General features: G+C 70.2%; 125 protein-coding genes. 61 read left to right on the top strand and 64 right to left on the bottom strand.

Translation table 11 applies throughout. From position 1 onward, the window contains the following. On the bottom strand, positions 1-1092 hold a 1092-nt coding region (locus D7X99_RS03165; RefSeq protein ID WP_147476012.1), incomplete at its 3' end, for a serine/threonine-protein kinase. Between the two features lie 148 nt (positions 1093-1240). Continuing rightward, the gene (locus tag D7X99_RS03160; protein WP_121776414.1) at positions 1241-1873 is read right to left on the bottom strand and encodes a DUF4142 domain-containing protein; all 633 of its coding nucleotides are present in this window, start codon (positions 1871-1873) and stop codon (positions 1241-1243) included. Positions 1874-2065: 192 nt separating this feature from the next. Here D7X99_RS03160 and D7X99_RS03155 point away from each other — a divergent pair, with 192 nt between their 5' ends. Then, positions 2066-4627 carry an RNA helicase gene (locus D7X99_RS03155; RefSeq protein ID WP_121776413.1) on the top strand — a complete coding sequence of 854 codons (2562 nt, stop codon included), beginning with the start codon at positions 2066-2068 and terminating at the stop codon, positions 4625-4627. Positions 4628-4630: 3 nt separating this feature from the next. On the opposite strand, the gene D7X99_RS03150 is transcribed toward D7X99_RS03155, so the two are convergent. Next, positions 4631-4924, bottom strand: coding sequence for a LysR family transcriptional regulator (locus D7X99_RS03150; protein WP_121776412.1), 294 nt, complete (start codon positions 4922-4924; stop codon positions 4631-4633). Between the two features lie 101 nt (positions 4925-5025). Here D7X99_RS03150 and map point away from each other — a divergent pair, with 101 nt between their 5' ends. Beyond that, positions 5026-5817 (top strand): type I methionyl aminopeptidase, encoded by a 792-nt coding sequence (map, locus tag D7X99_RS03145; protein ID WP_121754097.1) that lies wholly within the window; start codon positions 5026-5028, stop codon positions 5815-5817. A gap of 102 nt (positions 5818-5919) precedes the next feature. After that, the gene (locus D7X99_RS03140; protein WP_169827531.1) at positions 5920-6855 is read left to right on the top strand and encodes a YeiH family protein; all 936 of its coding nucleotides are present in this window, start codon (positions 5920-5922) and stop codon (positions 6853-6855) included. 9 nt (positions 6856-6864) lie between these two features. On the opposite strand, the gene D7X99_RS03135 is transcribed toward D7X99_RS03140, so the two are convergent. After that, entirely contained in the window at positions 6865-7779 is a 915-nt protein-coding gene (locus D7X99_RS03135; protein WP_121776411.1) for a LysR family transcriptional regulator, read from the bottom strand. A 133-nt stretch (positions 7780-7912) separates the two neighbouring features. Between D7X99_RS03135 and mltG the strand changes: the two genes are divergently transcribed. Both mltG and D7X99_RS03125 read left to right on the top strand, forming a co-directional pair. Next, a complete protein-coding gene (gene mltG / locus D7X99_RS03130; RefSeq protein WP_121776410.1) occupies positions 7913-8929 on the top strand; it encodes an endolytic transglycosylase MltG in 1017 nt (338 codons plus the stop codon). Between the two features lie 9 nt (positions 8930-8938). After that, on the top strand, positions 8939-10642 hold the full coding sequence (locus D7X99_RS03125) for an ATP-binding protein (RefSeq protein ID WP_121776409.1): 1704 nt from the start codon (positions 8939-8941) through the stop codon (positions 10640-10642). Between the two features lie 4 nt (positions 10643-10646). Here D7X99_RS03125 and D7X99_RS03120 read toward each other — a convergent pair whose 3' ends face one another. Together D7X99_RS03120 and D7X99_RS03115 are read right to left on the bottom strand one after the other, a co-directional pair. Further along, on the bottom strand, positions 10647-11597 hold the full coding sequence (locus tag D7X99_RS03120) for a hypothetical protein (RefSeq protein ID WP_233613063.1): 951 nt from the start codon (positions 11595-11597) through the stop codon (positions 10647-10649). 164 nt (positions 11598-11761) lie between these two features. Continuing rightward, positions 11762-14113: an immune inhibitor A domain-containing protein gene (locus D7X99_RS03115; RefSeq protein ID WP_121776408.1), complete on the bottom strand. Its 2352-nt coding sequence runs from the start codon at positions 14111-14113 to the stop codon at positions 11762-11764. 201 nt (positions 14114-14314) lie between these two features. Between D7X99_RS03115 and D7X99_RS03110 the strand changes: the two genes are divergently transcribed. From D7X99_RS03110 to D7X99_RS03100, 3 genes are all read left to right on the top strand, one after another. Further along, positions 14315-16984 carry a phosphoenolpyruvate carboxylase gene (locus D7X99_RS03110; RefSeq protein WP_121776407.1) on the top strand — a complete coding sequence of 890 codons (2670 nt, stop codon included), beginning with the start codon at positions 14315-14317 and terminating at the stop codon, positions 16982-16984. 10 nt (positions 16985-16994) lie between these two features. Further along, on the top strand, positions 16995-17717 hold the full coding sequence (locus D7X99_RS03105; RefSeq protein ID WP_121776406.1) for a hypothetical protein: 723 nt from the start codon (positions 16995-16997) through the stop codon (positions 17715-17717). Between the two features lie 77 nt (positions 17718-17794). Next, on the top strand, positions 17795-19705 hold the full coding sequence (locus D7X99_RS03100) for a CotH kinase family protein (RefSeq protein ID WP_121776405.1): 1911 nt from the start codon (positions 17795-17797) through the stop codon (positions 19703-19705). Here the strand turns inward: D7X99_RS03100 and D7X99_RS03095 are convergent. From D7X99_RS03095 to D7X99_RS03080, 4 genes are all read right to left on the bottom strand, one after another. Then, a complete protein-coding gene (locus tag D7X99_RS03095; RefSeq protein WP_120580243.1) occupies positions 19699-20052 on the bottom strand; it encodes a DUF2845 domain-containing protein in 354 nt (117 codons plus the stop codon). The two genes, D7X99_RS03100 and D7X99_RS03095, sit on opposite strands and share 7 nt — an antisense overlap. A 91-nt stretch (positions 20053-20143) precedes the next feature. Then, a complete protein-coding gene (locus D7X99_RS03090) occupies positions 20144-20497 on the bottom strand; it encodes a DUF2845 domain-containing protein (protein WP_121776404.1) in 354 nt (117 codons plus the stop codon). 89 nt (positions 20498-20586) lie between these two features. Further along, a complete protein-coding gene (locus tag D7X99_RS03085) occupies positions 20587-21864 on the bottom strand; it encodes an SGNH/GDSL hydrolase family protein (protein WP_121776420.1) in 1278 nt (425 codons plus the stop codon). A 216-nt stretch (positions 21865-22080) separates the two neighbouring features. Then, positions 22081-22971 carry a hypothetical protein gene (locus tag D7X99_RS03080; RefSeq protein ID WP_233613062.1) on the bottom strand — a complete coding sequence of 297 codons (891 nt, stop codon included), beginning with the start codon at positions 22969-22971 and terminating at the stop codon, positions 22081-22083. A gap of 127 nt (positions 22972-23098) precedes the next feature. On the opposite strand from D7X99_RS03080, the gene D7X99_RS03075 reads away from it, so the two are divergent. After that, on the top strand, positions 23099-23455 hold the full coding sequence (locus D7X99_RS03075; protein WP_120580246.1) for a TIGR02266 family protein: 357 nt from the start codon (positions 23099-23101) through the stop codon (positions 23453-23455). Between the two features lie 58 nt (positions 23456-23513). On the opposite strand, the gene D7X99_RS03070 is transcribed toward D7X99_RS03075, so the two are convergent. The 3 genes from D7X99_RS03070 to D7X99_RS03060 all read right to left on the bottom strand — a co-directional run bounded on the left by D7X99_RS03070 (position 23514) and on the right by D7X99_RS03060 (position 26170). Further along, positions 23514-24008, bottom strand: a complete 495-nt coding sequence (locus D7X99_RS03070; RefSeq protein WP_120596974.1) for a GNAT family N-acetyltransferase — start codon at positions 24006-24008, stop codon at positions 23514-23516. A 96-nt stretch (positions 24009-24104) separates the two neighbouring features. Then, complete coding sequence (locus tag D7X99_RS03065; protein ID WP_121776402.1) at positions 24105-25160, bottom strand: alpha-ketoacid dehydrogenase subunit beta; 1056 nt, start codon at positions 25158-25160, stop codon at positions 24105-24107. A 2-nt stretch (positions 25161-25162) separates the two neighbouring features. Then, positions 25163-26170: a thiamine pyrophosphate-dependent dehydrogenase E1 component subunit alpha gene (locus tag D7X99_RS03060; protein WP_121776401.1), complete on the bottom strand. Its 1008-nt coding sequence runs from the start codon at positions 26168-26170 to the stop codon at positions 25163-25165. A 344-nt stretch (positions 26171-26514) separates the two neighbouring features. Between D7X99_RS03060 and D7X99_RS03055 the strand changes: the two genes are divergently transcribed. The 6 genes from D7X99_RS03055 (at position 26515) to D7X99_RS03030 (ending at position 38817) form a co-directional block, all read left to right on the top strand. Then, positions 26515-28314 (top strand): PP2C family protein-serine/threonine phosphatase, encoded by a 1800-nt coding sequence (locus tag D7X99_RS03055; RefSeq protein WP_120580781.1) that lies wholly within the window; start codon positions 26515-26517, stop codon positions 28312-28314. A gap of 8 nt (positions 28315-28322) precedes the next feature. After that, a complete protein-coding gene (locus D7X99_RS03050; RefSeq protein ID WP_121776400.1) occupies positions 28323-30836 on the top strand; it encodes a tetratricopeptide repeat protein in 2514 nt (837 codons plus the stop codon). Next, a complete protein-coding gene (locus tag D7X99_RS03045) occupies positions 30833-31759 on the top strand; it encodes a PhnD/SsuA/transferrin family substrate-binding protein (RefSeq protein WP_233613061.1) in 927 nt (308 codons plus the stop codon). Before D7X99_RS03050 ends, D7X99_RS03045 begins: the two co-directional genes overlap by 4 nt. A 236-nt stretch (positions 31760-31995) precedes the next feature. Next, positions 31996-34617 carry a TonB-dependent siderophore receptor gene (locus D7X99_RS03040; RefSeq protein WP_121776399.1) on the top strand — a complete coding sequence of 874 codons (2622 nt, stop codon included), beginning with the start codon at positions 31996-31998 and terminating at the stop codon, positions 34615-34617. A 26-nt stretch (positions 34618-34643) separates the two neighbouring features. Next, positions 34644-35468, top strand: a complete 825-nt coding sequence (locus tag D7X99_RS03035) for a hypothetical protein (RefSeq protein WP_233613060.1) — start codon at positions 34644-34646, stop codon at positions 35466-35468. A 4-nt stretch (positions 35469-35472) separates the two neighbouring features. Continuing rightward, positions 35473-38817, top strand: a complete 3345-nt coding sequence (locus D7X99_RS03030; protein WP_121776397.1) for a serine/threonine-protein kinase — start codon at positions 35473-35475, stop codon at positions 38815-38817. A 73-nt stretch (positions 38818-38890) separates the two neighbouring features. Here D7X99_RS03030 and D7X99_RS03025 read toward each other — a convergent pair whose 3' ends face one another. Then, positions 38891-39283, bottom strand: a complete 393-nt coding sequence (locus tag D7X99_RS03025) for a hypothetical protein (protein WP_121776396.1) — start codon at positions 39281-39283, stop codon at positions 38891-38893. Between the two features lie 87 nt (positions 39284-39370). Next, positions 39371-39676, bottom strand: a complete 306-nt coding sequence (locus D7X99_RS03020; protein ID WP_121776395.1) for a hypothetical protein — start codon at positions 39674-39676, stop codon at positions 39371-39373. 242 nt (positions 39677-39918) lie between these two features. Here D7X99_RS03020 and D7X99_RS03015 point away from each other — a divergent pair, with 242 nt between their 5' ends. From D7X99_RS03015 to D7X99_RS03000, 4 genes are all read left to right on the top strand, one after another. Then, a complete protein-coding gene (locus D7X99_RS03015) occupies positions 39919-40449 on the top strand; it encodes a molybdenum cofactor carrier protein (protein WP_121776394.1) in 531 nt (176 codons plus the stop codon). Positions 40450-40583: 134 nt separating this feature from the next. Next, positions 40584-40985, top strand: coding sequence for a hypothetical protein (locus tag D7X99_RS03010; RefSeq protein ID WP_120580637.1), 402 nt, complete (start codon positions 40584-40586; stop codon positions 40983-40985). A gap of 18 nt (positions 40986-41003) precedes the next feature. Continuing rightward, positions 41004-45305: an AAA family ATPase gene (locus D7X99_RS44390; protein WP_121776393.1), complete on the top strand. Its 4302-nt coding sequence runs from the start codon at positions 41004-41006 to the stop codon at positions 45303-45305. Between the two features lie 78 nt (positions 45306-45383). After that, positions 45384-46214, top strand: a complete 831-nt coding sequence (locus D7X99_RS03000) for an acyl-CoA desaturase (RefSeq protein WP_121776392.1) — start codon at positions 45384-45386, stop codon at positions 46212-46214. Here the strand turns inward: D7X99_RS03000 and D7X99_RS02995 are convergent. Then, positions 46192-47652 carry a radical SAM protein gene (locus tag D7X99_RS02995; RefSeq protein WP_304997199.1) on the bottom strand — a complete coding sequence of 487 codons (1461 nt, stop codon included), beginning with the start codon at positions 47650-47652 and terminating at the stop codon, positions 46192-46194. The two genes, D7X99_RS03000 and D7X99_RS02995, sit on opposite strands and share 23 nt — an antisense overlap. A 242-nt stretch (positions 47653-47894) precedes the next feature. On the opposite strand from D7X99_RS02995, the gene D7X99_RS02990 reads away from it, so the two are divergent. Continuing rightward, a complete protein-coding gene (locus tag D7X99_RS02990) occupies positions 47895-49616 on the top strand; it encodes a hypothetical protein (RefSeq protein WP_121776390.1) in 1722 nt (573 codons plus the stop codon). Between the two features lie 54 nt (positions 49617-49670). Here the strand turns inward: D7X99_RS02990 and D7X99_RS02985 are convergent, their stop codons facing one another. The 3 genes from D7X99_RS02985 to D7X99_RS02975 form a co-directional block, all read right to left on the bottom strand. After that, positions 49671-50696: an inorganic phosphate transporter gene (locus D7X99_RS02985; protein WP_121776389.1), complete on the bottom strand. Its 1026-nt coding sequence runs from the start codon at positions 50694-50696 to the stop codon at positions 49671-49673. Position 50697: 1 nt separating this feature from the next. Next, complete coding sequence (locus D7X99_RS02980) at positions 50698-51324, bottom strand: DUF47 domain-containing protein (protein ID WP_120580635.1); 627 nt, start codon at positions 51322-51324, stop codon at positions 50698-50700. 178 nt (positions 51325-51502) lie between these two features. Continuing rightward, positions 51503-52165, bottom strand: a complete 663-nt coding sequence (locus D7X99_RS02975; RefSeq protein WP_120580636.1) for a TenA family transcriptional regulator — start codon at positions 52163-52165, stop codon at positions 51503-51505. A 219-nt stretch (positions 52166-52384) separates the two neighbouring features. On the opposite strand from D7X99_RS02975, the gene D7X99_RS02970 reads away from it, so the two are divergent. Beyond that, on the top strand, positions 52385-53269 hold the full coding sequence (locus D7X99_RS02970; protein ID WP_121776388.1) for a fatty acid desaturase: 885 nt from the start codon (positions 52385-52387) through the stop codon (positions 53267-53269). A gap of 69 nt (positions 53270-53338) precedes the next feature. Here the strand turns inward: D7X99_RS02970 and D7X99_RS02965 are convergent, their stop codons facing one another. Next, the gene (locus D7X99_RS02965; protein WP_121776387.1) at positions 53339-54769 is read right to left on the bottom strand and encodes a M28 family metallopeptidase; all 1431 of its coding nucleotides are present in this window, start codon (positions 54767-54769) and stop codon (positions 53339-53341) included. A gap of 318 nt (positions 54770-55087) precedes the next feature. Between D7X99_RS02965 and D7X99_RS02960 the strand changes: the two genes are divergently transcribed. After that, positions 55088-55903 (top strand): hypothetical protein, encoded by an 816-nt coding sequence (locus D7X99_RS02960; RefSeq protein ID WP_121776386.1) that lies wholly within the window; start codon positions 55088-55090, stop codon positions 55901-55903. A 55-nt stretch (positions 55904-55958) separates the two neighbouring features. Here the strand turns inward: D7X99_RS02960 and D7X99_RS02955 are convergent, their stop codons facing one another. Beyond that, the gene (locus D7X99_RS02955; protein ID WP_121776385.1) at positions 55959-58409 is read right to left on the bottom strand and encodes a transglycosylase SLT domain-containing protein; all 2451 of its coding nucleotides are present in this window, start codon (positions 58407-58409) and stop codon (positions 55959-55961) included. 209 nt (positions 58410-58618) lie between these two features. Further along, the gene (locus tag D7X99_RS02950) at positions 58619-59308 is read right to left on the bottom strand and encodes a DNA-binding protein (RefSeq protein WP_121776384.1); all 690 of its coding nucleotides are present in this window, start codon (positions 59306-59308) and stop codon (positions 58619-58621) included. Between the two features lie 218 nt (positions 59309-59526). Here D7X99_RS02950 and menA point away from each other — a divergent pair, with 218 nt between their 5' ends. The 6 genes from menA (at position 59527) to D7X99_RS02920 (ending at position 66745) form a co-directional block, all read left to right on the top strand. Next, positions 59527-60453, top strand: coding sequence for a 1,4-dihydroxy-2-naphthoate octaprenyltransferase (gene menA, locus D7X99_RS02945; RefSeq protein ID WP_121776383.1), 927 nt, complete (start codon positions 59527-59529; stop codon positions 60451-60453). A 70-nt stretch (positions 60454-60523) separates the two neighbouring features. Then, positions 60524-60979, top strand: coding sequence for a hypothetical protein (locus D7X99_RS02940; RefSeq protein ID WP_121776382.1), 456 nt, complete (start codon positions 60524-60526; stop codon positions 60977-60979). A 235-nt stretch (positions 60980-61214) separates the two neighbouring features. Continuing rightward, positions 61215-63125: a hypothetical protein gene (locus D7X99_RS02935; protein ID WP_121776381.1), complete on the top strand. Its 1911-nt coding sequence runs from the start codon at positions 61215-61217 to the stop codon at positions 63123-63125. A gap of 15 nt (positions 63126-63140) precedes the next feature. Then, on the top strand, positions 63141-64271 hold the full coding sequence (locus D7X99_RS02930) for a hypothetical protein (RefSeq protein ID WP_121776380.1): 1131 nt from the start codon (positions 63141-63143) through the stop codon (positions 64269-64271). A gap of 100 nt (positions 64272-64371) precedes the next feature. Continuing rightward, positions 64372-65625, top strand: coding sequence for a cytochrome c (locus D7X99_RS02925; RefSeq protein ID WP_121776379.1), 1254 nt, complete (start codon positions 64372-64374; stop codon positions 65623-65625). A gap of 268 nt (positions 65626-65893) precedes the next feature. Then, a complete protein-coding gene (locus tag D7X99_RS02920; protein WP_169849224.1) occupies positions 65894-66745 on the top strand; it encodes a DUF5995 family protein in 852 nt (283 codons plus the stop codon). A gap of 9 nt (positions 66746-66754) precedes the next feature. On the opposite strand, the gene D7X99_RS02915 is transcribed toward D7X99_RS02920, so the two are convergent. Beyond that, complete coding sequence (locus tag D7X99_RS02915) at positions 66755-68152, bottom strand: BamA/TamA family outer membrane protein (protein WP_233613059.1); 1398 nt, start codon at positions 68150-68152, stop codon at positions 66755-66757. A gap of 211 nt (positions 68153-68363) precedes the next feature. Between D7X99_RS02915 and D7X99_RS02910 the strand changes: the two genes are divergently transcribed. Both D7X99_RS02910 and D7X99_RS02905 read left to right on the top strand, forming a co-directional pair. Next, positions 68364-68840, top strand: coding sequence for a MaoC family dehydratase (locus D7X99_RS02910; RefSeq protein WP_120574267.1), 477 nt, complete (start codon positions 68364-68366; stop codon positions 68838-68840). A gap of 94 nt (positions 68841-68934) precedes the next feature. Further along, complete coding sequence (locus D7X99_RS02905; RefSeq protein WP_121776376.1) at positions 68935-70086, top strand: fatty acid desaturase; 1152 nt, start codon at positions 68935-68937, stop codon at positions 70084-70086. 2 nt (positions 70087-70088) lie between these two features. Here the strand turns inward: D7X99_RS02905 and D7X99_RS02900 are convergent, their stop codons facing one another. Continuing rightward, complete coding sequence (locus D7X99_RS02900) at positions 70089-70586, bottom strand: hypothetical protein (RefSeq protein ID WP_121776375.1); 498 nt, start codon at positions 70584-70586, stop codon at positions 70089-70091. Between the two features lie 138 nt (positions 70587-70724). On the opposite strand from D7X99_RS02900, the gene def reads away from it, so the two are divergent. The 5 genes from def to D7X99_RS42210 all read left to right on the top strand — a co-directional run bounded on the left by def (position 70725) and on the right by D7X99_RS42210 (position 75053). After that, positions 70725-71351, top strand: a complete 627-nt coding sequence (gene def, locus D7X99_RS02895) for a peptide deformylase (protein WP_121776374.1) — start codon at positions 70725-70727, stop codon at positions 71349-71351. Then, positions 71348-72415: an NADH:flavin oxidoreductase/NADH oxidase gene (locus D7X99_RS02890; RefSeq protein ID WP_121776373.1), complete on the top strand. Its 1068-nt coding sequence runs from the start codon at positions 71348-71350 to the stop codon at positions 72413-72415. Before def ends, D7X99_RS02890 begins: the two co-directional genes overlap by 4 nt. Before the next feature lie 19 nt (positions 72416-72434). After that, positions 72435-73283 (top strand): MBL fold metallo-hydrolase, encoded by an 849-nt coding sequence (locus D7X99_RS02885; RefSeq protein WP_121776372.1) that lies wholly within the window; start codon positions 72435-72437, stop codon positions 73281-73283. A 30-nt stretch (positions 73284-73313) separates the two neighbouring features. Continuing rightward, on the top strand, positions 73314-74474 hold the full coding sequence (locus D7X99_RS02880) for an FAD-dependent monooxygenase (protein ID WP_121776371.1): 1161 nt from the start codon (positions 73314-73316) through the stop codon (positions 74472-74474). Positions 74475-74543: 69 nt separating this feature from the next. Further along, positions 74544-75053, top strand: a complete 510-nt coding sequence (locus tag D7X99_RS42210) for a hypothetical protein (RefSeq protein ID WP_147476011.1) — start codon at positions 74544-74546, stop codon at positions 75051-75053. On the opposite strand, the gene D7X99_RS02870 is transcribed toward D7X99_RS42210, so the two are convergent. The 4 genes from D7X99_RS02870 to D7X99_RS02855 form a co-directional block, all read right to left on the bottom strand. After that, the gene (locus tag D7X99_RS02870; RefSeq protein ID WP_121776369.1) at positions 75054-75818 is read right to left on the bottom strand and encodes an alpha/beta fold hydrolase; all 765 of its coding nucleotides are present in this window, start codon (positions 75816-75818) and stop codon (positions 75054-75056) included. It lies immediately after the preceding gene. Positions 75819-75832: 14 nt separating this feature from the next. Continuing rightward, positions 75833-77392, bottom strand: a complete 1560-nt coding sequence (locus D7X99_RS02865; RefSeq protein ID WP_121776368.1) for a mucoidy inhibitor MuiA family protein — start codon at positions 77390-77392, stop codon at positions 75833-75835. Further along, positions 77392-79617: a DUF4139 domain-containing protein gene (locus tag D7X99_RS02860; RefSeq protein WP_121776367.1), complete on the bottom strand. Its 2226-nt coding sequence runs from the start codon at positions 79615-79617 to the stop codon at positions 77392-77394. Before D7X99_RS02860 ends, D7X99_RS02865 begins: the two co-directional genes overlap by 1 nt. 128 nt (positions 79618-79745) lie before the next feature. Beyond that, positions 79746-80669, bottom strand: coding sequence for a hypothetical protein (locus tag D7X99_RS02855; RefSeq protein WP_233601405.1), 924 nt, complete (start codon positions 80667-80669; stop codon positions 79746-79748). 117 nt (positions 80670-80786) lie between these two features. Here D7X99_RS02855 and D7X99_RS02850 point away from each other — a divergent pair, with 117 nt between their 5' ends. Then, on the top strand, positions 80787-81779 hold the full coding sequence (locus D7X99_RS02850; RefSeq protein WP_121776366.1) for an alpha/beta fold hydrolase: 993 nt from the start codon (positions 80787-80789) through the stop codon (positions 81777-81779). Positions 81780-81806: 27 nt separating this feature from the next. Here D7X99_RS02850 and D7X99_RS02845 read toward each other — a convergent pair whose 3' ends face one another. Genes D7X99_RS02845 through D7X99_RS02835 form a run of 3 tightly spaced genes read right to left on the bottom strand, consistent with a single transcriptional unit; the run spans position 81807 to position 88208 of the window. Beyond that, entirely contained in the window at positions 81807-85121 is a 3315-nt protein-coding gene (locus D7X99_RS02845; protein ID WP_158626908.1) for a helicase-related protein, read from the bottom strand. Then, on the bottom strand, positions 85118-86998 hold the full coding sequence (locus D7X99_RS02840; protein WP_121776364.1) for a phospholipase D family protein: 1881 nt from the start codon (positions 86996-86998) through the stop codon (positions 85118-85120). The genes D7X99_RS02845 and D7X99_RS02840 overlap by 4 nt, the downstream gene beginning before the upstream one ends. Beyond that, positions 86985-88208 carry a DUF6361 family protein gene (locus D7X99_RS02835; RefSeq protein ID WP_147476010.1) on the bottom strand — a complete coding sequence of 408 codons (1224 nt, stop codon included), beginning with the start codon at positions 88206-88208 and terminating at the stop codon, positions 86985-86987. The genes D7X99_RS02840 and D7X99_RS02835 overlap by 14 nt, the downstream gene beginning before the upstream one ends. Before the next feature lie 421 nt (positions 88209-88629). Between D7X99_RS02835 and D7X99_RS02830 the strand changes: the two genes are divergently transcribed. Together D7X99_RS02830 and D7X99_RS02825 are read left to right on the top strand one after the other, a co-directional pair. Continuing rightward, on the top strand, positions 88630-89838 hold the full coding sequence (locus D7X99_RS02830; RefSeq protein ID WP_121776362.1) for a hypothetical protein: 1209 nt from the start codon (positions 88630-88632) through the stop codon (positions 89836-89838). Between the two features lie 82 nt (positions 89839-89920). Continuing rightward, positions 89921-92329, top strand: a complete 2409-nt coding sequence (locus D7X99_RS02825) for a PAS domain S-box protein (RefSeq protein ID WP_121776361.1) — start codon at positions 89921-89923, stop codon at positions 92327-92329. Here the strand turns inward: D7X99_RS02825 and D7X99_RS02820 are convergent. From D7X99_RS02820 to dgcN, 8 genes are all read right to left on the bottom strand, one after another. Continuing rightward, positions 92326-92871: a D-alanyl-D-alanine carboxypeptidase family protein gene (locus D7X99_RS02820; protein WP_120593538.1), complete on the bottom strand. Its 546-nt coding sequence runs from the start codon at positions 92869-92871 to the stop codon at positions 92326-92328. The genes D7X99_RS02825 and D7X99_RS02820 overlap by 4 nt on opposite strands. 121 nt (positions 92872-92992) lie before the next feature. After that, positions 92993-93394 carry an MGMT family protein gene (locus D7X99_RS02815; protein ID WP_121776360.1) on the bottom strand — a complete coding sequence of 134 codons (402 nt, stop codon included), beginning with the start codon at positions 93392-93394 and terminating at the stop codon, positions 92993-92995. Positions 93395-93482: 88 nt separating this feature from the next. After that, positions 93483-95090, bottom strand: coding sequence for a patatin-like phospholipase family protein (locus D7X99_RS02810; RefSeq protein ID WP_233613058.1), 1608 nt, complete (start codon positions 95088-95090; stop codon positions 93483-93485). A gap of 54 nt (positions 95091-95144) precedes the next feature. Continuing rightward, the gene (locus tag D7X99_RS02805) at positions 95145-96005 is read right to left on the bottom strand and encodes an alpha/beta fold hydrolase (protein WP_121776359.1); all 861 of its coding nucleotides are present in this window, start codon (positions 96003-96005) and stop codon (positions 95145-95147) included. Between the two features lie 117 nt (positions 96006-96122). Continuing rightward, complete coding sequence (locus D7X99_RS02800; RefSeq protein ID WP_233613057.1) at positions 96123-97691, bottom strand: cell division protein FtsK; 1569 nt, start codon at positions 97689-97691, stop codon at positions 96123-96125. Positions 97692-97800: 109 nt separating this feature from the next. After that, entirely contained in the window at positions 97801-99459 is a 1659-nt protein-coding gene (locus D7X99_RS02795) for a DUF2339 domain-containing protein (RefSeq protein WP_233613056.1), read from the bottom strand. Positions 99460-99579: 120 nt separating this feature from the next. Beyond that, positions 99580-100308: a YebC/PmpR family DNA-binding transcriptional regulator gene (locus D7X99_RS02790; protein WP_121776357.1), complete on the bottom strand. Its 729-nt coding sequence runs from the start codon at positions 100306-100308 to the stop codon at positions 99580-99582. 61 nt (positions 100309-100369) lie between these two features. After that, entirely contained in the window at positions 100370-101383 is a 1014-nt protein-coding gene (dgcN, locus tag D7X99_RS02785) for an N-acetyltransferase DgcN (RefSeq protein ID WP_121776356.1), read from the bottom strand. Positions 101384-101498: 115 nt separating this feature from the next. Here dgcN and D7X99_RS02780 point away from each other — a divergent pair, with 115 nt between their 5' ends. The 5 genes from D7X99_RS02780 (at position 101499) to D7X99_RS02760 (ending at position 107731) form a co-directional block, all read left to right on the top strand. Next, positions 101499-102119: a hypothetical protein gene (locus D7X99_RS02780; protein ID WP_121776355.1), complete on the top strand. Its 621-nt coding sequence runs from the start codon at positions 101499-101501 to the stop codon at positions 102117-102119. A gap of 104 nt (positions 102120-102223) precedes the next feature. Beyond that, positions 102224-102835, top strand: coding sequence for an RNA polymerase sigma factor (locus D7X99_RS02775; RefSeq protein WP_121776354.1), 612 nt, complete (start codon positions 102224-102226; stop codon positions 102833-102835). Next, on the top strand, positions 102832-105909 hold the full coding sequence (locus D7X99_RS02770; RefSeq protein WP_121776353.1) for a CHAT domain-containing protein: 3078 nt from the start codon (positions 102832-102834) through the stop codon (positions 105907-105909). Before D7X99_RS02775 ends, D7X99_RS02770 begins: the two co-directional genes overlap by 4 nt. Positions 105910-105959: 50 nt before the next feature. Next, entirely contained in the window at positions 105960-106475 is a 516-nt protein-coding gene (locus tag D7X99_RS02765) for a hypothetical protein (protein WP_121776352.1), read from the top strand. A gap of 311 nt (positions 106476-106786) precedes the next feature. Continuing rightward, positions 106787-107731, top strand: coding sequence for a hypothetical protein (locus D7X99_RS02760; RefSeq protein ID WP_121776351.1), 945 nt, complete (start codon positions 106787-106789; stop codon positions 107729-107731). A gap of 18 nt (positions 107732-107749) precedes the next feature. Here the strand turns inward: D7X99_RS02760 and D7X99_RS02755 are convergent, their stop codons facing one another. Beyond that, entirely contained in the window at positions 107750-108280 is a 531-nt protein-coding gene (locus tag D7X99_RS02755; RefSeq protein ID WP_120574237.1) for an FHA domain-containing protein, read from the bottom strand. Between the two features lie 183 nt (positions 108281-108463). On the opposite strand from D7X99_RS02755, the gene greA reads away from it, so the two are divergent. From greA to thrC, 5 genes are all read left to right on the top strand, one after another. After that, positions 108464-108970: a transcription elongation factor GreA gene (greA, locus tag D7X99_RS02750; protein WP_120593553.1), complete on the top strand. Its 507-nt coding sequence runs from the start codon at positions 108464-108466 to the stop codon at positions 108968-108970. Between the two features lie 116 nt (positions 108971-109086). Next, positions 109087-112062, top strand: coding sequence for an ATP-dependent DNA helicase RecG (recG, locus tag D7X99_RS02745; protein WP_121776350.1), 2976 nt, complete (start codon positions 109087-109089; stop codon positions 112060-112062). Between the two features lie 90 nt (positions 112063-112152). Then, on the top strand, positions 112153-112788 hold the full coding sequence (locus D7X99_RS02740) for a protein-L-isoaspartate(D-aspartate) O-methyltransferase (RefSeq protein ID WP_121776349.1): 636 nt from the start codon (positions 112153-112155) through the stop codon (positions 112786-112788). A gap of 92 nt (positions 112789-112880) precedes the next feature. Beyond that, a complete protein-coding gene (locus tag D7X99_RS02735; RefSeq protein ID WP_121776348.1) occupies positions 112881-113447 on the top strand; it encodes a hypothetical protein in 567 nt (188 codons plus the stop codon). Next, positions 113444-114775 (top strand): threonine synthase, encoded by a 1332-nt coding sequence (gene thrC / locus D7X99_RS02730; protein ID WP_121776347.1) that lies wholly within the window; start codon positions 113444-113446, stop codon positions 114773-114775. Before D7X99_RS02735 ends, thrC begins: the two co-directional genes overlap by 4 nt. Before the next feature lie 25 nt (positions 114776-114800). On the opposite strand, the gene ribB is transcribed toward thrC, so the two are convergent. Then, entirely contained in the window at positions 114801-115928 is a 1128-nt protein-coding gene (gene ribB / locus D7X99_RS02725) for a 3,4-dihydroxy-2-butanone-4-phosphate synthase (RefSeq protein WP_121776346.1), read from the bottom strand. A 214-nt stretch (positions 115929-116142) separates the two neighbouring features. Between ribB and D7X99_RS02720 the strand changes: the two genes are divergently transcribed. Together D7X99_RS02720 and tmk are read left to right on the top strand one after the other, a co-directional pair. Further along, positions 116143-116484 carry a hypothetical protein gene (locus D7X99_RS02720; RefSeq protein WP_233601407.1) on the top strand — a complete coding sequence of 114 codons (342 nt, stop codon included), beginning with the start codon at positions 116143-116145 and terminating at the stop codon, positions 116482-116484. Beyond that, positions 116481-117137: a dTMP kinase gene (tmk, locus tag D7X99_RS02715; protein ID WP_121776345.1), complete on the top strand. Its 657-nt coding sequence runs from the start codon at positions 116481-116483 to the stop codon at positions 117135-117137. The genes D7X99_RS02720 and tmk overlap by 4 nt, the downstream gene beginning before the upstream one ends. Here tmk and D7X99_RS02710 read toward each other — a convergent pair. Then, complete coding sequence (locus tag D7X99_RS02710; protein ID WP_147476009.1) at positions 117100-118383, bottom strand: AMP-binding protein; 1284 nt, start codon at positions 118381-118383, stop codon at positions 117100-117102. The genes tmk and D7X99_RS02710 overlap by 38 nt on opposite strands. Positions 118384-118807: 424 nt before the next feature. Between D7X99_RS02710 and D7X99_RS02705 the strand changes: the two genes are divergently transcribed. Both D7X99_RS02705 and D7X99_RS02700 read left to right on the top strand, forming a co-directional pair. Then, complete coding sequence (locus D7X99_RS02705; RefSeq protein ID WP_233613055.1) at positions 118808-120100, top strand: DUF2380 domain-containing protein; 1293 nt, start codon at positions 118808-118810, stop codon at positions 120098-120100. Further along, on the top strand, positions 120097-120564 hold the full coding sequence (locus D7X99_RS02700; protein WP_121776343.1) for an NUDIX hydrolase: 468 nt from the start codon (positions 120097-120099) through the stop codon (positions 120562-120564). The genes D7X99_RS02705 and D7X99_RS02700 overlap by 4 nt, the downstream gene beginning before the upstream one ends. A 45-nt stretch (positions 120565-120609) precedes the next feature. Here the strand turns inward: D7X99_RS02700 and D7X99_RS02695 are convergent, their stop codons facing one another. The 7 genes from D7X99_RS02695 to D7X99_RS02665 are packed head-to-tail and all read right to left on the bottom strand — an operon-like array spanning position 120610 to position 128132. Then, positions 120610-121791: an ATP-grasp domain-containing protein gene (locus D7X99_RS02695; RefSeq protein WP_121776342.1), complete on the bottom strand. Its 1182-nt coding sequence runs from the start codon at positions 121789-121791 to the stop codon at positions 120610-120612. 3 nt (positions 121792-121794) lie between these two features. Next, on the bottom strand, positions 121795-123150 hold the full coding sequence (locus D7X99_RS02690) for a hypothetical protein (protein ID WP_121776341.1): 1356 nt from the start codon (positions 123148-123150) through the stop codon (positions 121795-121797). A 9-nt stretch (positions 123151-123159) separates the two neighbouring features. Next, on the bottom strand, positions 123160-124128 hold the full coding sequence (locus D7X99_RS02685) for an isopenicillin N synthase family oxygenase (RefSeq protein WP_121776416.1): 969 nt from the start codon (positions 124126-124128) through the stop codon (positions 123160-123162). Between the two features lie 14 nt (positions 124129-124142). Then, positions 124143-125069, bottom strand: a complete 927-nt coding sequence (locus tag D7X99_RS02680; protein ID WP_121776340.1) for an ornithine cyclodeaminase family protein — start codon at positions 125067-125069, stop codon at positions 124143-124145. A 14-nt stretch (positions 125070-125083) separates the two neighbouring features. Beyond that, complete coding sequence (locus D7X99_RS02675; protein WP_199756313.1) at positions 125084-126313, bottom strand: aminotransferase class I/II-fold pyridoxal phosphate-dependent enzyme; 1230 nt, start codon at positions 126311-126313, stop codon at positions 125084-125086. Beyond that, entirely contained in the window at positions 126310-127221 is a 912-nt protein-coding gene (locus D7X99_RS02670; RefSeq protein WP_121776339.1) for an alpha/beta hydrolase, read from the bottom strand. The genes D7X99_RS02675 and D7X99_RS02670 overlap by 4 nt, the downstream gene beginning before the upstream one ends. Further along, positions 127218-128132, bottom strand: a complete 915-nt coding sequence (locus D7X99_RS02665; protein WP_121759652.1) for a hypothetical protein — start codon at positions 128130-128132, stop codon at positions 127218-127220. Before D7X99_RS02665 ends, D7X99_RS02670 begins: the two co-directional genes overlap by 4 nt. Before the next feature lie 315 nt (positions 128133-128447). On the opposite strand from D7X99_RS02665, the gene D7X99_RS02660 reads away from it, so the two are divergent. Genes D7X99_RS02660 through D7X99_RS02645 form a run of 4 tightly spaced genes read left to right on the top strand, consistent with a single transcriptional unit; the run spans position 128448 to position 133705 of the window. Next, positions 128448-131216: a polyketide synthase gene (locus D7X99_RS02660; protein ID WP_121776338.1), complete on the top strand. Its 2769-nt coding sequence runs from the start codon at positions 128448-128450 to the stop codon at positions 131214-131216. Then, positions 131213-131740 (top strand): YiiD C-terminal domain-containing protein, encoded by a 528-nt coding sequence (locus tag D7X99_RS02655; protein ID WP_121776337.1) that lies wholly within the window; start codon positions 131213-131215, stop codon positions 131738-131740. Before D7X99_RS02660 ends, D7X99_RS02655 begins: the two co-directional genes overlap by 4 nt. Then, positions 131737-132696: an aldo/keto reductase gene (locus D7X99_RS02650; protein WP_158626906.1), complete on the top strand. Its 960-nt coding sequence runs from the start codon at positions 131737-131739 to the stop codon at positions 132694-132696. The genes D7X99_RS02655 and D7X99_RS02650 overlap by 4 nt, the downstream gene beginning before the upstream one ends. Before the next feature lie 4 nt (positions 132697-132700). After that, positions 132701-133705, top strand: coding sequence for an NADPH:quinone oxidoreductase family protein (locus D7X99_RS02645; RefSeq protein ID WP_121776335.1), 1005 nt, complete (start codon positions 132701-132703; stop codon positions 133703-133705). Here D7X99_RS02645 and D7X99_RS02640 read toward each other — a convergent pair. Next, complete coding sequence (locus D7X99_RS02640) at positions 133698-134852, bottom strand: acyl-CoA dehydrogenase family protein (protein ID WP_120574217.1); 1155 nt, start codon at positions 134850-134852, stop codon at positions 133698-133700. The genes D7X99_RS02645 and D7X99_RS02640 overlap by 8 nt on opposite strands. 109 nt (positions 134853-134961) lie before the next feature. Here D7X99_RS02640 and D7X99_RS02635 point away from each other — a divergent pair, with 109 nt between their 5' ends. Then, positions 134962-135699, top strand: a complete 738-nt coding sequence (locus tag D7X99_RS02635) for a molybdopterin-binding protein (RefSeq protein WP_120574216.1) — start codon at positions 134962-134964, stop codon at positions 135697-135699. An 8-nt stretch (positions 135700-135707) separates the two neighbouring features. Here D7X99_RS02635 and D7X99_RS02630 read toward each other — a convergent pair whose 3' ends face one another. Further along, entirely contained in the window at positions 135708-140771 is a 5064-nt protein-coding gene (locus D7X99_RS02630) for a tetratricopeptide repeat protein (protein ID WP_121776334.1), read from the bottom strand. A 259-nt stretch (positions 140772-141030) separates the two neighbouring features. Here D7X99_RS02630 and D7X99_RS02625 point away from each other — a divergent pair, with 259 nt between their 5' ends. Then, positions 141031-142248 (top strand): DUF1015 domain-containing protein, encoded by a 1218-nt coding sequence (locus D7X99_RS02625; RefSeq protein ID WP_121776333.1) that lies wholly within the window; start codon positions 141031-141033, stop codon positions 142246-142248. A gap of 4 nt (positions 142249-142252) precedes the next feature. Next, positions 142253-143500: a threonine synthase gene (locus tag D7X99_RS02620; RefSeq protein ID WP_121776332.1), complete on the top strand. Its 1248-nt coding sequence runs from the start codon at positions 142253-142255 to the stop codon at positions 143498-143500. A gap of 15 nt (positions 143501-143515) precedes the next feature. Here D7X99_RS02620 and D7X99_RS02615 read toward each other — a convergent pair whose 3' ends face one another. The 10 genes from D7X99_RS02615 to D7X99_RS02570 all read right to left on the bottom strand — a co-directional run bounded on the left by D7X99_RS02615 (position 143516) and on the right by D7X99_RS02570 (position 187854). Continuing rightward, on the bottom strand, positions 143516-144367 hold the full coding sequence (locus tag D7X99_RS02615) for an aspartyl/asparaginyl beta-hydroxylase domain-containing protein (protein WP_121776331.1): 852 nt from the start codon (positions 144365-144367) through the stop codon (positions 143516-143518). Between the two features lie 55 nt (positions 144368-144422). Continuing rightward, a complete protein-coding gene (locus D7X99_RS02610) occupies positions 144423-145748 on the bottom strand; it encodes a glycosyltransferase (RefSeq protein ID WP_121776330.1) in 1326 nt (441 codons plus the stop codon). Between the two features lie 24 nt (positions 145749-145772). Next, entirely contained in the window at positions 145773-147293 is a 1521-nt protein-coding gene (locus tag D7X99_RS02605) for a hypothetical protein (protein ID WP_120574210.1), read from the bottom strand. Further along, complete coding sequence (locus D7X99_RS02600; protein WP_121776329.1) at positions 147290-162892, bottom strand: non-ribosomal peptide synthase/polyketide synthase; 15603 nt, start codon at positions 162890-162892, stop codon at positions 147290-147292. Before D7X99_RS02600 ends, D7X99_RS02605 begins: the two co-directional genes overlap by 4 nt. Before the next feature lie 44 nt (positions 162893-162936). Beyond that, a complete protein-coding gene (locus D7X99_RS02595) occupies positions 162937-167481 on the bottom strand; it encodes a type I polyketide synthase (protein WP_121776328.1) in 4545 nt (1514 codons plus the stop codon). Continuing rightward, complete coding sequence (locus D7X99_RS02590) at positions 167481-182402, bottom strand: non-ribosomal peptide synthase/polyketide synthase (protein ID WP_121776327.1); 14922 nt, start codon at positions 182400-182402, stop codon at positions 167481-167483. Before D7X99_RS02590 ends, D7X99_RS02595 begins: the two co-directional genes overlap by 1 nt. 226 nt (positions 182403-182628) lie before the next feature. Continuing rightward, positions 182629-184272, bottom strand: coding sequence for a cyclic peptide export ABC transporter (locus D7X99_RS02585; protein ID WP_147476008.1), 1644 nt, complete (start codon positions 184270-184272; stop codon positions 182629-182631). A gap of 71 nt (positions 184273-184343) precedes the next feature. Then, entirely contained in the window at positions 184344-185357 is a 1014-nt protein-coding gene (sbnB, locus tag D7X99_RS02580; RefSeq protein ID WP_121751387.1) for a 2,3-diaminopropionate biosynthesis protein SbnB, read from the bottom strand. A 43-nt stretch (positions 185358-185400) separates the two neighbouring features. After that, positions 185401-186360 (bottom strand): 2,3-diaminopropionate biosynthesis protein SbnA, encoded by a 960-nt coding sequence (gene sbnA, locus D7X99_RS02575; RefSeq protein ID WP_169819871.1) that lies wholly within the window; start codon positions 186358-186360, stop codon positions 185401-185403. A 108-nt stretch (positions 186361-186468) separates the two neighbouring features. After that, on the bottom strand, positions 186469-187854 hold the full coding sequence (locus D7X99_RS02570) for a serine hydrolase (RefSeq protein ID WP_158626905.1): 1386 nt from the start codon (positions 187852-187854) through the stop codon (positions 186469-186471). A gap of 197 nt (positions 187855-188051) precedes the next feature. Here D7X99_RS02570 and D7X99_RS02565 point away from each other — a divergent pair, with 197 nt between their 5' ends. Further along, entirely contained in the window at positions 188052-193313 is a 5262-nt protein-coding gene (locus D7X99_RS02565; protein ID WP_255429144.1) for a type I polyketide synthase, read from the top strand. Positions 193314-193339: 26 nt separating this feature from the next. On the opposite strand, the gene D7X99_RS02560 is transcribed toward D7X99_RS02565, so the two are convergent. Then, the gene (locus D7X99_RS02560; protein WP_121751383.1) at positions 193340-194557 is read right to left on the bottom strand and encodes a cytochrome P450; all 1218 of its coding nucleotides are present in this window, start codon (positions 194555-194557) and stop codon (positions 193340-193342) included. Between the two features lie 188 nt (positions 194558-194745). On the opposite strand from D7X99_RS02560, the gene fabD reads away from it, so the two are divergent. Then, positions 194746-196986 carry an ACP S-malonyltransferase gene (gene fabD, locus D7X99_RS02555; protein ID WP_121776322.1) on the top strand — a complete coding sequence of 747 codons (2241 nt, stop codon included), beginning with the start codon at positions 194746-194748 and terminating at the stop codon, positions 196984-196986. A 27-nt stretch (positions 196987-197013) separates the two neighbouring features. Here fabD and D7X99_RS02550 read toward each other — a convergent pair whose 3' ends face one another. Both D7X99_RS02550 and D7X99_RS42625 read right to left on the bottom strand, forming a co-directional pair. Further along, positions 197014-198648: an FAD-dependent monooxygenase gene (locus D7X99_RS02550; protein WP_158626904.1), complete on the bottom strand. Its 1635-nt coding sequence runs from the start codon at positions 198646-198648 to the stop codon at positions 197014-197016. Next, positions 198645-199445: a hypothetical protein gene (locus D7X99_RS42625; protein ID WP_158626903.1), complete on the bottom strand. Its 801-nt coding sequence runs from the start codon at positions 199443-199445 to the stop codon at positions 198645-198647. The genes D7X99_RS02550 and D7X99_RS42625 overlap by 4 nt, the downstream gene beginning before the upstream one ends. Positions 199446-199473: the final 28 nt, after the last annotated feature.

Genomic DNA, 199473 nt, shown 5'->3' with positions numbered 1-199473 from the left:
GGCCAGCGGCTGGGCGGCCAGGGACTCCGTCCGAGGTCCCGCGGAAGGGGCGGGGGATGACGTGTCGTGGCCGGCGTGGGGGCGCATGCCCACCGTGGGGATGTGCTCCTCGCGGTCCGGCGGACGCGGCACCGACGGCGGGGCCGTGGGATTGGCGGGCCGCGAGCGCTGCTCCGGCTTCACCTCCCCGAGCGTCTGGAGCGGGCTGCCCGTCAGGTCCAGGATGAACGAGCCCACGTCCGGGTAGCGGTCGTCTGGCTTCTTCGCCATCGCGCGGGAGATGGCCGTCACCACGTGCGGCGGCGTCTCGGGCGCCAGCGTCAGCAGCGGCGGGGGCTCCAGGTGGACGATCTGGTAGATGAGCTCCGCGACGTTGTCGCCGGAGTAGGGCGGCCGGCCGGCGATCATCTCGTAGACGATGCAGCCGAACGCGAAGAGGTCCGTGCGCGCGTCCACGTTGCTGTTGTGGCCCATGGCCTGCTCAGGGGCCATGTACTGCGGCGTCCCCATCAGCACGGAGTCCAGCGTCATCAGCGTGCGCGAGTCCACGAGCTTGGAGATGCCGAAGTCGAGCAGCTTCACGCGCTCGCCCACGACGCCGCCCGCTTCCGTGGGCACGAGGAACACGTTGCCCGGCTTCAGGTCGCGGTGCACCACGCCCGCGCGGTGCGCCGCCTGCAACGCCGCGCCCATCTGCCGCGTGATGGAGATGACCTCCTCCAGCGGCAGCTTCTTCTGCTTGCGAAGCCGGCGCGACAGGCCTTCACCGCGCAGGTACTCCATCACCATGAAGGGCGTGCCGTCCTCCAGGGTGTCGAAGTCCAGCACCTCCACGATGTTCGGGTGCCCCAGCCGGGAGGCGATCTCCGCCTCGCGCCGGAAGCGCAGCGCCACCTCTTCCGACACCTCCTCCGCGCCGTGCAGCACCTTGATGGCGACCTGCTTGCCCGGCAGGCGCAGGTGGCGCGCGAGGAACACCGCGCCCATGCCGCCCTTGCCCAGCACGGTGCCAATCTCATACGTGGAGCGCAGGACCCGTCCCGTGGTCAACGGCTCGCTCTGCGCGGAGGTCGGTTCGGTGGGCTTTTGCATCGGCGGTCCAAATTCCTACTAGACCGGTCCGACACGATTGGAAAGCACCTGGGTCGAATCCTCCCCCACGGGTCGTGTGAACGCGCTCGGGCTCTCAGAACCTGAGAGCCCGAGCTGTATTTTTATCCAGCGACGGAAAGCGCTCCGCCTACGGCGTGACGGGCGGGAGCACCAGGTTCGACTGGGTGACCACGGCGGCGTTGATGTTCTGCTGCACGCTCTGCCGCTCGGTGAGCGCCTCCTGCGTCAGGGCCGGGTTGGTGATCTGGGGCGACAGCAGGCTGTCGTTGAGGAAGCCGATTTGCGTGTGCAGGGCGAGCTGCGCGCTGGTCAGCGCCAGGTCGAGCGCGGGGCCCGCGGCCGGTGCGTTCGGACCGGCGAGGGTCTGCATGATCTGCTGGGCCTCCGTCTGCAATTGGAGGCTCAGCGCGGAGTCCTCGGGTGTGATGCCCTGGGCCGTGAGCAGCGCGTCCAGCCGTTGTCTCGCGGCGGTTTGATCCGTCACCAGCTGGTTGTTGAAGGCGATCACGGCCGGGTCGGTGGAGAGCGGCGCGGCGTACTGGGCCAGCATCACCAGGCTGTCGTTGGCCACCTGTAGGACGCGGGCGATCTGCGCGTCGGTGAGCGTCAGGAGCACGCCCGCGTCGATGCCCGCGTCCGGGACCTGTTGCTGTGGCACGTCCTGCGGCGTGGGATTCTTGTTCGCCTCGCTCCCGCAGCCGTAGCCCAGCGCCAGCGCGCCCGCCAGCAGTGTCCCCATCCAGAATTTCGCTGTCCGCATGTCCAACCCCCGTGAATGTCGCGGAGGCAGGATGGGGAGGCCCTCCGTTGATGGCCATGCGCGTCTCAGCCGTTGCCACTGTGCCCGGGTGCACAGGCCGGGCAGGCAGGGGGCCTCTCCGGGTGCGAGTGTCGGCCCGGGAACGCGCGATTTTTCACGGGGATGGGGCGGCACCTCCTAGAGTCGGGCCCGATGAGTGCCTCCGCCGACACCCGCGCCCCGCTCGCCGCCTTGCTGCCGAAGCCTGGCGAGCCCCCTCTCGATGCCGACGAGATCCTCAACCGCTTCGTGGGCTACGTGGCCACGAACGGCCTGAGCCTGTACTCCGCCCAGGAGGAGGCCATCCTGGAGCTCTTGAGCGACAAGCACCTGTTCCTCAAGACGCCCACGGGCTCCGGCAAGTCGCTGGTGGCCATGGCGCTCCACTTCAAGGCCATGGCCGAGGGCAAGGTGTCGTTCTACACGTGCCCCATCAAGGCGCTGGTGAACGAGAAGTTCTTCGCGCTCTCCAAGGCCTTCGGCCCGGAGAACGTGGGCATGCTGACGGGCGACGCGTCCATCAACCGCGAGGCGCCCATCCTCTGCTGCACGGCGGAGATTCTTTCGAACCTCGCGCTGCGTGACGCCTCCGCGCGCGTGGACGCGGTGGTGATGGACGAGTTCCACTACTACTCCGACAAGGAGCGCGGGGTGGCCTGGCAGATCCCGCTGCTGGCGCTGCCCAAGACGCAGTTCCTGCTGATGTCCGCCACGCTGGGCGACACGCACGTCATCGAGCAGAGCCTGGAGAAGCTCACCGGCCGCGAGGTGGCCACGGTGCGCAGCTCCGAGCGCCCCGTGCCGCTGGACTTCGACTACCGCGAGGTGCCGCTGCACGAGACCATCCAGGACCTCATCGCGCGCGGGAAGTACCCCGTGTACCTGGTGAACTTCACGCAGCGGGCCGCCGCCGAGCAGGCTCAGAATTTGATGTCCGTGGACTTCAACACCAAGGAAGAGAAGGAGGAGATCCGCCAGGCGCTGCTGGACGCCCCCTTCGACACGCCCTACGGCAAGGACTTCCAGCGCTTCCTGCGCCACGGCATCGGCATGCACCACGCGGGCCTGCTGCCCAAGTACCGCCTGCTGGTGGAGAAGCTGGCGCAGCAGGGCCTGCTCAAGGTCATCAGCGGCACGGACACGCTGGGCGTGGGCGTGAACATCCCCATCCGCACGGTGCTCTTCACGCAGTTGTTCAAGTTCAACGGCGAGAAGCTGACGACGCTGAGCGTGCGCGACTTCAAGCAGATCTCCGGCCGCGCGGGCCGCAAGGGCTTCGACACCGAGGGCAGCGTGGTGGCGCAGGCCCCGGAGTACATGGTCGAGAACATCCGCCAGGCGGCGAAGGAGGCCGCGGGCAAGAAGAAGTCGCCCAAGGCGAAGCCGCCGCAGAAGGGGTTCGTGCAGTTCGACAAGAGCACCTTCGAGCGGCTCCAGAACGGGATGCCGGAGCCGCTGGAGTCGCGCTTCGACGTGAGCCACGGCCTGTTGCTCAACCTGCTGCAGAGCGACAAGACGGAGGGCAGCGGCGGCTACAAGCGGCTGGTGCAGTTGGTGATGCGCTCGCACAGCTCCGACTACACGAAGAAGAAGCTGCTGAAGGACGCGGCGATGTACTTCCGCACGCTGCGCGACGCGGGCATCGTGAAGGTGGTGCAGTGGGAGAAGCACTCGGCGACGGTGGAGGTGTCGGAGGACCTGCAGCGCGACTTCAGCCTCAACCACACGCTGTCCCTGTACCTGCATGAGACGCTGGAGCTGTTGGACCCCGCGCTGGACACGTACGCGCTGGACGTCGTCACGCTGGTGGAGTCCATCCTGGAGAACCCGGACGTGGTGCTGTACGCACAGCTGCACCAGCTGAAGGGGGAGAAGATCCAGGAGATGAAGGCGCGGGGCGTGGAGTACGACGACCGCATGGAGGAGCTGGAGAAGCTGGAGTGGCCCAAGCCGAACCGCGAGTTCGTCTACGGCACCTTCAACGCCTTCGCGAAGAAGCACCCGTGGGTGGGCGAGGAGAACATCCGGCCCAAGTCCATTGTCCGGGACATGTTCGAGCGCTTCATGTCCTTCCACGACTACGTGCGCGAGTACGGCCTGCAGCGCAGCGAGGGCGTGCTGCTGCGTTACGTGGGTGACGTCTACAAGTCGCTGGTGCAGACGGTGCCGGAGAAGTTCCGCAACGAGGACCTGGACGACTTCCTCGACCACCTCCGCGCGACGCTGCGTCAGGTGGACTCCAGCCTCCTGGACGAGTGGGAGCGGATGCGCAACCCGGAGGCCCCCGTCGAAGTGAAGCCGGTGGTGGACCTCAAGCCCAAGGAGCTCACGGAGGACCCCAAGGCCTTCGCCGCGCGCGTGCGCGAAGAGCTGCACCGTTTGTTGCGCGCGCTGGGCCAGCGCCGCTACCTGGACGCGCTGGGCATGCTGGACAACGCGCTGGGCGAGTGGACCGCGCCGAAGCTGGAGCTGGCCATGGCGCCGTACTTCGAGGAGCACAAGCTGGTGGTGCTCACGCCCCAGGCGCGCAAGCCGGCGAACACGCAGCTCAAGGAAGCGGGCACGCGCCAGTGGGAGGCCCAGCAGCGCATCATGGACCCGGAGGGCCATGGGGACTGGGTCATCGACTGTGAGGTTGATCTGCGCGGCCGCCGCATGGACGACGGCCCCATCCTGATGCTGCGCCGCATTGGCGGCATGACCGCCTGGTCTTGACCGTCAGGTGTGGGGCGGCTTGGAGGCTCCAGCGCCTCCGGCCGCCTCGCGCACGGTGAGGGTGGCGACCTCCACCTCCGCGAGGATGCGGCGCGCGTGGTGGAGCAGGGCCTCTCCGGTGGGCAGCAGGCGCATGCCTTTGGGGACGCGCTCGAAGAGGGGCGTGCCCAGCTCATCCTCCAGGGCGAGGATGTGACGGCTGAGCGGCGGCTGGGTGATGTGCAGCCGGAGCGCGGCCCGGCCCACGTGGCCCTCTTCCGCCACCGCGACGAAGGACTGGAGGTGCGTGATGCTCACGCGCGGGACGTTAGCGCGAGTCGCGCGCGCCGTGCACGCAGGCCGCGTCATGCCGGAACAGCATTGGACGCTCCGGACGGGCGGGTGCCACCTTGCCCGGCATGGGAATTCCTCTCTTCAAGGGCAGTGAAGTGGAGCGGTTGCGGCTCGCGGGCCGTGCGGCGGCGGGCACGTTGGCGCACGTGGCGTCCCGGCTCCAGCCGGGCGTGACGACGGCGGACATCGACGCGTGGGTACGCGAGGACACGGCGCGGCGGGGTGGGACGCCCAGTCAGCTGGGCTACAAGGGCTTCCCGGCCACGGTGTGCACCAGCCGCAACCACGTGGTGTGCCATGGCATCCCGCGCACGGATGAAGTGCTGAAGCCCGGCGACATCGTCAACGTGGACGTGACGACGCACCTGGACGGCTTCCATGGCGACACGTCCGCCACGTTCATGATTGGCGAGGTCTCCGCGGACGCGAAGCACGTCGTGGACGTGGCTCGGCGCTGCCGGGACGCGGGCGTGTCGGTGGTGCGGCACGGCGCGCGGTTGGGGGACATTGGCGCGGCGGTGATGGCGCTGGCGAATGCGGAGGGGTGCAGCATCGTGGAGGAGTTCGGGGGCCACGGCATCGGCAGGCAGATGCATGGGGAGCCGCACGTGCCGCACGTGGGCAAGGCGGGCACGGGCATCACGCTGCGCTCGGGGATGGTCATCACCATCGAGCCCATGGTGAACCTGGGGCGGCCGGACATCCGGATGATGCCGGACGGGTGGACCGTCGTGACCGCGGACGGCAGCCTGTCCGCCCAGTTCGAGCACACCGTGCTCGTCACCCGCGACGGATGCGAAATCCTCACGCCCAACGAGCTGTCCCTGCTCATCTCCGCGAGCCATCCAGAAAACTGATGCCTTATCGTTTCTGACATCTGGTGTCCGGAGGCCGCTCGGCGCATGTCCTGGCGCATGGAAACGCCTCCACCGCTTCCCGTTGTCCATCCCCGGACCTGGATGGCCGGACATGTCCTGGTGCCGCTGTGCGCGGCGCTCTGCCTGCTGCCTTCCGTCTCCACCGGCGTGGCCCTGCTCGCGGGGCTGTGCGTGGCGCTGACCGTGGGCAATCCCTTCGCCGGGACGACGCGGGCCCTGACGCCCCGGCTGTTGTCCCTGGCGGTGGTGGGGCTGGGCGCGGGCATGGACCTGCGCACGGTGCTCGCGGCGGGGCGTGAGGGGCTGGGCTACACGGTGGTGGGCATCGCGGTGTGCCTGACGCTGGGCGTGGGGCTCGCCCGGCTGCTCGGTGTTCCTCGCGTGACGGGGCTGCTCATCAGCGTGGGTACCGCCATCTGCGGCGGGAGCGCCATCGCGGCGGTGGTGCCGGTGCTGCGGCCCCAGGAGCATGAGACGTCCGTGGCCCTGGGCACGGTGTTCCTGCTCAACGCCGTGGCGCTGTTCGTCTTCCCCGTCGTGGGCCACGCGGTGGGGCTGACGCCGCACCAGTTCGGCCTGTGGTGCGCGATGGCCATCCACGACACCAGCTCCGTGGTGGGCGCGGCGCTGCGCTACGGCCCCGAGGCCCTGGCGGTGGCCACGCCCGTGAAGCTGGCGCGCGCCCTGTGGATCCTCCCGCTGACGGTGGGCCTGGCCGCGTGGCGCCGGCGCGAAGGCCACGAGGTGACGGGCCGGGTGCGTCGGCCGTGGTTCATCGCCGGGTTCCTCGGCGCGGCGGCGGTCGTGACGGTGTTCCCCGGGCTCGCGCCGGTGGGGCAGGGCGTGGCGGCCGTGGCCCGGCAGCTGCTCGTCGTGACGCTGTTCCTGTTGGGAGCGGGGCTGACGCGCGAGACGCTGCGAGCGGTGGGCCTTCGTCCGCTCGCGCAGGCGGTGGCGCTGTGGCTGCTCATGGCGGGCCTTTGCCTGGGCGCGCTGCGGCTGGGCTGGGCTGCATGAGCTGCGGGCTCAGGGCAACAGCACTGGGGGCGTGGCGCGGGCATGGCGCAGGAAGCGGCCCGCGGCTCCGGACGGATCATCCACGGGCAGGGCCCAGGAGAACGCTCGCGGGATGCGCAGCCCTGGCACGGGCAACACCTGGAAGCGGCCCAGGGACAGCTCACCGTCGATGCTCCAGCGGGACAACAGCGCCACGCCCAGGCCCAGGGACACGGCCCGTTTGATCGCCTCGGTGCTGCCCAACTGGAGGTCTCCGCGTCGGGGCCCCTTGCGCACGCCCGCCTTGCGCAGGGCTCGGTCCAGCACGGCGCGTGTGCCGGAGCCCTGCTCGCGCCACAGCAGCGGTACCTCCCGCAGCGCCTCCATGGTGCGGATCCGCGACCACTCCGCCGGCCCCTGTGCCGAGACCACCGGCACCAGCTCGTCATCCAGGTAGCGCTCCAGCCGGATGCCGGGCGCCCGCGCGTGGCCCTCCACCAGCCCGAGCGGCACCCGGCCCTCCGACAGCCACGTCAGCACCTCGCGCGTATTGCCCACTTCCAGACGAACCTGGAGCTCACGGTGCGTGCGCAGGAAGGACGCCAGCAGACCGGGCACGATGGCATTGGCGACGGTGGTGCTCGCCGCCAGCGCCAGCTCTCCGGTGAGGGTCTCCTCGGCCGCGATGGCGAGCGCCGCCTCGTCCAGCAGGCCATGGATGCGCTGGGCGTAGTCGAAGAGCACACGCCCCGCCGCGTTCAGCCGCACCCCGCGTGCCGTGCGTACGAGGAGCGGTTGGCCGCAGTCCGCCTCCAGTTGCCGGACCTGCGCGGTGACGGCGGGCTGTGACAGGTGGATCAGGCGGGAGGCTGCGGAGATCTGCCCCGTCGAGGCGACGACGCGGAAGGTTTCGAGCCGGCGGGGGTCGACGAACAAGGGCGTCATCCTAGACGAGGCGCGGGGGGAGGGGCGTCTTCATCGCTGGGTGTTGAGAAGGGGGCGCTTGCGTCCGCCTGCCCGGCAGGGCGCACGGTGGTTCTCGTTGGAAGCGTCAGGGCCTTTGATAGGTTGCCGCCCCATGAAGAAGATCCTGGTCGCGCTCCTCGTGCTCATCGTCCTGGCGGTCGCGGGTGCAGGCGGCGTGTTCATGCACTTCCAGAACGCCACCACCGCGCCGCACGCAGCCGCGGATCCGGCTCCCAAGGAGTTCGTGGTGAAGAAGGGCGCGTCCGCGCGCTCGCTGGGCCAGCAGCTCCAGGCCCAGGGCTTCCTGGAGAACCCCACCGTGTGGCGCTTCCACCTGTGGCGCCGGGGCAGCCTCAACGTGAAGGCGGGCCGCTTCATGCTCAGCCCCACCGCCTCCGTGGCGGAGCTGGCCAACGCCCTGGAAGGACAGCCGCTGCCGGAGGACGTGCCCTTCGCGATGATCGAAGGCTGGCGCCTGCGCGACACCGACCAGGTGCTCGCCGCCCAGGGCCTCATCAAGCCGGGCGAGTACATCGCCGCGGCCAGCCGCACGAGCAGCTTCGCCGCGCCGTTCCCGCTGCCCGTGCGCAGCCTGGAGGGCTACCTCTACCCGGAGACGTACGGGATCATCGCGGACAACTTCAAGGTGGAGGCGTTCATCCAGCGGCAGATCGACACCTTCCGCGCCCGCTTCTACGACGAGCACAAGGAGGAGATTGGCAAGAGCGGCCGGTCGCTGCACGACATCGTCGTGATGGCCTCCATGCTGGAGCGCGAGGAGCCGGTGCCCTCCCAGCGCGCGCTCGTCGCGGGCATCCTCTGGAAGCGCGTGGACAAGGGCTTCCCGCTGGGCGTGGACGCCACCAGCCGCTACGAGCTGGCGGAGTGGAACGACCGCAAGGCATTCCTCAAGCGGCTGCGGGACAACTCGGATCCGTGGAACTCGCGCACCCGCGCGGGCCTGCCGCCGGGCCCCATTGGCGCGCCCACGGTGGACTCGCTGGTCGCCGCGCTGCGGCCGGTGAAGAGCGACTTCTGGTACTACCTGCATGACGCGCAGAAGGTCCTGCACCCGTCGCGCAACGCGCAGGAGCACGAAGCGCTTCGCGCCAAGTACAACGTGTACTGAGGCACCGCGATGACGTCTCCCCTGCTGGACCCGAGCAGCGTCTCCACGCCTCCCGTCGGCGCCGAGGCCGCCCTGCGCGAGGAGCTGGCCCAACTGCGCCAGGAGACCGAGCGGCTCCGCCGGCTGCTGGAGACCGCGGCGCAGGTCACCTGGTCGACGAACCCCGCCAGGGATGCGCTGGCGCCCATCTCCCCGTCGTGGACGGCCTTCACCGGCCAGACGGCGGAGCAGATGCGCAACCAGGGGTGGCTCCTCGCCCTGCACCCGGATGACCGGGCGGGGGCCCTGACGGCGTGGGAGCGGGCCAGGGCGGGAACGCAGCCCTTTGCTGCTCGCTACCGGCTGCGCCGCGTGGATGGGGCGTACGTGTGGATGCTCGCGCGGGGCACTCCCGTGCTGGGGCCGGATGGCTCCGTGCACGAATGGGTGGGCACCTGCATCGACATCCAGGCGCAGGTCCTGGGTGAGGAGCGCGCCGCGTTCCTCACGCGGGCCAGCGAGTTGTTCGCGTCGTCGCTGGATGCCTCCGCCACGCAGGAGTCGCTGGCGTCGCTGGCGAACCTGTCGGTAGCGGCGCTCGCGGACTGGTGCATCGTGGATGTGCTGCATTCGGACGGCCACTTCGAGCGCGTCCAGGTGGTGGCGGCGGATCCCTCCCTGGCGCCGCTCGCGGCCACCGTGCAGCGGCTGACGCCGGTGCCTCGGGAGCGGCCCGTCTATCCTCCCGCGGTGGCGCTGGCGACTGGCCGGTCCACCCTGGTGCCGGAGGTCACGGACGCGGTGATGCAGTCCGTGGCGCAGGACGCGGATCACCTGGAGACGATGCGGCGGGTGGGCATCCGTTCGCTGCTCACCGTGCCAATCATGGCCCGGGGCCACATCCTGGGCGCGCTGTCCTTCCTGGTCACCACCTCCAGCCGCCGGTATGGCGACGAGGACCTGCGGTTCGCCCAGGAGCTGGCGAACCTGGCCGGGCTCGCGGTGGACAACGCGCGGCTGCTCCAGGGCGCACGCGAGGCCATCCGCCTGCGCGACGAGTTCCTCTCTGTCGCGAGCCACGAGCTGAAGACGCCGCTGACGCCGCTGAGCCTGAAGCTCCAGGCGCTGTCGCGCGCGGTGAAGTCGCATCCGGACTCGCCGCTCGTGCCGGTCATCGAAGCCCACGTGGAGACGGGGCACCGCCAGGTCCGCCGGCTCACGGAGCTGATGAACGACCTGCTGGACGTGTCGCGCATCAGCGCCGGCACCTTCCGCCTGCAGCGCGAGGAGGTGGACGTCGCGGAGGTGGTGCGCGAGGTGGCCGCGACGTTCGCGCCCAGGTTCGTCCTGGAGCACTGCGAGTTCCAGGTGGAAGCCCCGGAGTCGGTGCGCGGCTGCTTCGACCGGGTGCGGCTGGCGCAGGTGTTGGATCACCTGCTGGACAACGCCCTCAAGTACGGCCCCGGTACACCGGTGTCCGTGCGGCTCGTGGCGGATGGGCCCGTGGCGCGGCTCACGGTGCGCGACGGGGGCATCGGCATCTCGCCGGAGCAGCGGCCCCGCCTCTTCGAGCGCTACTGCCGCGCGGTGTCCGAGCGCCACTATGGCGGGCTGGGATTGGGGCTCTACCTCACCCGCACCATCGTGGAGGCCGAGGGCGGGCGCGTGTCCCTGGACAGCCGCCTGGGCGAGGGCGCGACGTTCATGGTGGAGCTTCCGCTCACGCGCTCCTGAGCCGCTACGGCGCGCCCGTGCCGGGCGATTGGGGAGATGTCTGGAACATGCCCGCGAGGATGCGCTCGGCCGCGTCCGCGAGCAGATCCCTGGCCATGCGCGTCTCCTCGCCGAAGATGCCGCGTGACGTGTTCGCGTCCAGCACGTGCGTGGCGAGCAGCGCGAACGCCGCGGGCTCGTCGAACGTCGCCTCCGAGGTGAGCACGCGCTTGCCGGGCTGTTGATCCTCTTCGTGGAAGCGCCCCTCCCACGTGTCGCCCAGCGTGATGGAGAAGTACTGCGCGGCGACGTTGCCGGGCCGCGACATGTGCGAAGCGGCCACCACGGCGCGCAGCTGACCGCGCTCCTCGGCGGTCATCTGTCGTTTCCACGCCTCGACCGAGGCATGCATGGTGTCGAGCTGATCCTTCGCCGCGTCCTCGGCGTTCTTCAGGAGGTCCGGCACCCGGGCGTGGATGAACGCGGAGAGCTCCGCCTCCGTCACGCGGTTCGCGGCCAGCACGTCGTCCACGAGCGAGAGCGACGCATCGAGCAGACGGTGCTGCCGCGCCAGGGCTTCGGCCGGAAGTCCCCGGCCGTCCAGGCTCATGCGCGAGGCGGTGATGAGCCGCCGCATCGTGGTGAGCCGCGTGCGCGTCTCTTCATCGAGCGCGTCCTTGCTGGCGAGCAGGACGTGGAGCGCGAGGGGCACGTGGGTGACGGCCTTGAACTCGTGGTAGTGGCGCGTGCGCGCGGGCGCCTCGAAGCGCTGGCCGCGCATGCGCAGGATGAGCACGTCGTCGATCTGCGCGATGACGGGCCCCATGCGGGACAGCACGGCCTCACGGCGCGCGGCGTACGCGTCGCGGAACGCCTGGTTGAGCACGGAGAGCGGATCCGCGGACTCCAGCGCCACGGTTCGCGCGACCTCGGAGGGCGGCTCGGGAGGAGGGGAAGGGGAGGCGGGACCACCCACGGGGCACTCGGCCATGCGGGCACCGTAGCGCCCCCCGCGCGACCGTCATCCGTGGCCGCGCGCCGGGTGTCCGGATTCCTTCAACCCGAAAAGCGAAAGGCCGGCCCCGCATCGACGCGGGACCGGCCCTCCTTCACTGCTCAGCGGTGACGACGGTCAGAGGACTACTCGACCGGGCGCACCTGGACCTGCATCACGGTCTGGGCCGGGTTCGTCGACAGCACCTCGATGATGGTGCCCGTCTTCGGGACCTTCACGCCGCCGTACGGCTGCGTGGCGTACCAGAACTCGTTCGTGTCGTTGAACACCGGCACCGCGGGCTGCGAGGCGTACTCGCTGCGCGGGAAGCCGTTGGGCTTGAGCGACAGCGGGAAGCTGGGCTCCAGGCCGAACGTCGCGTCGTGCGTCTGCACGCGGCCGGACCAGTAGCGGCCGTCGCTGCGCTGCAGGGGCTGCGGGCGCGAGTCGATGGGCAGGATGCGGCCCGAACCCGGGTGCTGAGACACGTTGTTGTTCGACTGCGACGTGTCCCAGTAGGTGATCAGCAGGCCGGGGTTGTACGAGTAGCGCTCCGCCCAATCCACCAGGCCATCCGAGCTGAAGCCGAAGTTGTACGGACCCGTGGCCAGACCCTCGTCGTAGCCGCGGAACTGGCGCCACTCGGCCAGGTAGTAGTTGTCGTAGAGGGTGTTGGTGCCGTCCGTCACGAAGAACGTCGACTTGTCCCACCACTTGTGGCCCCACTCGCCGTCGTCGCCAAAGACGTAGGTGTTCTTCGCCCACAGCTGCACGGCGTCCACCAGGAAGCCCTTGTTGAACTCCGCCCCGTCCGTCTTGTAGCGGAGCTTCAGGGTGACGGTCTTGCCCGCGTAGGCGGACAGGTCGAACTCCAGGGGAATCCAACCACCGGACGTGCCGGTGATGCCGTTGCCCAGGTTGTTGCCCCACGGGTTCGTGGTGCGGCTCACGGGGCTGGCCAGGTTGGTGAACGGGCCACCGTCCACGGAGAGGGCGACGTAGGCGTAGTCCCAGTCCTCCTCGATGTCGAACCAGGTCTGGAAGGAGAAGGTGATGGGCTTCTTGTTCGGCAGCTTCACCGTCTTCTCGAGCACGCGGTCCAGGTTGTTGCCCTGGCCGCCCTGCCACATGCCCTGACCGTCGTACGGGGCGGTGGTGGGCTGCACCACGGGCTTGCCGGGCAGCTTCACCACGAGCGCCTGCTTCGCGTTCGCCGAGGTGAACTCCGCGGGGCCCAGCTTGTGGTACGAGTACAGGCCCGCGTCCGTGGTGGCGTAGTCCAGCCAGCCCAGCTGCAGCTTGTCCCAGGCGAAGAAGTCACCCGGACGGCTGCCAATGTCCTTGGTGCCGTCGTTCAGGTACGAGCCGGACGACATGATGGTCCAGAAGCCCGTCCCGTTGTCCGCCGCGTTCGTCGTGTCGTAGTGGTCCGGCAGGCCCAGGTCGTGGCCGTACTCGTGCGCGAACACACCCAGACCGCCGTTCTCCGGCTGGATGGTGTAGTCGCCCACCCACTTGTCGATGCCCGTCCCGAAGCGCGTGCCGCCGTTCTGGTTGTACGCGGGGCCGATGCCATCCGCGCTCGTGCCGTTGCTGTACGCGAACCAGCGGTGGCTCCACACGGCGTTGGGGCCCTGCGCGCCGCCGCCGACTTCCTCACCCATGCCGGCGTGGACGATCTGGAAGTGGTCGATGTAGCCGTCCGGCTCGTCGAAGTTGCCGTCGCCGTCGTAGTCGTACCGGTCCCACGTGTCGAACGTGTCCAGGTACGCCTTGATCTCCGCGGGCGTCTTGCCAGCGGCCAGCTGGGCGTTGGTCCACGCCTTGATGGCGTCGCTGACGAGCGGCCAGATGGAGTTGGAGCAGCTGGAGCTGCCGCACAGGTTGTTGCCGTAGCGGGCGGCGTTGTACGGCACCTTCACCCACTCGGACACCGTGCCGGACACGGTGTAGCGGCCGGACGACGCGGCCTTGTAGAAGTTCGCCACCGAGTCCGCGCCCGGAGCGGTGTCGAAGTAGAGCTTTTCGAAGTGCTCGCGGTTGTAGTCCGGCTGCCAGATGGTGGTGTTGTCCACCGCGCGGTCCGGGCCCGGAATCGCGTTGTGCAGCGGGCCGGGGATGTTGCCGCCCGGGTTGGTGGCGGGGTTGCCGAACACCGGGTGGATCTGCGTGCCGTACTCCACCAGGATGACGAAGATGCGGTCCGTGCGCTGCAGCTCCAGCTCCACGAACTTGCCGTTGGCCAGCTTCTGCACGCGGCCCGGCTGACCACGACCCTCCAGGCGCTGCTGCAGCGCCTGCGCCTTGAGCTCCTTCTGCTGCTCACCCAGACGGTGGGGCAGGTCGTCCGTGATGTCCTGGACAACCGCCTGGCGCAGCTTGGTGGACGGCGCGGCGACGTCGGGTTGCGGCTTCTCGTACCACGCGCGCTCCGCGTACGCCGACGGCGCCGCGAGCGTCAGCAGGCCCAGGGCCAGCCAAGATGGGTTTTTCCGCATTGCCACTCCTTTGGGTCAGGTCAGACATCCCGGCGGGGTCCGGGAGTGCCCACTTTCTAGTGGAAGCCACGACCCCTTGGGAAGACCGGGAGGTTGAATTTTTCCTGCAAGGACGGAGCGGGTCATCCGTCGGCTGGCGGTCGAAAATTCGAGAATGGGTAGGGGCGGTGGGGGGCCAAAGGACTACGGTTCCGGTCCGTTATGGCGCGTTCACGTCCCGTGGATCCCCCGCTGCGGCGGGATGTCCGGCTCTTGGGCCGGTTGTTGGGTGAGGTGTTGGTGGAACAGGAGGGGCAGGCCCTGTTCGACAAGGAGGAGGAGGTCCGCCACCTGGCCATCCAGCGGCGGCGGGGCCCGGTGGCCGGACGACGCGCCGCGGCGGCGGAGCTGGCGGCGGTGTTGCGGCGGCTGCCGTCGGAACAGGTGGAGCCGGTGCTGCGCGCCTTCTCCGTCTACTTCCAGCTGGTCAACCTTGCTGAGCAGCACCACCGCATCCGCCGCGCGCGGGCCCACGCGAGCCCCACCTCCACCCGGCCCCAGAAGGGGTCGCTGGAGTCGACGCTGCTGGCGCTGAAGGCCGCGGGCGTCAGCGCCGACAAGGTGCGTGAAACGCTGGGGACGTTGAAGGTGACGCTGACGTTCACCGCGCACCCGACCCAGGCGGTGCGCCGCACGCTGCTGGAGAAGCTCTACCGGCTGGCGCAGCTGTTGGAGGAGCGCGACCGGTGCACGCTCACCCCGCGCGAGTCCGCCGCGAACCTCACCGCCATGCGCGAGGAGATCACTGCGCTGTGGCAGACGGACGAGCTGCGCCGCGAGCGCCCCACCGTGGGCGACGAGGTGAAGAACGTCCACTGGTACGTGGAGGAGATGCTGGCGGAGCCGGTGGCCCGGCTGCCGGAGGCGCTGGACTGGGCCTTCGAGCGCGCCTACGGCGAGCCACTCGGTGCGCTGGACACGCCCGTGCGCGTGCACTCGTGGGTGGGCGGCGACATGGACGGCAACCCGCTGGTGACGCCGGAGGTGTTCGCGGACACGCTGCGCGCGCACCGCGCCCGAGGACTGCGGCTGCTCTTGCGCGACGTGGAGCGGCTGGGCGGGATGCTGTCGCAGTCGGAGCGGCACGCGCGCCCCACGCAGGAGCTGGAGCGCTCGCTGGAAGAGGACGCGAAGGCGCTGCCGGACGTGGCGAAGCAGCAGGGCCCTCGCACGCTGGGCGAGCCGTGGCGCCGCAAGCTGCGCTTCATGGAGGAGCGGCTGTCGCTGGCGCTGGAGCACGTGCTGGCGCGGCGGGAGGGGCGGGAGTCCACCTTGCAGGCCGGGGCCTACCGTTCGCCGGAGGCGCTGGGGGATGACCTGGCGGTGCTGGAGCGGTCGCTCTTCGCGGCGCGCGCGGAGCACGCGGGCCTGCGCGAGGTGCGCCGCATGTCCGAGCGAGTCCGCGCGCTGGGCCTGGGCCTGGGCGAACTGGAGGTGCGGGCCCCCGCGGAGGACGCGGTGAGCGCGGCGGCGTCCTTCAACGGCGGACCGGCCCCCACCGAAGGCGGCAAGCGGCTGCTGGAGGTGCTGGCGAAGCTGCGCGAGGGCCAGGACGAGGGCGGCGAGTCCGTCTGCCGCACGCTCATCCTCTCCATGGCCTCCACCGCGGACGACGTGCTGGCGGCCTTCCAGTGCCTGAAGCACGCGGGGCTCTGGGACCCGAAGCTCCAGTGCGCCACCGTGGACGTGGCGCCCCTCTTCGAGCAGCTGGGCGCGCTGGACGGCGGCCCGGACGTGCTGCGCCAGCTCTTCGCGCATCCGGAGTACCGCCAGCACCTGAAGGGCCGTGGGGTGCAGGAGGTGATGGTGGGCTACAGCGACTCCGGCAAGGAGGTGGGCCTGCTCGCCGCGAGCGCCGCGCTGTACCGCGCCCAGGTGGCGCTCACGCAGGTGGCGGACGAGAACGACGTGCCCCTGCGCCTGTTCCACGGCCGAGGGGAGACGGTGGCGCGCGGCGGCGGCCCCGCCCAGACGGCCATCCTCGCGCTGCCGCCGGGCACGGTGGCCGGCGCCTACAAGGCCACCGAACAGGGCGAGGCGATGGACCACAAGTACGCGCGCCCGGAGCTCACCCAGCGCACGCTGGAGCTGGTGGTGGGCGGCGTGCTGCTGCACACGCTGGACGCGCAGCCGCGCCCGTCCCCGGAGGACGAGTCCGCCTTCCGCGCCGCCTTCGACGCGCTGGCGGAGTCCGGCCGCAAGGCGTACCGCGGGCTCGTCTGGGATGACCCGGGCTTCGTGGAGTTCTTCATGAAGGGCACGCCGGTGGATGAGATTTCCGCGCTGCCCATCGGCTCGCGCCCCAGCAAGCGCAAGGCGGGCGGGCTGGACACGCTGCGCGCCATCCCCTGGAGCTTCGCGTGGACGCAGACGCGCGCCATCCTCCCGGCCTGGTACGGCGTGGGCAGCGCGCTGGAGGAGTACGCGGCCACGCCGGAGGGCGCGGCGCTCCTGCAGCGCATGTACAAGGAATGGCCCTTCTTCCGCACGGTCATCGACAACGTGACCATGGTGCTGGCCAAGACGGACATGGCCATCGCGGCGCGGTACGCGAAGCTGGCGCCCGCGTCCACGCGGCCCCTGTGGCTGCGCATCCAGCAGGAGCACTCACGCACGCGCCGCGCGGTGAAGTCGCTCACGGGCGAGGCGAAGCTGTTGGACAACAACCCGCAGCTGCAGCGGAGCATCGCGCTGCGCAACCCCTACGTGGACCCCATGTCCTTCCTCCAGGTGGAGCTGCTCAAGCGCAAGCGGGACGGGGACGCGGAGTGCGACCGGCCGCTCCTCCTGGCGCTCAACGGCATCGCTGCGGGCATGCGGAACACCGGTTAGAGAAGAGACCATGGCCCAGGACACGTTCATCGTGGAGGAGATCAACCCCAAGCACGGCTTCGCGCGCGTGCGCCCGGAAGAGGGCACGGGGTTGCTGCACACCGCGCTCTATCCGGATCCGGAGTTCACGCAGGCGCCGCCCTTCCAGCTGCGCAAGGGGGACCGGGTGACGGGCCTTCGCCGGGGAGAGACGGTGTCGGAGGTGTCCTGGCTCAAGCGCGTGGAGCCGCCCTGGGAAGAGGTGGAGCGCGTGGCGGAGCTGCTCGCGCTGCTGGAGCGCTGGGAGATCCGCATCCCCCACGAGGCCCGAGTCCTGGCCGAACACGCCTGGCGCGACAGCAAGGACAACCCGCTGCGCGACGAGCTCCAGGCGCAGCTGCCCACGTTCTTCGACCTGGAAGGCGCCCACCCCTTCGAGGACCCGACGCTGCTGGAGCGGCTGTCCGCCGCCATGCAGCCGTACCTGCCGGGGTTCGTCATCCAGCCGGTGCAGGGCCAGCCCGCGGTGCGCGTGGAGCCCGGAGCCGTGGAGGTCCAGGCCGGCGTGGGGAGCTGGGACGTGCCCCAGCCCACCTTCGTCCCGATGATCGCGGAGGTGAACGCGCGGCTCGCCGCCGCCGGAGCCCCCGTGCGCTGGGTGCCCACGCGCGAGGACTGGATGCTCGCGCCGCCCGCGCTGGCCGCGCTCCTCCAGAAGCACGGCCTGCTCGAAGCCACCGCGCCCCCCGCTTGAGGGAGCGGGCTCCCGCCGCGCTGTGTCACAGGGCGGTGTGAGGTCAAAGCATTGTCTGCTACAGGACGGAGACCCTCATGCGTCTCCGTCACCTCGCGTCCTTCGTCCTGGGTCTTCTCCTCCTCTCCGGGGCCGGCTGCGAGCCCGCCCCCGAGCGACGGCTGAATGAGGCCGAGCTTCCACCGCCCTCCGGGCCTCACGTCACCATTGACGGGCACGAACCGGACACGCACCGGCTGTTCGGCACGGTGGCGAGCGACGCTGGGCCGTCACGGGTCCAGGTGTACGAGGACGGGCGCTTCCTGGGCCATGCCGACATCGACAGTGGCCGCTGGAGCCTGCCCTGGTGGCCGGGCCGGCGCGCGCTGTCGCTGGAGGTGGTGGCGCGCGACAGGCAGGGCGCCGAGGCGCGGGCCCGCGTCGACTTCCAGCACCTGACGTTCGACGCGCGGCCCGGGCTCTATCAACCGGAGACGCTGCTGGCGTTGCCCACGGCCCAGGGGTTGCGGACGTACTTCACGCGGGACGGCTCCACGCCCACGCCCGAGTCGTGGCGCTACACGGCTCCCATCGCGCTGCTTGCGCGCTCCACGCCGCTGGCGCGGTGGTCCTTCGTCCCCACGACGCCGCTGGATGCCCCGGAAGTTCTGCGGTGGGTCGCGCCGCTGGAGGAGCCGCCCCAGGTCGCGGTGGTGCGCTACCGGCAGTTCGCGGGCGCGGAGCCGGTGGGCCCGGTCCGCACGCGCACGTTCGTCATTGGCCGGGCGCCGTACACGCTGCCGGTGCTGTCGCTCGTCACCGACGCGGCGAACTTCTTCGATCCGGAGATGGGCATCTACGTCCCCGGCCTCGCCGCCGAGGCCCGGCCCGACGATCCGCTCGCGGCCAACTACATGCAGAACGGCAAGGAGTGGGAGCGCCCCGTCCACGTGGAGTGGTTCGAAACCTCCGGCCAGCGCGTGTTCGCCCAGGACGCGGGCGTGCGCATCCACGGTTCTGGCAGCGCTGCGTTTCCGCAGAAGAGCCTGCGGCTGTACGCGAAGGAGGACTACGGCCCCAAGACGTTCGCGGGGCCGGTGTTCCCGGGCTCTCCGGTGACGGAGTTCACCCGGCTCATCGTGCGCACGTCCGGACAGGACCAGGGCGTCACCAAGCTGCGCGACTGCATGTTGCAGGGCCTGCTGGCCGAGACGCGGCTCGCGATCCAGGCCTGCCGCCCCACGCTCGTGTTCCTCAATGGCGAGTACTGGGGCCTGCACGAGCTGCGCGAGCGCCTGGACGAGTACTACCTGGCGTCGCACTACGGCGTGGACCGCAAGAAGGCCGTCATCCTGGAGAACGACGGGGTCCTGGACGTGGGGGAGGAGGGAGACGAGCAGCCCTATCAGGAGCTCATCGACTACGTGGCGACGCACGACCTGTCGGAGCCGGAGCACTCCGCCTGGGTGCGCGCGCGGATGGACGTGGAGGACTTCATCGAATACCAGGTCGCGCAGCTCTACCTGGGCAACTCGGACTGGCCGCGGAACAACGTGAAGTTCTGGCGGCTGCGCACGAAGAAGCTGGAGCCGGACGCGGCCCTTGGACACGACGGCCGTTGGCGCTGGCTCGTGTATGACCTGGACGCCGCCCTGTTCCACGGTCCGGACCACGACAGCCTGGGGCGCGTGCTGGACGCTCAGTCGGATGCGGGGGCCTGGTCCACGCTGCTCTTGAGGGGCCTGCTCCAGTCGCCGGAGTTCAAGGCCCGCTTCATCGAGCGCTTCCTCTGGCACATCGAGCACACCTTCGCCGAGGAGCGGGTGACGGCGGCCCTGGACGCGGCGGCGGAGGCGCTCGAGCTGGAGATGCCCGACCAGGTGGCGCGCTGGAGTCAGCCGGCTTCCATGGAGGGCTGGCGCGAGAACCTCCTGTTCTTCCGGTCAGCGCTGATCCGGCGGCCGGAGATCATGCGCCAACAGCTGGAGCAGTACCTGGGGCCTCAGTAGCCGTAGGAACCGCTGCGCACGTCCACCAGCCGGCCGTCACGGAAGATGGCCACCTGTATCAACCGGTGGGGCCCGAAGTTGTAGGTCCACTCCTCCACGGTCGTGGAGGTCGTGACCTCCGTGGAGGCCTCCCCGTAGCGCGTCTCACCCCGCGCCCCTTCCTTGACCTTGTGGGTCACGTACTCCGTCTTGCTCTGCTTCGTCGCGGGCTGCCCACACTTGGCCAGCGCGTCCAACTGCGAAGCTCCTTCCGACACGATCTTGTTGTCACAGCGCAGCGCGGACGCGTGGACGAGGGAGGGCAGGGCGAGGCCGGCGAGGACGAGGGCGGCGGGAAGGGCGCGCATGGGGGACGCTCCGAGGAGTAGGGAAGGCAGGGAACTCGGCATGGACGCACCGGCCCCGAAACTATTCAACCTCCCCGTGTGCTCCCTGGGCTCAGTAGCCGTAGCCGCCGCTGCGCACGTCCACCAGCAGGCCGTCGCGGAAGATGACCACCTGCATGAGCCGGTTGGGCCCGAAGTTGTAGGTCCACTCCTCCACGTTGCTCGAGGTCGAGAACTCCGTGGAGGAATCCCCGCGGCGCGACCCGTCCCGCCTGCCTTCCCGGGACTTGTTGGTCACGCGCTCGCGCTTGGTCTCGGTCGACACGGGCTGGCCGCACTTCGCCACCGCGTCCGTTTGCGACGCCCCCTCCGACACGAGCTTGTTGCCACACCGCAGCGACGCCGCGTGGGCGAGCGAGGGCAGGGCGAGGCAGGCGACGACGAGGGCGGTGGGAAGGGCGCGCATGGGGGAAAGCTCCGGGAGTTGTGAAAGACGGGAACACCGCCTGGACGCAACGCCCGCGAACCTATTCAAACCCTCCGTGCGCTTTCCAGCTACAGCCCGCCCTTCGCCTTGAGGGTCCGCGCCGCCTCGTCCGCCATGACCCGGTGGCCTTCCACGGACGGGTGGATGCCGTCCACCTCCAGTCCGTCGATGAAGAGGTCCACGTTGCCCGGCTGCCGCGTCACGGCCTCCAGGTCGATGATCTGCGCGCGCGTCAGGGAGCGCAGCCACGCGTTGAACTCGTGGCGCTGGGCCTTCATCAGCTCGAAGTCACCGCCGTCCGCGCCCATCTTCTCCTTGGGCAGCAGCGTGCTGACCCACAGCTTGCACATGGGCTGGAGCTGATCCAGCAGCTGCGTCATGCGCTGCTGCAGCTTCGGCACCGTCATGCCCTCCGCGGCCAGGTCATTGACGCCCAGCAGGACGACGCAGTCGGTGACGCCCTGCAGGGAGAGCACCTCTTGCGGCAGCTGGAGGCTCGCGTCCCAGAACCCCTGCCCGGACGCGCCCGAGTTCACCACCGGCACCCCGAGCTGCTTCTCCACCCGGGACGGCCACGCGTTGCGCGTGTCGTTCCACGTGCCCGTGTAGCCCTCGGTGATGCTGTCTCCAATGGCGACGAAGGCCCGGCCCGGCGCGCCTTCCACGTCCACCGTCGCAACGCCCGTGGCGTACTCCCAGGTCTGGCCGCCCAGCGCGCCTTGCGTCGTCGCGAAGGCGCCGGTCCTCATCCAGCTGTCCGGGAACGCCTGGATGCGGCTCTTGCCCAGCGCGCCCTTCACCTCGAAGGAGATGGCCACCTCGTCTCGGAAGCCCACCGGGAAGGCGATGGGATCCGACGTCACCAGCGTGCGCGTGCCCGTGGTGAAGCCCGCTTGTCCGCCGAAGGTGAGCGCCACCGGCGCGGAGCCCAGCGCGCCATTGGCGCCGGCCTTCGCCACCGTGGCCCGCTGCAGCGTCAGGCCGCCGTCGCCGGAGCGGAAGGTGACGCGCACGCGGCTGCCCGCGCGCCCCAGGGGCACCTTGATCCGGTACGTGGTGAAGCTCCCCACGGAGACGGATTCACGCAGCGACTGATGGAAGGCGGGCTGGAACTGCGTGGGCAGGGGCGCCACGGGCGGAGTGGCCTGCACCTGGTGCCCGTCGTGCAGCGTCAGCGTGGGGGCGGCCTCCACGGACTCCGTGGCGGCGGGCGCGTTCACCTCCGCGTCCGTGCGGCCCGGCCCGGAGGACTCCTCGGGCGAGCGGCCGTCATCCATGCCTCCACACCCCACCAGCACGCTCAGGGCACCGAAACACCCCCAGCGCAGCGCCATCCTCAGACCCATGCCCACGACCTCCCGGCGCAAGACAATGTGCACGATGTGCCCGCGTGGCGACCCGGGGATTCATGGCGCGCGCCAATCGCCACGGACCGTGAACTTCCAACAGCCGGGCACGCACGGCGCAGGACTTCCCCCACGAGGTGGCGGGCCGGGCCCCTGGAGGACCCGCGCGCTCGCCACCCCGGGTGGAGAAGCTTCCTTCCGTGGGCAATCCGTTGCCTACGGGACGCAGGCCCCCACGTCGCCGTTGTTGTTGATGGGCCGGCAGGTCACGCCGTTCGCGCACCCCGGTGAGCCCGCGGGCGTGCGGCACAGCGTCCGGCACGTGCCGCTGCCGTCGGCCATCACGCAGGTGCTGCCCCGTGAACACTGGTTGCTGAACTCACACGCGGCGCCTTCCGTCAGCCCTCCCTGACCCGCGCACACCGGGCCGTTGGCGGCCGGGTAGCAGCCCAGCGGGCTCTCGCAGTCCTGCGCGAACGCATCACAGCTCGCGGACGCGGGGCCACACACCAGCGGCAGCTCGCGCGTGCCGCTCAGCCGCAGCACGGTGTTGCACTCGCCGGAGCCGCAGTCGGACGGCGCGTGGCACAGCTTGCGGCAGAAGAAGCCCGTGCCGCCGTCGTCCTGCGACGCGTCCTTGCAGTACAGGCCCGCCGCGCACGTGTCGTACGTCTGGCCCGGAGGCGACTCGGCCAGCGTGCACGGCGCGCCCTCCGTGGCGGTGCCCGCGGCGACGCACTGGCGCGCGGTGCTGCCGCCGTCGGTTCCCACGTAGGTGCACCGCTGTCCGGACGGACAGTCCTGGCGGACCACGTCGCACGCGGCCGCGAAGCACTGGCTGCCCGTGCCGCCATCCGCCAGGTCCGTGTACAGACAGCTCTGGCCCGCGGCGCAGCCCTCCTGCTTCGCCACGTTGCACGCGAAGTCGGAGCTTCCGCCCCCGCCGCCATCGCCAGCATCGACAGTCCCGGAATCTCCGGCATCGGTCCCGGAATCCAGGGACGTGCCCCCATCCGTTGGCGGGCGGACAGTTTCTCCGTCATCGCAGCCCGCCACCCACAGCCCCAACATCAGGGCTCCACCCAGCAACACGAGACGTGCACTCATCCGGAAACTCCTGGCTTCGAAGTAGCCTGGGACTTACACGAGCCATTCCGTTGTCCGTGGGCCCTTGAACCGGGCCTGGAAACCAGCCGACACTTCCGGTCCGAGAACCGAGGGGGTCAGGGTGCGCATGAACACGAAGTTGGATGGGCCGGTGGAGCCAGACCCGTACATGAACCGTCGCGCAGAGGAGCGCGTGGCGGCGCGGTTCGAAGTGCGCTTCGAGCAGATGGAGGACGCGGCGCGCGCGCTGCGGGCCTACTCCCTGAATGTGTCCGCCGGCGGTCTGTGCCTGCGCACGCGCAAGTCCTACGACGTGGGCGCGCAGGTGCGGCTGGCCATGGTCATCGACGGGGAGGACTTCCACCTCACCGCCGTCGTCGCATGGGTGCGCGACGAGGCGGAGGCCATCGGCGTGCGCTTCATCGACGTGAGCGAAGAGGACCACGAGCGCCTGCGCCGCGTCATCGCGAGCTTCAAGCGCTGAAACGCTTCACCCCGCGAACGGGCCCGGCCATGACGCCGGGTCCTCGCGAGGCTTCCCACTACCGCTGGGGCAGCTCGTACTCCGCGTGGCGGAACACCCCGGAGTCACCTTCCACGTAGCCGCACGCCCGGTAGAAGGCGCGCGTCTCCTCGGTGACGTTGATGGGGGCGATGAGCTGCAGCTGCTTCACGCTCAGCACCTTGCCCCGCTGGGCCACCTGCGCGAGCAGCGCGCGGCCCACGCCCCGGCGGCGCCAACCCTCGGACACCACGAGCTCGTCCACGGTGGCCACGCGCCCGCGCAGCCGCAGCTGCGGCCGGTGGCTGAAGGACACCATGCCCACCGCGCGGTCCTGGGGGTCTCCCGCGACGAAGATTTCAATCTCCGGATGGCTGATGACCCAGTGCACCGTCTGCTGATCGGTGCCCTGGGGGTAGCCCAGCTCGCGCAGCAGCTGGGCCATGACCTCGGCGTCACCGCGACGCGCGCGGCGGATGCGGAAGGCGTTGGCGTCTGGGGCGGGGGTCATGGTGCGGACGATGGGCTGGGACACGGAAGTTGGGATTCTAACGACTGGGCCGCCGGCCTCCAAAGAGGAACGGCGGCCCGGATGTCTTTCTGCGGTGTAGGCGGAAACCCGGGCCAGCGCCTACGGCTGCTCGCGGCAGAGGTTGCGCAGGGCGGTGGTGACGTCGTTCTGCTGCGGCACGGACGCCATCTCCAGCGCGTCCGCCAGGCCGATGCCCGGGATGAACTTGCCGGCGACCAGCCGGGGCGGCGCGAGCAGCGAGTAGAACAGCTCCTCCACGGTGCGCCGGACCAGGTGCTCGCCGAAGTTGGTGACCTCCGTGTCCTCGTTGACGAAGAGCACGCGGCCCGTCTTCTGGACGGAGGCCTTGATCATCTCCCAGTCGTACGGCCAGAGCGAGCGCAGGTCGATGACCTCCACGCTCAGGCCCTCTTCTTCCAACTGGGCGGCGGCCTTGATGCACAGGGGCATGGTGCGGCCGTAGCTGATGACCGTGGCCTGGGTGCCCTCGCGCACGAGCTTGCCCTTGCCAATGGGGATGGCGAACGCCTCCACCAGGGGCCACTGGGGCTTCCACTGCGAGCGGTCACCCAGGGGCGCGTCGATCATCTTCGACAGCGCGCGGTCGTCGTCGGGCTCGCCGGGGATGCGCTCGTCGCCCTTCACGCGCAGGAGCGCCTTGGGCTCCAGGAACATGACGGGGTTGGGTTCCTGGCACGCGGAGATGAGCAGCCCGTACGCGTCCAGCGGCGTGGAGGGCATGACGACCTTCCAGCCGGGGATGTGCGTCATCGTCGCGTCGAAGGAATGCGAGTGGTACAGCGACCCGCGGATGCCGCTGCCCACGGGCGTGCGCACCACCATGGGCACGGACCAGTCACCGTTCGTGGACCAGTGCGTGTTGCCCACGAGCTTGAGCAGGTCGATGGTGTTGTAGATGTAGTCGCAGAACTGGATCTCCGCGACGGGGCGGTGGCCCGCCATCGCCAGGCCCATGGCCGCGCCAATGATGCCGCGCTCGTCCAGGGGGCTGTTCCACGCCGTCTTCAGGCCCTGCGTGCAGGTGAAGACGCCGCCCAGCGGGGCGCCCACGTCCTCGCCGAAGATGTCGGTGACGCCCAGGTTCTCTTCCGCGTAGTGCAGGGCCATGCGGATGGCCTGTGCCATGTTCGCCATGGTTATTTCTTCTCCGCGTAGATGTGGTCCCAGATGGTGTCGCCAGAGGGCTGCGGCTCGTCGCGAACGGTGCGCGCCGCGGCGGCCAGCTCCTCCGCGTACCGGGTGCGCGCCTCGTCCATCTGCTCGCGGTTGAGGACGCCTTCCTGCTCCAGACGCGTTTCGAACAAGCGCAGGCAGTCCTGCTCCTCGTTCACGAAGTTGGCGCCGGACGCGGACGAGTGCCCGTACAGGCGGGACACGCGCGCCTCGATGAAGAAGGGCTTGCGCTCCTTGCGCACGTACTCCATCGCGGCCTGGATCTCCTGGTAGGACTCCACCGGATCAATGCCGTTGATGGTCTTCGCCTGGATGTTGAAGGCGCGCGCGCGGTCGCTGATGTTCGTCTCGCCGTGCTGGCCGTCCGAAGTGGTGCTGATGCCCCAGTTGTTGTTGGTGACGATGATCAGGATGGGCAGCGGGTTGGCCGGGCGGCTGCTCCAGATGAGGCAGCTGGCGAAATCGCCCTCGGCCGTGCCCGCGTCGCCACCGGTGACGATGGTGATGCCGTCGCCTCCGTGGCGCTTCTGGGCCATGGCCGTGCCCGGCGCGACGGCGTACTGCACCTCGATGGGGGAGGTGACGGGCGCGATGTTCTTCGAGCGCCGGCTGAAGTGGCCCGCGAAGTTGCGGCCGCCGGAGTAGGGGTCCGTGGCCGTGTTCTTCATCTGCCGCAGCGCCCCGATGGGCTCCTCGCCCATGGCGAGCAGCGTCGCGGACTGACGGTAGTGCGCGTGCAGGTAGTCGTAGGCCGGGCCCTCGCCGACCTTCATCAGCATGCCCAGGGGGACGTTGAACGCCTCCTCACCGGGGCCGCCGATCCAGAAGTAGCCGTGGCCCTGCTTGTACATCTGGATCAGGCGCTCCTCCAGGACGCGCGCCTTCACCATCAGGTCATGGATGCGAATGAGCTGCTCTCGGGGCAGGGAGAGCGGCGCGGAGTTCTCTTTGATCAACCGGGGCCGGGACACGGGCGGAGGACCTCGAAGGGAAAGAAAGGGACGCCCCTATACTCCGAACGCGGCCTCCCGACTCAAGGACCCTGATGCCTTGGGTGTTCGCCATCACCTTTCGGCCCCCGGGTGGCGCGACGCGGCAATGAGCGGAACTCATCCATGCCCTCGTGACGTGCTGCTTCCAGGAGGCGGTTGGACGCTCCCGGTCCGGGCTGATCGCACGGCCGTTGGGGGGGCGGGAGAGGGGGCGCCCGCGAGGAATCGCCTGACAGGTGGACTCCTCGCGTCAATCAGGAAGTGAGATACAGTCCGCCCCGCCCCGACCGCGTTCTCCGACGCGGGCTCCCCCAGGTGTGCCTTTGTCCCGTACGAACCCGCGCCTCGATCCCGTGCCCGAATCACCTGATGCATCCGATGCGGCGCCCGGCACCCCGCCTCCTCCACCGGAGTACACCGGCACCCATTCCCGGGAGCTCACCGGGCTGCGTGGGGAGAACACGGCCACCCGGCTGACGGGCTCGGTGGGGCTGCCGGCGACGGAGCCCACGAGCACGGTCATCGCGCCCATGGAGGCCGGAGAGCTGCCCAACGTGGCGGCCATCCGCGGGCTCCGGTTGGATCAGCTGCTGCTGCTCACCACGGGCGCGCTGGTCATCGTGATCGTGGGCCTGCTGGCCGCGCTGTCCGCGAAGACGACGGAGGCGCAGCTCACCGCGACGTCGGACCGCTTCACGCAGCGGCTCCAGTCCCAGGCGCGCGAACTGGGCCAGACGGTGAGCCACACGCTGGCGCTCACCTCCGCCACCAGCCTGCGCGACAACAACTACGCGTTCCTCACGGAAGTGGCGCGCTCCATCATCGCGGACAACCGAAACATCCTGCGCGTGCAGATGTTCGACGCGGACGGGCAGCTCGTCGCGGACAGCGACCCGTCCGCCAAGCTGGGCGAGTCCTCCGGAGGCCGCACCGCGGAGCGCCGCTGGGCCAGCGCCTTCTTCCAGGGCCAGCCCGTCTTCGAGTTCCAGGAACCGCTCGACTACGGCTCGCAGGCCGGCAAGGGCGTGGTCGTCATCAGCTACTCGCTGGAGGACCTGCAGAAGCAGCTGCACGAACTGGAGGAGACCAACCGCGCCGCGGTGCGCGCCAACACGCTGCGCATCGTCGGGCTGGGCGTGGGCTTCGTCGTACTGGCCGGCGTGCTGGCCGCCTTCCAGAGCCGCCGCATCACCAAGCCGCTGGGCGTGCTCACCCACCGCGTGATGCAGCTGGCCGCCGGTGACCTGGGCGCTCGCGCGGGCACTGCGCCGGGCGCGGGCCGCGAGGTGACGACGCTGGGCGTGGTGTTCAACCACATGGCGGAGCGCATCAAGGTCCTGCTGGAGGACGTGCGCGCCAAGGCACAGCTGGAGCGCGAGGTGTCGCTCGCGCGTACGGTGCAGGAGACGCTCCTGCCGGGTCGCGAGGCCGTGACGGTGGGCCCGCTGCGGCTGGCCGGGCTGGTGGTGCCCGCGGACGCGTGCGGCGGCGACTGGTGGTTCCGCGCCGCGCTGGACGACCGGCGCGTGGTGATTGGCATCGGAGACGTGACGGGCCACGGTCTGTCCACGTCGCTGGTCGCCACCAGCGCCACCAGCGGCTTCGCCTCCGCCATGACGCTGCGCGAGCCGTCGCAGGTGCACGCGCAGATGCTGATCACCGCGCTCAACGTGACGCTGGCCAACGTGGGCCGCGGCGAGCACCAGATGTCCAGTGCGCTCGCGGTCATCGACGTGTACAGCGGCCAGATTGACTACGCGGCGGGCGCCCACCCGGCGGCGGCCGTCTACAACCGGAACACACGGCAGATTTCGTCGCTGCCGGCGCGCGGTCCGTTGCTGGGCGCGAACGTGGCGTCGCAGTTCACGTCGCGCCAGGCGCAGCTGAGCCCTGGTGACATCGTCGTCTGGTACACGGACGGCCTCACCGAGGCGCGCGACGGCGCCAACCGGCTCTACGGCACGCAGCGGCTGGCCGCCGCGCTCCAGACCCACGCCCACCTCCCCGCCGACGCCCTTCGCGACGCGCTCCTCGCGGACGTGCGCGCGTACAGTGCCGGCCAGCCCCAGCGCGACGACATCACCGTCATCGTCGCCGAATTCAGCCCCGCCCCCTCGCCTTGACGAACCGCATGCGCCCATTCCACCGTTCCCCGCGCCGCGTCTCCACCGCGCTCGCCCTGCTGGCCACCCTGGCCGGCCCGCCGGCGGCGCTCGCCCAGTTCCGCCCACCGCCCGCCACCGAGGCGCAGCGCATGACGGAGCAGGGCGAGCAGGCCCTCGTGTCCGCCAACGCCGCCGCCTCCAAGGGCGACAAGAAGGAGGCGGAGGAGAAGTTCAAGAAGGCGCTCCAGCTCTTCGAGCAGGCGCTCACGCAGGAGCCGCAGTCCGTGTTCGCCGCCGCGGGCCTGGGCAGCGCCGCCAACGCGCTCCAGGACTTCCAGCGCACGGTGACGCGCCTTGCGCCGGTGTTCGCGCAGAACCCGCAGGAGCTGTCGCTCGCGTACCCGCTGGGCACCGCGTACTTCAAGCTGCGCCGCTTCCAGGAGGCGGTGCCGGTGCTGGAGCAGGTGGCCGCCGCGGATCAGCCGGACCACCTCATCGTCCACTACTACCTGGCCAGCTACTACCTCTACGTCCAGGACGGGAACCGGGCCGTGACGCGGCTGCAGCGCTACCTGACGCTGCGTCCGGAGAAGCTCGCGGGCAACGACTTCCAGATCCACGAGCTGCTGGGCAAGGCGCACCTCATCCGCCGGGACGCTGTCGCCGCGCGCGCCTCGTTCGAGAAGGCGCAGGCTGGCCGGGCCGAGTCCGCGACCGCGCAGATCGGCCTCGCGGCCGTGCTGGAGATGGAAGGCCACGTGCAGGAGTCCCGCGCGCTCCTGGAGCGGCTGGTGACGAAGTTCCCGCAGGTAGCGGAGCCGAAGGAGCGCCTCGCGCGCCTGTACCTCGCTGCGGGTGACGTGCCGCGCGCGGACCTCCAGGCCACCGCCCTGATGAAGCTGGGCTCCACGCCCGCCGCGCACCTGCTCCTGGGTGACGTGCGGCTCGCGCAGAAGCAGCCCGCGCAGGCGGAAGCGGAGTTCCGCAAGGTGCTGGAGCTGCAGCCAGGCCTGCTCCTGGGCCAGATCGCCGTGGGCAAGGCGCTCCAGGCGCAGGCGCGCCACGAGGAGGCCATCCAGTTCCTGGAGTCCGCCGTGAAGTCGGGCGGCGGCAGCCTGGAGCTGTGGGCGACGCTGGGCTCCGTCAACCGCCGCGCCGGCCGCTACCAGCGCGCGGTGGAGGTGCACCGGCGCGTGGTGGAGATGGCCCCGCGCCAGGCGCTGGGCCACGTGCTGCTGGGCGCGGATCACTTCGCCACCGGCCAGTGGGACCAGGCCATCGAGGACTACGGCAGCGCGCTCCAGGTGGAACCCAACCACCCTGGCGCGAAGCAGTGGCTGGCCCGGGCCCTGGCCCACCGCGCGAGAGATCGCGCCGGGACCCAGCGCCTGGAAGACGCCGTGCGCGACCTGCGCCGTGCGTATGACCTGGACCGCTCCGTGCCCATGGCCCGCCGGCTGGGCGCGGCGCTCCTGGACAGCCACCAGTTCGCGGAGGCCCGCAAGGTGATGGAGGGCGCGGTGACGCTGCCGGGCGCGACCTGGCGCGAGCACCTGTTGCTCGGCTATGCCCGGCTGGGCGGAGGCGACGCGCAGGCCGCGCTCGCCGCGTTCACCCAGTCCGGTGAGGCCACCCAGGAGCCGGATCAGCGCGCGGAAGCGTCCGCGGGCGCCGCGCTCGCGGAGGTGGAGCTGGGTCAGGTGGATGCCGCCGTGCAGCGGCTGACCGACGCGGGCCCCTCCAAGACGGCCGCGAAGGTGGCGGAGGCGAACCTGCCTCGCGTGCTGGTGCGCCGGGCCCTGGCGAAGCTGGAATCGGGCGACGCCGCCGCGGCGAACCGGGACCTGGACGCGGTGGACCGCCTGGGCACCAGCAAGCGCGCGGACCTGGCGAAGCTGGCCGCCTTCGCCCGGGCGCTCACGCGCGCGGAGGAAGGGAAGTTCGCGGAGGCCACCGCGGGCCTCAAGCGCTCCCTCACGCCTGCTCCGGAATGGGCGTGGCCCAACACGCGCACGCTCGCGGACGCGTGGGTGCTCTACCGCCAGGGCAAGGTCGCGCCCTCGCGCAAGCTGCTCACCACCGCCCAGAAGAAGCCCATGCCCGGGCAGCCCAAGTGGATGGGCAACCTCACCGGCGCGCTGCTGCGTCGTGAGGCGGCGCTCGCGTACGCCTCCGGCAACATGAAGGCGTCGGAGAAGGCGCTGAAGGCCGCGCTCACCGCGACGCCCGACGACGCGCTGGTGCAGCACAACCTGGCGTGCGTGGACTGGCGCCAGGGCGACAGCGCTTCGGCGCTCGCGACGTGGAAGCGCCTGGAGACCGCCGTACCTGTCGCCTCGCTCAACCTGGGCATCGACGCGCAGGAGCGACGGCATGAACCCGCCGAGGCCGTGGACGCCTGGCGCCGCTACCTGGCTGCTGGCGCGGGCCCCCGCGCCGCCCAGGTGCGGGAATGGAAGGACCGCCTGCAGGGCCTCTATGGACTGGGTGACGCGCAGGGCGTCACGCCGGCCACCGGGGTCGCGGAGGAGACGCCGTGAAGACGCCATCCCTTGTCGCGCGGGGGAGCCTCCTGCTCGCCGCCGTGCTGTTCGCCGTTTCCGTTGCCAGCCCCGCGTCCGCCGCGCCGAAGAAGGCCACGCTGGGCGTGTTCCTCGCCACCACGCTGTCGGACGGCCAGGAGCGCTTCCAGTACGCGGAGGCGCTCGCCCAGAAGCTGGAGGCCAGCCTGGGCCGCCCCGTTGGCGCCAAGAGCTTTGGCCGCTACGAGGACTTCTCCAAGGCGGTGGGGGAGGGGCAGATCGACTTCGCCGTGGTGGACGGCTGGGCCGCGGTGCAGCTGGGCTCCAAGGCGGAGCCGGTGGCGTACGCGCCGCGCGCCGGTGAGACGCAGCAGCGCTGGGCCATCATCTCCCTCCAGAAGGGCACCGTGAAGGACCTCGCCGGCAAGCGCATGGCGCTGGTCAAGGGCGCGGGCTCCTCGGATCCCAAGTTCGTCTCCCACGTCGTGCTGGGCGGCGACCTGGACGCGCAGAAGCACTTCAAGCTGGTTCCGGTGCCCAACGTGGAGTCGGCGGTGAAGATGCTGGAGGCCAAGGGCGCGGAGGCCGCGCTCGTGCCGGTGGCGCACGTGCCCAAGGACATGCGGGTGCTCTTCAAGAGCACCCGGGTGCCGGGCGCCGTGCTGGTGGACCTGAAGGGCGGGGGAGACGCGTTGTCCCAGTCCCTGTCCTCCGTGGGTGCGGTCGCCCCGTTCGACGCCTTCGCCCGCATCCAGGGCCGCGAGTTCGAGGACTTCCGCAAGCTCGTCACCCAGGGCCCCCCGCGCCGTCAGCCCGTCCTCGCGGACTCTCCCGACCTGCGGGTGGAGACGCCCGTGCTCGTCCAATCCGAGTCGCTGGGTCCCGCGCTCCCGCCGTTCGTGGACGACCTGTCCGTCTCCGCCGAACAGCCGGATGACTGATTGCGCCGTGAGCTGATCCGCGCACGGTGTTTCCACCGCCGTGCGCGTGTTTCACCGCGATCGACAGCCATGACTTGGCCTAAGGCGAGCTATTGCGGTAATTTGAGAAGTCGAGCGGAACGCCACCGTTCAGGGGTGGAAACTCGTCCCTGAGAACGATTGCCAGTAGCACCGGCTCTGGTTCCTGGCGCTAGAACCGCGGATACCCCCTGCTTCCCCTCGTGGAATTGAGAACGATGGACTCGACTGAGTACGGTGGATCGCGCACCAACGCGGTGAAGGGGTTTGCCGGTCGGATGGGCGCGCGCGCTTGCCTGACCCTGGTGGTTTGCGCCCTGTCCCTCTTCGCATTGGAGACGGCCCAGGCCCAGGAGGCCCAGGAGCCCGCCCCCAAGACGCGGCCCAAGGCCACCCGCAAGCGCGCGGCCACCACGCCGGGCGCCAAGGCCGCAACGCCGGGTGCCAAGGCCGCAACGCCGGGTGCCAAGGCCGCAACGCCCGGCGCGAAGCCTCCGCGCACGGCGAAGACGCGCCGGGGCGCTAAGGCGCAGCCCCCGCCGACGGACGTGGAGCCCATTCCCGGGGACGAGCCCGCCGCGCAGCCGCCGGCGCTCGCGACCGAGCCGCCGCCCGCGCCGCTCGCCCCCGTGGCCGGCCCTGGCCCGTCCGTTTCGGATCCGCTGCCCGTGGCCTCGCCGTCGCCATATGACGGGCCGCTGACTTCGGACATCCCGTCCAACCCGCCGCCCGCGCCCGCGCTGGGTGCCGGCGCGGTGCTGCCGTCGTCGCAGCCGCGCACGGCGGACAACGTCCCGGACCGCGCGCCCTTCACGGAGCCCACCTCCGACCGCGCGCTGCCTCCGCCCTCCAGCCTCTCCGGCCTGGACGGCCCGGACCTGGGCGGTGGCGACGACCTGGAGCAGAACATCAACAGGGCGCTGAGCGAGGCCGTCGTCACCACGGCGTCCAAGCGCAGCCAGCGCATCTCCGACGTGCCCCTCACGGTGTCCTGGATCCCCGCGGAGGAGCTGGAAGGCACCGGCCAGTTCTCGCTCTGCGAGGCCATCCAGTACTTCCCCGGCATGGAGTGCCGCCGGGGTTCCATGCGCAAGGCGGCGGTGAGCGCGCGCGGCCTGGGCTCCAACTACCTGTCCAACCGACTCCTGCTCCTCAAGGACGGCCGTCCGCTGACGGACCCCTGGACGGGCCAGTTCTACGCGGATGAGACGACGCCGCTCACCAACCTGAAGCAGGTGGAAGTCATCCGCGGCCCGGGCTCGTCGCTCTACGGCTCCAACGCCTTCAGCGGCGTCATCAACATCATCGAGCGCCAGCCCGCGGACCTCATCGCCAAGGGCCAGAACGTGGGCGCGGACGCGCGCATCCTCGCGGGCCAGGACAAGACCTGGCGCCTGCAGACCAACGTCGCCGGCCGCGGCGGCCCGGTGGAGGCGCTGCTCGGCTACTACGGCTTCGGCTCGGACGGCCCGCAGCTCTTCAACAACCCGCAGCTGAACCAGACGGACACCAACGAGGACTCGCTGGTCCACCAGGTGAACGGCAAGGTCCGCGTGGGCCCCCTCGCGCTGGACGCGGACTTCACGGACGGCAACATCGGCCGGCCCGGCGGTCAGAACATCTCCACCGTGGGCAACTGCGGCCGCTGCCACTACACCGCGCAGGACAACGAGCACGTCCAGAACCTGAACGCCGGCCTGCAGCTGGATCAGCAGGTGACGGACCACGTGCGCGTGTTCGCCCAGGCCTACGCCTTCTTCAAGCGCCGCAACGTGACGCTGGAGAACGAGGTCACCGGCGCCCTGGAGGACACGCTGGGCAAGCGCAGCCGCCTGGGCGGTGAGGCGCGCGCGCTGTTCTCCCTGGACAAGCTCTCCGTCACCGTCGGCGGCGACGTGAAGGCCGACCAGGTGAACAACCAGAACATCCTGCCCGGCCTGACCCTGGACGACACGAAGCAGACCATCCTGGGCGGCTTCGTGGACGCGGAGTACCGCATCACGGACCGGCTGGTGGTGGGCGCGGGCGCCCGCTACGACAACTACCAGATCCCCTCCAAGGTCTGGGAGGCGAAGACGGATCAGGTGTCCCCGCGCGCCAGCGTCGTGTTCCACGCCATCCCGGAGCTGCTCACGCTGCGCACCAACTACGGCCGCGCCTTCCGCGCGCCCACGATGGCGGAGCTGGCCATCAACCAGCAGATGTACGCCGCGACGCTCCTGGGCAACCCGGCCCTGCGCGCGGAGACGCTGGACACGGTGGAGGCGGCGGTGGACTTCTGGCCGATGGACCGCAGGGTGCGCCTGACGGGCACGGGCTTCTACAACCGCGCCCGCAACTTCATCAATCAGGAGCTCCTCTTCGGCTCCACGTCCCAGTTCAAGAACCTGGGCGACGCGCGCGTGGCGGGCTTCGAGGCGGAAGCGGCGGCGCAGGTGCCGTCCCTCAACTCGTCCTTCGACGTGGCCTACCAGTTCCTGGACGCCCAGGCGCTGCCGGTGGGCGGCGGATCCAGCTACCCGCTGGACTACGCGCCCAGCCACCGCGTCTACCTGCGCGGCCGCACCAACATCGGCAAGTTCGCCTTCGTGGAGCTCTACGGCCTGTTCGTGGGCGCCCGGTATGATCCGGGCTTCGTGGTGGACGAGAACGTCGGCACCACCACCCGCGTGAAGCTGCCCAGCTACATCACCGCGACCGCGCGCGTGGGCTTCAACGTCCACGAGCGCGTGGCGGTGTCCCTGTTGGGCACAAACCTCTTCAACGCGAAGTACGAGGAGTCCCACGGCTTCCCTGCACCGCCGCTGGGCGTCTTCACAGAAGTTCGACTCCATTATTAGGGCGCTGTTTGGATACCGTCGCCGCCGTGAAGGATGCTCCCCTGAAGTTGACGCCGGACACGACGCTCACGCCGGAGGCGCTGGAGAAGGCCTCCGGAGTGCTGGCCCGGGACGGCCTGTTGCTGGGGCGCGGTGACGACGCGGCGCCGCAGCTGGTGCTGTTCGACGGGCGGTTCACTCCCGCCCACGCCGCGCTCCTGGAACGCCGCCCCCCGGCGCTGCTGTTGGCCACCCGTGAGGGCGGCCAGCCGTCCGCCTGGGAGGCGCGGCTGTTGAGCGCGCTCCTGCGCGGCGAGCCCATGATCCCCAAGGAAGCAGCCACGTCCGTGGCGTGGCTGGGCAGCGTGGCGGAGGTGACGGCCGTGGGCGAGCGCGCGGCCGAGGCCGTCCTCCAGGCTGGCGGCTCCAAGGGCGCGGCCAGCCGGGTGGCGGATGTCGTCCATGAGATTGGCGTGAACGCGCTGCTCGACGCGCCAGTGGACGGAAGCGGCGAGCCGAAGTACGCCCACCGGCGCGGCCAGGTGCAGTCGGTGGCGGATGAAGACCGCTGTCTGGTGTCGTGGGCGGTGGCGGACGGCAGGGCGTGGCTGGAGGCGACGGACCGCTTCGGCCGCCTGTCGGTGTCACCGCTGGTGCGAGTGATGAAGGCCTGGGGTGAGAAGGCGCAGGTAGATGCTTCGGGTGGTGGCGCGGGCCTGGGTCTGCGGCGCATCCTGGAGCACAGCGACGCGGTGGCGGTGCGGGTGACTCCGGGAAAGCGCACACAGTTCGCCTGTGGAGTGGACCTGGGCGACGCGCGCCGCCGGGCCGCGCAGCCCAAGTCGCTGCTGTTCAGTCTGGAACGAGGGTAGGCGGGTGGAGAGCCAAACTTCCAATGCCAGCATCACCTCCCTGCGCGTGGGCAGTCTGACCCACGTGCGCGTGGCCGGGGTGATCGACGAAACCTTCCCCCTCACGCCAGCGTCCAAGGGCATCCAGGGCCTGGTGGTGGTGGACCTGGGCCTGGTGGAGCGGATCAGCTCCTTCGGCGTGCGCCGGTGGATTGAGTTCGCCGGCCACCCGCCGCAGGGCGTGTCGGGGCTGTACGTCGTCAACGCGCCGCCGGTGGTGGTGGATCAGCTCAACATGGTGGAGGGCTTCGCGGGCGTCGCGCGCGTGCTCTCACTGTTGGCGCCATACACGTGCCGCTTCTGCAAGGAGGACCGGCTGCGGCTGGTCCGCCTGGTGGAGGAGGCGAAGGTGCTGGAGCAGGGCGGGGCCCCGCCGCACCAGTGCCCGGTGTGCTCCCAGCCGCTGGAGTTCGCGGACGAGCCCACGGAGTTCTTCGACTTCGCGCGCCGCCAGCAGTTCTCCGCGGTGGATCCAGCGGTGCTGCGCTACCTGCGCTCTGGCATCCCATCGGAGCCGTCCGAGCTCTCGTCGCACCTGAAGATCGTCCAGGACGACATCACCTTCATCACCCTGGCCAGCACGCTCAAGGGCGACCTCAACGTGCGCCGGCTGGCGTCCGGCCTGGAGGGGCGCGTCGCGTTCGACTGCTGCCACGTGAGCGTGGTGGATCAGGAAGCGCTGCCGCGCATCGAACAGGTGCTGGATGTGGCCGCGCAGGGCGCCCAGGTGGTGCTGTGCCGCGTGCCGCCGCCGCTGTTGGCCGTGCTGGCGAAGTCCACCAAGACGCTGCCCGCGAAGCTGGCCACGCTGTGGCTGCCGTGCGACTGCCGCAACTGCGGCCAGGTCACCCACCAGCGCATCCAGACCTCCGAGTACCTGGAGGTGCTGCGCGCCAAGGGCACCATGGAGCGCGTGTGCCCCGTCTGCGGCGGCAGCTCCCGGGCTCCGGCGCTCGCGCAGTTCCAGGGGCTGCTCGCGCGCACGCCGCTCACCGACAAGCCGCTGGAGGACATCGAGGCGCTGGAGCAGCGCGCGCTCAGTCAGTACCTCTTCGGCTCCACCAACACGGACCCCGGCGCCCGGGGCTCGTCAGCCACGGACACGCACACCAGCGGCGCGCGGCTGCAGATCATCCGCCGGCTGGGGCAGGGCGGCATGGCGGAAGTGTTTCTCGCCAAGCAGCAGGGCGTGAAGGGCTTCGAGAAGTTCGTGGTGATGAAGAAGATTCTCGCGCAGTTCGCTGAGAATCCTGAGTTCGTCGACATGCTCTTCGCCGAGGCCCGCGCCAACGCGCGCCTCACGCACCCCAACGTCGTGCAGACCTTCGACGTGGGCGTGACGGACGGCGTGGCGTACATCCTGATGGAGTACGTGCGCGGCCCGGACCTGAAGCGCCTGCTCACGGAGCTGCGCCGCAAGGGCATGGCGCTGCCGCTGGAGCACGCGCTGCGCATCGTGGCGGAGGTCGCCGCGGGCCTGCACTACGCGCACAGCTACGTGGACCCTTCCGGCACGGCGCACCCGGTGGTGCACCGCGACGTCAGCCCCCACAACGTGCTGGTGTCGCTGGACGGCGCCATCAAGCTGTCGGACTTCGGCATCGCCAAGGTGCAGGGCGAGGAGCACACGCAGGCGGGCGTCATCAAGGGGAAGATTTCGTACCTCTCCCCGGAGGCCGCCAGCGGCCGCCCGCTGGACTGGCGCAACGACGTGTTCGCGCTGGGCGTGGTGCTCTTCGAACTGCTCACCGGCCAGCTGCCGTTCCGCCGGGACCACGACGCGGCCACGCTCGCGGCCATCGTGCGCGAGCCCGCGCCGGTGCCCTCGCAGCTGCGGCCCCACATCCCGCAGGACGTGTCGGACCTCATCCTGCGCGCGCTGGTGAAGGACCCGGCACGGCGCACGCCCTCCGCGGCGGCGATGCGCGAGGAGATCGAAGCCGTCATCACGCACCACCGGCTGTCCTCGTCGCCCGCGTCGGTGGCGCAGTTCTTCAAGGAGACGCTGGGCGACCGGCTCTCCGAGTACGCGCCGTCGTCCATCGCCGGCCCGGGGACGGGCTCCAACCCTCGGGCGCTGATGCCGGGCACGGGCTCGCACTCGCGCAACGTGAGCACGGGCTCGGGCAGCGACATGCGGGCCCCGTCGGACCTGTCCCGTCCGCCCGTGCGCGGCGGTTCCGGCAGCATGCCCCGGATGGAGCCGCCCCCGGTGGCTTCCCCGCCGGAGCCCGCCGAGCGGGGCACAGAGGTCGTCTCCGTCAACGGGCCGCCCATGGCCTCCGCGCCTCCGGTGGCACCGCCCGTGGCCGCCGCGCCCCGTCCGTCGCGCCCGGCCGCGCCTCCGCCCACGTCGCCGATGCCGCCGCCCACCGCGGTGCGCCCCGCGGCGTCCGCCAACGTGCCCACGCGCGTGGGGCCTCCGCCGCAGGCGCCCGCCCGTCCGTCGGTGTCGGTGCCCTCCGTCGCCCCCCTGACCGCGGCTCCGCAGCCGCACCCCGTGGCAGCGCCCCCGTCGCATGGGGGCACCCACGCGCAATACGGGGCCGCCCACGCGCAGCAGGGAAGCGCCCCGCAGCCGCCGCTGGGGCACCATGCGCCGCCGCCGACCGGCTCCCACGCGGCCTATGGGGGACACCACCCCGTGGCCGCGCCGCCGCCGCACGTGGCTGCCCCGCATGCTCCGCCGGTGTCCGCTCCCGTGGCTCCGCCCGCGCGGCCTCCGGCGGCTCCCGTGGCCGCGCCGCCGGCCCCTGTCCACGCGGTCTCCCCCTCGGCTCCGGCGCCCACCGCCGAAGCGACGGGGAAGGGGCTGACGCCCGGTCAGCGCAAGGGGCTCATCGTGGGCGGCGTGGGCCTGGTGCTCGCGGGGCTCGCGCTGGTGTTCCTGCTGCCCAAGGGCGGCGTGGAGGTGCGCAACGCCCAGGAGGGCGAGCGCGTCTACGTGTCCGGCGTCCTGCTGGATGCGAGCCAGGGCCTGCCCGAAGGCACCGCCGGTTGGCTCATCTCCACGGCCGTGGACGGCAAGCTGCACCGCTTCGGCAAGGTGCCGAAGTCGGAGCACATCGACCTGCGCACGCTCGCGGACGCTCCGCCCCAGGCGGATGCCCGGGGCACGCTCAGCATCACCGGTGCCCAAGGCTGCCGCGTGGCGCTGGGCTCGCAGGTGCTGGAGGGCCAGACGCCCCTGTCCAATCAGATGCTCGCGGGGCGCGAGTTCGAGGTGCGCGTCACCTGCGGCGGCAAGCCGGACGTCGTCCGCTGGGTGATGGCCGTCCCGGGGCAGGGCGTCACGCTGGACGTGCCCTGAGCCGGACGGAATGTCCCGTGCCGGAGGACACCGCTGACAAAGCGGCCCTCCGGTCGGTGAAGCCGTGCGGGGCCTACAGCTTCTTCAGCAGGAAGGCCCGGTACGTGCCGTAGCCCGGCATGTCCTCGCCGAGGGAGCCGTCCAGCTTCGCGCGCAGGGTGAGCGTGCCGTCCGTCAGGTCCAGCGTGAAGCCCGGCGCGTCCTTGTGGACGATGTGCAACGTCCTGATGCCTTCCCGGACAGCCTGCTTTCCGATGGCGTCGCTACAGATGGACTTCATGTCGTCGATGAGCCGGTCGAAGACGCCGTTGGAGAGCATCTGGATGGCGGCCACGGTGGTGAAGCTCGCCTCGTCCAGCGTCACCTGGATGTCCGCGCCCGCCGCGGCCTCCTTCAGCTCCGCCACCTTCGAGGCGAAGGTGTCGTTCTTGAACGCGGCCAGTTCCGACCGTTCGGCGAGACCCATGGTGTTCGTGCTCCGTGCTGTGTCCGGGCGGGAATGCCTGAAAGAAGGCGGAAACCTCGTGGACAGGCCGCCCGTGTGTCAACGCCCTCAGTCGTGGGTGCCCACGTGCAGGTCGCCGTGGCGCGTGCAGACCCAGTGGAAGGCGCAGGAGCACGCCACCGCGCGGGCGTGCGTGCAGCACCGGCCTCCGAAGTCCTCCGGAAGGACTTCGCGCTCGGGAGGTGGCGGGTCGGGCAGCTCCTTGAGGGCGCCCCGCCCGGAGTCCGCGGGTGCGCTGCCACAGCAGCCGCGCACGAGGCAGCCGGGACACAGGGACAATTCGCAGTGCGCGCACCAGTCGAACACCTCTCCGGCGGTGCCACGGCGCTCACAACCTCCACAGGCGTCGAACATGGGCAGCCTCCTTGCTCACCTGCGAGGAAGGTAGAGGAGGGGTCCGACATCACGGGTCGTGCGGGAACGTCTGGCGCTCCGGGTGGAGGGAAGCGACGGCTGGCCGACGCTCGCGCCACGCACCTTCCACGGGTGGACGGGAATCAGGACGCACGCCGGTCCGTGAGCCCTTGCGGCGTTGGCCGGGGATTCGCATGGAACAGGGGCTCACGTAGTTCCAGTTTTTCGGGGAGGACGCAGTCATGCGCAGACACCGCCGCATCATCGGAGTGTTCGGCTCCGGGGCGCACTCTCACGAAGAGTGGGTCGTCCCCCTGGCGCGGTGGATTGCGGAAGCCGGGTTCGACCTGCTCACCGGCGCGGGCGGCGGCGTCATGAGCGCGGCGGCGGGCGCCTTCGTCCAGGTGGAGGGGCGGCGGGGGGCTGCCATCGGCATCATCCCCGGCACCGTGGGCGCGGACGGCCGTTACCAGCCCCGGGCCGGCTACCCGAACACGGACATCGAAATCCCCATCTACACGCACCTGCCGCTCAGCGGGGAGCAGGGCACGGACCCCATGAGCCGCAACCACATCAACGTGCTGACGCCGCATGCCCTGGTCGCGCTGCCCGGGGGCGCCGGCACCGCGGCGGAGGCCGTCCTGGCCTTGCGCTATGGCAAGCCGCTCATCCTGCACGGGCCACCGGAGGTATTCCGGCGCTTCCCGGTGGAGGCCGAGCGCACCACCTCCCTGGAGCGGGTGGCCGAGTTCCTCCTGGCCGCCACCCGCTAGGCGGCAGGCGGGCTCAAGCAGGGCCTTGGTGAAGGGGAAGCCGCCCCACGGGGTGGCAAAAGATTCTAGGATGGACGTCGTGGGGAGGGGTGTGCGCCGCGGGTGCACGTCCGTCACCCATCACGTCCGCCATCATGATCAACCCCGACTATCCGCTGGCCAGCTGGTTCCTCGCGGTCTCCACCTCGGTCTTCCTGGTCGTCTACGCATTGCCGTTGCTGTTCATCCCGCTGCGCTGGGCGCGTTGGTTCGGGTGGGAGCTGCCCACGGGCAACAACGATTTGACGGTCTACTTCGCGCGTTGCCTGGGCGGCCTGGCGCTGTCCGTCATCATCGCGGTGGTGCAGTTCATCCCGGACCCCAAGAGCCACCTGGTCATCTTCGAACTCATCGGCCTCATTGGTGGCCTGATGACGGCGGTGCACGTCTGGGGCGCGGTGCGCAAGCAGCAGCCCTGGCCGGAGACGGCGGAAATCCCCCTCTACGGCGCCATGTGCCTGGGCGCCCTGTACCTGCGCTTCGCCAACCTGTCCTGAGCGGAAAGCCCCTTGAGGATGCCCTCCACGCAGCCCATCGATCCCGCTGTCGCGATGCTGGCCCCGTACATGCCGGCGGCCATCCTCGCGCGGCTTGGGAGCCAGGATGCGGACGCGCTGCCCCGGGTGGAGGGCGTGCGGGGCGCCATCCTGCTGCTGGACATCGCGGGCTTCACGCCCATCGTGGTGGGGCTGAGCGGCGCGGGCCCTCGCGGTATCGACTCGCTCCAGCGTCTGCTGACGAACTACTACACGGAGATGATCGACGTGGTCCGGGACCACGGCGGGGACATCTACCAGTTCGCCGGTGACTCCATCCTCGCGTGCTTCGAGTCCGCGCCCGCGGAGGCGGACGCGGACGTCGTGCAGCGAGCGGCGGTGTGCGCGCTGGGCGTGCAGCGCAGGCTGGCGCGCTTCGCCCGGCTGGAGCTGTTGGGCCAGCGCTTCGGCGTGTCGTCGCGCATCGGCATCGGCTTTGGTGAAGCCACCCGCATCGTGATGGGCACCACCGGCCTGTGGATGCACCCGGCGCTCGTGGGAGAGCCGCTGGCGCAGGCGGTGGGCGCGGAGAAGCAGGCCACGGTGTCGGAGGTCGTCCTCAGCCCGCGCGCCTGGGCGGCGCTGCCGGAGTCCGCGCGCAAGGGCGAGCCGCGCGAGGGCGGCAACCACCGGCTGGCGCTCGACGCGCCGGTGGAGTCGGTGAAGCGCCCGCTGCCCGCGCCCACGGGCGGGGCGGAGCTGGTGGGCCGGTGCGCGCTGCTCCTGCACCCGGTGCTCTTCACGAAGATCACCACCGCGCACCAGGAGTTCGCGGGCGACTTCCGCGACGTCACCTGCTTCTTCGTGCGCTTCACCCACGCGCGGGCGGACACGGATCCGGACGCGTTCACCCACGACCTCAACGCCTACTACGAATACGTCCAGCGCGAGTCCGCCCACCACGGCGGCGTGCTGCTGATGACGGACTTCACGGACAAGGGCAACGTGCTCTACGTCCTGTTCGGCGCGCCCACCGCCCAGCAGAACAAGGAGGTGCTGGCGTGCCGGCTGGCCTGCAAGCTGCTCAAGGCCCGGGCGCAGTTCCCCTTCCTGGATGAGCTGCAGATCGGCATCGCCACCGGCCACGCCTACTGCGGGGACATGGGCTCGCCCACGCGCAAGGGCTACTCGGCGCTGGGCGAGGTCGTGAACATGGCCGCGCGCCTGATGACGCACGGCGGACACCAGGACGGCGTGCACCTGTGCGCCAACACCCAGGCGCGCTCGCAGCAGGGCGGCTTCGCCACCGAGTTCGTGGAGGACGCGAAGCTCAAGGGCGTGTCGCGCTCGGTGCCGGTGTACCGGCTCCTGGGGGAGACGCGCCGCAGCCTCTTCATCAAGGGCCGGGGCGACATCATCGGCCGCAGCCGCGAGCTCAACGTGCTGCACGCGTCGCTCAACGCGGCCTTCGCTGGCCAGGGCCGCGTGAGCGTGGTGTCCGGCGAGGCGGGCATCGGCAAGTCGCGGCTGGGCGCGCGCGTGCTGGAGGACGCGGAGGAGGGCGGCGCCCGGGCGCTGTACGGCGTCTGCTACTCCTACGAGGCCTTCACCCCCTTCTTCCCCTGGAAGGAGGTGCTGCTCCAGGCGTTCGGACTGCACGACTCGGACGACACCGACGCGCAGCTCACGCGCCTGCGGCAGGGGCTGGAGGGCCTGGAGGACGTGGGGCCGGAGTGGATTCCCGTGGTCGCGGGCATCCTCGGCATGTCGCTGGAGGAGACGTCCGCCACGGCGGGGATGGACGCGCGGCGCAAGCAGCAGAAGGTGTTCCAGATTGTCTTCCAGCTCCTGGAGAAGCTCAGCCGCGCGCAGCCGCTGCTGCTCTACTTCGAGGACCTGCACTGGGCGGACTACATCTCGTTGGACCTGCTCCAGTACCTGGCGGTGCGCGTGGGCTCGCACCGCATCATGGTGCTGGCGACGATGCGCCCGGGCGACCAGCTGCGCGGACTGCGCGAGCTGCCGGAGTTCGTCCCGGTGGACCTGACGAGCCTGGACGAAGAGGACACGCGGGCGCTCTTGCGCGTGCACCTGCGCCTGTCGCCGCCGGACGTCGCGCTGGAGGACCGGCTGCTCGCGAAGGTGCAGGGCAACCCGTTCTTCATCGAATCCATCGTGGAGGGCCTGGCGGAGCAGGGCTACCTGGGGCCGGTGGAGCCCGGCTCGCCGCGCATGGAGGTGAAGCGCGGCCTCCAGGACCTGCTGCTGCCGGACTCCATCCAGGACGTGGTGCTGTCGCGCATCGACCTGCTCAGCGAGACGGAGAAGCTGGTGGTGAAGGTGGCGTCCGTCATCGGGCGCATCTTCACGCTGGACGCGGTGGCGGCGCTGGTGCCCACCCTGGGCCACGGCGTGCTGCGCGAGGCCATGGACACGCTCCAGCGCCTGGGCCTCATCCTGCTGGAGACGGAGGAGCCGTACACCTGCCTCTTCAAGCACATCGTCATCCGCGACGTGGCCTACAACACGCTGCTGGTGTCGGCGCGTGAGGACCTGCACCGCCGGCTCGCGCGCTACCTGGAGGCCCGCGCCAACGACAACCTCGCGGCCTCCGCGGGTCTGCTCGCGTTCCACTTCCTCGCGGGCAACGTGGAGGACAAGGGCCTGGCGTACACGCTGATGGCGGCCCGCAGCGCGCGGGCGCAGTACGCGAACGACGACGCGCTCTACCACTACAACCGGGGCCTGGAGCTGCTCGGCACCGTCGTCCCGGTGGACCCGGAGGTGACGCTGCTCCAGACGCGCCGGGTGATGCAGGAGCTGGCGGAGACGCTGCTCCAGGCGGGCCACTACGCCAACGCCATCCTGATGTTCGAGCAGTGCCTGGTGGACGAGGAGGAGCCCCCGCGCCAGGCGGAGCTGCACCTGGGCCTGGGCCGCGCGCACCAGGAGAAGGGCGAGTCCGCGCTCGCCACGCAGCACCTGGAGAAGTCGCTGGTGCTGAGGGGCCGCAGCCTCCCCGGGAGCCTGGCCGCGCTGGGCCTGCGCACGCTGGCGAACCTGGTGCTCCGGGGGCTCGCGACGCTGCTGCCCTTCATCCTGCGTCCGCTGCCGGCGGCGAGGCTGGGCAACTACCTGCAGCAGCTGTCCACGCTCAACTCGCTCATCCGCATCTACTACTTCGCGGACATCACCAAGCTCACCTGGGCGACGCTGGTGTCCACCAACATGGCGGAGCGCTCGCGCAACGACTACGCCATGAGCATGGCGCGCGGTTACTACGGCACGCTCTTGTTCGGCGCGGGGCTGCTCAAGCGCTCGCGCTACCACTGTGAGAAGGCGCTGGAGTACGCGCGCCGCTCCAAGGACCCGGTGGCGGAGGGGCTCGCGCTCAGCCGCCTGGGCATCCAGGCCTTCTTCGCCAACGAGCTGGAGCGCGCGCGCGAATTCCAGGAGGAGGCCGTCTCCACGCTGCGCCAGGTGGGCGAGCGCTGGGAGCGCCAGACGTCGCTGATGATGCAGGCCACGGGCGAGTTCCTCCACTCGCGCTTCCGCACGGCGGTGGCGCTCTACGAGCAGATGGGGACCATTGGCGTGGAGCTCAACGCGCTGATGCACCAGGGCTGGGCGCACTCGTGGGCGCCCATGTGCCGCTACCTGTTGGGCGAAGGTGACGTGGGCGAATTGTGCGCGGAGCTGGAGCAGGGCCTGCGCATCAGCGAGGAGGTGGCGGACCTGGCCAACCAGTGCGCCAGCCTCAACCACCTGGCCAACGTCACGGTGCGCGAGCACCAGGTGGAGGAGGCGGCGCTCGTCGCGGTGCGCTGCTTCGAGAGCATCTGGAGCTATCAGGTGCTGGTGCCCTTCCTCCAGGTGGGGCTGGTGGACGCGGCGGAGGCGGCCCTCTTCGCGCTGGAGGAGGGCGCCACGGTGGTGCCGCGCAAGAAGCTGCTGAAGGTCGTGCGGCTGTCCTGCCTCAAGGCGCGCGTCATCGCGAGGCTCTATCCGTACCTGAAGGGCCCGGCGCTGCGCGTGACGGCGCGCTCGCTGGCCCTGCGCAAGGGACCCAAGGCCGCGGAGCCGGTGTTCCTGGAGGCCATCGCCGTCCTGGAGAAGAGCCCCAACCGCTGGGAGACGGGCGTGGCCTACTTCGACGCGGCGGTGGCGCTGCCGAACCGGCGCGAGGAGTTCCTCGCCCGAGCGCGCGCCATCTTCACGGAGGTGGAGGCCCGCGCGGAGCTGCGCCGCATGGACCGCTTCCAGGCCACGCTCCAGGCCCCGCCGGTCGAGGCGCTCGTTGCTCCCCAGGCCTCAAGGGCTCGTGACGCTCGCGTGATGTGACGCGCCTGACGCATTCCTTGTCCCGTCAGGCGGGGCCCCTAGACTGCGTGCTTCTTCCTCGACTTCCCGCACCGGGCCATGATCACCGCGCCGCTCCGCTTCCAGCTCAGTCCCGTCGTCGTCATCTACATGCTCGTGGTCCACGGGCTTGCCGCGCTGGCGTTCTTCCTGCCCTGGCCGCCGTACGCGCTGCCGGTGGCGCTGGCCGTGTACGTGTCCATTGGCCTGGGCACGACGGTGGGGCTGCACCGGCTCCTGTGCCACCGCGCCTTCGCGTGCCCCCGCTGGGTGGAGTACGCGCTGGTGACGGTGGCCATGCTCACCGCGCAGGGCAGTCCGCTCCTGTGGGCCGCGAACCACCGGCTGCACCACGCGAAGGCGGACGTGGACGGGGACGTGCACTCGCCGCTGCGCGGCTTCTGGTACGCGCACATGGGGTGGATCCTCAACGAGTCCTCCACGGAAGAGGACGGCTGGCGCACCTGGTGCCGCGACATGGCGGACGACGGCTACTACCACTGGCTCTTGCGCTACCGCATCGCGCCCCAGGTGCTGGGCGTGCTCTTCGTGGGGCTGACGTTCGGCTGGCGCACGGTGCCCGCGTACTTCTTCCTGCCCGTGGTGTGCTGGATGCAGAGCACCTACGCGGTGAACTCCGTGTGCCACGCGGCGTTCGGCAAGCGCGTCCACGACACGCGCGACCACAGCCGCAACGTGTGGTGGGTGAGCGTGCTCGCGCTGGGCGAGGGCTGGCACAACAACCACCACGCCTTCCCCGCGTCCGCGCGGCACGGTTGGGTGTGGTGGCAGTGGGACCCGGGTTGGCTCTTCATCCGGGCGCTCCAGGCCCTGGGGCTGGCGTGGGACGTGCGCCTGCCGTCCCGGCTCAGGTCAGGATCTGCGGCGTGAGGCCCAGCGCGGGCATCCGCTCCGCGTCCCACGCCTCGATGGCGTCCAGCCCCGCGATGTAGCGGCGCTCCTTGTTCTTCACCGGGTTGCGGATGCTGACAATCTCTGGCCCGGAGAAGAGGATGGTCTGCTTGTATCGGGGCAGGTCGCTCATCATCAGCTTGGACGCGTAGTGCCGCGCGATGTTGGGCAGGCTGCCCAGCGTGTGGCACAGCCGCTGGAAGTGCTCCACCACCTCCGACGCGTGCATCTGCTTGGGCCGGTGGCACAGCGTGTAGCCGTCGTAGTCGCGGCTGGTGGTGCCGGGCAGCAGCCGGTCTTCAGCCTTCAGCTCGCGGTAGAAGGGCGTCTCCGGATACGGGCACACGATGCCCAGGAACGTGACGGAGAAGTACTTCAGGTCCGCCAGGTAGTCCGGCAGCCGGTGCAGGTACTCGTTGGTGTCGCCGTCCGAGCCGACGATGAGCCCGAAGGACAGCAGGATGCCGGCGGAGAAGACGCGGCGGATGACGGCGTCCACCTCCGACAGCTTGTTCTGGCCCTTGTTCATCGCCTTGAGCGACTCCGGGTTGAGTGACTCCAGGCCGGTGTAGACGTAGCGGCAGCCCGCCTTCGCCATCAGCTTCACCAGCGAGTCGTCCTTCAGCACGTTGAAGGTGAGCGCGCAGCCCCACGTCTTCTTCAGGGGGATGAGCGCTTCACACAGCGCGCGCAGGTACTTGGGCGAGCCGCCCAGGTTGTTGTCCAGGAAGACGAACGCGTCCCCCATCAGCCCCAGGAAGTTCGGGTTCCAGCACATGCGCGTCTGGATCTCGTCGATGACCTCCGGGATGGGCCGGAAGCGGTAGCGCTCGTGACCGGTGAGCACGCAGAAGTTGCACGTGAAGGGGCAGCCGCGGGACGCCTCGATGCCCGGCAGGCGCACCTTGTTGTGCGTGAAGTCGATGAGCTCGTAGCGGTACGGCCGGATGGCGGCGGCGCCCTGTGACGGCAGGCTGTAGCGGGGCTTCAGCTCGCCCTTCTCGAAGTCCGCGATGAGCGCGGGCACGTTGGACTCCGGCTCCCCGGTGATGACCGCGTCGAAGTACTTCGCCGCGTCGTCGGGGAAGTGGCCCGCGTGCCGGCCTCCCGCCACCGTCGTCATGCCGCGCTGACGGAAGAGGGTGGAGAGGACCTTGGTGTGCTCGTAGTACGAGTGCAGGTACGAGAAGAAGACGAGGTCCCAGTGCCGGTCCAACGGCAGCTCCGCCTCCTTCTCGTTGAAGATCTCCACCTCCGCGTGCTCCGGGCACAGGCCCGCGATGAGCTCCGGCACGGAGGACTGCATGATGGAGGGTTCCTTGATTCGCAGCCGGGTCGGATGGGTGTACGTGGCGATGATGGCGATGCGCATGCGTGCGGGCCCGGCGGCGGCGCGGACGAAACGAGGCGCGCTCACGTTCGTGTTTTCACCTGCCGGACCGCGTCCCCCTTCGTCGGCGGAGGATCACCCGGAGTCCGGGCGGTGGCAAAGGATCTCCATCACACGCGCCGCACTCCGCGTGTTTCCGGTGGCAGCGGACGACCCAGGAGGACCTATCTCGTGTGGGGGCCGTGCTGATAGATCTTTGAAACATGGATACTTCTCCTTCGCCAGCCGCCCCGGGTTGGCCGTTTAAGCGTTACTTCTGGATTTCCATCGTGTTCGCGGTGGCGCTGGGTGCGCTCGCGTTGCGCTCGGGATTCATGCCGGATGACTTCATCTGGCTGGGCGTCTGGGACAACATTCCGCCGCCCGCGCCGCTGGGGAACACGCCCCTGGATGTGTACCGCACGGCCACGGGCATCCCGGAGCACACGCTGCACCTGGCGCAGGTGGGCGTCTTCCCGTGGTGGGTGGAGCCCACCGTGCGCGTCGCGTTCTTCCGGCCCCTGGGCAGCCTGCTCTACGGACTGGACCACGTGCTCTACAACCGCGTGGCCGTGGCCTACCAGTTCCACTCGTTGCTCTGGTACGTGGGCCTGGTGGTGCTGGCGGGCGTGCTGCTCAAGCGCGTGCTGCCCACGGCGGTGGCGGGCGTGGCGATGTTCCTCTTCGCCATCTGGGGCTCGCACGCGGCGGTGCTGGGCTGGCTGTCCTACCGCAGCGTGGTGATGTCGCTGCTCTTCGGCATCCTCGGCATCTTCCTCCACGTGAAGTGGCGGGAGGAGAAGCGCACGAGCACCCTGATGGGCGCGCTGGTGTCCTTCGCGCTGGCGCTCCTGTGCGGCGAGACGATGGTCATCCTCAGCCCGTACGTGCTGGCCTACGAGGCCTTCTCCGGCCCGGGGCAGGCGAAGGACAAGCTCAAGGGGCTCATCCCCTTCGGCGTGCTGATGGCCCTCTACTTCGCGGCGTACCGGGCCATGGGCTACGGCGCGGGCGGCTCGGACATGTACCTGGACGCCCTGGGAACGCCCGTGGCGTGGTTCCAGGCGATGCTCGGGCGCGTCCCGGCCGCCATCGCGGGCCTGACGCTGAACGCGCCTCCGGACTTCATCTTCGACCAGTCCCTGGTGCCCCTCTTCACCCTCCTGGGCGCGGTGGGTTTCACGCTGTTCGCGCTGCTCGTCTGGGGCGTGTGGCCCCGGCTGGAGTCCGCGGAGCGCCGCACGGTGGGCTGGATGCTGACGGGCGCGTTCGTGGCCACGTGGATGTCCAACTCCGCCTTCGCCGGCTCGCGCACGCTCATCGTGCCCAGCCTGGGCATGGCGGTGGGCCTGGCCGTGGTGCTGCGCCACGCGTGGAAGGGGCGGGCGAAGACGTTGCGCGCGGGCGCGGTGCTGGCCGGCGCGGCGGTGATGGCCTTCATCCACGTCGTGGGCTCGCCGTACCTCTGGTGGCAGACCATGGAGCAGTACTCCCAGGCGGACGCGCTCATGGGGCGCGTGCAGGCGCGCTACGAGGAGGCGTTTGACCAGACGAAGCTCCCCAACCAGCGCGTGGTGGTGCTCAACGCCCCCAACGGCATCATCGGCATCTACGGCTCCGTGCGCTGGTGGTCCTCGGGCCAGCCGCTGCCGAAGGCCTGGTGGGTGCTGTCCTATTCGCTCTACGAGCAGAAGGTGACGCGCACCGGCCCCAACTCGGTGGAGCTGGAGCTCACCAAGGGCGGCCACTTCCTGGACTCCGTGGAGGAGCGCATCCACCGCGCCGCGCGCCACCCGGTGCACAAGGGCGACGAGTTCGACATGAAGGGCATGATGGTGCGCATCGAGGAGGCGGACGCGGAAGGACCCACGCGCATCTCCTACACCTTCGACGTGCCGCTGGAGGACCCGTCGCTGAAGCTGGTCCAGTGGCAGAACAAGAAGGTGGTGCCCTGGGTGCCGCCGGCCGTGGGTGGACCGTCGTCGTCCCTCAACGTCCGCGTCGTCCAGTAGGGCAGGGCAGCAGCAGGTGGCGCGGGGGACGGCTCCCCCGCGCCCGGGCTTTCTTCAGCCCACCATCCGAACCACGGCCAGCGTGATTCCGTAGACGAGGACGGACACCAGCGCGGCGGCGGGAATGGTGAACACCCACGCCCAGATGATGCGGCCGGCGGTGCCCCACTTCACGGCGCGCCAGCCGCGCGTGGACCCCACGCCGACGATGGCGCCGGTGATGGTGTGCGTGGTGGAGACGGGGATGCCCAGCTCCGCCAGCGCGATGATGGTGACGCCGCCGCCCGTCTCCGCGCTGAAGCCGCCAATGGGCGCCAGCTTCGTGAGGCTGTGGCCCATGGTGCGGATGATGCGCCAGCCGCCGAAGAAGGTGCCCATCGCGATGGCGGCGTGGCAGGAGATGATCATCCACCAGTCGATGTGGAACGGGCGGTCGCGCCAGATGGTGCCGAAGAGCACCACCGCGATGATGCCCATGACCTTCTGCGCGTCGTTGGTGCCGTGGCTGAAGGAGAAGATGGCGGACGACACCAGCTGCAGCCGGCGGAACCAGGTGTCCACGCGCAGCGGCGTCTGACGGTGCACCGCCCAGGTGCTGGCCAGCATCATCCCGATGCCCAGCGTCATGCCGATGAGCGGCGACAGCACGATGAAGGCCGCGATGCGCGCGATGCCGCTGCCCACCAGGCCCTCGAAGCCCAGCACTGGCAGGGTGGCGCCAATCATCCCGCCCGCCAGCGCGTGCGAGGACGACGAGGGCAACCCCCACCACCAGGTGAGCAGGTTCCAGACGATGGCGCCCATCAGCGACGAGAAGATGACCATCAGCACCGCGGTGGGGCCGGCGGCGCGGAGCATCTCGAAGTTGATGATGCCCTTGCCCATGGTGTTGGCCACGTGCACGCCGCCCGCGAAGGCCGCGATGAAGTTGAAGAACGCGGCCCAGGCGACAGCCAGGTTCGGCGACAGCACGCGCGTGGACACCACGGTGGCGATGGAGTTCGCCGCGTCGTGGAAGCCGTTGATGAAGTCGAAGATGAGCGCGACGATGACGATGGCGACGACCGCTGCGAGCAGCATCTCAGCTGTGCTCCAGCACGACGCCCTCGATGACGTTGGCCACGCCCTGGCACTTGTCCGTGGCCGTCTCGATGAGGTCGTAGATCTCCTTCCACTTGATGATGGTCAGGGTATCCACGCCGCTCTTGAACAGCCGGCCCATGCCCGCGCGCAGCGCCTCGTCCGCCTGGGACTCCAGGTGTTTGATCTCCTTGCAGCCCGCGAGGATCTGCTCCGGCTTCTTGATGAGCCGCAGCGCCGCGACGACCTCCTGCACCTTCAGCGTGGAGAGCACCAGCAGCCGCGCCAGCTCCGTGGCATCCGCCCGGGTGGATTCGATCTCGTAGTACAGCAGGCGCGCCGCCGCCGCGTTGGTCAGGTCCAGCACGTCGTCGATGCGCGACAGCAGCGTGTGGATCTGCCCCCGGTCGAACGGGGTGATGAACTGCTGGTGGAGCCGGTTGAAGGCCGTGTGGGTGACCTCGTCGCCCTTGTGCTCCACGTCCTTGAGGGCCTGGACGCGCGTGGGCACGTCCCGGAAGTCACTCAGGAGCTCGTGTAGGAGCTTCGCTCCCTCGACAGTTCTGGCGCATTGCGCGTCGAAGTCGTCGAAGAACTCGTCCGACTTCGGCATCAGCTTTTCGAGCATGGGGATCTCCCTCGGCGCCTGGAGGGACAGGAGCTGTCAGCCGCGGGAGGGTGGTGGCGCCTCTAGGGGGTGACACTCCCGTGACGCGGGAGTGACTACCCTACCTGGAGAGATTCGCCAGTGTTCCGTGCGAAAACGCACGGATTCCAAGGGGTTGGCGCTTGACGCGAGGAGCCGCTCAGACGACGCGGTTGCGCAGCTCCTCGAAGAATCCCACCCACAGTTGCCACATCTCCTCGGCACCGCGGGTGATGGTGGCCAGCTCCTCGTCCGTGTACGCGAGCCCCATCGTGTGGCCGGCCGTCTCCACGTGGTCCGGCTCCTGCTTCACGTGGATGTCCACCCAGGGCAGGGACTTGAGGCCCGTGGTGCGGCGCACCAGCTTGCCCAGCTTGGCCACCATGGTGAGGTCCGCCACCTCCGTGCCGTAGAGGAAGCCCAGGCCGGTGAGGTGGCTGTCCGTGGAGCGCTGGTAACCGTCAATGAGCCGCCGCGTCGCGGGCGTCATGTCCGCCTCGGACACGCCCGCCTGGGTGAAGCCCGCGTCCGTCATCGTCTGGATGAAGAAGCGCTCGTGCGCGCGCGCCGGGTCTCCCTCGCCCACCTCCTGGTTGAGGATGTGCGTCACCGCCGTCTTCATCTCCATCTGCGGGCAGACGGCGATCAGCTTGCCCAGGAAGGTGGGGAAATAGTGCAGCGGGTGCCACCACTGACCCAGCACCAGCTCCGCCTGGTCGCGGCTGAAGGCCTTCTCATCCACCACTTCGAAGAACCGGTGCTTGATCAGCTGCTCACGGTGGGGATTCTTCGCCAGTGCCGCCTCGATGGTCTGGTTCCGCATTGCCGCCTCCAGGGTGGTCCAAAAGGGCTGGGTCGGCGTTTATCACAAAGCAGGACTGTGATTCTTGGAAATGTGGAAAGACAAGTTCAACGTGACTACGTGGTTTACCGCCAGTGTGGAACGTGCAGGCGGGCGAGGGTGGGCTGTTCGGGGTGGGGGCTGCCAGCCTACAGTTGGAAAATCGGCATTTTTCCCCTGGCCCCCTTGTACGGAAGGCGCATGACCCTGTTCCGGCACCCTGAAGATCGCATCCCGGTCCTGATGTTCCTTGGCGTCTTCGCGCTCGACCTGACGGTGTTCCTCACGGCGCGCAGCTGGTGGGTGCCGGTGCTGTGGTTCGGGCTCGGCATCATCCCCAAGGGGTGGATCTGCTCGTGGAACCACCACCACCAGCACCTGTCCTTCTTCAAGCACGCGCTGCCCAACCGCCTGTTGGAGATCGTCTTCGGGTTCCAGACGGGGGTGACGTCGCAGGCGTGGTTCCTCCACCACGTGCTGGGCCACCACAAGAACTACCTGGACCAGACGCAGGACGAGTCGCGCTGGAAGCGGGATGACGGCACGACGATGGGGGAGGCGGAGTACTCGCTGAGCACGGCGCTGACCGCGTACTCGCGCGCGTTCCACGTGGGGAAGAAGCATCACCCCAAGGCGCTGCGCGTGTTCGTGTGGATGGCCGCGCTCCAGGTGGTGCTGCTGGCGGGCCTGTTCTGGGTGAACCCCTACAACGCGCTCTTCGTGTTCCTGCTGCCCATGATGGCGTCGCTCTACGTGACGACCTGGGCCACGTACTTCCACCACGTGGGCCTGGAGACGGCCAACCACTCGGAGGCCTCGTACAACATCCTCCACAAGGGCTACAACCTGATGACGGGCAACCTGGGCTACCACACCGCGCATCACACGCGGCACGGCCTGCACTGGTCCAAGCTGCCGGAGCTGCACGCGCAGCTGGCGCAGGACATCCCCGCGAACCTCTACCGCCAGCCGGGCATCCCGTTCGTGTGGCGCGGCTCTGAAGAGAAGCTCGTGTTGAGCGAGCACGAGGTCGCCGCGCTCTCCGGCAGGCCCGTGGAAGGCAGCGGGGAGGAGCTGGCCGCCTAGCGGTCCAGCGGTCCCCAGGAAGCTCCCCCGCCGGAGGTGCTCCTTCCGGCGGAAGGGTGCCGCGGTCAGCTACTTCGGCGGTTGCGGCTCCGTCGTGCGGTTCGCCGCCAGGTTGATGACGTTGAGGAGCAGGTCCTTCACGCGGCGGGGCTTGTTGCCGCCGTTGTCCTCGATGATCTTGTCGATGTCGTCATCCTGCCGGTGGTACTCGGGGATGAGGTCGCCGCCGCCCTCGGGGTTGGACAGGCCCTCGAAGAGGAAGAGCACGTCCTCGCCCTTGCGCCCGAAGGACGCGCCGTCCTGCCGGTCGCGGTAGACGTTGATGTCGCGGTTGATGCGGTCGAACGGATCCGCCAGCTGCTGGTTCGCCTGGTCCACCACGTCGCGGAAGTAGTTGGGCTGGCCCTTGGTGTTGGTGTCCACCACGGACAGGCGCTGATCATCCCAGCGGCCCACCATGTCCGTGTTGATGACGCCGGCGATGTTCTTCAGCTCCAGGCCGGGGATGGGGTGGTCCACGAAGTACTGCGAGCCCACCAGGCCCTTCTCCTCCGCGCCCGTCCAGATGAAGAGCACGGAGCGGTCCAGCTTGCCGTTCTTCGCGGCCTCCGCCAGCTCCGGCACCGCCGCCATCAGCACCGCGCTGCCGGACGCGTTGTCGTCCGCGCCGTTGTACGCGTTGCCCTTGCGGTCCACGCCCACGTGGTCCAGGTGGGCCATCACCACGATGACCTCGTCCTTGTGGGGGCCGGTGCCGGGCAGCATGGCCATGGTGTTCACCGCCTGGCCCGTGGCCGTGGCCACCTGCTTGAGCTCCTCCACGCTGCGCTGCTTGCCCGCGCGCGCCGGCACCACCGACTGGCCCGCCGCCTTCATCGTCTGCTCGTACTGCTGGTTGAGCTTCTTCAGCGTGTCCTTGGGCATCTTCTCGTCCAGGTAGAAGCCCTCCTGGAACATCGTGTGGCCGAACTGCTTGTGCTCGGCATGCCCTGCGTGCGCCGCGCCCGCCGTCTCGCCCGCCTTGTCCGCGCCCAGCCACGAGTAGACGTTGAACTTCTGCTGGAAGGGGTTCTCCGGGTTGTTGATGTTGGGCCCCACGAGCCCGTACTTCTCCGCGTGGGCCTGCACGTAGACGGAAGCGGCGTCCAGGCCCGCGGAGGGGCTGTCACGTCCCTGCAGCGCGTCCGAGGCCAGGTACTCGATGTGCGTCATCGGATCCGAGTCGACCGACACGGGCGGCTCGGTGGGCGCCTCTGGAGGCACGGGCGTCGTGGGCGCCGGCGTCGGGGTGGTGGGCGCGGGCAGCCCCAGGATCGGCGGCGGCGCGGGCAGCCGCGGCAACTGGCCGGGCGCGGGGCGCGTGCTGCCGGAGGACTCGAAGCCGTCCTTGAACGCGAGGGGGCGGTTCCGGGACTTCGCCTCCGTCGTCCGGGCGTCCTGCGAGGACAGCCGCGAGACGGAGGTGAGGGGACGCGAGCTGTCGTTGATCTTCGAGGCCATGTTGGGGAGTCCGGGGGAGGAACCGCGCTCCCCAGATTATCCGCCGAACCCCCTGGGGAGTTGTGCGCCACGGCAAAGTTCCGCCCGCGTCCGGTTCATCCCCTGAATCCCCGTTTCAGGGCTTCGCCCGCGAGTGGGTGCTCCTGACGCTCCGTGTGAGACCTGGCTTGCTACAAAATCACATGTTTCATGTGACATTTGGCGCTACTCCGTTTTCTCAATCAATGAATGACACGAGTGAAACAGACGGACTTGGTGTGTTGGCGCGCGGGGTGCAGTGGTCCGGCGCGCAGTCCACCCCACTCCATGAGGTAACGGATGCATTTGAAGATCACGGGTTCCCTGCTGGCTTCCATGCTGCTCGGCATCACGGGTTGCGCGGGCGGTGCCGACGACGGCCAGGCCTCCGGTTCCCTGAACGCGCAGGAAGCCGCGGCGTCCCAGTGCGTGAAGAAGTTCGAGGGCATCACCAGCTGCGCGCTGGGCCGCGCGAAGGTGGATGCCGTCGCGGACGGGCTGGCGGTGTCCAACCTCACGACCCAGAAGGACGGCGTCTCCAGCAGCTTCACGCAGGCCGTGAAGTGGGAGCAGCGCGTGGCGACGCGTCTGGGGGCGCAGGGCGGCTACCAGCTGGCCGCGCGCGATGGCGACCAGGTCGTCAGCACGCTGAAGGTGACGCCGGGCCGCGAGGCGAACACGGTCAACATCCTGCCCACGTTCACGGGCTCGCCGGGCGGCTCCGCGTACCGGATGAACATCTACCGGGGCGGCGTGCTCCAGGGCTCCAGCCCCCAGCCGGCCGGGCTGATGATCACCTTCACCAACTGGCGGGACTTCCTCCGCTGGGCGGAGATGCACCACCACTTCCTGAACGACTTCGACATCGACGGGCTGTCCACCGGCTCCGCGGAGACGAACGTGGGCGCGTGCGTGTGGCGCCTGGAGTCGGAGAAGAACACCTTCACCGTGGACATCAACGGCAAGTCCATCACCGGTGACTCGGTGGAGTTCATCGAGACCGTCGCGGATGGCGCGTACCCGTACCGTCACTTCACGGGCATCGACACGAACGCCATCGCGGGCGAGTACACCATCCGCTCCGAGTCCATCACCCAGCCCACGGGCGTGAAGTAGCGCGACCCCGCGGTCCAAGCGCCGGACGGGAACACGGCCCCGTCCGGCGTGCCGCCTAACGTCGCCCGGAGAGGGAGGACGTGGGCGTCGCCGCGTTCCGGCCGCTGCCGCCCACACCCGACGCAGGGCTCACCGTGGGCGTGCGCGCGGCCTCCAGCGGGGCCTTGCGGGCCGGCGCGAAGGAGGCGGGGACTTCGTTGGCGTAGAGCAGCTTGTAGGCGCTGTAGCTGCTGAGCACGCGCTTCACGTAGTCGCGGGTCTCGTCGAAGGCGATGTGCTCCACCCACTCGTCCAGCTCCGCCTGGGGCAGGGCCTTGCGCCAGCGCTCCACCGCGTTGGGGCCCGCGTTGTAGGCGGCCACCGCGTAGGCGGGGTTGCCGTCGAAGTGCTTGAGCAGCGAGCCCAGGTACGCCGCCCCCAGCCGGATGTTCGGCGCGGGCTGGAGCAGCGACGACATCTCGAACGACGCCAGCTTGAGTGAGTCCGCCACCGCCTGCGCCGTCGTGGGCATGAGCTGCGCGAGCCCCAGCGCGCCGGTGGACGAGCGCGCGCGTGGGTTGAACCGGCTCTCCTCGCGGATGAGGCCCTGCAGGAGGTCGGGGTCCACGCGAGCGGCCTTCGAATAGCTCTGGATGAGCGGACGGAACGCGAGCGGCCACGTCGCCTCCCACACCGGGCGGGAAGCGGCGCTGAGCGGCCCGGCGGCCTCCTGACGCAGCGTCACGCGGGCCACCTGCCGCGTGGCCCGGCCCCGGCCGGTGCGGCGCATGGTCTGGTAGAGCAGCCGCGCGGGCGCTTCCGCCAGGCCGCGCGTGTCCACCGCGAGCAGCTCCTCCACCACGCCCGGCTGTCCCAGGCGCAAGAGCTCCACGCCCGCCGCGAAGCGCGCATCCTTCTGGAGCGGGCCCGGGGGCAGGGGCCAGACCTCGTCGTTGGCCGGCGCGGCGGTGTTCAAGGTCTTCGCCACGGCCGGTTGCGCGGCGGCTTCCGTCAACCGCGCCAGCCGCTCCGGTGCGTGCTGCGCCAGCCGCGTGCGGGACAGCAGCCCGTACCAGGCCGTGGGGCGCTCGGTGGCGATGAGCTCGTAGCGCGCGAGCGCCGGGTCCAGCGCGCCAGCGTTCTCCTGGACCCGCGCCTGCCAGTAGCGCGCGCGCCAGAGGGCGTCGTCGGTGCGCGCGGCCTCCGGCAGCTGCTCCACCGACATCAGCGACGCCAGGCCCTGCTGCGTCTCGCCCTTGCGCTGGTGCAGCCAGAAGGCGCGGAAGAGGGCCTCCGCGGCGAAGTTGCCGGCGGGGTAGCGCTTCGCCAGCGCCTCGTAGTTCTCCAGCGCCTCGTCCGCGCGGCCCAGGCGCTGCTGCGTCCAGGCCTCGAAGAACAGCGCGTCGTCCGCGTAGCCGTGCTCCGGGTAGTCCCGCGCCAGCGTGGCGTACGTGTCCACCGCCGCTTCCGGCTGCACCACGGACTGCGAATAGGCGAGCAGGTAGAGCGCCTGCGGCCGCTGCTCCGGCGACTGGCACTCGCGCGCCACCGGCTCCAGCACCTGGATGGCGCGGCGGTGCTGACGCTCCTTGCGCAGCGCGCGGCCCAGGGTGAGCTGGGCGCGGCAGGCCAGCTCGTCAGGGAGCTCCGTGCGGGGCCCCGAGCGGGCCAGCATGTTCATGGCCGGGACGTTCTGGTGCAGCTCCACCAGCGCCTCCGCGCGGCGCACACGCCACTTCATGGGCAGGGGCAGGTCGCGCAGCAGGGCTTTCGCGCGGTCCGCCTCCGGCGACAGGGGCGCGGTGGCCCAGACCTCCAGCAGCGCGCGGTGCTCGGCGTTGTACTGCCCCGCCGCGCGCGCCAGGTCGCAGTACGCGAGCAGCGCCTTCATCCGCAGCGCGTCCGGCCCGCGGGCCTGCCGGCTGTCGATGAACTCCTGGAGCGCGGCCAGCGCCTCGGGGATCTTCAGCTGGCGCTTGAGCACGCGCGCCATGGTGAAGCGGGCCTCCGGGTAGAGCGGGGAGCCCGGGCTCACCAGGCCATACTGCTCCGCCGCGCGCAGCGGCTTGCGCAGCCGTTCATGCGACTGCGCGGCCTTCATCAGGCAGTGGTCGCGCAGCGGGACGTAGTCCTCCGCGAGCGCGGTGAACTCCGCGGCGGCGGTCGCGAAGTCCCGGGCGAGGAACGCGCTCTGCGCCTGGAGGAAGCGGCCGGGGAGGGAAGGGGGAGACTCCGTCGCGAGCAGCGCCCGCGCGGACTTGTACCGGCCGCGGTCGAACTCCGCCTTCGCCTTCGCCAGCACGCCTTCCGCGAAGTAGGTCGAAAGCCGCTCCGGTCCGAAGGCCTCCGCCGTCACCTCGTCCTGCGAGGGCTGCGCCGTCGGCGTGTCGAGCAGTGCCTCCAGCTTCTCCTCCGACATCACGTCGCCGGAGTCGTCCTCGTCGGGTGCCTGTGCCCACGCGGTGCCCGGGGCCCACAGGCCCGCGCACGCAAGCAAGACCGCCGCTGTTCCTCGAAGTCCGTCCATGCCAGCCCTCGTTCGTCCGCCAGGGACTCGGATGGATTGGCACTGCCCGTGCGCTTGGAACCTGCCCGCCTGTCCCCTTGCCAGGCGCGCGTTGGCTTTCGTGCATCCGCCCTCAGGCACACATGGGGAGCCCTGCACGAAAGCCAACGGCCCGCGGAACCTGCGTCTGGCGTCTGGGGTGCTACATACCCAGGGGCGCCTGGCTGCTGTCAGGGCGCGGCGTTCTGCACCGAGAGGTCGCCCGGCATGCGGGGCGCCACCTCGTAGGTCGTCTCATACTGCGCGGCCAGCCCCACCACGGCGATGCGCTGTCCCACGGTGAGGGCCTGGAGCGAGGCCTTGTCGAAGCCGGCGGAGACGTGGACGAACATCTGCACCTCGCCGGTGCCGTCGTCGATGTAGAGCTTGTAGCCGTAGGGCGAGTCGTCCTGGAACGCCTGGGTGATGGCGCCGCTCACGCGGATGAGCTGGCCCTCCACGGACTCGTTCACGCCGCCGGTGGTGACCTCCTTGGGCGACACCTGCTCCGTGCCCGACTTCAGGTCCACGTCCTCGGGCACGCTCTTGAGGATGCGCAGCATGTTCTGCTCGTCCAGCGTGCCGGTGACGCGCACGCGGGCCCCCAGCCCGAAGGACAGCTTCTCCGCCAGCTTGACGTAGATGCCGCCGGTGTCGTCCTGGATGGCGAAGCCCTCATCGCCCAGGGCGGAGGAGAACGTGCCGGGGGCCACGGTGACCGAGCCCTCCACCGTCACCTCCGAACCGTTGGAGCGCGAGCGCGCATCCTCGATGGAGAGCACCGGATGACAGCCGGCGAGCGCGAGCACGAACGCGCCCAGCAGCGGCAGGGCGCTCCGGCGCGAAAGGGAACGGGAGGAGGGAAGGGAGGTCGAGTTCATGGCGGCCTTCTATCACCCGACGGGCAGGGATGGCTTGTATTTCTGATTGTTCTGGAATTCGCCCGAGATGGGACTGGCGTCTGCCTTTGTGTCGCGCCGGGGCCGGGCGGGCTGTAGACAGGTGATACATGAGGGAAACCGATGTGAAGTATTGGGTCCTCTTGCGGTTTGCCGGCCTGTAGCTTTACCGTGCGCCTGCTGCCCTCCCCCGGACATCCATGGCCACTCCGAGTCTCCCGTCGTCGAGTGTCGCGTTCGAAGCCAAGCCCTCGCTGGCCCGCATCTGGTGGGTCGCGCTGCGTCCCAAGACGCTCACCGCGTCCATCGCGCCCACTCTGGTGGGGTGGGCCTTCGCCAACGTGGAAGGGGGCTGGCGGCCGGTGCCGGCGCTGACCTTCCTGGTGGGCTTCATGCTGGCGCAGATCGTCAGCAACCTGGTGAACGACTACTCGGACTTCGAGCGCGGCGCGGACACCTCGGCGCGGCTGGGGGACGCGCGCGTCACGCAGAAGGGCTGGCTCACCTCGCGCGAGGTGGCGGCCGCCGCGGCCCTGGCCTTCACCGGCGCCGCGCTCGCGCTACTGCTGCTGACGCAGGCAGGGGGCTGGCCCGTGCTCGTGGGCGGCGCCGTCTGCCTGGCGGGCGCGGTCCTCTATTCGGCGGGCCCCGTGCCGCTGGGCTACATGGGCCTGGGGGACGTGCTGGTGCTGCTCATCTCCGGCCTGCTGGGCGTCACCGGCAGCTACGGGGTGCTCACCCACCATCTCTCCGGCGACGTGGTGCTCGCGGGCCTGTCCATGGGGCTCATCGCCGCGGGCATCCTCGCGGTGAACAACCTGCGCGACCGCGAGACGGACGTGCTCGCCGGCAAGCGCACACTGGTGGTGCGCTTCGGCCGCCGCTTCGGCCAGTGGGAGTACACGCTCGCGGTGGCCGGGGCGTTCGCGCTGCCGCTGATGGCCTGGGCGCTGTCGCCGGCCCATCCGCGCGCGTGGCTCTTCACGCTGGCGGGCCTGCCGCTCGCGGCGGTGCAGATCCGCGCCATCTGGCGGGAGGACGGCGGCGCGCTCAACCCGCACCTGGGGCGCACCGCGGGGCTGGGGCTGGTGTTCGCCGTGCTCCTGTCCGCCGGCCTCAGCCTCTGATTGCTCTAGACTCGCAGGCCCCCGCCCGTTCGCGTTCCATCCCCCGTTGTCGCCCGCTCCGGAGTCCCCCGTGTTCTTCGCGCCGAAGGTCTTCCCCGCCTGGGGTTCGCTCAGTCATGCCGCCCGGTCCCTCTACGGGTGGACCTTCTACACGGTGCCGCTGGCGCTCCTGACGCTCTTGAGCCCCGCCACCTTCCTCACCGTGGCGGGCATGCAGCCGGACCCCGCGGATCCGCACCACTTCGCCGTGCGCATGTTCGGCTCGCTGCTCACGTCGCTGTCCTTCATGTCCCACCAGGCCGCGGTGCGGGAGATCCGCCCCTTCTTCCACTGGGCCGTCGTGGGCCGCACCTTCATCACCGGCGTGGTGCTGATCTGCACGGCGCTGGGGCAGTGCCCTCCCATCATGGGCTTCTTCGCCTGCATCGACTTCGGCGGCGGCATGTGGACCTTCGTGGGCCTCAAGCGCGACGCCGCCGAGGCCGCCCGCGGCGCCCAGCCCGCCCTGGCCCATCCGACGCCCTGAGTCACCCGTCCGCGGGGCTCCATTCCCTCGTGCGATCTGAAGTCAACGAATTGCGCAGCCTCTCATAATGTGGTCAGTTCAAACCGATGAGGTGTTCTCCTCCCAACCCTTCCCTGGCCTCACCGTCTCCGCGAGGCGGAGCGCTGGCGGCGTCGGGGAAGGTGGGTCGCGTGGGCCCGCGCGTGAGGACACCTGCTCCCTTTCCTCCCCCTGACTGTCTCCGGCCTCGTCTTCCATGAACCGCTCAATCCTGCTGAAGAGCGCGTGGTGCGCCCTGCTGGTGCCCCTGCTGTCTTGCAACCTCCTCAAGGTCACCGATGACGAGGGGTCCACCACGGGCCGCGGCGCCAAGCGGTTCGACCCGTACCAGGGCCTCAACTCCGGCGCGATCCGGCTGAGCCTCCAGTACATCAACGGCTGCGCCTTCCTGCCCAACGGGCAGATGGTGGCGAAGAACAGCGTGACCCCGGGGTATCCGGACACGTGCATCACGCCGCTTGGGCAGAACCCGCTGACACAGTCGCCTCCCGCGGGGACGCTGCAGATCCTGTCGGACACCCAGTACTTCCTGAACCAGTTCTCCGTGTCGGAGACCGTGGTCAACCAGCACAACGACCCCAACGACCAGACCGCCGCGCTGGCGTGGATCAAGAACCAGTCCGTGTTCGCGGGCCTGGACTGGACCGACGTCAACCAGGGCCCGGACGAGTGGAGCTTCTACAGCCTCGCGGGCGCGGTGGAGGACTGCTGGACCCGCGAGGTGCAGTTCGGCAACGCGAACTGGCAGAAGGTGAAGGACGACACCATCACCGTGGAGGTGCTGGACGAAACGGGCACCCCGCGCGCGAGCCAGACGTACCTGCGCTCGGAGCTGCTGGCCTCCTCGCCCTACGCCGGCCACAGCCGATTCTCCTGGCGGTCGGAGAACCTGAAGCCGCCGCGCTTCCCCGGTGACAAGGACCCCGGCACCGTGACGGGCTTCACGGGCGGTCTGGACCAGAGCGCCATCACGCGCACCATCGCGCGCGTGGACTGGGTGGGCAGCACCAACCCCTTCAAGGTGCTGCGCGTGCCGCGCCTGACGGGTCCCGGCGCGCTCAAGGCCACCTGGAGCCAGCTGCCGGACAAGCCGTTCTTCTTCCCCGTCACGTACATCACCCCGGATGACCGCCCGTCCACCTGCACCGACGACGCCGGCAACCCGGTGCAGTGCAGCCCGGGCCTGGACTCGCGGCTGGTGTTCTCGCCCCCGAAGGAGGGCAGCTTCTACAAGCCCGGCGAGGACGTGAGCGTCTATGTGGACCTGCGCGACAGCGCGGGCGCGCACCTGCACTCGCGCGACCTGTTGCCCAGCGCGCGGGAGATCATCGGCGGCCAGTCCAACGGCATCCAGACCTTCGTCCCCAACGTCATCGCGACCGTCGGGGAGAACGACTCCATCTCCAACGTGGCCATCGCCGGTCCCATCCAGGACCTCAAGGTGCTGGGCAACCCCAGCGACAAGCCCGGGTTCTTCGCCCGGCCGTTCCCGTTCGCGATGCTGGATGACGCCACGCTCACGGGGCTGACGCCGGGCCTCATCGACTACAAGTGGCCCACCCGCCAGACGTTCACGCTGCCCGCGAACGCGAAGCCGGGCACCTACGTGGCGCTGGTGAAGTTCAACCGCGCGTCCCTGGGCGAGCGCGTCGCCAAGTTGAACCCGTTCTTCTTCCAGGTGGGCCAGGACGAGCCGACGACGTACCCGGGCAACGTGGGCAACTGCCAGCTGTGCCACCGCGGCGTGCTGTCGCTGGACAACCTGCGCCACGGCCTGTCGGTGGACCACATCGAGAGCTGCAAGGTCTGCCACCACTACGACACGGACACGGTGGGCCGCACGCAGGAGATGGTGCACCGCATCCACATGAACTCGCCCACCTACCCGGCGAACCGCGCGGACTGCACCGTGTGCCACCTGACGCGCAAGAGCACGGAGCGTCCCAGTCTGTCGCTGTGCGGCTCGTGCCACATCTCCCAGCACGGGGACGAGTTCTTCCAGATCGCCTTCAACCAGCGCGGCACGCCCAGCCGGTTCGGCAACTGCGCGCAGACCTGCCACGGCGGCGATCAGCTTCCCGCCAGCCACATCCTCCCCGCGAAGTAGGGGAAGCAACCCGCCATGCAAAGAGCTCTCTTCGTCGGAACGCTCCTCGGCGCGGCCCTGCTGAACGCCGGCTGCCAGGAATCCTCCAACAACCCCACGGCGTCGACCTTCACGCCGCGCCCCACGTATGAAAACCGCGAGCCGGGGGGCCTCACCTCCCGGCTGAACGGCTTCACCGTGGACCCGGAGGCCTACTTCTTCAACCTGGCGGCCTGCGCGCCGCCGCCCGCGCAGTGCCCGCTGCCGCCGCTGTACGCGGAGTTCAGCCCGCTCCTGCAGCGCGCGGTGGTGCAGAACGCGACCATCACCCTGCTGGACAGCGCCACGGGCCAGGTGCTCGCGGAGAGCGGCGTGGTCGCTGCTTCGGACGCCCATGGCGTCTGGACCCTGGACAAGGTGCCCACGCGCCGGGGCGCGCCGTTCTTCGTGCTGTCGTCGGCGTTGCCAGGGGTGCCGAGCGGCACGCTGGCCAATAATGCCCCTGCGGGGCCGCCGCTGCCGCCGCTGCCTCCCGTGCCGGAGGGCAACTACGTGCCCACGCTGACGGTGCGGCCGGTGGTGCCCGCGCACAGCGCCTGCGTGGGCCTGGAGGCCCTGCAGATGAGCGACAAGGGCATCCTGGAGGCGGTCGCGAAGTACCTGACCACCGAGGGCACGCCCACCACGGTGGCGGACCTGCTCAACCCGGCCCGCTTCGGCGGCGTGACGGTGTTCTGGCTGTACCGGCCGGGCTTCCCCGTCTTCCGCGTGCCAGCGGCGAACACCACCGTGGTGGCCAGCGCGGGCCGCGTGCTGAACATCGAGTGGGCACCCCCGGGCGCGCTGCCGCCGCCGCTGGCGCCGTTCCAGTCCACGCGCGGCTTCTTCATCCCGCCGGGGCCGCCGGCGCCCAACAGCTCCCTGGGCCTCGTCGCCGTCGTCCACCCGCCGCTGCCGCTGCCGCCGATGGGGCCGCCGCCGGTGGTCCACTACGAAGCGGTGGACTCCACCACGAGCGACCCGGAAGGGCGCCCGTGGGTGCTCCAGCCGCTGGATCTCCCCGTGGCCCCGGGCAGCGTGACGTTCGCCGGCCTCCAGATGTACAGCAAGACGCCCTCGACGACGCCTTCGATTCCCCCGCCCAGCACCTGCCTGCCGGGCCAGTAGCCGCCTCACCCGTTCCAACACCGGCGCTCTGTCCACTCCTCCCCCGTGGAGCAGACGGAGCGCCGTGTGCCGTCCCCGTTCATCCGGAGAAGCGTTCCCCATGATGAAGAAGATCCTGATCGCCATTGGTGCGTTGGTCGCCCTGGTCCTGATTGGCGCGGGTTCCGCCATGGGCGTGGCCACCCACAAGATCAACAAGACGTATGAGAACGTCGCGCTGCCCAACATCACGCGCGACAGCTCGCCGGAGGGCATTGCCCGCGGTGAGCAGGTGTTCCGCGCGGTGTGCGCGGAGTGTCACGCGGGCGGTGGCAACACCAAGCCCACGGGCGTGCAGATGCACGACTTCCCGCCGGAGCTGGGCACGTTCTACTCCGCGAACATCACCTCCGACCCGGAGAAGGGCGTGGGCGCCTGGACGGACCAGGAGATCGCCCGCATGGTGATCAACGCCATCGACAAGAGCCACCACGTGCGCCCCATGCCCGCGTTCCCCAACATGGGTGACAAGGACCTGGCGGCGGTCATCGGGTTCATGCGCTCGGGTCACCCGGACTTCGCGCCGGAGAAGGCCCAGCCGCCGCGCTCCACGCTGACCCCCATGGGCCGGATGGTGTTCTCCTTCGCCATGGGCATCAACGACAAGGGCCGCACGGAAGCGGTGCCCGTGCCCGCGAAGGCGGCGGACTCCGTGGAGTACGGCCAGTACGTGTCCGCCAGCGTCTACGACTGCGTCTTCTGCCACTCGCCGGGCTTCGAGGGCAGCGCGGCGAAGATGCTGAAGCCGGAGACCGTGCTGAGCGGCGGCTTCGAGTTCGACCTGACGCCGCTGGGTGGCGAGGGCAAGATGCTGTCGCCCAACATCACCATCAGTGAGACGGCCGGCATCGGCAAGTGGACGCTGGATGAGTTCAAGCACGCCATGCGCACGGGCGTGACGCCCGCAGGCCACATCCTGCGCGCGCCCATGCCCAAGTACCGCTACGCGGACGACGTGGAGCTCACCGCCATCTACACCTTCCTGCGCTCCATGAAGCCCAACGACACGGTGGTGCCGCCCCCCGCCGGTGGCCGCCCCAAGGCGGAGCCCTCCAACGACCCGGAGAAGATGTTCAGCTCCCTGGGCTGCGCGACCTGCCACGCCCCCGGCAAGGCCTACGAGGCCAAGCTCCAGGGCGCCAAGGGCAAGGCTCCTGAGGAAGTGGCGAAGTGGATCCGCAACCCGGAGTCCTTCAAGCCCGGCACGCAGATGCCCACCTACGAGTCCCTCGTCGACGAGAACAACGCCCTCGCGCTCGCCCGGTACGTCCTGGGCAGGACGGGCGGCACCGTGAGTGAAGGCACCACGCCCTGAGTTTGACATCGATGTGACAAAGGCCCCCGCGTGAGTGTCAACACGCGGGGGTCTGGTGAAACACCGTATTTCTTCCGGGTGGGTGTCGTCACAGGAAGGGCCGGTTCAGATAAGCTTTCATGTGAAGTCGTTCCCCCACCCCGCGGAGCGTCATTCCATGAATGTTTCACCGGCCTCCCCCTCGGCTCACCGGTCGCAACACCCCCAGCCGCTTCACCTCCACGAGACGAAGTCCCCGGACGCGCAGGAGCCCATCCGGTTGGATGACGTGCTCTGGAATCCAGTGAACGCCGAGGAGGCGCTGGAGGGTCTGGAGAAGATCCTCGGCCGGCTGAACGCGCGGGATGACTCACGCGCCATCTTCCTGGACATCTACGCCATCGTCACGCGGAAGGTCGTCCACCTGCTGAACCGGGATGACGCGGGCGGCTTCCTCGAGCCCGAGTGGCTGTCGCACCTGACGGGCCGCTTCGCGGAGGAAGCGCTCATCGCCGTCAGGGACTCGCTGAAGAACCTGCCGCTGCCCACCGCGGCGTGGCGCTTCGCGACGCACTACCCGGCCCAGGGTCTCACGCAGCCGTACCAGGACGCGCTGCTGGGCGTGAGCGCCCACATCAACCACGACCTGGGAATGGTCGTCTACGACAACATCGCCCACCAGTCGCCGCCGGCGGATGCACGCCGCATGGCGCGCTACCGGCATGACTACTTCCACGTGAACGAGATCCTCCGCTCGTGCATCCCGGACTGCGTGGACCTGCTCGCGGAGCGCTACCAGTGCGCGTCCACGCGGCTGCTCCTGCGCGTGCCCTTCAGCCGCCCCGTGATGGAGCGGGCGGTGATGCGGATGCTCATCGTCTGGCGGCAGCGCGTCTGGGACAACGTCGTCGCGATGCTGGAGGCGCAGACGCCCGAGGAGCACCAGGCCGTCGTGGAGCGCGTCCGCACGACGTCCGGCCGCATCGCGCAGGCGCTGTGCGCGGACAAGGCGCTCTGGTGGACGGTGCGCGGCGAGTCACCGCCGTTCAGCCTGGACCTGCCGCCGGAGGCGTGGCCCGGCGTGGTGCCGCCTCCGGAGCCTGAGCCGGACGCGGACGCGAGCGCTGCCCGCGCCGGCTAGCGCGCCGTCTCAGGAGGGCGTGACTCCGGCCACGAGGTAGAAGCGCACCTGGCCGGAGTTGACGGCGTAGGCGACGTCCACGCCCAACAGGGGCAGCACGACGTTGTTGAGGTACAGCCGCAGGCCCCCGCCCACGCCCTGGGCCACGGTGACGGCGTTCTGGCCCGTGATGGTCTCCCGCAGGTAGTTGCGGATGACGCGTCCGTTGGCGTCGCGCAGGTTTCCGTCCTCGGGCACATCCCACCACGCGATGGCGCCCGTGTCGGAGAAGGCCACGCCCCGGAAGGCCAGCGACTGCACCTTGAAGAGGGGGAAGTGGTACTCGGCCGTGAAGGTGAGCCGGCTATCTCCGCGGAACTGCCGGTACTGGAAGCCGCGCAGCGTGTTGCCGCCCATCACCAGCTCCTGTTGGAAGGGCAGGTGCCTGCCCAGCACCATCTCACCGCGCAGCACCAGGTTGTGCTCCGTGAAGAAGCGGATGCCGTGGCGATAGAGCAGGCCGAACTTGCGGTAGTCGAACTCGCTCCACACGCCCGGGGTGGACACCTCGTAGGAGGCCTCCAGGTTGAGCCCCTCCGTCACCGCGTGCAGCGTCTGGCGTGAGTCCAGGCCCACCATGAGGCGCAGCGACGTGTCTCGCATGGCAGGGCCGGTGGAGAACGGCGGCACCGTCACCGGCATCTCCGGATCCGGAGTCTTCGCGTCGATGCTGGCCAGGCGGTACTTCGCCGCCGCGCGCACGCGCTCGAAGAGGATGAAGCCCAGTTCGGAGCTGATGGACGCGGAGTTGAAGCGCGTCCGCCGGAGGATCTCCGGGTCGTCCTCACTGGCGTCCATGCTGTACTCGTCAACGCGGTCGCTCTTCAGCTGTCCCTCCAGGCTGAACTTGAGCTGCGGCAGGCCGAAGAGAATCGGATCCAGGAAGCCCACGTACAGGCCGCTCTCGCCGGTGCTCACCTGCGCCGCGACGGCGAACTTCTTCGCGCGGCCGCCCAGGTTGTTCTCCGCGTAGAGCAGCCCGCCGCCGGTGTTCGCGGAGGACAGCGCCACCGTGGGGGCCACCACCCACGACGCCTTGTCCTTCACGCGCAGCACCAGCCGCACGCGCCCGTCGGGCATCGGCTCGGTGCCGACACGGACCTCCTGGAAGAGGCCGGTGGCCAACAGGCGCCGCTCCACCTTCTCCAGTTCCTCGCTGTCCACCTCGTCGCCCACGCCCACCTGTCCGAACGAGCGCACCGTCCCGGACGTCGTCTTGTTCGCGCCCTCCACCGTCACCTCTCCGACCTGGGAGCGGTCGATGGGGGACACGGGCGTGTCCTCGTCGGCGTGGGCGACGGGAGCCGCCAGACCCGTCAGGGCCACGGCGAGGACGGACAGGTGACGGCGGAAGCAGGAGAGAGGCACGCACTGCTCATACTCCACGGGCCGCGGGCGCTGGTTGTTTCGACGAGCGTCCGCCGGTGCGGGCGCGCGATGTTCAACGTTCGGCATCCGGAGCGACCCGAGGGCGGCCCCCCGTGCGACCTGGAGAACAGTGGCACCCGGACGAGCGCCCAGGTCATGGACGGATTATGCTCATAATGTGGGCGGGCATCCGTCCCGGAGGGACGCGGGCATGGCATCGACGGCGGAGGGCGGGCGCCAGGAGTTGTTCCTGGACGACCTGTCCGTGGGGCAGAAGTTCTTCAGTGACACGCACGCGCTGGACGCGGCGCAGATCATCGCCTTCGCGCGGGAGTTCGACCCGCAGGGCTTCCATCTGGACGACGCCGCGGCGAAGGACACGCTGTTCGAAGGGCTGGCGGCGAGTGGCTGGCACACGGCGGCGCTCACCATGAAGCTCAACGTCCAGAGCGGTCTGCCCTTCAAGGGCGGCATCGTGGGGGCGGGCGGGGAGATCCGCTGGCCCCGGCCCACGCGCCCGGGGGACATCCTCCAGGTCGAGAGCGAGGTGCTGGAGATCATCCCTTCCCGCACGCGGCCGGACCGGGGCATCGCCACCGTGCGCAGCGAGACGCGCAACCAGAAGGGTGACGTGCTGCAGGTGCTCATCGCGAAGCTGGTGCTGCCCCGTCGCCCGGCGAGCGGGTGAGCGGGACGTGACGCTTTGCGTGAGCGCTGGCGGAGGCTACCGTGCGGCCCGCATCGGCCGTGGTCCCCGTCCCGCTTTCGAGGAGTCCCTTCGCATGTCCCGCGCCACCCCTGACTTCGACCTGGCCTCCGTGGACGTGGAGGGCTTCTACGCGGAGCTGAAGGCGCTGCGCGCCCAGCTGGACGCGAACCTGGGCGAAGCGGACAAGGCGCACCTGCGGAAGATGGAGTGGTGGGGGAAGGTGGCTTCGGTGCTGGGCGTGGCCACGGCGTGGATTGCTCCCAATCCACTCTCCGCGGTGGCGCTGGGCCTGGGCCGCTCCACGCGCTGGCTGCTCATGCACCACGTGGGGCACCGGGGCTATGACCGCGTGCCGGGCATGCCCGCGTCGCGCACCAGCAAGGGCTTCGCGAAGGGGAACCGCCGGTTCGTGGACTGGCTGGACTGGATGCTGCCGGAGGCGTGGGTCTTCGAGCACAACGTGCTGCACCACTCGCACACCGGCGAGGACGCGGATCCGGACCTCCTGGAGCGCAACGCGGAGGGCTCGCTGCGTGACACCGGCCGGCCGCTGGCCCTGCGCTACGTGCAACTGGCGCTGCTGGCCGTCACCTGGCGCGCGAGCTACTACGCGCCGGAGACGCTGGGCTCGCTGCGCCGCAAGGGCCGCCGCGAGGGTGGGGCGCTGACGCGCACGGAGCTGTGGGAGCTCTTCACGCGCTGCTACCTGCCGTACGCGACCGTCTTCTTCGGGCTGTATCCGGCGGCGTTCCTGGTGGTGGGGCCGTGGGCGGCGTTCAGCGTGTTCTGCAACTCCGTGCTGGCGGACGTCGTCACCAACCTGCACACGTTCTTCGTGGTGGGCCCCAACCACACCGGCGAGGACCTGTACCGCTTCGACTCCGCGCCCGCGAACAAGGCGGAGCGCATGGTGCAGCAGGTGGTGGGCAGCGCGAACTACCGCACGGGCGGCGACCTCAACGACTTCGCGCACCTGTGGCTGAACTACCAGATCGAGCACCACCTCTGGCCGGACCTGCCGATGCTGAAGTACCGAGAGGCGCAGCCGCATGTGCGCGCCCTCTGCGAGAAGTACGGCATCCCGTACGTGCAGGAGAGCGTCTGGACGCGCGCGCGGAAGATGGTGGACGTCGTCGTGGGCAAGGCGTCCATGAAGCGGCTGGTGAAGGCCGCGGCGCCCGGGATGTCGGCCGCGGACGCTCGCGCGGAGGCCTCCGCGGCCTAGCGTCAGGCGGGCGGAGCGCGACGGCGGCGGGGCAGCGGGGCGAGCGCCACGGGCGTGGCCTCCGGGGCCGTGGCTTCCTGGCGCACGGCCTCCGCGTTCACCACGCGGACACCGTCGGGTTGGACGGGCAGCCCCAGGGTGTCCACGAAGAGGCGGTAGCTCTCCTCCAGGCGGCGGTGCAGCGAGTTGAACGTCTGGTGCGCGGTGCCGGGCATGTCCTCGGTGTAGGTGAAGTACCAGCGCAGCTCGTCCAGGCGCCCGTAGAAGTGGTCCACCACCGCCTGCTCCTGTTCGGTCAGGTGGATGAGCTGGGCGAAGGCGCCGTCCGCGTAGCGCGAGGCCACCGTCTCCACCAGCGGGCCGCGGCTGCGCAGGCGGGAGAAGAGGAGGAACATGTCCTCCCTGCGTGCGGCCAGCCGGCGCATGATGCCGGCGGCGTCGAGGGCGAGCAGGTTGCGCACGCGCGCGGTGGTTTCGTCGGCCTTCTTGCGGCGAGCCATGGTGCGACACAGCCTACCGTCAGTGGTACCCCTCCACGCCAGGGGCCGCCCTCTTCGTGAGGAGCCGGGCGGCCGGGCCCATGCCGGCCCCACGGCGTTGCGGCGCGGCGGGAGAGCGGTTGTTACGGTGGGGCCACCATGGTGCTCAAGATCGTCCAGGCGGGGGAACCGGTGCTGCGCCAGCGCGCGCGGGAGCTGACCCCGGAAGAAATCGGCAGCGAAGCGACGCGGCAGCTCATCCAACTGATGCGCGACACGATGCGGGACGCGCCCGGCGTGGGGCTCGCGGCACCCCAGGTGGGCGTGGGCCTGCGGCTGGTGGTCATCGAGGACCGCGCCGAGTACCAGGCTGGCGCGGCGCCCGCGGACCTGGCGCTGCGGGAGCGCTCGCCGGTGGCCTTCCACGTGCTGATCAACCCGAAGCTCGTGGTGGAGGACGCTACGCCAGTGGAGTTCCACGAGGGCTGCCTGAGCGTGAACGGCTTCGCGGCGCTGGTGGCCCGGGCGCGTGGCGTGCGGGTGGAGGCGCTGGATGAGAACGGGCAGCCGGTGTCGGTGTCCGCGCGCGGCTGGTACGCGCGCATCATCCAACACGAGCTGGATCACCTGGACGGCACGCTCTACGTGGACCGCATGGAGACGCGCAGCCTCACGACGCAGGAGAACCAGCGCCGGCACTGGCTGGGCAAGAGCACGGCCCAGGTGCGCACGGCGCTGGGATTGCCAGAGCAGACCCCTTCGCTTCCCCGAAAGGATCCGACATGAGCAGCAAGCTGTTCTCCCCCTTGAAGCTGCGGGACATCACCCTGCGCAACCGCGTGGTCGTCTCGCCCATGTGCCAGTACTCGAGCGACGACGGCTTCGCGAACGAGTGGCACGTGGTGCACCTGGGCAGCCGCGCGGTGGGGGGCGCGGGGCTGGTGGTGACGGAGGCCACGGCGGTGGAGCCGGAGGGCCGCATCTCGCCGCAGGACCTGGGGCTGTGGAAGGACGCGCACGTGGAGCAATTGGCGCGCATCAACCGGTTCATGCACCAGAACGGCGCCGCGTCCGGCGTGCAGCTGGCGCACGCGGGCCGCAAGGCCTCCACGCCCCGTCCGTGGGACGCGGGCAAGCGCGTGGACCCGGAGCATGGCGGCTGGCAGGTGCTGGGGCCCACGACCGAGGCGTTCGATGAGGGCTATCCGGCGCCCACCGCGCTGGACGAGGCGGGCATCCAGCGCATCGTGCAGGCGTTCGCGGACGCGGCGGTGCGGGCGAAGGCCGCGGGGTTCCAGGTCATCGAGCTGCACGCGGCGCACGGCTACCTGCTGCACGAGTTCCTGTCGCCGCTGTCGAACAAGCGGACGGACAAGTACGGCGGCACGTTCGAGAACCGGACGCGCTTCGCGCTGGAGGTGACGCGCGCCGTGCGGGCGAAGTGGCCGGAGTCGCTGCCGCTCTTCATGCGCATCTCCTCCACGGACTGGGTGGAGGGCGGCTGGACGCCGGAGGACTCCGTGGCGCTGGCGCGGCTGGTTGCGAAGGAGGGCGTGGACCTGATGGATTGCTCGTCCGGCGGCGTGGTGCCGTACGCGAAGATTCCGGTGGGGCCGGGCTACCAGACGCAGCTTTCGGAGCAGGTGCGCAAGGAGACAGGCTTGCTCACGGGCGCGGTGGGGATGATCCGCTCCGCGTTCCAGGCCGAGCACATCCTGGCTACGGGCCAGGCGGACGTCGTCTTCCTGGCGCGCGAGCTGTTGAGGGATCCGTACTGGCCGCTGCGCGCCGCGAAGGAGCTGCGCGCGGACGTGCTGTGGCCGCACCAGTACGAGCGCGCGAAGAACTGATCGGCGTAGGCTTCCGCGCATGCTGACCGAGGTGCAGGCGGGACCCTATACCGTGCGCGGCGTGTCCGTGGGCGGCGTGTACACGTCGCTCCTGGTGCCGGAGCTGGGGGTGCTGCTCGACGCGGGCATCCCCATCCGCTCCTTCGCCACCACGGACCGCATCTTCCTCAGCCACGGGCATGCGGACCATGCGAGCGCGTTGGGCTCGCTGCTGGGCATCCGCGCGCTCGTGGGCAAGGGGCCTCCGTTCGTCTATCTGCCGGCGGAGATTGAAGAGCCCGTGCAGGAGGCGCTCGCGGCCCTGGGGCGCCTGCACCGGATGAAGTCGGAGGTCCGCACCGTTCCCCTGCGACCCGGCGACACCGTGAAGGTGCAGCAGGACGTGTGGGTTCGCGCCTTTCGCACGCACCATCCCGTGCCGTCGCTGGGCTACCAGTTCCTGCGCCGTGTCGCGAAGCTCAAGCCGGAGTTCCGCGAGCTGCCTCCGGCGGAGATTGGCCGCCGTCGCCAGGCCGGTGAGCCGCTGTTCGATGAAGTCGAACGCCTGGAGCTGGCCTACTGCACGGATACCCTCTCCAACGTGCTGGAGCGCCAGCCGTCCCTGTTCGACAGCCGCGTGCTCATCCTCGAATGCACGTTCATCGACGCGGAGCGCACCGTGCGCGACGCGCAAGAGCGGGCCCACATCCACCTGGAGGAGATCGCCTCCATGGCGGACCGCTTCCAGAACGAGGCCCTGGTCCTGATGCACTTCAGTCAGGCTTACAGCCCCGCGCAGGTCCACGCGACGCTCCAGGCCCGTCTGCCGGCGTCGCTGCTCGAACGCGTGCGAGTCTTTGCTCCTGACGCCGGCCGCTGGTTCGGTTGACCCGTGGCGCCGGCATGACCGGAGGCCGCCATGACGTCCGCATCCACCCGCCACGTCCTCATCGCCGGAGCAGGCATTGGAGGCCTCACGCTAGCCTGTGCCCTCCAGCGCGCGGGCCTTCGCGCCACGGTGTTCGAACGCGCAGACGCGCTGCGCCCGGTGGGCGCGGGCATCATCGTGCAGATGAACGCCGCGGTCGCGCTGCGCCGCATCGGCTTGTGTGACGCGGTGGTCGCGGAGGGCGAACGCGCCGAGCGGACCCTCATCCTCGATTCGACGGGCGCTCGTATCACCGCCATCGACGTGCGCTCGCTCCAGGAGGAGTTGGACATCCCCATGGTTGCCGTCCATCGCGCGCGCCTCCAGGCGGTCCTTCGCGCCCACGCGGGCCCGGAGGAGGCCGTGCGGCTGGGTGTCAGCGCGACGGGCTTCGAGGATGACGGCGCCCGCGTCACGGTGACGCTTTCCACGGGCGAGACCGTCACCGGCGACGTCCTGGTGGGCGCGGATGGCCTGCGCTCCGCCGTGCGGACCGGCCTGCTGGGCGCGCAGCCCACGCGCTACTCCGGCTACACCAGCTGGCGCGGTGTCTGCCCGGGGGCGGACCTCGTGGAGGCGGGCCAGTTCACCGAGACGTGGGGACCCGGGGCCCGCTTCGGCATCGTGCCCATCGGCCATGGCGAGGTGTACTGGTACACCACGCTGAACGCGCCCGCGGGGGCGGAGGATGCGCCGGGTCAGACGCTCGCCGTCCTCCAGGAGCGCTTCGCCGGATGGCACGCGCCCATCGCGAAGCTGCTCGCGGCGACGCCACCCGAGCGCGTCCTGCGCACGGACATCCACGACCGTCCGCCGGTCTCTCGCTGGAGCCGGGGCAGGGTGACGCTGTTGGGTGACGCCGCGCATCCCATGACACCGAACCTGGGGCAGGGCGGCTGTCAGGCCATCGAGGATGGCGTGGTGCTGGGGGAATGTCTCGCGGCGCCGGGCAGCGTGGAGGACGCACTGCGTGCATACGAATCCCGCCGGGTGGAACGTGCCAACGCGCTGGTCGTGCGCTCACATCAGGTGGGACGTGTGGCCCAGTGGGAGAATCGAGCCGCGCGCTTTGTCCGTGATGCACTATTCCGGCGAGTCCCGCAGTCGGCCGCGAGACGCCAGCTATGGACGCTGGTCCAAGGCGTGAGCTGAGACGTATCGGGCTCTATAGAGTTTGTCTTTGCCAGGAGAGCGAGCAGCCTGCCCTGGCGGGGGGAACTCATGCAGACGAAGCCCACGCGGCTTGCCGCCCTTGTTCTTGTGTCAGCGGCTCCCTGTCAACGCGCTGAAACACCGGCAGCCACCGCGCCGCCAGTCGCTCCCAATGTCGTCACCGGTACGCCGGATGCCGGAACCGGAGACGTCAACGCCCGCATCCAGAGCGTCCTCGGAGAACCCGCGAAGTACGAACAGGCCTTCGCGGCGTTCCAGAAAGCGGTGGCCGCGCACGACGCGAAGGCGGTCGCGGCCCTGGTGGCGTATCCCTTCACCGCGAACGTGGGCGGCAGGAAGGTGAAGCTGCCCGACGCCGCGGCGTTCGTGAGGCACTACGACGTCATCGTCACGCCGGCCATCGCCAACGTCATCACCCGGCAGCGCTACGTGGACCTCTTCGTCAACGCCGACGGCGTGATGTTCGGCCAGGGCGAAGCGTGGCTCAACGGCATCTGCAAGGACGCCGGGTGCAAGGACTTCGACGTCCGGGTGATCGCCATCCAATCCGCGAATTGATCAGGGCCGTGTGAAGGAGGCGAGGAACGGCAGGACGTGGGGCAGCACCTTGGGCGCCTTCGCCCAGGCGCCGCCGTGGTCGGCATGCTCGATGGTCGCGAACGCCGCGCCGGCCCGCTCCGCTACGGCCCTCATGGAGTCGTGGTACGGGTCCGTCACGCCGCAGTACAGCAGCCCTGGCTTGCCGGATTGCACCAGTGCCTCATCCAGGCCCGCCGAGGTCTCACAGGCCTTCATGCACAGCCGGAGCGCGTCCAGGTCTCCCACGTCGATGGCCGCCGCCAGCTCCGGCGCGCGCCGTGCTCCCAGCAGGAGCACCTGGAACCAGTCCACGCGGGTACCGGGCTTGAGCTGCTTCTCCATGGCCGCGTAGGCCACGGGCAATCCCACCACCGGGTCCCATCCGCCCACCACGTACGAGGCCAGCCGCTCCGGCGCGAAGGACGCCAGGCCACACACCGTCCATCCGCCCATCGAGTAGCCCCACGCGTGGGCCCGGTCGATGGAGAGCGTGTCGAGCACCGACAGCGCGTCCTCCACGCGATGCTTCAGCGCGTAGGCCTCCAGGTCGTGCGGCGTGTCGCTCTGGCCATGCCCCAGCGAGTCGAACGTCACCACCGTGTACGCATCCGTCAGCGCGGGCAGGTACCCCTTGAGCGACCAGTGCGAGCCCAACTGGAGCAGGCCGTGCAGGAGCAGCAGGGGAGGGCCGTGGCCCTGGACCTCGTAGTGGATGCGGCGGCCGGACTTCGTCGCGAAGGGCATGGCGTGGCGATTCCCTACAGGCCCGCGACCTTCGCGGCGCGGGCCACCGTGAAGCCGAAGTCCACCGTCTGCCGGGAGCGCGCTGGCACGTTCAGCTCGAAGCGCACGATGCCCTCGGCGCTCACCTTCGTGGGCGCGGGCTTCGAGGCGTCCTTGAGCAGCGCCACCTCCACGGCCTCCACCTCCGACACCGGCATGCGCTCCTCCACCGCGAGCGCCGTGGGCTTGGCGCCCATGTTGGAGATGAACAGCTTCACTTTCTCCGTGCGCGTGCGCCGGCCGGTGATGCGAGCGACCTCCTCGCCCACGTCCACCTGCCGCGACACGCGCAGCGAGTCCTCGCTGCCGAAGCCCAGCTTCACGCGCTCGCCCCGGCCCGCGAACTTCAGCTGCGCGCGGCCCACGTAGCCGCTGTTGCGCACCAGGTCCACCGGCCCCGCGAGCAACACCGCCGGCCCCGTGTTGTCGAACTTCGCCACGCGGTGCACCAGCGGTGACTGCTCCGGGCAGGCCACCAGCTCCGACGTGGCCGGCGACGTGAACGCGAACAGCGCCACGCGGTGCGCCTCGCCGTCCGACGGCACCGTGGCCTTGTGCGGCGCGGACAGCGTCACCGCTTCGCCGCCGTCGTCCATGCCGGGCAGCGCGTCCGCCGCCTTCGTCGCTCCCGCTTCGCCCGTCTCCTGGAGGGACTCCTCGCGCATGGAGACGTCCACCACCTGCTTCTCGCGCGACGTCTTCTCCCGCAGGAAGAGCCAGTCCTCCGTGAGCCGGGGCGGCGTGGCGCCCAGCGTGGGCCGCGCCGTGGAGAAGGCCAGCGTCACGTCCTTCCACGCTTCGCCGGTGTTCTGCCAGACCACGGCCTCGCACTCCAACTTCACCGAGGACGCCGCCTCCGCGAGACCCAACACCGCGCGGTAGGCCGGCCGCCACGCGGCGCACGGCACCAGGTAGCTGAGCGTCAACGTCGCTTCACCGCCCGCGGCGTGACTCACGTCCAGCTCGGCGCGCACGTCCAGCCTGGGCTCCGGCATCTCCGTGCGGGACAGCACGTCGCGGGACTCCTGGATGTGCTGCCGCTCCAGGCGCCCCAGCTCACGGCGGGCCTGCCGCAGGTGATCGTCGGCAGCGGTCTGCTCCTGGCGGACCGTCGCGAGCTGTTCCTTCCATCGCGCAGGATCCGCTTCACCGGCTCCGGTGCGCTCGGAGATGGAACGGAGGATGTCCCGGCGCGCGGTCTCCAGCAGGCCGTGCTTCGCCTCCAGGCGCCGCACCTCCGCCTGGGCGCGCGCCAACACCTGCTCGCGTTCGAAGGCGCGGCGGGCCAGCTCCGAGTGGTGCTCGCGCAGCGCTTCGGGCAGCACCGCGCGCATGGAACGGCGCAGGCTGGCCTGGGTCACCATGCCGCCGGTGAGCTTCGCCTGGAGCGAGCGGTCCACCGCCACCGCCGGCAGCCCGTCCACCACGAGACGGCAGGGGCCCGGCGGCAGCGTCACCGTGCCGCTGCGCTCGACGAGCGCCCGGTCCTCCAGGACCGTCACCTTGATCAGGGGCAACAGAATGGAAGTGCGCATCACGTCCTCCGGTTCCCGCCGTTCAGCATCTTGCTGGCGGGCAGCTTCACGACCCACGTCGCCTTCATCGAACGCTTCTCTCCAGCGGGGACGCTCACGCGCCACACCCGCTCGCCCTCCACCGCCTCTTCACCCGGCAGCGGCGTGGCCTTCTGCCAGGGCGGTGCCACCTCCGCCTCCTCCACCTTGATGTCCTTCTGGGATTCGGGGATCGCGCTGATCCGCTCGGAGATGGCGATGTTCGCGGCGCGGGAGAGGTGGTTGGCCACCTCCACGGAGACGTGGTGCGTGAGCACCGTGCTGTTGCCGAACATGCCGCCCGTGGCCTCGTCGAAGCGGGTGTTGCGCGCCACCTGGAGCGCCTCCTCCACGCCCAGGCCCAGCCGCTGCGTCTCGCCCGGCCCCAGCGTGGGCATGGGCGACGTCATCAGGAACTCGTCGCCGAGCGTCACGTCCACCGGCCCCGCGAGCAGCGGATGCGGCGAGGCGTTGTCCAGGCGCACCGTGCGGAAGACGCGCGGCTCCACGGAGGGCACGCACACGTATTCGGCCTGGAGCACCAGAGGCACCGTCAGCATGGGCACGGTGTGCCACGCGCCATCGGACGGCACGTCCGCGACGGCGTCCGAGTCGAAGCGCGCATCGAAGTGGCGGGCGGAGTCGTGTGGCGGCACGGCCCAGGTGGGGGGCGCCACGCTGTTCACGGACTCGGCGATGACGAAGGCCTGGGCCTCCAGGCGCACCACCTCTACCTGCACGTTCACCGACGTGATGGACAGCATCGCCTGGGAGACGAGCGCGGAGCGGGGACGCAACCGGCCGCGCTGCGCCTGGGAGGCCGCGGAGGCCAGCGTCAGCGAGTCGTAGTCGAACAGACGGTCCGCCGGCTCCAGGCCCACCGCGCTCCGGAGTTCATCGCCGCCGCCGCCCTCGCCTTCGTCCATCGACATGTCCTCCATCGGGGCGCCATCGAAGTCGTCCTCCGCGACCGCGCGCTTCTTGTTGCGCATGCGATCCATGCCGCCACCGCCGCGGGGTGCGGGCATGCTCTGTGCCGGGACGGCGCCGGTGACGCTGCGGGACGCCGAGGGACGAACCGCTCCCAGAAAAGCCCCCGAGGACTTCGGTGCCGGCGCCATGGGCGCCGGCGGAGGAGGCGCGGACATGCTGGGCGCCGCTCCGGGCGCGCCTCCGTACGAGGCCGACTCCTCCTTGTAGCTCTTCTCCTGCTCGTAGGCGCCTTCAGGCATGACCGGCATGGGCCGCGGCTGAGGCTTGGGAAGGACCGGCTCCGGGCGGGCGACGTGCAGGGTGTCGTAACCCGCGAACAGCTCCTCCAGGCCCGGCGCGGGTTCACGCCACCCCGAGCGCGCGGGGGCCGGCTGGCTGCGGCCGATGCGCAGCGACTTCAGCTCGGGCACCTCCGCGCGCCGCTCCAGGCTCGCGGTGGAGACCGCCAGACGCACGCCGCTCCAGTCCTCGCCGGTCCGCTGGACGACGGCGGCGCGCATTCGCAGCGTGCCTTCCTCCAGCGTGCGCGGCAGGCGCAGGTCATAGGTGGGCACCCAGCGCGCGCCGGCCACCGCGTACTCCAGCACCAGCCGCGCGTCCGCGTTCGCGGCGATGGGGCCGGACAGCGTCAGCAGCGCCGCGCGGAACAGCCGGGTCCGGTCCACGCTCTTCGCGGAGGACAGCTCCTGGACGCGGCGACGGCGCAGCTCCAGCTCGTTCGTGGCGTCGCGGTGCTGGCGCGCCAGGTCCAGCTCCTGGGCCTGCAGCTCCGCCAGCTCCGAGTCCACGAAGCCGGTGAGGGACAGCATCGAGGACAGCGGTGCCTCGCGCGGGAGGTGGCCCTTGCGCGGGGCCGGCCAGGTGGGCGTCAGGCCGCGCAGCGCCGAGATCTCCGCGCGAACCCGCTCCAGCCGGCCATGCACGGCCGCCAGGATGGCCTCCGCCGCTTCGAGCGCGTGCTGCTCCGCGGGCAGCGCCGACTCTGGCGGCATCCGCACATCGAACGTGGGCTTGAGGTCGCGGACGAGGAGGTCCGAAGGCCCCTCCACCACCCGGGCGCGCAGCGAACCCGTGCGCAGGGACAACGGCAGGCCGTCGATGCGGACCTGGCCGGGCAGGTGACCGTCCTCGGGCGAGAGCACGAACGCGCGCGTGCACAGCGCGCCCTCGGCGTGAACGGTGACGGATTCCAGGATGGACGACACGACTCTCATGGGCCCCCTCTTCCGTGGAGAGGCCCGCAGGCTACCCCGAGGCCGCCGCGAATGGCGACCGGGGAGAAGAGGGGGCAAGGCTTTCCACGGCGCGGATCACGCACCGCGCCGTGGGGCACCGGGCGACATCAGAACGCGCGGTTCACGGCGTACGCGCAGATCATGTGCTCGGCCTTGTACGTGTTCGCGCCGGGGAGGCCGTCAATGGGGCCGGTGTAGCCGAAGGACCGGCCCACCGTCTGCACGCGGGTCCAGTAGATGGAGCCGGGGATGCCATCGTCCTCGGAGGAGGTGCGAGGGCCGCCGCGCCGGTTCAGTTCTCGCGCGGTGATGCGCACGCGGATCTTCTCCGTGTTCGGCCCGGTCACGCCGTCGATGGGGCCCGTGTAGCCGTAGTCGCGCTTGCCCACCGTCTGGATGCGCTTGTAATAGATTTCACCCGGGATGCCGTCGAACTCGGTGGTGGTCTGCGGCAGGCTGCTCGAACCGCCGCCCGGAGACTGGCCGCCGCCGGCGATCTTCCCGCCCGCGTAGTCCATGGACCAGCCCAGGTAGCGCGCGCCCGTCTTCGACGAGTAGCCGGAGACGCTGTTGACGCCAATCGCATCCCCCCACGACTGGGAGAGGTTGTACGTGGCCATGAACACCGTGCCGCCGCCGCCGTTCAGGTCCGCGCCCACGTGGCCCGCGGAACCGATGTCCCACCAGTGGAAGGCCCCCGTCAGCGCCTTGGACGCGTCCGTGGAGACGATGCGCGAAGCGCGGTAGGCCTCGATGGCCGTGGGGCGTACGGCGGAGTCCGGAAGCTGCCCGAAGCGGACCATCAGCGAACCGCACCACTGGTTCCACGAACCACCGTCGCGCTTGGGATTGGCGGCGGCGTACGCGCGCGCCCGATCGTAGATGGGCGAGTTCGCTTCGCCCTCCACCGTGCCAATGGCAGACACGTCCATCCCAGGAGCTTCCAGTTCCGGGCCACCGCACGCGGCCAGCATCAGGCCCGCGGACACCAGCAGGGCAGGGGACCACGTCATCCAGTTCGAGCGAATCATCTGTCTCCAGGGGGGATTCAGCGAGGGTTGGAAAATTACGCTGAAGTCGAGCTGGGCCTGATTTGCAGGCTTGAGCCCGTTCCGTTGTCGCGGTGGGGCATGCAAAGGTTTCCGCCCATGCGAACGTCCTGGCTTCGTCTGTCGTGGGTGTTGTTGCTCTCCGCCTGTGCGACCACGCCGTCACCGCCGCCTGGCGGCACGGCGGACCCACTGCACCAGGTGAGCCGGGTGCGGGTGGCCCCGGAGGTCGAGCTGGAGGTGCTCGACTACGGCGGCAAGGGGCCGGCGCTGGTGTTCCTGCCGGGCATGGGCAGCACGGCCCATGTCTTCGACGTGCTGGCGCCGGAGTTCATCGCTACGCACCACGTCTATGCCTTCACCCGGCGCGGCTTCGGCGCGTCGAGCTGGCCGGCCACGGGTTACGACAGCGCGACCTTGGGGCACGACGTGCTGGCCGCGATGGAGGGCCTGGGGCTCGCGAAGGCGACGCTGGTGGGGCATTCGCTCGCGGGGGATGAGCTGAACTGGATGGGGCTGAATCATCCAGAGCGAGTGGAGGCGCTCATCTTCCTGGACGCCATCGACAACAAGGGGGAGATCGCCGAGTTCCTGAAGCCTGGCCCGTTGCCGCCGCTGCCGTTCACCGTGCTCGACGGGCAGCCGTCACGTGAAGCGGTGACGGCGCTGCTGGCGCGCGACCTGGGCGGACCGTTCCCTCCGCATGAGATTGATCAGGCGTATGAGTTCGACGCTGGCACGGGCGCGTACCTGCGCTACCACCGCTTGCCGGAGGCCACGGAGCAGTGCATCCGGGGCGCGGCCTTGCCGGACTACGCGAAGCTGCGAGGCCCGGTGCTGGCCATCTCCGACGACCAGGCCTTCGCGGGGTGGGTGGCGTTTCTGTCCCAGGCGGAGAACGTCCCCGCCGAACTGCGCGAGCGGGCCCGCGCGTTCCTTCCGGAGCTGAGCCAGCACGAGGCCGCCCAGGACGCCCTGCTGAAGAGCCTGCCGAACTGGAAGCTCGTGACGCTCCAGGGCGCGGGGCACTACCTCTGGCTTCCGCGACAGGCGGAGGTCGTCTCCGAGATGCGCGCGTTCCTCGCGCGGTGAAGCGATCCGATCAGCGGCACCGATGCCTCAGGTCGAGGCCGCCGAGGATGCGACTTCCGCCGCGAAGGGCGACAGGTCGATGCGTGTCGCGGCGAGCGCATGTTCCAGGACCTGGGGATCCACGGTCTCGACCAGATAGTTGATGAGGTCGTCTTGCCGTGGCTGACCAAAGGCCATTCGGTAGATGGCGAGTGACCTGGACAAGCGCTCCGCCCGCTCGAACTCGCGGCTCAGCGGGAGCGCCAGGACATGCCGCTCAATCCGCGCGCCATCGTCCACGGGGTATACCCAGTACGGAACGATGTCGGTCGCTCCCTCCGGACGTGCCTGGCGTGCCTTCTCGAACATCACTTCCCAGACGTCCGTCGCCGCGGCGTTGAGGGCCTCCAGCCCGTGGACCCGCGCCACGTTCTTTCGAATAGCATGTCCCTTGTACCGGTGGACCCGGCCCTCTCGCTGCTCCAGGTCCACCGGGTTGCCAGGCAGATTCCAATGCACCACCGCATGGCAGTACGCGTGGAAGTCCAGGCCCTCTTGTCCCACTGAGGTGGTTGCCACCACGAAGGGCCAGAATGGAGAGTTGAACGCCTTTCGCACGGAGTCCGCGCGGGTGGCCACCTGCCCATCGTCGGACTTCTCGTCTCCGAACCTCAAGGCGAAGTGGCAGCGCATGCGGTGGTCCTTCTGTTGGACCGTCCGTCCGCCCTCGCTCGGCTCCACGTCGTAGGTGGTCAGGCTCGCGGTGCGCAGGGACAACGCCTCCGCGATGTTCTCCGCGATCTCATGCACCCGCTCCGCGGCGCTCCCGGTGTGCAGTCCAAGATGGTCTCGGAGCACGTGCGCATACTCGTCCAGCACGGCCTGCAGGCAGCCGTCCACTGCGTAGCGGAGCACGGCCCTCCAGTAGGGCAGGTCCTTGGGCTCGGCGACCTCGCGGTGCAGCATCTCCGCGAACTCCGGCTGGTTGAACAGGGCCCGGAACGCCCAGGCCGCCATTGCCGCGGCATCCCGGATGCGCATGCCCTCCGTGTCGGTCAGCGCATCGGTGCGAAGCTCGAGGACACGAAGCATCGACCTGAGGAGCGTGACGCCTGGTGCCGCGATCGCCATCTCCGCGAGGACGTCCACGAGGTCGTCAGGCCGGCGCCCCAAGGGCTCCCCCTCGCCACGCAACATCTCCCTCGCGACCTCCACGTGGGCGTGCCACGAATGCTCCGCCTGCTCCGGGTCGTTCGTCCCCATCCACAGCTCTGGCAGGTCCGCACGGTCGAACCACTGCGCGGTGGTGACCGGCTCGATGGCTCGATCCAGGAGGAGAGGCGCAGCCCAGTACCACCGCTCGTCCACGCGTCCTTCCTTCGGACCGGATGGCAGCCGCCTCAAGGCGACCTCGAGCTGCATGCGGGCCGCCGCGAGCACCTCGTCGAGCTCGACGAGCCCCTCTTCCGGCGCACCGTCACGATACGACTCCGCCGCGAAGCGCACCGGGTCGCAGGCGCGAGCGAGGAAGACGCTGGGATAGAGCAGGGCCAGGATGGGCATGCCCGTCGGGCGCCCATCCGTCACCTGGAAGCGCAGGGCCGCACCCCTGCGGCGCCGTCGCTCGGAGGAGTAGCCGTCGCGCTCCTCGCGCCCGTACATCCGCCGCTCGGCCTCGTAGCTCAACAGGGCCGCGATGGCCCTGGGCGCGAACTTCCAGGAGGAGAAGACGAGTCGCTTGCCGACATCACTCGTGCCCGGCTCGGCCCAGGGACCGCGAAGCCGGTAGTAGGCGAGCGAGGGCTGAAGCCAGAGCAGGCGGTGCGCCCCGCGCCCGAGGGTCTGAGCCACGAGCTCTCGCATCCGAGCATTGCCCAGGTCGATCTCCGCGTAGCGCTCGATCGCGGCCCAGGGGAGCCGGAGGTTGCCAGGGGCCGTCAGCGCCCGGGCCAGATCGAGTCGCGCCTGACCGTCCTCGCTCCGCTCGAGGAGCGTGCGCTTGAGCTTGTATCCCTCGTCCATATAGCTCAACGCGTACGGGGCACTCTTCCAGTACTCGAGCGTGTCGTGGTGAGCGCACAGCCGGGCGACCTTCTGGAGTGCGAGGTATCCCAGCGCGTCGTCGCGCGTCAGCTTCGCGGTGGATGGGGTCACCGCCTTGAGCATTCCGTTGCGGTCGGGCGTGGAGGCCAGCCGTTCGGTCCGCACCATCACCTGCCGCAGCCGATCTTCCAGCTTCCCGCGGACGGCCTCGAGTTCGCTTCGCCGCTCCGCGTCTCCCAGCGCCATGAGGCCCTGCCTGTATTGCTGGAAGAGCTTGTCGATGTCGCCAGCTCCCTCCAGCTTCCGTTCGAGGAAGCGGAGCGTCCGGGCGAAGTCCTGATAATGGTCCTCACCGCCTGCCTCGCTGGCGGTCGTGTACATCTTGTACGGAGTCGCGGAGAGCAGCAGGGTCCGCACGCCCTCGAAGTCGAATAGCGCGCGCGCCAGCTCGCTGGCTTCATCCTGCCCATCGAGCAGATGGCTGAAGCGTTGGAACTCGTCGAGGACGACGAGGTCGGGCTCCAGCGTCGCCACACAGCTGGATGCGAGCGCCGAGCGCAGCTCTCCCACCAGCCGGGAGCGCAACCGGGACGTAGCGACGTCCGGCTGGCTCCTGGAGGTGGAGTACGCCTGGCGGAGCTCGTCGAAGCGCGTACGCAGGTCCGGTTCACCTCGTTGCCGGGCCTCTGCCGCGCGCTTGTCGAGTTCCTTCGCGAAATAGCGGGTGCTGTCTCCCGTCGGGTCGAAGTCCGCGAGCCGGGTGCTTCGGACGCGCTCACGGAAGCGCTCGCTGTCCACGCCTCCCTGGAGCACGTTCATCGCGGTCGCGCTGGTGCCCAGCCCCCACAACTCACTCAGCATGGCGTGGAGCAGGAGGCGTTCCTCCACATGCCCCAGTCCTCCACCCAGGTCGAACGACGTCGCTGGCGTGAAGGAGATGAAGTTGACGCGGGACGGTGAGTCCTTGAGTCGCTGGGCCGCCTTGGGGAGCAATGTCAGGCGGGAGGCGAGCGTGACGTGTTCCCCCTCGAGCTTGAGGCGGCTGACGTTCTGGCGTGCGATGTCCGCGTTGGAGCAGATGTAGACGACATCCAGTCGGTCCACCCGGCCGCGGAGATGCTGGACGGTCCGCGCGATCACCCCCTTGGCGATCATCGTCTTTCCCAGTCCCACCTCGTCAGCGACAAGGAAGCGGCCGGAACCATCCGGGAAGAAGAGGCGCTCGAAGACGTAGTCGACCGTCTCCCGTTGGAAGTCCTTCAGGCCGCGCAGCGCGCGCTCCGCGCTGGCCAGGATCTCCGTCTCCGATGAGCGACTCACGCTGCCACCTCCCCCGTCAGGAACTTCCGCGCCGCCCAGAGGGGCTCCCATGCAGCGAGGAAGCCGTCCGGCAACAGCCGCCGCCCTTCCTCGGTCGAGAGGAGGTCCTGCACTACTTGATGGATGGCATCCAGGCGCGACGGATCCCGGTCCAACGTCCGGACCATGGCTTCGAGGAGCGGCACCTCCGCGCCAGCGCCAGCGCGGGGTCCGGCTGGGTCGGCTCCCGTCATCTCCAGTCCCGCCAGGCCCTCCAGGATGTCCAACGGGTCCGAGGCCAGCAGCATCCTCAGGAACCGGAGCACCTTGGCGGGATCATCGAGCATCGACTGGAGGATTCGCGCGGCGCGGTTCGCGGGGGCGTTCTGGAGGATCGCGGTGACGACGAAGACCGCTTCGGCCCGCTGTTCCCCCACGGTGGTGGTCAGGGAGAACGCGAAGAAGGCCGTGAGCGCTTCGAAGCTGCGTGCCGCGAAGTCCACGCCCGCGTGTCCCGCATGCGACTCCAGGGGGCGCGCGAAGGTGTCCCGGGGAAGCGAGATGGGCCAGACGATCACGGCGAGGTCCGCGGGAATCACGACCGGGGCCTCGGAGCGCAGGCGCGTCGCATACCCGTCGGGTCCCTCCGTGATTTCGGCGATCCACGTCACCCGGCCCAGCTGGTTGCGGACGACGCGCAGTCGTTCCTCCAGGGCCTTGGCGGAGGGCTCCTCCTCCGTGGGCTTTTCCGGCGGAGTCCATGATGCGAGCAGGGCGCGCAGGCCGGGTTCCCCCTGGCGACCGTCGAGCAGGGCATCAATGCCTACCTGTTTCTTCTTCCCCGTCAGCTGTACGAGGAACTCGACGTTCTGGTGGAACGCCGCGCTCGTGGCATTGGCCGATCCCGTCCAGACGTGAGCGTTCCAGCCCTCGTCCTGGACGAACAGCTTGGCGTGCAGTCCAGAGGGTGGAGGTGAGTCCTCGCCTCCTTGAGCGGGCGTCTCCCCCGCGTCGCTGAACTCCAGCATCTCCGCGCCGTCGTGCAGCACGTGCACTTCGAAAGGCGCGAGGCTTTCCGGAGGAAGCTTCGCCAGCTCATCCAAGCGGGAGACGAGAATTCCGCCCGCCGCGAGCTCCTCGAGTGCGGGCGCGGTGACGAAGGGAGAGACGATGAGCGTCCGGGGCGCCGTCTCCAGGGGGGGGCGCGTGTAGCCCGGCAGGCCCAGGGGATGGAACCGCAGGTCCTCGAAGGGCTCCGGAATCTCGAAGCGCACCCGTTCCAATTCGCTGGCGATGCGCGCGACGTCGTCCAGTACCCGCTGTGGAGGAGGGCGCACGGCGAGGGAGGGGAGGGCGCGGAAGAAGTCCGCCAGCGGGCGGTTCGCGGAGAAGGCTCGTTGCCGGTCCGCCAGGTCGCCGTCCAGGACGAGCGCCGTATCCCAGGAGGGGTCGAACGTGAGGTTCCGTGAGAGGCAGAGCACGCGGTATGCGACCTCTCCTTCACTGCCCACGAGGCGCAGCGCCCACATCTTCGGGTGGAAGACGCCGCCTTCGCTCGGGGCGTTCACCTCGACGACGGAGTCCTCCAGGTAGGCGAGGAGTCGCTGGTACCTGGGCGGCGCCGAGATGCGTGTGCTCTGGCAGAAGACCGTCGTGCGTTCGGCGTGGGCGCGGACCGCTTTCAGCAAGGCGAACGGGTTCAGATGTTCGCTGGCCTCCGCGCTGCTCGACGCGTCCGCCTTGCCCCCAATCCCATCGAACAGGGAGAAGGCCAGCGGCGCGGTGAGCATGGCCATCAGGTCGAGCGTGTAGGTGGTCGCGAGGGCGCGGTCGATGTGGAAGCCCTCCGGGGGCCTGAGCGCTTCGAGCAAGACCCTGCGCGTGTCAGGCGCGAGCATGGCGGCCTCCGAGTCCGGCGTGGATGTCCATCACGATGCGGGTGGCGCTGGGCCAGCGGTAGTCCAGGCGGCCCACACCGGAGGCTCCGTTCCAGAGTTCGAGTGCTCGCGGGTTTCCAAGCCGTGCACGGGCTCCCTTCAGCTGGCGCTCGCGGTCACGCACGAGCCTTCGCACCGACACGTCGTCGGCGGCGCGGTTCAGGCTCTGCCAGGGCGCGTACTCCTGCCACTGCTCGACGAAGCGGTGGGTGGCCCCGCTCACGCGGGCGTGCTTCTGGACCAGGGACCAGAAGTCCGCGCGGTTCCAACGGGAGATGGCACCGCCGCGCGGCTGCAGCTCGGTCACCCAGGCCTCCAGCTCCTGACGGAAGGTCTCGGTGCGCTCGTCCTTGTGGGGACCGGGAGGAAGCTCCTCCGCGAGCATGAGGTTGTAGAGCAATGCCGCTCCGTGGAGGGACTCCGCGAGCAGCTGGCCATGGTGGAGGAGGTCCTGGATGTGGGAGGGGAACTCGGCGAACTGGGGATGGGCCCAGGGATAGTCGGCGTCCACTGTCTTGCCTCTCAGCACCAGGAACGCGAGGAGCGACCGCGGAGCGGAGAAGCAGATGCGCTCGGCGATGTATCGGGCCTCGTCGGGACGCAGCTCGAAATCCGCGCCCTCGGGGAAGGTGTCCGGGGCCGGGGGAAGGTGGAGATGCCAGGGGGCCATTCGTCCGCCATCGAGCGACTCTCCATCGTCGTCGCGGCCGCCCTCGTCCGCCGTGTGAAGGCGCTCGAAGTAGCGGTGGTACTCCTGTTGCGAGCCCGGATAGAGGCGGATCTTCCAGGCGCTGAGGCCCTGCCAGTACACGTTGCTGGGCAGGCGTTTGAGGGCGGCGCCCGCGACCTTCCCGATGACGCCCACGGTGTCCACGGTCTGGAGCAGCGCGTCCCGCAGGTGGATCTCCTCCTTGCGAGCGCGGGACGTGACCTTGTCCGCTGTCACCCGCTTCTCATGCAGCTGGCGATACATCCAGGGCACGAAGAGGAAGTAGCGCGCACGCGTCTGGATGGTGCTCGTTCCAGGGAAGAGCAGGTCCGCGAAGGCGTCACGGATGGCGCCGAGCCCCAGCTCGTCCCGGGTGTCCGTCTCCTTGAAGCGGTCCACGGCTTCGAGCACACGCCGTCGATCGTGCTCCGAATGATCCAGCCACGTGAATGTCGACGGCATCAAACCCCCGGGGAGATGAGGCACAAAGGCTATCGCGATCCCTGCGCACGCCAGACGTACCCGATGGCGTCTGCGTGGGTGCTGGCAGACTCCGGTCGTCTAACGTCCGAGACCACGGATCAGCGTCTTTATGAACTGTGAGGCCCGCTGTTGAAATACCCACTTTGGGTGGATTGACACACGTTCGTGCTAATCGTCCGTCGGAGGGAGAGCCGGGGGGCTTTCCGGATGCCTTGAAAGGCCCGTGACGAGCCGCCAGAAGCTCCAGCCGTGGGACGCGGCCAGCAGGACGAGCGCGCCCACGGACCCGCAGGAACGCCCCTACCGCCAGCACCCGTTTCGAATCGCGCATCACCCGGCCATCATCCCGCCCCGGACCGCTCGCGCGCCAGCGGGCATTCCTTCAGAGAGGTCACCCGCAATGATTTGGAGAGCCCTGATCTGCCCCGCCGTCCTGGTCCTGAGCGCCTGCTCGGAATCATCCGATCCCGACCCCACTCCCAGGCGTCCGCTGAAGGCGGTCCTGTTCCCATACATCCCCGACTCCGCGGGGGACAGCTTCGCCAGCCTGGAGCAGCGGCTGGAGGCCGACTTCGAAGCGACCCATCCGGACATCGACCTGGACGTCGTCTTCGACGCCAACCTGGATGTCTATGACCTGGATGAAGGCGGGACGCTGAACCAGCTGCTCGGCACGGAGGCCAGCGCCGCCCAGGTGGTGGAGGTGGACACGCTGATCCTCGGCTCGCTCGCGGCGAAGAAGTGGATCCAGCCGGTCGCGCTGGAAGCGGGCGTCGTGCATTCGGCGGCGGAGGAGGCTGTCCGCATTGGCGGTGAGAACTACGGCGTGCCCACCTACCTTTGCACCAACGTCGTCTATTCGCGGACCACGAACATCCGGTCCGCGACGGACAGCGCCTCGCTCGTGCGAATCCTTCGCGAGGCGGCGCCCGGCAAGCGCCCGCTGGCGACGAACCTCGATGGGAGCTGGACGCTGCCTTCCTCGTACATCGATGCCTGGGCGGACACGCATCCGGGGGATGCGCTCGCGAGCGCCATCTCGCTGCCGCTCGACTCACCGACCCTGAACGCGTTCGCGGACGTCGTCGACAGCTGCTCGCTCGAAGCGGGCGTCAACCCGTGCCTGGATGGCAGCTACGCGGACAACACGGTGGCGGAAGTGGCCTTCGCCCAGGAGCAGGCCAACGGCTTCATGGGCTACACCGAGCGCCTGTTCTACATCCTCCAGTCACAGCCCTCCATGCCGCTCCCGGAGGTCATCTCGGTCCCGCTGGGCGCGGGCTCGGCGCCGGCGGTCTTCGTGGATGCGCTGGTGCTCAACGCGAACTGCACGGGGACGTGCGCGGAGGATGCCCGAGCCTTCACGTCGTTCATGCAGGACCCCGGAACGCGCAGCCTCATCGCCTTCAGTGAAGACGGCCCCCAGGGCACCCGGCCTCGCTACCTGCTCCAGGCCAACCGCGCCTTCTATCAGCAGGAGCCCGCACGCTCCGACCCCATGTACCAGCAGTATGAAACCCTCCTGAGCGGAGCGCGGCCCTATCCCAACCAGCGCTTCCCCGAGAACCGGAAGGCGCTTCAGGCGGCCCTGCTGGAAGCCCTCCAGTAACGCCGGGCAGGCGACGTCTGGCACATGGGCGGGCGAGCCCCCATCGTTGAAGAGGGAAGACTCCGTCCCCTCCACGCGTCCCATGGCCCGCCTGCACGACAGCCCAGCGCATCCGCCTCCGCGTGGCCCGCCACCGGAGTACAGCAGCCTCCTCGACGCCGTGCTCGCCAGCATGGGCGAGGGGCTGCTGGTGGCGGATGAGCACCAGCACCTCGTGTTCATCAACCCGATGGGGGAACACATCCTGGGCATGGGGCCCACCGACGAGCCGGTCAGCCGCTGGCCGGCGCATTTCGGGCTCTACCTGCCGGACCAGGTCACGCTCTATCCGTCCGAGCGCCTGCCCATGAGCCAGGCGCTCCGGGGGGAGACCGTCAGCCGCGCGGAGGTCTTCCTGCGCAATGCCTCAAGGCCGGCGGGGACCTGGCTGCACGTCAGCTCCAGTCCGGTTCGCGACGGAGCCGGCCAGGTGCGCGGTGGCGCCTCCGTCATCAGCGACGTCACCGACTTCAAGCGGGCCGAGGACGCGGCGCGCGAGGGCGAAGAGAAGTACCGGTCGCTCTACAACACCACGCCCGTGATGATGCAATCCATTGATCCACGCGGGCGGCTCATCAGCGTCAGCGATTTCTGGTTGAGCACGCTGGGCTACGAGCGCGCGGAGGTGCTCGGGCGCGAATCGGTGGAGTTCCTCACGCCGGAGTCCCGGAGGTACGCCCGCGAGGTCGTCCTGCCCGAGTACTACAGGACAGGGGTGTGCAAGGACGTGCCGTACCAGCTCGTGAAGAAGAGCGGGCAGTTCATCGACATCCTGCTGTCCGCCATCGTGGAGCGGGACACCTCCGGGAAGATGGTCCGCTCGCTCGCGGTGCTGATCGACGTGACCGAGCGGAAGCGAACGGAGGAGGCGTTGCAGGAGAGCGAGCAGCGGCTGCGCGCCATCCTGGACAACGCGCCGACCGTGTTCTTCCTCCTGGATACGCAGGAGCGATTCCTGTTCGTGAACCGCGAGTGGGAGCGGCTCTTCCACCGCACCCGGCAACAGGTCGCCGGCAAGACGGTCTTCGATGTCTTTCCCCGGAACATCGCGGAGACGCTGCACGAGGCCAACCGGGACATCTTCCAGAGCCGGGTCGCCGTGCAACGCGAGGAGCGGCTCCAGCACGACGATGGGATCCACATCCACCTCACGCAGAAGTTCCCGCTCCTCGACGCCAATGGGGTTGCCTACGCGCTCTGTGGAGTCGCCACCGACATCACCGAGCGCAAGCGGATGGAGGTGTCACAGCGGTTCCTGGCCGAGGCGAGCCGCGAGTTGGTGGCCTCGCTCGATCCTGAAACCACGCTCCAGCGCGTCGCCGAGCTGGCCGTGCCCCTGCTGGCGGAGCTGTGTGTCTTCTTCGTGCGGACGGAAGGCGTGGGTCTGCGGCCGGTGGCGGTGGCGGACCGTTCGCCGGCCCGCGCCGCGAGCGTGCGGGAGTTCCTGCGACGCCATCCGCCGGAGCCGGAGTCCCTCCACGGTCCAGCCCGGGTGCTGGCCACGGGAGAGTCGGAGGTCTCCGAAGCGTCACAGGGCCTGTGGGATCCCGACGAGCTGCCGGAGGACCTGCGGCCGCTCGAGGACCGGCCTTCGCTCGGCGTGCCCCTCCAGGCGCGAGGCCGCACCCTGGGCGTGCTGTATCTCCTCTCCCCTGATCCGGGGCGCACGTATTCACCGGCGGAGCTGGCCTTGACGGAGGAGCTCGGCCGCCGGGCTGCCTTCTCCATCGACAACGCGCAGCTCTATTGCTCGGCGCAGGAGTCCATCCGCGCGAGGGATGAATTCCTGTCCATTGCCTCCCATGAGCTGAAGACCCCGCTGACCTCCATGCGGCTGCGGGTGCAGCAGATGGAGTCCGTGCTCGTGGGAGCGCGCCCCCTGTCCCCGGAAAGGGTGAAGCGGATGCTGGAGGTCTTCGAATCCCAGCTCCAGCGGCTGTCGCATCTGGCGGAGCACCTGCTCGACGTCTCCCGCGTCAACGAGAAGCGGATCGACCTGCACCTGGAGGAGATGGACCTGATGGCGGTGGCGCGGCACGTGGCAGGCCACGTCGCGGAGCAGCTGCAGAAAGCAGGCTGCGAGTTCGAACTGGTGGCCCGGGAGCCGGTGTGGGGGAGCTGGGATCGGCTGCGGCTGGAGCAGGTCATGCTCAACCTGCTGACCAACGCGATGAAGTATGGCGCGGGTCATCCCATCCGGATGGAGGTGGCGAAGCACTTGGGGCGGGCGCGGCTCACCGTCGAGGACCAAGGCATGGGCATTCCGTTCGAATCCCAGGCACGCATCTTCGAGCGCTTTGAGCGCGCCTCCTCACGCAACTACGGAGGGCTCGGCTTGGGGCTCTTCATCACGCGACGCATCGTCGAGGCGCACGGCGGAAGCATCCGCGTCGAGAGCGAGCCGGATCACGGCGCGAAGTTCATCGTGGAACTGCCGCCTCACGCGGCCTAGCTCGCGTCCTGGCGGACCACGGCGGGCGTGGGCTCCACGTCCAGGGGACGGCCCATGCAGTCCTCGCCGTCGTCGGGCGCCGAGGTGCTCTTGGGCCGGTACTCCCAGTGCCACGGCTCCGACGCCACGGTGCGGCGGAAGCCGAAGCGGCACGCGTTGCCCGCGAGCCAGTCATACGTGGGGGACGCTTCTTCGCTGCCCACCACCAGGTCCACCGCGAGCCCGCGGTTGTGATTGGAGCGGCCCGGCCGCGCGGCCTTGGGCCCCAGTCCCTTGCGGTAGCGGCGCCACAGGAAGCGCTGCTGCTGATACGAACGCCACCCGCTCGTGACGAGAAGGGGCTGCCCCGCCGTGCGCGCCTCCTCCGCCATGCGCTCGAAGGCGGACGCCGCGTCGCGGTGGAGCCGGTGGCCGGTGTGGATCCGCACCAGGCGCGGTGCCTTCGCCTTGGCCCTGCGGACCTTGGCTTCCTTCGCGAACCCGACGGGTGCCAGCAGACAAATCAGGAGCGCGAGGCCCCAGCGGAGCAGGGGAGAGGACATTCTTCGGAGGTCCAAGCAGTGGGCGAGGACCTGAGGCTGACGCCTTTATTCCGCTCTGAAAAGCAGGCGAGCCTGCGAGCGCTTTCCGCTCGTATCCGGTCGCCCGGACGCTCCGTGAGCCCTAGAAGAGCTTGAGCTGCGCGTCGGGTGCGGGCGCGTCCTTGGGCGGCAGCACACTGAAGCCGTTGGCGCGTGCCCAGGCCTCGCTCGGGCCCTTCCAGTGGTGCGCGTCCATGCGCGCGTGGCCCGCGTCATCGAAGGCGACGCCCTCGGCCTCCAGCAGCTCGCGCTGGCGGTGGCCGGAGGTGCTGATGCCTCCCGTGCGGTTGATGATGCGCTGCCACGGCACGGTCGACGCTCGCGAACCCAGCGCCGCCATCGCATGGCCCACGGTGCGCGCATCACAGGCCCCGCCGACGATGGTGGCGATGTCTCCGTAGGTGGCCACCTGTCCAGAGGGCACCTGTTCGCAGACGCGGTAGATGCGCTCGTACGGGTCCTGCGTGTCGGTGGAGGATGTCATCGGGTCTCCGGGCTGGGGCTGCCAGAATCCTACTCATGGCATCCACCGATGCACGCGAAACCCGAGGCGTCCGCCAGTCCCGGGGCCGCTAGGCCGCCACGGCTTGCTGCTCCTGCGACGGCACACCGGCCTGGTTGAGCACTGCCCATTCCTGGCGCAGGCGCTCGTACAGGGCATTCAACGGCTGGCCCTGCGCTTCGTACTGTCCGGCGTGGTGCTCCACGATGTGACGCAGGAGCACGTAGCAGAGGGTGGCCGCGCCCGCGCTCTCCACCGCGGTGAATTGGGCCGTGTCCGTGAACCAGAGTGTGGTGGGCATCTGACAGGCCTGCGTGCCCATGGCCACCAGGTGCGCACCGGGCTTGAGCCACGGGTGCTTCGCGAACAGGTTGGGCCGGTCCACCGTGAGCGCGGAGATGAGGTTGGAGATGCGCCGGTCCTTGAACCGCGAGTCCCCATACACCTGACCGAACACGAGCCCGCGCACCCGCTTCATGAACACCTTGGTCGTCAGCGCCAGCAGCGACGTCGCGCGGAGCACCAGCATCTGCGTGAACTCCGGCACGGTGAGCTTCTTGAATGACGGCCAGACGTTCAGGTCCATCTGCCGCTTCACCAGCGTGATGACGTCCGTCAGCCGCGCACGCACCCAGACCAGCGCCGTCGCCACCGACGCCGTCAGCACGCCGGGGATGAGGTAGAGGAAGTAATCCTTGGGCTCCCAGTCGCCCGCTTGAGCGGTCTCGAACCCGCGCCACGCGAGGATGGCGGCGGAGAGCAGGGTGAGGAAGAAGAGGCCGTAGGCCAACCAGGAGACGCCGTTCAGCGTCACCCAGCCGCGCTTCGTCGGGTTCTCCGGAACGTTGTACATCTCCGGGCTCTGGACGCTGACGTCGGAGATGACGAGCGTGGGCGGCGGATCCGCCCGGTTGAACGCGAGCAACAGGCTGTCGATGCCCTGGTTGTCGTAGATGCCGCCGTCCATCAGCGGCAGGCCGTTCTGGAAGCCCGGGCCCAGCGCCGCCAGCGCGGTGGCGAGCGGATAGCCCTGGGGCCAGTGGAACTGCTGCGGGAACACCAGCGGTTCGAAGCCGCCCGGGAAGCACGACGACGCGGCGGCGATGTCCGCCAACCGGACGTGGCTGGCCACCGGGCGAGGCATCCGGTAGCCGTTGTTGCCCAGGACGGTGAGCGGGTTGTTGCTGCGCCGGAAGCGGAAGTCCAGGCCGGTGTGGAACTCGGTGGTGTTGAAGATGGCCTCCTGGAGCTGGAGTCCGCTTGCGTCCAGGACCTCGCCGAAGCGCCGGTCGCCCAGGAAGTCGGGCCGGGCGTAGACCTCCGCGGCGGACCGGATGAGGCTGGCCCAGGCATGGCTGCCGTGGTCGCGGTTGGAGGTCAGCCCTGTCAGGGCCTCCGCAATCACATTCGTCTGAAGCAGATACGCCGAGAACGTCTCGTGAAACGCCTTGAACGGCTTGCCGTCCAGCTGGCTCACCACCCAGGCCAGGCCCGTGAGCGTTCCACCGGACACCGTGGACAGGCCCACGACATCGGACAGCAGTTCCACGGTGTCGAGGAACCGCAGCGTCCCCAGGTGGAACGCCGCCGCGCGATAACCCCCACCGGACAGGGACAGCGCGAGCGGTCCGAGCGGACCGTGTTTCTCTGTGACAGGGGGCGTGGCGTCTTGGCTCATGGGGGGCTGGGGTGCGGCGGGGAGGACGGCGCGAGCTTAGGCCAGCGGCGCGTTCTACCGGTACGCCATGGCCGACTGGCGGGAGCCCTCCGCGGCGTCCAGGTGCTCCTTCAGGAGCGCGTTGACGCGATCCGGGATGCGCAGGGGCACGCCGTGCGAGGCGTGGGGGAGCTCCACGAAGCGAGCGCCAGGAATTCCCGCCGCCAGGGCCTGCCCGGCGGTGGGGGGCGCGATGGGATCGTGCGTGGCGCTCACGACCAGGGTCGGCAGGCCCGCCAGCCCCTGGAGGAACGGAGTCGCGTCCGCGCTTCGCATGGCTCGGAACTGGCGCATCGCCACGGGCGGCTGGTCCGCGAGGTCATGGTCGAACAGCTCCGCGAGCTGCTCCGCCAGCGCGTCCTTGTCGGCGTGGGCCAGCTCCTCGGGTGCCAGCACCATGCGGAGGAACGCGTGGCGCCGCATGCGCCGCGTGCCGACCTGGGTCCGCAGGCCCATGAGCAGCAGGCCTGGCGTGAGGCGGGTGGGCACCGCGCCCGTCGCGAACGTGCACAGCAGCGCGAGGCTGCGCACCCGCTCACGTGCCTGGTGCGCGAGGTACAGCGCCACCAGCCCGCCCAGCGAGTGCCCCATGATGTGCGCGCTCTTCCATCCCTGCGCGTCCATCAAGGCGAGCACGTCGTCGGCCATCAGCTCCACCGTGAGCGCCTCGCCTGGCGGCTGGCTGGCGCCGAAGCCCCGGTTGTCCAGGCAGAGACACCGGAAGTGGGAGGCCAGGCCTTCCACCTGTGGCCGCCACCCTGTGGCGCCGACGCCGACCCCCTGGATCATCACCACCGGCGGACCGTCTCCCTCCACGAACCAGCTCAGCGTGCAGCCCCGGTGCAGGGTGCTCCGTCGGCGGTAGGCGAGGCTCATGAGGGCTCCTGAAGCAGGGAGGCGCGAAGGTTATCCTGTCCCCGGGGGCACGGGTCCTTCGCGTGGGGGGTGGGCCAGGCGCCCCATTCCATGAGCCTGACTCCCGAGGCCGCGCCGTCAGGGAACGGTGTAGAGCCCGACGACGTTCGGGTCCAGCGTGGCGCTGGAGATGCGGAGGCCGGTGGCGGTGCTGACGCTCGCGACGTCTGTCACGCCCAGGTCCGCCAGCGAGAACGATACGCCTCCCAGCTTGGACTGCACCGTGCCCACCGGGTTGCCGGTGAGGCTCGCCACGCCGCTGGTGTACGAGATGGTCGCGAGCGCCGTGGACGTGTTGCCCGTCGCCGAAGGGGTGAAGTCGCTCGCAAGCAGTGCAAGCGAGTAGTTGCCCACGGCCTGATTGGACGCGTTGATCAGCGTGACGGTGGCGTCGTCGCCGAGCGTCGTGTTGGTGGGCGTGCTGTCCATGATGAAGAAGCGCGTCTTCGTGGTGAACGCCGCGGCGAACTGGAAGTGGCCCGTGTTCAGGTTGTTCGTGCCGTCGTGGATGCTCAGCCCGGTGGAGGCCGCGCTGGCGTTCGCGGGCACCGTGCCCCGGGCACTCGGCGTGTTGGTGCTCGTGATGCCGTTGGCCGTCGCGCCCACGAGGTTCGTGAACATGCCCTCCGACGTCGTGATCGATGCGAGCTGCGTGTTGCCGGTAACGGTGGCCGGCGTCCCCGCCGTCACCGAACCCGTGAAGGTCGCGCCGGTGACGCGCAGTCGCGTGGGCGCGTTCACGACCGGATCCGGCAGCGAGGTGATTTCGTAGGCGACGCGGTGGAGGTTCGCCGCATCGGCCGCGCTGATGCCCAGGTCGGCCGCCGCGCTGCCCGTGCCCGTCGCCAGACCGCGGGGATCCGCCTGGGTGATCTTCGCGAACAGCACCGCCGCGGACAGATAGCTGCCGTACTTGCTGGAGTGCCGGCTGTCCTGGGCACTCCACAGGTTGAACATCCCCGGCGAGATGCCATCCGCGGGATTCGGGTCGGCCAGGTTCTGGTCCACCGCGCGCATGTAGCCATCGCCCACGCGGGCGACACCCGTGAAGCCCAGGTCTCGGTAGGCCTTGAAGTAGGCGTCGCGCAGGTCGGTCTGCATCGCCTGGAGCCCCGCGGTCCCGCTCGGGTAGCCCTGCGTGCCCACGGACGCGGGCGACGACCACGTCTCATACAGATACAAGTTCGCGGAAGGGTTCGCGGCGCGCACCAGGGTGCGCAGGTCGCGCGCGGCATCCGTGAAGCCCGTGGGTGAGCCACCGCGCGAGGTGGGCAGCGGTGTCGTGCTCTGCTCCTGGAGCACGACGGTGTTCCACGTCGCCTGACCGATGGTGGAGGCCCGGTTCGTGTGGTGCCACCGGAGCGTCTGGCCGCTGGCCGTCTCCAGGCTCACGTTGAACGTGAATCCGGCCTGCGTGGTCAGCTTCTTGAAAATGCCCGGGATGCCGCCCTGGCCGGAGCCATTCGTGTCGGTGACGGCGGACTTGTTGTACGAATAGGCCGGCTCCTCGTTGCCATGCGTGAAGCTGTTGCCCACGAAGAGGATGTTGCCGCTGTTGACCGCGGCGGTGGTGCTCTCCAGGTTGTCCTGCTCGGACTCGGGGCGGGACGCACAGCCCGCCTGGGTCGCGATGACGCCCAAGGCCATCAGGCTCAGCACTCGCGGGTGAACGGCGGCCAAAAACGCATTGAGTTGAGACCGGCGCATTTCGCCATCATGACGGAATAGCGTGTTTAGCGCGAGTGGGTGTCTGTCTTCACCCGCGCCGGTCGCGCAGCCGCGTGTATGTGTATGAGACGAGCAGCAGCATGACGCCCAGCAGGATGAAGGTGACCACGCGCTGATCCGGCGGCAGCTTCGCCACGTCCACCAGCACCAGCCGCCCCAGGGCGAGCCCCAGCACCGCCAACGCGGCCAGCCGGTACCAGCGCTCGCGCACCGCGAAGCCCACGCCGAAGAGGAGGAAGGCGGCGATGACCCAGCCCAACGTGACGAGCCCCTGGGGCATCCGCGCGCCCACCAGCGCCACCAGCGACAGCCCCGCGCCCGCCGCGCAGATGGCGGTGAAGGCCGTCCGGGCCTCGGGCTCAGGCATGCCCGCGACGCGCACCGTCCCGCCGCGCTCCACCAGCACGAATGCCACCACCAGCCCGATGAGCAACGTCAGGCGGCCCGGCGTCTCCCATTCACACGCGCCCAGCGCCACGTAGAGGATGAGCACGCCCACGCCCCGCAGCACCGGGGACTCCACCCCACGCGCGGCCAGGCCCGCCACGAGCCCCGTCACCGTCCATGCCGCCACCAGCGCGACGTCGTCGTAGCGCGCGGGCATGGCCAGCGCGAGCGTCACCGCCGTCAGCGCCAGGTACGCGTGCGTCAGCGCCGTGGGCGCACGCTGGAGCCTGGACACGACGGCCCCCGCGCCATGCGCCAGCGCGACGACGAGGAGGAAGCCGAAGAGGTGCGAGTCCTGCTCCTGGGAAACTTCGTACGCGCCCAGCGACGTCAGGCCCACCCAGTTGAGCAGCGTGAACGCGAGGCTTGCGCGCACGGGCAGGTCGCGCGGGCGCACCAACAGCGCCACGGAGAACAGCAGGAAGTAGAGCGCGAGGAAGCCCAGGCTCAACAGGAGCCGGTCATCCTCGGGCGCACCCGGCGCCATGTGGCCCGTGCGCACCGCCCAGACGACGTGCGTGCTGTACACGGCCACCAGGCTGGACAGGGGCACGATGACCCAACGGTTGCGCACCAGGAAGAACAGCGCGCCCGCCGCGAGCATCGTCGTGGACAGCAGCGTGAACGCGGTGATGTCGCTGAGCATCCCCGTGTGCAGTCCCAGGAACAGCGCGATGCCCGCCACCGTCTCCGACTGCATCCGGTGCGCGATGGTCACGATGGCCACCACGAACCCCGCGAGCAGCACCAGCGCCAGCACCTCGCTGTCGATGACCCGCACCGCCGGGATGAAGTGCAGCGCGTAGGTGACGAAGTACGCGAGCGCCAGACCGCCGCCGAAGACGATTCGCCCGAAGAGCTGGTTCCGCCGCGCCAACCACAACCCGAACGCGCCCAGCCCGGCGCTGAGCAGGTAGCCCGCGCCCACTCGCGCCAGCACCCCCAGCTCCCCGAAGTGGTACGTGATGAGGTACGCGATGCCGATGATGAGCGCCACGATGCCCAGGCGGCTCAACCAGTAGGTGCCGACATGCGCCTCCAGGTCCCGCTGCTGCTCGGGCACTGCCACCGGGGCCGCGACTGTGCCGACCGCGGGCATGGCCACGGGGCGCGGCGCCTCCCGGGACTCCAGGCTCGCGAGCCGCGTCTCCAGGGCCGCGACCGTCGCCTCCAACCGCTTCACCGTGTCCCGCAGGTCCTGCCCTTCACCCTCGTCCGACATGGACTTCCCCTCGGGCATCCACGCGCTTGTCCGGCCCGGTGAACCTTCAAGCACAGGCCTCGCGTCCCTTGGCTCTGACGCCGCGTGAGCGTGGCACCGGCCCCCGGGGAGTGCGCTCAGGGGCCGGATGCCGTTGCTTCAGGCGAGGTTGTGGAACACGTGCTGCACGTCGTCGTCCTGCTCCAGCATGTCCACCAGCTTGAGCACCTCCGTGGCCTGCTCCTCGGGCAGCTCCTTGAGGGTGCCGGGCAGGGGGATGTACTCGGACTGGGTGGACGCGGTCGCGATGCCCTTGGCTTCAACCGCCGACATCAGCTTGCCGAAGTCAGCGAACTTGCAGCGCAGGAGCAGCTGCTTTTCGCCCTTCTCGCCCGTGGTCTCGCCCATCTCCTCCAGGCCGTGGTCGATGAGCTCCAGCTCCAGCTCCTCCTGGTTCACCCCTTCGGCGTCCAGGCGGATGGCGCCCATGTGCTCGAAGAGGCGGGACACGCTGCCCGCCGTGCCCATGCTCCCGCCCAGCTTGGTGAAGGGGAAGCGGACGTTGGCCACGGTGCGCGTGACGTTGTCCGTGGCCGCCTCCACCAGGATGCCCACGCCGTGCGGCGCGAAGCCTTCGTAGAGGAGGATCTGGTAGTCGGCCTGGTCCTGACCACTGGCGCGCTTGATGGCGGCGTCCACGTTGGTCTTGGGCATGTTCGCCGCGCGGGCGTTCTGCACGGCCCGGCGCAGCGCGGGGTTCGATTCGATAGTCGGCCCGCCCGCCTTCACCGCGATCACGATGTCCTTCGTGATGCGCGTGAAGACCTTCGCCATCTTGTTCCAGCGGGCGAACATCGTCGCCTTGCGTGTCTCGAAAATGCGTCCCATGGTGCCCTCAATATACCGTGAGCCGCTCCAGTAGAGCGGGTTTCGGAAGAAGGAGCCCGTGTCACCCGCGCGGGAAGCGGCTCGACAGCGCGTCCGCCAGGGGGCCCGCGCCCGTGCGCAGGGGGTCCACGCAGGGCAGGCCATGCGCCCGGCCGGTGGCCTCCAGGAGCGATAGCGCCTCATCCTCGCCCAGGTGCTCCGTGTTGATGGCGATGCCCGTGCATTGAATGGCCGGGTTCGTCAGCTGGCCCTCCAGCACCGTGCGGTCGATGACGTCCTGGATGGATGGCAGCGGGTGCTGCACGCCTCGCATGCGCGTTCGCGTGGGCTCGTGGCAGACGATGAACGCGTCCGGCTGTGAGCCGTGCAGCAGGCCCAGCGTGACGCCAGCGAAGGAGGGGTGGAACAGCGACCCCTGGCCCTCCACCACGTCCCAGTGGTCCGCGTCGTTCGCGGGCGTGAGCCACTCCGCCGCGCCGGCGACAAAGTCAGACACCACGGCATCCAGCGCCACGCCTCGCCCGGAGATGAGGATGCCCGTCTGCCCGGTGGCCCGGAAGTCCGCCTTCCACCCTCGCTGACGCAGCTCCTTCTCCAGCGCCAGCGCCGTGTACTTCTTGCCCACCGCGCAGTCGGTCCCCACGGTCAGCACGCGCAGGCCGGGCCGCTTCGTGCCCTGTCCCGTGGCGAAGTCCCGGTCCGGGAAGCGAACGTCGTGCAGCTTGCGCCCGTGCTTCGCCGCCGCGGCGGCCACTGCGGGGAACGAGGACAGCCGCTTGTGCAGCCCGGTGGCCACGTCCAGTCCGGCCTCCAGCGCCCGCACCAGCGTGTCCACCCACGCGTCCGCGAGCACGCCGCCCGGATTCACCACGCCCACCACCAGCGTGCGCGCGCCCTTCGCCTTCGCCTGGGCGATGTCCATGTCCGGCAGGCCACAGTCCGCCACGCAGCCCGGGAGGCGCAGCTGACCCACGCACCAGTCGGGCCGCCAGTCCACGATGCCGTGGGCCGTCTTGGCCGCGAGCTGATCCTTCACGTCTCCCAGGAACAGCAGGTAGGGCTTGTCGATGTCCACGCGCGGTGCCTTAGCACGGCCGAAAAACAGCGTGGAAATGGCGCGGGGGAATAAGCGCGACACCGGACGTAACAGGGAGGAGCCCGCACGCGGGCCCCTTCTTCCGGAGTCACCCATGCGCTTCATCCCCTCCGCTGCCTTCATGTTCGCCGCCTCGCTCGCCACCGCCTGTGGGGGGCCCCTCGAGGAGGAGACCCCTGGCGCCGAGGTCGTGGATGAGTCCGTCGCCAGCCAGGAGCAGGGCATCGACGAGGCCTGCGTGGGCTCGGGCGTGGTGCTGGCGCAGCCGGACGGCGCTTCGATCAATGCCGTCTTCCCCCACTGCTCGTACGCGGACATGTCGGCGGCCTCCAACGACGGCACCTATGATCAGCCGTCCTGCGTCCACCGCTTCGTGACGGAGATCAACGGCCTGGGGGGCCAATACGCCCAGCCGTTCGTGGAGGTCATCCCGGCGTCGAGCAACGTCACGGAGAGCGCCTGCAAGGGCGTGGCGATCACCGGCGCCGCGTTCGGCTACGCGAACGGCGTCTGGTGGGGGCTGGGCTCGGTGAGCACCACCGGCACCTGGTACGCGGCGGGTCCCTTCTTCCCGGCGTTCTGCGGGCTGCGCGTCAACATCGGCACGGGCGGGTCCGGCTACAGCAAGATTCGCGTCACGGGCTTCGGAGCGGCGCTGGGGGTCTTCAAGGCCCGGGTGCGCACGGGCGTTCGCATCGGCAACGGCCCCTGCTAGCCCTCCTGCCTGCCATCCCGGGTCTCCCACCTGTCGGGTGGGAAGTGCTGGGGAGGGTGTCGACGGACTTCGCGGGCGGGGCGGCTCCTGCTAGGAACGCCCCCGTGGTCTTCCGCCCGCGATCGCCCCGCGCCGTCCCGCCCGGGGAGTCCTCCGCATCCGCGCCGGAGGTGCCTTCGGCCTCCCGTGGGGACGCCGCGGAGTTCCAGGCGCTCATCGCGCGGTGCGCTCCGGCGTTGGAGGAGCGGGCCCGCATCCTCTGCCGGGGCCGCAACCCGGCGGACGCGAAGGACTTGTTGCAGGAGACCTACGAGCGGGCCTTCCGCGCGTTTCATACGTATGACCGGTCCGCGCCTCCCATGGCGTGGCTGGCGTCCATCCTCGTTCGACGCTTCCTCGACTGGTGCCGGCACGACCGGCGCCACCCCCAGGAGGAATTCACCGACGCGATGGGGGACACCCTGGCGGAGGCCGACGCCGCCCCGGAGACATGGGCGCGCTACACGTTGGATGACGTGTGGAAGGCGGTGGAACAGCTTCCCCCGGAGCTGCGCGAGGTGGTCCGCATGAAGGACATGGAGCGACAGAGCTACGCGGAGATCGGCCGACGGCTCGGCATCCCGTCCATGACGGTGGGCACCCGTCTGTTCCGTGCGCGCAAGAAGCTCAAGGATCTGCTCCTCGCCCGGGAAGGCACCGCGGGGGGCCCGGCGTGACCGTCTCCTGTGAACAGCTCGCCGCCTTCGTGGACGGGGAGCTTCCGCCAGAAGAGGCCGAGGCCTTCCAGGCCCACCTCGCGACCTGCGCGGAGTGCCAGGCCGGCCTGGAGGACCAGGTACAGGCGAGCCTCCTCGTGCAGGCCGCCGCCGACGCGCGTGCCGCGTCCGGAGCACAGACGCGGCCCGTGGCGTCCCCCGGTTCGGAAGGTGGCCCCGATGCTTCGGCGGCGGGGCCGGGACTTCGGGCCGTCCCCGGGACGGGAAGCCGGTCCGAACCGGTGCCCGGTGCCGGGACGCGCTCCCCGTCCGCTCACCCGCGCGGCCGTGCCGTGTGGGATCGCCGCCGTGTCGCGGGTTTCGCGGCCGCTGCCGCCGCGGTGGTGCTCGCGGTGCTGCTGGTGGGACGTCCGTGGCGCTCCTCGGAGACAGTGCGCGCGCTGCCCTTCGCGCTGGCCTCCGTGCGTCCGTTGGAGGGCCGGCTCAGTCACCCGGGCCTCGCGGACTACCGGGCCACGGGCACGATGCGCGGCGGCGCGGACGGACGGCCGGAGCTGGACCTCAAGGCCCTGTCGGAGCTGGAGGCGAAGGGCGACCTGCACGGCGTCGCGACCGCCTGGCTCGCGGCCGGGGACTTCGAGCGCGCGGAGCGCATCCTGGAGCGGCTGCCCGCGTCGCCCGCCGTCATGGGAGACCTGTCGCTGGTGGCCCTGGGCCGTGCCCAGCCGGAGCGCGCGCTGACGCTCTTGGAGAGGGGCCTGGAGACCGCGCCGGACGACGCACGGCTGCACTGGAACCGGGGCCTCGCGCTCCAGGCGCTGTCGCTGGAGCTGGCCTCCGCGGCGGAGTTCTCCCGCGTGGCGCAGGCGAAGGAGCCCGGCTGGAGCACCGAAGCCACCGAGCGCGCGGACGGCCTGCGCAAGGGCGCGCTGGCGCGTCGGGACTCGTGGCAGGCCATGAACGCGGCCGGCATGGAGCTGGCGCTGGAGGGAACGCCGTATCCGGGCTCGATGGCGCGGCGCAACCCGGACCTGGCGCGGCTGTACCTCTACCACGCGTTGCGCGCGGCCCCGTCCGTGGAGCGCGTGAAGACCCTGGCCCCGCTGGCCGCGCTGCTGGACGACGTCACCCACACCCAGACCGCGAGCGCCTACGCGGCGCGCGTGGCGGCGGCGGACTTCAGCAAGCGCGGCCCGCTGGCCAACACCTACCGCGAGCTGCTGGCTGGCACGCGTTCGCTGCGGGGCGCGGAGGTGGACGCGTTCCTCGCGCGGCTGCGGCGCTCCGGCGAGCGCGACCTGTTGCTGGGCGCCATCCTGCTGCTCCACCAGGAGGACCGCTTCGTCGACGAGCTGGCGACGCTGGTCCGTCAGTCCGGTGAGCCCGCCTGGTACGACGCTCCGCTCGCCCGGGGCCGGGCCCAGGCGGCGCAGGCCCGGGGCGACATGGAGACGGCGGAGACGTCCCTCAAGGACGGGCTGGCGGCGTGCCGGAGCGCGGGCTTCCAGGACCGTTGCGTGGACCTCCAGCGGCACCTGGCGGCGCTCTACAACCGGATGGATCGCCGCCACGAGGCCGGGTCGCTGGCGCGCTCCGCGCTGGAAGAGGCGTTCCGCACCGACAGCTGGTTCCAGGAGGAGGTGCTCCTGTCCGACCTGGTGACGAGCGCGCGGCTGAGCCACGCCCCGGCGCTCGCCCGTGCCTACCTGGACGAGTTCGTCCAGCACGCGCCGGAGGACTGCGCACGCCGGTCGGAGTACCACCACGCACGGGCGCTCCTCTTCGTGGAGGACCTGGACGCGAAGCGGGCCCGGCGCGAGGTGCAGGACTCGCTCGCCTGTCCCACCGCGCCCACGCTCCTGGAGGTCGCCGTCGCGGGAGACCTGCTGCGGCTGGAGGGCAGCACGGTGCCGGGACGCGAGCTGGACCGCGTGCGCGAGCGCATCCGAGTGCTGCGCGAGGACCCGTCGCTGACCGCCGGCGAGCGGTTGCTGGTGGACCACATCGAAGGGCGCATCCTCATCGAGCGCGACCGCGAGGAGGGCCAGAAGCTCCTGCGCGGGGTCATCACCGGCTCGGTGCTCCACCGCTCCACCGACATCGAGGCGCGCAAGGCCTGGGCCCACAGCCATCACGTGCTGGTGATGGACGCGGGCCGGGCGAAGGAGTGGGGCCCCGCGGTGGACCTGCTCGCGCGGGAGGTGGACCGCACCGCGCCCACGTCGTGCCTGCTGGCGCTGGCGGGCCAGGATGAACGGATGCTCTTCGTCGCCCGAGGCCCCACCGGCGCGAGCGACGGGCTGTATCTCCACGCCCTCAAGCAGCCCCTGCGCGAACAGGTGCCCGCGGTGCCTGGGAAACTCCTGCAGGTGCTCGCCGGCTGCGACGTGGTGCGAGTGCTCGCGGAGCCCATCCTCCTGGGACGCCCGGGGCTGCTGCCCGGGGACCGCGCGTGGAGCTATCTGGCTCCGGGCGGCCACCGCGTGGAGGCTCCGGCCTCGGCGCCCGTGCCGAAGCGGCTGGTGGTGTCGGACGTGGAGCCGCCCGCGACGCTGGGGCTGCCTCGCCTGATGCCGTGGAAGGGCATGACGGGGCAGGGTGACGTCCACCTGCGGGGCCGCGCGGCGACGCCGGAGGCGGTGCTCGCGGAGATGGAGGACGCCACGGAGGTGGAGCTGCACACGCACGGCCTCTCAGGCACCGTGTCCGACGCGGCCTTCCTGGCGCTGTCTCCGGACGCGGCCGGCCGCTACGCGCTCACCGCGGAGGAGCTGGAAGGGCACACGCTCCGGGGCACCCCGGTGGTGATGCTGGCCGCCTGCGACGCGAACGTGGGCGCGTGGCGCTACCACGCGGTGTCCAGCCTGCCGTCCGCGCTGATTCAAGCGGGCGCGCGGGCCGTGGTCGCGCCCTCCACGGAGGTGCCGGACGTGGAGGCCGGTGCCTTCTTCCAGGCGCTGGTGGACTCGCTGCGGCGAGGCACTCCGCCTGCCCAGGCGCTCCGGGACACCCGCGCGCGGTGGCTCCAGCAGGGCAGCGCCCGGTGGGTCCAGGACCTGGTCGCGTTCGAATAGACTCCCGGCGAATATCCGCGCCGCCGCGCGTAAAGGAACCGGGAGGATTCATGATCACGCGTTGGAAGTCCGCAGTGGGAACGATGGCCGTGGGGGTTGTCGCCCTGTCGGCGGCGCAGGCAGGGGCCCAGCCTGCGAGGGTCCAGAACAATCAGGTGAAGCTCGCTCCGGCGAAGCCCATCGCGAGCCCGGCGACGGCGAAGTCCAGCGGCACCGTGGACGTGGCCGTGGATGAAGGCGCCAAGGGCACCCGCATGTACCGGTACGACCGGGGCAGCGGGAAGCTCACGCTGGTGAAGCAGCTCACGCAGAGAGAGGCGGCCAGCACCACCGCCGGCTTCAAGGCGTTGTCGTCGGTGGAGGCCGGTGGCGGCACGGCTCTGGTGGATCCGGATCGCGGCGGCGCTGTCGCCCCCGAAGGCAAGCCTCCCAAGGGCGGACCCCCGGGCGGACATGAGGAGGGCCAGCAGCTCACCCAGTCGGACCTGGCCAACATCCACCGCGAGCTGGGCAGCCTGAAGCTGAACAAGTCCCAGGTGAAGATCGGCACCCAGGCCCAGCGGTAATCCCAGCCTCTCAACGGAAGAAACGGACGGCCGTGGCGCCGGGGTGGGGACACGTATCCTCGCCCCGGAGGGCCACGGCCTTCACGTTCCTGGATGAACGCCTACCCACGCGTTCAACCCCAGACGCCCGGAGTGTCTGCCCTGACCTCGCTCCCGCGTTTCCCGCACCTCTCTCGCCTTGCCACACGTACAACGTGGTCGCACTTTTCGTGCGTGAGGGGGCGCTGCTCGCCCGTTTGTCTTTGACGCCCTCCTTGTCCAAACGTTCGTGGGACCGGCTGGAGCGCCCGCGGCAGCAGGAGGTTGCACACATGGGGAACGTGGAGAACGGGCGTCGTCGTGGCGAGGGGGGACTCTCCTGGTGGGCGTGGGGACTGGCCGTGGCCGTCCTGGGCGCGGGCTGTGACCCGGGCGGCCGGGAGCCCGTGCCAGCGGATCCGCTGGCCACGCAGGAGCAGTCCGCTCTCAGCTACAACAGCCTTTCGTATAACGGGCTGTCATTCAATGGGTTGTCTTTCAACGGGTTGTCTTTCAACGGGCTGTCGTTCAATGGCTTGTCATCCACGGCCTTCGCGTCGTGGTACGGCGCGAATCCGGCGCTCGCGGCGGAGGTCATGCGCTACATCGTGCGCTGCGCCATCCCGGAAGGGCAGACGCGCACGTACACAGATGCGCAGACGAACACGGTGCACACGTGGACGGGCCTGCTGGGCCTGGCGCCAGGCTGGGCCGGAGGGGCGCCCGCGACGGAGACGGAACAGCAGATCGTCTCCGCGTGTCTCGCGGCGCACAGCAATCCCTTCGGTGTGAGCGTGCCCATCTCCGTGTTGGGCCGGGACGGCCTGGGGGTGGTCATCCCCGCCTCCGAGGGTGAGCTGGCCACCTTCGCCCGGCCGGAGTCGTGCTTCTTCGGCAATCTCTTCCAGGGACAGGGGCTCTACGCGGGCAGCCAGAATCCGCCCCTGGACGCGACCCAGAGCACCACGCGTGCGTGCGCGGTGGTTGATGGCTCCGGGATGCCTCGCATGACGTGCGCGCCGCTCATCTACGTGGGGAGCTGCTCGGACGTGTGCACGCAGGCGGGAGCGGCCTTCGCGAGCTGCACGGTGGGCGGCGTGAGCTTCCAGCCGCTCACCACGCGCGTGCGCGACGCGGACCTGGCCGTGTGCGGCGATGGCATCTGCCAGGTGACGGAGTCCTGCGGTGCGTCCAACTCGTACAACGCGTGCGCGGCGGACTGCGGCGCCTGTCCGTGAGGTGAGAGCGGGCGGCCTTCAGCCGGAGTGGGAGCCCAGGCCGGAGGCCGCGCCCACGCGCAGCCGTTCATGCAGCGCGTCCGTGAGCAGGTACCAGAACTGGACGTTGCCGAAGCTGAGGATGTCGCCGCCCCGGAGCGGCACCTCGCGCTGCCCGATGGTGCTGGCATTGACGAAGGTGCCGTTGGTGGAGCCCAGGTCGCGCACGGTGCAGCGGCCCGCCGCGCGGCTCCACTTGAGCTCCGCGTGCTGCTTGGACACGGACGCATCGTCCAGCACCAACTCGCAGTCCAGCCTGCGGCCAATGCGGAGCACCTCCGAATCCCGGAGGGTGGGGAGGGTGGCGACGAGCAAATCGTCGAACTCGAAGAGGAGGGCGAGCATGCCCTGCTCGACGTCGCCGGGGTCCGCCATGCGGGTGGGCGCGAGCGCGGCGGCGGACAGCTCCGACGGCGGACGCTGCACCAGCGCGAAGGGGCCCAGCTGATGCTGGAAGGCGCCCACGGGGAGGGCGGAGGCGAGCGCGCGCAATTCCTGGACGGACAGCACGTGCAGCAGCCTAACGGGTCGGCCGTCGGGCGCCCAGCCACTACCGGACGATGGTTGTAAGGCTTTCGTTGACCGGCCAGTCACTCGTTCCCTACATTGACCCTTTCGAGTCGCGGGTCGGGTTCCAGGAGGGAACGCCAGACCTCCGATGCGCAGCCAGGTGATGGAAGGAGCGGTGGTTCGATGAGCGGGAGCGACAACATCCCGATGACCCCCCACGGTCTGCAGAAGCTCAAGGACGAGCTGAAGCACCTTCAGTCCGTGGAGCGGGGCAAGATTTCGCGTGAGATCGAGGTCGCGCGTGCGCACGGCGACCTGCGAGAGAACGCGGAGTACCACGCGGCCAAGGAGAAGCAGTCGCACATCGAGGGGCGCATCTTGACCCTCGGCGACTGGATCGCCCGCTCGGAGGTCATCGACCCGGCGAAGCTGGGCGGCGACAAGGTCATCTTCGGCGCCACCGTGGAGCTGGTGGACACGGAGAACGACAAGACCATCAGCTACCGTCTGGTGGGTGAGACGGAGGCCGACCTGAAGAAGCGGTGGATCGCCGTGACCTCGCCGGTGGCGCGCGCGCTCATCGGCAAGAAGGTGGGCGACATCGCCACGGTGCAGAGCCCCGGCGGCGTGCGCGAGCTGGAGGTCGCGGCCATCAGCTTCGAGGATCCGCAGGAAGAGTCGGCCAGCTAGCGCTGAAGCCCGGCTGGCCGGGTGTCCTTCGGGGGGGCGGGCCTGGGCTCGCTCCCCCGGTTTCGTTTTCCCTGCGGCGTCAGAGCGCTTCGTAGGATGGAGGCTGGAAATCCCGCGTGAACCACCCGCTCGCCAGCCTCGTTCGACCTCTCAAGTACGCGTGTCAGCGTGACTTCGCCCAGCTCGGGACCGTGCGGGATTTGCGCACGTTGATGGAGCGCACCCTGGCGTCGGCCGGGGGCGTGGACGCGCGGGCTCTGGAGGAATTGAGGGCGGCGCTGCCGCACGTGGATCCACCCGCGCCGCCGGAGCACCGCAAGGCCGCGCTGCGCCAGGTGTTGGGTGCGCTGAAGCTCAGCGGCGTGGTGCTGCCGGAGGAGCTGGAGCGGGTGGTCGTCACGGGGGAGATCAACGCCGTGGCGGCGAGCTTTCCCCGGTCGCCGGAGCGTGCGCACGTGCTGGAAGGGGAGCTGAACCCCGCGCCAGCGCGCCGCCGGTTGACGCCGCCGCAGGGGACGGTGGAGGCGCGTGGCAACACCGTGCCGCCGTGGCGTTCGCAGGACCCCGTGCCGCAGGTGGGCGGTGGCGTTCCGGCGGCAACGCCCGCGACCGCATCCCGGCAGCCGCAGGCCCGTGCAGCTTCGCTCCCGCCGGGAACGGGTCCCCAAGGTGGGAATGCGGGTCCCGCGAAGGGCGAGCCGGTGCCTTACGGCGCGCGCATGGCGGCATCCCGAGGCGCCGCGATGGGGCCTTCGCAAGGTGACGCCCAGCCCTACGGTGCGCGCATGGCCGCGGCCCGGAACGCCGCCGTGGTTCCCTCGGGTGCGGCGGCCCGTGCTCCGGGTGCGAAGCCCAATGCGAGCACCGAGCCTCGCAAGGGCGCGCCGCCAGCGGACCGTGCTCCCGCGGAGAAGGCCCGGAAGAAGAAGGCCAAGGCCGTGGGCGCGGAGGCGTCCCGCTCCGAGGCGAAGCTGTTGTCCATCGCGCCGCGCACGGGCCCGCTGTCCGCGCCGCTCAAGACGCTGGGCAAGCGCCTGGGGCCACGGCTCGTCGCGGTGCTCGACAAGAAGGGCCTGCGCCGCACCGGCGACATCCTGTTCCTGTTGCCACGCTGTTACGAGGACCGCCGCAAGCTGCGCACCATCGCGGAGCTCATCCCCGGCGAGCGCGGCGTGACGGTGGGCACCGTGAAGACGGCCGACTTCGTCCCGGGGCGCGGCGGCAAGCGCATGTTCCGCGCCGTCGTGGGGGACCGCTCCGGCAGCATCGCGGCCACCTATTTCAACGCCGGACCGTGGCTCAAGAGCCGCTTCTCCGTGGGCAAGCAGCTGGTGCTCTCCGGCGAGGTGCGCGCCTCCATGAACGGCCGGGAGATGGCCCACCCGGAGCTGGAGCCCGCCGAGGACCTGGAGAACACGACCTCCGTCCACTTCCACCGCATCGTCCCCGTCTACCCGGGCTTCGAGCGCGGCGAGCAGCGCTCCTTCCGCGAGCTGACCTCGCGCATCAGCGAACAGCACGCGCACCATCTGGAAGAGCCGCTGCCCGCGGACCTGCGCCGCCGCTACCACCTGATGGGCCTGCCGGACGCGCTGCGCTTCATCCACTTCCCGCCCGACGATGCGGACCTGGAGGCGCTGGACGCGCACCAGAGCCCCGCGCACCGCCGGCTCGCGTTCGACGAGCTGTTCTTCCTCCAGCTGGGCATGGCCCTCAAGCGCCAGGGTATCAAGGCGGAGGAGGGCATCGCCTTCGACGTCACCCCGGCGCGGCTGGACAAGGCGCGCGCCGCGCTGCCCTTTGAGCTCACCGGGGCGCAGGCACGCGTGGTGGGGGACCTCGCCCGGGACATGGCGCGTCCGGAGCCCATGAACCGGTTGGTGCAGGGCGACGTGGGCAGCGGCAAGACGGCCGTGGCGCTGGTGGCCGGCATGGTGGCGCTCCAGGATGGCTACCAGGTGGCGGTGATGGCCCCCACCGAAATCCTGGCCGAACAGCACGAGCGCACCTTCCGCCGCATCCTGGAGCCGCTGGGCTACCGCGTGGGGCTCATCAGCGCGGCGGGCACCGCGAAGCACAAGCGCGAGGTGCGCGAGTCCGTGGCGAAGGGCGACATCCACCTCGCCGTGGGCACGCACGCGCTGCTGGAGGGCGGCGTGTCCTTCCAGAAGCTGGGGCTGGTGGTCATCGACGAGCAGCACCGCTTCGGCGTGCTCCAGCGCCACACGCTCATGAGCAAGGGGCTCACGCCGGACGTGCTGGTGATGACCGCCACGCCCATCCCGCGCACGCTCGCGATGACGCTCTACGGCGACCTGGACGTGTCCATCATCGACCAGCTGCCGCCGGGCCGCACGCCCATCACCACGCGCGTCTTCAACAACGAGCAGCGCGCGCGCGTCCACGAAGCGGTGGGCTCGGAGCTGGCCAAGGGCCACCAGGCCTACGTCGTCTATCCGCTGGTGGAGGAGTCGGAGAAGCTGGACCTGGAGGACGCCACCCAGGGCGCGACGAAGCTGCAGGGGGTGTTCCCCAACGCCAGCGTGGGCCTGCTGCACGGGCGCATGAAGCCGGAGGAGAAGGACGCCGTGATGGAGGCCTTCCGCGACAAGCGCATCCAGCTGCTCGTCTGCACCACGGTGGTGGAGGTGGGCGTGGACGTGCCCAACGCATCCGTCATGGTGGTGGAGGCCGCGGAGCGCTTCGGCTTGTCGCAGCTGCACCAGCTGCGCGGACGCGTGGGCCGTGGCGCCGCGGCCAGTTACTGCTTCCTCGTCGCGGGCGCCGCGCGCTCCTGGGAGTCCACCGAGCGGCTGGGCGTGATGGAGCGCAGCAGCGACGGCTTCGTCATCGCGGAGAAGGACCTGGAGATCCGCGGCCCCGGCGAGTTCCTGGGCACGCGGCAGAGCGGCCTCCCGGAGCTGGCCGTGGCGAACCTCGTGCGCGACGGCGACCTCTTGTCGCTCGCCCAGGCGGAAGCGCGGCGCATCATGGACGCCGACCCCCAGCTCCAGAAGCCGGACCACCAGGGGCTCGTGAAGGCGCTGGAGGAGCGCTGGGAGGGCCGGCTCGCGCTTGCCCGGGTGGGGTAGGCCCGAGGAGGCCCGCGCCCGCCCCCTGGATTGTCCCGGACTGTCGTCGTGCTTACTTTCCTGGCTGGAGGACCACGGGGGGCGTACGCGATGGGAGACTGGGGGCGAGCGGAGTATCTGGCGCGGCAGGGCATCCGGGATCGACGGGTGCTCGCGGCGATCGCCAACCTGAGCCGCGCGGACTTCGTGCCCTTGGACGCGCGGGACTCGGCCCATCAGGACGTGCCGCTGCCCATCGGCCACGGGCAGACCATCAGCCAGCCCTACGTGGTGGCCCTGATGACCGAGGCCCTGCGCCTGCGCGGTTGTGAGCGCGTGCTCGAAATCGGCACCGGCTCCGGCTACCAGACGGCGGTGCTGGCGATGCTGGCCCGCGAGGTCTTCACGGTGGAGATCGTCCGCGAGCTGGCCCGGCCCGCCCGGCGGTTGCTCCACCGGCTGGGCTTCACCAACGTGTTCTACCGGGAGGGTGACGGCTCCCAGGGTTGGGCCCAGGCCGCGCCCTTCGACGCCATCATCGCCACCGCCGCGCCAGAGGACATCCCCCGGGAGCTCCTGCGCCAGCTGAGGCCCGGGGGGCGGATGGTCATCCCCGTGGGCTCCGTGAACGAGCCGCAGGAGTTGCTGCGCATCCGCCGGAGACAGCCGGGGATGCTGCCCCGGGTGGAGCGCCTGCTGCCGGTGCGCTTCGTCCCCATGATGGGACTGGGCTCCGCCCCGAGCTGAGCGGGTGCGACAGGCCGCGCGCCTGCATGCCCACTCCCAGCGTCCCCGAGGTCGCGTTGCCGAGCGGTGAGGGGACCGGTAACGTCCCGCCCATGATCATCTGCCCGGTCTGCGACCACGTGCAGTCGGAAGGCGAAGAGTGCGAAGGCTGTGGCAAGCGTTTCCCTGGCCTCATGAACATCCCCGCGCCTGTCGTGGCACCGTTGGCGGAGCTGGAGCTGACGCACCACGAGGGGGGCCGCGTGCCGGTGGACGCACCCGCGCTGCCGGAGCTGGACCTGACGCGGCTGCGCTCGGGGCCGGACCTGCCGGCGATGGTCGTGCCCGACCTGGAGCTGACCCGTTCAGGCGCCACGGGCGAGGTGCCCGTCGCGCAGATGACGGACCTGGACACGGGCCGTGCGCAGGACGACGGTGTGCGCACCGCCGCCCCGGTGGGCGCGGTGACGTGCCGCTACTGCCGCCATGTCCAGGCGGAAGGCCTCTTGTGTGATGGCTGCGGCATGCGGCTGCCCCGGGTCCGGGTGGCGGCTCCCGCGACGGCGAAGCGCGGCGGCGGGGACGAGGACGAGCGCGTGCCCTGTCCCTCGTGCCACGTGCCGTCCAGGCCGGGCCGCCCGTGCGTGGCGTGCGGCACGAAGGTGGAGGTGGAGGCGTGACGGCTCCAGCGCTGAAGGCGGGCTACGCGTGCAGCGAGGGTTGTGGCTTCACCGCCTCGCTGTGGGACGTCGTCTACCGCTGCCCGCGCTGTGAAGGCCTGCTGGAGGTGGCCCACGACGAGGCCGCCCTGCGCGCCATCCCCGCGGCGGAGTGGAAGCGCCGCTTCGAGTCCCGCTTCGCGACGTCGCGGTTGCCAGACGGCTCCGGCGTCTGGGGCAAGCGCGAGTGGGCGCTGCCCGAGCTGCCGGTGGAGGACATCGTCTCGCTGGGCGAGGGGCGGGTGCCGCTCAAGCCGCTGCCTCGCATGGCGGCGGAGCTGGGGCTGGGCTCGCTGATGTTGAAGGAGTGCGGCGTCTCACCGACGGGCAGCTTCAAGGACTGGGGGATGACGGTCCTGGTGTCCGCGGTGAAGCACCTGCGCTCGCGCGGCACGCCCATCCGCGCGGTCGCGTGCGCGTCCACGGGCGACACGTCCGCGGCGCTGTCCGCGTACGCCGCGGCGGCGGGCATCCCGGCGGTGGTGTTCCTGCCGAAGAACAAGGTGTCGCTCGCGCAGCTGGTGCAGCCCATCGCCAACGGGGCGCGCGTGCTGTCGCTGGACACGGACTTCGACGGCTGCATGAAGCTGGTGCAGGCGGTGACGGCGGACACGGGGTTGTACCTGGCGAACTCGATGAACTCGCTGCGCATCGAGGGCCAGAAGATGATCGCCATCGAGCTGTGCCAGGACCTGGGCTGGGAGCCGCCGGATTGGATCGTCATCCCAGGCGGCAACCTGGGCAACGCGAGTGCCCTGGGCCGGGGTCTGGATCTGCTCTTCACCCTGGGGCTCATCACCCGCCGGCCGCGCATCGCGGTGGCGCAGGCGCAGCGGGCGAACCCCCTGGCGCGCGCCTTCCGGGGCGGCTTCCAGGAGCTGGTGCCCATGCAGGCGGGAGCGACGCTCGCGTCCGCCATCCAGATTGGCAACCCGGTGTCCTTCCGCCGCGCGGTGCGGATGCTGCGCGCGTTCGACGGCGTGGTGGAGGAGGCGACGGAGTCGGAGCTGTCCAACGCGGCGGCCCGGGCGGACCGCGAGGGCACCTTCGCCTGTCCGCAGACGGGCGTCGCGCTGGCGGCGGTGGAGAAGCTGGCCGCGTCGGGCGTGATTGCGAAGGGCTCCAGCGTCGCGGTGGTGGCCACCGCGCACGGGCTGAAGTTCGCGGACTTCAAGGTCGGCTACCACCGCGAGACGCTGAGCGACGTGAAGGCCGCGCACGCGAACCCGCCGGTGGAGCTGCCCGCGGACCTGTCCTCCGTGCGCGAGGCCCTGAAGGACCTGGGCTGAAGCCTCGCGCGCCTCCGGGGTTTCGCTACTCCACGTCGAGCGACAGGCGCGACTCGATGGTGAGACCGAAGCCGGAGAGGCCCCGGTAGGTCATGTCCGTGTTGGACATCACGCGCATGGTGCTCACGCCCAGGTCGGTGAGGATCTGGCAGCCCATGCCCACGTCGCGCGACTCGTTGGCCGCGCGGCTGACGGACGCGCTGCTGCCGTCGCCCGCGCGCTTGTGGTGGATGCCGAAGTCGTTGCCGTGCATGCCGGGCAGGTAGACGATGACGCCCGTGCCCTCGCGTGCGACGTTCTCCATCGCGCGGTCCAGCAGCAGGTTGCACTTGCAATCCGGTGACCCGAACACGTCGCCCAATGCGCAGGCGCCGTGCAGCCGCACCAGCGGGGCGGGCTGGACCTTCGACGGGTCGCCCTTCACCAGGACAAGGGACTTCGCGCCGTCGGGCGTCCACGTGTAGGTGAGGGCGGTGAACTCACCGTGGCGGGTGCGCACGACGCTCTGGCCGGACTCACGGCGCACCAGGCGGTCCTTGCGGCTGCGGTACTCGATGAGGTCCGCGATGGTGACGAGCTTGAGGTCGTGCTCGCGCGCGAACTGCTTCAGGTCCGGCATGCGCTGCATGGTGCCGTCGTCCTTCACCAGCTCGCAGAGGATGCCGGACGGCTGCAGGCCGGCGAGCCGCGCCAGGTCCACGGCCGCCTCGGTGTGGCCCGCGCGGCGCAGCACGCCGCCTTCGCGGTAGCGCAGCGGGAAGATGTGGCCGGGGCGCAGGAAGTCGTCCGCGGTGCTGTTCGGGGCGGCGAGCGCGCGGATGGTCTTCGTGCGGTCGTTGGCGGAGACGCCCGTGGTGGTGCCGTGGCGGAAGTCCACGGAGACGGTGAAGGCGGTGCGGTGGGACTCGGTGTTCTCCGCCACCATCTGGGGCAGGCGGAGCGAGTCGAGCCGCTCGGCGAGCATGGGCTGGCAGATGATACCGCTGGTGTGGCGGACCATGAACGCCAGCATCTCCGGGGTGGCGAGCTCGGCGGCCATGATGAGGTCGCCTTCGTTCTCACGGTCCTCGTCGTCGGCGACGATGACGCACTTGCCAGCCTGGATGTCGCGGATGGCCTCCTCGATGGTGTTCAACTCGGAGTCACGGCTCATGTCGGGGGAACTCATCCTGCTGACGACGTGGAGAGGCATGGTTCGCGGCATGTAACGCGAGGGGGGTGGGGTGGCAAGCCATGCTCGGGGAGCGGGCGTGCGTCCGTTCAATGGCTGGGATGAGCGCAAGCTGTGACTGCGCGTCTGTGTAGGTGGGTGCCGCCCGGCGGGCGACTCGACGGGCTGGGGCACGTGATGTAGGGTGCTCGGCTCCGTGAGCGCAGACATCCAGCAGGACAAGCGGGCCCGGTTCGACCAGTTGCAGGAGAGCCTGTCGACCCGCCAGAGCACCACCCACTTCACCCACGCGGGTGTGTCCGTCATCGCCTTCATGTTGATTTCAGGGGCGGCGGGGAAGCTGTTCTACGACTCGCTGCGCACGCCGCTCTTGGCCTGGGGTGCCGCGCTCCTGGCGCTGGGGCTGCTGGTGTACGGCTTCCTCAGCTACCGCAAGGGCCGCGCGGTGCTGGTGGAGGAGCTGCAGCGGTACGAGGCGCTGCTCGCGCTGCGCCGCGAGCTGCACCTGGACAACCCCGCAGCGCTCCTTCCCCGGTGAGCGCCGCCAGGAAGGTCGCCCTGCCGGGGCGATTCATCGTGCTGGAAGGCCTGGACGGCGCGGGCACCACCACGCAGACGGAGCGGCTGGCGTCCGCGCTGAGGGCGGACGGGCACGCGGTGGTGACGACGCGCGAGCCGTCCGACGGTCCGGTGGGAACGATGCTGCGCCAGGCGCTCACGGGCCGCCTGGGGTTGCCGCACGGCCGCGGGCCGTTGGCGCAGGAGACGTTGGCGCTGCTATTCGCGGCGGACCGGACGGACCACCTGCACGCGAGGGTGTTGCCGGCGCTGGAGGAGGGCAAGGTGGTGCTGTGCGACCGCTACGTGCTGTCCTCGCTGGCGTACCAGGGCGCGAGCCTGCCCATGGCGTGGGTGGACACGGTGAACGCGCACGCGGTGTCGCCGGACCTGACGCTGTTCGTGGGCGTGGACCCCAAGGTCGCGGCGAAGCGCCGGGCCGTGCGCGGAGGCCCCGCGGAGTTGTTCGAAGCGGACGAGGCCCAGCGGCGCATCGCGAAGCAGTACCTCAAGGCCATCACGCTGCGAGCGAAGCGCGAGCGCATCGTGCACATCGACGGTGAGCTGTCCGTGGAGGCCGTGACGGACGCGTGCCTCAAGGAAGTGCGGCGGCTGCTCGCGCGCAAGCGCTGAACCCCGGCTGTCGTGGGTGCGGTGCACCCGCGACGCGGAAGCCGCGGACGAGCGTCCACAACAGCTCCAGAACGGAGCTGTCGCAGACGATGCGGTTGACGGAGAGCCACGTGCCCACGGGCGCGGCGCCCACGCGTGCGTCCATGGCGCTGAAGAAGTCAGCCACGCTCCGGTGCGACACCCTCACGCCCTGGGGCCTGCCGGAGGAGTAGAGGACGTAGGCAGGGTCGTCCAGCGTCGAGCCCGCGCGCGGAGGCCCCAGCACGTCCAGCTCGAACGCGTCCTCCGAGTCCAGCAGGGCGGTGCACACGCCGTCAGTCGGCAGGTGCTGGACAAGGTGGGACTCCGTGACGAGCACCCGCGCCCGTGAGTCCTCCATCATCGCGGCCAGCTGTTCCCGCGGGCAGTCCGGATCCAGCGGCACGAACGCGCCGCCTGCCTTGAGGATGCCGAGCATCGCCACCACCATGCGGGTAGGGCGCTCCACGCACAGACCCACGCGCACGTCTCGAGCGACGCCGTGCTCGCGCAGGTGCCACGCCAGCGCGTCGCTGGCCGCATCCAGCTGTGCGTAGGTGAGCGTTTCATCTTCCGCCGCCACCGCGACCGCGTCCGGCGTGCGAGCCACCTGCGCGCGGAACCGCGCCGGCAGGCAGCGCGAGTCATCCGACGGCGTCGGGTCGTTCGATTCGGGGAGCAGCATGAAACGTTCGTCCGTGTCGAGCAGCGGCACGGCCATGGGAACGGGGAGCAAGGCTTCCTGCGCCCGGGCCAGCGGCGTCCAGTCCTCCGCGAGGGACGGCGGCACCATGTCCGTGGCCACCCAGTGGAACTCACCCAGCTCCGGCGTCTCCGACGTGAGGCGCGGGGACATCTCCAGGATGCTGCTCGTCGTCAGCACGAAGCGCGCGCCGCAATCCCGAGCGATGGCAAGGAGCTGCGGCAGGGCGCTGTCCAGCCGGGAGGGATCCGGCGGGGAGCACGGCACCGCGATGGCGTCCACGTACAGGCAGCACATGAACCCCACGATGTATTCGTGGCCCGGGGGATACAGCAGCAGCACCCGTTCGCCGGCCGCGTTCAGCGTCCGCAGCCACGTACCCAGTGCCCGCGCCCGGGTGTCCAGGTGCGAGAAGCTCCACTCCTCGGATGTGCCCTCTCCCAACCGATCCGCATGTGGATAGAGCAGGTCCGCCAGGTGGATGGTCGAGTGGAAGAGGTCTTCGCAGTTCTCTGCTGCATCCATGAACAAGCCCTCAAACGAGGAATATCAGATAATCATGGAGCATGGCCCATGGGTCTGACATCCCCCTTCGCGAAGAGGGGCGACGGCGTTCGTGTGTGCGACACCGCGGGTTCCATCCCACCGCCGCGCCGGAGGGGTCGCTGCGGCCAGGGGCGTTCGCCTCGGTGGGCCTGGGGGTGGACCATTCGCGCTGATGCCCTCTTGCTGGCCCTGCTGCTGCTGGCCACGGGGTGCTCCTCCGTGGCGCAAGCGCCTGCGCGTGGCCGAAGCTTGAGCTACGCGCCGCGTGAGACCTCCTCGCCCGCACGGGTGGAAACTCCGAGTGATGAACCCTCGCGCGCTCGGGGCTTCCTCCCACGCGCCTTCTCCGGGTCCGAGCAACGGCCTCCTGCGCCGCCAGCAGCCGCGTGACGACGTGACTGCCGTGGGAGACGGCAGCAGGGAGGGCGCCGTTGGGGGCGAGGCCCGGAGCGCAGCACTGACACGGCAGGCAGTCCTCGAAGCCACGGAAGAAGTGAAGGGCTCACTGACGCGCGTCGAAGCCGGGTTCTCCAAACTGGCGGACCGCCCTCCGCCCCTCGTGGGATGGAGCCTCAATGGCGTCTTCACGCGCTACCTCGACCAGGGCTCCAAGCAGGTGACGTGGATTCAGGGCGCGATTGGAAGTGCTACCGCGTTGACGAAGGTTGCCTCGGAAGTCGGCCCCACGGACATGGAACTGGCCCTGCTGCGCATGACGGGGCCGAAGCTCCAGGCGGCTCAATTCGGAACGCTCCTGCTGGCCACATGGGTGGACTTCCTGCACCTCGCGGACGCCGTGCTCCGCAACTGTCCCATGTGCAGCGCCGAGAAGCTTTTCGTGGATCTTCATCGCGTGCAGGGGCTGATGGAGCCCACGCTGACGGACCTCGCCTCACTGGACCCGGAGCGAGTGGAGGCGGCGACCACCGCGATGCCCGAGTTGATGGGGAAGCTGACGCGTGAGTTCGACACGCTCCGGCGGGAGACCCGCGAGACCATGAAGTTGAGTGGGCAGGTCATCGCGGCGATTCAGGCGGTGGAGATGGTCGCGATGATTTCCACAATGAAGATGGCCATGCCACGCGTGCCGCCCTCGGCCCCCGTGACACTGGGCGTGGGGCTCGTGATGAGTTCGGGCGGAGTCATGGCGGGCTCGCGGATGGTTGTCTCCGCGGAGTGGGCAGAGATGATGCGAAGGCTCGTGCGGGCGGGCGTCATCTCCGTGCCTGCCGTCGGCGCGGCCGTCCTCATCCAGGGCGGACAGGTCACGATGGCCCAGGCGCACCGGGACCTACCCAAGGGCGTGCGTGAAGCGCTGGGGGACAGCCCCGAAGTGCGCGGCATGCAGGTGACGGGCAGGGCGGGGGCGGGCATGTCGGACGCGCCGAAACACCATGTGCTGCCGCAAGAGCATCGCGAGTGGTTCGAGCGGCGCGGCTTCAAGGGCGACATGGACATCGACAACTTTTGCGTCCGGCTGGAGCAGGCCGATCATGAGGCGATTCACGGTGGGGGAAACTGGCGCCCGGGACGCGCATGGCCCGGCGAGTGGAACAGGATGATGATGAAGGCCCTGGGCGATGCCGAGATTGCCACTGGGCGAACGCTGACGCGGAATGAGATCCTGACTCTCGTCGCGAAGAGTATGCGGGACTATAGGGTCCCGATGAGCTTCACTCGTGGGAGAGGACGATGAGCGACGGAGGTGCATGGCAGGGCAACATCAAGGCGCGCCTGTACGAACGGGTCCGTGAGCGAGGCTACGACTCACTGACCGCCTTTGCCGATGCGCGCCCTGCCGTTCCGCTGTACGTCCTGGCCGACGAGTTGGGTAACGACGTTGCCGCGGTGCAGGTGTTGAGCGGATTGCTATACGAGGCGGAGCAGCACAAGCGGGTCACGCGCTTCGTTCGCGACGTGCTCGTGCGCGAAGTCGCCGAGGGGCTCCCCAACGGTTGGCCGCCCATCTTGGACGACGCAAGCCGCTTCGAGGTTGCAATGACGCTTGGGCGCTGGTCCGCGTACACCCCAGAAACCCATGAAGAGCGCGTGCGGCAGGTGCGCGATGCGCTCCTCGCCAGTCCCCCCCCTCCCGGCTGGCGCCCGCTCGGCCCCGACGACGAGCTTCTTCGAACACTCCTCCCCAACGAGGAAGCCTGACCGGAAGCGGCTGCCCTTCGATCCTGGGGCTGGAGAACGCAGTGTCTACGCGGTCTCCAACACGAGTCGCTGGGTGACCTCCCTGCACACGGCTTGCGCCTGCTGCACGGTGTCCGAGTAGGCGAGCACGTAGCCCGCGCGGTCCTCTGACTTCAGGGCCTGACGGATGGTGCCTCCCAACTCCACCGCGAGCGAGATGTCCACCACGCCCGGCAGCCGCTTCAGCGCCAGCGCGCCGTTGATGCGCTTGAGCTTGCCGGGGGGCGGGGTGAAGTACTGGATGGCCGCGCCGCCCCGGGGCACCGGATCCGCCTCCAGGGGCTTCAGTGTCCCCATGGCCCACTGGAGCGTCATGTCCAGCAGGTCATGCCCCGTGGTCAGCCGGACCAGGTCCCACAGACGGTCGCCGCCCAGCCGCGTGTGTGTCTCCACGATGCGAGGGCCGCGCGCCGTGTACTTCAGCTCCGTGTGCGAGGGGCCGTCCTTCAGCCCGAGCACGTCCAGGAAGCCGCGGATGAAGTCGCGCACCTCGCGGTCCCGCTCCGGGCTCATCGGCGCGGGGACCTGGTGCGCGACCTCCAGGAACGCGCTGCCGTTGGGGTCCGTGCTCTTCGTCTCCTCGTTGATGCCCAGGATGACGTGGCGGCCCGCGAAGGAGAAACACTCCACGGAGTACTCGGGGCCGTCCAGGTACTCCTCGGCGATCCACGACGCTCGGCCGTTCAGCACGCCGTCCAGGTCCGCGGCGGAGCGCACGAGCCGCACGTCGATGCTGCCCACGCCGTCCACGGGCTTCAGGATGAACGGATAGCCCTGGCGCTCGCCGAACGCGACGGCTTCCTCGCGCGTCTTCACCGGTGCCCACTGCATGGGTGAGAACCCGCCGGAGTCGAGCACCCGCCGCATGGTTGGCTTGTCGCGCGTCTTCTCCACCAGCTCCAGCGACGTCCCGGGCAGCCCCAGCGCTTCGTTGATGCGCGCGCAGGTGATGAGCGCCTCCTCCGCGACGGTGATGGCGCTCACGAACGGTGTCACCTCGTGCGCGGCCTTCAGCATGGGGATGAGCGCCGGGTCGTCGTAGCTCATGAGGAGGACCCGGTCGGACTGCCGGTTCACGTGATCATCGGACAGCCCCGGCTGCTGGATGACCAACGGCCGCAGGCCCAGCTGCCACGCCCGCTCCGTGATGAACTGCCTCGCGCCCAGAAGGATGAGGTTCGCCGCCATGGTTCATGCACTCCTTGCAGTGACGTCCTCCGCGCGGCCTCGCGCGTGACGGATGAAGGCCTGGCGTCCTTCGTCAGAGACGACGAACGCCCACCCCAGCTTGCCTCCACTGGTGATGTTCACCACCTTCGAAGTGCGGCTGCCTCGCACCAGGAAGCCATTGGGCTTTCCTCCGTAGGAGTAGAAGCCCAGCACCAGCCGGTACTCCGCCGGGGCTGAGTCACCGGCCGCGCGCAGCCGGACGGCCTCCGCTTCCACGACGTGCTGGCAGATCCACCGCTCGATGCCCGGTTCGCGCAGCTTCTGCTCCAGTACGTCCGCGGGCCAGTCCACTCCCATCAGCACGCCGCTGCCGCCGTAGGAGCTGCTGTCGTCGATCTTGAACACCAGCCCGGTCTTGTCGCGCAGCGCGTCCGCCAGGTTCTCCTCCGACAGGGAGAAGGCGTGGGGCAGGTACTTCCGGATGGCGGCTACTTCTTCGTCGCTGAAGAGCGCGTGGTGGCCCGGCTCGCACAGCAGCGCGAGGAACCGCTTGCTCATCCGCAGCTCCGGTTCGAAGCCGTTGGTGAGCACCGCGCCGCTGGACCAGAGCTTCTCCAGGAACGCGAAGCCGTCGGTCACCTCCTCGTAGGTGAACATGCGGTGAATGAGCGTGTGCTCGCCCTCCTCACGCGACAGCCATGCCTCCGGGTAGCGGACCTCGTCGAGGATGTGGACCGGCACGCCCGGGTTCAGATCCTCCAGGTAGCGCTTCAGGTAGTCCTGACGCGGATACCCCAGTTGGGCGTGTCCGGTGGAGTCGAGGATCACCACCCGGCGCAGGTCCCGCTTGCGGCACTCCTCCGCGTACAGCACGGCGAGGTCGCGCAGCGGGCTGTTCATCAGCCCGGCCCTGGGGAAGCCCAGCGCTTCCGTGGCCGCGCGGGAGCCCTCGTAGGCCTCGCCCCCTCCCACGCCGGGGAAGATGTTGAACTCGCAGAAGAAGTAGCCCTGCCGCGTCGGCACGACGTCCATCCGGCCAATCGTCGCGTCGCCGTGGCGCAGGTTGTCCCAGTGGATGAAGTCCATGAGCCGCCGGGGCATGCGCAGCAGGTCCAACAGTCCTTCCCGCGAGCGCGCGTCGATGAGGTGCCCGATGAGCTTCAGCTGCGCGGAGAGCAGGTGGCGGCACGCGCGGCTCAGCTCCTGGAACTCCGCTTCGCTGAAGAGGAGCGGGTGCGCGAACTGGCTCTTCTCGTACATGGGAGAGTCCAGGTCGTGGATGGCGGCGATCGTGCTCGCGTGCGCCTTTGCATCACGCTCGGGCGACCATCCTTCCTCCAGGGCGGCGAGGAACGCTTCGTTGAATGCACCGATCATGGGTGGGCCTCAGGCGCGTCCGGCGTCGTCGACACCGAACAGCGCGTTCATCTTCTGGAGGGAGAAGGCCTTGTAGACGACGGGCTCGTACTTCGCGGGCGTGTCCTTGCAGAACTTCGGGAAGCACTCGATGAGCGCGTCGTCGTTGGCGAGCTTGAAGAACGCAAGCGACTGACGCTCGCCTCCGGACAGGACGACCCGGTGTGGCGTGGACACGTATTCGTCGTTGGACCAGCGGGCCATCAGGTCACCGATGTTGACGATGAGGTGATCCCTCCGCTCCAGCGTGGGCGTGATCCATTCGCCCCCGCGCTCCTTCACCTGGATTCCAGGGCCCGTCTGCGCCAGGACCGTGAGCAGCGTCCCGTCCGTGTGCTCGCCCATGCCCTGGTCGTTGACCAGCGCCGGGTTGAGCCGCGGGTAGAGCAGGGAGCGCAGCGAGTCGGTGGACGCGGAGGTCTTCTTCGCGAAGAAGTCCCGGGGCAGATCCAACGCGATGCTGAACAGCTCCGTGAGCCGGGCTGTCAGCGCCTCGCACTCCCGGAAGTACGCCTTGAGCGCCGCGCGCAGCCTCTGGCCCTCCGCGTCCTCGCTGAACGGCAGGCTCGCGCTGTCGTTCTCGATGAGCCGGCCCACGCTGAACTTCTCCACGTAGTCGCTGGGGAGCCCCTTGCGGCCCATGTACGCGTAGGCGTTCTCCTCCAACATGCCGCTGTAGCCGTAGGGCGTGTAGTCGTCCGCGGCCATGGTGAAGCCGGACTTCAGCCGGCACTGGTTCTTCGCCTCGAGCGGCTGACGGAAGAACGCCCGCGAGAGACCATAGGCGTCCTCGAAGACCGATGGCGCGATGCCGTGACCGCTCAGGGTGAAGAAGCCCACCTGCTTGCAGGCGCGGTCGATCTCGAACGCCGCATGGCGCTCGGCTTCGGACCCTGGCGTCGCGGACGTCAAATCGATTCGGGGCAGCTCCTTCATCATGTGCTCCTCCAGGTTCAATGGCTCAGCTCGCGTTCACGCAGCACGTGCGCGACCGTGAGGACGTCCAGGAAGGCGTGTCCCGTCGAGCTGAAGACGGTGCGGCTCGAGCGCAGGGGACCGCTGTCCCTCCGCACGAGCTGCCCCAGGGTGATGGCGTTGGCGTGCACCGGCCCGGCCTCCGCGAGCGCGGTGGCCAGGTCCTCGACGATCACCGTCGACGTGCGCAGCAGTTCGAGCGGCACCTCCCGGGCCTCCACGGTGTGCCCGCCCATGCAGTTGATGTGCACGCTGGGGGAGAGGGCCTCGAAGCTCCCCAGCGGCGTCTTCGACGACGTCGCGGTGCCAATCACATCCGCGCCGCGGAGGGCCTCGTCGAGCGACGCACAGGCGACGACGTGCACCACTTCACCCAGGGACGCGCGCAGCTCCGCGGTGAACGCGTCGCGCCGGTTCGGGTTTCTCGCCCAGAGCCGCACCTCCTGGATGGGACGGACCGCGCGGACCGCCAACACCTGTTGCCGGGCCTGCGCTCCGGTGCCGGCCACCGCCAGCGTCCGGGCATCCGTGCGCGCGCAGAAGTCCGTGACGAGCGCGGACACCGCGGCGCACTTGAGCTCCGTCACCGCCGCGCCATCGAGCAGCGCGAGCAGTTCCCCCGTATGCGCGGAGAACGCCGCCACCACGCCGTTCATGGTGGGCAGCGGATCCGTGGCGGACCGCTCGAAGAGGGTCGCCACCTTGTTGATGTAGAGGCCCAGGTGCTCCGACACGGCCGGCATCGACACGAACGCGGCGTGCCGGGAAGAGGAGGGGAGCGCGACGCGCAGTGGGATCTGCATGCGCTCGTGCAGGCCCTCCGTGAGCGCCGCCTCCATCTCGCGCACGAGCCGGGGCAGGTTCCCGTGCGCGGTGACGACATCGTGGGGAAGGAAGGCAGTCATCGCGTGCTCCCCGCCTACAGCGTCGCGAGGACTTCCTTCAGGTGGCCGATGAACGCCTGGACCTGCTCCGTGGGCAGGTCTCCGCGCAACATGAGCCGGATGCCCGCCTTCCCCACGGGCACGATGGGGAAGAAGACCGCGGAGCAGTAGAAGCCTCGCTTGTAGAGTTCGCGCGAGAGCTTCACGGCCTTGTCCTGCTCACCCACCTCCACGACCTTGATGTGCAGGCCGTCGCCGCGCTGCTCGGTCTGGATGTGCTCGTCGAACAGGGCGATGTTCCGGCGGAGCTGCTCCTGCCGCTTCGCCAGCTCCGGGCTTCGGTGCACCTGGATGCTTCCCATGGAGGTGCCGATGGCCGCCGTCCGCAGGCTCTGGGACCAGCCCATGGGGCCCGTCCGGTAGAGGAAGTCGTAGTGCCTGCGGGAGCCGAGCATCGCGATGCCGCCCGTGCTGCCGAACGCCTTGGCGATGGAGGCGATGATCAGCGTGCGGTCGTTCATCTCTCGCAGCCGCGAGCGGATGTAGCCCTCGCCGGTCTTCCCCTGCGTGGAGAGCGAGTGCGAGTCGTCGAGGTAGAGGAAGAGGCCGTACTTCTCCTGGAGCGTGAGCAGCGCCTGGAGGTCCGTCGCGCCGCCCGTGGAGTAGACGCCGTCGCACACGTATGCCACGCGCGGATACTTCCGGCAGACGTCCTCCAGGTAGTTCATGTCGTTGTGCGGGCAGTTCAGCACCCGCGTCTCGTCCGCGACGATGGGCTTCACGAACGCCATGGAGAAGTGCGCGAACTTGTCGAACACCATCACCAGGGGCTCGCTGTCCGTCAGGTGCCCCGACCCGAGCACCGGCAGGATGGCCGCCGTGAGCGCGCTGGAGGTGACGGCGGGCAGCACCGGTCCACCGAAGAGGTCCGCGAGCTGTTCCTCCAACTGCTCCATCAGGCCCAGCCGGATGCGGAACTCCGCCATCGACAGGCCGGTGATTCCCTCGCGCTTCAGCGCGTCGATGCCGCCCTGGATGACGTCCGGGTGGCTGTTGAGCCCCAGGTAGGAGCAGGAGCACAGGTTGGCGAACTCGTGCCCGGTGTCCACCTCGCGCAGGCGGTTCTGGCCGTCCACCGCCTCCACGCGGATGTTGAGCATGTTCGACTCCCGGGCCACGGCCCAGGCGCTCTCGCTCGCGGGGATCATCTTCTGGTTGTTGCGGTGCAGGTGGGGACCCATCACCGCGTCGCCGGGCGTCGTCACTTCCGTGCTCCTGTCTTGTCGGTCACGAACTGGCCGATGCGCTGGAGCGCCTCGCGGCCACTGGTGAGGCGGTGGAAGTGCAGGTGCCAGACGTGGACCATGTCGGGCCACTCCTCGAACGTGACGTCCACGCCCTGGGCCTGGGCCTTCTTCGCCATCGCCTGTGAGTCGCTGAAGAGCAGCTCCCGTTCGCCCACCTGGATGAGCAGGGGCGGGAAGCCGGTGAGGTCCGCGTGGATGGGGGAAATCGTGGGCTGCCGCGCGTCCTGCCCATTGAGGTAGTGCCGGGCGACCTCCTCCACCACCTTGCGCTGGACGAGCGCGTCCGCCTTCTCGCGCGATGTGTAGCTGTCGCCGTGGATGCCCAGGTTGAACCACGACGAGATGCACACCAGGGCGCCCGCGAGCGGAAGCCCCTTGGCCCGTGCGTTGACCTGCATGGAGACCACCAGGCCGCCACCCGCGGAGTCTCCGGCGATGGAGATGTGGCCCGGCTTGAACCCACGCTCCAGCAGCCAGCGGTACGCGCTGGTCGCGTCGTCCAGCGCGGCCGGGTAGGGGTGCTCCGGTGCGCGGCGGTAGTCGAGCTGGAGCACCCGGCAGCGCGCCTGTCGCGCCATCTCCGCGGCCATGTGCCCATGGCTCACGAGCGAGCCGAAGACGAAGCCGCCGCCGTGCAGGAAGAGCAGGGCGCGGTCCTGATCGCACTCCGGTGGCGTGAGCCACTGGGCAGGAATGCCGTTCACGCTGACGGGCTCCACCCCGATGTCCGTGGCGACCGGTAGCCCGAGCGAATCGTAGTGGACCCGCGCCGCTTCATAGGCGTCCGGCCAGGGCCGTGCGTCCAGGTCCGCGAGCAGGTCCTTCATCTCCGCCGCGTTGCGCTCCGCGTGCTGTCGCGAGGTCATGCCCGCACCTCGATGACGTTCGGGTACGGGTTGAGCTCGCCGCTGACGAAGCGGGTGATGTTGGCGTCGTCCTTGTGGTTCGTCGCCTTCTCCAGCGACAGGCCGTAGTAGTCGTACCAGCGCCTGAGGTCGTCGGTGCCCGCGACCTGGTACTCGACGTGGCGGATGGGGCGCTTCGCGGCCTTGCTCGCGTCGGTGAGCGACGGCTGGGTGGCCGCATGGGCGAGCCCGCCCACCACCTCGTTGTGGAGGACGATCATCACGATGTCGTTCTCCAGGTCGAGCTTCAGCGCGAACGAGTAGTCGCGAAGGATCTCCTCGGAGAACTCCGCCTTCACGGCGACGTTGTAGTTGTTGGGGATGTTCTCGATGAGCGAGCGCGGATCCAGGCCCTTGTCCTGGCAGAAACGGCGCGTGTCGCAGATCATCGGCATGCCGCCGCTGATGTTCTGGTTGGGGCCGTAGAGGTTCGCGATGAACGGCGTCGCCGAGTCGAAGTGGACGCACTTCGTGGTGACGAACTCGCGGCTCTCCGTGTGGTCGCTGTTGGGCGTGAAGTTCCGGTTCTTGTTGAACCCGTCCACGTCCATCTTCGCCACGCGGTCGTAGGAGATGGGCGTGGGGCTGTAGCGGGCCAGATCGAAGCGCGGCGCGATCGCCCGGAAGACGCCCTCCAGGTAGTCGCGGGCCAGCGCGGCGCCGGACTCGGTGTGGATGTCCAGCCCGCGATCCGCGAGCAGCTTGTTCACGCCGAACACCACCGCGAACCCGTTCTTCTTCTCCACGGCCTCCACCACGGCGTCGAGCAGCGCGCCAGCAGGAGCCGCCGAGCGGCCTTCTCCCAGGTCCGCCGGGAAGGTGGAGACATTGATGAACGAATCCTTGAGACGGCTCGGATCGAGTCTTTTCATGGTCTGTCCAGGGGATGAGGGAGATGGGGCGGCAGCCAATGGCTGATCAATGGGCCGCGATGTCTGTCTTGATATACTGATGCAAAATCCTGGAGTCAACCCGTCCTGGAATTTGCCGTTGGTGGTGTTTTGGATGGGGCGCGCAGCTTGAGAGGGTATCACCCGCTATCAAGGCCCGGAACGACGCTCACAGGAGGACGGCGGCGTCTCTCTGGGGCAACCCTTTACATGCGTCGGGTAGGATTTCGCTGGGTCGGCAAGGATGTGTGTGATTCGGCTGGTCGTGGACGCATCCGGATCATGGCCTTACATTGAATGGCAATGCGGAGAGGAAAACTGGATGGGGTCGCGCCGGTGGCGATCTCTGGTTTTGCGTTTGCGTTGCCTGGCGCTCGCACACTCGATGAGCTGGCGGAGGTGCTTCACGGGGGGAAGACGACGTATGGCCAGTGGCCGGAGGAGCGCATTCCCCGGGCCCTGTATCTGGAGCCTTCAGCGTCCGTGGGCGTGGCGCGGACCTCCACGCTGCTGGGTGGCGTCGTGGAGCCGTCGAAGGTTCCGCACCGGTGGGTGGTGGAGACGGCGCACCAGGCCCTGGCCTCGGCGGGGCTGGAGCCTGGCTCGCTGGGTGGGCAGCCCGTGCCGGTGTTCCTCGCGCATTCACGCGGTGGTGGCCACGGGCTCTACGACGCCGCGGTGCTGGCCGTGGCGGGCCAGCTCCAGCCGTATCTCGTGCACGGCGCGCATCCGAACGAGTTCTCCCATCAGGAGCTGACGGACCTCACCCGGAAGGTGCGCCAGTCGCTCCGGGACTCGTTCGGGCCGGACTTCGTGGAGGACCCGAGGGAGCGCGCCACGCATCGGCTCGCGAGCGCCATCGCGGAGGCGCTGGGCACCACGGAGAAGGCGCTGCTCGTGGATGGGAACTGCACCGGCGGTCTGGCCGCGATCGAACTGGCGGCGCGGGAGCTCGCGAAGGGAGCGCCGTGGGCCATCGCGGGCGCGCTGTCCTACGTCGACACGGTGAACCAGGTCCTCTATTCGAACTCACGCCTCCTGTCGTCCGAGGGCTGTTTCCCGTTCGCCCAGAAGGGGAACGGCACGGTCATCTCCGACGGCGTGGTGCTGTTGGTGCTCACGAGCCTGGAGCGGGCCGTCCAGGAGCGACTCCCCATCCACGGGGTGATTCGTGGCGTCGGCGGGGCGAACGACGGCGCGGCTGAGGCGTACATGCTGGTCCCGAATCCACGCGGCCACGGGCTGGCCGTGGAGCGTGCGCTCGACCAGGCAGGCGTGGAGCCTCGGGAGCTGGGGGTGATCCTCGCGCACGGCACGGGGACGCGGGCCGGTGACGCCGTGGAGGCGAAGGTCTTTGATCGCGCACTGAAGGCGCACGGGGAGGCGGCTCAACCCGCGTCGCCGGTGCCCGTGATGTCGATCAAGGGGAACCTGGGGCATGCGAAGGAAGCTTCAGGCCTGGCGAATCTGGTCGCGCTGCTGGCCCTGTTCGAGTCCGGAGCCATTCCGGGGCCGGTGCACGGGGACAAGCCTCGAAGCCTGCTCGAACCGGGAGGGCTCATCGAGGTCGAGAAGACCGCCCGGTCGTGGCCAGCGGGTGAGCAACCGCGCATGGGAGGCGTCAGCGCCATCGCGAGCGGAGGCCAGAACTACCACGCGGTGGTGGAGGACCGGCCTGCCCCCGCGCGAGCCCAGGCGTTGCTTCGGGGCGCGCGGAGGCTCCCCGCGAGGAGCGACGAACCCATCGCCATCGTTGGGATGGCCGGTGCGTTCGCGGACGCTCCCGACCTTGCCACGCTGTGGACGAACCTGCTCCACGGCCGCCGGGCCTTCCGGAGGCTGCCGTTCGGGCTCGGGGCGCCGCTGGACCTGGACGCATCCCGCTTCACTGGCAACGCCAGCCGGTACGACGAACGACCGGCCGACATCCTCCGGCATGATCCGCTCCACTACCTGCTGGTGGACCTGGCGCGAAGCGCGGCAGCGAAGGTCTCCATCGAACGGGGAAGCAACATCCCGGTGGTCGTCTCCGCGGAGCACTGCAGCGAGTACGGACTGCTTCAGGTCGCCGCCGCACGTCTGCCGGAGATCGAGGAGCACCTCCAGCGCGTGTTGCTCGAGACGGGCAAGGACCCCAAGGGCGTGGCCCGGACCGTGCGCGCGGCGATGAAGCGCCTGTCGATCGACCTGCCAGAACTGTGGGCCGGCAGCCTGTTCAACCTGTCGCCCAGCTTCATGGCGGCGAGGATTGCCCGAGCGTTCGACCTGACCGGCCCGACCTGCGCCATCGAAGCAGGAGGCGCGGCGGCGTCCATGGGCGGACTCGAGGTCGCATGCAGCCGGTTGGCTTCGCGTGAGGCGGACGCGGTGTTCTGGGCGACCGCGGACATGCGGATCGGAGTCACGCGCATGGCTGACGAAGGCGCGATGGGACTTCTGTCCCAACGGGACACACCGACCGTGTTCGACGCGGCCTCCGACGGATATCTGCCTGGAGAAGGCGCCACAGTGTGCCTTCTGCGGCGCTTGTCCGACGCGCGGGAGCGTGGGGAGCCGGTGCTCGGGATCATCCGTGCGGTCGGGAGTGCGTTCGGAACGCCCGAGGACCACGGGCTCGTCTCCGAGCCCGCGATGAGCCTGGCCATCCGGCGCGCCTGGTCACGGTGTGACGTGTCTGCGGACGCGCTCGCCTTCGTGGAGTGCTTCGGCAGTGGGCATCCCGCCAGCGACCGCGCGGAGCTTGCGGCTCTGGGACGGACGCTCGGTACCGCGCGAGCCAGGCCGCTTCCACTGGGAGCAGTCACGCCGAACATCGGTCACACCGGTGCGGCCGCGGGAGCCGCGAGCCTGATGAAGGCGCTGTTCACGTTGGGCGCGAAGCGGATGCCGGCGACCCTGGGAGTGACGACCCCGCTCGTTGGCGCGTGCGACAACCTTCGTGTCTTCACGGAGCCGCAAGAGCTGAAGGAGGCGCGCTTCGCGGGCGTCAACGCTGCTGGAAGCGGGGGCACCCACTACCACGTCGTGATCGAAGCCGGGCCCGACCTCCAGGAGACTGGCGCATGAGCCTCCCCTCATTCGACGAGCGGGACGGTGTCCTCAATCGCCTGGCGACAGACCTCCATGCGCGGATCCCGATGACGAAGTTCCTCGGGATCCACTTCGAGGCGTTCGAGCCCGGACGCATCGTGCTCACAGCGCCGCTGGGGCCTTCGCTCAACCACCGGGGGACGGCCTTCGGTCCAGGGGTGTTCACCTCCGCGGGGCTTGCTCCCTGGTTGTTGCTTGTTCGAGCCGCGTGGGAAGAGCGGCTCGCCGTGCAGATCCTCCTTCGCCGCTGTGAGTTCGCCATCCACCGGCCCATCACGTGCGACTACCGGGCCCGCTGTGACACGTTGCCCGCGCTGGAGGCCGACACGCTTCGTCAGGGCGGCAAGGTGCGGATCACGGCGACGTCGCAGGTCTTCGTTGACGAGGGCGAGCCTGCCGCGACCTACACGGCGCACTTCACGTTGCTAGGCCAGCCTGCTTCCTCCGGTGCGGGGGAGGGGGACCTGGCGTTGCCCTTTCCGGAGGTGTGGCGGACGTGATCTACCGCAAGCTTGGCGGCATCGACGTGTCGGTCTTCGCGCTGGGGGCGGCCAACTTCGGTGGCATCGGAAGCTCCCGGAAGCTGCTGGGGCAGGGGGAGAGCGAAGCTGAAGCGCATGCGCTCCTGGATCGCGCGGTGGCGCTGGGGATCAACCTCATCGACACGGCAGGCACCTACGCGGACGGAGCCAGTGAGGCCATCATCGGCGCGTGGCTGGCGTCGCGTGGCGCCGCGATGCGGGACCGGGTGCTCATCTCGTCCAAGGTGGGCCTTCGCGGCGGGCTCGGACGGAAGCACGTGTTCGCGGAGGTGGACCGGTCGCTGGCACGGCTCCGCGTCGACACGCTCGACTTCTACCTGGCGCATGTTCCGGATCCGGCCACGCCTTGGGACGATGTTCTGGACACCTTTCAGTCCCTCGTGAGGGCGGGCAAGGTCCGCCGCTTCGGCCTGTCGAACGTGACCGCCAGCGACCTCTTGCGCTGTGCTGCTCCTCGCTCAGGAGGCCCGGTGGGATTCGGCTGGGTCCAGAACCGCTTCAACCTGCTGGAGCAGGATGACGCACAGAACGGCGTGCTGGAGGCCTGCGCGAACCTGGGGCTCCAGTACACGCCGTATTCGCCACTGGCGGGCGGCCTGCTGAGCGGCAGGTACTCCATCGCGGGTGACATTCCGGAAGGCACGCGCATCGGACAGCGCAGGGACCTCTACTCGAAGGCCTGGACTCCGGAGAACGCGGCCCGCGTCGAACAGCTCAAGGCGACGGCCGCCGCACACTCGCTGTCTCCGTCGGGCCTGGCCACCTGGTGGCTGGCGCACTGTCCCTTCGTGACGTCGATCCTCGTCGGCGCGCGCAGCCCGGACCAGCTCGAACAGTTGGTGACCGAGGCGTCGGGCCTGCCCGCGAACGACGACCTCTGGCGAAGCCTCGCGGCCCCTTCCATCCAGGAGTGATGACATGCGCGCGATCGTCTGTGGGACGTGGGGCGGGCCCGAGCGGCTCACCCTCGCGGATGCACCCGAGCCCGTTCCGGAGCCCGACGAAGTGAAGATCGACGTACACGCCTGCAGCGTGAACTTCGCCGACCTCCTCATGATTGGAGGGACCTATCAGACCCGGCCCGCACTGCCCTTCGTTCCAGGCCTGGAGGCAGCGGGCACCATCGCCAGCGCACCCGAAGGCTCGGGCTTCCAACCTGGAGACCGCGTCGTGGCCATCCTGTGGCACGGGGGCTATGCCGAGCAGGCAGTAGCCTCCTTGAGGGAGACCTTCCTGCTGCCGGCGGGCGTCTCCTTCGATGTCGCCGCCGCGCTGACCAGCGCCTACGTGAGCACCGCCCTGGCGCTGATCCGCGTCGCCCACCTGAAGCCGTCGGAGGTGCTCCTCGTGCTGGGCGCCAGTGGGGGTGTGGGGCTCGCGGCCGTGCAACTGGGCAAGGCACTGGGGGCCACCGTCATCGCGGTCGCGAGCACTCCGGACAAGCTCGCCAGCGCTCGTGAAGCGGGCGCGGACCACGTCATCCGCCACGCTGACGGAGACTGGAAGGAGCAGGTCCTCTCCGCCGCGGGTTCGTCCGGTGTGAGTGTCTGCTTCGATCCGGTCGGTGGCCCGCTCTTCGACCCGGCGCTCTCGACGCTGGGATGGGGGGGCCGCTACGTGCTCGTAGGCTTCGCGGCGGGACAGGCCCCGAGCATCCCCGCGCACCGGTTGCTCGTGAAGCACCGCGCGGTGCTGGGGTCGTCGTTGCGCTACTTCCGCTACCACGACCCGGCGGCGCTCCGCGAAACCATGGAGCAGCTCTTCGCCTGGTACTCGCAGGGCCGCATCCTCCCGCGCATCACCCTCCGGTTGCCCCTGGCGCAGACCGCCGACGGGCTGCGCACCCTCGCGGAGCGACGCGCCATCGGCAAGGTCGTGGTCCACGTCCGCGAGGGCCGGGACACGCCTCCCGGCGCTATGTGAACGAGCGGGGCAGCCCGAGGACGTGCTGGCTGATGTACGACAGGGCCATGTTCCGGCTCACGGGGGCGTTGATGAACAGGCGCACCTCGCGGAACTTGCGCTCCACGTCGTACTCCTCGGCGAAGCCGTAGCCTCCGTAGGTGTCCATGCAGGCGTTGGCGGCCTCCCAGGCGGCTTCGGCGGCCAGGTACTTCGCCATGTTCGCTTCGGCCCCGCAGGGCTGGTGTCCGTCGAAGAGCGTCGCGGCCTGCTCCGTCAGCAGGTTCGCGGCCGTGAGCGCCGTGTGCGCCTTCGCGATGGGGAACTGCACGCCCTGATTGGCTCCAATGGGCTTGCCGAACACGGAGCGCTCCTGCGCATAGGTGACGGCCTTCTCGATGAACCAGCGGCCATCCCCGATGGCCTCCGATGCGACGAGCACCCGCTCCGCGTTCATGCCATCCAGGATGTACGAGAAGCCCTTGCCCTCTTCGCCGATCAGCCCCTCGACGGGCACTTCGACGTTCTCGAAGAACAGCGCGTTCGTCGCATGGTTGAGCATGGTCCGGATGGGCCGGACCTCCATGCCCTGCGTCTTCCGCAGGTCGAGCAGGAACACGCTCATCCCGTCCGTCTTCTTGCGCACCTCCGCGCGGGGCGTCGTCCGCGCGAGCAGCAACATCAGGTCGGACTGGAGCACGCGCGAGATGAAGATCTTCTGCCCGTTCACCACGTAGCGGTCGCCGCGCCGGACCGCCGTTGTCTCGATGGCGGTGGTGTCCGAGCCCGAGTTCGGCTCCGTCACCGCGAACGCCTGGAGCCGCAGACGGCCCGCGGCGAGCTCCGGGAGGTATCGCTGCTTCTGCTCCGCGGAGCCGTGCCGCAAGAGCACGTTCATCACGTACATCTGCGCATGACACGCGGACGCATTTCCACCGAAGTGGTTGATCTCCCCCAGCACGACCGCCGCTTCGCGCAGGCCCAGCCCCGCGCCGCCGTACTCCGCGGGGATGAGCGCGGCCAGCAGCCCGGCCTCCGTGAGGGCCTTGACGAAGTCGTGAGGGTATTCACGCTCCGCGTCGAGGGTGCGCCAGTACTTCGGAGGGAAGCGGTTGCACAGGGCACGCACGGACGCGCGGATCGCGTCCCGGGTCTCGGTGGAGTCCATGCGCGCAGGATGTCCGTCCCCCCTTGCTGACTCCAGGACAGCACGGGTCCGGGACAGCGCACCGCGTGAGTCCACCCCCGGGGTCCGTTGGAGTAGACTCCCCGGTTCCATGGAGCGGACCGGCGCGGCGGCGATCATCATTGGCAACGAGGTCCTCACCGCGAAGGTGAAGGACGAAAATGGCCCCCACCTCATCCAGCGGCTGCGGGAGTTGGGCATCCCGCTCGTCTCGGTGGAGACCATCCTGGACGACGTGGACGCCATCGTGGACGCGGTGTCCCGCGCCCGGCGCAAGGCCCGCTACGTCTTCACCAGCGGCGGCATTGGCCCCACCCATGACGACGTCACCGTGCGCGCGGTGGCGCTCGCGCTGGGCCGGCCCGTGGTGCGCCTGCCGGAGATGGTGTCGGCCATCCAGGCCCGCGCGGGCACGTCGCCCGTGACGCCGGAGTCGCTGCGCCTGGCGGATGCTCCCGAGGGCGCGGTGCTCCTGGCCCAGCCGGGCATGTGGTTCCCCGTGCTGACGGTGGGGGACATGTTCCTGCTGCCCGGGGTGCCACAGCTCTTCCGGCTGCAGCTGGAGACGGTGCTCTCACGGCTCAGCGGCACGCCGGTGCACCTGGTCAACCTGTATTTCAACCTGGGCGAGAGCGCCCTGGCCGCCGTGCTGGACCGCGTGGCGCTGGACATGCCCCACGTGGCCATCGGCTCCTATCCCGTCTTCGACGCGGCCATGGACTACCGCGTGAAGGTGACGGTGGAGGCCCCGGAGCGGGCCCACGTGGACGACGCCGTGGGCCGGCTGCTCGCGGGGTTCCCGGCGGACTCGCTGGTCCGCCGGGAGTAGCGCGGCGATTACAGCGACAGGCCGATGCGCTGACGCAGGCGGAAGAAGTCGTCCGTCAGCAGCCACGACAGCAGGGCCTTCAGGTCCGCGCGCTCGCGCACCGCTTTGAGGATGTCGTCGGTGGTGCCGTCCTGGCGGTTGGCCACCACGTTCGGATCCTCGCGCAGCACCATGGTGAGGCCCACGGAGGGGTCGCCGCAGACGAGCAGGCCCGCGCGGTCCGCCGAGAAGCCGAGCGCGTCCACCACCGTCGCGACGTCGATCTTCGACTGCTCGGACAGCGTCTGCGCGGGGCCTTCCGACGCCTTCATCGCCTTGCGGTTGAAGGCCTTCTTGAGCTGCTTCGTCATCTCGTCGTTGCGCCGGCCCAGGCCGTTGAACTGCTGCGCGTGGACGCGGATGGCGTTGCCGAACAGGTCCACCGTCTCGCCCTGGGACAGCTTGGAGAGGACGGCCGTCTTGTTGAGCAGGCCCAGCACCGCCTTGCCGATGAGGAACTTCTGCTCACGGGCGTTGAAGCGGCGCACCACGTCCTGGCCCACGCACAGGGACAGGGGCTCCGTCGTCTCCGGCTGCAGCATGCCGCGCCGGGCGAGGTAGACCTCGAACTCCTCCACGCCGAAGGTCTGCGCCACCGCGCGCACGGCCTTGAACACGGCCGAGTCCGGCTTGAGCTTGTCCTGCTTCGGGTTGACGCCGAGCATCTCGAACTGCGGCGGGTACACCTTGCCCAGGTGCTCACCCATGGCGCGCAGCAGGTCCGTCAGCGGGCCGCGCGCGGCCGGGTGCATGAGGACGGTGTCCACGTCCGCGGCGGGCAGCGCTTCACGCGGTTCCTGCGGCTGCCGGGCGCGGGCCTCCGAGTAGAAGGCCTGCTCCACCTCGTTGGTGGCGCGCATGAAGGTCAGCACCGCGGCGACGGCGAACGTCTTGTCCTGCTGCTTCTGGGCATCCCACAGCTTGAACAGCGCATGCAGGCTGTCCACGCGAGCGGGGTCCTGCCGCAGGATCTGACGGTGCTCTTCGATGGCGAGCGGGAAGCTGGCCATGTCGCGGCCATACAGGTCCGCCAGCGCGGCGCGCGCCTGGAGGTTCTGCGGATCCTGCTCCACGAGCTGCCGGTAGATGACGGTGGCGCGAGCCGGCTCGGTCAGGGGGCCCGCGTAGAAGCTCGCCACGCGCATGCGCAGGGACGCCGCGCGCTTGACGTCCGTGGACACGGTGGCCGCGGCCTGGGCCTCCAGCATCTGCGCCAGCTCCGGCAGGTTGCGCTGGCGCTCGTAGAGGGCCACCAGCCGGTCCACCAGCGCGGGCTCGCCCGGCGTCAGCTCCAGCGCCTTCTTGTAGAGCGCCGTGGCGGAGGCGACGTCGCCCAGGCCCTCTTCGTGGATGCGCGCCAGCTCCACGGTGAAGCGCGCGCGGGCGTCGTTGGGCAGGTCCTGATCCAACAGCCGCCGCAGGCAGTCCACCGCGCCGCCGAAGTTGCGGCCCTGTGCGTACACCGTGGCCAGCCGCTCCAGCGCCTCCGGGTGGCGGGGCAGGGTGGCCAGCGCCGTCTGGAGGTGCGCCGCCGCGCGGCCCGGGTCGTTGAGGTGCTGCTGGTAGAGCGCGCCCAGCGTCAGGTGGTGCTGCGCGAGCACGCGAGGGTCACCGCCCTGCTGCACGCGCTGGCCGAGCATCTGCGCGGCCTCCGCGTACTGCTGCGCCTCCAGCAGGAGCAGGCCGCGAGTCTCCAGTGCGTCGGGGAAGCCGGGCTTGGCCGCCAGGGCCTTCTCCAGCACCTCGAGCGCACGGGCCCGGTCACCCAGGGCCACGTTGTGCAGCCGGGCCGCGGTGACGTACGCCGCCGCGGCGGCCTCCACGTCGCGCTGCGCGAGCCGGGCCTCCGCGCGCCGCTCGTGCAAGGCCGCGAGGTCGGAGGAACCGCCGCGCTGCGCGAGCAGCTCCTCCAGGCCGGTGGCCGCGCCCGGGTGCAGCGGGTCGCGCTCCAGCGCCAGGCGGTAGAGGGCCGAGGCGCCGTCCGGATCGTTGAGCTTCTGGGCCGCGAGCTTCGCGGCGGCGACGAAGCCCTCGATGGCGCTCTTGGTGTCGCGGCTCGCGCGGGCCTCGGTCTCCATCATGGTGCGCGCGGTGGCGAAGTCGCCCCGGCGCAGGGCCACGCGGCGGGCGCCCTGGAGCGCGGGGAGGCACTGCGCCTGGAGCTCCAGCGCCTGCAGGTACAGCGCGGCGGCCTGCTGCTGGTCGGGGTTCTTCTCCGCCAGCTCGGCGGCGCGCAGGAGCAGCTCCAGCGCCTCCGTGGCGTCGGTGGTGACGGCCAGCCGCATGCCGTACATGCGCGACAGGCCGGCGGTGTCACCGCTCTGGCGCAGCACGCGCTCCAGTCCGAAGGCGAGGCGCGCGTCGGAAGGGTCCGCGTCGAAGGCGCGCTGGTAGACCTCCAGGGTGCGCTCGGAGGGCGGGCCCTTCTCCTGATCCGCGGCGGCCAGGATGCGCAGGGCGCTGGACAGGCGCGTGTCGGTGACGCGCTCGGCGATGCGGGCGCGCAGCTCCGCGCGGCGGACGCGGTCCGACACGCGGATGCGCTCCAGCAACATGAGGGCGGTGAGGTTGCCGGCCTCCAGGCCCAGCACGGACTCGCAGCACTGCGCGGCGCGGGACGGCTCCTGGAAGCGGTCCAGGTACAGCCGCGCGAGCTTGAGGTACGCCGTCACCTTGGCCGCGGGCGTCTGGCCCACCTGCGTCTCGCGGTCGAGGATGGACACCAGCTCCTTCACGTTGTCCTGCGCGACGTACAGGCGCTCCAGCGCGCGCAGCGTGGCTGCGTGGCCCGGCGTGAGGCGAAGGACTTCCTGGTAGCCCTCGATGGCCAGCTCCGGGCGGCCCAGCTGGTCCTCCCAGATGGCGGCGGCCTGGTAGAGGGCGTTGGCGCGCTCCAGCGGATCCGTGCGGTTGGCGGCGTCCGCGCGCAGCACCTCCACCAGGCTCTCCCACGCTTCGTGGGCGCGGTGGATGCGGGCCAGCGCGCGCAGTGCCGGGAAGTAGCTGGGCGCCAGCATCAGCGCCTCCTGGTACGACGCCAGCGCCTCGTTCTCCTGCTTGAGGCGGTGCTCGTACAGCTCGCCAATCTTGTAGATGAGCGCGGCGGCCGCGTCGGTGGAGGGAGAGATCTCCGACTCCGCGCGGTACATGTCGATGAGCTTCTCCCACCGGGTGTCCTGCGCGTACAGCCGGCCCAGGGCCTTGAGCGCGGGCAGGTACGAGGGCGACAGCGCGAGCACGCGCTCATACGCGGTGATGGCGCCCACGCGGTCCTTCAGGTGCTCGTCGAGGATCTCCGCGTTGCGGTGGAGCAGCGACAGCACCTGCTTGGTGTCCCCGGCGAACGACGCCTCCAGGTCGTTGGTCTCCAGCAGCTCGCGGTAGCGTCCGGCGCGCTCGTAGAGGCGGGCCAGGTTGCGCAGCGTGGGCAGGTGATCCGACGCCAGGTCGAGGATGCGCTTCATGCACTCGATGGCGTGGTCCAGGTCACCCAGGCGGTCCTCGTAGATGACCGCCATCTTGTTGAGCGTGGTGATGACCTGATCACGGTCGGACGTCTGGAGCAGGTCCTGCTCGAACATCGACACCAGCTCCGCGAAGCGGCCCTGGCGCTCGTAGAGGCGGGTGAGGGCCTTCTGCGCGGGGAGGTAGCCCGGCTGGAGCTGGAGGCACGCGTTGTAGCGCGCGATGGCGTCCTCCTGGCGGCTCAGGCGCTCCTCCAGGATCTCGGCCGCCTTGTACATGCGCGCGGCCTTGCCCTTGGCGTCCTCGGCGGCGGTGACCTCCGCGTCGAAGACGGCGACGAGGCCTTCCCAGTTCTTCATCCGGTACGACAGCTTGCCCAGGCCCGCGAGCGCGGCGGCGTGGCTGGGGATGCGGGCGAGGATGGCCTGGTAGCGGGCGGCGGCCTCCTGGTCGCGCTTGAGGTCGTCCTCGTACAGCGCGGCGAGGCGCAGGTTGATGGCGACGAGCTCGCTCTCGTCGTTGATGGAGCCCACCCACGCGAGCAGCACGTCGGCCAGCTCCTCGAAGCGCCCCTGCGTCTCGTAGATGCCGGCGAGCGCGCTCAACACCAGCGGCTCATGAGGGCTCACGCGGCGCGCGGCGAGCAGCGCGGACAGCGCGTCGTCCTTGCGGCCCAGGCGGTCATGCACCTTGGCGATGTGGAGGTACGCGGGAGCGCCCTGGGAGCCCTGGCCCTCGGCCTCGGAGAGGAGGGCGGAGAGGAGCTCGTCGGTGCGGCCCTCGCGCTCGGCGACGCGCTTCACGGCGGCCTGGAGCAGCGGGTCGGAGCGGTCGAGCGCGAAGGCCTCACGGAACGCAGCGGCGGCCGCGTCCTTCTGCTTGAGGCGCTCCTCCAGGAGCATGCCCGCGGAGGTGAGGTAGTGGGCGCGAAGGGACGGCGGGACGACGGCGGTGGCGAGCAGCCGGTAGATCTCCACCAGCGCGCCCGCGTCGTTGCGCGAGGCGTAGACGGACTCCAGCTGGGTGAGGAGGGTGACGTCGGTGGGCTTGCGGTCCAGGGCCTGGCGCAGGGCATCCGCGGCGTCGTTGTCGCGGGACAGGCGCTCCTCGAGGATCTGCCCCTTCTCGAAGAGGAGGGCCGCCTGCTGACGAGGGTCCTCGGCGGCGATGAGCTCCGCGTCGATGAGCTGCACGACCATCTGCCAGTTGCCGACGTCGGCGAAGAGGCGGCGAGCGGCGCGGATGTTGGCGAGGAACCGGGGCGCCAGCTTGTAAGCGTTCTGGAACGCGACGGCGGCGTTGCGAGGGTTCTTGAGCGGCTCTTCCCAGAGCAGTCCGACCTCATGGAAGAGGAGGGCGGCGGTCTGCGGCTCGGTGGTGGCGAGCGCCTTGGCCTCGCGCTCCATGGACGCGATGCGCTCGCGGGCATCATCCTCGGCGCTGGCCTGGGGAACGGGGAGGGTGCTCACGTTCTGGGCGAGTGTCTGGGCCGCGCCAGCCTCGGGGGCCCCGGGGGGAGGCACCGATGCGGAGGACGAAGGCCGCGTGACGTCATTGCTCTCGCTCATGGAAGCCGGCTCCAGGCACTTTGGAAATGAGAGGGGGAGACTGAACGGGAGTTCGTACCACGCGCTCGCCCGGCCCCTCAACTTCCCGTCTTTCCTGGCGATTTGAGTGCTGGGGAGGCAGGCGGACGGGCGGTGGGAGGGTGCTGGCGACACGTCACGCACCGCGCGCGGAACGCTACTTCCATGTCACCGTTATCCATGGGTTGCTTGGTATTCTTTGCCAGCTTACAAAGCAGGCCTACAACCAGGAGCGACATCCGTGGCCGACCTTCAGCCGTTCCGTGGGGTCCGTCCCGCCGAGGCGCTGGGACAGACGCTGTGCACGCCCCCCTACGACGTGGTGAGCACCGCGGAAGCGCGCGCCTACGCCGACGGCAACCCGCGCAGCTTCTTCCATGTCTCGCGGCCGGAGATTGGTTTGCCGCCGGGCACGGACGAGCACTCCGAGCCCGTGTATGCGCAGGGCCGGCGCAACCTGGAGCGCTTCTTCGCCGAGGGCTGGCTGCGACAGGACGACGAGGCGTGCTTCTACCTGTACCGGCAGCGCATGGGCGCGCACGTGCAGACGGGCGTCGTCGCCCTGGCCAGGGTCGACGAGTACGACCAGGGCCTCATCCGGAAGCATGAGCTCACGCGCCCGGACAAGGAGGACGATCGCACCCGGCACATCGACACGCTCGGGGGCAATGACGAACCCGTCTTCCTCACGTATCGGGCCGTGCCGTCCATCGGCGCGCTGATGGAGGAGGGGATGCGCTCCACGCCCCAGTACGACTTCACCACCGAGGATGGCATTGGCCACACCTTCTGGAGGGTGAACGGGAGTCTCAACACGCGGCTCACGGCGGCGTTCCACGAAGTGCCCATGCTCTACATCGCGGACGGACACCACCGTTCGGCGGCGGCCTCGCGGGTCCATTCGTTGCGCAGCCAGCGCGGTGAGAGCGGCGGACACAGCCGCTTCCTCGCGGTGGTCTTCCCTCACGACCAGATGCGCATCCTCGCCTACAACCGCGTGGTGAAGGATTTGAACAGGCTGACGCCGGAGTCCTTCCTGGCGCGGCTGGGCGAGCGGTTCGAGGTGACGCGCGGGCAATCGAAGACCCAGGACCGGGCGCATCAGTTCGGCATGTATCTGGAGGGAGCCTGGTATCAGCTCACCGCCAGGCCGGGCTCGTTTGGCGCCACGCCGACGGAGGAGCTGGACGTGAGCATCCTCCAGAACAACGTGCTGGGGGCGCTCCTGGGCATCCGTGATCCGCGCAAGGACGAGCGCATCCAATTCGTGGGCGGCATCCGGGGCACGGAGGAGCTGGAGCGCCTGGTGGACTCGGGCGCGTGGCGTCTGGCCTTCTCGCTTCCTCCGACGAGCCTGGAGCAGCTCATGACCATCGCGGACGCGGGCGAGATCATGCCGCCCAAGTCCACCTGGTTCGAGCCGAAGCTGCGCAGCGGCCTCGTGCTGCACCTGTTCTGAACCCATGGGGCTCGAACATCTGGTCCGCGCGACCTGCGTGCGCTGCGGCAGCCACTACGGCACGCAAGGGCTCTACACGTGCCCTGGCTGCGGCATCGAGGGCATCTTGGACCTCGAGTATGACTATGACGCCGTGGCGCGGACGCTGACCCGCGAGGCGCTGCAGTCCCGCGTAGGGAGCCTGTGGCGCTACCTGGAGCTGCTTCCCGTGGACAGCACCCGGGAGCTGCCGCATCCCCACGTCGGCATGACGCCCATCTACGACGCGCCCCGGCTGGCGGCCGCGGTGGGCGTGAGGGCGTTGAAGGTGAAGGACGACGGCCGCAATCCCACGGCTTCCTTCAAGGACCGCGCGAGCGCTGTCGGTGTCCTCAAGGCCCGGGAGCAGGGGAGCGACGTCATCGCCTGTGCCTCGGCCGGCAACGCGGCCGCTTCGCTCGCGGGGTTCTCCGCGGCCGTGGGCTTGAAGAGCGTCATCTTCGTCCCGGAGCGCACGCCCGAGCCCAAGGTGGCGCAGGTCCTCATCTTCGGGGGCACCGTCCTGCGCGTGAAGGGCTCGTATGACGATGCCTACGCGGTCTGCCAGGACGCCTGCGCGCGCTTCGGTTGGTACAACCGCAACTGCGCGGTGAATCCCTATCTCATCGAGGGCAAGAAGACCGTGGGCCTGGAGATGGCGGAGCAGCTTGGAGAGGAATTGCCGGACTGGGTGGTCTTCTCCGTGGGCGATGGCTGCACCCTGGCCGGGGCCTGGAAGGGGCTGTGGGAGATGCACCGGCTGGGCTTCCTCTCCCGGCTGCCGCGCATGCTCGGCGTGCAGGCGCAGGGGAGCGCGCCCCTGGTGGACGAATACGTCCGGCGGGAGGGCTCCATCCGCCCGGTGGAGGCCCGGACGCTCGCGGACTCCATCGCGGTGGGACAGCCGCGCAACTGGCGCAAGGCCTTGCGCGCCATCCACGAGTCGCGGGGCGCCATGCTCGCGGTGGACGACGCGAGCATCCTGGAGGCGATGCGGAGGACGGCCCGGCTCGCGGCGGTCTTCGCCGAGCCCGCGGGCGCTTGCGCCGTAGCGGGGCTGGCCCGCGCGGTGGAGCAGGGAATCGTGGGGCGCGACGAGTCCGCGCTGGTGGTCATCACGGGCAACGGGCTCAAGGACGTCCGGAGCGCGACCGAGGCCTCCTCTCAGCCCATCGATCTGCCCGAGGACATGGCGGGCCTGGAGCAGGTGCTCCGGGCGCGCCAGTTGATTTGATTTCGCCTGGGGCCTTCAGGCGCGCTTGCCGGACGGGGGATTGCGCACGAGGTCGAACTCCTCGCCGAAGTACTCCTCCCACTTCCGTGAGTTCTGCTCGCTCCGGGTGATGTACGGCGACAGGCTGATGAGCTTCACCACCGTGCGGTTGAGCCCGGACAACACCGGCGGCAGCGGCCTCAGGAAGTCCACGAAGAGCACCACGCGGTCCCCGTCGTTCTCCTTGCGCACCTCGTGTTCGTGGGTGTCGTCGAAGATGAGGCTTTGCCCCTCGCGCCAGGAGGCCGTCTTGTCGCCCACGCGGATGTGACACGCGTCCGCGGGCTCGGGGACCAGCAGGCCCAGGTGGTAGCGCAGCACGCCCTTGTAGTGCCCGGAGTGCGGGGGGATGTGCTTGCGGCCTCGGAGGATGGAGAACATGGCGCTCGTCATGCCCGGGATGCTCTCCAGGAGACGCGTCGTTTCCGGACACCGGCGGCAGTTGTCCTCGAACTTCACCCCGTAGCCGTAGAAGACGAACGTCTTCCAGCGATCATCCGTGGTCAGCTCGCGCTGCTCGGGCATCAGGTCCTGGAAGTTGGGGATGATCTCCACCCCTCGCATCACCGCGTCCAATTCCTGTCGGATGACCTTCCAGTTGCGCTCCATGCGGCTGGTGAAGGGGAACGCCGCGGGGTCGAAGAAGGTGTTGTTTGCGTCCGGCCGCTGGTGGATGGCCTGGGTGACCTGTCTGGCAGTGAAGAGGGCCCCTTGCGTGAGGGCCGTGCCGGCCAGCTCCAGCGCCTGTTGTTTCAGCGCCTGACGCAGACCCGGGGGGCGCGGGGGGGGATTGTTCCCGGAGCTGGAGGGGCTTTGGGTGTCTTCCATGTCTGGCTTTCTGGAGAGGGATTGAAGGGTTGGAAGGGAACGGGTGGAGAAGGGCTCACGCCCGGACCATGTGCTGCTCGAGGGACTCGGCCAGCGCCTGGTCCTGTTCGGCGGCCTGGAAGCAGTCCTGCATCCGCTCCAGGGCGCCGCGGTACGAGGGCCCGCTGATGATCTCCTCCAACTGCTGGACGAGGAGGTCCGGCGTCAGCGTGTCGATGCTGGTGCGCACGCCCAACCCGTGGTGCGCGACCCGCGCTGCCATGCCGGGTTGATCCCACTGGACCGGCAACACGACCATGGGCACGCCGAAGTAGATGCACTCCTTGATGCTGTTGAAGCCGCCGTGGGTCACCATCGCGGTCGCGCGCCGCAGCATCCGCAGCTGGGGCACGTGCTTCACGGACACGAGGTTGTCCGGCGTTCCTCCTGGGACCTCCTCCGTCCACTGGTTGGTGGCGACCACGAACTGCCAGCCCGGGCGCTGGCGGGCCGCCTGGGCGACGGACTGGTGGAAGCGGCGGGCCTGATCCGCCTGGTTGACCATCGTCCCCAGCGAACACACCACCAGCGGACGCTCCTCATCGAGCCGCTCCCAGGGGAAGTCCGGCTCCTGCCGCTCCAGGTCGATGCAGGGCCCCGTGAAGTGGAGGCCGGCGGAGGGCTTCGCGCCGCGGAACTCCACGAACTCCCGCGGGCAGGGCACGAGCAGGGGCTCGTGCGCGCCGGTGACGCGGCCGCCGAAGTCCAGGCTCGACACCGGGTAGCCATGCTTGCGCGCCAGCGCGCGCCGGAACTTCATCGAGTCCGGCTCAATGCCCACCCAACTGCCCAGCGAGCCCAGCTTCGTGTCGATCAGGATGCGTCCCCAGTCCACGGTGTTCCGGACGAGCGTGGGGAGCCGCTCGTCGGGGATGAGCCCCGAGCTGGTCGGTGGCGTCCGGGGCTCCCAGCGCAGGGGGATGCTCGTGCTCAGCGCCACGGTCGGCACCCGGTGGCCGTGGAGGACGAGGGCCTGCTCCGGCTGCAGGATGTCGATGACGCCCAGGTCCGGGCGCGTCCGCTCGACGATCGCGTCGAACTCGCCCTGGAGCATCGCCTCCAGCGTCTGCGTCTGCCTGCGGGCCAGCTCGCGCAGGAACACCAGCCTGGACAGGCCGCTCAGCGTGCCCAGCCGGGCATTGCTCCTGGCCTGGAAGCCCTTCGGGTAGAGGGACTCGAAGAGGCACTCGAAGCCGAAGCCCTCCGCGCGGATGAAGTCCTCCGTGTCAGGGAGGCTGCAGTAGATGATCCGGTGGCCGCGCTTCTGGAGCGCGCGGGCCATCTTGAACGTGGGGTTGATGTGCCCGCGCGCGGGCATGGGAACGAAGAGGATGGTGGACATGCCTGCACCTGGGAAAAGGGGCGGCTAACGCGGGCCGGGGTCGCGCAGGAGGGAGGGCTCCAGGAAGGCGGAGTCCGGCGGGTACCAGGCCCACGCGCCCGGCGTGGACCCTGGCGGGCGGGCTGACTCCGGAGTCGCGAGCGACAGCACGCCCTTGTCGAAGAGCGCCTCCAGCGGCGCGAGCGGGGGGGCCCCGCGCAGGACGTCGCCCGCGGAGTTGCCCAGCACCCGCGGCAGCAGCGCCTGTTCCTCCTCGCCCAGCCGATCATCGCGGTAGTCGGAGCGGAAGCGCCCGCTGGCCGCGTCGAGCCGGCGCACGGTGGGGCTCAGCCGCACGACCAGGTCCTCGAACGCCCAGTCCGGCCGCGCGGGGTCCGACTCCAGCCGGGCGATACAGGCTCGGACGCTGGAGGAGAAGGCGGCGCGGGTGAAGGTGCGGCGGATCAGCGCGGCGCCCCGCTGGCAGGCCTCACGCAGGGGCGCTGGCGCGAGCACGTCCTGGAAGATGCGGGCCGCCAGGGAGGCGTAGGCGTCCGGGGCGCCAGCGGCCATCGCCTCGGTCTCGTGGACGAGGATGCCGTGGCCCGGCGGGAGCGCGTGGCGGTTGTTGCCCGCCCCGTTGGTGTAGACGGGACAGCCGTTGAGCACGGACTCCAGCACGTACATCCCGAAGGGCTCCGGGGTGGTGTTGTAGCAGAGCCCGAAGCGGGCCTCGCGCACGAGGCGGAAGAGGGCGGGCTGGCTCAGGTGCGGGACGGGCAGCAGCAGATCCTCCAGCGTCGCGTCCGCGGCCTGAAGCGCCTGGGCGAGCGCGTGCGCCTGGAAGGGGAAGTCGAAGCGGAGCACGTGTTGCAGCAGCGCGAAGTCCTGGGCGGCCACCACCAGCCGCACGGGAGGATGGCCGTGCTCGCGGGCTTGCGCGCGCAGGCCCAGGAGGATGGCGCAGACGGACTGCCAGTCCGCCTTGCCGGGCTGGATGGCGTGGCCCAGCACCTCGCCGCGGTCCAGCGCCTCCTGCACGGTCCGGGGCAGCTCGACGCCGGGGAGGCGCCCCTCGCCGTCGGGGGCCTCCAGGCACGGCAACGTCGGCACGAGGGTGCTTACGTTCGCGGCCCCGCGCGGATCCAGGCACCGCCGAGCGGACCAGTCCGGGGTCAGCAGCAGCGACGTGAGGGTGTCGTGGATGTAGGGCGACAGCGCCCCGTACAGGTCGATGAGCGGGTTGCCCAGCCACGTCGTGGGCTGGCCGTGGAGGCCGTGGAAGAACACGAACGTCCGCCGCGCCAGCTCCCTGTTGGGCGCGCGGATGCCCAGGCCCATGTCGCAGTAGACGGCCAGGTCCGCGGCGGGCCGGGAGTGCAGCGCCAGCACGCGCCGCGCGTTGGCCACCGGGATGCCGGAGTCCCCCGTGTTGGGGTAGTGGCGGTTGAAGCGCTCGACGTCGTGGCCGAGCGCTCGCAGCTCCTCCTCCATCCAGGCGTTGATGGCGCCCGCGACGCTCTGGAACGGCTCCGCCTCCAGGTACAGCCGGGTCCTCGTGCTCATGCGACCTCCCGTGACTTCGAGTCCGAAGGGGGCGGGGCCAGCGACCCCAGGGGCCGGTCCGGTTCCTCCACCACCTCCATCAACAGCGCCTGGAGCGCGTCCACCATCCGCGCGACCGTCGTCGCGTCGAAGAGCTCCGTGCGGTACTCCAGTTGGCCCGTGAGTCCTTCCGGGCCGTCCGTCAGCAGCAACTGCAAGTCGTTGAGCAGCAGGCCCAGGTCCGCGTCCAGCGGTTGGATCTCCAGCCCGGCCAGGGCGACCGCTGGCGCGGCGGAGGCGTGGAAGACGTAGCCGAGCGGGCTCAGCGGGCGGCGGTCCACGACGCCTGGACGCAGCAGCGACACCAGCTCCGCGTGGGGCAGGTCCTGGTGCTCGGAGGACTCCAGGTAGCTTGCGCGCACGCGCCGCAGGACCTCGCGGAAGGAGGGGTTGCCGGACAGGTCCGTGCGCAGCAGCAGGTAGCTGGCGAACATGCCCACCAGCGGCTCCAGCTCCGGGCGCGGGCGGTTGGCGTGCACGATGCCCACCACCGTGTCGCCGCACTGGAGCGTCCGCGCGAGGAACGTCTTGAAGGCCGCCAGCCCCAGCAGGAAGGGGGTGACGCTCTCGCGCCGGGCCAGCGTGTGGAACCGGGCGGACAGCGCGGGCGGGAGCGTGAAGCCGTGGCGTCCCTTGCGGAAGGTGCCGGCCTCCGGGCGCGGGCGGTCCAGGGGCAGCGACGCCGGCAAAGGCTTCTCCAGGCGGCGGCTCCACCAGCCGCGGTGGTGCTCCAGCACCTCGCCGCGCATCCACTCGCGCTGCCAGCGGGTGTAGTCGCGGTAGCTCACGGCGAGTTCCGGCAGCGGCGAGGGCTGTTCGTCGCGGAAGGCGGGGTAGAGCGCCGTCAGCTCTCGCAGCATCACTCCGCCGGACACCTGGTCGGTGAGAGCGTGGTGGACGGCGAGCATGAGGACGTGGCGGCTGTCCGTGACGCGGAAGAGGCGCGTGCGCATCAGCGGCCCGTGCTCCATGTCGAACGGGCGCCAGCCTTCTTCTTCCAGCCGAGACATCAGCGCCTGCTCGCGCGTGTCCTCGGGCAGGGGGCGGAGATCCTCCATGGGGAGTTCCCACTCCGTGGGCGGGGCCACGCGCTGTACGGGCTGACCGTCCACGCTGGGGAAGGTGGTGCGCAGCGGTTCGTGGCGGCGCACCACCTCTTCAATCGCGCGCCTCAGTGCCTCCACGTCCAGGGGGCCGTCCATGCGCAGCGGGGTGAGCACCTGGTTGTAGACGCTCCCCGCGCCCATGCGCTCCGGAGACCAGTAGGCGGCCTGCGCGTGCGAGAGGGGGACTTCGCCGTCCTCCGGGGAGGACGTGATGGGGGGCGGCCTCGCGAGTGAACCGCTGCGCGGAGCCCGGAGCCGATCCGCGAGGCGGGCCACGGTGGTGCGGTCGAACAGCTCCTGAAGCGACACGTCCACGTCGAACACTGCGCGCAGGCGTGCCACCAACTGCGTGGCCAGCAGCGAGTGGCCGCCCAGGTCGAAGAAGTCGTCGTGGATGCCCACGCGCTCCACGCCCAGCAGCTCCGCCCACAGCGTCGCGAGCAGCTCCTCCACCGTGTCGCGAGGAGCGACCTGGAGCGCTGCCCGTGCGGGCGGAGTGCCCGGGATGGGCAGCGCGCGCGTGTCCACCTTGCCGCTGGCGGTGAGGGGCAGCGCGTCCAGGAACACGAACGCCGCCGGCACCATGTACTCCGGCACTCGCGCCTTGAGCATCGCGCGCAGTGGGGCTTCGTCGGGGGACTCGTCTCGAGAGACGACGTAGGAGACGAGGCGGTGGAGGGAGGGCGAGTCTTCGCGAAGGAGGGTGAAGGCGTCGAGGACGGAGGAGTGGTCGCGAAGGAGGGAAGAGACTTCGGTGGGCTCGATGCGGAAGCCGCGCAGCTTCACCTGGGAGTCGAGGCGACCGAGGAACTCGAGGCGTCCGGAGGGCAGCCAGCGGACGCGGTCGCCGGTGCGGTAGAGGCGCTCACCCGGCTCGCGCGAGAACGGATGGGGAATGAACCTCTCCGCAGTGAGGGAGGGCTGGCCGAGGTAGCCGCGAGCAACGCCGGGGCCGGAGACGAAGAGCTCACCGGGGAGACCGATGGGGACGGGGCGAAGGAGGGAGTCGAGGACGAAGAGGCGGACGTTGGGGAAGGGAGCGCCGATGGTGGGCTGGGAGGGAATGAGCTGCGACTCGATGGAGGCGCAGACAGTCACTTCAGTAGGGCCGTAGGCGTTGAGCAGGAGGCGCTGAGGGTGGGCCCAGCGGGACGCGACGGAAGGAGGGAGTGCCTCACCCGCGGAGATGACGGTGCGCAGGGAGTCGAGGCCCGTGGGGTCGAGCTGAGCGAGGACGGACGGGGTGAGGGTGACGGCGGAGATGGAGCGGGAGCGAAGCAGGGAGTGGAGGGGCGGCCCTGGGAGGAGCTGCTCGCGAGGGGCGAGATGGAGGCAGGCACCCGCGAGGAGGGAAGAGAAGACCTCGCAGACGCAGGCATCGAAGCCGATGGAGGCGAACTGGAGGACGTGGGAGGAGGAGTCGAAGCGGTGCTCGCGAACGGCGGCGAGGGCGGTGTTGGAGAGGCCGCGGTGGGTGAGGAGGGTGCCCTTGGGCTTGCCGGTGGAGCCGGAGGTGTAGATGACGTAGGCGAGCGAGTCGGGCAGGGAGCGTGGAGGAGGCGGCTGGGTGGAACGCGAGGCCACCTGATTCCAATCCGCATCCACGCACACCAGCACTCCGCCGTGAGCCGGCAGCTCATCCGCCAGATGATCCTGGGTGACGACCACGGGGGCGCCGGAGTCGGCGAGCATGAAGGCGAGACGGTCCGAGGGAAGCGTCGGATCCAGCGGCACCCAGGCGCCACCGGCCTTGAGGACGGCGAGCATGGAGACGACGAGATCGAAGGAGCGCTCCAGGCAGAGCGCGACGCGTGTCTCGGGACCGACGCCGTATGCGCGCAGATGCCAGGCGAGCTGGTTGGCGCGTGCGTCGAGCTGCTGGAAGGAGAGGGTGTCGTCGCCAGCGGCGAGAGCAGTAGCGTCGGGAGTGCGGGCCACCTGGGCTTCGAAGAGCTGGTGGGCGAGTAGGTTCTGGGGGAAGGCCACGTCGCTGGCGTTCCACTCCACCAGCACCTGGCTCCGTGCCTCTTCCGTGAAGAGCGACAGCGCGCCCAGCGGCTGGTCGGGTGAGGCGAGCACCGCATCCAGCGCGGTGCTCCAGTGCGCCAGGAGCTGGTCGATGGCTTCCGCGCTGAAGCGCGCCGGGTCATACCCCAGCCGCAGGATCAGCTGGCGATCGGGGATGACCATCGCCGCGAGCGGATAGTTGATGCGCTCCAGGAAGCGGATGTCGCGGATCGCCAGGGCGCTGCCCCGCTCGATGACGGACGTGTCCACCGGGTAGTTTTCGAAGACGAGGAAGCTGTCGAAGAGGGACGAGCCGCGCGGCAGCTCGCTCCAGCCCTGCACCTTCACCAGCGGGCTGTGCTCGTGCTGGCGCATCTCCGCCTGCCATGACTGCAGCTCCTTCAACCACCGCAGCACCGGCACGTCCGGATCCATCCGCACGCGCACCGGCAGGGCGTTGATGAAGAGGCCCACCATGGACTCCACGTCCGTCAGCTCCGGCGGACGGCCGGAGACAGTGGTGCCGAAGACTGCGTCGGTCGTGCCCGCGCAGCGGCCGAGCACCAGCCCCCACGTCGCCTGCACCAGCGTGTTGAGCGTGAGCTGGTGGTCGCGGGCGAACGCCTGGAGCTCCAGGGTGCGCTCCGCGCTCAGGTGGATTTCCCGCTCGCCGGGAGCCAGGGGCGCCGCGTCCACGCTCACGGGCCGGGCGAGGGGCAGGGGCGTGGGCTCCGTGAAGCCTCGCAGCGACTTGCGCCAGAACGCCTCCGAGCCGGCGTCGTCCCGGCGCTGGAGCCAGGCCACGTAGTCGCGGAAGGGCGGGCTGGACCGGTCCGGGAGCGGCTCGTCGCGCAGGAGCGCCTGGTAGGTGGTGAAGAGCTCCTGGAACAGCAGGCCCAGGCTCCACCCGTCCAGCAACACGTGGTGGTACGTCCACACCATGCGCGTGACGTTCTCCTCCAGCCGGATGAGCGCCAGCCGCATCAGCGGAGGCCGGGACAGGTCGAAGCCCCGGGCGCGATCGCGGGCCAGGAAGTCCTCCAGCCGGAGCTGCTGCTCCGCGGGGGATGCGTCGCGCCAGTCCAACTCCAGCCACGGGAGCGGGGCGCGGGCGCTCACCACCTGGAGCGGCTCGGCCAGTCCCTCCCAGAAGAGCGCGGTGCGCAGCAGGGGCTGACGCTCCACCAGCCGGTCCATGGCGCGGTGGAAGGCGTCGCGGTCCAGCGGCGCGTGGAACGTCCAGGTGAGCTGCTCCAGGTACATGCCCACCTGGGGCTCGAACAGCGCGTGGAAGAGCATGCCCTGCTGCATGGGCGACAGCGGGTAGATGTCCCTCGCGAGCGGCGCCGTCTGGAGGATGCGCTCCAGGGCGCTCGGGGTGAGGCGGGCCAGCGGGAAGTCCGCGGGGGTGCGCCGTTCCGCATCCATGCCCAGGCGGCCGGCGATGATCCTCCGCAGGGCGTCGCCCCAGGCGGTGGCGAGCGCCTGGATGGTGGCGTGGGAGTGGAGCGCCTCGCTGTAGCTGACGAAGAGGTCCATCCGGCCGGAGAGCACGTAGCCGCCCGCCTCCAGCACGTGCGGCCGGCGCTCCGACTCACCGATGGTCGGACCCGCGGACTCACGCACCAGGGTGAAGGGGCCCTCGGCGCGCGAGTCCGTGTCGAACTGGCCCAGGTAGTTGAAGCTGAGCTCCGCCGCGGGCAGGGCGCGCAGCCGCCGCGCTGCTTCGTCCTCGCGCAGGTAGCGCAGCAGGCCGTGGCCCAGTCCGCGCGACGGTACCTTCGCCAGCGCCTCGCGCACGGCGCGCACCGCGTCTCCCGGACTGGCCTCGGAGGGGACCTCCAGCAGCGCCGGGTACAGCGCGGTGAACCAGCCCACCGTGCGCGACAGGTCCACGTCGTCGAAGAGGTCCTCGCGGCCGTGGCCCTCCAGGTCCACCAACTGGCGCTGCTGGCCCGTCCATGCCGCCAACGCCTGCATCAGCGCCGCGAGCAGCACGTCGTCGATGCGCGCCCGGTACGCGGCCGGCACGTCCTGCAACAGCAGGCGCGTCTCCTCCGCGCTCAGCGACACCGTCACCCCTCGCGCCGACGCGAAGGTGGCGTCGCCGCCGGCACCCTCCCGGGGCAGCGGGCGCACGCGTGAACGGGACGCGTCCAACCAGAAGGGCAGCTCCGCCGTCACCGCTGGCGAATGGGCGTGCGCCACCAGCCGCTCCGCCCAGGCCTTGAAGGACGTGCTCTTGGGAGGCAGTGACACCGCGCGCCCCTCCTGGAGCTGCCGGTACACCGTGGCCAGGTCCTCCAGCAGCGTGCGCCAGGAGACGCCGTCCACCGCGAGGTGGTGGATGACGAGCAGCAGGCGCCCGGTCTTCTCCTCCGACGGGTCCACCAGCGCCGCCGCCACCAGCGGGCCGTCCTCCAGCGACAGGCCGCGCTGCAACTCCCCGGCGACCTGCTCCAGGCGCGCCGCGTCCACCCGCCGCACCACCACTCCGCCGGGACCGGGTTCGGCGCAGGTCTGCCGCCAGCCCTCCGCCGTCCGGGTGAGGCGCAGCCGGAGCGCGTCGTGGTGCGAGAGCAGGTGACCCAGCGCCGCCTCCAGCAGCGGCACCTCCATCGGCTGGCGCAGCTCCAGCACCATGGCCTGGTTGTTGTGGTGCGGCGCCTTCAGCTCTCGCTCCACGAACCAGCGCTGGATGGGCGTGAGCGGCACCGGACCCACCACCGGCCCCTGCTCCCCGGTGGGCACGTCCGCCGGCACCACCAGCGGCGCAAGCTCCGCGATGGTCGGGTGCTGGAAGAGCTGCCGGGGCGTGAGGCGCAGGCCCACGCGGTGCGCGCGGGCGATGATCTGCAGGCTGACGATGGAGTCTCCGCCCAGCGCGAAGAAGTTGTCGTGCAGGCCCACCTTCTCCCGGCGCAGCACCTTCGCCCAGATGTCCGCCAGCTGCTGCTCGACCTCCGTCTGGGGCGCCACGAACGGTGTCCCCACCGAGCGCTCCAGCTCCGGCGCGGGCAGTGCTCTTCGGTCCACCTTGCCGTTGGACGTGAGCGGCAGCGACTCCAGCGCGACGAGCGCCGCGGGCACCATGTAGTCCGGCAGCCGCTGCTGAAGGTGCTGGCGCAGCGCCTCGATGTCCGGCGTCTGGCCCACGGCGGGCGTCACGTAGCCCACCAGCCGCTTGCCGCCCGGCGCGTCCTCGCGCGCCACCACCACCGCCTCGCGCACCGAGGGGTGCATGGCCAGCGCGGTTTCAATCTCTCCCAGCTCGATGCGGAAGCCGCGGATCTTCACCTGCAGGTCCGAGCGGCCCAGGTACTCCAGCTGCCCGTCGGCACGCACTCGCGCCAGGTCCCCCGTTTTATAGAGGCGCTCTCCGGGGCGCGTGGCGAAGGGGTGCGGCACGAAGCGCTCCGCCGTCAGCTCCGGACGGTGGAGGTATCCGCGCGCCAGGCCTGGGCCTCCCACGTACAGCTCGCCCGGGATGCCCACGGGTTGGGGCTGGAGGCGCGAGTCCAGGACGAAGGTCTGGAGGTCCGGGATGGGCACGCCCACGATGCTGCCCGAGCCCCCTTCCGCGTCGGCCGTGTGCACCACGCGGTAGGTGACGTGGACCGTCGTCTCGGTGATGCCGTACATGTTGATCAGCCGGGGCCGCGCGTCCCCGTGCCGCGCGAACCAGGGCCGCAGGCTGGCGAACTCCAGGGCCTCGCCGCCGAAGATGACGTAGCGCAGGGACAGCGCGCCGGGCTCGTCGGAGGTCGCGTCCGCGTGGAGCAGCTGGCGGAAGGCGGAGGGCGTTTGATTGAGGACCGTCACCCTCTCGCGGCGCAGCAGCGACAGGAAGCTCTCCGGCGAGCGGCTCACCCAGTAGGGCACCACCACCACGCGCCCGCCGTACAGCAGCGCGCCCCACAGCTCCCAGACGGAGAAGTCGAACGCGTACGAATGGAAGAACGTCCACACGTCCTGTGCGCCGAAGCCGTACCAGGGCTCCGTGGCGGTCATCAGGCGCACCACCTGCTCGTGCGCCAACTGCACGCCCTTGGGCCGGCCCGTGGAGCCGGAGGTGTAGATGACGTACGCCAGGTTCTCCGGGGCGACTCCCGCGTCGGGGGCGTGGACGGGCTCCGCTTCGAGGCCGCGGTCGTCCAGCAGCACCACGTGTGCGCCGTGCGCCGGCAGTGCTCCCTGGAGAGAAGTCTGGGTGACGAGCACCGGGACGCGGGTGTCCTCCAGCATGAAGGCCAGGCGATCCATGGGGTACGACGGATCCATGGGGACGTAGGCGCCGCCTGCCTTGAGGATGGCGAGCAGGCCCACCACCATGTCCAGCGAACGCTCCACGCACAGCCCGACGAGCGTCTCCGGTCCCACGCCGAAGGAGCGCAGGCGCCACGCGACCTGGTTGGCGCGCGCGTCCAGCTGCCGGTAGGTGAGGTGCTGCTCGCCGCAGGTGGCGGCGAGGGCGTCCGGCGTGAGGGCCACCTGCGCCTCGAAGCGCTGGTGCAGGGTGGGGCCTCGCGCGAAGCCCTCGCGCGGGGTGTTCCACTCCACCAGGTGCTGGTGGCGCTCGGCTTCGGTGAGCAGCGGCAGCTCCGCCACGCGCCGCTCCGGGTGGACGGTGACGTCGCGCAGCAGCACCTCCAGGTGCCCCAGCAGCCGCGTCGCTGTGGCCGGTTCGAAGAGGTCGGCGTTGTACTCCAGCCCCAACTGCTGGCCCTGCTCGCTGTCGGTGACGTAGAGGGTGAGGTCGAACTTGGCGGTGCGCCCCTCCACGGGCAGCGGGCGCATCGTCAGCCCCGGCAGGGCCCGCTCCAGCTCCAGGCCGTGCTGGTGGACCAGCATCACCTGGAACAGCGGCGTGCGGCTCAGGTCGCGCTCCGGTTGGAGCGTCTCCACCAGCCGCTCGAAGGGCACGTCCTGATGGGAGAAGGCGCCCAGCACCGCGTCACGCGCCTGGGCTAGCAGCTCGCGGAACGAACGCTCGCCGTCGATGCGAGCACGCAGCACCAGCGTGTTGATGAAGAGGCCGATGAGCCCCTCCAGCTCCGAGCGCCCGCGGCCGGACACGGGCGTGCCCACGCCCAGGTCGTCCTGGCCGGAGTAGCGGTACAGCAGCGCCTGGAGCGCGGCCAGGTATGTGGTGAAGGGCGTGACGCCCTCGCGGCGGTGGAAGGCGCGCAGTGCGTCCGACAGGTCGCGCGGCAGCCGGCGGGTGGCCACCGCTCCTCGCGACGTGACGAGCGCGGGGCGCGGCCGGTCCGTGGGCAGCTCCAGCGCCCGGGGCATCCCGTCCAGTTGCTGGCGCCACCAGCCGAGCTGCGCGTCGAGCACATCCCCCTGGAGCCAGGAGCGCTGCCACACGGCGTAATCCGCGTACTGCACCGGCAGCGGTGGAAGCGGTGAAGGTTCGTCGCGGAGGAAGGCGTCGTGGAGCACGGCCAGCTCGCGCAGGAGCACCTCCAGCGACCAGCCATCGGAGACGATGTGGTGCAGCGTCAGGAGCAGCACGTGGCGCCGGGGCTCCAGGCGCAGCATCGTGACGCGCATCAAGGGGCCACGGGCGAGGTCGAAGGGCCGGTGCGCCTCTTCGACGGCGAGCCTGCGCGCCTCCTGCTCGCGCTCCGTCGCGGGCAGCGCCTCCAGGTCCACCACGGGGAGGGGCGCGGCGGCCTCCGCGTGCACGCGCTGCTCTCCGCCGTGATCGCCCTGGAGGAACGTCGTGCGCAGCGGTTCGTGGCGCCGGACGAGCTCCTGGAAGCACCGCTCCAGAAGGCCTGCGTCCAACTCTCCCTCCAGCTCCAGCGCGGCGGGGATGTTGTAGAGCGGGCTGCCGGGCTGCCACTGATCCAGGAACCACAGGCGCTGCTGGGAGAAGGACAGGGGCAGCGCGCCGTCGCGCGGCACGGGGCGAGGGGCCGGAGTTGAGCCTTCCTCGGGAGTCCGTGTGTCCACCAGGACGGCGAGCTTCGCGACCGTGGGCGCGTCGAAGAAGGCGCGCAGGGGCAGCTCCACGCCGAAGGTCTCCTGCACGCGAGCCACCAGGCGCGTGGCGAGCAGGGAGTGGCCACCGAGCGCGAAGAAATCATCGTGCGGGCCCACGCGCTCCAGCCGCAGCACGCGAGCGAAGAGGCCGCACAGCAGCTGCTCAGTGCGGGTCCGTGGCGGGGCGGCGGCGCGCGTCGCCTCCATCGCGGCGGTGGGCGCGGGCAGGGCCCGGCGCTCCAGCTTGCCGTTGGCGGAGAGCGGCAGCGCGGCCATCACCACGAAGGCCGCGGGCACCATGTACTCGGGCAGCCGCTGCTGGAGGTGCTGGCGCAGCGTGGCTGTGTCGGCCTCTTGGCTCGGGCCAGGCACCACGTAGGCCACCAGACGCGGATCGCCCGGAACGTCCTCGCGTGCGACCACCACGGCCTCTCGCACGGCGGGGTGCAGGCCGAGGCAGGCTTCGATTTCGCCCAGCTCGATGCGGAAGCCGCGCAGCTTCACCTGGAAGTCGGTGCGGCCCAGGTACTCGATGGCTCCGTCGGGCCGGTAGCGCGCCAGGTCTCCCGTCCGGTAGAGGCGCGCACCGGGCTGTGTGCCGACGGGGTCCGGCACGAAGCGCTCGGCGGTGAGGTCCGGCCGGTGGTGATAGCCGCGCGCCAGGCCCAGGCCTCCAATGTAGAGCTCGCCCGGGATGCCCATGGGCACGGGGCGAAGCCTCGCGTCGAGGACGTGCAGGCGCAGGTTCGTGATGGGACGGCCAATGGGGACCGTGCGCGACGGGTCGCCGCGCTCGCACGTCCAATGCGTGACGTCGACGGCCGCCTCCGTGGGGCCGTAGAGGTTGAACAGCCGCGCTGGCAGCCGCTCCAGGCACCGGCGCGCCAGATCCGCGGGCAGGGCTTCGCCGCTGGAGAAGATGCGCTGGAGGGAGGCGCAGGACTCCAGCCCCGGCTGCTCCAGGAAGACCTGGAGCATGGACGGCACGAAGTGCAGCGTGGTGATGCGCTCCTCGGCGATGGTGCGCGCCAGGTAAGCAGCGTCCTGGTGGCCTCCGGGGCGAGCCATGACCAGCCGCGCGCCGGTCATCAGCGGCCAGAAGAACTCCCACACGGAGACGTCGAAGCCGAAGGGCGTCTTCTGCAGGACGGCGTCGTCGGGCGTGAGCGAATAGGCGGACTGCATCCACGCCAGCCGGTTGTGGATCGCGGCGTGGGTGTTGAGCGCGCCCTTGGGCCGGCCGGTGGAGCCCGACGTGTAGATGATGTACGCGGCGCCCTCGGGCGCGACGGTCACGTGGGGGCGGTGCGTGGGCGCGCTCGCGACGGTGTCCCAGTCCGAGTCCAGGCACACCACGCGCCCGGAGGTCGCGGGCAGTGAGGGCTTCAGACTCTTCTGGGTGAGGAGCACCGGGGCGGCGGCGTCTTCCAACATGAAGGCCAGGCGCTCGGCCGGGTACGACGGATCCATCGGCACCCAGGCGCCGCCCGCCTTGAGGATGGCGAGCAGGCCCACCACCATCTCCAGCGAGCGCTCCAGGCACACGGCCACCGGCACCTCCGGGCCCACGCCCAGCGAGCGCAGGTGGTGCGCGAGCTGGTTGGCGCGGGTGTCCAGCTCCCGATACGTGAGCCGCTGGCCTTCGAACACGACCGCCGGTGCGTCCGGCGTGCGGTCCACCTGGGCCTCCACGAGCTCGTGCAGGCTCGCTCCGGCCGGTGCCTGCGTGCCGGTGTCGTTCCACGCCACGAGCAGCGTCTGGCGCTCGGCGGGCGTGAGCAGCGGCAGCTCGGAGAGGGGCGCTTCCGGCCGCGCCACGATGCCGGTGAGCAGCTCCTGCAGGTGGCCGGCCATGCGGGCCACCGTGGCCGCGTCGTAGAGGTCGGTGTTGTATTCGAAGGAGAGGCCCAGCCCTTCGGGGTGGTCGGTGAAGGCCAGCGACAGGTCGAAGCGCGCGGTGCGGCTTTCCACCTCCAGCGGGAGCAGGGTGAGGCCCGGCATCGCGCCGGTGAGCTCCAGCCCCTGCTGGTAGATGATCATCACCTGGAAGAGCGGTGAGCGGCTGGGGTCGCGCTTCGGCTGGAGCGCCTCCACGAGCTTCTCGAAGGGCACGTCCTGGTGCGCGAGCGCGCCGAGCGTGGACTCGCGCGCCTGGGCGAGCAGCTCCCGGAAGGAGAGCCCCGGCCGTGGCCGTGCGCGCAGGACCACGGTGTTGATGAAGAACCCGATGAGCCCTTCCAGCCCCTGCTGCTCACGGCCCTCCACGGGCGTGCCGAGCGCGAAGTCCTCCTGGCCGGAGTAGCGGTGCAGCAGCACCTGCGTGGCCGCCAGCAGCGTCACGAAAGGCGTGACGCCCTCGCGGCGGTGGAAGGCGCGCAGGGAATCGGAGAGGGCGCGCGACAGCCGGGTCTCGCTCACGGCGCCGCGGTGGCCCTGGGTCGCGGGCCGGGGGCGATCCGTGGGCAGCTCCAGCGCCTGGGGCATCCCGTCCAACTGCTGGCGCCACCAGCCGAGCCGCGCGTCGAGCACGTCGCCCTGAAGCCAGGAGCGCTGCCACACGGCGTAATCCGCGTACTGCACCGGCAGCGGTGGAAGCGGCGACGGCTGTCCCCGCTGGAAGGCGTCGTAGAGCGCGGCCACCTCGCGGAGCAGCACCTGGATGGAGCGATCATCCGAGACGATGTGGTGCATCACCCCGAGGAGCACGTGCTCATGCTCCTCCAGCCGCAACAGCGTGAGTCGCACGACGGGTCCCGCAGACAGGTCGAAGGGCCGCTGCGCCTCCGCGTCGGCGAGCCTGCGCGCCTCGGGCATCCGCTCGGCGGTGGGCAGGCTGCTCAGGTCGATGACTTGAATCGGGATGGGCCGCGCCGGGTGGATGACCTGATGGGGCTCCTCCTCCGTGGAGTCGAAGGTGGTGCGCAGGGATTCGTGACGGCGGATCAGCTCGTCAAAGGCGGACTGGAGCGCAGGGAGCTGAAGGGGGCCGAGGAGCCGGAGCGCAGAGGGGACGTTGTAGAAGGCGCTCTGGGGCTGCCAGCGGTCGAGGAACCAGAGTCGCTGCTGGGCGAAGGAGAGAGGCGGGGGCGCGCCATCGCGAGGTGAGGGGCGAAGAGGAGGCGCGGCGGAAGAGAAGGAGGAGTCGCGAAGGGCATCGAGGCGCTGGGCGAGGAGCGCGGGAGAGGAGGCCTCGAAGAGGGCGCGAAGGGGCAGCTCCAGGCCGAGGGCTTCGCGCACATGGGCGACGAGGCGGGTGGCCAGAAGGGAATGGCCACCGAGCGCGAAGAAGTCGTCGTCGATGCCGACGCGCTCCAGCCGCAGCAGGCGAGCGAAGAGGCCGCAGAGGAGGGCCTCGGTGCGCGTGCGGGGCGGGACGAAGGATGCGGCGCGAGAGGCATCTGCGTCGGGGAGAGGAAGGGCCTTGCGGTCCACCTTGCCGTTGGAGCTGAGGGGCAGGGCGTCGAGGAGGACGAAGGCCGAAGGCACCATGTACTCGGGCAGGTGCGAGGCGAGAGACGCGCGGACTTCGGAGACGTCGAGAGGCAGTCCCGGGCGCGGACAGAGGTACGCGACGAGACGCGCGTCACCGGGCGAGTCCTGGCGCACGAGGACGACGACATCACGCACGGCGGGCAGCCCGCGCAAAGAGGCTTCGATTTCACCCAGTTCGATGCGGAAGCCGCGCAGCTTCACCTGGAAGTCGATGCGGCCCAGGAAGTCGAGGGAGCCGTCAGGCAGCCAGCGGACGCGGTCACCGGTGCGGTAGAGGCGCGCGCCAGGCGAGGAGGAGAAAGGGTCCGGAATGAAGGAGACGGCAGTGCGAGAGGGGTCGAAGAGGTAGCCGCGACCGACACCCGTGCCCGCGACGAAGAGCTCGCCGGGGATGCCGACGGGGCAGGGGCGCAGAAGAGAGTCGAGGACGTAGAGGCGGGTGTTGCAGACGGGGCGGCCGATGGGGACGACGGAGGAGGCCGGAGGAGAGGAGAGGAAGGCGTGGGTGACGTCGTCGGAGCACTCGGTGGGGCCGTAGGCGTTGACGAGAGGAATGGACGGCCACGCGAGGAGCCAGCGGCGAGCGGTTTCCGCCGGAAGGGCCTCACCGGTGGGAAGCATGAAGCGCAGGTGCGAGAGAGCGGGGCGGGAAGGGCCGCGAGAGTCCGCCTCCTCGAGCAGGGCATTCAGCAGCGAGGGCACGGACTCGACGATGGAGACGGTGTGAGCCTCCAGCGCGTCGAGGAGGGCGGAAGGTGAGTGGGCGACGTCATCGCCCAGCACCAGCGTCTGGCCACCAACGAGCAGGGCGACGAAGGACTGCCAGACGGAGATGTCGAAGCACTGGGAGGCCGTCTGCGCGACGACGTCCTTGGGTCCGAGGCCGAGAGCAAGCACCTTGGCATGCAGGTGGTTGAGCATGCCGCGCTGCTCGACCATGGCGCCCTTGGGAGTGCCGGTGGAGCCAGAGGTGAAGATGACGTAGGCGAGGTGCGAAGGAGACGCGCGAGGCGAGAGGCGCGAAGAAGGAACGTCCGCGTTCAGGGAGGCTTCGAGCGAAAGGACGCGCGGGCGAGAGTCCTCGGGCAATAGCGCGAGGGCGGAGGAAAGCAGCGGCGCGAAGACATCCGCGACGAGGACGAAGGGAGCGCGGCTGAGGGAGAGAATCTGGGCGAGGCGCTGGGGAGGGTGGAGCGGGTCGAGCGGAAGCCAGGCCGCGCCGGCCTTGAGGACGCCGAGGTTGGAGGCGACGAAGTCGCAGCCACGAGGAGCCAGCAGGGCGACGAGGGAGTCGGGCTGGACGCCGGAGGCGACGAGGAGGTGGGCGAGGCGGTTGGAGCGAGCGTCGAGGGCGCAGTAGCTGAAGGAAGAAGACGCGTCGCGGACGGCGACAGCGTCGGGAGCGCGGTCGGCCTGAGCCTCGAAGAGCTGGTGGAAGCAGACGTCGAGGGGCACGTCGGCGTGGGTGCGGTTGAAGTCGAGGAGCACCTGGCGCTGCTCGGCCTCGGGCATGAGGGGCAGTGAGGCCAGGGGCGCCTCGGGGCGCGCGACAGCGGCCTCCAGCACCGTGCGCAGGTGCTGGGTGAGGCGCGCGATGGTCGCCTCCTCGAACAGGTCGGTGCTATACTCCACGTGACCGACGAGCCCGCCTCGCTCCACCTCCACCAGCGACAGGGTGAGGTCGAACATCGACCGGCCCGCGGTGCTCTTGATGGCCTCCAGCGCCAGGCCTCCCAGTTGGGGACGGCCCTGCGGCTTCTGGAGGATGAGCATCACCTGGAACAGCGGCGTGTAGCTGAGGCTGCGCCGGGGCTGGAGCTCCTCCACCAGCTTCTCGAAGGGCACGTCCTGGTTGTCGAACGCGCCCGTCGCGGCCTCACGCACCCGGCCCAGCAGCCCCAGGAAGGTGGGCTCGCCGGACAGGTCCGTGCGCAGCACCAGCGTGTTGAGGAAGAAGCCGATGAGGCCCTCCAACTCGGCCTGGCTCCGGCCGGCGCTGGGCGTGCCCACGCAGACCTCGTCCTGCCCCGAGTACCGGTGCAGCACCGTCTGGAAGGCCGCGAGCAGCACCATGTAGAGCGTGGCTCCGCTGCGCCGGCCCAGCGCCTTGAGCTGCTCCACCAGCGCGGCGGGCAGCTCCACGCGCAGCTCCGCCCCCTGGAACGTCTGCACGGCCGGACGCGGCCAGTCCGTGGGCAGCTCCAGCACCTGAGGCGCTCCGCTCAGCCGCGCCTTCCAGTAGTCCAGCTGACGCCGCAGGGGCTCGCCCTCGCGTCCTTGCTGCTGGCGCGCGAAGTCCGCGTACTGCAACGGCAGGGCTGGGAGCACCGGCGCGGTGCCGGCGACGAAGGACTCGTAGAAGACGCCCACCTCGCGGATCAGCACTTCGATGGACCAGCCGTCGGAGACGATGTGGTGCATCGTCAGGAGCAGCACGTGCTCCTCCGGCGACAACCGCAGCAGCCGGGTGCGCAGCAGCGGGCCGCGCGTCACGTCGAACGGCCTCCGCGCCTCCTCCGCCATCCGCTTGCGCGTCTGCTCCTCGCGCTGCTCCAGCGGCAGGCCCGTCAGGTCCTCCGGTGCCAGCGCCAGCGCCAGTGACGGCTCCGCCACCTGCACGGGCTGGCCGTCCTGCTCCATGAAGCGCGTCCGCAGCGATTCGTGGCGCTCCACGAGCGCGTTGAAGGCGCGTCCCAGGGCCTTCACGTCCAGCGGCCCGCGCAGGCGGAACGCGGCCGGGAGGTTGAACAGTGTCGTCCCGGGCTCCATCCGGTCCAGGAACCACAGCCGCTGCTGGGCGAAGGACAGCGGCGACGGTTCGGACGCCGCGCGCGCGGGCCTCGGGGCCGGTGCAAGGTCCTTCGCCGGCGCACCGGAGGCCTGCTGCCGCTCGGCCATCTTGCGCAGCAGTTGCTCGCGCTTTTCGGGAGGAAGGTGGGCGATCCGGTTGCGAATGTCGCTCATGGTGCTCGGTCGGTGAAAAAGGTGGGGCGAAGAGGGGGAGCGGCTCACTCCAGCTCGGACAGGAGGGACTCCAGCTCTTCCTCGCTCATGTTCTCGGTGCGGCTTTTGACGATGGCCACGGCCATGCCCGCGATGGTGGGTGTCTCGAAGAGCGTCCCCAGGCGCAGCTCCACCTGGAACGCCTGACGGACGCGCGCCACGACCTGCGCGCCCACCAGCGAGTGTCCGCCCAGCTCGAAGAAGTCGTCGTGGATGCCCGGCTCCGCGACGCCGAGCAGCTCCGCCCAGATGGCGGCGATCCCCTGCTCGACGGAATCCCGGGGCGCCACGAAAGCGGTCCGCACGCCGCGCCGCGAGTGCCCGGTTCCCGTGCTCGTGGCCGGCGCAGTGCCGGTGCGCTCGCGCCGCAGCCACATCGCCTGCCGCGCGGAGAGGTCCGTGGTGGACACCGCCCAACGGCCCTCGGCTCGCGCGGACAACAGCCGTCGCAGGGCGTCCGAGCCTTCGTCGAGTGTCATGTCCGACGCGCCAGGCACTTCACCGTCCTGATGCCAGCCGTCCCAGTCCACGCTGAGCCATTGCGTCCCGCCCGTCCGAGCGCGCTCGCACGCCAGCGTGTCCATGAAGGCATTGGCCGCCGCGTAGGCGCTGAACCCCGGGCCGCCCAGCACGGTGGACAGCGAGGACTGCAACACCACGAAGTCCGGCGGCGGCCCGCCGGCCAGCGCGGCCGTGAGCCACCGGGTGCCATGCACCTTGGCCGCGAGCTGCTCCTCGCAGCGCTCGCGATCCATGTCCACCAGCGGCACTGACGTCCGCGCGCCAATGATGCCCGCGGAGTGCACCACGCCATGCAGTGCCCCGAAGCGCGCCCGCGCGCGGGCCACCACGGACTCCAGCTCCGCCCGCCGGGACACATCCGCCGACAGCACCAGCACCTGCGCGCCACGGGCCTCCATCGCCCGCAGGCGATGAATCTTCCGCGACACGTCATCCTCCTCGCCGTGCGCGCGCAGCCACGCGTCCCATTCCTCCGGCGAGGGGAAGGGCGAGCGGCCCACCAGCACCAGCCGCGCCCGCACCGCAGCCGCAAGGTGATCGGCCAGGCCCAGGCCGATCCGCCCCAGGCCTCCGGTCAGCAGGTACACGCCCGCTTCGCGCAGCGGCGCTGTGTCCGCGCTCGCGGAGGGCAGCCGCGTCGCCTCGAAGTGTTCGGCGTAGCGGCGCGATCCGCGCCAGGCCACCACGGGCTCCGCCGCGTCCAGGCGCACCTCCGCCACCAACCGCTCCAGCAGGCCCGCTTGCTTCGCTGAGTCCTCGGGCAGGCGCACGTCGATGCAGCGCGTGCGCAGCCCCATGTGCTCCTGCGGAACCACCTTGCAGGGGCCCACCACGAGCGCGCGGGCGGGCACCAGCGGCTCGTCCCCCGTCACCTCCAGCGCGCCACTCACCAGCACCACGACGTCCACCGGCCCATCGACCGGCTGGGCCTGGAGCGCTCGCAGTAGGGCGACGAGACCGTGGAAGCCCCGCTCCAGCTCAGTGGCGAGCGCCGCGTCTTCATCCCCACCGATGGCGGGGCCCAGGCCCCATGCGTGCACCACCCGCCGAGGCGTGCCCACGGCCTCCAGCAGCGCGCGGTAGTGCGCGGGTTCGCCCGGCACGATCTCGAAGGTGCGCACGTCCCGTTGGGAGAATCCGGACGCGGGCACCACCCGCACCACCTCCGAGCCCCCCGCCTCCAGCCGCGCCGCCAGCTCCGCGCCGAAGCCGGTGGCGTCGACGAAGGCCAGCACGCGCTCGCCACCCGTGGCCGAAGGGGCAGGTGGCGGCGTGGGCTTCCAGGCCGGCTGGTAGAACCACTCCGCCGCGTCGTCCCGCTTGCGGAGCGCCGTCCCGGCCGTCCGGGGATCCGCCGCCGAGTGCGTTCCCGCCACGGCCTCCAGCCAGTAGTCCTCCTGCTGGAAGGGATAGGGCGGCAGCTCGACGCGGCGGTGCTCGCCCGGACCCTGGAGCCGCTCCACGTCCAGCTCCGCGCCTGCAAGCCACAGCCGCCCCACGGCGTTCAGGAGCACCGCGGCATCCGGCTGCGGATCCTGCGGCCGGCGCATCGAGGCGACAATCGTTCGCCCCGCCGCGTTCGTGGCCTGCCGCGCCAGCATCGTCAGCGCCTGCCCCGGCCCCACCTCCAACAGCAGCCGGTCCGGCTCCTCGAGCAGCGCCGCCACGCCTTCCGCGAAGCGCACCGGTCGCCGCACCTGTTCCGCCCACGCGCGCGGATCCGTCGCCTCCGCGTCGGTGAGCCAGGTGCCGGTGAGGTTGGAGACGCAGGGGATGGACGGAGGCGACAGGCGCACGCGGCGCAGCGCCTCTTCCAGGGGCCGCAGCATTGGCTCCAGCATCGCGGAGTGGCCGGCGTAGGTGCTGTGCAGCATGCGGCACTCCACGCCGCGCGCCATCAGCTCCGCCTGGACCGCGTGCACGGCGTCGGGGGGACCGGACACGACGCACAGCGAGGGCGCGTTGCTGGCGGCGATGCCCACCGGCCTTCCCACCAGTAGCGGGCGAACCTCTGCTTCAGGGAGTGACACGGACAGCATGGCCCCCGCAGGCAGCTGCTGGATGAGCCGGGCGCGCAGCGCCAACATCGCCGTGGCGTCTTCCAGCGTGAAGATGCCCGCCACACAGGCCGCCGCGTACATGCCGACGCTGTGGCCGATGAGCGCCTGCGGCCGAACGCCCATGTCCGTCCACCAGCGCGCCAGCGCGTACTCGATGGTGAAGAGCGCCGGGTGGCCGAACGTCGTCTGCTCCAGCTTCCGAGTGGCCTCCGCGTGCTCCGACGCGGCCGGGAAGAGGATGCGCCGCAAGTCGGAGCCCAGGTGCGGGGCGAAGCGCTCGCAGCACGCGTCCACGTGCTCGCGGAAGCGGGGCTCCGCCGCGTACAGGCCGCGGCCCATGTCCACGTGGTGCGAGCCCTGGCCGGGGAAGAGGAACGCCACCGAGCATCGTCCGTCCCCCGCGACCTCCGTGAGCAGCCGCGCGTCGCGTGCCGCCAGCGCCTCCCGGGCCTCGCGCGCGTCCTGGCACACCAGCACCCGCCGGTGTTCGAAGCGACGGCGTCCCACCATTAGCGTGTGGGCGACGTCCGCCAGCGCAACCTCCGGGTGCTGCTCCAGGTGCGTGGCCAGCCGGCCTGTCGTCTCCTCCAGCGCGGGCGCAGTCCGAGCGGACAGGGCCAGGAGCTGCCACGTGCGCTGCGCGGGCGTGCGCGGCGCGGGCGTGGGTGCCTCCTCCAGCACCACGTGCGCGTTGGTGCCGCCCATGCCGAAGGAGCTCACTCCCGCGCGCCGGGACTTCGCGCCGGGCCACGACCGCGACGCGGTGTTGACGGCGAAGGGACCGTCGTCGAACGGGACGCGCGGGTTGGGATTCTGGAAGTGCAGGCTGGGGGGAAGCCGCCGGTGCTCCAGCGCCAGCGCCGTCTTGATGAGGCTCACCACGCCGGCCGCCGCGTCCATGTGGCCCAGGTTGCTCTTTACCGAGCCCAGGGCGATGGAGCCCCGAGGCAGTCCCTGGAACACCTGGTTGAGCGCGGCCACTTCAATGGGGTCTCCCAGTTGGGTGGCCGTCCCATGGGCCTCCACGTACTGAATTGAGTCGGGATCCACGCACGCCACCGCGAGCGCTTCGGAGATGACCTGGGACTGTCCGTCCACGCTGGGCGCGGTGAAGCCCACCTTGTCCGCGCCGTCGTTGTTGATGGCCGACCCGCGGATGACGGCGTGGATGCGGTCTCCCGCCTCCAGCGCGTCCGACAGCCGCTTGAGCGCCACCACCGCCACGCCCGAACCACCAATGGTGCCTTCGCCCCGAGCGTCGAAGGGACGGCAGCGTCCATCCGGGGAGAGGATGCCCCCGTCCCGATACGCGTAGCCGGCGCGCTGAGGCAGCGCCAGCGCGACGCCGCCCGCGAGCGACAGATCCGACTCGCCGGACAGCAGGCTCTGGCAGGCCAGGTGCACCGCCACCAGCGACGTGGAGCACGCTGTCTGCACGGTGAGGCTCGGGCCGCGCAGGTCCAGGCGGTGGGAGACGCGCGTGGCGAGGAAGTCCTTCTCGTTGGCCACCATCAGCGAGAACAGGCCCTGCGCCGCCACCAGGTCTGGCCGGGTCAGCAGGTTCGCGATGAGGTAGGTGCTCCGCCCCTCGCCCGCGAAGACGGACGTGGCGCCTCGTCCGCGTGCGTCCCCATGGCCGGAGCGCTCCAGCGCCTCCCATGCGCACTCCAGGAAGAGGCGGTGCTGGGGATCCAGCAGCTCCGCCTCCCGGGGGCTGTAGCCGAAGAAGGCCGCGTCGAAGGCGGCAACGCCGTCCAGGACGAAGCCCTCGCGCACGTAGCCCGGCTGCTCGCGCACGGCGCGCGGCACTCCGGCCGCCTCCAGCTCCGCGTCGGAGAAGGACGTGCGCGGCTCCACGCCGTCGTCGATCAACCGCCAGAAGGATTCGGGATCGCGAGCACCCGGGACGCGCAGCGCCATGCCGACGATGGCGACGGACTCGGACGGGGACGAAGGGTCCTGAGCCATCACGCGCTTCCCTTCTTGCGGCGGCTCAGTCGCTGCTCCCGCTGTTGATCCATGCGCTCCTTGCGGCCCTCGCCGCGCTCCTGGCTGGACTCCAGCCGCGAGCCTCCGCCGGACTGGGACAGGTGTTCGGCCAGGCCCGCGATGGTGGGGTACTGGAAGAGCACGGGCAGGGAGAGCCGCAGGTCCAGCGTCGTCTGGAGGCGCTCCTGCACGCGGACGATGAGCAGGGAGTTGCCGCCCACGTCGAAGAAGCGCTCATGGCGTCCCACGCGCTTGAGGCCCAGCAGCTCGCACCAGAGGGCGGCCAGCGTGCGCTCCAGATCGCCCTGCGGCTCCACGTAACCCTGACCGCCGCCGACATGGGTCTCGTCGGGAGCAGGCAGCGCGCGTGTGTCCACCTTGCCGCTGGCGGTGAGGGGCAGCGCGTCCAGGAACACGAACGCCGCCGGCACCATGTACTCCGGCACGCGCTCGCGCAGGAACGAGCGGAGCGCCGCCGGATCGCGCCCGGGATCACGCGAGACGACGTAGGAGACGAGGCGGGTGAGGGGGGGAGGGTCTTCGCGAAGGAGGGTGAAGGCGTCGAGGACGGAGGAGTGGTCGCGAAGGAGCGAGGAGACTTCGGTGGGCTCGATACGGAAGCCGCGCAGCTTCACCTGGGAGTCGAGGCGACCGAGGAACTCGAGGCGTCCGGAGGGCAGCCAGCGGACACGGTCGCCGGTGCGGTAGAGGCGCTCGCCCGGCTCGCGCGAGAACGGATGGGGAATGAACTTCTCCGCGGTGAGCGAGGGCTGGCCGAGGTAGCCGCGAGCAACGCCGGGGCCGGAGACGAAGAGCTCACCGGGGAGACCGATGGGGACGGGGCGAAGGAGGGAGTCGAGGACGAAGAGGCGGACGTTGGGGAACGGAGCGCCGATGGTGGGCTGGGAGGGAATGAGCTGCGATTCGATGGAAGCGCAGACAGTCACTTCAGTGGGGCCGTAGGCGTTGAGCAGGAGGCGCTGGGGGTGAGCCCAGCGTGAGGCGACGGAAGCCGGGAGCGCCTCACCCGCGGAGATGACGGTGCGCAGGGAGTCGAGGCCCGTGGGGTCGAGCTGAGCGAGGACGGACGGGGTGAGGGTGACGGCGGAGATGGAGCGGGAGCGGAGCAGGGAGTGGAGGGGCGGCCCTGGGAGGAGCTGCTCGCGAGGGGCGAGATGGAGGCAGGCACCCGCGAGGAGGGAAGAGAAGACCTCGCAGACGCAGGCATCGAAGCCGATGGAGGCGAACTGGAGGACGTGGGAGGAGGAGTCGAAGCGGTGCTCGCGAACGGCGGCGAGGGCGGTGTTGGAGAGGCCGCGGTGGGTGAGGAGGGTGCCCTTGGGCCTACCGGTGGAGCCGGAGGTGTAGATCACGTAGGCGAGCGAGTCGGGCAGGGAGCGGGGAGGAGGTGGCTGGGTGGATCGCGAGGCCACCTGACTCCAATCCGCGTCCACGCACACCAAAGGGCCGGCATGGGCGGGCAGCACGGACTTCAAGCGCTCCTGGGTGAGGACCACGCGAGCGCCGGAGTCGGCGAGCATGAACGCGAGGCGGTCCGCGGGCAGGGTCGGATCCAGGGGCACCCAGGCGCCACCGGCCTTGAGGACGGCGAGCATCGAGACGACGAGGTCGAAGGAGTGCTCGACGCAGAGCGCGATGCGGGTTTCGGGACCGACGCCGAGCGAGAGCAGATGCCAGGCGAGTTGGTTGGCGCGTTCGTCGAGCTGCTGGAAGGAGAGGGTGTCGTCGCCAGCGGCGAGAGCGGCAGCCTCGGGAGTGCGGGCCACCTGGGCTTCGAAGATCTGGTGGACGAGCAGGTTCTGGGGGAAGGCCACGTCGCTGGCGTTCCACTCCACCAGCACCTGATGACGCTCTTGTCCCGGAAGGAGTGACAGCGAGGCGAGCGGGCGGGCCGGCGCGGCGATGACATCGGTGAGCAACCCGGACAGGTGGTCCGCCATGCGCGCCACCGTCGCCTCGTCATGGAGGTCGGTGTTGTATTCGAACGACGCGCGGAGGCCTTCGTTGGTGTCGGTGAAGGAGACGGTCAGGTCGAACTTGGCGCCCTGTCCATCCAGGGGCACCGGGCGCGTGATGAGGCCGGGCAGGGCCTGCTCGACGTGCAGGTCCTGCTGGTAGGCCACCATCACCTGGAAGAGGGGTGAGCGGCTGAGGTCGCGCTCGGGCTGGAGCGCCTCCACCAGCTTCTCGAAGGGCACGTCCTGGTGCGCGAGCGCGCCCAGCGTGGACTCGCGCGCCTGGGCGAGCAGCTCCCGGAAGCTGATGCGTGGATCGAACCGGGCACGCAGCACCAGCGTGTTGACGAAGAATCCGACGAGCGCCTCCATCCCGGCATGTGTGCGGCCGGAGACGGGAGCGCCCACGGTGAAGTCGTCCTGACCCGAGTAGTGATGCAGCAGCGCCTGTGTGGCCGCCAGCAGGGTCATGAACGGGGTGACGCCTTCAGCGCGGTGGAACGCGCGCAGCGCTTCGGAGAGCGTGCGCGGCAGCACCCGGGTGAGGAGGGCACCGTTGAACGTCTGCAATGCCGGACGCGGACGGTCCGTGGGCAGTCGCAGCGCATGCGGCGCGCCGTGGAGTTGCTGGCGCCACCAGCCGAGCTGCGCGTCGAGCACGTTGCCCTGGATCCAGGAGCGCTGCCATACGGCGTAGTCCGCGTACTGCACCGGCAGCGGCGGAAGCGGCGACGCCTCATCGCGAAGGAAGGCATCGTAGAGCGCGGCCAGCTCGCGCAGCACCACCTCCGAGGATCCGCCGTCGGAGATGATGTGATGCATCACCACCACCAGCACGTGGTGTTCCACGTCGAGCCGAACCAGCGTGGTGCGCAGCAGCGGTCCATGCGCGAGATCGAAGGGCCGCCGGGCCTCGTCACTGGCGATGCGGAGCGCTTCCGGTTCGCGCTGCTCGGAAGACAGCTCGCGCAGATCCACCAGGGTGAGCGGAGACGTGAGCACCGGGTGGATGAGCTGCACCGGGCCCTCGGGGCCGTCCTGGAACGTCGTCCGGAACGACTCGTGACGGCGGATCAGTTCGTCGAAGGCGGATTGGAGCGCGGAGAGATGAAGGGGGCCGGTGAGCCGGAGCGCGGAGGGGATGTTGTAGAAGGCGCTTTGGGGCTGCCAGCGGTCGAGGAACCAGAGTCGCTGCTGGGCGAAGGAGAGAGCCGGAGGCGCGCCATCGCGGGGTGAGGGGCGAAGAGGGGGCGCGGAGGAAGAGAAGGAGGAAGCGCGAAGTGCGTCTAGGCGCTGGGCGAGGAGCGCGGGAGAAGAGGCCTCGAAGAGAGCGCGAAGGGGCAGCTCCAGACCGAGGGCTTCGCGCACATGGGCGACGAGGCGGGTGGCGAGGAGTGAGTGGCCACCGAGAGCGAAGAAGTCGTCGTGAATGCCGACGCGCTCCAGCCGCAGCAGGCGAGCGAAGAGGCCGCAGAGAAGGGCCTCGGTGCGCGTGCGGGGCGGGACGAAGGAGGAGGCGCGGGAGGCGTCGGCGTCGGGGAGAGGAAGGGCCTTGCGGTCCACCTTGCCGTTGGCGCTGAGGGGCAGGGCGTCCAGCACCACGAAGGCGGCGGGCACCATGTACTCGGGAAGCCCCTGACTCAGGTGGAGCTTGAGGGCTTCCACTTCCAGCGAGGCATCTGCCTTGGGCGTGACGTACGCGACGAGACGCGCGTCGCCGGGGGAGTCCTGGCGAACGAGGACGACGACGTCACGCACGGCGGGCAGCTGGCGCAGAGAGGCTTCGATTTCACCCAGCTCGATGCGGAAGCCGCGCAGCTTCACCTGGAAGTCGATGCGGCCCAGGAAGTCGAGAGAGCCGTCGGGCAGCCAGCGGACGCGGTCGCCAGTGCGGTAGAGGCGCGCGCCAGGCGAGGAGGAGAAAGGGTCAGGGATGAAGGAGACGGCGGTGCGGGAGGCGTCGAAGAGGTACCCGCGGCCGACACCTGTGCCCGCGACGAAGAGCTCCCCGGGGATGCCGAGGGGGCAGGGGCGCAGGAGCGAGTCGAGGACGTAGAGGCGGGTGTTGCAGACGGGGCGTCCGATGGGGACGACGGAAGAGGCCGGAGGGGAAGAGAGGAAGGCGTGAGTGACGTCGTCGGAGCACTCGGTGGGGCCGTAGGCGTTGACGAGGGGAATGGAGGGCCAGGCGAGGAGCCAGCGGCGAGCGGTTTCGGCGGGAAGGGCCTCGCCCGTAGGAAGCATGAAGCGAAGGCGCGAGAGGGCGGGACGTGCGGAGCCGCGAGAGTCAGCCTCCTCGAGCAGGGCATTCAGCAGCGAGGGCACGGACTCGACGATGGAGACGGCGTGGGCCTCCAGGGAGTCGAGGAGGGCGGAAGGCGAGTGCGCGACGTCATCGCCAAGCACCAGCGTCTGGCCACCGACGAGCAGAGCGACGAAGGACTGCCAGACGGAGATGTCGAAGCACTGGGAAGCCGTCTGGGCGACGACGTCCTTGGGCCCGAGGCCGAGAGCAAGCACCTTGGCATGCAGGTGGTTGAGCATGCCGCGCTGCTCGACCATGGCGCCCTTGGGGGTGCCGGTAGAGCCAGAGGTGAAGATGACGTAGGCGAGGTGCGAAGGAGACGCGCGAGGGGCGAGTCGCGAAGAAGGAACGTCCGCGCACAGGGACGCTTCGAGCGAAAGGACGCGAGGACGTGCACCCTCGGAAAGCAGCGCAATGGCGGACGCCAGCAGCGGCGCGAAGACGTCAGCGACGAGGACGAAGGGAGCGCGGCTGAGGGAGAGAATCTGGGCGAGGCGCTGGGGCGGATGGAGCGGGTCGAGCGGAAGCCAGGCCGCGCCGGCCTTGAGGACGCCGAGGTTGGAGGCGACGAAGTCGCAGCCACGAGGAGCCAGCAGGGCGACGAGGGAGTCGGGCTGGACGCCGGAGGCGACGAGGAGGTGGGCGAGGCGGTTGGAGCGAGCGTCGAGGGCGCGGTAGCTGAAGGAAGAAGACGCGTCGCGGACGGCGACAGCGTCGGGAGCGCGGTCGGCCTGAGCCTCGAAGAGCTGGTGGAAGCAGACGTCGAGGGGCACGTCGGCGTGGGTGCGGTTGAAGTCGAGGAGCACCTGGCGCTGCTCGGCCTCGGGCATGAGGGGCAGTGAGGCCAGGGGCGCCTCAGGGCGCGCGACGGCGGCCTCCAGCACCGTGCGCAGGTGCTGGGTGAGGCGCGCGATGGTCGCCTCCTCGAACAGGTCGGTGCTGTACTCGAAGCGGCCGCGCAGGCCGTCGTCGGACGCGGTCAGCACCAGCTCCAGGTCGAACTTGGAGGTGCCGTGATCCACGTCCAGCCGGTGCAGTTCGAGGCCCGCGTGGGCGGTCTCCGGCAGGCGGTTGTTCTGGAACGTGAACATCACCTGGAACAGCGGTGAGCGGCTCAGGTCGCGCCGGGGCTGGAGCTCCTCCACCAGCTTCTCGAAGGGCACGTCCTGGTGCGCGTAGGCCCCGAGCGCCGCCGTGCGCACGCGCGTGAGCAGCTCCCGGAAGGAGATCGCATCCTCCAGACGCGTGCGCAGCACGAGCGTGTTGGCGAAGAAGCCAATCAAATCCTCCAGCTCGACGCGGCTCCGGCTGGCGACAGGCATGCCGATGCAGAGGTCGTCCTGGCCCGAGTACCGGTGCAGCACCACCTCGAACGCGGACAGCAGCACCATGAACGGGGTGACGCCTTCACGCCGGCTCAGCGCCTCGACCGCGCCGGACAGCTCGCGGGGCAGGTGGACGAACCAGCTCGCGCCCTGGAGGGACTGGACCGCGGGGCGCGGCTTGTCGGTGGGCAGCTCCAGGATTCGCGGCGCGTCCCCCAACTGCTGACGCCAGTACGACAGCTGCGTCTCCAGCGCCTCGTCCCGCAGCCACCGCCGCTGCCACGCGGCGTGGTCCGCGACCTGGATGGGCAGGTCGGAGAGCGGCGAGGGCTGGCCCCGGGTGAACGCCGCGTAGAGGGCCATCAGGTCCTCGACGAGCACGTTCATGGACCAGCCGTCGGAGACGATGTGGTGCATCGTCAGCAGCAGCACATGTTCGCGCTCGGCCAGGCGCAGCAGCGTGACGCGCAGCAGGGGACCGCGCGTCAGGTCGAAGGGCCGGCACGCCTCCGCGGTGGCCCGGTGCTGGACCTCCGCCTCGCGCTCCGAAGGGGAGCGCGCCGACACATCGATGACCGTGAAGTCGGGAGCCAGCGAGTCGGCGATGCGCTGCTCGGGTCCCTCCACGCCCTCGTGGAAGGTGGTGCGCAGGGACTCGTGGCGATAGGTGAGGGCGGAGAAGCCACGGCGCAGGGACTCCACGTCCAGCGCTCCGCTGACGCGCACGGCGGCTGGCACGTTGTACGCGACGCTGCCCGGCTCCAACTGCTCTAGCAACCAGAGGCGCTGCTGCGCGAAGGACAGCGCCAGGGGCCCGGTGCGCTCCGCCGGTGAGAGCGGAGGCGACTGCCGGCCCTGCCTGGCCGCGCGCAGCGCATCCACCTTCTCCGCGAGCGCCGCCAGGGTCGGGGCCTCGAAGAGGCTGCTCAGCGGCAGCTCCACCTGAAGCGCCTCGCGGATCCGCGAGACAGCCTGGGTGGCCAGCAGCGAGTGCCCGCCCAGCTCGAAGAAGTGGTCATACGCACCCACGCGCTCCACGCGCAGGACGCGTGCCCACACGGAGGCCAACAGCTCCTCGGTGAAGGTGCGCGGCGCGACGGTGCCGGACTCCGCCGCGGCCGCCTCCGGCGCGGGCAGCGCCTTGCGGTCCACCTTGCCGTTGGGCGTGAGGGGCAGCGCGGCCAGGGGGACGAAAGCGGACGGCACCATGTAGCGGGGCAGGTGCCGCTGCACTGCTTCCTTGAGGACCGCCGCGTCCGGCACGTGGCCGGGCTGGGCCACGACGTAGGCCACCAGCCGCTTCTCGCCCGGAGCCTCCGAGCGCGCGTGGACGACGACATCCCGCACGGACGGATGGGCGCGGAGCACCGACTCCACCTCGCCCAGCTCGATGCGGAAGCCGCGCACCTTCACCTGGTTGTCGATGCGGCCCAGGTACTCCAGGTCGCCATCCGGCAGCTGCCGGACCAGGTCGCCGGTGCGGTAGAGCCGCGCGCCGGGCTCGCGTGAGAGCGAATGGGGGATGAACCGCTCCGCGGTGAGCTCAGGCCGGTGGAGATACCCACGGGCCTGCCCCGCGCCTCCCAGGTGCAGCTCGCCGGGGACGCCCAGGGGCACGGGGCGTCCCCGCGCATCCAGCACCCATGCGGAGGTGCCGGGCAGCGGGCGCCCGATGGTGGGCTCGCTGCGCGCGTCCTGGGGAACCCGCGTGAACGTGGAGTAGGTGGTGTCCTCCGTGGGGCCGTACAGGTTGAAGACGTGCTCCACGTGGCCCGTGCGGTACAGGTCCGCCACCAGCGAGCCCGGGAGCGCCTCGCCCGCCAGGTTCACCGTGCGCAGGGAAGCGGGCAGTGCACCGGCCCGCACCAGCTCCGTCATGGCCGACGGCACCGTGTTGACGAGCGTCACCTCACCCGCCGCCGCGAGCCCCGCCAACGCCAGCGCGTTGTCCGCGAGGATGACGGTGCCTCCCCGTGCCAGCGGAGCGAACATCTCGAAGAAGGACAGGTCGAAGCAGAACGACGTCGCGGCCAGCACACCGGACAGCTGCTCGCGCGAGAACACCGACAGCGCCCAGCGCAGGAAGGCCGCCGCGCCGCGGTGCTCCAGCGCCACGCCCTTGGGCCGGCCGGTGGAGCCGGACGTGTAGAGGACGTAGGCCAGGGAGTCCGGCCCGGTGCTCGCGGGCGCCAGCGGAGCCAGCGACGCGGGAACCTCCGCGCCTGCCTCCAACCGGACGACCCGCGCTCCGTGCGAGGGCAGCGTCCCCTCCAGCTTCGCCGTGGTGATCAGCACCGGCGCCTGGGAGTCCTCCAGCATGAACGCCAGCCGCTCCGCGGGGTAGGCCGGATCCAACGGGACGTAGGCGCCGCCCGCGCGCATCACACCCAGCAGGGCGATGACGAGCTCGGGCGTGCGCTCCAGGCACACGGCGACGCGCGTCTCCGGGCCCACGCCAAGCTCACGAAGCGTGTACGCCAGCTGGCGCGTGCGCGACTCCAGCTCGCCGTAGGTGATCCGCCGCGCCTCGTGCACCAGCGCCACCGCGTCCGGCGTGCGCGCGGCCTGCGCCTCCACCAGGTGGTGGACGCACGTCTCCCCCGAAAGGTCGGCGCGCGTCCCACTCCACGCGCGCAGCTGCTGCCACTCGCGCTCGGGCAGCAGCTCCGCCCGGTCGTAGCGGCCCTGAGGCGCCTTCGACATGGCGCCGAGCACGCTCAGGTAATGCGCCTTGATGGACTCCACCTGCTCGGCGCCCAGGCCGTTGCAGTCCAGGGCGATGTGCAGCTCGGTGCTGGCCGTGTTGACGTTGAAGTAGGCCGTCCAGGCGAAGTACGTCTGGTCGGTGGCCATCATGTCCAGGACCTCCAGCCCGCGCAGCTCGCGCAGCCGGTCCAGGATGTGGAACTGGGTGAAGTTGAAGGCCGTGTCGAAGAGGGGCTGACCGCCTCCGAAGGTCTTCTGCAGCTCCGCCAGCGGGAAGCGCCGGTGCGGCAGCCGGGCGCGCTCCGCCTCGAAGGCATCGCGCGTCAGGTCCAGCCACGACCCTCCCGCCAGGTCCATGCACAGCGGCAGCGTGTTGAGGAAGATGCCCAGCACCTGATCGCCGCCGGGAACCTCCGGGCGTCCGTTGGCGATGATGCCCGTCACCACCTCGTCCTTCCCGGTCAGCAGTGCGACGACGCGAGCGTGCGCGGCGACGAGGACGCTCTTGAGCGGGAGGGTCGTCTCGGTGGCGATCTGCTTGAGGCCGGTGAGCACCTCGTCGGCCACCGGGAAGATGATCCGCAGGTGCTGTCCGGCCGGCTCACCTTCGGCCAGAGGCCAGGGCATGAGCGGAGCGCGCTCCAGCCGGGACAGTTCCCGGGCCCAGAAGTTCTTCGACGCCTCGGAGGCCAGCGCCGCCCGCTCCAGGGCGATGAAGTCCCGGTAGGTGGTGGCGGGCGGAGGCTCCACCGGCGTCGGGCCGTCCAGCGACGCCACGTAGAGCCGGAGCAGCTCCGACCACAGTGAGGCCACGCTCCAGCCGTCCAGGAAGGGCTCGGACAGGGTGATGCGGAAATCGTCGTCGGTGAGGCGGTGGACGTTGATCCGGATAAGCGGCGGCGCGCGCCAGGTGAAGCCCAGACGGCGCTCGGCCTGGCTCCAGGCCTTGAAGTCCTGACGCTGCTCCTTCTCCGGGCGCTCCCGCCAGTCGAACACCGCGAGCGGCGCCTGCGCGTGCGCGTACACCAGCTGCAACGGCTCGCTGAAGGAGACGTCGAAGGCCGAGCGCAGCATGGGGTGGCGCCGCGCCAGCTGTTCGAGTGCCCGGCGCAGCGCGTCCTCGTCGAAGCGCACGCGGACGTGGAAGCTGGTCAGGTACACCTCGTAGCCCTGGCGCAGCTCCGCGTGGAACACGAAGCCCGCCTGCAACCGTGACAGCGGATAGGCGTCCGAGAGGCCCGCGGGCAGCACCGCGAGGTCCGCGTCGGACACCAGCGAGAAGGGTTCGGTGCGGACGGCGGTCTCACCCGAGCGGCGCAGCGCCTGGGCCAGCGCGCCCACCGTCTGGTGGTCGAACATCTCCGCCACGCTGAGCGTGAGCCCCCGCTCGCGGGCTCGCGCCACCACGCGCAGGCTGCGGATGGAGTCGCCTCCCAGCTCGAAGAAGTTGTCGTCCACGCCCACCTGATCCACGCCCAGCGCCTCGCTCCACACCTGGCACAGCAGCCGTTCCAGGTCGTTGGTGGGCGCCACGTAGCCCTCGCTCAACGAAGGGCGCAGGCGCTCCGGAGCGGGCAGCGCGCGGCGGTTCACCTTGCCGTTGGCGGTGAGCGGGAGGGTGTCCAGGAAGACGAAGGCGGCGGGCACCATGTGCTCGGGCAGCCGCTCGCGCAGGAAGGCGCGCAGCTCGCCCACGGTGGGCGCTTGCGCATCCGGACGCGCCACCACGTAGGCCACCAGTTGCTTCTCGCCAGCGGCGTCCTCGCGCGGCACGACCACCACTTCGCGCAGCGCGGGGTGCCGGGCGATGGAGCTCTCCATCTCACCCAGCTCGATGCGGAAGCCGCGCACCTTCACCTGATCATCCAGGCGGCCCAGGTACTCCACGTCGCCGTCGGGCAGTCCGCGAGCCAGGTCTCCGCTGCGGTAGAGACGGGCGCCTGTCCCGGGGCGGAAGGGGTCGTCCAGGAAGCGCTGCTGATTGAGCTCGGGCCGCTGGAGGTAGCCGCGCGCGACGCCCGCGCCGCCGACATACAACTCACCGGGCACGCCCACTGGCACCGGCTGCTGGTGCTTGTCCAACAGCAGCAGGGAAAGGTCCTGGATGGGTGCGCCAATCACGCTGCCCGGCGCCTCGTCCACGTCGCGCGCACGCAGGGGCCGGTAGGTGACGTGCACCGTCGTCTCGGTGATGCCGTACATGTTGACCAGCCGGGGCCGCGCGTCCCCGTGGCGCTCGAACCAGGGACGCAGGCTGCCCAGCGGCAGGGCTTCGCCGCCGAAGATGACGTGGCGCAGGGCCAGGGCGTCTGCGGGCGCCGCCAGGTCCTCGTGGATGAGCGACCGGAAGGCGGACGGCGTCTGGTTGAGGACGGTGACCTGCTCGGCGCGCAGCAGCGCGTGGAAGGCCTCCGGGGAGCGGCTCACCCGGTACGGCACCACCACCAGCCGGCCGCCGTACAGCAGCGCGCCCCACAGCTCCCACACGGAGAAGTCGAACGCGATGGAGTGGAACAGGGTCCAGACGTCGGAGCTGTCGAAGCGGAAGTCGTCCCAGGTGGCGTCGAAGAGCCGCGTGACGTTGGCGTGCGTCACCTGCACGCCCTTGGGGCGGCCCGTGGAGCCCGACGTGTAGATGACGTACGCGAGCAGGTCGCCCGACACCGCGACCTCAGGCCGCGAGCGAGGCGCGTCGGTGAGGCCCGGCGACTCCTCATCCAGCGCCACCACGTGGACCGTCACGTCACCGAGGGAGTTTGCCAGCCGGCGCTGCGTGAGCAGCACGCGCGCCTGACTGTCCTCCAACATGAAGCGGGCCCGCTCGGCGGGGTAGGCCGTGTCGATGGGCACGTACGCCGCCCCCGCCTTCAGGATGGCGAGCACGGCCACCACCATGTCCAGCGAACGCTCCAGGTACAGCCCCACCAGGGCGCCCGGCACGACGCCCTGGTGCACCAGATGGTGGGCCACCTGATTGGCGCGGGCGTCCAGCTCCGCGTAGGTCCACGAGCGCTCCTCGAGCGTCACCGCCACGGCATCCGGCCGCTCCGCCGCGCGCGCCTCGAAGCGCTGATGCAGAGTGGCCTCGCCCCGGGGCTCCACGCGGAGCGAACGGGGAGGACGCGTGAGCGCCTCGCGCTCCTCCGCCGACAGCAGGGGCAGCCGGGAGATGGGCCGCGAGGGATCCTCCGCGATGCCCTCCAGCAGCCGCTCCAGGTGCCCGGCCATGCGGACCACGGTGGCCGCGTCCAGCAGGTCCACGTTGTAGCGGAGCGAACCCGCGAGCGTGCCCTCCACCTCGGCGAACGTCAGCGTGAGGTCGAACGGGGCGACGTGCCGCGCGAGCGCGAGCGACTCCACCTCCAGCTCGCCCAGGCGCATCCGCAGTCCGCTCTCATCCAGGGCGAAGCCGCTCAGGTCCTCCTGGCCGGGCAGCGACGCGCGCTGCAACACCAGCTCCACCTGGGCGAGCGGAGGCCGGCTGGGATCGCGCCGCACGCGCAGCCGGTCCACCAGCGTGGTGAAGGGCAGCTCCTGGTGGGCCAGCGCGTCCACCACCACGCCCCGCGCGCGCTCCAGCAGCTCCAGGAAGGACGGCTCGCCGCTCAGGTCTCCGCGCAGCACCACCTGGTTGACCAGGTAGCCCACCACGCTCGCCAGCTGCGGCCGGGGGCGGCCGTTGACGGGAGAGCCCACCCAGACGTCCTCCTGCCCGGTGTAGCGATGCAGGAGCGTCTGGAACGAGGCGAGCAGCAGCGTGAAGAGCGTGACGCCGCGCTCGCGGGCCAGCGTGAAGAGCCGCTGGGCCAGCGGCGCCGGAAGCCGGAAGGCGTGCGCCGCGCCCGCGTAGGTCTGCACGGGCGGACGCGCGCGGAAGCGGGGCAGCTCCAGCGGCGTGGGCTCACCGGCAAGCCGCTCCCGCCAGTGCTCCCACAGCCGCTCGCCGTCGCGCGCGAGGACTTCGCGCTGCTGACGCTCGACGCCGGGCATGTCCAAACGCACCGGAGGCAGGGCCGGCGGCTGGTGACGGAGCTCGCCCTCGTACAGCGCGCCCAGGTCGTGGAGCAGCACCGCCATGGACACCAGGTCCACGATGATGTGATGGACGCCCAGGATGAGCACGTGCTCGCCCGCGGGACGCGCCAGGATGTGCACGCGCATCAACGGCCCGGAGGCGAGGTCGAAGGGCCGGGCCGCCTCTTCGCCCAGGAACTGCTCCAGCCGCGCCGAGTCCCACGCGGTGGCATCCTCGTGGACGAAGTGGACCGGCGCGTGGGGCAGGATGCGCTGGACGGGCTGGCCCTCCACGCGGACGAAGAGGGTGCGCAGGCTGGCGTGACGGTCCACCAGGGACTGGAAGGCGCGCTGCATCGCGGGCACGTCCAGCGCGGAGCGGATCCGCAAGGCCTGCGTGACGTTGTACTCGGTGGTGTGCGGGGAGAGCTGGTGCTGGAACCAGAGCCCCCACTGGCCGGGGGTGAGCGCGTAGTCCCCGGGCGCCACCGTCGTCGTCTCGGAGGCGGGCACGTGCTCCGCGGCGTCGAGCGCCTGCACGAGGAAGCCCGCGAGCTCCTCCGGCGTGGGGCCGCTCAACACGCGCTGGAGCGGGAGCGTCACGCCCAGGTGCTGCTCGACGGCGTGGCCCAGCTCCACGATGCCCAGCGAGTCCAGTCCCAGCTGGCTCACCCGGACCGCCGGCTCCACGGCCGACACCGGGGCGCGCAGGGCCCGCGCCAGCTCGCGCCGCACCCAATCGAGCAGGGCCTGCTGCCGCTCGGCGACGGGCATGGCCCGCAGCGTGGCCACGTCAGGCCCGGGCCCGGCGTCGGGGCTCGCGTCCTCAGCGGAGGCGCGCGTCAGCACGGAGCGGCCCACCACCCGGATCTGGCCCTCGCCCAGCCACTGCCGGCACGTGCTGCGCATCAGCTTGCCACTGGAGGTCTTGGGCACCGCGCCGTGGGGCACCAGCACCACGGTGTCGATCCGCAGCTCGTGTTCCTGCTCCATGGCCGCGCGCACCGCGGCGGCCACCTCCTCCACCTCCACCGTCTCGTCACCCACCTCCACGACCATCACCACCCGCTCGCCCTCCGACGCATCCTCGGAGAAGGCCGCGTTGCAGCCCGGCCGGATCGCCGGGTGGCTGCGCTCGGCCGTCAGCTCCAGGTCCTGGGGATAGTGGTTGCGGCCGCGGACGATGATCAGGTCCTTGCGGCGGCCGGTGATGAAGACCTCGCCGTCCCGCATGAAGCCCATGTCGCCCGTGCGCAGGAAGGGGCCCGTGCCATCCGCCAGACGGGCACGGAAGATCTCCTCGGACAGCTCGGGCCGGTTCCAGTAGCCGGCGGCCACGCTGGGGCCGGACACCCAGAGCTCGCCCACCTCGCCGGGGGCCCGGAGCTGGCACGTCCGTGGCTCCACCACCAGGATGTCGTGGTCGGGCAGAACCCTCCCGCTGCCCACCAGCACGCGGGCTTCCGGCGCGTCCGCGCTCGTGGGCACGGGCCGGTGGCCCTCCATGCTGGAGGCGACCACCGGGAGCAGCACGGGGGGCGCGGTCGTCACGCCGCCGGTGAGGGCGAGCGTCGCCTCCGCCAGGCCGTAGCCCGGCATGAAGGTCTCCATGCGGAAACCCTGGGGCGCGAAGGTCCGCGCGAAGCGCTCCAGCGTGTCCGGGCGGATGGGCTCCGCGCCGTTCATGGCGCCGCGCCAGTGGCTCAGGTCCAGCGTGGCCCGCTCCTCAGGCGTCGTCTTGCGCACGCACAGGTCGAACGCGAAGTTGGGGCCACCGGACACCTGGGCGCGAAGCCGCGACATCGCCTCCAGCCACCGCAGGGGCTTGCGGAGGAAGGACAGCGGCGACATGAGCGTCACCGGGTTGCCCGCGTACAGCGGGTTGAGGATGCCGGAGATGAGGCCCATGTCGTGGTACGGCGGCAGCCACATCACCCACCGGTCATCCTGCCGCAGGTCCAGGCCCAGCGTGATGATCCGCATGTTGGCCACGAGGTTGCCGTGGCGGACCATCACGCCCTTGGGCATGCCGGTGGAGCCGGACGTGTACTGAAGGAACGCCAGCGACCCGGCCGTCAGCTCCGGGCGCCGCCAGCCGTCCTCCAGCCCCTCGGGCAGCGCGTCGGTGGCGATCCACTCCAGGTCCCGCAGCTCCGGCGCCAGCTCGAAGATGTACTCCGCCAGCTCCAGGATGAAGGACGTGGTGAGCACCACCGTCGCCTGGGCGTCGCGGATGATGGCGCGCAGGCGCGGCAGCGTGCGCTCCAGCCGCGCCGGATCCGGCGGATACGCGGGCACCGCCACGGCGCCGCCCAGGACGCAGCCGAAGAACCCCGCGATGTATTCAGTACCCGGCGGGTAGAGCAGCATCACCCGCTGTCCCGCGTGCCGCTCCGCCAGCCGCGCGCCAATGCGCCGCGCCCGTGTGAAGAGCCCCGCGTGCGTCAGCTCGGACTGCTCCCCCGGCTCGTCCTCCAGGAACGTGTAGACGGGGAAGTCCGCGCGCGTCTCCACCCGGAGCGCGAGGAGGTCCATCAGCGTGTCGGCCTTGGGATGAATGACTCGATCGTTCATGGCTCGGGGCGGGGCGGCGCGCGATGCGTGGAAGAAACGGAGGGGAGGGAAGCGTGGGGTGAAACCCGGGCGGCGATGCTCTTGGCCACCCGCGGCGACAGGGCGACCACCGTCAGCGTCGTGTTCACCGCGCCCTCGGAGGGCAGGGTGGGCAGCGCCACGTCCACGGCTTCAATCCCAGGCATCTCCAACGGCCGGGGAGGAGGGTGGGGCGCATGCGAAGGGCTCACGCCGCCGAAGCGGGCGCCGCCGCGACGGTCTTGCCCAGCTCCAGCTTGATGACCCGGTGCGCGAGGTGGAAGTAGCGGTCGTCGTGCGTGATGACGAGCACGCCCTTGCCCCGCGCGGCCAGCTCCGGAAGCAGCCGGCGGTAGAAGACCTCGCGGAACTCGGGGTCCTGGTCCGCCGCCCATTCATCGAACAGGTAGAACGGCTTGTCCTCCAGGAGCGCGACGACCATCGCCAGGCGCTTGCGCTGGCCGGTGGACAGGCTCGTCGTGGAGAACCGCCCGTTGACGACCTGGAGCTTCGTGTCCAGCTCGAACAGCCGCAGGTACTCCTGCACGCGTCCCTGGAGCGGGGCGAGGTCCACGCCGCGCAGGTTCTCGAAGAGGTGGAAGTCGGTGAAGATGGCGGAGAACGTGTTGCGGTACGCGTCCCGGTTCTGGTCCGTCACCGGGACCCCGTTCCAGAGCAGCTGCCCGGACCTGGGCGTGTAGAGCCCGGTGAGCAGCCTGGCCATCGTCGTCTTGCCGCTGCCGTTGCCACCCACCACGAACACCAGCTCCCCGGAGCGCAGCGCCAGGTCGATGGGGCCCACGCGGAAGGCGGCCTCCTCGCCCGCGTCGCTGAACGCGTACGTCGCCGACTCGACGACCACCTCCTGCCGCCCGTCGGCGGGCAGGGCCAGCGCGGCAGGGGCGGAGGGCTCCTCGGTGAGCGACTCGGTGAGCGAAAGCTCCAACTGCTGGAGCTTGTCGAGCGCGATGCTCACCTGGGGCCAGCGGCCCACGTCCTCCAGCAGCCCTCGGAACGGCCCCCACATGTACATCAGCGACAGCACGTAGCCGCGCGTGGCGTCGGTGTCGTGCGCGCTGAGGGCGAAGACGCCGAAGAGCATCACGCCCAGCACCAGCCAGGTGAAGAAGTGCACGAAGCTGCCCATCAGCGCGACGCTGATGGCCGCGTGCATGCCCTTGAGCCGGGTGCGCTCCACGGCGGGCGCGTAGTCCTCCTCCATGAACGCCCGCCGGCGCGGCTCGTGGAGCTTGAGCTCCTTGATGCCGTCCAGCACCTGCTGCTGCTCGCGGAACAGGTCGTCCTGGGTGTCGCGCTCCTCGCGCCACAGGGGGACCATCTTGCGGGTCGCGAAGTAATAGAAGACCACCAGCAGCGTCATGGCGGGCAGGACCAGCATCATCCCGCGGGGCGACAACCACGCCATGTACCCCAGGCAGCCGAGCACGATGGTGGTGCAGACGATGAGCCCGGGGATCTTCGAGGCGATGTTGACGATGGCCTGCACATCCTGGGAGAGCGCCGCGAGCACGGGCCCCTTGCCAATGATCTCCAGCCGCCGGTAGGGCGCCACGAGGATGCTGCGGCCCAGCTTGAGCCGCAGCTCCGCGGTGATGGAGCGCGACACCTTCGCCAGCAGCAGCTCCGGCACGGTGTTGCCCACCAGCACGCCCACGCTCAGGGCGATGAAGCCCACGAGCAGGGTCTTCAGGGTGGACTGGTCCGTGCCCAGCGCATGGCTGATCAGCGCGAGCAGGGCGCTGTTGCAAAGGCCGGAGAAGATGCCCGTGACCGCGATGACGATCATCGAGGTCCGGGAGCGACGCAGCAGGAGCGACAGCAGGGAGAACATGGAGGGCCTCTGCGGCGTGTCACTGCCCCAGATGCAGCGGAAGGAGCCTTCCCCCCGCACGCGATGGGACGTCAGCGGGTGAGCTCCCAGAAGAAGTCGTTCACGGCGACGTGTTCGTCACGCGCGACGGCGACGTCGTAGACCCACTTGCCGACCGCCAGGTCCAGCACGCCGAGTCCGAAGGGCGAGAAGATGATGGGCTTGGCGCGGTCCACCTGGCAGCGGCCCAGGATGAGCTGCGCGAGCGTGCCCGTCACGAATCCCCGTCCGCCGCTCAGCTGCTCCGCGAGGTGGGGCGACGTGTTGGCCTTCATCACGTGTTCGACGTCGTCGACGATGTTGTGCGAGGCCAGGAGCAGCTCGGGGGCCAGGTCCCGCAGGGAGATGTTGAGGACGATGGGGTTGTGCGCCAGCAGGGCCGGGTCGCGGATGTAGGGCGCCCCGGCGACCGTCGCCAGGACGAGCAGGTCGCTGGAGCGCACCACGGTCTCCAGCTCCTTCTCGCAGCGGATGACGCCATGGCGCGCCGGCCGGCACGACTCCCGGGCGAAGCGCTCGGCCTCCGAGGGGACCAGGTCGTGCAGGAGGACTTCATCCACCTCCCAGCCCAGCTCCATGAGGAACGTGTAGATGTAGCGGGCGATCAGGCCATTGCCCACGATGCCCAGCCTGCGCACCTGGCGCTTCCGGCCGTTGAGCCACTCCGCCGCCAGCACCGCGGAGCCCGCGGTCCGCGCCGCGGAGATGATGGAGCTCTCCAGGCACGCGAAGGGGTAGCCCGTCTCGTAGTCGTTGAGCAGGAGCACCGCGGAGGCGCGAGGGAAGCCCTTCGCGACGTTGTCCGGGTAGCTGGCGATCCACTTGATGCCGGACACGTTGGTGGTGCCGCCCAGGTAGGCCGGCAGCGCGATGATCCGGTCGCGCGGCCTCTCCGGGAAGCGCAGGAAGTAGCTGTCCGGGTTGACGCTCTGCTTCTCCTCGTGGGCGAGGTAGGCGTCCCGCACGCGGTCCACGCACTCCTGGGTCGCGCCCTGGATGATGGAGTGGATCGTCTTTCCGGTGATGACGTTGAAGGGGAAGGTCATGGGGTGTTCGAGGGCTCGTGGACTCGAGCAGGCGCGCGGCGGCTCAGGAGAAGCGCGCGGTCCAGGAGGGGGAGAAGATGGTGTCCAGGTAGGCCGTCCCGCGGTCGGCGCACATGAAGAGGACGGTGGGAGGCGTAGGCAGCTCGCGGAAGCGGGGCAGGTAGCGTTTGACGGCCGCGAAGCACGAACCCGAGGACCCGCCCACCAGCAGGTTGTGTTGCAGGAGCAGCTCCCGGCAGCACTGCACCGTTTCGTATTCCGGCACCAACACCACGTCATCGATGAGCGCGTGGTTGACCAGCTCAGGCCGCACGCTGGCGCCGATGCCGGGGATGAACCGCTTGCCGGCCGCCCCGCCAAAGATGACGGAGCCCTGCGCGTCCACGGCGACCACGCGGATGGAGGGGAACACCTCCTTGAGCCGGCGGGACACGCCCGCGATGGTGCCGCCCGTGCTCACCCCGACGAAGACGTAGTCGAGCCGCTGGAACGTCCGGCGGATCTCCTCGCCGGTGAGCCAGTAGTGCGCCTCGACGACGTCAGGGTTGCCGTACTGGTTGGGCCAGAAGGCGCCCTGGATGGTGCCGCAGAGCTCCCGCACCTTGTTCAGGCGGGTCTTCAGGTAGCCGCCCATGTCGTCGCGCTCGGTGACCTTCACCACCTGCTCGCACGTGCGCTCCAGGAAGGACTCGTATCCGGGCGTGATGTTCGGATCGATGACCGGGATGAACTTCAGCCCCAGCAGCTTCGCGTACGTGGCCAGGGCCGACGCGAAGTTGCCGGAGGACGACTCCACGATGGTGGAGCCCTCGTGCAGCTCCCCTCGTTCGGCGGCGCGCTTGAGGACCCACAGCGCGGGCCGATCCTTGAGGCTGCCCACGGGATTCTGGCCTTCCAGCTTTGCGTGGAGATCCAGTCCCTCCCACGACAGCCGCACAGTGGGTGTTTCCTTCAGGACGAGCTGCAGGGCCGCAATTCGTTCGATAAGGGGGGTGTGTAGCACGGTGAGTGCTAGCGATAGTCCCTCAATGCTTGCAAGTCAACAATCGTTGGGAATACGTGACAGAGTAGCATTTCATGTCACAAGGCCGGGCTGGAGCTGACGAGGACGTCACTCGTCCCGAGGCTCCACCTCGGAGATCCGCCCGGCTTCATCGAAGCGGACAGCCCAGCGGAGCGTCTGGTCCTTTCCGTGGATGGCGCGGTAGGTCCGCGACAGATGATCCGCGGAGTCCTCCAGGAGGATCAGGCGGCTCATCGGAGGCAGACCGCCGAGCGCGATGGGCAGCCACTCGTTCAGGTCCGCGAGCGAGTCCTTCGCGGTGGCGGTGAAGTGGCGGGCGTCCGCGTTGCCCGCGAGCAGTGCGGGCAGCAGGGCCTTCAAGGCCACCGTCCGCTCGGGAGCGGCGTCGGTGATGCCGGGCTCGTTCAGGAAGGGAGGAGGGGACAGGAAGAGCTTGGCCACGCCGTGCGCGAGCGAGGGACTCAGACGCCGCTGGTTGGTGAGCACCACCACGGCCAGTTTGTCGGCTGGGTAGAAGACGGTGTCGGAGAGCGCGGGCCCGCCGCTGTGAGCGACCTCGCGGCGTCCCCGGTACTGGCCCACGGTCCATCCCACCGCGAAGCCGCCAGGCTTGCCGTCATTGAGCGTGGGCGGCGTCCACATGGCGGAGCGAAGGTCCGCGTTCAGGAGCTTGTCGCCCATGAGCGCGGCCGCGAACCGGGACATGTCCGTCACGGAGGAGAACAGGCCGCCGGCCGACAGCGTGTAGCGCGGATACATGAACCAGTATTGCTGCTGATGGCCCGTGCGCCATTGATAGGTCGCCGCGCGTTCCGTGACGACGTCGCTGGCCAGGACGACATGTGCCTCGGTGAGGGTGGCATGGTCGAAGCCGCTGTTCGTCATGCCCAGGGGAGTGAAGATGCGGTCGCGCAGGAGCTGCTCGTAGGGGGCGCCGCCGGCCTTCTCCAGGACATGGGTGAGGAGGACGAAGTCGTCCGAACCGTAGGCGTTCTTCTCGCCCGGGGCTGAAGCAAGTGGGGCGCGCTTCGCCGCATCGATCGCGGCGGTGACGCTGGCGTTGTCCGCGTCCACGGGGCCAGGCCGAAGGCCAGACGTGTGACTGGCAAGGTGGAGCAGGGTGATGTCCTTCCAGGCGGGAGGACAGTCGGGGATGTATTGGCAGACGCGGGCATCGAGCTTGAGCTTGCCCTGCCCCACGAAGTCCATCAGCAACACCGCCGTGAACATCTTGGTACCGGAGGCAATCTGGAACGCCGTGCGGGTGCTCGCGGGGGCCTTCCATTCCAGGTTCGCCGTGCCGTAGGCCGCGAGCTTGATGACCTTGCCATCACGGACCACCGCGACGGCGGCGCCAGGGATGTGATTGCGAGCCATCTCCGCGCGCAGGAACGCATCCACCTTGTCCGGCGCGCTCCAGGCCAACTGCGTCCATCCCAGGAGAAGCACCAGGCCCCATCGTTGAATGTTCATGATCAGTTCTCGGTGCTCGGAAGCCCCAGGATTGATTCGGTGAAGGCGAACAGCTTCGCGTCGTCTGGCCGCAGGCTGCATGTCGTCACAGGTTCAGCGGGCCCCCGCCTGATGCGCTCGGGCCGCTCGCTTGTTGTTCCGCGTTAGAATCGCTGGATACAATCCCCTTGGATAATTTCACGAAACGGGGATTCCCAGTGGGTGACGCCGACAGCACGCCGCATGAAATAAACGGGGCCCCCCGCAACCCGATTGCCGTCGTCGGCATGTCAGGGCGCTTTCCGGGGGCCAGGACCCTGGAGCAGATGTGGGAGAACCTGCGTCAGGGGGTGGACTCGGTGTCCGGAGCGCCCCTGGACCGCTGGGCGCTGGAGGCCTCGACCGGCAGCACTTCGGGGCTTCGCGGCGGGTTCCTCGACGAGGTCGAGGGTTTCGAGCCCGCGTTCTTCGGACTGTCCCCTGGGGACGCGGCGCGGATGGATCCCCAGCAGCGCCTCGTGCTGGAGCACTGCTGGATGGCCCTGGAGGCGGCGGGTCTGCCTCGCTTGGGAGAGGGACGCAGGGCTGGCGTGTTCATGGGGATCCGGCCTTCGGACTACCCGGCCGGGCTCCCCGAGAATGATGCTTCGCGGCTCCTGGCCCGGGTGTCCCGGCTGCTGGGCATCCAGGGGCCGGGCCTCGTGGTGGACGCGGCCTGCGCATCGTCGCTCGTCGCCATCCAGCTGGCCTGCCAGCAATTGTGGACGGGCTCCCTGGAGTGGGCCCTGGCGGGTGGCGTCTTCGTCATGTCCACCGTTCGCATGCACCTCGCGGCGATCCACGCCGTGGAACACGGAGGCGGGTTCGTCCCCGCCGAGGGCGTGGGCGTGGTGGTCCTCAAGCCCTTGGGCCGGGCCCTCGCCGACGGGGACCGCGTCCTCGGCGTCATCCGAGGCTGTGAGAGCGTTCAGGTCGGGCGGCTTCCGGGCGCGCCGGCTTCCGACGACGCGCGGTGCCGCGCCGACCTCATCCGCGCGGTCCACCAGCAGGCCGGCGTTGAACCGGAGACGATCTCCTACGTGGAGGCGCACGGCAGCGGCGCCCGCCGCCCGGATGACGTGGAGCTGGAGGCCCTCACGCGGGTCTTCCAGGCGCGCACGGCTCGCACCGGCTCCTGCGCCATCGGGTCGGTCGAGGGCAACGTGGGCCATGCCAGCGCGGCCTCGGGCATGGCGGGGTTGTTCAAGATCCTCCTCGCCTTCGAGCACCAGGAGCTTCCTCCTTCGCTCCACTCGCGCGCGGAGAGGGTTGAGCAGACGCCCTTCCGGGCCGACACGAAGCCCTCTCCATGGGTGGGGGCCGAGGGGGCGCCGCGCCGGGCCGCCATCAGCGCCTTCAGCTCGAGCGGCACCGACTGCCACCTCGTGCTGGAGGAGGCACCTCCTCCCATGCCCCGTGCGGCCGCGCCCGAGCGCCCTGCATACCTGTTCGTCCTGTCCGCGCGGACCCATGAGGCGCTGGGCCGGATCGCCGCGAACCTCATCGAGAGTCTGGAGCGCTCGCTGTCGGACGGCGAAGCCCCTCATCCAGGAGACGTCGCCTTCACCCTGGCGCGCGGGCGGGGAGCACTGGAGCAGCGCGCGGCTTTCGTCGCCGCGGACCTCCAGGAGCTGATCGTCCTCCTGACACCGTTGCGCGACACGCCCGCTGCTCCACGGGGGCACGCCGGTCCGGGAGGGATCTCCGCGTCCTCCCGGGTCCTCCTGCGCGAAGTGAACGGGCGCCTGCTCCGGAGCCTCGACCTGGAGGCGCCGGCCACCGTCTGGCGCGACACGCTCCAGGCCTCGGCCGAGCTGTACGTGCTGGGCGTGGACCTGGATCAGCCCGCCCTGTTTCCGGAAGGCGTCTACCGGTGCGTCCCGCTGCCTTCCCATCCCTTCGCCCGTGAGCGCTGCTGGCTCCAGGCTCCCGTCCCGGAGGCCGCTCCTCCGGTGAGCACCGGGGAGGTGCCCGAGGTCACGATGCTCCCCGAGAACGCGCTCCTGCTGGAGAAGGGGTGGCGTGTCGTGGAGGAGCAGGGGAGCGCGGAGGCGCTGGACCTGGAGGGCACCCTCGTCGTGCTGGTCAACGACGAGACGATCGCCCTGGCACGGCAGGCGCTCGCGTCCCTTCGGAACACCCGCATGTTCCTCATCGCGAACTGCGGGAGCTCGACCCCGGGTGTCGATGCCCTGCTCGACTTTGATCGCCATGAGGCCGGTGTCCGGCTGGGGGAGGAGCTGAACGCCCGCCGCGGGCCGCTGGCGGGGATCCTCGACCTCTCCGACCTCCGGACCGCGCCGCGAGGGGGCGCGGAGGACGCGCCGGAGCGGATGGAGACGTTCGGCCGGATCGGCCTCTTGCAGACGCTCTTGAAGCGCGGCCGGACGGAGACCTTCGCGCTGCTGCACTTCACCCGCGGCCTGCGCACGTTCATGAGCACCGGTCCGCTGGAGCTCGGCGGTGGCGTGATGGCGGCGCTGGCGGGCAAGCTCGGCGCGGAGTTCGCGGGCCTGCATGCCCGCACCGTGGACCTGGAGCGCGTCCCGGCTGACGCCAGCGAACTGGAGGCGTTGCTCCGTCAGGAGCACGGCGACCGGGACTCCGGTGGCGAAGTCATCCACCGGAGGGGCCGCCGTTACGTCCCCCAGATGCAACCGCTGCTCGTCTCGCCCGCTCCCGTGCCGCGCATGTCCGCCGACAAGGTGTATGTCATTACGGGCGGGGTGCGTGGCATTGGCCTGGAGGTCGCTCACCACCTGGTGGCTCGGGGCGCCCGGCGGCTGGTCCTCATGGGCGTGCAGCCGCTGCCGCCCCAGGGGCAGTGGCCCTCGCTCCTGGCCGACCCGGGATGCGCACCGGCCCTGCGGGAACGACTGGCGTCCCTGCGGGCCCTGGAGTCCCGTGGGGTGCGCCTGCGCGTCCACTGCGGTGCGTTGACGGACTCCGCCGCGTTGGATGCGCTCTTCTCCGAGGTCCGCGCGTCCCTCGGCCCCATCGCGGGCTGCATCCACTCCGCCGGAGCGGTCTTCTTCACTCCGCCCGCCTTCACCAGCAAGCCGCTGGGGCAGTGGCTCAAGGTGCTCGAACCCAAGGTCGAAGGACTGCTCACGCTGGAGCGTGCGCTCGCCGCGGATGCGCTTGAATTCTTCGTCGTGTTCTCCTCGGTCTCGGCCCAGGTGCCGTCGCTGGCCGTCGGCCTCCTGGACTACTCGGCCGCCAACGCGTTCATGAACCTGTGGGTCGAGCACCGGCGCGCCACGGGCCGTGTCTCCCACCAGTCCGTCGTCTGGCCCAACTGGAGGGACGTCGGCATGGGCGAGGTGAAGAGCCCGGCGTATCAGTCCCTCGGCCTGATGGCGCACTCCACCCCGGACGGCCTGGCGCTGCTGGATGCGGCGATGGCCTCCGGGCGGGCCGTGCTCCTGCCCGCCGTGGTCGACCCGAGCCGCTTCGCTCCCGACGCCCTGCCGCGGACGCGGAACCGGCCGCTTCCCGTCCGCGACCTTTCGCGCCCGAGCCCGTGGGTCGAGCTGCCTGCGCCCGTCGAACCTTCAACGCCGGTGGTGCCCGACCCGCCGGTCCTGGCGCCCGCGTCCGCTCCCCCCAGCGCCACGGATGCGGAGCTCCGCGCCTTCACCGTGGGGTGGCTCCGCCAGTTGTTCGCACGGGAGCTCCAGCTGTCCCCGGAGCAGATCAACCCCGACGCGGACTTCGAGACCCTGGGGCTGGACTCGATTCTCGTCATCGAAGTGGTGACGCATCTGGATGAGTGGCTGGGTGTGAAGCTCGATCCGTCACTCCCCCTGCTGCACCGGACGCTGACGGCGCTCACGAGCCAGCTCGTGGAGGCGTACCCCGAGGCCGTGTTGGCGGCCCATGAGCGGGCCATGCCTCCCGTGGCGCGACCCCTGGAGCCCCGGCGTGTCGAGCGCGCTCCAGGGCAGGCGCCTCCTCCTCCGGTGAAGGCCGCTCCCGTGCCCCTGCCCGTGACAGCTCCCGGAAACGAGGAGCCCATCGCGGTGATTGGCATGGCCTGTCACTTCCCCGGCTCGCCCGATCTGGAGGCGTACTGGCGCGTGCTGCGGGAGGGGCGCGACCTCATCACGGAGGTGCCCGAGTCCCGCTGGCGGATCGCGGACTTCCATTCCTCCACCCATCAGCCCGGACGGAGCATCAGCCGCTGGGGCGGCTTCATCGAGGGAATCGAGCTGTTCGATCCGGACTTTTTCCAGATCTCCCGGGCGGATGCCCCCTGCATCGACCCGTTGATGCGCCAGTTCCTGGAGGTCAGCGTCCAGTGCCTCCGGCACGCGGGCCATGCCTCGCACGAGGTGGCGGGGAGGCGCGTGGGGGTGTTCGTCGGCTCGCGGATGAGCGGCTATGCCGCGCGCATGCCGGAGCCCACGCGCAATGGCGTCATCGGCTCGGGGCAGAACTTCATCGCCGCGCACGTGTCCCACTTCCTCGACTTCAAGGGGCCGGCCCTGGTCGTGGACACCGCGTGCTCGTCCTCGCTCGTCGCCATCCACCTGGCCTGCCAGAGCCTGCGCTCGGGGGAGTCCGAGCTGGCGATGGCCGGGGGCGTGGACATCCTGCTCGACGAGGCCGTCTACCTGACGCTCAGTGAGAGCCGCGCGCTGTCACGCGATGGCCGGTGCAAGACCTTCGACGAGCGCGCGGACGGCTTCGTCCCCGGCGAGGGCGCGGGGGCCGTCCTGCTCAAGCCGCTGCGCAAGGCCCTGGCGGATGGGGACCGCGTCTACGCCGTCATCGACGCGACGGCCGTCAACAATGACGGGCACACCATGGGCGTCACCACCCCCAACCCCGCGGGGCAGCGCGCCGTCATCGAGGAGGCCCTGCGCCAGGGCCGCGTCGATCCCCGGACGCTCGGCTACGTGGAGGCCCATGGCACCGGGACCATGCTCGGAGATCCCATCGAGCTGAAGGCGCTCACGGAGGTGCTCGCGCCGGCGGGCGCTCCTCCGGGCTCGTGCGCGGTGGGCACCGTCAAGAGCAACTTCGGGCACCTGCTGAGCGCCGCGGGGGTCGCGGGCTTCATCAAGGTGGTGCTCTCCCTGATGCACCGCGAGCTGCCCCCCACGCTTCACTGCGCGACGCCCAACCCGCGCTTCCACTTCGAGTCCTCGCCGCTCTTCCCCAACACCACGCTCCGGCCGTGGGAGCCGCGCTTCGGGGTGCGCCGCGCGGGACTCAGCGCGTTTGGCTTTGGCGGGACCAACGCGCACGCGCTCGTGAGCGAGGCGCCCGCTGAGCAGCAGCCCACGCGCGCGCCCCTGCCTCCCGTGGTCTTCACGCGCCAGCGTTACTGGCTGGAGGCGCCGTCCGGCCGCGCGGCGTCAATCCCTGACGCCGCGCGCGCGGAGCCTCCCTCCCGGCGGAAGCTCGTCGCGCTGGACTTCGGCGCGACGGGCTGACGCCAGGGGAGGCGGAAAACAGAACCTCAGCTCCAGACCAGGGGGAACGTGGACAGGCCCCGGAAGCTGAGGTTCATGTTCCAGTTCTCGTTGTCGCTCTTGGGGCGCACATTGGGGATGCGCTTGAAGAGCGTCTCGAAGCCGACGGGGATCTCCGCGCGCGCGAGGAAGGCGCCCGGGCAGACGTGGATGCCCGTGCCGAAGCCCAGGTGCGGGTTCTTCTCTCGCGTGAGCTCCAGCTCGTCCGGCCGGTCGAAGTAGGCGGGGTCGCGGTTGGCCGCGGCCACCATGGGCATGATGCCCTGGCCCTTCTTGATCTGCTTGCCACCCAGCTCGAAGTCACACGCCGCGATGCGGGTGGGCGCCTGCGCGGGGGAGGTGAAGCGGTAGAGTTCCTCGCCCGCGGCCCGGTTGATTTGCGGGTTCTGCTTCATCCGCTCCAACTGCTCGGGGTGCTTGAACATCGCGAGCAGGCCCGTGCTGAGGACGTTCTGCGTGGTGGTGTGGCCGCCCGCCAGCAGCAGCACCATCTGGGCCACCACCTCCTCCAGCGTGAGCTTGTTGTCCTCGCGCCACGCCTTGATCAGGTAGGAGATGAAGTCCTCGCGCGGGCGCTCGAGGCGGTCATTGATGGCGCGCGTGATGTAGTCGGTCATCTTCAGCAGCGCATCCTGGCCCTTCAGCATGACGTCCAGGTTGTCGATGCGGCCCGTCGCCCGCGCCAGGTCCACGCTCCACGCCTTGAACGTGGGCAGGTCCTCCCGGTTCATGCCCAGGATCTCCACCGAGAAGAGCATCGCGGGCAGCGCGTAGGCGTAGTCATTGACGAAGTCCATCTCCCCCTTGTCGTACACCTGATCGATCAGCCAGTTCGCGGTCTGCTGGGCGCGCTGGTGGATGTCCTTGACGTTGTCGGGGCGGAAGGCCTGGTTGATGAGGCCGCGCAGCCGCTTGTGTTCGGGGTTGTCCTTCATCACGGCCCACATCGAGAAGTGGGTGATGATGGGCCGCAGATGTTTCATGAACTCATCGTTCACGACGAAGGTCTCGCTGCTCTGGCTGGAGAAGCGGGTCGTGTCCTTCAGCGCGGTCTGGACGTCTTCATACCGGGTGAGCAGCCAGTGTCGCGTCTCCTCGCTCCAATACACAGGCTCCTGCTCGCGCAGTTGCTTGTAGTATGGGTAGGGGTTGATGTTGAACTCCGGGCTCAGGATGTTGACATGCAGCTTCGCGTCTTGGCTCATGGGGTGTTTTCCTTTGATGGACTGAGGGCACTGAGCGTGGACAAGGCCCGGGATGGGCTCACGACCGTGATTATGGTAGCTCAGGAGCCGCGTGAAACAGAGCCCTGGATGTGCCGGCGTGGGCCGCCTCCAGTTGGGGTGAAGGCCAGCGTGGATTCCGGGGTTCGTGAAGAAAACGGGTGTGGCACATGACGGCGTTCGTGTTTCCGGGGCAGGGTTCGCAGAAGCGGGGGATGGGGGCGGAGCTGATCGCGAGACATCCGGAGTGGGTGGCCCAGGCGGACGCCCTGCTGGGGTATCGGCTGGCGGAGGTGTGCCAGGACTCGCGCCTGGATGAGACGCGATACACCCAGCCCGCGCTGTTCGTTCTGAATGCTCTTGCATGTCTGGAGATGCGAGAGCGCCATGGGCGGGATCCTGAGCACGCCCTGGGGCACAGCCTGGGCGAGTACAACGCGCTGTTCGCGGCGGGGGCCTTCGACTTCGCGACCGGCGTCCTCCTGGTCCGCAAGCGCGGGGAGTTGATGGCCCAGGCGACCGGCGGTGGCATGGCCGCGGTGGTGGGGCTGTCCGTGGAGCGCATCGTCGAGGTGCTGGAGCGGCTGGGGGTGCGCACCCTGGACCTGGCCAATGACAACACGCCCAGCCAGCAGGTGCTCTCCGGACCGCGCGAGGATCTGGAGCGGGTGGCGCCGGAGCTGCGCGCGGCCGGGGGCAACGTCATCCTGCTCAAGGTGAGCGCCGCGTTCCATTCGCGCTACATGCGCCCCGCGCGCGACGCCTTCGCGGCCTTCCTGCGGGAGTTCTCCTTCGCGCCGCTGCGCTTCCCGGTCATCTCCAACGTGGAGGCCCGTCCCTACGAGGACGCGCGGGTGGCGGAGCTGCTGGCCCGGCAGATCGACTCGCCGGTGCGGTGGACGCAGAGCGTGCGCGCCCTTCTTGCCCAGGGGGAGCAGGAGTTCGTGGAGGTGGGGCACGGCAGGGTCCTCACGGGCCTCATCAGCCAGATTCGTCAGGCGCCCCCCAGCGTCGCGCCCGCCGCCGTTGCGCCCGCGCCCGCCGTCGTCTCGGGGATGCGCGCCGAGACCCTGGGCAGCAAGGCCTTCCGTGACGCCCATGGCGTGCGCCTCTCCTACGTGGCGGGCTCCATGTACAAGGGCATCTCCTCGCGGGAGCTGGTGGTGCGGATGGGACGCGCGGGGTTGCTGGGGTTCTTCGGCACCGGCGGCGTCCCGCTGGCGCGCGTCGAAGAGGAGCTGCTGGCCATCCAGGCCGCGCTGCGCCCGGGCGAGGCCTACGGCATGAACCTGCTGCACAGCCCCGAGCGCCCCGAGCGCGAGGCGGGGCTGGTCGACCTGTTCCTGCGCAGGGGCGTGCGCGACGTCGAGGCGTCCGCCTTCCTGCAGTTGACCCCGGCCCTGGTCCGCTTCCGCATGACGGGCGCGCGGCGGCGCGAGGACGGCCGGGCCGAGGCCCCGAACCGCCTCATCGCCAAGGTGTCCCGGCCGGAGGTCGCGGAGGCCTTCATGTGCCCGCCTCCACAGGGGCTCCTCGACGGGCTCGTGCGCGCGGGCCAGCTCACCCGGGAAGAAGCCCTGCTCGCGCGGGAGCTGCCCATGGCCGAGGACGTCTGCGTGGAGGCGGACTCCGGAGGACACACGGACCAGGGCGTCGCCAGCGCCCTGTTCCCCGCGATGAGCCTGCTGCGCGACCGGATGATGGCCGAGCACCGCTATCCGGTCCGCATCCGCCTGGGCGCGGCCGGGGGAATCGGGACGCCCCAGGCGGCGGGCGCGGCCTTCCTGATGGGCGCTGACTTCATCGTGACGGGGTCCATCAACCAGTGCACGGTGGAGGCGGGGACCAGTGAGCCCGTGAAGGACCTGCTGGAGACGCTCGACGTGCAGGACGTGACGTGCGCGCCCGCGGGGGACATGTTCGAGCTCGGCGCGAAGATCCAGGTGGTGCGCAAGGGGCTCTTCTTCCCGGCCCGGGCCAACCGCCTTTACGCGCTCTATCAACACCACCCGTCCCTGGAGGCCCTGGACGCGGAGACCCGCAAGCAGCTCCAGGAGAAGGTCTTCCGCCGCGGCTTCGACGAGATCTGGGAGGAGACGCGTCAGCACTACCTGCGCGTCGATCCCGAGGTGGTGGCGCTCGCCGAGCGCACCCCCCGGAAGAAGATGGCGCTCGTGTTCCGCTGGTACTTCGTCCACACCTCGCGCCTGGCCCTGCGCGGGAGCCGCGAGCAGCGCACCGACTACCAGGTCCACTGCGGGCCGGCGATGGGCGCGTTCAACCAGTGGGTTCGTGGGACTCCCCTGGCCTCGTGGCGCGACCGGCACGTGGATGAGATGGGCGTGAAGCTCATGGAGGCCACGGCCGCATGGCTGGAGGAGCGCTTCCAGGTGATGCGCGGGGGGGTCTGAGCCGCGTCCCCCCCGCCGGGGGTGCGCTCAGGTCAGGAGCGCGTTGAAGTAGGCGTCCAGCCCCGCGGGCGCGTCCAGCGGGAAGCGCGCGGCGACGTGGGCGTCGGGGCGGATCAACACGCAGCCCGCGCCCTTCGCGCCCAGGGCCTGGTGGACCTTCCCGTCCGCGTCACGCCACACGGCGCCCGTTCCTCCGGCGTCGAAGCCCGGCGGGATCTGCCCGTGGAACACGAAGTGGGGGATGAGCCATTCGCCGTGCTTCTCCCGGGCGTGCGTGGCCACGGCCCGCATCCGCGCCGGGTCGGGCTTCGCTCCGCCCAGGATGAAGAGCGTGTGGTGGGTCGCCCGGAGCACCTCGTACATCGCGGTGCGCTTCTCCGCGTCCAACACGCAGTGCGGCGCGCGATCTCCGGGCCGGGCCCGGCCCCACTCGAACGCGGCAAGGGACGCGCGGGTGCCGGACGGATCAATCGCCGTCTGCACCACGGGGCTGCGGCGGTAGTGCAGGTCCAGCTGCGAGGTCCCCATGACGTTCTTCAGGTTCAGCGCGGGCACGTTGAGCAGATGCAGCTGCTTGCGCCCCAGGAAGCGCAGGATCGGGTTCGCGCCGAAGACGAGCAGGGTGAGCCGGTCGTTCTGCGCGAACATCGTCACGGCGGCGGCGTGGCGCTCCGCATGGTAGCTGTCGAGCAGGGCCGTGCTCGCCTTGCCCCGGACCGCGAGCCGCAGCTTCCAGGCCAGGTTGACGGCGTCCAGCGCCCCCGTGTTGAGGCCCTGCGCGGCGATGGGGGTGTTCACGTGGGCCGCGTCCCCCGCCACGAACACGCGCCCCACCCGGTACTGGGACACCAGGCGCTGGCTGGGGTTGTAGTGGGTGAGCCACAGGGGATCCTCCAGCTTCCAGTGGCCCAGGCCCAGCGGCGTCATGATCTCGCGGAACTCCTCCAGCGTGGGCACCTGTCCCGTGAGCGGAGACCCAGGGGGCCGCGCGGCGATGAGCCGGTAGGAGTCGTTGCCCAAGTTCAGCACCACGAAGGGGAACCGGTCCAGGATGAAGCCGTGGCGCTCGTCGCGGGCGAGCGACATGTTGGGGATGCGCACGTCCGTCATGATCCAGTTGTCGTCATACCGCGCGCCCTTGAACCCCAGGTCGAGCACGGCGCGGACCTGGCTGTGGCCGCCGTCGCAGCCCACCAGGAACGGCACCCGGACCTCCTCCCGCTCGCCCCCGGCCCGCACCAGCCGGGCCGTCACTCCCGCCGCGTCCTGCTCGAATCCTTCCAGCGCGGTGGAGCGCTCCACGGTGATGCCGCGCTCGCCCAGCGCCTGGACCAGCACCCGCTCCGTCTGCCCCTGGTGCAGGTGCAGGTAGAAGGCGAAGGCGGTCTCCAGCCGGTCGTAGCGCAGCACGGTGACGCGCTTGCGTCCGACGTGCATGTTCATGACGGGGTTGACCACCCCGTCCTTCATGAGCCGGTCCGAGACGCCCAGCATCTGGAATATCTCCAGGGTCCGGGGCTGGATCGTCACGGCCTTGGACTCGCCGGAGAACGAGGGCTCCTTGTCGATGAGGCGCACCCGGACGCCCTGCTGATCGAGCGCCAACGCGAGGCAGAGCCCCACCGGGCCGGCGCCCGCGATCAACACCTCCGCGGTGCTCACGACGCCCTCCCCGCGGCCCGCGCCTTCGGCACGCCGGCCAGGAAGGAGACGCGCGCGCCCAGGAAGCCCGGCAGCACCCGCAGGTCCCAGTCGTAGCCCTCGTGTCCTTCGACCTGCTGGACGAGCGCCTCCCACTCCTCGAGGTGGTAGGCGCGCAGGTGCGAAACCACGCCGTCGAAGAGGAAGCACAGCGAGCCCAGGGGGGCCACGACGCCCAGCAGCACGCGGCGCAGGTTCAAGGGGCGGATGCCGCCCAGGCTCAACCAGAGGCTGATGAACGGCGTCGCGGCGGTGAAGCGCAGCACGGACACCAGGTCCCGCTGGACGGGATCCAGGAACACGATGGGCTGCTGCTTGGCCACCGCGTCCGCCAGGATTCCCCGCACCGTGGCGGGCTGGAAGTGGTGCACGGCGTTGACGATGAGGCGCAGGCCCGACATCTGCTCGGGGACGTCCAGCACGTCCACGGACCCCTGGACATGGCTCACGCGGCCCGCGCTCTCGCGCTCGATTTCGGCGAACCGCTCCAGGGACGGGTACTTGTCCGACAGCTGGATGCGGACGTCCTCGCGTCCCAGGTGCCGGGACAGGGCCAGCATCAGCCCCCCGTCCCCCGCGCACAGCGCCTGGATGGACGTGAGGCCCCGCTGCTCCATCAGCCGGGCGAGGGCGTCGAAGCCGTTGTCATACATCCGCAGCCGCACGGACATGTGGTGCAGGAACTCCATGATCGTCTTGCGCAGCGGTGAAGGCAGCCACGGCAGGTCGTTGAATTCGAAGAGGTGGGCGCGTTTCATGGGGAGCCGTTCGAGGGGGGGATCAGGG

The sequence above is a fragment of the Corallococcus sp. AB032C genome, assembly GCF_003668935.1.
Classification (GTDB): Bacteria; Myxococcota; Myxococcia; order Myxococcales; family Myxococcaceae; genus Corallococcus; species Corallococcus exiguus.
This window is presented reverse-complemented; position numbering and strand designations above follow the sequence as displayed.

What these genes read in the sequence shown, in the direction of transcription:
- D7X99_RS02865 (WP_121776368.1), bottom strand. Translation starts at nt 77,392, where the DNA reads ATGCGCACTTCCATTCTGTTGCCCCTGATCAAGGTGACGGTCCTGGAG.
- fabD (WP_121776322.1), top strand. Translation starts at nt 194,746, where the DNA reads ATGACGGCGTTCGTGTTTCCGGGGCAGGGTTCGCAGAAGCGGGGGATG.
- D7X99_RS02960 (WP_121776386.1), top strand. Translation starts at nt 55,088, where the DNA reads ATGCATTTGAAGATCACGGGTTCCCTGCTGGCTTCCATGCTGCTCGGC.
- D7X99_RS02850 (WP_121776366.1), top strand. Translation starts at nt 80,787, where the DNA reads ATGCGAACGTCCTGGCTTCGTCTGTCGTGGGTGTTGTTGCTCTCCGCC.
- D7X99_RS03105 (WP_121776406.1), top strand. Translation starts at nt 16,995, where the DNA reads ATGGCCCAGGACACGTTCATCGTGGAGGAGATCAACCCCAAGCACGGC.
- D7X99_RS02710 (WP_147476009.1), bottom strand. Translation starts at nt 118,383, where the DNA reads ATGGATGCAGCAGAGAACTGCGAAGACCTCTTCCACTCGACCATCCAC.
- D7X99_RS03020 (WP_121776395.1), bottom strand. Translation starts at nt 39,676, where the DNA reads ATGTTCGACGCCTGTGGAGGTTGTGAGCGCCGTGGCACCGCCGGAGAG.
- D7X99_RS02825 (WP_121776361.1), top strand. Translation starts at nt 89,921, where the DNA reads ATGGCCCGCCTGCACGACAGCCCAGCGCATCCGCCTCCGCGTGGCCCG.
- D7X99_RS02880 (WP_121776371.1), top strand. Translation starts at nt 73,314, where the DNA reads ATGACGTCCGCATCCACCCGCCACGTCCTCATCGCCGGAGCAGGCATT.
- D7X99_RS02815 (WP_121776360.1), bottom strand. Translation starts at nt 93,394, where the DNA reads ATGACATCCTCCACCGACACGCAGGACCCGTACGAGCGCATCTACCGC.
- D7X99_RS02910 (WP_120574267.1), top strand. Translation starts at nt 68,364, where the DNA reads ATGGCATCGACGGCGGAGGGCGGGCGCCAGGAGTTGTTCCTGGACGAC.
- D7X99_RS02805 (WP_121776359.1), bottom strand. Translation starts at nt 96,005, where the DNA reads ATGAGCCTCGCCTACCGCCGACGGAGCACCCTGCACCGGGGCTGCACG.
- D7X99_RS02665 (WP_121759652.1), bottom strand. Translation starts at nt 128,132, where the DNA reads ATGAAAAGACTCGATCCGAGCCGTCTCAAGGATTCGTTCATCAATGTC.
- D7X99_RS02840 (WP_121776364.1), bottom strand. Translation starts at nt 86,998, where the DNA reads ATGCTCGCGCCTGACACGCGCAGGGTCTTGCTCGAAGCGCTCAGGCCC.
- D7X99_RS03090 (WP_121776404.1), bottom strand. Translation starts at nt 20,497, where the DNA reads ATGCGCGCCCTTCCCACCGCCCTCGTCGTCGCCTGCCTCGCCCTGCCC.
- map (WP_121754097.1), top strand. Translation starts at nt 5,026, where the DNA reads ATGGGAATTCCTCTCTTCAAGGGCAGTGAAGTGGAGCGGTTGCGGCTC.
- D7X99_RS02885 (WP_121776372.1), top strand. Translation starts at nt 72,435, where the DNA reads ATGCTGACCGAGGTGCAGGCGGGACCCTATACCGTGCGCGGCGTGTCC.
- D7X99_RS42210 (WP_147476011.1), top strand. Translation starts at nt 74,544, where the DNA reads ATGCAGACGAAGCCCACGCGGCTTGCCGCCCTTGTTCTTGTGTCAGCG.
- greA (WP_120593553.1), top strand. Translation starts at nt 108,464, where the DNA reads ATGAGCGGGAGCGACAACATCCCGATGACCCCCCACGGTCTGCAGAAG.
- D7X99_RS02800 (WP_233613057.1), bottom strand. Translation starts at nt 97,691, where the DNA reads ATGGCCTTGGGCGTCATCGCGACCCAGGCGGGCTGTGCGTCCCGCCCC.
- D7X99_RS02930 (WP_121776380.1), top strand. Translation starts at nt 63,141, where the DNA reads ATGCAAAGAGCTCTCTTCGTCGGAACGCTCCTCGGCGCGGCCCTGCTG.
- D7X99_RS02635 (WP_120574216.1), top strand. Translation starts at nt 134,962, where the DNA reads ATGGAGCGGACCGGCGCGGCGGCGATCATCATTGGCAACGAGGTCCTC.
- D7X99_RS02620 (WP_121776332.1), top strand. Translation starts at nt 142,253, where the DNA reads ATGGGGCTCGAACATCTGGTCCGCGCGACCTGCGTGCGCTGCGGCAGC.
- D7X99_RS02610 (WP_121776330.1), bottom strand. Translation starts at nt 145,748, where the DNA reads ATGTCCACCATCCTCTTCGTTCCCATGCCCGCGCGCGGGCACATCAAC.
- sbnB (WP_121751387.1), bottom strand. Translation starts at nt 185,357, where the DNA reads ATGACCTTCCCCTTCAACGTCATCACCGGAAAGACGATCCACTCCATC.
- D7X99_RS03085 (WP_121776420.1), bottom strand. Translation starts at nt 21,864, where the DNA reads ATGGGTCTGAGGATGGCGCTGCGCTGGGGGTGTTTCGGTGCCCTGAGC.
- D7X99_RS02905 (WP_121776376.1), top strand. Translation starts at nt 68,935, where the DNA reads ATGTCCCGCGCCACCCCTGACTTCGACCTGGCCTCCGTGGACGTGGAG.
- D7X99_RS02835 (WP_147476010.1), bottom strand. Translation starts at nt 88,208, where the DNA reads ATGCCGTCGACATTCACGTGGCTGGATCATTCGGAGCACGATCGACGG.
- D7X99_RS44390 (WP_121776393.1), top strand. Translation starts at nt 41,004, where the DNA reads ATGCCCTCCACGCAGCCCATCGATCCCGCTGTCGCGATGCTGGCCCCG.
- D7X99_RS02980 (WP_120580635.1), bottom strand. Translation starts at nt 51,324, where the DNA reads ATGCTCGAAAAGCTGATGCCGAAGTCGGACGAGTTCTTCGACGACTTC.
- D7X99_RS03125 (WP_121776409.1), top strand. Translation starts at nt 8,939, where the DNA reads ATGACGTCTCCCCTGCTGGACCCGAGCAGCGTCTCCACGCCTCCCGTC.
- D7X99_RS02595 (WP_121776328.1), bottom strand. Translation starts at nt 167,481, where the DNA reads ATGGCTCAGGACCCTTCGTCCCCGTCCGAGTCCGTCGCCATCGTCGGC.
- D7X99_RS03140 (WP_169827531.1), top strand. Translation starts at nt 5,920, where the DNA reads ATGGCCGGACATGTCCTGGTGCCGCTGTGCGCGGCGCTCTGCCTGCTG.
- D7X99_RS42625 (WP_158626903.1), bottom strand. Translation starts at nt 199,445, where the DNA reads ATGAAACGCGCCCACCTCTTCGAATTCAACGACCTGCCGTGGCTGCCT.
- D7X99_RS02900 (WP_121776375.1), bottom strand. Translation starts at nt 70,586, where the DNA reads ATGGCTCGCCGCAAGAAGGCCGACGAAACCACCGCGCGCGTGCGCAAC.
- D7X99_RS02830 (WP_121776362.1), top strand. Translation starts at nt 88,630, where the DNA reads ATGATTTGGAGAGCCCTGATCTGCCCCGCCGTCCTGGTCCTGAGCGCC.
- D7X99_RS03000 (WP_121776392.1), top strand. Translation starts at nt 45,384, where the DNA reads ATGATCACCGCGCCGCTCCGCTTCCAGCTCAGTCCCGTCGTCGTCATC.
- D7X99_RS02600 (WP_121776329.1), bottom strand. Translation starts at nt 162,892, where the DNA reads ATGAGCGACATTCGCAACCGGATCGCCCACCTTCCTCCCGAAAAGCGC.
- D7X99_RS02855 (WP_233601405.1), bottom strand. Translation starts at nt 80,669, where the DNA reads ATGATTCGCTCGAACTGGATGACGTGGTCCCCTGCCCTGCTGGTGTCC.
- D7X99_RS02860 (WP_121776367.1), bottom strand. Translation starts at nt 79,617, where the DNA reads ATGAGAGTCGTGTCGTCCATCCTGGAATCCGTCACCGTTCACGCCGAG.
- D7X99_RS02790 (WP_121776357.1), bottom strand. Translation starts at nt 100,308, where the DNA reads ATGGGACGCATTTTCGAGACACGCAAGGCGACGATGTTCGCCCGCTGG.
- D7X99_RS02700 (WP_121776343.1), top strand. Translation starts at nt 120,097, where the DNA reads ATGAGCGACGGAGGTGCATGGCAGGGCAACATCAAGGCGCGCCTGTAC.
- def (WP_121776374.1), top strand. Translation starts at nt 70,725, where the DNA reads ATGGTGCTCAAGATCGTCCAGGCGGGGGAACCGGTGCTGCGCCAGCGC.
- D7X99_RS03075 (WP_120580246.1), top strand. Translation starts at nt 23,099, where the DNA reads ATGAACACGAAGTTGGATGGGCCGGTGGAGCCAGACCCGTACATGAAC.
- D7X99_RS02680 (WP_121776340.1), bottom strand. Translation starts at nt 125,069, where the DNA reads ATGACTGCCTTCCTTCCCCACGATGTCGTCACCGCGCACGGGAACCTG.
- D7X99_RS03100 (WP_121776405.1), top strand. Translation starts at nt 17,795, where the DNA reads ATGCGTCTCCGTCACCTCGCGTCCTTCGTCCTGGGTCTTCTCCTCCTC.
- D7X99_RS03065 (WP_121776402.1), bottom strand. Translation starts at nt 25,160, where the DNA reads ATGGCGAACATGGCACAGGCCATCCGCATGGCCCTGCACTACGCGGAA.
- D7X99_RS03025 (WP_121776396.1), bottom strand. Translation starts at nt 39,283, where the DNA reads ATGGGTCTCGCCGAACGGTCGGAACTGGCCGCGTTCAAGAACGACACC.
- D7X99_RS02690 (WP_121776341.1), bottom strand. Translation starts at nt 123,150, where the DNA reads ATGATCGGTGCATTCAACGAAGCGTTCCTCGCCGCCCTGGAGGAAGGA.
- D7X99_RS02630 (WP_121776334.1), bottom strand. Translation starts at nt 140,771, where the DNA reads ATGAGCGAGAGCAATGACGTCACGCGGCCTTCGTCCTCCGCATCGGTG.
- D7X99_RS02670 (WP_121776339.1), bottom strand. Translation starts at nt 127,221, where the DNA reads ATGACCTCGCGACAGCACGCGGAGCGCAACGCGGCGGAGATGAAGGAC.
- D7X99_RS02570 (WP_158626905.1), bottom strand. Translation starts at nt 187,854, where the DNA reads ATGAACATTCAACGATGGGGCCTGGTGCTTCTCCTGGGATGGACGCAG.
- D7X99_RS02965 (WP_121776387.1), bottom strand. Translation starts at nt 54,769, where the DNA reads ATGGCCTCGAAGATCAACGACAGCTCGCGTCCCCTCACCTCCGTCTCG.
- D7X99_RS02950 (WP_121776384.1), bottom strand. Translation starts at nt 59,308, where the DNA reads ATGAACTCGACCTCCCTTCCCTCCTCCCGTTCCCTTTCGCGCCGGAGC.
- D7X99_RS02870 (WP_121776369.1), bottom strand. Translation starts at nt 75,818, where the DNA reads ATGCCCTTCGCGACGAAGTCCGGCCGCCGCATCCACTACGAGGTCCAG.
- D7X99_RS03110 (WP_121776407.1), top strand. Translation starts at nt 14,315, where the DNA reads ATGGCGCGTTCACGTCCCGTGGATCCCCCGCTGCGGCGGGATGTCCGG.
- D7X99_RS02640 (WP_120574217.1), bottom strand. Translation starts at nt 134,852, where the DNA reads ATGGACTCCACCGAGACCCGGGACGCGATCCGCGCGTCCGTGCGTGCC.
- mltG (WP_121776410.1), top strand. Translation starts at nt 7,913, where the DNA reads ATGAAGAAGATCCTGGTCGCGCTCCTCGTGCTCATCGTCCTGGCGGTC.
- menA (WP_121776383.1), top strand. Translation starts at nt 59,527, where the DNA reads ATGGCCACTCCGAGTCTCCCGTCGTCGAGTGTCGCGTTCGAAGCCAAG.
- D7X99_RS02760 (WP_121776351.1), top strand. Translation starts at nt 106,787, where the DNA reads ATGGGGAACGTGGAGAACGGGCGTCGTCGTGGCGAGGGGGGACTCTCC.
- D7X99_RS03115 (WP_121776408.1), bottom strand. Translation starts at nt 14,113, where the DNA reads ATGCGGAAAAACCCATCTTGGCTGGCCCTGGGCCTGCTGACGCTCGCG.
- D7X99_RS02765 (WP_121776352.1), top strand. Translation starts at nt 105,960, where the DNA reads ATGATCACGCGTTGGAAGTCCGCAGTGGGAACGATGGCCGTGGGGGTT.
- D7X99_RS02585 (WP_147476008.1), bottom strand. Translation starts at nt 184,272, where the DNA reads ATGTTCTCCCTGCTGTCGCTCCTGCTGCGTCGCTCCCGGACCTCGATG.
- D7X99_RS03040 (WP_121776399.1), top strand. Translation starts at nt 31,996, where the DNA reads ATGGACTCGACTGAGTACGGTGGATCGCGCACCAACGCGGTGAAGGGG.
- D7X99_RS02820 (WP_120593538.1), bottom strand. Translation starts at nt 92,871, where the DNA reads ATGTCCTCTCCCCTGCTCCGCTGGGGCCTCGCGCTCCTGATTTGTCTG.
- D7X99_RS02560 (WP_121751383.1), bottom strand. Translation starts at nt 194,557, where the DNA reads ATGAGCCAAGACGCGAAGCTGCATGTCAACATCCTGAGCCCGGAGTTC.
- D7X99_RS02795 (WP_233613056.1), bottom strand. Translation starts at nt 99,459, where the DNA reads ATGCCCGAGGGGAAGTCCATGTCGGACGAGGGTGAAGGGCAGGACCTG.
- D7X99_RS02810 (WP_233613058.1), bottom strand. Translation starts at nt 95,090, where the DNA reads ATGAGCCAAGACGCCACGCCCCCTGTCACAGAGAAACACGGTCCGCTC.
- D7X99_RS02970 (WP_121776388.1), top strand. Translation starts at nt 52,385, where the DNA reads ATGACCCTGTTCCGGCACCCTGAAGATCGCATCCCGGTCCTGATGTTC.
- D7X99_RS03135 (WP_121776411.1), bottom strand. Translation starts at nt 7,779, where the DNA reads ATGACGCCCTTGTTCGTCGACCCCCGCCGGCTCGAAACCTTCCGCGTC.
- D7X99_RS03010 (WP_120580637.1), top strand. Translation starts at nt 40,584, where the DNA reads ATGATCAACCCCGACTATCCGCTGGCCAGCTGGTTCCTCGCGGTCTCC.
- D7X99_RS02605 (WP_120574210.1), bottom strand. Translation starts at nt 147,293, where the DNA reads ATGAGCACGAGGACCCGGCTGTACCTGGAGGCGGAGCCGTTCCAGAGC.
- D7X99_RS03095 (WP_120580243.1), bottom strand. Translation starts at nt 20,052, where the DNA reads ATGCGCGCCCTTCCCGCCGCCCTCGTCCTCGCCGGCCTCGCCCTGCCC.
- D7X99_RS03015 (WP_121776394.1), top strand. Translation starts at nt 39,919, where the DNA reads ATGCGCAGACACCGCCGCATCATCGGAGTGTTCGGCTCCGGGGCGCAC.
- D7X99_RS02780 (WP_121776355.1), top strand. Translation starts at nt 101,499, where the DNA reads ATGCGCTTCATCCCCTCCGCTGCCTTCATGTTCGCCGCCTCGCTCGCC.
- D7X99_RS03160 (WP_121776414.1), bottom strand. Translation starts at nt 1,873, where the DNA reads ATGCGGACAGCGAAATTCTGGATGGGGACACTGCTGGCGGGCGCGCTG.
- D7X99_RS02890 (WP_121776373.1), top strand. Translation starts at nt 71,348, where the DNA reads ATGAGCAGCAAGCTGTTCTCCCCCTTGAAGCTGCGGGACATCACCCTG.
- D7X99_RS02695 (WP_121776342.1), bottom strand. Translation starts at nt 121,791, where the DNA reads ATGGCGGCGAACCTCATCCTTCTGGGCGCGAGGCAGTTCATCACGGAG.
- D7X99_RS03155 (WP_121776413.1), top strand. Translation starts at nt 2,066, where the DNA reads ATGAGTGCCTCCGCCGACACCCGCGCCCCGCTCGCCGCCTTGCTGCCG.
- D7X99_RS02645 (WP_121776335.1), top strand. Translation starts at nt 132,701, where the DNA reads ATGCGCGCGATCGTCTGTGGGACGTGGGGCGGGCCCGAGCGGCTCACC.
- D7X99_RS02985 (WP_121776389.1), bottom strand. Translation starts at nt 50,696, where the DNA reads ATGCTGCTCGCAGCGGTCGTCGCCATCGTCATCGTCGCGCTCATCTTC.
- ribB (WP_121776346.1), bottom strand. Translation starts at nt 115,928, where the DNA reads ATGAGCCGTGACTCCGAGTTGAACACCATCGAGGAGGCCATCCGCGAC.
- D7X99_RS02655 (WP_121776337.1), top strand. Translation starts at nt 131,213, where the DNA reads ATGAGCCTCCCCTCATTCGACGAGCGGGACGGTGTCCTCAATCGCCTG.
- D7X99_RS02925 (WP_121776379.1), top strand. Translation starts at nt 64,372, where the DNA reads ATGATGAAGAAGATCCTGATCGCCATTGGTGCGTTGGTCGCCCTGGTC.
- D7X99_RS02935 (WP_121776381.1), top strand. Translation starts at nt 61,215, where the DNA reads ATGAACCGCTCAATCCTGCTGAAGAGCGCGTGGTGCGCCCTGCTGGTG.
- D7X99_RS02740 (WP_121776349.1), top strand. Translation starts at nt 112,153, where the DNA reads ATGGGAGACTGGGGGCGAGCGGAGTATCTGGCGCGGCAGGGCATCCGG.
- D7X99_RS02685 (WP_121776416.1), bottom strand. Translation starts at nt 124,128, where the DNA reads ATGATGAAGGAGCTGCCCCGAATCGATTTGACGTCCGCGACGCCAGGG.
- D7X99_RS03080 (WP_233613062.1), bottom strand. Translation starts at nt 22,971, where the DNA reads ATGAGTGCACGTCTCGTGTTGCTGGGTGGAGCCCTGATGTTGGGGCTG.
- D7X99_RS02955 (WP_121776385.1), bottom strand. Translation starts at nt 58,409, where the DNA reads ATGGACGGACTTCGAGGAACAGCGGCGGTCTTGCTTGCGTGCGCGGGC.
- D7X99_RS02615 (WP_121776331.1), bottom strand. Translation starts at nt 144,367, where the DNA reads ATGGAAGACACCCAAAGCCCCTCCAGCTCCGGGAACAATCCCCCCCCG.
- D7X99_RS02590 (WP_121776327.1), bottom strand. Translation starts at nt 182,402, where the DNA reads ATGAACGATCGAGTCATTCATCCCAAGGCCGACACGCTGATGGACCTC.
- D7X99_RS02660 (WP_121776338.1), top strand. Translation starts at nt 128,448, where the DNA reads ATGGCAATGCGGAGAGGAAAACTGGATGGGGTCGCGCCGGTGGCGATC.
- D7X99_RS02735 (WP_121776348.1), top strand. Translation starts at nt 112,881, where the DNA reads ATGATCATCTGCCCGGTCTGCGACCACGTGCAGTCGGAAGGCGAAGAG.
- D7X99_RS03050 (WP_121776400.1), top strand. Translation starts at nt 28,323, where the DNA reads ATGCGCCCATTCCACCGTTCCCCGCGCCGCGTCTCCACCGCGCTCGCC.
- D7X99_RS02975 (WP_120580636.1), bottom strand. Translation starts at nt 52,165, where the DNA reads ATGCGGAACCAGACCATCGAGGCGGCACTGGCGAAGAATCCCCACCGT.